The organism is Hominibacterium faecale (assembly GCF_020734085.1).
GTDB lineage: Bacteria > Bacillota > Clostridia > Peptostreptococcales > Anaerovoracaceae > Hominibacterium > Hominibacterium faecale.
On sequence record NZ_JAJAGH010000001.1, the window covers coordinates 230,686 to 461,371 of the forward strand.

Below are 230,686 nucleotides of genomic sequence, written 5' to 3' on the forward strand. Positions count from 1 at the left end.
GCGCTGAAATAATAGGTCAACATGGTCATAAAAGTCGTAGCTAGAAAATTAAACCCGATCGCCGTAAAAAACTGAATGATGCCGCTTCCGCTGAGCACTGCGGCAAAAACAGAAATGGCATACACACATAGGACTGTCAGCAGTGTCTGACCGATCCAGCACAAAACCAAATGGTGGGAGAACACGTTCATATGGGATAAAATAGCGCTTTCATTTATGCTGCCCAATTCCTGCATATACGAAGTGGTTTTGGAAAAATACACAGGCTTGGCCAAAAAAAGCAGGACTATTCCGGTCAATATGACAGGAAGCGTGCTGAACAAAAGACCGGAAAGCACATTGGTATTGAACAGCCGATTCCTGGTAAATGGAAGCGCATGCATGATTGTTGCCGAACTGCGGCTGTACAAATAGCGGAATACCAAACTAGCGGCAATAACCGGCACCAACAGGCTGAGTGCTGCGTAAAACGGATAGGCCTGATTCAGCAGCGGATTTATAAAGCCTGCAAGACGGCCTTCATGTTTATAGTTAGCCAGAATCGGGACAATACCAGCTACTAGATAGGCTAGAAACGCAACTACCGGCAGTGCCCAGAACCTGCGGAAATTTTCTTTAATCATAGGTGCGGATAAGCTAAAATAAGATGTCTTCATTTTCTGCGCCTCCCAGTTCATAAATAAAAATTTCTTCCAGTGTGAGGGGCAGCATGTCAAAAATAGCCGGGTGGGTGGACCGAATCTGACTTTCTACCTTTTCTTTTTTCTCTCGGACAATGAGCAAATCCACGGAGCCGCGCCTTTCCTGATGCAGGATGTTAAGGCCTTGGTATGGATTCTCCATTGGCTGGCGGTAAGCAATCTGAATCTTATGCACGTCGGACTTTAGGTCATCCAAATCACGCTCAATGACCATGGAGCCAGCTGATAAAATACCGATACAGTCACAAACGCCCTCCATTTCCCTAAGATTATGAGACGAAACTAGTACAGTCATTTCTCTGTCTGCCACATCATCCATGACTAACTGCCAGACCAGCTTGCGCACAATCGGATCCAGACCGTCAATGGGTTCATCCAAAATCAAATAATCCGGATGAGCTGCCATGACCAGCGCAAAGGCAGCCTGCTTCTGCATGCCCTTGGAAAATTGAGACAGTTTCCTGCGCAAATCCAGTTTAAAGCGCATAATGGTAGCGTCGAACTGGCTCTGATCCCAGGTCGGATAGAGACCGCGGAAAAAGTTGGCCAGATCGGTCAAATTATAGCAAGATAAAAAATAAAGATCATCGGGAATATATCCTACTCTTTCCTTAATGGCCAGATTGTCGTAAACAGGCTGTCCGGCAATGGTGATTCGTCCGCTGTCGGGCCGCAGCACTCCGGTAATATGTTTAATAATTGTTGTTTTTCCTGCTCCATTGGTTCCAACAAGTCCATAAATGGAACCCTTTTTTATCGTTATGTCTAAATTTTTTAAAGCCTGAAAACTATCAAAACTTTTATTGACCTTTTCGACCTTGATCATTTCCAGCCCTCCTTCTCATTCAATACTTCTTCAAAGAGACGTCGAATTTCTGGCGGGGTGACACCCAGATAAAAGAGCTCTGCGACTTCATTGCGGATCCGATCCATGACTTCAGCCACTTTCTTGGGATCAGCGTTGGCATTCGCCTGGTCAGCGGCAAATGTACCCAGCCCGGATGAAGTATAGACATAGCCCTGCCGTTCCAGTTCCCGGTATGCCTTTTGAACGGTGTTTGGATTCACAGTCAGCATTCGGGACAGCTCCCGAACAGAAGGCAATTTTTCTCCGCTCTTCAAAACGCCGGAAATAATCATCTCTTTTAAGTTGTCAACCACCTGCTCGTAAATGGATTTACGGCTTTTTAGGTCCAGTTGAAACATACGGCAAGAACCCCCATTCTTTTAGTATATTAAGTGTACTATCTCGCATAGTACACTGTCAAGAGGAATCTTTACGAGCCGCTGAAAAAATGGTATAGTAAACACATCAGAAAAGCGGCTGCGCCGCAGAGAAAGGGGAAACATACATGAATGGAAGCAAAAAACCCGTGATCAGCGCCCCCGATAGCAATGGGGTCCGCTATTATCAAATGGGGCAGCAGGTCTCTGAGCCCGCGCCGCCATCCGGTGAAACAGGCAGCCAGCCGCAAGAGGAAGAGACGGCACTTCCAGTTTTTGAAGAAGGCGGGGAACTTGATCAGGCGGCAGATGGGAATATAAAACCAGGGGAGGAAGCAGGTTCCGGAGGAGCGGGCGGATCTGGAATTCCGCCGGAGGCATGCAGCGGTGGACCTGGGGGACCCGGGGGCCGGAAAAAATCGCTGAAAAAGCCGCTGATCATCTTTGGCTGTATTCTGCTGGCCATGGTCCTTTTGGGCGTGTCCTGCAGCCGGATGGAGCGAAATTCCGACAGCCAGTACGCCAAGATCAGCGATGACCATATCAGCGTGCTGCATATTAACGGAACTATCAGCGGCGAAAGCAGCGATTCACTGTACAGTGAGAACACCTATAATCATCAGTGGGTTCTCAATCGGCTGGACGACGCAATCGGCAATCCCAACAATAAAGGGCTGATTCTTTATGTCAATACGCCGGGCGGTGGAGTTTACGAAACGGATGAGATTTATCTCAAAGTAAAAGAATATCAACAGACAGGAAGGCCAGTTTATTCAGCAATGGGGTCCATGGCGGCTTCCGGAGGCTACTATCTTTCCGCGCCTGCAGACAAGATTATTGCCAACCGCAACTGTTGGACCGGCTCTATCGGTGTGACCATCGGCACACTTTTCGACGTTTCTGAGTTTTTGCAGAAATATGGGATCAAAACGGTAACCATCACATCGGGAAAAAACAAGGCCATGGGGAGTTATGTCGATCCAATGACAAAGGAACAAAAAGAAATTTTTCAATCTCTGGTTGACGAAGCTTATGAGCAGTTTGTAGGAATTGTTGCCGAGGGAAGGCATATGGACGTAAGTCAGGTGAAAAAACTGGCTGACGGCAGAATTTACACGGCAAAACAGGCGTTGTCCAACGGGCTCATTGATCAGATCGGAACGCTGGATGAAGCTGTTTCCGACATAAAGACCCAGTATGGCCTTGAAGAATGTGAAGTTTACAATATGAAATACGAAAACACAAGTCTGCTGGGCGGGCTTTTGGGACAGATAAAGGAGCTGAACAAAGGCGGAAGCAAGGGCGATGTGGCAGCATTACTGGAGCTGATGAGCGATCAGGGCGAGGTGCCCATCAGCTATATGTCGGAGCTTCGCAAATAAGGTGATTGGTCTGACGGGGGCGCGGCGCAAGCGGCCCCCGTTTTTAGAAGCGTGCCTGGCCGGGAGTCTTGTGCAAATAGCCAGGGGTTCTGGCGGGGTATGGATGAACGTTACCACAACCACGGAGGAAAAAACTATGAACCGAATTTTAATAATCGAGGATGATCCCACTCTCAATGAAGGAATTGCCATGACCCTGGAGGGACCGGACGTTCATCTGCAGCGGGCGGAAACCCTCAAACAAGCCAGAGAAATCATAAAGGCGCAGCTGCCGGATTTGATTCTCCTGGATGTGAACCTGCCCGACGGCAATGGATTTGAATTTTGTAAAGAACTCAGGCGGCAGACGGACCTGCCGATTATTTTTCTCACGGCCAACGATATGGAGCTGGACATCGTCCGCGGACTGGAGCTGGGCGGAGATGATTATATTACCAAGCCTTTCAGCCTGATGATCCTGCGGGCCAGGGTCAACTCCGTGCTGCGGCGCCGAGGAGATAAGCAGACTGCGGAGCAGAGTGCTCTTTTCCGCAGCGGCGGCCTGAATTTGGATTTTTACAATATGAATTTTTCAAGAGACGGACAACCGGTCATCCTCAGCAGGACGGAACAAAAATTGCTCAAGCTGCTGGTGGTCAACCAGGGACAGGTTTTATCCAAAGAACTGCTTTTGGATCGGGTATGGGGGACCGAATATGTGGACGACCATGCGCTGACAGTGACCATAAAGCGGCTGCGGGACAAGCTGGGCACCAGGCAGATCAAAAGCATCTATGGGATCGGATACAGATGGGAGCAAGAAGATGAATGAACAAAGGCAAATCAGTAATAAATGGTTTTATAAGGTTTATGGAATTTATGGCGCTGTTTTCATTTTAATCTGCGCAGGGCTCACAGCAGTTTGTTTCCTGGACATCTACATTCGGTTTATCGTACCCGCCGCTCTGGCGCTCCTGGCCTTGACGGCGGTTTTGTTTGTGCTGCATCTCAAACAAGGTGTGCTGTTGATTTTTGATCAATGCAATAAACTTCTGGATCAGGCGATTGCCGGCAGCCCGCTGCCCATGGTCAATGAAGAAACCGAACTTGCGGCCTTTGCGGTTAAGCTGGCAAGATTTGTGGCTATGCGGGATAAAGCCTTCCAAGATGCTAAAGTACAGAAAAACCAAATTGAAACGCTGCTGGCGGATATTTCCCATCAAACGAAAACACCCATCGCCAACATTCTCCTTTATAGCCAGCTGATTGCGGAAAGATCCCTTGAAAACCGAGAGCTGATTGAAAAGCTGGCCAGTCAGTCAGAAAAACTGCAGTTTTTAATCCGCAGGCTGGTGGAAATGTCCCGATTGGAAAACGGCATTATACGATGTGACGTCAGGGAGGGGCAGCTGCGCGATTTTCTCCTTCAGGTTATCGGCGACTATTATGATAAGGCGCAAGGGAAAAATCAGGAGATTCTGCTGGAATGTCCCCAGGATGCCGCCGCTGTTTTTGACAGCAAGTGGCTCAGGGAAGCGGTGGGAAATATTGTTGATAACGGGATTAAGTATACTCCCATTGGAGGCAGCATCAAGCTTTCGGTAACCATCTACGAAATGTTTGCAAGGATTGATATTTCCGATACGGGACGGGGTATCACGGAAGAGGACATTCCTAAGATCTTTGAAAGATTCTACCGGGGCGCGGACGCCGCCGCTGACGAAGGTCTGGGCCTGGGACTCTATCTTGCCCGGGAAATGATAAGCGCCCAGAGGGGATATATAAAAGTGAGCTCTGAGCCGGAAAAAGGCAGCTGCTTCAGCGTTTTTATTCCGGCCTTTGCCTGAAAAATATCAAAACTGTTACTTTTCCGAGAGAGTCTGGTTACTATTATCCATTAGACTATAGCCATAATAAACGAGGAGGGGCAAAAAGATGTCTGTATTAAAAACAGTAAACTTAAAAAAATATTATGGCAAGGGAGCAAGCCTTGTAAAAGCGCTGGACGGCGTGAATCTGGAAGTGAAGCAGGGAGAATTTGTAGCCATCGTGGGAACATCCGGAAGCGGCAAGAGTACGCTGCTGCACATGATGGGCGGACTGGATCGGGCCACGGAAGGGAAGGTATACATCAATGATCACGATATTTTTTCCATGAAAGATGATGAACTGACTATTTTCAGAAGAAGGAATATCGGGTTTGTGTTTCAGAACTATAACCTGGTGCCGATTTTAAATGTATATGAAAACATTGTGCTGCCCATGGAACTGGATGGACACAGAGCAGAGCGGGGATATGTGGACCATATCATACACATTCTGGGCCTGACGGAAAAAAAGACCCAGATGCCCAATCAGCTTTCCGGCGGACAGCAGCAGAGAGTGGCGATCGCGCGGGCCCTGGCGACAAAGCCGGCGATCATCCTCGCCGATGAGCCGACGGGAAACCTGGACAGTGCCACAAGCCAGGATGTGATCAGTCTGCTCAAGACCACCAGCCGCGAGTTCGAACAGACCATGGTGATGATTACCCATAATGAAGAAATCGCCCAGACGGCTGACCGCATCGTTCGCATTGAAGACGGAAAGATCGTCAGAAGGTAGGTGGCCGGCATGTATGAGACGCAAAATAAAAAGGTGATCAACCGTCTGGCTAAATCCGACCTGAAATCGAAAAAGATGGGAAATCTCTTCACCATGATTACCATCGTTATCGCCGCCAGCTTGCTGCTGGTAATGGGCTTGTTTCCCGGAACCGTAAAACTGGATCTGCAGCGCCAGCTGGAATACGCCCAGGATGTCATGTACATGGGTGTAACCAAAGATCAGATCAAAAATCTGCAAAAGGACGACCGGTTTTCCTATATGACCTATGATAAGATGGGCGAACGCATGGAAATGGATGACTATATTATTTCCCATGTATATTTTGACGGCGCTTCAACGAAAATCAAAACAACAGAACTGACAGAAGGAAAACTGCCGGAAAAAAAGAACGAGGTTTTAGTATCGAAAGGCTACATGAAAAAAATTGGAAAGAAGGCCGAAGTGGGGACAAAGATTGAGGTGCCGCTCCTTTCCGGTAAAACAGAAGTGTGTGTTGTTTCAGGCTTTACCAAAGACGTAAAGAATACAAATATTTATCAGATCCGCCATTCCAGGGCTTATGCGGAAAAGGGGAGTACCTTAAAGGATGTAAACTACGACGTGCTGGCAAAGGTGGCAGGCGCCAAGTCCATGACCCAGGATCAATTTTTAAACGTGATTCGGGATGCGGCAAAGAAGGCGGAGATTCCCAGAAGCCAGGTGAATGAAAATAACCATTTTGTTGGTACCCTGCCAGCCGGTAAGTTCGATCCGGAAATGGTGACCATTGCCATTGTGGGAATCATTATCCTGGCAGCCGGAATTATGGTTATCTACAGTATCTTCTATATCTCCGTAACCGGCAAGACAAGGCAGTATGGACAGCTGCGGACACTGGGCATGACCAGAAAGCAAATCCGAAAGCTTGTCAGGCGGGAAGGCTTTATCCTGGCCCTGCGGTCTCTGCCCATCGGATTGGCGCTGGGAGGAATCTTCTCTTATGCCGCCAGACCGGGAGGCTTTTCGCTGACCAATACGGTGGTAATGGCATTGATCGTTATAGCCATTATTCTGATAACCGTTTTGCTATCGGTCCTCAAGCCGGCGAAAATGGCGTCCATGATATCACCCATCGAGGCTGCCAACTACTCGGCTTACCAGGGAGAAGGTGGGAAAGCGCAGACGAAAAAACTGCAGAGAAAAATCACCCCCTTTACCCTGGCCAAAATGAATAGCGCCAGAAACCGCAAAAAGACTTTTGTAACCATGCTTTCACTGGGCATTGGAGGCATACTCTTTATCGGCGCCGTTACCTTTGCCGTGTCTATGGATAAAGAAAAATTTGTGCGCCAGGGGCCGTTTGAGGCCGGAGAATTTGTGATCGAGATCTCCGGCAATGCTTCGGAAACCGCCAAGCATGGTGAAATGGAAATCAAGCTGCAAAAGCCCTTCAGCGATCAGCTTTATGATCAGGTGAACGACATTCCGGGCGTTAAGAAGATTCACTCTTTTCCGGGCGCGGAGATTGAATACGATTATCAGGATCAAAGCAAGGCTGCTGATACCGTGTCGTTGTTTACAAGAGACGAAGTACCTGAGATCAAAAAATGCCTTGAGTCCGGCGCTTTGGATTATGATGATATGTTGAAAAATGATAAGATTCTCATTCGCGGCAATGACCAGGCAGAAGAGATTTTCGGCTGGAGATTTGAAATCGGGGATGAGGTAACACTTCACTATTGGGATGGCAAAGAGAAGACCAAGACCTACCAGGTGGCAGGGACGATCGATAATTATAAAGATGGCTTTTTAAACGGCTGGTTCCTGCTCCCCGATGAAGAGGTGGAAAGGCAGGTTCCTGGGGTGGATCTGACTGATACGTGGATTGTTTCGACAGACCCGGAGTCTACAAACAAGGTGGAGGCTTCTCTGGACCGGCTGATGGAACAGAATCCAAACCTGATCATGACGGCGCTGAGAACCCACAGGGTTGAATATGAGGCCAGCGCCAACCAGATGATCTTGGCTATCCTCGTTATGGTACTCTTTATCGTACTGTTCAGCATGATCAATCTTATCAATACGTTGATTACCAATTTCATGTCCCAGCGAACCGAACTGGCTATGCTTCAGTCCATCGGTATGACAAGAGGGCAGATCAAAACGCTGGTAATAGGAGAAGGCTTGGTGCTGGCTGTGGGCAACGTGATCATTTCCCTGCTCTTCGGATCTCTTTTGGGCTACGGTGTCTGCAGGCTGTTCGGGTACATGGGCGTTGATTATATGGTTTACCAATTTCCTTTGGCATATAGTTTGATTTACATTGGGGTCGTGGTACTGGTTCCATGCCTGATTGCGCTCTTTATGATCCGAAAGTTCAAGGGGCAGAGTCTGGTAGAACGGCTGCGAGAAATATAGCAATGATCGTCACCCTCAGCGTGTCGCTTTTCAACCACCAGCTCGTGGATGGTGAAAAGAGTATACGATGCGAGTCCTGTTGAGCATCTTATACCTTGCAACCTGTGTACTTTCAGGGTTCGCTGAGGGCTGGCGTATTCCATAGGAATTCCCTATTCAAATAGGACCAGACCGAAATACCGTCCGTCCGCGCCCTTTTCGGTTACCACGTCGATTTCATAGCCATTGGCCCGTACAGTTGCGAAAACATCGATGCCGCAGCCTTCCATCGAAGGAATTGTTTTTTTAGGAAAGCGGCATCTGTTCAAGGAACAGGTGCTGCAGAGCATGCAGGGGCCGGAGCCGAACGCAATGGTTTTATAATAACCGTCTAAAAAGAGTTCTCGGGATAAAGCAACGGCAGCCTGCTTGATATCTCCAAGGCGCGAGGTAAAGAGAATGCCTTTGTTAAATGCATCCAGCATCTTCTGCGTGCGGTCATAGTCCGGCGTATAAGGCGGACAGCACAGGTTGGTGCCGTAGCAATCACATCCATATTGGCAGCGGTAGCGCGTCCAGGCCGCAGTTTTTACAGTCCTGGCGTCGATGACTTTCGCCTCATCCATCCCCAGACGGCTCAGTAGATCAAAATACTTTTTCAATGGTATCCTCCTTGGGTAATCGGTTGTCTTTGAGGTAAAGTATATAGAACCATAAGAAAATTTGCAAGCTGCACAAAATTTTTAGTGTACATTTGGCTTGTTTTTGTGTATAATAATCTACAGTGCAGATTATTCATATAGTCTGCTGAACAGGCTCCCGTAGCTCAGGGGATAGAGCGTCGGTTTCCGAAGCCGTGCGTCGCACGTTCGATTCGTGTCGGGAGCACCACGTAAAAACCCGCCATAACGCAGTGTTTCAAGCGTTTGGCGGGTTTTTTGCTTTTGATGAATGAGAAAGGGTCCGCCCGGCACGCTTAAACAGTGCCAAGCTAACTTTTATTTCTCCCCTTTACCAGGACCAATTAGAATACGAATCATAGCATGACAGTGGGCAGCGAGCTCTTCTTTTTCATCGTCAGCAAGCGCTGATGCTGCATCACTTAATTGGAATAAAGACAGTAGAAACGCGAGTTCATTTTCTCCGTAGGGATTAGAGAGCAGTGCCAGCGGATCCGTATTAAGTCCGTCAGCGACTACTTCAACTGTATCAATTCTTGAGCTGCTGTTTCCTTTCAGTATGTCCTGCAACGTAGTCCGTGAGATGCCAATTTCATTTGAAAACTCAGCCAGCGTCTTGTTGCTGTTTTTATAAGCGATCTTCACACTGTTGGAAAAATTATCTTGCAATGTCATGTTATCCCTCCCTTCAATCTTATGGTAAGGGGATTCGACAAAATACGATAGAACAAAGTACCGGTATAACATACCAATATACCGGCCAAAGGACAATCCTGTTGAGAAAACGGTCAAATTGTTGAAATTGCAGACGCCGTAGGGCCGAAAGCGAACAAAAAACGGTTAAGGAATCTGTTACGAAGCCATAATAATATTAACGAAATGGGGTGATAAAAATGAAGGAAATGATAGGCCATGAGCAGTTGAAAGAGTATGTGGTTTTTTTAGAGGAAGAAGAGCGAAGCTCGTCAACAATCGAAAAATATACCAGAGATATCCGCGCTTTTCTGCTCTTTACTGGTGGGCAGGAAATTACAAAGAATTTGGTTATTTCCTACAAGGAAAAGCTGAAAGCAGCGTATGCACCGGCAAGTATTAACTCAATGTTAGTCGCAATCAATGGATTTTTGCAATACTTAAAGCTGCAGGAATGCTGTGTCAAACAACTGAAAATTCAGAAGCGGATTTTTCAGGACGAGCAAAAAGAACTGACAAAAGCAGAATATATGAGGCTGCTCAAAACAGCGGAAAACAGAAGAAATGAGCGGCTTTTTCTGCTGCTGCAAACCATCTGCGCTACCGGAATCCGGGTTGGAGAACTAAAGTTTGTCACAGCAGAAGCGATTGAACAGGGAAAAGCGGCTGTAGATAATAAAGGAAAGAACCGTATCGTTTTTCTCCCGGGAAAGCTCTGTAAGGCACTGAAAAAATACAGAAAGAAACGGGGAATTACCACAGGGAGTATCTTTGTTACCAGAACGGGAAAACCACTGGATCGAAGCAATATCTGGAAAGAAATGAAAGGATTGTGCGAAGAGGCAGGGGTTTCGGTGAAAAAGGTGTTTCCCCACAATCTGCGCCACCTTTTTGCGCGCTGCTACTACGCCATGCACAGAGACATCGCCAGATTAGCCGATATCCTGGGGCATAGCAGCATAGATACGACCCGCGTCTATATGGTATCTACAGGTAGTGAACACCGTTCACAAATTGAACAATTAAAACTTGCCTGTATGAACCCGTGACCCAACCAAAAAACCACATAATCGAAATTATGTGGCGGTACTCTTAAAGCCCAGACAGAATTAAGTAGTTTTAGTATAAAACCATCCTATACATTTGTCAATGGCTCGCCGTAAAAATCGCTTTAAACGTGTAAAGTTCTTAGTTTCTATCAGGGAAAATCCAATCATATCCATCAATTTCTTATTTATGTAATTATTTATTTTTTCGATTAAAAGTGATGTCGGTACCGGTTACCACATAATTTCGATTATGTGGTAACCCGAAACGGAGCGTATCAAAATCTTGCCTGCGTAAAGGCGGCTGAGAATAGATATCGACCTCATTTTATGCGATAAGACAGCGCAAATTAATCACTACGAGGGAAACAGCGGGGAAGCTAAGCAGAATACCGCTGTTTTCTTGATTTTATCGTATATTTGGTAAGGACAGGAAACCCGTACATCGTATACTTCCAATAAAAAAGAGCGGCGGTTTTCAGGCTTTGGATCGCCTGATTGGGACAATGTGAAAAAGAAGGGACTGATTTTAGCTTTATGTCTACGAACAAACAGCGGCAAGTACCAGCGAAGGGTACAAGGCATCGTGCGCTTACGGTGGTCGGTGTTGTGCTGTGCATTATTCTGATACCTGTGCTTGCGATCAACATTACACTAATTGTCAAAAGCTACATCCATGATGAAGAGGTGCCGAGCGTGGGCGGATATCTGCCCATGATCGTAATGACGGACTCCATGTATCCGCAGATCCACAGCGGCGACCTGATTATCTGCCGCACGACAGATGCGCAGACCGTGAAAAAAGGCGACGTGATCGCCTTCTTCGATCCGGCGGGAAACGGCAGCAGCGTAGTCACGCACCGGGTAGTCAAGGTTGTGAAAAAGGATGGAGCGCTGTCCTTCCGAACCCGGGGCGATGCCAACAATACGGCTGATGCAGAGCTGGTTCCCGCAGAAAACCTGGTGGGCACCTATGTGAAACGGATCCCCGGGGCCGGAAACGCGGCGATGTTTTTACAAACTGTACCGGGACTCATCGTTTGCGTGATTTTGCCTCTGATTCTGCTGATTGGATACGACTTTATCCGCCGCAGGAGATATGAAAAGAAAAAAGCGCAGGATACCGATGCACTGCTGGCGGAGCTGCAGGCGCTGAGAGAAGAAAAAAGCAGTCCGCCTCCTGGGAAATCCGGCCCTGAGAACAGGGCATCCGGCAGGAAGAGCTGACCATTTACTGTCATGTCTGTCCCCATGCCACGATGGAGATTGAATGGAATAAAAGCCGCGTTTTATGGTATAAGAAATTATATGTTTTATCAGCGGCGCATTACCGGGCGGCTGTGCGCAAAAATTGCTGCACAGGGCGCGGATCAAAAAGATGAAGGAAAGGAGTAATATGCAATGAAAAAGAACAAAGCAATGCGGCTGGCATCCTGTCTGCTGGTGCTCACTCTGCTGACGGCCTGCATGATCAGCGGGACGTTTGCCAAATATGTGTCCGGCGACACGACCAGCGATACGGCCAAGGTCGCCAAGTGGGGTGTAACTGCCCAGGCCAGCGGTTCGCTGTTTGGAAAGGCCTATAACAGCAATACAGCAGTAACTGACGGAGATGAGATTGCTGCCACTTCCACAAACGTCTCCGGCACAGACAATGTAGTAGCCCCAGGCACGAAAAACACCAAGGGCCTGATCCTGAGCATTTCCGGCACACCGGAAGTAGCCAATACGGTCGCTGCCGCGGTACCCAAAGACAAGACCAATAGTGACATTTTTCTGAAAGAGGGTACTTATGGGGTGATGGCGGAAGCGAACGGCGTAACAGCGGCTAATGTGACTGACTATTATGTTGAAAGTAGTGGCACATATACAAAAGCAACTAATGGTTCCTTTAATGCGGACACAACTTATTATAAACTGGTTGATGAAGCTGCAGTCGTAAATGACTATTATCCTATTAACTGGAAAGTTACACCGAAAACAGGAAATGCAGTTGAAAATATCAAGAAGGGAACCGAGCTTTTGACATCAATTAAAACCGTATTTGGTTCGACATCTAATAATGCAGGCGTAGCTCTGGATAATAGCTGCACCATCACCTGGGAATGGCCGATTGGTACTGATGCTGCTAACAACGATGCCGCCGATACAATTCTCGGCCATCTTATGAATACAAATAGTAAGGTGGTTAAGCAGGATGCAGGTGCTGTAACCTATCAGGCAGTGGCTGATGCTGACTACAGCACAAAGCTGGCCTTCAACGTCGAGCTGTCTGTAACCCAGATCGACTAACGTTTTCAAAGGAAGCTTTTATACATAAGGAACTCCGCCGGCCTGCCGTGGCCGGTCCGGCAGAGTTCTCTTTTGCTTTTTCGAAAATCCGCAAAACCAGGGGTTTTCGAAAAAGTAAAAGTCTGGCCAGAGAATAAAGAAAAGGGAGGTAGCTGTCGATGAAACGACAATCCGGCGCTGAGCTGCGAACTCAGGAAAAGAAAAACAAGCGCAGAGGATTCATGATCGTAATCGCACTGCTGATCATTTCTCTGTTGTCCAGTGCGGCGGCTTTGGCTGACCGTCTGGCTGACCACATCCCGGCGGAGCGGGAGACAATCGCGCTCACAAATTCAGACGGCTCCAAAAACGTGACCGATATGGAGCTTTTGCGCATATCCGGCAAAAACGGTGAAAGGCAAATCGTGGCTGCGGGAGAAAACGGTGAAGAACTCATCGCTCCCGGCATGATAAAAGACCATACCTTTCAAATAAGAAACGTGGAAGACATTTCAATGGACTATACCGTGACCGCAGAGCCAAAGATAGAGCCGGCCACAACGGAGGTTCCCCTGGAAATCCGATTGAGGACGCAAGACGGAGACTACCTGATCGGCGGTCCCGATCAATGGGTTTCCTTAAAGGAGATAAATGAGGCGGAAGGAAAAACCACCCTGGATGTGAACCAGGCGGACGAATACACACTGCAATGGCGGTGGCCCTTTGATTCCGGCGACGACACTTACGATACCCAATTGGGAAATACGGCACTGAAACAAGAGCTTATTCTGTCCGTCAGGCTTAAGACCGTCGCCACGCCCACGCCGGATCCGCTGCCGCCGACAGAACCGACAGAGACGATCCCCCAGCAGCCAACAACACCAGTACCGGATGAAAGCAGCCAGCCGGAGCAGGACAAAAACCCTGCGCAGACAGAGAAAGACCGTCAGAAAATCAGCTCTGGCGGCGGAACGGATGCGACTCAAGAAAAAGGCAAAGGAGGCCCGGCAAAGACCGGCGACCGCAGTTACCTGCCATATATCCTTCTGGCAGCGGCTGCCCTCCTGGTAATTGTGCTGGTCCTGATCAAACGGGACAAAAAGAAGGAGGAGACAAATTCTGAAGGCCAAAAGAAATCATAAACGAATCGGGATCGGGAGGCTCTGCCTGCTGGCAGTCGCCGCCCTGATCATCGGTTTGAACGTATATTATTTTAACGCGCACCGTCTGGCGGGAAACTCCCTGCCGATGCCTTTCGGGTACGGAGCGGCAGTCGTATTGTCAGGAAGCATGGAGCCTGCCCTCTCCACCGATGACCTGATTTTTGTCCGTAAGACCGGCGACCTGAAAGCAGGGAACATCATTGTGTATCAGGATCGGGCCCAGCTGGTGGTTCACAGGATCATCGCTCTGGATGAGAATACCGTACGAACCAAAGGCGATGCCAACCAGGCAGCCGACCCGCCAGTTGACCGGTCGCAGGTCAAAGGTACGGTGATTGGACATATACCCTGGGCAGGACGACTTGTCAGCGCACTGCAGACTCCGGCGGCGATTTTTGGAATTCTCATTGCCGCAATCGCGCTCATCGAATGGTCCTATCGCCGGGAGAAAGCCTGCGCAGATCAGCAGCAGCAGCGCATCCGAAATGAAATCGAACGTTTAAAGCAGGAAAAGGACAGAGATCAGAAATAAGGAAAGGAGACCGCCGGCATGGAACAGAGGCAGAACAAGCAAAAAAATATGGCATGGAAAACGGCCGCTGTTTTGTTTTGCCTGTGTTTGATTTCCTTGTGGGCGCTTTCCGGGACCCTGGCCAAATATGTCAGCTCCGATACTGCCGGAGAAAAAGCCCGTGCGGCCTCGGTTGTCTTTCATGTGAAAGATCAAGATGGCGTGAAGAGTCTGGATCTGACCAGCGAGTTAGCCCTTGCCGGCCTGCAGCCGGGACAGAAGAAAACGCTGCCATTTTCAGTTGTCAATTACGAAGGCTCTGCAATCAGCGAAACAGCCATGGAATACACGATTTCCATTGAGACAACAGGAAACCTGCCTTTAACGTATTCCTTACAGGCAGATTCTGGCGGACTTGATTCTCCAGCGGCCTCGCCATCCGAAAAAGCCACCTGGAGCGGCGGCAAGCTGCCGGCAGCTGCAAAAGAAACCCATTCCTATACGCTGACGGTTCAATGGCCGTCTGATAAAAACAGTGCTGAGTATAGCGCCGAGATCGACTCGGTATATCTGAACGTAGAGGCCGTGCAGAAAACGCCCGGGGCATGAAAAGAGGTGCAGCGTGAAAAAATGCTTTAAAATACAAGACAAACTGAAACGACCACTTCTCATTTGCCTGGCCGCGATCCTCGTTCTGGCCGGTATTGCGGGAGCCAGATACGTGTTGACCTGGGACAGCGGCTCCCAGCTGGCAGGTGCGGCAGACTTCTATTTCACCAGCGATTTACTGGAAGAGGTAAAGACAGGGGAAAAGGCGCCGATCCGGTATATTGACCCTCAGACGGGAAGCTTTACCATTGAACTGCACAATTTTGCGGATTCAAAGCGGATCACGGAGAAAGACATTACATACGAGGTCACGGTAACCGGTGGAACAGTAAATGATCCACAAACAGGCAAACTGATAGGGAGCCAGAAAACTACAAATTCCATCACCATTACACCTGATTCAGGAAAGGATCGGGTGGAGGTGACAGCTGCCAGTACGGCACCTTACAAAAAAGAACTGAAAGCAAGCTTCCAATTGACCGGGGGCAATCAATATCAGGTGGATGATACAGCAGGCAGCACGGCTGCGGTATTAACGATGACCTGCACAAAAGAAGGAACGCAGGCAATTACGTTGAAACTTCCCGAAAATGTTGTTCCCGATGCCACCGACAGCCGGGTAACAAAGCCAGGGGACAGCTATCAGTTCACGGTAACAGAAAAAGGTGTTTTTTCACTGGTACTGCTGAAAAAGGAAACGAAGCAAAACTTAAAAAAAGAACTGGTACCCTTTGAGAATGAAATTGATATGACAGCGAAGGCAACCTGATCTTATGGATGAGGCGGAGGGAGAGGCATGAGAATGAAGATAGATCAAATATCCGTTATGCAAAAGAAGAAAAAGGCAGACATTTTAGTGGCACTGCTGACCGTGTGCCTGCTTCTGTTCACACTGGGAATGGCAGGCAGGCAGGTTTATGCAGAGGATCATACCGTTCTGATTACCATGGATGATACGGTCCGGCTGCAGCTGCCGGTATCAGACGGTGCGGTCCTCCTGCCCGAATGTCCTCCGGAAATCGCGGCGCTTCACAAGCAGGAAGCAGGGGATGGGGATACCTTTGCCGGCTGGCAGGAAAAAGGCGCTGATGATTCTGTGGCTGCCCAAAAGGCAGGTGCAGCTTTTCCAGTAGGTGAAAAAACTACGGTTGCCCTGAAGTCCGTATGGCGGTCTGCTGACAGGGATGAGACAAAGGAGCCCATAGAGCCAAAGAAAGCTGCGGCTGCTGCCAAATCTTCGGTCAAGTCATCCCCTGCGGCTGCTGCCGTTTCACAAAAGACGGTCTATGTAAATCAGAGCACTGGAGTCGATACCAATGATGGAACAAAAGACCAGCCGGTTAACACTCTGGATGCGGCGGCTGGTAAGCTGACCAAAGCGGCCGATGGGGGGACGGTTGAGAATAATAAAATCCTAATCCAGGGAAAGTATAGTCTGGGTACTGGCAGGGAGATAACATTATTTGCAAGGGATAAATCCGTTCCGGTAACCATAGAGGGCGATCCTGGGAAGGATGCTGAGTTAAGTCAGAAATGGACAACGGATCAGACGGAATCCTTTGTTAATCTGGACGATGACCTGTGCCTGCAAAAGATGAAAGCAACCGGGATCGAACATATATACGGGCAGGGGCATAACATAACAATCGGGGAAGGGGTAAATAATTACGGGAACATAGAAGGGATTAACGGAGCAAGATACTTCTATTTGTATGGAGCTGGAAATAATGAGATTCTTAATAAGAAGGTCGGGGAGATTGTAGTCAGGAGCGGAAAAACAACAAGAATTGCCGGTTATGTGAGAAGTAACCCAAGCCTTGATGCACAGAACCTGCCCGCAAAGATCACAATATCCGGAACGGCTGAGGTAGACACCATTATTACAGGCAATGCCAGCGGACAGGTAATAAATGCAGAGGCAGAGATTACGGTAGCTGGAGGGAAGGTAGGGACCCTGGTTGGAGGTAATCAGGGGTTTAATGCTGCGCCGTCCGATTTCCAGGGTAATACAGCCATCCGCATTTCAGGAGGAACGGTCAACAATGTCCTGGGTGCGGGAACGGGTCGGAATCAAAGTATTCCTACCTATACCGGCCATCTGTCCATTGAAGTTTACGGCGGGAACGCAAAAAACATTTATGGCGGCGGATCGGCTGCTTTTGTTACGAAAGACGGTAAGGTAGACATTAAGATTAGCGGCGGTACGGTAGGGGATGTCTTTGCAGCGGGCCAGGGCGGTGATGGAGCGATCGTCGCCCCAGATAGCGGCAAATCATTTACTGAATCTCAAGATCTGTTTGGGAGCATGCTTGGAACAGCGACGATCACCATTGCAGACAATGCTGTAGTTACGGGCAATATCTATGCCAGCGGAAGTGGGTTCGAGCCTGCATCGGATAAAAAATATGATACCACAAAAAATGCCTATTTGGGCGGAAAGGCTGATATCTCGATAGAGGGAGGCACGGTTAAAGGCAGCATTTATGGCGGCGGCAGGGGAATTAACAAGACTGGCTATGAACAGTGCGCCAGAGTGGACACTGGGGCAGAGGCCAAGGTTACGCTTTCCGGCGGGACGGTTGAGGGCAGCATCTATGGCGGCGGTGAGATTGCGAAGGTGGGAAGTAAGACTCAGGTTGTGATTTCAAAGGGCAGGGTTAAAGGCAACGTTTATGGCGGCGGCAAGACTGCAGATGTAACAGGCTCCGCAGAGGTTACGCTTTCCGGTGAGAACAATAACACAGTAATCGAAGGCAATGTTTACGGAGGCGGCGAGAAAGGCGCTGTAAAGGGCGGAACAACGGTCAATATAAAGCAGGCAACCATACAGGGTTCGGTCTACGGCGGAGCTCTGGGAGAAACGAATAAGGTACTGGTTGAAGGACGTTCTACGGTCAATATGACGGGCGGATGGGTCCAAAAAAATCTTTATGGCGGCAGCGAGCTGAGTAACGATGGTGCTGATGTGTCCGCGGGAACAGCGCTGCCGGATTTGGTCTTTGTGAACCTGGTCGGCGGTACGGTAGACCACAATGTATTCGGAGGCGGATATAAGGGGACGGTCAATGGCTCGACCCATTTACATATTGGCGAGGGAGCTCTGGGAGAGTGTAAGTATTATCAGGAACATCCTGAGGATAAACCTGATTTAAAACCATCGACTTTGTCTGTCAGCGGATCTGTTTATGCCGGCGGCGATTATGGCGGCGGCGCTGCCGGGTACGATGATATCACCGTAAAAGGCACTTCTCATGTATATATTGATGGGACGAACTATGATACGGGGCAAAATAATAATGCGCATCAGATGACAATAGCGGGCGGGGTCTTTGGCAGCGGCGCATCCTGTGATGCAGGCTCAACCCGTCTGGTCACCCTGAAAAATTACGGCGTGCGGACAGAAAATGAAAAAAAGGCCGCAAACGGAGCGACCCGCAGCTTAAAAGCGATCCAGCGGGCTGACCGGGTATTGCTGCTCAATTCGCATGTACAGCTGACCGGTCAATCGGACGCAGCCAATAAGGATCAGACTGCTCTGTACTCCCTGAACCGGGTTGGTGATCACGGAGAAGATAAGGTAACAGATGCTTTGGGAACCGGACTGGTACTCCAGAGCGGCAGTACGCTGGTACTGGAATCTCCGGTTATCGAACTGGCAAAATTTCAGAGTTTAGATGGGTCGGCGCAGGACGTAAAGGAGGAGGGGATTACAAGCTGCTCCAATACATTGCTGCTCAATACAGGCACAATTTTCCGCGTTGCTTATTCAGATTCAAATTACGGCCCTGTAAAGGGATACGCCTATCTGGCTGCGGGAGAAAAGGCAGATGCTTACGCATATGCGCGGCAAAACCCGAACACCGGAGATTCGGACGGCGGCTTTATTGATTTGGAGGGCAAGACGATTTCATTTACGAACGTGGACACCACTTATCGATACTGGCAGGTGCGCAACGGCACCCAGGTTCAGGCGGTGAGGGAGACCGTACTGACAGCCAGAACCCTGCAGTCTGGTGACAGCGGGTATGGTACGGATGGATTTTCTGTAGCGGCCGGTGAGATTGATCTTCCGCCGGCAGCGAAAGATTCTTCCTACAAGATTCAAAGTATCACTGCCCCAAGCGGTGTTACCTTCACAGAGGCCGCAAAAAACGAAACGTCTGCCTGGACCACATCTGATCAGAATAACAATGCTTCGACGCCAATCGATACAGAGAAGGAACAAAAAAAGATTAAGGATGATCCTCTGTCTTCGTTTGGCTTATATATGAAAAGCGGCAGCGGATTTGGGACTGCAGCTGCTGGGAAAGTCGTTTCGCAGCGTTCAATGAATGCGGCTGATCCGAACAATATCATTAATACGAGCGTGGGTTCGATTGAAGAGACCCTTGTAGAGCCTCAGATCCAATTTTATCTGACCTATGATAATGAGGGGATCACAAGCAGTAAAGAAATCGGTACAGTGGAAGTGGTACTGAACCGCTATGATAGTAAGAATGTGCTGCAGGAAACGACCACAATGAAGGTGAAGATCGTTACCAGGGCCACAGCTCTTACCTCGCAAACAGTGGATCTTTATGCGACCCAGGGCGGAAGCTATACCGGAAAGCTGCTCATTCCCTCAGGAAGTGATCATACATTTTCTTTAACCAAGGTTACAAAGGGAAGCAGCAGTCTGGTACCTGTTAATGGTACAATTACGGATCATAGCTTTGCGATTCAAATGGAGCCGGAACAGGACCAGGCTTGGAAGTCCATAAAGAATAAAACCTTGGATCTGGGAGCGTTCAGCACTGCGACTGTAATTGGAGAGACAGATGGCCGTTATGAAGCCCCGGTTCTGTTTACATTAAAGAATGTGAAGGATTTCCATGGTAAAGATACAGCAGATGAAATCGTCCTGACCTTGAGCGATAGCAGCGTTAATCCTGCAGAGACGTTTGATGTTACGCTGAGGGTCAACTGGAAGGAATCGGCGGTGTCAAAAATCGATGTCCAGTCCGGGAGGCAGTATAACGGCCTGACTCCGTCTGATTCAGTCAGCATCAATGCAAAGAGTGCCATCACTGCCCAATTTACTCTTCGCCAGCAAACGGCGGTAGCCAGCCTGTGGCTGGAATTGCAAGACAATAGTGGGACCAGGGTTTCGCTGCCAGAAGGAACTCGGATCACACTCATTCAACCTGCAAACTTTTATACCTATGAAGTGACCGGTGCAGAAACAGACAGCAAAATTCAGCTGAAGGACTATACACTTATGTGGTCGGATACGACACAAACGCTCACTGGAAATTTAAGCACAACGCCATTTGCAATGATTGTCGATTTTGAATCAGCAAAAGAATCAATCAAAACTGGTGACCATAGCCTGCGGCTGCGAACGGAAGACGGCGCGGACTCCATAGGAGCAAGCTTTACCATAAATCCAGGATCAGCAGCAATTTCTCTGTCCGGCGGTAATGGATTATCCAGGGGAGAACATACTTTTTCATTGAGGTTTTCAGCTGGGAGCGATACCCGGCTGAGCGGAGATGCGGTAGCAGTTCTTTCTCCAGCAGCGGGCCAATCTTTCCCCAAGGGGACGTTGTTCAAATATAGCGGGAAAACCTATTATCCCAATCAGGGGAAGGTGTATCTGCCTCTATCTGATGATGCCCAGGAGGTGATTATGGATACCACAGCATCGGCTGGCCTTGCGGCGGGGGACCAAGTGATAAACGCGGAATTATTTTCAACCGGGCACAGTACAGGCAAAACAGCGGCGCCGCTTGTCAAAACAAGCACAACCTATACGGTTGAGGCCAACCCTGTTTATGGGATCAAGGTGGCTGCTGATGATGAGAAACGCATAGCAGCCAGTGGTACGAAACTTTCCTTTAAGGCAGATTATTCAGTTGAAAACCAAAAGAGCGGCGGGGGCCTCAAGATTGAGGTGGCTGTTCAGCAGAAAGAAGAGAAAAATTATGTTCCCCTTGCATCCCCGTGGACGGTGACTGGAAATGAAGCGATTACAACGGGTTTCGGGTCACAACAGCTGTCTGTTCAAATTCCGGAAGACCAGGCTCCGGGTACGTATCGGCTGCTGTTCACCCTGGGTGATCAAAAGGTGCCCTATAATGTAATCGTTTCTGACTAGTGTTTTTGATTGACAGAGGGCCCATCTTGCAGTAAGATCAGCTAAACAGACATCAGATGGGAGTGGTCGATTATGCGGCAGGTAAAACCGATCGGGTATATCCGTACCGATTTTTCTACAAAATTTGGAATACCCCGCCAGAGCGGGCTGGTAAAGGAACTGGAAGGAAGGATTATCTTTGAGCCGGAATTTCGCATAATGGAAGCGGTGCGGGGTCTGGAGGAATTCTCCCATATCTGGCTGATCTGGGAATTTTCCCAGTCCGCGGGGCAGGGCTGGTCGCCCACCGTACGGCCGCCAAGGCTGGGAGGCAACAAAAGAATGGGTGTATTTGCCACCAGATCCCCTTTCCGGCCCAATCCTATCGGATTGTCCTGCGTGGAACTGAAAGCGATTGAAGCTGATCCACATCTGGGCCCGGTCTTGCACGTGCTTGGTGTTGATCTTATGGATCACACTCCCATTTTAGATATTAAGCCCTATATTCCCCATGCGGACAGCTGTCCGGAGGCTGAGGGCGGGTTCAGCGCTGCTTTCAGGGACTACGGGCTTGAAGTTGTTTTTCCTGAAAAGTGGCTGGGCCTTATTCCGGCGGAAAAACAGGCGGCGCTGATTGGAGCGCTGCGCCAGGATCCCAGGCCTTCTTACCAGAATGATCCGGATCGGATTTACGGATTTGAGTTTGCTGGATTCGAAGTCCGCTTTCGAGTCGCGGATTTGCGGCTGATTGTTTGTGAAGTGGCGCCCGTATGAGTTTGAGAAGATCGTCGGGTTTTGCTGCTTGCCGGTTTGCCAGTTTGCCAGTTTGTCGGAAAAAACCAAAAAAATTCATCGAATTTACGCACGTTTCAACGATTGCGCTTTCTCAAATTCAGATCAAAGCGGGGCTCCCCCGCTTTTTTCTGTTTGAGGACCTGCCGCCCTACAACTTTGCGTAAATTTTTTTCGTTTTTGCAGAACTTTTCCGGAAAATCCGGAAAGTCTGGAGCGGCCCGGGACAACCGGGTGGGGCAGCTTCTAAAATTCGGAATTTTGCTCGGAAACTTAAATATATTAATCGGTTCATTAAAAATGTTAATTAATATATTGACATTTTTAATTAGCGGGTGTAAAGTAAAGACATCGGAAAGGAGGGCCTGGGAATGAACAAAGTGATCAGTCAGTGTCCGGTCTGCCAGGGGGAGTTAAGAGCAGCGCGGCTCAAATGCGGAGACTGCGGAACTGTGATTGAAAACGACTTTTCACTGAGCAAATTTGATTATCTGTCCGGCGAAGAACTTTACTTTACCGAAACATTTATCCGCTGCCGGGGGAATATCAAAGAAGTGGAAAAGGAATTGAAGATTTCCTATCCAACCGTACGAGCCAAACTGGATGGTATTATTAAAAAATTGGGGTACGAGAACAGCGCGGATAAAGAAGAGGAACGAAGCCGGCGCCAAGAAGTTCTGAATTCGTTGGAACGAGGTGAAATATCCGCAGCAGAAGCGATTGAAAAATTAAAGTAATGAGGAAGAGAGGGGAATACAATGGACGAAAAACTAAGAATTTTAAAAATGGTAGAAGAAGGTACGATTACCGCCGATGAAGCAGCTGAACTGATGAAGGCCGTCGGTGCAGACGATCAGCAGGAGAATGCGGTAACAATGCACAGCAATTACGATAAAAAGATGTTCCGCATTATTGTAGATAGTGAAAAAGGAGATAAGGTTAACATTCAATTCCCGGTCGGGGCGGTAAAGAAAATATTAAAGGCCACCGGAAAGCTTCCAATTCCGGATAAGAACTTGGAAGGCATGGATCTTTCGGCCATGATAGATGCAGTTTGCGAATGCCTGGACGATGAAGTGGAAGGCGATTTTGTGAACGTGACAGCGGCGGACGGAACAATTGTACGCATTTACGTAGATAAATAGAGGGGAAGTGTCATGTGGATTCGAATCCGTACAGAGGACGTGAACTTTTCCATGCCGGCGCCGTTATCCATGGTCGGCTTGGTATTGCGAGCTGTGCCCGAAGCGGCTTTTGCCAAAATGCGCGAAAAGGTAGAGCCGCCCTATGATCAGTTGATCACAAAGCAGACGATTGCGTTCTTATGGCAGGAATGCTGGGGCAGCCTAAAACCCTATAAAGGCTTGGAGCTTGTCCATGTTGAAGCAGACGGCACTTACGTGTCGATCCGCTTGTAAGCGAAACCGGTAAAATCACTTCCTACTGTAAAATTACCGGATATTACCACTATTTCTTGATCCATTCGATCTCTATAATAGAAGTAGAAAGGATAACTTTAACTATTGATGAAGCATGGTTGAAGGAAATAGTACATTGGGTATGAACGATATTGCGAAAGTTATGATGAACCGCAGCAGGGCGGACCGTCAAAAGGCGCTGGCAAAACGTTATCTGATGACGTGGAATACAGATGTGACCGATGACGAAGCAGAGCGGATGTTGAAGCATGATGATTTTATGAAAGACTTACTCAAAGAATACATGCGAAAAGAGCTGGAATCTGTGCTGCTGCAAATTGACCGTATCAACCAGGAACGAAGACGAAAAGAAAAAATGCTGGAAATGGAATTGTTGTTGAGCGATTTGAAATTGCGTCTGCCGGACTTGATCGATTTATTGAGCTGACAGGATTAAAAGTTCCGGAATTTTCGGGAATTTTTTGTATGATGGGCTCTGCGCTGAGTAGACTACTCTTTTGGATGATCATCCAAAAGGTTCGCTTGCCGCTCAAGAGTAAAGCCGCGTCCCCGTACTTCGGTGACGGAAGAGATGACCATAAAGGCATTGCCGTCAATTTCCTGAATCAGCTTCTTGGCTTCATTGAGCTTGCGGCCGGTGAGAATGCTCATAATGGCTAATTGCTTTTCGCCGGTAAATCCAGTTTCGATGTTTACCAGGGTAGCGCCGCAGTCCAGCTTTTGAAGGAGTCCTTGTCTGATGGCCTGATAATCTTTGCTGATGACCATTAGCTGTACCTTGCTGCTGCCCATAACCATCACTTTATTGACGGTTGCTGAACAGAGAAAGACGACAATGATTCCATAGAGGACTTTTTCCGGAGAAGAAAAGGTTACTTGTGCCAGAATGATCAGGGTATCGATGGCATAGAGGCTGGCGCTGACGGGAATTCCGAATTTTTTATGAAAGATCAACGGCGGAATATCGAAGCCTCCGGTGGATGCACCGACCTTTAATACCAGTCCGACGCCCAGACCCATAAGTGTTCCTGCAAAAACGGCCGCCAACAACAGGTTGTCCGTCAAATGCTGCAGAACATCCAGCTTCTGCAGCAAGTCCAAAAGCAGTGGGTATAGAAACGTACTGATCAGCGTAGTCACCGCAAACCTGCGTCCCAGGCAGACCAGTCCCACGGCAAACAAGGTCACATTGGCCGCGGCCACAGAAACAGCTATAGGAATGCCGAAGTAATGCTCCAAACAGAGCGCGAGCCCGGTGGTGCCTCCTGCCATCAGATTACTAGGAATGACAAAGGCTGCCACACTGAGCGCCAGAATTAAGTTGCCTGCTAAAATACCAATCACGCTGATCCACTTTTTCATAATCTACCTCCAGAAATTCGTTTGATGTCTTGATGAAGTTTCTATAAAACCACTATCATAATATGAGAAATGTGTTAGAATGTAAAGTAACGATTTGGAAAAAGAGGTTAAACAATGAACAACTGGAGAGCGAAGTTATATCAATTTATGCAGGGGCGATATGGGTTTGACGCTTTTGGACAATTCTTGATCATTGCGTCTATGGTCGTTATATTATTGTCCAATCTCATTCGATTCCGCTTTGTCTATTTGGCAGGAATCGCGCTGCTAATCTATGCATATTTTCGCATCATATCGAGAAATATATACAAAAGACAGCGGGAAAATCAGAAGTATCTTGCCCTTCGCGCCAAATTCAGCCGTAAGAAGAACGGCGGCACAGTGAATAATTGGAAAGGCGGAAACGCAAATACCGGTTATGGTCCAGGTGCGGCCGGCGGCAATGAAAACGAAAACGCCCAATTTAGTTTTTACCGCTGCCGCAATTGCGGGCAGACTGTTCGTGTACCCAAAGGAAAAGGGACGATCAAAATCACTTGTCCCAGCTGCGGAAATTCCTTTATTGACCGAACATAGTGTACTGACACGCTGAAAATCCGGCAAATGACTTGCCGGATTTTCCCCTCACTGCGTTGTCATCGTTCGCCGTAGCTGCGGCTACGCCTCATTCTTCCGCCTTGTGAGATAAAAATCCTTCGGCGTCATTTATCCAAACTTCAACGTGTCAGTACACTCGTGTACTAGAATAAAAATCCTCACACCTGTGCAAGCTAACAAAAAACAGGAATTGTGAGGATTTTATTATGAAAAAATTCAGAATGCCAAGCGCATTTACCATACTGTTCTTGATCATCATTGTGATCGCTGTCCTGACCTGGATCGTACCGGCGGGGACTTACCAGTATGTAGATGAAAACGCTACGCCTTTGGAACCGGTTCCCGGCACTTATGAGGCAATCGCACAGAATCCCCAGGGATTTTGGGAAGTGCTGCGGGCGCCCATCGAAGGATTTTTTAACGCAACCGATATTATCGTATTTATTCTGGTTATCGGCGGATTTTTAGGCCTGGTGACAGATACCGGCGCCATTGACTCGGGAATTGGCTCCATCGTAACCAGACTCTCTGGAAGAGAAACAATCATGATCCCCATCCTTATGTGCATCTTTGCACTGGGAGGGACCATTTTTGGTATGTCAGAGGAAACGATTGCCTTTTATGTATTGGTAATCCCTGTCTTTATCGCGGCCGGCTTTGATTCCATCACCGGGTTTGCAGTAATTTTTCTGGGTGCAGGCATCGGTTGTCTGGGTTCTACGGTCAACCCATTCGCCACCGGAATTGCCTCCGGGTTTGCCGGCATCTCCATTGGCGAGGGGATCGTACTGAGGATAATCCTGTTAGTAGTGACACTGATCATCGGGATTCTCTTTGTCATGTCCTACGGGAAAAAAGTGAAAGCCGATCCATCCAGATCGCTGGTCTACCACATGAAAGAAAGCAATGAACAGCATTTCCTCTCACAGAAAACGGAAGGCAGCCAGGCCATGACCGGAAAACAGAAAGCAATTCTGTGGGTGTTTGCCATCAGCTTTTTTATCATGGTATTGGGGGTCATTCCCTGGGCGGACAAGTTCGGTATCACCATTTTTGAAGACTTTAACAAATGGGTACTAGGCATTCCGGTCTTGGGAACAGTGCTGGGACATATCACGCCTCTGGGTTCCTGGTGGTTCGGCGATATTACGATCCTCTTCCTGCTGTCGTCCTTTATCTGCGGACTGATCTGGAGATGGAAAGAGCTGAGATTCATTGAATTATTTCTCAATGGGGCAAAGGATTTGTTGGGGGTAGCTTTAATCATCGGCATTACCCGAGGAATCGCTGTGGTGATGAATGACGGGGGCATGACAGCCACTATCCTCCACTGGGGAGAGGAGTCCCTCAAATCCATGGGCTCGGTGGCATTTGTCGATTTGTCCTATTTATTCTTTCTGCTCCTTTCCTTCCTGGTTCCATCTTCATCCGGATTGGCAGCCCTTGCCATGCCCATCATGGCCCCGGTGGCGGATTTCGCATCTGTCGGCAGGGATGTCATTATCACTGCCTATGCTTCAGCCAGCGGACTGGTCAACTTGATCACGCCCACCAGCGGAGTTTTGATGGGGGCCCTGGCAATCGCAAGAGTTTCCTACGGCGTTTACCTCAAGTGGGTCTGGAAATTCCTGCTGATTTTGTTCTTGCTGGTGCTGGTGATCCTCAGTTTAGCCGTTATTTTGTAGAAGGTGCAGGCATGGACGATTATAATCGGATCTATCATTACACTTCCGCAGATGGTCTTTGCGGGATTCTTTCGACGGGGACTTTATACTTTACTGATAGTCTTTTCCTCAACGACAGGAGCGAACGAAAGAATTTTTATTTGATCCTAAAGGAATATCTGCAGAAGGCTCCGCTGGAAAAGAATTGGATCAAAGAAGTGGAAAGACGCTATTTCGGGGAAAACAATTCCATCTTTTATAAGCTGATCAATACCAATCCGTCCGACAAGCGGGCAATGCGCTACTTTGTGCTGTCCTGTTCAAAAGACCGGGACAGCCTGCCTATGTGGAATTATTATACACGCAGTATCCATGCGGCCGGATATAATCTGCATTTTCATACCCGGGAACTGATCCGGCAGATGAGGGAACATCCTATCGTTGAAAAGCTCACCGCCGGGCGGGGCAGCGTCATGTGCAGAGGCGTTGTCTATGATGAACGGAGAAAGTTGACTGCCCTGGATCAAATCATGCGGCAAGCGCAGGCAAAATGGAGCAAACTGCCGTCTCAGATTGAACGGGAGGTGCTGCTTTCCAAGCTGGATCGAGCATTTGAAACCATGAGTTTATTCTACAAAGACAGCGCCTTTGCACATGAGCGGGAGGTTCGATTGGTCATCTGCGCGGAAAATGAGCGGGTCCATGCTTTACCGGAGTGCTGTTACCAATTCCGAAAGGTTCGAGGTATTCAAGTTCCCTGCCTGGTGATCGACGTTCTTGAAAAGGGGCGGGCGATCGCAGGCGTAACAGCCGGCCCTGCGCTGGATAAAGAAATGGCGGTCAATGGAGTTGAATACATGCTTCATTACTACGGATTTCCTCAGACCTGCAAGGTTTCTTCCGTACCGCTGCGGTATTGATGGGAGTGGAATGCGTTGCTGTTCCTGCGCTTTACATTGAAGTCATATATAATGTAAAAAAGAGATGAAAAGCTGGTTGACAATTATATGAATGATAACGATCCGGAAAAGCATGATACTATAACGCTTGAAGAGTTGGCAAAGCGGGAAGGCATAGAGCTATGAAATATACGATCGTAATTGAGAAACCAGCGGCGACATTTATTATGAAACTCCCAAGGCCGGATAAAGATAAGTATTAGAGCATACTAGTTTTCATTTTTTTCCGAAACCTCATTTCCCCTAAAAACCCCATATCATATTATTCTATTTTCCATTAAAAAGGCGATTACACCATGACTGGTTTCAGTCACCGTGCAATCGCCTTTTTGTTTTGTCGCGCGTTTATATGAAGAAAAAATGAGATTAATCAACAGCCTTCATCGATTCCACCATCTCAATGCGCCGCAGCTTAAAGATCATCAGAACGTCCACCAGCGCTGAGAAGGCCAGGGTGATCAGGGCGGCCAGTACATAGCTGAGGGGCGAGATTTCGCGTCCCATCATAAAATCAGGCGATTCGGCAGTGATCACCACATAGCGGTGAAGGGCAAACCCAGCGGCCAGCCCTGCCAGTGTTCCCAGAATGGACAAGAGTCCGATCTCGCGGAAAATATAGCGAGCCACCTCATTGTGATAATAGCCGAGAACCCGCAGGGTCGCCAGTTCCCTGCTGCGCTCATTGATGTTTATATTGGTCAGGTTGTAGAGAACCACTACAGCCAGGGCGCCGGCGCACAGTATGAGCACATAGACGATCAGATTGATGCTGGACAGCATCCCCTCATAGCTTTGCTTCAATTGAGAATTAAATTCAGAGGACGCCACATATTCCGAATCCTGAAGCCCCTGAGCAGTCTGATCCTGAGCTGCCAGGCCCTTTATTCCAGACTGCACCAGATAACCGTTATAATCAAAGCCGCCGAAAGCCGACCGATATACAGATTGATCCATATAAAGGTAGCAGCCCACATAATTTTCCGTAATGTCGGTGAGGGTAAATTCGGCAGTCTGATCATCGATGTTTTTCAGCGTAAAGCGATCTCCCGGAGAAAGTTCCAGTACATCGGCCATTTTCTCAGTCATGATCACCCCATCCTGATCAAAGGAGATGGCGGTATTACTTCTGGGATGACGCAAAAGAATAAATTGACAAAAAGCCTGATCGTTCTCCGGTATATAAAGGGTGGTACTGATCTTCTCGCTGCCACCGGCAGAAGAAGCCTCTGCAGCCTGACTGCTTACTTTGGTGTGCGCTTTTCCGTCCAGAAAATCCTGGAGGGTGGAGTCGGTTTTATCTTCTACCAGTTCAATCTTCATATCATACTTGAAGATTTGGTCATATTGCGTATGAACGATTTCCGACATGGAATCCTGCAGTCCAAAACCAGTGACCATCAGCGCCGTGCAGCCGGCAATGCCGATGATGGTCATGAAAAGATGCTTTTTATAGCGGAAAATATTTCGTGCAGTGGCTTTGTAGCTGAAAGAAAGCCGCTTCCAGAGAGCCGTTGCCCGCTCCAGCAAAATGCGTTTTCCTGCCTTGGGCGCTCTGGGCACCATCAAAGCGGCAGGCTTCTCGCTGAGCGTGCGGCTGCAAGCAAACCAGGTCGCTCCCAGGGTACAGAGAATTTCCAGTCCACAGGATATGAGTGCAAATTTTCCGTTGAACTGAAGGATCAGCTCCGGCAGTTCGTATTGGGAGGCATAGGCCTTGTAGAGAACGGTGGGCAGCAGTTGAAAGCCGCTGGCCAGTCCTACGGCGCAGCCCAGAACCGTGGCCGCACCGCAGTAAATCAGGTATTTGGCCATAATGGTGCGACGATTGTAGCCCAGAGCCTTTAGAGTACCGATTTGAATCCGCTCCTCTTCTACCATTCGGGTCATGGTAGTGAGGGATACCAAAGCGGCCACCAGGAAAAAGAAAATAGGAAAGACTGCGGCCACATCGGCTACTTTCTCCACATCGACCTGATAGCGGGCGTAGCTGACATTGGAATTTCGGTCCAGGATGTACCATTCAGGTTTGTCCAGATCGTCAATATCCGCTTGTGCTTTGTCAATTTTCTTCTCTGCCTTGGCAATCTCGGCTGCGGCTGTTTCTTTTCCATCCTTATACGCAAGGCGTGCGCTATCCAGCTTCTTTTTTGCATCGGCCAATTTTTTTTCATTGGAAAAAATAGTCTTCCTGGCATCGGCTAACTTTTTTTCGTTTGCTGTGATTTCCTTTTGGGATTGGATTATCTTTTTTTCATTGGCTTTAATCTGGTTTTCTGCACCAGCCAGTTTCTTTTCTTGCTCCGTCACTTGGGCAAGCCCTTGTTCATATTGGGCGAGCCCCTGATCGTAGGCAGCAATTTGGGCCAGCATTTCATCGGACAAGGGATATCCAGCAGCCAAAGCTTCTTTTGCCTGCTGGACTTGATCCTTTACTGCGTCCAATTGCTTTTTACTTTCATTCAGCTGCTTTCGGGCCTGCTCCACTTGGGTCTTACCAGTACTCAGCGCCTCCTTCGCTTTTTTCAGCTGGGCTTTTCCCGATTTAAGTTCTTTTTTGCCATCCGCCAGCTTTGCCTCGCCGGTCTTTAACTGCGCCTTGGCTTTGCCCAGCTGGGCGGTTCCACTGTCAATCTCCTGCTGGCCCTGATCGATCTGCTTTTTTGCGTCAGCCAGCTCTTTTTCCGATTTTTTCTTTTCCTTATCTAGTTTTTCTTTGGCATCCTTGAGCTTATCCTCTGCTTTTGCAACGATCTCGTCATAGCGGGCTGCGATCCGCACCGCAGAAAGGTCGTCGATCTCATCGGATACTGTCTGAATATGATCCTTGTAATCGTCCGAAAAAGAGGCTCCCGCATTTTTAAGGGTAAGGAAAAGATCGGTATAGGCATCCAGCTTGTAGGCGGAGCTGTCTGTATAGACAATGACACCCGCCCGTCCATTGCCCGCGGAGGCTGGTTCTTTGGAATTGCAGAAATAATAAGGGCTGTTGACAATTCCAACGATGGTGAAATTTTGCTGCCGATAGGTGTCGGAAAGATCCTCCGTATCCGGGGAGATGGCAAGGGTATCACCAATAGACAGCTGGGACATATAGTCGTTGGGTTTTTCAATTACGCACTCACCAGTTTTTTTCGGCATACGCCCTTTAACCAAGGTCAAATCGTTGATGAAGGCAGCACTGTTGTTTTTGGAAAGCTCCAGGCCATAGATTCGTCCGGCCAGAACCTCGTCCTCGCCGGTGGACATGAGCACATCCGTCACATAAGCAGGCATCACCTGGTCCACCTGGGGAAGGGAAGCAAGTGCCGCAGCATCTTCGCCGGTCAGACCCATGGTCGATTTAATATTAAAATCCGACATAGAACTGTCCTGGTAGTATTGATCTACGGAGGCCTTCATATCAGGAGTTGAGGAAAGGATCCCCACTAGAAAGCCTACTCCCAGAGCGACGATGGCTATAATGGCCACAAAACGGCCGAAACTCTGTTTGATCTCTCTTGTGATTGTGCGGGTGTAATTGCGTTTCATCAGATCACCACTCGATTTGTTCTACAGGAATAGGATGGTTGTTTTCTTCGGTTCGGGACACTTTGCCGCTATGAATGTGGATCACCCGATCAGCCATGGGCGTCAGCGCCTGGTTATGGGTTACTACGATTACCGTCTTATTCATGTTGCGGCAGCAATCCTGGAGCAGCTTGAGAATTGTTTTTCCGGTGCTGTAGTCCAGAGCTCCGGTAGGCTCATCACATAAAAGAATCTTGGGGTTCTTGGCCAATGCCCGGGCGATGGCCACCCGCTGCTGTTCGCCGCCTGAAAGCTGCGCCGGAAAATTGTCCATGCGCTCACCCAAGCCTACGGAGTGCAGCACCTCTTCCGGAGGCAGAGGTGCGCTGCATATTTCAGAGGCCAGCTCCACATTTTCCAGTGCAGTCAGATTTTGAACCAGATTATAAAACTGGAATACAAAACCCACGTCATGGCGGCGGTAAGCAGTGAGCGCTTTTTCGTTCATGTTGCTTACGATACGATCATCTAAAAGGACTGTACCTTCATCGCAGGAATCCATGCCTCCCAAAATGTTGAGCACTGTTGTCTTACCGGCTCCGCTGGGGCCGACGATGATGCAGAATTCTCCCTGTCCGATGGAAAAGGTGATATGATCGGCGGCGGCAATGGTCTGGCTGCCCATGTGGTAATATTTACAAACATCCTGAAATGTAACATAGCTCATTTGGAAATCCCCTCCATCTTTTCTGCTGTCAACTGAACCAGCCGCTGAAATTCCAACATATTTTTTTCGCCGATGGCATCCAGCAGCATATCAAAATATTGTTCAACGAACCTGCGTTTTTCTGTCACATAGCGGCCGCCAGCCAAGCTGAGGCGAACCTGCATCCGCCGCCGGTCCTCCTGGGCCGTCTCCATGATGACGTATCCTTTTTTGCGGAGAGCGGAGAGGATGGTAGTAATTCTTTGGCGGGTAACAAATAGGGAATCGCTCAGCGTTGAGGGATAGACGGTTTCTTTTTTATGGACGTCCAGATAAAGAAGGACCCGCATCTCTCCCTGACAGAATTCCATCAATGGGGCAACCAGTTCCATGTCATACATTTTTTGCAGCGATCCTAAAAAGGAATCCCGCAGCTGCCGTTTATCCATAGGTTGGTCCTTTCAAAAAGTAAATAGTATAGTATAATCAATATGGTTGACTATACTATACTATATTCGGCTTGCCAGTACAATATACAGTTTCAATTTTCTGAAATTTTATTTCTTCTGATTGAACCTAGCCTCTGCTTTGCCCCAATCAACAACCTCAAACCAGTTTCTCGCAAAACGATCCACCTGTACAGGATACTTGAGATAGTAGGCATGCTCCCATACATCCAGCGCCATCACCGGCATCAGCTTGTCAATGGCAGGACTGCTGCAATTACCGGTCGTTGCAATATGGAGCTTGCCGCCGCCTTCTGAATTGAGCCATACCCATCCGCTGCCCATGACACTTTTGGCCGCGTCCACAAACAAGTTCTTAAAATTTTCGTAGTTTCCGTAGTTGGCATTTATCGCTTTTAAAAGATTCCCATGGGGCAGAGTAGCGCGGCTGGGATCAAGCCCCTCAAAGAACAGGCCATGATTGTAGACAGAACCTGCATAAAATTTCATCTTTTGGGCGGTCACAGCAGGAACCTGGCGAATGTCCTTTAAAATCAAGTCCTGCAGCGTCCAGCTGCCATACTGGGGATTGGCTGCGATGAGCTGGTTGAGTGTTTCGACGGCATTTTTATAAATAACATCATAATGAAAATACATGGTGTTGGGATCCAGATATGGAACAAAGCTGGAGTAGGGGTGACGCATTGTGATTGGTGTAAAAGGGTATTTGTCTAACATAAAAGTCCTCCTTCATATTTAAAACTGCTTTTTATATACTATGAAACGCGGCAGGCTTTGTTGATAGGCATGATCCAAGAGGCATGGCAGCCTGCCAATCTGGAAAAAGACTTAACAAGGGATAGGGATCGATGGTATAATATGCATGTTTGATTTGTTTTGGGAAAACTTAAGGAGAGAATGAATGAATTTATTGGTATTATATCTGGCGATCACCTTTTTCGGCTATTTCGTCGGAAGCAAATTGAGAAAATCGGAAAAGGACTTTAAGTGGACGGGAAAGGTACAGCTGATTGCGATTATCGTCCTGGTTTTTACGATGGGAAGCCGCATCGGAGCTGATAAAAGTGTTATCGCATCCCTTTCGTCGATTGGGCTTACGGCGTTCATTTTAACCCTTTTGATCCTTGCGGGCAGCGTGGGCGCAGTTTTTGCCGCCAGAAAGCTGCTGGGCTTCAGTAAGGAGGGCATGAAAACCGATGACTAGAGCAATTTTAATTTCCGTAATCGCCGGAATTCTGGCCGGGTACTTTTTTCTCCCTGATTGGTTCATTGACCTTTCCGGTAATGTTTTGATTGCGGGCCTTTGCGTGTTGCTGTTCTTTGTGGGAATGGATATCGGAAGAGAAGGGACCGTAGTAGAAAATTTCAAGAAAGCCGGATGGCGTATTCTGATCTTTCCATTTGTGATCATTTTTGGTACCTTGATCGGCTCTCTCGCAGGGGCGTTGATTTTGCCGTCCCTGGGCATCCGTGACGCCTTGGCCATTGGTTCAGGCTTCGGCTGGTATACGCTGGCGCCAGTGATGCTTTCCAAGTATTCGACCTACGTGAGCGCACTTTCTTTCATGCACAATGTAATGCGGGAGCTGTTTGGAATTTTGCTGATTCCGATTGTTGCAAAAAAAATCGGGTATATAGAAACGGTGGCGCTGCCGGGAGCTGCGGCCATGGATGTGTGCCTGCCCATCGTTGAAAAAGCTACAAGAGGGGACATTGCGGTCTATTCCTTTCTATCGGGAGTGGTTCTCAGTATCGCAGTACCTGTTTTAGTGGGATTTATAGCCGGAGTATAGGCTGAAATATAAAAGGAGAAGAAATCGATGAAAAAATTAGATGTTTTTAAAGGAAGCGACAAATACGTTGTTACGCCGGAGCTGATGAACGCGGTCAATGTTTCCATTGCGCTGGAAAAGCCGCTGCTGATCAAGGGCGAGCCGGGAACGGGAAAAACCATGCTGGCCGAAGCCATCGCCGATGCCCTGGGCATGAATCTGATCATATGGGGGATCAAATCCACCACCAAGGCCCAGGAAGGGCTCTATGTTTACGATACGGTCCAAAGACTGTACGACAGCCAGTTCGGAGAGGGAGATGTTTCCGATATCAAACAGTACATCAAGCTGGGAAAACTGGGCGAAGCTTTCACTTCCGACCAGCAGGTGGTGCTGCTGATCGATGAGATCGACAAGGCGGACCTGGAGTTTCCCAACGACCTTTTATGGGAGCTGGATAAAATGGAATTCTATATCAATGAGACAAAGGAGACCATCCGCACCAAGACCCGTCCTATTGTAATCATCACGTCCAATGCGGAAAAAGAACTGCCGGATGCTTTCCTGCGCCGCTGTTTTTTCCATTACATCGAATTCCCGGATACAGGCAAGATGGAAGAAATCATCCGCGTTCACTACGGGGATATCGACCGCAAGCTCTGCCAAAAGGCGCTGGAAGCCTTTTACGAGATCCGGGGCATGAAGGAGCTGCAGAAAAAGCCCAGCACTTCTGAGCTGCTGGACTGGCTGCAGGCGCTGATGATCAGCGGCGTCAATGTGAACAAGCTCAAGGATGAAATTCCTTTTGTGGGCGTGCTTTTGAAAAAGAACCAGGACATCGATATTATGCACGAAATCAAAGAAAAAGGCTACTCGCTGAAGAGGTGGTAATGTGTTTTTAGAATTCTTTTATCTTCTCAGGGCTAAGGGCCTTGAAGTCTCCATAAATGAATGGATGGCGCTGATCGAAGCTCTGGATAAGGGACTTTGCGGATCCTCGCTGACCGGCTTTTACCACCTGTGCCGAAGCGTTCTGGTGAAGAGCGAATCCGACTACGATAAGTTCGACGCAGTCTTTGCCGAGTATTTTAAAAACGTCCAGACTCCCGAGGATCTGCCGGAGGAGTTCTGGAAATGGCTCAGTGAAAACCAGCGGGAGCGGGATATCAACGATAAGGGCGATGCAGAAGACATTCAGCGGGAACTGGATGAATTGCTGCAAATGTTTTATGAACGGATCCAGGAGCAAAAAGAAAAGCATGACGGTGGAAACTACTGGATCGGAACCGGCGGAACATCCACCATGGGCCACGGCGGCTACAACAGCCAGGGAATCCGGGTGGGCGGCAAAGGCCGGCATAAATCGGCAGTTCAGGTGGCCGGGGAACGGAATTTCAGAGATTTCCGCCAGGATAATATTCTCGATATCCGCCAGTTCCAGATGGCTTTCCGCAAGCTGCGCCAGTATTCATCCAGAGTGGACGGCGCCAAGACAGAGCTGGATATTGACCAGACCATCGATAAGACCTGCGATAACGCCGGGCTTTTGAGTCTGGTTTACGATAAACCGAGGAAAAATACGGTCAAGCTGCTGCTGCTCATCGATTCCGACGGGTCCATGCTCCCTTACAGCCGCCTCTGCAACCGGCTCTTTCAGGCGGTAAGCAAGTCCAGTCATTTCAAGGATTTGAAGGTGTATTACTTCCATAACTGCATCTATGATAATCTGTACAACACACCCCTGTGCAAACGGGGCGACTGGATCGATACCAGCTGGGTGCTTTCCAATCTGGACAGTGAATACAAAGTGATCTTTGTCGGCGATGCCGCCATGGCGCCTTCCGAGCTCTACCGCAAGGGCGGAAACTCGGTTATTGGGCTTTGGAACAAAGAACTGGGCATCGATTGGCTTAAAAAGTTCGATCGCAGATATAAAAAGAAAATCTGGCTAAACCCCATTAAAGAGGTCGAGTGGGAATGGGCTTACGGCGCGCAGACCATTCAGGCGGTGGGGGAAGTGTTCCCCATGTTTGAGCTGTCCCTGGACGGGCTGGAGAAGGGGATCAAGAAGCTGCTGGTCAAATAGAAAATCAAGCCTGACAGGCTTTTGTGAAAAGGCAGTTGCGGGGTTGGACTTGCGTCTGTCTTTTGTTTCGCAGGTATTTTTCAGAGTATTCAAAAATGAATAATGTGTGAATCCTGGACATAGGATGAAAACGGTGAGTTTAATCGTTATCATTTAATGAGAAAGGAGTCATACATATGAACAACGAACATCCTAAGGGATCAGAGAATTCCTTAGAACAATTCGGGTATAAGCAAGAGCTGAATCGCGTTCTCGGCTTGCCGGCAGTGTGTCTATTCGGGTTCGCGTATTTAGCGCCCTGTACGATTTTTTCGTATTTTGGCCTGATTAACGGGAGCACCCACGGGATGATGTCATTTGCCTACTTGATTGCGACAGTGGCGATGCTTTTTACAGCGCTTAGCTACAGACAGATGGTAAAGGCCTATCCCATCGCAGGATCGGTTTATAACTATACCTCCAAATCGATCAATCCCAGTGTGGGCTTTTTATCTGGGTGGGTAATTATATTGGATTATATTCTTCTCCCAATGATCAATTACATTATCGCATCCGGGTTTATTCCTCTGATTCTTCCGGGGATACCGGTGTGGCTGGATATGGTGATCCTGATTGTAATCGTAACCTTGATCAACCTTGTTGGCGTAAAAGTAATGTCAACCTTTGATAATATCTTTATCATTATTCAGTTTGCCTTTGTACTGACGGCGATCATTTTTGCCGTTAAGGTCATTGGACAGCACGATTATTCCGTATTTGATATCAATGGATTTATCAATCTTTCCGAATGGTCCGACGTGGGATTGAGCGGCGTTGTTTCGGGCGCAGCCGTTCTCTGCCTGTGTTTCCTGGGCTTTGATTCCGTCACCACCCTGGCCGAAGAGGCCAAGGATCCGGCAAAGACCATTGGCAAAGCGCTGATTATCATAACCATTTGTGCAGGTGCTTTATTTGTGATCGCGACCTTTTTATTCCAGGTTGCATGGCCGGAAGGCTGGAGAGAGTTGGATCCGGACAACGGTTCCTATCAGCTGATCGGATACCTGGCAGGCCAATTCATGGCAACCATGCTCTGCTGGGTTATGATTATCGCTTGTCTGGCTTCCGCCATTTCGTCTCAAGCAGCATGCGCCAGAATTTTATACGGCATGGGGCGTGACCGCCAGATTCCGAAAAAATTCTTCGGACATGTGAGCGAAAAGCATAAGGTTCCCGATTACAACATCATTCTCATCGGAATTGTTTCCCTGCTATCGATTTGGATCAGCCTTGACATCGGCTCTACAATGATCAACTTTGGGGCACTCCTGGGATTTGCCATGGTAAATGTATCGGTCTTTGCTCATTACTGGGTAAAAGAAGGGAATCGGGGACCGGCGGCTGTCTTTAAATATATCGTGCTGCCTGCCTGCGGTACCATCATATGTATGGCCCTTTGGGTGAATCTGGGCATGTGGGCGATGATCATCGGCTTTATCTGGATGGCCATCGGCGTGGCGGCTCTGCTCATCAACAAGAAACGGGGCGTCAGCATCGAATTATAAGCATGGATATGAAAGGAGGGTGAACGTGGAGTTTGCTGATAAAATATTAAAAAGCAGCGCTGTATTTACCGGGTATGAGGCAAAGCCTTTTGCCGGCGGAGTGGCGATAAAAGGAAACAAAATTCTGGATGTTTTGAAGGGGGATGAAATCGATCGATATCGGTCCCAAGAAACGAAGGTGTATGCTTATGGAGATAAGCTGATTATGCCGGGATTTGTGGACGCCCATGATCACTTGTGGTGGGGAGCGGTCGCCGACAGCGACCATATGGTGGATTTGACTTCTTCTGTTTCGGAGGAGGACGCCATTGAAAAAATCAAGCAATACGCCAGGAAGCACCCCCACGAAAAACGGATCCGCGGCTTCGGCTGGTATCCGGCCAATTGGAATGATGCGCCGCTGCCTACGAAGATAAGTTTGGATGAGGCGGTTCCTGACCGGCCGGCATATATGAACTGCGCCGACGCCCATACAGGGTGGTTTAACAGCCTCGCTCTTGCGGAATCCGGCTACTCTGCTGATATGGATCTGGGCGCGGGCTATCTGGGAACTTTTGAAAACGGGGAGCTGAACGGGCTGGTTTATGAGCCTGACGCCCTTGCGATCGGCTGGGAAAAGATGTATGCATTTCCGCCGGATCAAATCAAATCCATTGTCAGCAATTTTATGAAAGGCCTGGCAAAGCAGGGGGTTACTTCCCTCAGCGAAATGAGCGCCGATGATTATAAAGACCTATTCCATGACCGCTACCAGGTCTTTAAGGAAATGGATGAAAGGGGCGAATTGACCAGCCGAGTCCACGTATACACCAAATTCATGGGATATACCGACTTTCAAACCGCCGGGGCCTGGAAGCAGGAATTTTGTTCGGATAAATTCAGAATCAGCGGACTTAAAGGGTTTTTGGACGGTGTTACCTCGACTTACACCGGGCTTCTGCTCCAGCCCTATGCTGACCGGCCTGATACCTGCGGAGACGGCGTTCCCCTTGCTTCACAGGAGGAATTGAATGCAAGCGTTGCCGCAGGCAATGGGGCGGGCCTTCCGGTTCGCATTCATGCCCTTGGGGATGGGGCGGTGCGTATGGCTCTGGATGCATTCGAAGAATCCATCCGGGTTAACGGCAATCATGGCCTGGTCAATACCATTGAACATATTGAAACGATTGATGCAGCGGACCTGTCCCGATTCAAGGAACTGGGCGTGGTTGCTTCCATGCAGGGGGAACATTTATCTCTGGAGCACAACGAAAAAATTACCCGGCTGGGAAAAGATCGGTGCAGGCTGGAATGGCCCTTCAGATCCCTGCTGGACGCAGGTGCGGACCTGGCCTTTGGCACGGATTTCCCTGTGGTTTACTACAATCAGCTCCCGGGAATTTGGGCGGCGGTAACAAGAAAGAACTACGATGGAACTCTGGCAGGAGTTGAAAACGGCGAAACTATCACCCTGGCGGAAGCCCTGACAGCAAACACGCTAGGTGCTGCAAAAGTATATAATCGAGATCATGAATTAGGGACGCTGGAGCCCGGTAAGCTGGCCGATGTTATTGTTTTGGATAGAAACTTATTCGAAGTACCGGAAGATGAAATTCGGGAAGCTAAGGTGATTTTAACCATGATGGATGGAACGATCACCCACGAGGCTTAACCCCGGGCTATGGGGCGTTTGGTAGTGAAACGTTTTTACAGAAGTTTACCGGAATGCGGGGCGGCTGCGGCTTGCAGATAGGATGTGGGGATATTTGGGAAAAAACTAAAACAAAATTTTACTTTTTACGCAGGTTTCAACGGCCAGACGCTGTCAATTCGCAATGAGGCCGTGCGGGCCCCATAGTTTGCGGAACCAGGCCCAGCAAACCAACAACTTTGCGTAAATAGTTCGCTTTCTTCCAGAAATTTTCCGCAGAGTCCGCTTCTAGTAAGGTGAACGCTTTCCCCGGCCTCCATCCCGACTGCCCCCGTATAAATGGGCAAAACAAAAGGGAGAACAGTTTCTGTTCTCCCTTTTGCGATGTTGGAAAATACTATTTCATGAGAGCCTGGATGGACTCTTCGATAACTTCACATACCTTATCAATGGATTCATAGGAAATGGATGCGCAAGGCTCAATACGAGCAACGGTTACGTCATTCATCGTAGCAGAAGTCATAACCTTTCTCGAGAACATTTCCTTGCAGAAATCGTGCATGATATCCATGTCAGGCAGAACCAGACCGATCATGAGACCAGTACCGCGGACTTCCTTGAGCATTTCCGGATATTTTTTCTGGATTTCGTTCAGTTTCTTGAGGAAATATTCGCCCTTTTCCTTAACTAGCTGAGGAATGTCGTTTTCCAGGATGTAACGGATGGAAGCGATACCTGCTGACATAGCCAGAGGATTTCCGCCGAATGTAGGCATGGAAACCAGTGTTGGGTTTTCAACCAGAGCTTCTGTTACCATCCAAGGTCTTGCGATGATACCGGTCAGAGGCATGCAACCGCCGCCGATGGCTTTACCGAACAGCAGAATATCAGGAACGATGCCTTCTGCTTCTGTTCTCCACAGAGCGCCGGTTCTGCCCAGACCAGTCTGGATTTCGTCGCAGATCATAGCTACGCCGTACTTATCGCAGATCTCTCTTACCTTCTTCAGATATCCGGCCGGAGGAATGATGATTCCGCCTTCGCCCTGGATCGGTTCGAGGATAACTGCGGCAACCTTTTCGCCTACGGACTGCAGGTTCACGATTGCGTTTTCCATCTGCTCCGCATCACCGTATTTTACGTGCTGAACCTGCTGAATATTTGGAGTAAACGGTGATCTATAATCAGCGTTACCGATCAGGGACAGAGCGCCTGTCGATAATCCGTGATAAGCATTAACAGTAGAAATAAACCATTTTCCGCCTGTAGCCAGCTTGGAAAGCTTGATTGCAGCTTCTGTTGCTTCTGTACCGCCGTTTGTCGGCCATACTGCCTGCAGATCTCCCGGTGTGATCAGTCCCATCAAGTGGCTGAAATATCCCTGGAGCGGGTTAACCAGATCCTGTGAGTGCTGCGGGTAACGATCCAGCTGAGCATGAACGGTCTTCATGATTTCTGTATTTTTATGGCCTGCCAGGAAAATTCCGAATCCTCCCAGACAGTCGATGAATTCAGTGCCTTTAACATCGGAGAAGAATTCGCCTTCTCTCTGTGACCATTCTGAAAACATAGGGTCAGTTGACATGATTTCTCTGTATGGGAGCCAGCCAGGGTTTACATTTTCATTATAGTTTGCTTCTGATTCCTTGAGAATCGTATCTACATCTTCCTGTGAAAGCTGATCTTTCTGAATATAACCTTCTACGCGTTTTGCAATCTCTAAACCTAATTCTTTGTTTGTTACTGTCATGTGATGTCCTCCTTTGTTCACATACCGAAATACAAATTTTAAAAGCCATACCTAAAGCGGTCAAACCCAAGTTGGGTGAGTGGTATCATTAAATTTGTCATACCATTAAGAAGGCAAGAGCCGTCCGGTATGGCTTTTATAAATTACCACTTGGTTATCGTGTGTAATTTACTATTATATAAAAGCAAGTTGCGTGCCAACATTCAGCATGAAAAATAAAAAATATTTGTTGAAATTTCAACGTTTTTAAAAATCCATAATAAGAAAATAATATGGATATTCAATGGAGAATAAAAAGAAGGGGAGAATAAGGAGAAAGCCTGGAATTTCAACAAATTAAAATCTTAAATCATTATTTAAAAATGAATTGACGGCAAACCAATTATTCGCCTGTGGAATCTTCTGAAAGAAAGAACAGAAAAGGGGTTGTCGCAGGAATCGTAATCATCGTGATCCCTGGATCCTTGAGTGTCACGTTAACGGAATGTCGGGGCCGGGCCATGCGCAAATCATCGCGATCTGTGCCTGGCAGGAGGCCACTGAAACAAGCTCAAGCGATGATTTTACGTTTCATCCTTTCTGAATCCGACATGAATCCGGGCCCGAAGGGCCCGCTCCTTTCCAGCAGTTTGCAAAATGGAGCGAAAAAAAAGGCCCCGACAGAAATTCTGCCAGGACCTTTTCGTGAGAATAATAAAGATGAAATTACAAGGAGTGTCTTACGCGAACTTGATGATCGTACCGGTCTTTCCCTCGAGAGCCTCTGTCGCTTTGTCCAGAGATGTAATGATTGCACGTTTCTGAGGGAAAGCCCGTACGAACTTCATGGCAGCTTCTACCTTAGGCAGCATGCTGCCGGCTGCAAAGTGGCCTTCTTCTTTATAGCAGGCCAGCTCTGCGAGAGTTACTTCATCCAAGTTCTTTTGGTTTGGTTTGTTAAAGTTAATTGCTACTTTTTCTACTTCGGTAAGGATCATGAGAATGTCCGCGTCAACCTGCTCAGCCAGAAGCTCAGCCGCGAAGTCCTTATCGATAACCGCTGCGGTTCCTTCCAGGGAGCCGTCGGCGTTTTCAATAACCGGGATACCGCCGCCGCCGCATGTAATTACGATTGCGTGGTCCCACAGCTCTTTAACAGCGTCGATTTCGACGATTTTTCTCGGAAGAGGGGAGGCCACTACTCTTCTAAAGCCGCGGCCGGCGTCTTCCTTCATAACATATCCTTTTTCGGATTCCAAAACCTTGGCTTCCTCTTCCGAATAGAAGGGGCCGATGGGTTTTGTGGGATTTTCAAATGCAGGATCGTTTTTCTCAACGATCATCTGTGTAGCTACGGTCACTACTGGTATATTTCGATTTGTCTGGTTTAATGCGTATTTCAAGCATTGCTGGATGTGATAGCCGATGTAACCCTGGGACATTGCTCCGCATACATCAAAGGGCATCGCCGGGGTAACATCTTTCGCAGCTTCGGAGGCCATTACGATTCTGCCCACCTGAGGGCCGTTTCCATGCACAACCGCCAGCTCATATCCCTGCTTGCTGATCTGCGCGATATGCTCGCAGGTGTTTTTTACAACCTCAAGCTGCGCCTCGGCAGTAGCAGGGCCTTTGCCTGACTGAAGGGCATTGCCTCCTAAAGCGATTACGATTTTTTCCTTAGTCATTCCATATCTCCTTTATTTGGTTTCTTGCTGACATTTTGGCTGCTGCTGTGTAATGCAGTGCACGTTGCCGCCGCCGTAAACAATTTCTCTTGTAGGTACGCCGACTACCTTACGTTCCGGGAACATCTCCTGGAGCTGCTCTAAAGCCAAGCTGTCATATTCATCATCATACTGAGGAGCGATGACACCGCCGTTGACGATTAAAAAGTTCATGTAAGAAGCAATGCAGATATCATCGTCTTCCCGGGGAATCGTGCCTTCAACCTGGTCGATATCGAACTCGCCGCTGAGTTTAACGGGCACTTTCGGTAAGGTCAGCTTGTGTACCTTCAGCTTGCGCCCCTTGGCGTCGGTCGAGTTGATCAGGATATCATATGCCTGGCGGCAAGTATCGTAAAACGGATCTTCTTTATTTTCAGTCCAGATACAAGCCGCTTCACCGGGCCGAACAAAGCAGGCCACGTCGTCCACATGTCCGTCAGTTTCGTCTGGATCAATTCCATCTTTCAGCCAAATAACTTTTTCTGCGTTCAAATATTCTTTCAGCATGTCTTCGATTTCTTCCTTGGACATGTGAGGATTACGTCCCTCGCTCAAAAGGCACATCTCTGTGGTGAGAACCGTACCTTCACCGTCAACATGAAAGCTTCCGCCTTCGAGGACAAAACCTTCCGTATGATAGGAATCAATTCTCTCCAGTTCGCAAAGTTTGCGCGCCACCAGGTTATCCTGATCCCAAGGGAAGTAGAGTCCGTCGTAAAGGCCGCCCCATGCATTGAATTCCCAATCCACACCGCGGATGCGGCCCTGATCGTCAATGACGAAGGTAGGGCCGCAGTCCCGGATCCAAGAATCGTTGGTGTTGACCTCCACGACACGAATGTCATCAGAAAGTCTGGCTCTTGCGTTGGAAAACTGAGCAGGGGATACGAGCATAGTAACAGGCTCAAATTGGCTGATTGCTTCTGCTACGGCCTTGAATGCGTTCTGGGCGGGCTTAGCGCCGTTGCGCCAGTTATCCGGTCTTTCCGGCCAGATCATGAATACTTGTTCATGAGGCTCGAACTCGCCGGGCATTCTAAAGCCGTCTTTTTTTGGAGTTGAGTTTATTCTCTTTGCCATCTATTTTAGCCTTCTTTCTTGTATCGTTTCTTTATTCTCCGAATACTTCCGCCATGAATTCGTCTAATTCTTCCTTAACGGCAGCCTTAGCCAGTTCGGAACCTTCCTTCTGGTAACGAGTGAAGTATACGAGCAGACCTCTCATTGCAGTCAGTCTGTTTTCAGCTTCGTCCCAAGCGATGGAAATTTCGGAGTCCAGAACTTCGTCTGTAACTTCTTCGTTTCTTGTTGCCGGCAGGCAGTGGAGGAATTTTGCTCCCAGGTTTGCCTTGTTCATCAGTTCTTTGCTGACCTGATATTTGGGCATGAAGATCTTCTGTCTTTCTTCAGGTGACAGCTCGTTTTCATAGAGGCCATACCATACGTCTGTGTAGATAAAGTCAGCATCTTTCATGGCTTCATCCACATCGTCGGTTACCATCCAGCTTCCGCCTGATTCTTTGCAGTTTGCTTCGTAGATATCGGTGTGTTCCGGTCTCAGCTGGAAGCCTTTCGGTCCGAAGTGGCAGTAGTTGGCGCCGATCTTGGTTACGATGAATCCTAAGGAAGCGCATACCTGAGTGGCATCTCCTACGAATACGATCTTGCAGTCTTCAATGCTCTTTCCTTCCGGCAGGTGCTCGATCATGGTGATCATGTCGCCGATTTCCTGTGTCGGGTGGTTGTAATCGGACATTCCGTTTAATACAGGAACAGAAGATGAGTTGGCCAGTTTAACAACGGTTTCATGTTCGATAACTCTTGACATAATGATGTCTACATAACGGGAGATAACTCTTCCGGTATCTTCAATTGTTTCGTGTCCGCCCAGCTGGATCATTCCAGGTCCCAGGTACTGTGCGTGTCCGCCCAGCTGTTCCATGGCTGTTTCGAAGGATACTCTTGTTCTGGTGGAGGACTGCTGGAAGATCATAGCCAGTGTCTTATCCTTCATCAGCGGCGGATTGTATCCTGCTTTGATGCATTTTTTAATTTTCAGGGACAGATTGATGATGTCCATCAGTTCCTGCTTGGTAAAATCGCACGTGTCGATAAAATGTCTTAATTCTTTAGTCATACTTGATTCTCCTTTTAATTCTCTTTTTTCCGTTTATACAATGTTCAATATCCGTCCGGTAACGCGCTGTTTTGATTCCTGCCGCGTTACACCACTCACCCAGAGGACGTGCTTACATGATAGCTTCGGAATTTTCAGATTACAATTACCTTCCGTAGTGAAATCAGGCGATTGCAACTAAAGTGTAATTGCTCTCAGGAAAAAGGTAGTAGGAGGAGTAGCACTTGGTGTATGGGAGCATACTACAAAAGTAGTACTAAAAATATCATCCGGGTGGAATGAAATTTGCATGTTATTAATTGTAGGAGGTGCGAATGATAATGATGAATTTGACACATGAACAATGGGAAAAAATAAACCGGCTGATTCTGGAGGCTCATTCGGAAGGTGATATATACCGATTGAGGAAAAGCGTTTTGCAGAAATTGGATGAGCTGATTCCCCACGACAAATCGTTTTTTGACCTGGGATATAAAAAGGATACCAAGGTGGTCTTCTTTGATCCGGTGTCTGATAACATGGATCGGGGGTATCTGACATCTTATTTCAATAAATATGAGTCCATCGATATTATGTTCTGGTTCTTTTCCCAGACGCAGAGGAACATATACAGGGAAAGTGATTATGTGACCGATGTGATGGAAGAAACATCCGTATTCTACAGAGAGTGGATGAAGCCGCAGGACATCCGCTACAGCATGGGCTCAAGGGTTGCCTTTGAGGAAGTGCTCTACGGGTCTATTAATCTCTGGCGAAGCAAGGAGCATGGGGACTTTACCGATGAAGAGGTGTATATCCTGGGTGTAATCAATAAACATCTGGCGTGCCACTTCCACAATAAGTTTCCCAACGGCATCAAACGAAATAATGAAAATGATTATACGGATACAATGGTCCATCTGTATGGACTGACCCCGAGAGAGTCAGAGGTCGTGGAGCTCATATACGAAGGGCTGCCGATCCGGGCAATCGGAGAAAAGCTTTTCATATCAGAAAATACAGTAAAAAAACATACACACAACATTTTTAAAAAAATGAACATTTCCAACAGAGCCCAGCTAATGAAAATTGTACACGGATATATGACCACCAGTGTGGATGATTTAGTAGAAAAACGGTAAACATGTCAAAAGCTTTCAGCCAGTTAAATATTGACATGTTTTTTTTACAGAAAAGCAAACTTGGGATGCCAGCGTTTGTCAGTGAGGATGTGGCCAAACAGGGTTAAACCGTCTGCAGTGCGGAATTAAAATAAAAAAGAATAAATAGGAGGTCGTTGTATGAAAATAAGGGTAGCATGCTCCCAGATAGACTGCGTACTGGGGGACAAAGAAGCAAACTTTAAAAAGATGGAAGAAAGCGTCAAAACAATCAAATCTGATGATCCGACTGTAGAGCTGATCGTTTTTCCCGAACTGGCCCTCAATGGATATGAATGCCCTGAGCTGTTTGAAGACATGGCAGAAGTGTGTCCGGGCGGGGCCTACATAAGGAAGATAGGCAGGATTGCGCAAATCTGGGATGTGCACATTGCTTTTGGCTTTATTGAGCGGGAAGATCGTGAATACAGTATGCAGCTGTATAATACGGCTCTGCTCCTGGACAACAAAGGCGCGATCATTGGAACGTATCGCAAGTCTCACTTGGTTGAAGGCTTTGAGGCAGATAACTTTACAAAAGGCGGCCAATACCCGGTCTTTGATACCAGGTGGGGAAAAGTAGGTATGGCGATCTGCTGGGACGCGGCTTTTCCTGAAACCGTAAAGCTTTTGGCACTAAAGGGTGCAGAACTGATCCTGGTTTTGGCAGCCTGGGAAAAGCCCCATGCCTTTGACTGGGATCTGACCTTGGCAGCCAGAGCATTTGATAACGTAGCTTGCGTCGCAGCCTGCAATCGCGCAGGAACAGATCGGACTTTGTCCTATCTGGGAAAAAGCAAACTGGTGGCGCCGGGCGGACGGGTACTGAAAGAATGCGGTGATGAAGAATGTACGATAATCGGAACTCTGAATTTAGATGAAGTGAAAAAGATGCGCCGGGGATATTACGATTTGATCAGGAACGCCTCGTTTTATGAAGTTATATAGTTTACCAGGGGGTGATGAGCGTGAATACGATTAAAGACGGCTTTGTCGCAGATATGCTGGCGAAGAACATGGACAATATTTTTGAATCAATCTATGACGAAATCCTGATCACAGATAATCGAGGCGTGGTCCTGAAAGTGAGTACGGATTTTGAAAAGGAGTATGGGCTGGATCCGGGCAGCGCCATAGGAAGGACGGTAAAGGACCTGGAGGAAGAGGGCTATTTTAAACCATCCATTGCCGCGATTGTACTGGAAAACCAAGAAAAGGTCACAATGCACCAGAGAAATAACAAGGGGAGAGAGATTATCGTCACGGGCATCCCCGTTAAAGATGAAAACGGCAATATCAAATTGGTAGTCACCTTTTCCAGAGATGTTACGGATTTTATTAATTTAAAAAATGAGTACAAATCTTTGGAAGATAAGATGGCGCTGTACAAAGAGGAGTTGGAGAAGCTGAGAAATGAAAACATAGAAGTCGATGGAATTATTGCAGAGAGCATTCAAATGAAACGAGTGCTGCAGGAGGTAAACCGAATCGCGGCTTACGATGCTTCGGTCCTTTTGACAGGGAAATCCGGAGTCGGAAAAAGTATGCTGGCAAAGATCATTCACAGCAAAAGCGAACGGAGGAACTATCCCTTTATTGAGATCAATTGCGGGGCGATCCCTGAAAACCTGCTGGAATCAGAATTCTTCGGCTATGAAAAAGGCTCGTTCACAGGTGCCAATGAAAAGGGTAAAGTGGGGTTAATTGAGGTAGCCCAAAACGGAACGCTGTTTTTGGATGAAATATCCGAAATGCCTCTAAACTTACAAGTCAAACTTCTGAAAACCATTCAAGATAAAACGATTACACGAGTAGGAGGCACTAAGGAAATCCAGGTGGATTTCAGGCTGATTACTGCCTCCAATAAAAACCTTGAATCTCTGGTGAAAAAAAATTTATTTCGAGAAGACCTGTTTTACCGTCTCAATGTCATACCAATCGATATACCGCCGCTCAAAGAACGAAAAGACGACATTATTCCGCTGATTCTTTATTTTACTGACAAATTCAATCGCAAATATAATATGGAAAAATCTTTTTCCGTAGAAGTCATGCACGTTCTGGAACATCAGGAATGGCCGGGAAATATCAGAGAGCTGGAAAACCTGGTGGAACGGGTTCTTTTGACTTCCGATCAGAAGATGATCGATGTGGATGTTCTGGATGTTGCCATGAAGGGAGCTTTGGAGGTGAAGCACTTTGAGAACCATGAACACCTGACGCTTGAAGAAGCTGTCGAAGCTCTGGAACGGGAGATGATAACAGATAGTTATGCCAAGTGCAAAACCACGGTTGGCGTAGCTAAAATGCTTGGAATCAGCCAGCCTACGGCATTTCGTAAAATCAAAAAATATGTCAAAGATGAAACAAAAGAATAGATTTATTCTAATTAGAATAGGTATTCGTTTTGGTATAAATGCGAAATGGCAGTCGATAAAAAATGAAATTTACACAAGAGGGTAGAATTTTGCCGAATACAGCTGTATTCGAACGTGAATAAAACGAAAAAACGGTAAGTCGTGTAAATGAGAGATTTACAGAATTCTGAAAAAAATATATTTTGGCATAATTCTTGCGTCTTATTGTTGATACATTAAATTTGTTCTACCATTTTATTTTTATCGTCTGTATTGTTTGTAAGACAGGAGGTCTTAAAATGGCAAGTCATGAAGAGGTATACAAAGAACTAAAAGGCCGAACTGGCCTGAACCCTGATATAGAAGAAGAACTATGCCGCAGAATTTCCGTTATCGAAGAGTCCGGCGGGGAAATTGTACCCCATTTGACCAAAGGCGATTGGATCGCTACCTGGCTTTTAATCGCTGTAACCGGAATTATTCCAATTATTATTGAAGCATTCCGTTATGGATTTCAGTAATCGCTTATTAGGAGGAAATTTAAAATGGCAAAATTTGATGCGAACCAAGAATCACAATTTGGTGTGCTGCCCGTCCTGAAAGAGGACAGGGTATATAATTTATTTGATAATTCATGTATAAATGTAGGTCTGGCAATTGCCACCTGGTGCTTTATGATCGGCGGATCGGTAGCGCTGTTCGTAGACTTTTGGCCGGCCGTAATCGCCACATTGGTCGGCAATATGATTTCGGTACTGGTTATGGCGATCATGCCTTGTTCGGCTTCTGCCACCACAGGCGCTGATAATTACACGCTGGCAGCAAGCTATATGGGAAGAAACGGACGTTACATATTGATGGCATTCATTACAGTCTTCCAGATTGCATGGCTGATCGTTCTCTCCATTATGTTCGCCAGATCGGTGAGCAATGTAACCGCTGCTTTTATGGGCGTCGAATCCATGGGATCCGGCTTTACCATGGTGATTTCGCTGATTGCGGTTGCAATTGTATTTTTAGTAGTATGGAAAGGTCCTTTAGTAATCAAACGGTTCAACAATGTGGTTGCGCCAATGATGGTTGTCGTAATTATCGGGCTGCTGGTAATTCTGTCCAAAAACATCGGATGGGATGTCATCACCAGCGCGGATCCAATTGCGCCCAATGACAATCAGTGGGTAAACTTTTTGCTGGCAGTTGAGCTGAGCTTTGGCGCAGGCCTCTCCTGGTGGCCGAACATGGGCGGTATGTCCAGACTGTGTAAAACCACGAAAGCCGCTTATTGGGCAAATTTAGCTGGTCTGATCCTGGCTGCAACCGTAGGTACGGCTCTTGGAGTAGCTGCTGCCATTACCATTGGATCCGACGATCCGACGGAGTGGATGCTTCCTCTGGGCGGCCTGGTATTCGGTGTCATTGCACTGGTGTTCGTTGCCATTGCCAACGTTACGTCCAATGCAACTGTAGCATATAACATTTGTCTTGGTCTGAAAGATATCAAAATCTTTAGAGATAAAAAATGGGCGCTGGTTGTACTGATCTTCCTGATTCCGGTAGCAATCGGCCTGATCCTGTTCCCCAATCAGATTTATGACCACTTCTACATTCTGCTTGGCGTGACCTGCACCTTCTATGTGCCGGTTGTAACCATCAGTACCATCGACTATTTTGTACTGAGAAAGAAGAAGCTGGACATTAGAGGTCTCTATGACAGAACATCCACATCCGCATACTCGTTCTGGGGCGGATTTAACTGGGTAGCCATTATCGTATTTGCTCTGGCAATGCCGTTCTATTTGGTATTCCTCAACCCGGCTACCTTGGTATATCAGACACCGTTCATGTATTGTACGGCGTCAGGAGGCGTATTCGTCGTTGTGGCGATCGTTTACTACATCTTAGCAAAAGTATTCCTGGTGAACAAAGGCATCGGGGGGTATCGAAAATAGATTGACTTTAGAAAGAAGGTAAAATATGGACATGAGAGAATTTTTTCACGCGACAAAAGTCGTATCAGGAGCAGGGTCGGTTAAGAACGTAGGACAGGAAACTCTGGCTCTGGGCGGAAAAAAAGTATTGATTATAACCGATGGATTCTTGGCTGCAAGCCCAATTATGGAAAAGGTAACGGCAAGCCTTAAGGAATCCTCGATTGAATACATCGTTTACGATCAAGTAAGACCAAATCCAAGAACGACCGACTGTGATACTACCGCAGAGATGGCCAAAGCTGAGGGTGTCGATGTAATCATCGGCCTGGGCGGCGGCAGTTCTATGGACCAGGCCAAGGCAACAGCCGCTCTGGTAACCAATGGCGGAAAATGTGTTGATTGGGATTACGTGGAATTGAAGGAATATATGCTGCCGGTTATCTGTATTCCAACTACATCGGGAACAGGCAGCGAAGTAACCTTCGTAGCGGTGATTACCGATGAAGAAAGAAAATATAAGATGAGCGTCTTCGATCCTATTAAATTAAGACCAAGCGTGGCCATCGCTGACCCGGAACTGCTGACCAGCCTTCCGCCGTCACTGACCGCTTCCACAGGAATCGACGCGCTGACACATGCCATCGAAGCATACACCTGCAAGGTGTCCCAGCCGATCACAGATGCGCTGGCTCTGTATGCCATTGATGTGATTTCCAAGAATATTGTACAGGCGGTAGAGGATGGCAGCAATTTGGAGGTTCGGTACAACATGCTGATGGGAAGCTTGATTGCCGGTATGGCATTCATCAATTCCAATGTAGGTGCTGTACATGCGATTTCAGAAACCGTCGGCGGATGGTATGATACACCTCATGGAGTAGGAAATTCAATTTTCTTGCCCTATATTATGGAATACAATATCCCGGCTAACCCGGAAAAATTCGCCACTGTAGCCAGATATCTGGGCGTTGATCCCGAGGGAAAAACCACAGAAGAACTGGCTCTGGCCGGTGTAGAAAAGGTAAAAGAGCTGAATGCTAAGGTTAAGATTCCAAAGCTGATCGAGTTGGATTACATTAAAGAAGAAAACTTCAGAGCTATTGCAGAACGGTCGGCAGAAAACGCGTTGTCGCAGGATAACGCCAGAGACATCGATGCCGATGGCTATATGTCCGTTATTCTCAAAGCGTACAGAGGGAATTAATCCGTGCGCGATACGAAGAAACAGGCATAAGCAACCTATAATATCGCTCTTCTGACATTTTTTATATAAAACCCACGGTTCGCCTCTGTGCTGCCGTGGGTTTTATTTTCGTATAAATTTTCATGGTTGTGTAGCCTTATGAAAAACATAGAAAATTAAGAAGCCCGCTTAACTCAGCTCGTATGTTAACAACAAGAATTGAAAAAATGAGGTGTGATATGGAATTGGGAAAAGATTATAAACTGTTTTTAGACCACATCTGCGGTCTAATAGTGATCGATCAGCAGGGAAAGGTGGTCTACATTAATGATCAATGTGCGGATTACATCAAAGTGGACGCTCAAAGATCAATCGGAAAGCCGATTAAAAAGGTTTTCGCGCCTTCCACCATGGAAAAGCTGCTGCAGGGAGACACAGCATACCATACGAACTTTTATTTTGATGAGGGCAGAATGAGTGTCAGCACGCAGGTGCAGCTTAAAAAGGAGGGAACCGTTGTCGGCGTTCTGGAATACGATATGCTCCAAGACTTGGAGTCCCTGGACGATCTTTTGGAGAAATACGCCAAATCATTGCGGGAAGAGATGAAATATTACCGGGAACAGGTGCGCGATTTTAAGAGTACAAAGTACTCCATCAACAATATTATCGGTTCATCGAAAAAAGTCCGCGATCTCAAGCGTCAGATTGAACTTTCAGCCATGTCCAACTCGACCGTATTGATCACCGGTGAGACCGGAACCGGAAAAGAACTGGTGGCCCATTCTATCCATAACCTGAGCGTGCGGGCCTTCAGCGAATTTGTCAAAGTCAATTCAGTTGGAATGCCCGAATCGCTCATTGAATCTGAGCTGTTCGGTTATGTGGAAGGGGCGTTTACCGGCGCGAAAAAAGGAGGCAAAAAAGGCAAATTCCAACTGGCAGATAAAGGTACACTCTTTATTGACGAGATTAATCAGATGCCTCTGAGTCTGCAGCCTAAACTTCTGCGGGTACTGCAGGAAGGTGAGATTGATCCGGTAGGCAGTGAAAAGAGTCTCAGCGTGGATGCCAGGATCATTGCTGCCACCAATCAGGATCTAAGTAAGCTGGTCAAAGAAGGAGATTTCAGGGAAGATCTTTTTTATCGATTGAATGTGTTTCCTATTATCGTACCGCCTCTGCGGGAGCGGATCGAGGATCTGCCTGCGCTGGTGGAGAATAAAATTCGTTCTTTAAATATTGAGATGGGAAAGCATATTACCAAGGTGGATGAAAACGTTTATGAGCGCCTATGTGATTACGATTGGCCTGGAAATATCCGGGAATTATATAATGTTATTGAACGGGCGATGAACTTTGTCAGCGGAGAAATTTTGACAGAAGAGGTGCTGGATGTAATTCTCTTCCGTAACAACAATGGCAAACATCCTTTCTACCATATGGAAAACGGAAAACATCTGATCGAACAGGTTCGCAATAATGCGGAAAGAGAATTGATCATCAATGTTTTGAAACGTTTCAACAACAATCGTACCAAAGCAGCCCAATATTTAGGGATTGCCAGACCCTTGCTCTATCAAAAGATGAAACGTTTGAATATTACCAATCGAGATATATCTTTTTAAACTGACAGTGTAAGTTTAAAAAGACAGGATAAAAATGAGCTGAAAATTCTTGAAATATAAGATTTTTCAAGAATGGTTGTGTAAGCAAAAACTTACAGCAGGGCTGTCTCTTTTTTTGATAATATGCCAACAAGCTGGTGATGCGGGGGGTTAACCTAATTCTTTCAGCCCCGTAAAACTCGGGCAACTAACTGTATTGAAAAAAACTGCACCTTTATCGATAACAATTCATCAATTATTGGTGTATTGTTATTATAAAATTAATTAAAATTGCATATTTTAATATGGATAGTTTTTGAATATAATAGAAGAGCGATCGCAAGGAAGAACGTTAAGAGTATAAGGAGTCCCCGCGCAGCAGCTGGCGCCAGGGGCTGTTTTTTGAAGAAAAGAGGAATCTGAATTGCGTAGTGTAGAAACTGTTCAAACAATGAGTACAACAAAAACCCTGGTGATCAACGGTCTGTTTATCGCATTAACGCTGGTAGCAACAGCCTTCATCAATATCCGCCTTCCCCTGATCGGTAACGGTGGTCTGATCCATTTAGGCAATGTCCCTTTGTTTTTAGCCGCCTTTCTTTTTGGAAGAAAGACCGGGGCCATTGCGGGAGCATTCGGTATGGGGCTTTTCGACTTGATCTCAGGCTGGACGGCCTGGGCGCCCTTTACTTTCGTTATTGTCGGCTTGATGGGTTTCACGGCTGGTACTATTTCTGAAAAAGGAAAGAATAAGCCCGTTTTATTCAATGGACTGGCTGTTGTGGCTGCTCTGGTGATCAAAGTGGTCGGGTACTATTTTGCAGAGGTGATTTTGTTTCAAAACTGGATCGTTCCTCTGGGGTCCATACCGGGTAACCTTGTCCAGGTGATCGTAGCCGGAATCATCGTCGTTCCCATTGCCGGCAGATTGAGAACGCTAGTTGCAAAGATTTAAAAGGAGAACGTAAATGTATAAAATAATGACAGCGGGTCCGACGCAGGTTCGGGAAAATGTTCGTATGGCCAGGAGCCTGGAAACCACCAATCCGGATTTGGATTTGGAATTCTATGATTTCTATAAACAGACCTGTGATGACCTGAAAGGGCTGCTTCATTCCAGCGGCAGCGCATATATCCTTGGGGGAGAGGGCATTCTCGGCTTGGAAGCAGCGTGTGCATCCCTGACCGAGCCGGGCGACCGAGTGCTGGTGATTGATAACGGAATTTTCGGCAAAGGCTTTGCCGATTTTGTAACCTTGTATGGCGGCCAGCCTGTTTTATATACTTGTGATTACAAGCGGCCGGTGGATTGCGGCAAACTCCGCGAATTCCTGGAAGAGGATTCGGATTTTAAATATGCGACTTTGGTTCACTGTGATACACCCAGCGGCGTGCTCAACGATGTAAAGGCGCTGGGATGTCTTTTGGATGAGTTCCATATTTTGTCGGTGGTCGATTCGGTGGCCGGGATGTTCGGCGAATATCTCAATGTGGATGAAAGCCGGATTGATATTCTCTGCGGCGGATCCCAAAAGGCATTGTCCGCTCCGCCGGGACTAACGCTCCTATGGGTCAGCGACCGGGCTATAGAGGCCATGGAAAATCGCAGCACACCCATTGCATCCTTTTACGCCAACATCTTAACCTTCAAGAATTACTATAAAGATAAATGGTTCCCATATACCATGCCCATCAGCGACATCCAGGGACTGGCGGCTGCTGTGGACAATGTGAAAGCCGATCAGGAGATTTTCCGGCGCCACGAGAAGATCGCTGCGGCAACGAGACAGGCAGTCACGGAGGCAGGACTTTCGTTGTACCTTAAAAGCGGATATTCCAATACGGTGACCGTTGTTCAGGTGCCGGAGGGCGTGACGGATGAGGCGATTTTATCCATCATGCGGGACAAGTATCAGGTGATGATTTCCGGATGCTTTGACATCCTGGCGGGCAAAGTGATTCGTATCGGGCATATGGGCGAAAATGCCAACATACCAGATATGGCGCAGACCCTTGATGCAATAGATAAAACGCTGCAAGAACTGGGAGTTCCATTGAAATGCCGGATGAAAGATCGCTTTTTAGAGCTTTTGTCATGACGGGCAAAGTATAATATCCGTATACAGTCGGCTTTATCCTGCATGCAGGGTAAAGCCGTTTTGCTGTACCTACGTTTGTGCAGGCTGAGAAGAAAAGCTTCCAAAGATTGCCCTATAATGGAATGTTGTACCCAAAATAGAGCTGTGATTTGAGAATAGAATACAGCTTAATAACAGATTCGACGGAATAAACGGTTGGATTCTTTAACACGTTAATGGATAAAGGTTCGTGTTGACATTCCCCTATAGGGAAAATGGTATAATATTATCAGAATATTTTAATGGTTATAGCAAAATCTAATTGGTGCGGAGGGACTTGTATGAATATGATGAAAAGATCCCATTTTCTGCTCAATACGTTGAACTGCATTGCCAGGACAGCCTACGTGGAAGGTGCCCCCATTACCGAGGAAGCCGTCTATAATCTCTCCGAGCTGATCCGGTGCGCCCTTGCAGAAAAGGATCAAATCCAAACCATTAGGGGTGAGCTTGCCGCAGTAAGGAATTATTTGAAGCTCCAGAAGATACGCCTGAAGGATCATTTTGACTTTCAGATTGTGGTCCCGGATTCAGCCGAGGATTGCCGAATCCCGAACATGACATTGCTGCCGATCGTTGAAAGCGTTGTCATGCAGGGGCTGACCAATGACAGGAAGTGTCTGTGTATTCTGATCTGTGCAAAAGAGATGGGAAAGAATCTGGAAATCTTTATTGAAGATAATGTTTCTTATAGTAAGGAAAACCAGGGATATGGGGAAGATGACCGCTATATTATTGATAAAAAACTGAAGCTCTATTTCGGAAACGAATATGGAGTCCGGACAGAAAGGAAGGAGCTGGGCAAGGGTAGTATTACGGTTGTCTCTGTTCCGTGGCGTGATCAGGATGGCTGAGGAAGCATATACGGTTTTAATCGTAGAAGATGAACCCATCGAGCAGGAATTTATTAAAACCATCATATCGCAAAATTTATGCGGGGGGGGGCGATATTCTTACCAGCAGGGATGGATACGAAGCTGTTGCGCTGGCAAAGGAGCACCGGCCTGATCTGGTGCTGATGGATTTGTGGATCGCAGGCCTCGACGGGATCTCCGCCATCGGCAGGATTCGTGAAATCCTGCCAAACAGCTGTATCAGTATTCTTACCGGACATATGGATTTTACCTGTGCCCAAAAGGCCATACGGTTTAACGTATTTGAATATCTGGTCAAACCTGTACGGCCTTCGGACTTAACCCAACTGGTCCTTCGAATGAAAGATGCAGTCAAGGCGAGGGGAACAGCAGAAGGGTATGAGCGGATGGAAGATGCCAGAAGTCCCATGATCGCCGATGCGGTTTTGTATATTCAAGACCATTATTGCGAGAAATTGACGTTAGAAGAAGTGGCGGCAAAAGAATTCATGAGTCCGGCTTATTTTAGCCGTGTGTTTCGAAAAGAAATGGGAGTAACCTTTTCCAGATATGTTGCAGATTTGAAAATCAGATATGCCTGCCGTCTATTGAAAGAAACCCGATATCCGGCATATCGAATTGCAGCAGAATGCGGATTTTCAGATCCATCCTACTTTAATCGTGTCTTTGCGGAGCGGATGAACATGACTCCCCAGGGTTACCGCAAAGAGCTGAAAGACAATCCAAAGGATTAGGGATCGATGTCAAAGATCAAGGTGTGAACAAAGAGGCGCTAGTCGCATTGTTCACATTTTTTTGTGTGAATTCCAAGGATTTAAAGTCAGCAGCTAATACCCCTGCTGCCCAGAAGTGAAAAATTGGACATGAAAATGCCAGATTATCATAAAAATGTGCAAATAGTCAGATAAAATTCACAAAATCTACAAGAAAGAGAGCGGAAACATTTTAGATGGGAAAATCGGTTTTCTATATACTTAGAGCAGAAACAAACTGCGGCGGAAGACTGCAGAGAAAGGAAGCGCTATGAGTACAAAGAGAACAAGTACGCAAAAATGCCTTGCCGTTCTCATCGCACTGGCTATGGTGTTCACCTCCGTGTGGATGACCACATCAACAGTCAGCGCAGCGAGCAAGGCTCCGAAAAAAATCGTTTTAAAGGCAACGACGAAGAAAGTAGACATCAAGGGAAAAGCCAAAATTACCGTTAAATCGGTTTCGCCCAAAAGCGCCAGCAAAGCGGTAACGTGGAAAAGCAGCAATCGGAGGGTTGCCACCGTATCCAAAAAAGGGGTGGTAACTGGTAAAAAGTCAGGCAAAGTAAAAATCACTGCTGTTTCAAAGAAAAACAGAAAGGTGAAAAAGAGAATTACCATTACAGTGAGAAACATTAAGCCCAAGCTGACTATTTCCCAGAAGACCTTAACTTTAGATTCCGGTAAAACGAAGACTTTAAAAGTGAAAGTCGGGCCGGAAGGCGTTTATAATAAGGGTGTAAAATGGAAATCCAGCAATAAGGGAGTTGCCAAAGTTTCCTCAAAGGGCGTTGTGACCGCTGTTAACCCAGGAACCGCTACGATAACGGTTTACTCAAAAGAAAGCAGCAAATATAAAGCAACCTGTAAGGTAACGGTCCCCAAAAAAGAACAGCAGCCAGCACCAGTGCCGGGCGAAGATAAAGTCCAGACGATTACATCCGATCCTGGCAGCGCTAATCAATATAAAATCACAGCCGATCTTTTGAACTATAAGCAGACGGATGATTTGTACATCGCAACCGTAGGCGACTGGAGAAAGGTAAACAAGGTCAGCGACAAATCCAAGACCTACTTCCAGAACGGCGAAGCTCTGAGCGACCATGATATTATCGTCAGCAACGGTAAAATGGGATTTGTACTGGCAGTAGGAACGCGAAATCCATGGGGATATCCGGCAGGATCGGTACTGGATGCAGGCTACATGAAAAATGGAACGCCGGCCAGAGATACCATATGGTCGCTGGAATTCCTCATGAACGGCTGGGACTCCTGGGCGCCGGAAAACTGCGGTACTGTAACCTTTGATCTGGCTAATTACGACTTTACGGCCTGCAAAGAAAGCAAGGACGGCCTTCCAGCAGTAAAGGTATCCCGTATCTATAATCAGCTGGCGGATGAAAGCGGCAAGATGTGCAGCTTGGACGTCGTAACCTACTATAGCTTGGCCCCGGGAGCCGATCACGCATATATGTTTGATACGGTGACCAATAACGGAGCGGCGGCGGTCGATACGGCGAAGAGCAACAGGACCCGTTTTGCCATGACCAATAAGGGCGATGACGGCGGAGCCATGAAAACCCTTCAGCCGGTGAATACGATCATGAGCTACGGCAACAAAGACGGTCAAGAATACGCCACCTGCCATACGGTACCGAAAGTACAATCAGATCAAAAAGTGAAGATCGATAAATTCGGAGGTTCACTGGGATACAAAGAGCTGCGGGCAAGCGCTGCTTACGCCCCTGGAGAAACCACCGTTTATCAGGAATACTTTATGGCCTCACAGAAGGCGGATACCAAGACGCTGACCAATTTCCTCAACAAAGCAAATGCGGAAGAGACAATGACCGTTGCCGGTCAAATAAAAGATAATGGCGGATCCGGTGCTGTATCCGATGCGGTCGTGATTGTAAAAGATAAAGATAAGAAAGTCTATGGTTTCTACCGCGGGGACAATAACGGCAATTACTCGATCGATCTGCCAAAGGGAAGTTATCAGCTTTACGCCGAATGCAAGGGCTACGGCAAAGGAGAACTCGTCGATGTACAAGCAGCAGGATCGGTCGATCTGAAGACTGGCCCTCAAAAACAGAAACTGGAAATTCAATTGAAGGATCAGAATGACAATCCGCTTTGGGGAAAAGCAGAGATTCTCAATGAGTATCCGGAAGTTCGATATACAGGCAACTCCGTATATCAGGCTAAAGAAAAAGGCAAGATCGTGGCAGAAGTCTCTGATCTAAACAGCTACAAAGCGACGGTTTACCCACAGGGATACTATTTTTACACGGATACAGTATCTCTGCAAGGTGACGGAAATGCCAAGGCGACCGTGACGGCGGATAAAAAATATTCTCTGCAGGATGGATGGCTCAGCGCCGATCTGCACCATCATGCCAACAAGAACGACGGTTTCGCCGATCCGGAAGATGCAATACCATCCTTCCTGGCATCCGGCCTTGACGTTGCCTTTATCACCGATCACGACTTTACGGTAAACAATAAAAAAGGGTATGATCTGGTGACACAGACTTATAAAAACCAAATGAAAGGCTTTGTTCCATCGGAAGAGATTTCCTGCTCATGGGCCCACTTCAATGTCCTTCCCCAGGATCATAGCTCCTATAACTTCTTCCTCGATGAAAACCGGGAAAACCATGTTATGGATCAGTTCTCCAAGTTCCCCGAATTTGTAAAGCAGACCCATGACAAAGGAGCGACCATTACAGCCAACCATCCGTGGTATTCCTACGGCCTCTATTATTCGGCCCGTAAGGACGGCGGCGTTCCGGGCGGCTATCAGGACGATTACGATAACATCGAAATCAATGCCTGCTCAAGCGATCAGGAAAATGCGGATGTGCTGATTTCTGCCCAGGCTCTGTGGAACGCATATCTGGACGGCGGAAAATATATGGGGGATACGGTTGAAAAACCGCATTATCTGCTGGGCGGCTCGGATACCCACGATGTACTGATTCCAGGCGTTACCAACCAAGGCGAATTTGCAAGAGGCGAATCGGAGCATTACAATTCGGGCAAGGTCAGGACCATAGCCGATGTTGGAAGCACGGAAGGCAAGAACGTGGTGGATACAGGACTGACCTTTACAAAGGCTGTCGCTGAAGGACATTCCTATGTTTCCTTCGGACCGATTCTGGAAATGGATCAAAAACCGGGAGAGATTTATCAGGTGAACAGCGATCAAAAGTTTAATCTCAAGCTGGATGCAAAATCGCTGACAGACATCAAAGAAGTGATCGTTATGACCGGAGACAGCAAAGACAATTATGAAAGTGAGACCTTGATCGGAGCCTATCAGAAAGATTCATATGGAACACATATTAAGTATGATAAAGCACTGACCGATCAGGCTGCAACAATCGCAGGTGATAAAAAGACGGCAGCTGTTGACTTGTCGCTTGCTGTGGATTCCGGCAAGAAAACATGGGTATCCATACTGGTTATGGATGTGAACGGCAATTATGCGGTTACCAATCCTTTCTGGATCGATGGAAAATAAAAATGTAAACCTTTAGATTATAGATAGGTGCTGTCTACATGAAGAAATTAGCTTCGTGCGGCAGCACCTGTTTTATATTCCGTAATAGGTGCTCAGCAGCATGGTGATGAACGGCAATGTGGCCATGGAAAAAAGAGTGGTCATGGCCACGCCCTCTGCCGCCAGCTGGGAATTCTTCCGCTCTTTGGCCGCCAGGGCCACTACAATGACTGCTGTAGGAAAAGCGGCGCCGTAGACCAGTATCAGCTTGGTCATCTCATGGATGGGCAGCCAGTTGACCGCCAGAAAAGTCAGAGCGGGCCATAAGATCAGGTTGATGAGGGATATGACGATCAGCTTGGGGTTTTTGATGATTTTCAGGATGTTGCTGCTGCCCAGCTGGACCCCGACCACGATCATGGAGAGGGGGATGGTGATGTCGCCGATGCCCGTAAGGAGTTCGTTGAAAAAAGAAGGGATTTTGAATCCGGAAAAGAGCATAATGATTCCTAAAACCGCTGCCAGCGAGCACATGTTAAGCATTGGTTTGAGGGCCTTTTTCAGCCCTTTGAACTGACGTTTTTCGCCCATATTGATCTGTAAAATCCCCAGCGAATAGAGGTAGATGTTGAGGACGATGTTGCTGACCACCATGAAATACAGCGCTTCATTGCCGAACGCCGCTTTTGTGATGGGAAAACCCATGAAGCCAGTGTTTACGGTGGTGAGGATGCTCATATAAACGCCCTGGTCCGCAGAAGAGATGCGCAGCACCTTGACGATCCCGTAAGAAACGGCCATCCCCACAAGGAAGAAGATGATGGTGCCGGCCAGTACCTCCAGGGTAGAACTGAGGGTATCCGGCGTCAATTGCTTGCCGGTAATGGAGGTGAGGAGCATGCAGGGCGCCGTAATATTCATGAGCAGCGAGATCAGATAACCGTTGGATTCATCCGGCAGGGCTCTGGCTTTATTGGCAATGAAACCGACTCCTACCATAGCGAAAATAATTGCGATTTTATTTAGTATTACAAACATGAATCTTACCCCTTCCAGTTATATACTGGATCTATCATAATACGGCGGTCGGCCAGTTGTCAAATGCAGAACAATGATTCCTGTAAAAAGAATAATTGATGTATTAGCCGAATTGTCCCATGCTGGGATTACCATCACTTTTATACAGAAAAAAACGCGGGTACAATACCCGCGTTGGTTTAAAAATATCGAAAGACGCCTTTGACCTTGCCTAAAATTTTCACATCCTGTACGATGATAGGGCTCATGGATGAGTTCTCCGGCTGAAGCCGAATATGATCCTGCTCTTTATAGAAAGTCTTTACCGTAGCTTCGCTTTCAAAGCCGTCTACCATAGCGACGATGATATCGCCGTTGTTGGCGGTTTGCTGCTGCTGAACCAATATGTAGTCACCGTCCATAATTCCGGCTTCAATCATGCTTTCTCCCTTAACCGTCAGCATAAAATTGGTACCGTTTCCAAGGAAGCGCGATGGAACGGGAAAGGTCTCTTCCACGTTTTGCTCAGCCAGGATGGGCGTGCCGGCGGCAATGCGTCCGATAACCGGTATGTCGGTAACGTCGGTCCGCTGGGCATTATCAATAGGCGGCATCGGTTCTGCCGGTACTGACTCCAATTCCTGATCGACTACCATCAAAGCGCGCGGCTTGGATGGATCCTTGATAATATAGCCTTTTTTTACAAGATTGTCGATATCCTTATGAGCAGTTGAAGTGGATTTAATATTGAGCGCATTGCAGATTTCCCGCACAGTAGGGGGATATCCTTTCTGCCGGATTTCCTGCTTCATGTAATCTAAGATTTTCTGTTCCCGTTCTTTTAACATATCATCCATTCCTCCCGGATTTGTTTTTATCCTGTATAAAGTATTCTGTTTTGCAGTAGGACGGCCATCACCGCCAACATCAAGCCTTATGCATCCAAACCATTCGAGTATCGCTGCTGGTATCAAAAAAATGTCAATTTTGATACTTTGTAGTCCCGGAGCGATTGGATAAAAGCCAGGTGAGGGGCCTCAGTATCAAAACTCCTTGCAAAAACCTTGGATTTTGATATTAATCCGTCCTTCTCTATGAGCGTTTCCCCAAAGAGTATCAATAAAAGAACTATCCTTTTTAGATACTGACAATTTTGCATGAAGGAAGCCCGTCCATTGGTGCAACGTGCCGTCAGAATGTCGTAATTCACTAAAAAATACCGTTTTCTGATACAGTCCGCGGCGTACCAATTGTAATCGTCAGTCAAAGGAGAAACCCGTCTATAACATCAACCTTAGAATACCATAAAAAGAACAAAATGTAAACAGATGTTCTTGATTTGCTTATGTGGTGTAAAAAAAGAGACAGTGCAGGGTGTTTTGCCTACTGGGAGCATGATGCCGAGCCAGCGCAGAATCCCCGCCAATTAAAGAGGGGCTGTCGCACTAGGCGGATGAAAATCCGCCGGAGCGAAGCTCCATTATCGTAATCCCTACTTAAATTGTTTCGTCTTTAGCGTATTTCGCCTCAAAAAGACAACAAAAATAAAGCTCTGACAGCAACACTGACAAAAGGTATTTTCAACCTTTAAATTTATGCTGCTTTTTCCGTACAGAACAGGTGTAATCCAGTTCGTTCTTTCTGGATTCGATCATGCAGTTTTTCTATGTTATGTGAAATTGCCATAAGCACACTTTCTGCATATACATTCTTTTGTCCGCGACATAAATATCGTCTAAAATTACGATCCTGCTTCATATCTGCAAAGGAGCCTTCCGCTTGAATGCTGCGATTGATTCGCAGAAGAATACCTTCATCACTTACGATTCTTTCCAAATACTCACTTCTTTGGCGTTCAAAATTTCTGGAGACTTCCAGCTGTTTTGTTCGTTCCTCCAATGGCAGTTTCCAATGATTTGCCTTCGTACAACTTGACTTGTAAGGACAATCTGTGCAATCTTCGCATCGATAGATTGTCGTTTGAGTAAGGTATCCGGCGTTGCTTTTTCTGTTTTTCATCTCAACCGCGATAAGCTTTTCCCTGTTTTTACAAAGATAATAGTCTTCAGCAGGATAGTAATCCATGTGTTCTTTCCTGCTGATATCCTTCTGATATTCTCTCGTTTTGGACCGTTCATAATTGGCAGGTTTGATAAAGGCAATCTGGCCGTTTTCCTCAATCCAGCTGTAGTTTTCTTCACTTTCATATCCTGCATCTGCAACAATGTTTTTGTAGGTGAAACTTAGATTCTCTTCCATACTTTTCAGGAATGGTTTTAAGGCTGGCTGGTCATTTGGCGTAGGACCTACAGTCAGCCACACAATGTATTCTGAATCGATGCCGTGCTGTAGATTGTAACCGCCTTTTTCCAGACAAAAGTATATTTGTTTGCACGGGCTTCAATTTTCGTACCATCAATAAAGATATCTTTCCCGGATAATTCTCCTAAACGATACAGCCGTTGTGTTGTTTCTGAAAGGATTCCTTCTGCACATGCTGCAAAATGAATACTGCGAAAGCGTGCAAATGTAGCATGGTCAGGAACAGGTTTTCCATCCAGCAGATATATGTAATTTATGTCTCGGTGACAGGCTTGTTCCATCTCTCTGGATGATAAGCATAAAGGACAAGTTTCAACATGGTGCGTGGAGACGCTTGATTTTCTTTGAGACGCGAATATGTCTCATAAAGATTCGTCAGATCCTTTTCCTCCACAAACTGACTTAGCAGTCTCACGCAATCATTATTAGGAATGATATATCCAATATCAAATGGCATCTTGCATTGAAAACATGTTTCGGATTGTGTATAATCTTTCTGTAGAGTATTTGATTTTAGCATACTAATATTTTACCACAAAGTCCGTGAATCTGATGGTTCTCGGGCTTTTAATATTGTTTTTTGTTTATTTTTTGCATACTAGAAGGGGCTATCGCTTAATGCGACAGCCCCTCAAGGAGTACTTTTACATGATCAAACAGGCTTATTTAATCATGTTGTCAACAGAATCTAATACCTTATCCAAAATTGCCATTGCTTCTCTCAGCTCTTCTTCAGTGATGATGAGCGGAGGTGCAACGATAATCATGTTTTCGTGTGAGTAAGTCCAGAATCCTTCTTTAACCAGCATGCCGACGATTTTTGCCATCAGGCCGTCCGGATCATCGTTGAAGCCGACGATCGGTTCTTTTGTAGCCTTGTCTTTTACCAGCTCAAATGCTGAGAAGAGGCCGATGTAACGAACTTCGCCCACGCAAGCGTGTTTCTTGTTCAGATCTTCCAGCAGTTCGCCTAAAACTTTGCCCTGTTTTTTTACATTTTCAGCAATGTTTAGGTTTTTGTATTCGTTGATGGTAGCTACAGCAGCAGCACAGCCCATCGGATGAGCGCTGTAAGTCAGTCCGCACATCATCTTGTGATCGTCAAAGTATTTAGCGATCGGCTCGGATACGATTACGCCGCCCAGAGGAACATAGCCGCAGGTTGCGCCTTTTGCGAAGGTTACCAGGTCAGGCTTGATTCCAAAGTTCTGGAATGCGAAGCAGGTGCCGGTTCTGTACCAGCCTGCCATAACTTCGTCGCAGACCATCATAATGCCGTATTTTGTACAAAGATCGCGAACGCCAGTTACATATTTAGCAGGAGGAACCAAAATTCCGTTGGATCCAACTACGGTTTCGAGGAAGATCGCAGCTACGCTTTCCGGTCCTTCATACTTAACCTGATTGGTCAAAAGTTCCAGATAGAAATCAGCTACATCGTCTTCAGTTTCAAATTTGCAGGCCTTTGGTGCTCTGTAAGCGTAAGGTCCGTCATATTTAATGAATCCGGCAGGTCCCGGCTCATTGGCAAAGTGTCTTGGTTCACCAGTCAGCATTCCAGCGCCGGCGGAAGAACCGTGATAGCATCTGTACTGTGAGAAGATCTTCCATCTTCCGGTGTACTGTTTTGCGATTTTGATGGCGTTTTCATTGGATTCCGCACCAGCGTTGGTGAAGAATACTTTTGCGCCTTCCAGTCCGGAAGCCTCAACAATTGCTTCCGCAGCATCGGAACGAACGTCAATCGCAAATCCCGGTCCGATAAACGGAATTTTTTCCGCCTGATCTTTAATCGCATTGACGATGGCCTTGTTGCCGTGGCCCAGGTTGGAGTTTACCAGCTGAGCAGACATATCGTAATACTTTTTGCCATCCTCATCCCAGAAATAGATGCCTTCGGCTTTAGTGATCACCTTTGGATTCAGATTGCCCTGTGCGCTCCAGGAGTGTAAGTTATATTTTAAACTTTTTTCTTTAATTGCTGACATTTTTAATCTCCTTTTTTGGATTCTACTGGAGCAGGGAAGTTTGTGAAGCTTTCCTGCTCCCAACACTCAAATTTAATACAGTCGGCTTTCGATTGTTTAGTCGTCTACTTTCGCTCTTAGATCAGCCGGGAATAATTCGTTTGGATCCGGTCTCCAGTTCGGAATTTCTCTGGAAACATAAGTAAAGTTCAGCAGGTCTCTCCATGTTGCATTGTGGGAAACACTGTTTCCGCCCCAGGTTGCGCAGCCCAGAGTCATGGATACCGGGAATCCGCAAGTCCAGCCGCCGGAGTTAACCAGACACTGCGGCTGGCTGACAACGACCTTTGTAACAGGAGCAGCAGCGGCCAGTTTTGCAACTAACTCATCATTGGTTGTGTGGATACCACAGGAGTGGCCTTTACCCATGTAATCTAATGTCTTCATCAGCTTATCGAGCGCATCGTCAAAGTCTTTTGCTTTCTGGATGCCGGATACTGGTGACAGTTTTTCGCCTGTGAACGGGTGTTCCAGACCAAATCCGTTCAGTTCTTCTGCCATCAGCACTTTTGTGCCTGCAGGAACGTCGATGTCAGCCAGTTTTGCAATCTGCTCTGCATTCTGTGCAACAATCGCTCTGTTGAGCACGTGGTCGTTTGGAGTGTTCGGCCACATGGTTTTCTGCAATTTTGCTTTTTCTTCGGAGCCTTCCTTGAACAGTACGGCGCCGTGTTTTGCCATTTCGTCAACAAACTCGTCGTAGCAGCTTTCGAATACGATGATGTTGTTTTCTGTTGAGCAGGAAGTCGCATTGTCATAAGCCTTGGACCTAACAATCATTTCTGCAACTTTTGCCATATCGGTGGTTCCATCGATGATGGATACTGTATTACCAACGCCTACGCCGATAGCCGGAGTGCCGGAGGAGTAAGCGGATTCAACCAGAGCTTCTCCGCCTGTAGCCAGGATGAAGTCGCACTGTGCCATTAATTCTTTGGAAACTTCGATCTTAACCCATTCAGGCTCAACAGTCTGAACTAAATCTTCCGGATAGCCTAATTTTTTGATGGTAGCTCTGATATCATTAACGATTTCCCAGTTTGTTTTCTTTGCTTTCGGATGGGGTGCCAGGATGATGGCATTTCTTGTTTTAAGAGCCATGTTGGCTTTTACCACAGGAGTAGCTTCGCCGTTTGTTACAGGCATGATACCGGCAACAACGCCCATTGGCTTAGCCCATTTCTGCATGCCGGTTTCTTTGTTGTCTTCCAGCAGACCTACAGACTTTTCATCCTTCATCTGGATATAGGAACCCCAGATTTTTCCGTACATTTTCTGCTCTTTATCAGGAGCGATACCCATGCCGGATTCTTCAACTAACATTTCACCATACTTTAATGCTTTTCCATCCTTGGTCAGGTTGTAAGCAACAGCAGCGGTCAGAAGATCAACATCTTCCTGAGTGAAATTGTTAGCGATCGCCTGTGCTTTTCTGCCTTTTTCAACTAAAGCAGCAACATAATCATGTGCATTCATTGACATTTTTTAAGTCCTCCTTGTAAATATAATCGTATCAACTATGTTCAACGCCAGCAGCAAAACTACTGACGGCTATATATAGAGCAACCAGCGTGCCAAAATGAAAAGAAAAAGTGTGAATTTTCCGTGAAGTCCTATGTTTGAAGATTGTTCTAAAATTAGAACATTGAAATATCAACGTTTGTGAATAAGTCAGTTTCAAAAAATATAATGTATACATGAATCGGCCTGGCAAGATAATGCCAGGAATAAAGCAAAAAAGACAAGAAATGCGATACAAAATTGAATCGAAAGCAAAATTAAGATAGTAAAAATGTTCGAAATGCTTTTAAAATCAAGGGATTGACTAGATGATACAAAATTGAATCGGTGATGCTATTTTGTATCACCTGTAGAAAGACCATATTTTTGGAGCTTTCGAACGACTGTAGGCTGGCTGACCTGCAGGACTTTGGCCATGGACCGGGTCGATTTATATTCAGCTAATGTCCTGGCAAGGATTTCTTTTTCCGCCCTCTGTAAAGCTGCATTGAGGGATAAGGTCCGTACTGCCTCCACAGGCTGTGCCTGTGCAGAGTTTTTGATAAAGATCGGGAGGTTGTCCTCAGTAATAAATTCATCTTTGGTGGTGAGAATGAGACGCTCCATAATGTTCTGCAGCTCTCTGATATTGCCCGGCCAGGGGTAGCGCAGCAGTATGGAAAGCGCAGCCGGATCCAATTTTTTGGCTTCATTGAGTTTTTTATTGCATTTGTCCAGATTGGTCTGGATCAGAGGCAATATATCCTCCGGACGTTCCCGGAGGGGCGGCACGTTGATGGGAACCACGTTCAGTCTGTAATACAGGTCTTCACGAAATTTATTGTTCCTTACAAGCTGGAGCAGTTCTTTGTTGGTGGCAGAAACAATCCGCACATCAATGGGAACACGATTGACGCCGCCGACCCGAATTAATTCCCGATCCTGGATGACCTGCAGCAGTTTCACCTGTAAATTTAAAGGAAGCTCTGAGATTTCGTCTAAAAAGATGGTACCATTTTGCGCGGCTTCGAAGAGTCCCTTTTTTCCTTCCGCCCGAGAGCCGGTAAAAGCGCCCCGCTCATAGCCGAAGAGTTCTGACTCAATGAGGTTTTCAGGAATAGCGCCGCAATTTACTGTGACAAAGGGGTAATCCTTTCGGGCACCGTTTTCGTGGAGCAGTTTTGCGATCACACCTTTGCCGACGCCCGATTCGCCAGTGATTAAAACCGTTGAGTCAACCGACGCCAGCCGCTTGGCCAATTGCAGTACATTGCGCATGGAACGGCTGGACGCAACTACGTGTACGCTTGAAAAATTTTCCAATGATTCGATCTGTTTCAGCGTTTTTTGGACCGATTCCAGCTGATTCTGCAGGCTGGTCAATTCGGTAATATCCCTTGATGTGGTGACGATTTTGCTCATCTTTCCCGTATGGTCAAAAATGGGTGTGCCAGTGGAAAGAAGCCGTTTGCCTTCCTTATTCTCGTGAATAATCGTAACCTCTTCCTTTTTTTCCATGACCAGCTTAGCCACAGAAGGTGTAAAAACGCCGCTTTCCTCAAGTTCAGAAACGTGCATGCCGGAAATATCGTCCGGATTGACCTTATAAAGTTCACGGCAAGCTTCGTTGCACCACAAAGAATATCCGTCGCTGCTGTCGATAAAGATTGCATCGTTGATGCTGTTTAAAATGGGAATCAGCTCGCTTGCTGAAAGTGTATCCAGGAATTTTTCCATTCTATACCCCCTTTTAGAATAAAAGCAGCAGTATTATTCGTCCGCCGCCAAGGGCTTGTACGACTGCCAGGCCAGCGCTAGGTATGTTGCAATACAAGGATGAGTATCTTTCCCTGTCTTTTGCTTTGCGACCCGGCTGTTCAACTAAGTAACTACATTATATAATGTAAGAAACGATTCTGCAAGCAGCAATGATGCAACTTTGTATCGCTATAGCCGGCTGATTATTACATTGGCGTGAATGTGCTTGTAACTTTCAGTTGACTAGCGTGCAGATTCCCTATAAAATAACCGTATGCCAGGTGGGAATCGACGGAAAAAAGCCGGGATTGGGGTGCAGGAGCTGATGGGTTTTGACGCACAGTGTTCACCGCGCAATAGGGCGGGTAAGGAGAACTTTTACAGCCGAATAAAAAGTTTTGTCTAAAGAATTTGATTAAGCAGTAAATATATGGGTACTATAAGACTATAATGATGTGATAGATATGCAGGGAGGATGAAGAGATGGCAGTGATGACGTTTACAAAAGATAATTTTGAAAATGAAGTTCTGAAGGCGGATGGACCGGTTCTGGTCGATTTCTGGGCGGCCTGGTGCGGACCTTGTAAAATGATGGGTCCGGTGGTTGATCAGATTGCTGAGGAACATAAGGACATAAAAGTAGGCAAGCTTAATATCGATGAACAGCCGGAGCTGGCTTCCAAATATGGAGTTATGAGTATTCCGACGCTGATTCTGTTTGAGAATGGCCAGCCGAAAGATTCTTCGATCGGGCTGGTTCCGAAGGAATCGATTGAAAAAATGTTTAAATAAAAGTTATGGAGGGTAAAAGTATGAAAATTTTAAGATGTAACCACTGTGGAAATATTGCGACGCTGATTGATGACAAGGGAGTTCCCCTTGTATGCTGCGGAGAAGCAATGGAGGAATTGAAGGCCAACACTACGGATGCTGCGACAGAAAAGCACGTTCCTGTTGTAGAGGTAGCTGACAACAAGGTGAAGGTTGACGTGGGGTCCGTAACCCATCCCATGAGCGAAGAACACCTGATCCAGTGGATTTTGCTGGAAACAGATAAGGGCTGCCAGATTAAGAAGCTGTCCGCATCGGACGAACCGAAGGCTGTATTCTGTTTGGGAGAGGACAAGCCGTTAGCGGTATATGAATACTGCAACCTGCACGGGCTCTGGAAAAAGGAACTGTAAAAGTTATATGATAAAAAGGAGTTGGAAACCAACTCCTTTTTAATATGCTTGGGCATACAGATCGAACGTATACGGAGCTTTATGCGGCCATCGCTTCTGACGAGGTGCTGGATGCTGGGAAGCCGAATCTTTCCACGCCAGAGGTATTTGACACAGCCAACACAGGGAGTTACAATTATTGGGGAGAGGTTGATGTATTATGAAGGACAGAACCGTAGGTATCATATATACGCTTTCTTTAGTCGCGTTTCTTATGTGGCTGCTTTTTCCTGCTGTTTTACTTTCTTTCCTGCCCCTGTTCGTTTTTACGGGCGCTCTGACCGCGGCAGCGCTGCCAGTCTTATCCCGGTATATATCTATAGCCCAAACGATTTGCAAGATTGAATGAACTCCTTTTATTAAAAGATACGACGAGACAATAAAAGGAGAATTTAATATGAAAAAAAAGATGCCGTTTCATAGACGGTTTATTTTACCGTACAGAGTTTTTGTTGATAAGGTCAATACTTTTGATGGGAGCGGGCTTTCTGATTCTGCACTAAAAGAAGAGCTGAGAAACTCCTCTCACTGCCCCAGGCGTTATGGCCTTATAAAAGAAACTATCATACGGTGCAAAGGAATGGTTTTGTTCGATACCCAGCTATCCGCGGCTTACGCCATGGAACAAGGAATGATTGCGGAGCTGCCTACTGGGGAAGGCAAAACGCTGGCGGCAGTAGTTACTGCTTTGAGTCTGGCTTTGTCGGGCGAGCAGGTCCAGATCTTGGTGTTCAATGACTATTTGGCGGCAAGAGACTATAAAGAGAACAAGGAGGTCTTTCAATTTTGCGGCTTATCCTGCGGATGTATTCTTCAGACAACCAAAAGAGAACACCGGCAGGCTGCCTATGATTGCAATATCCTTTATATCACCGCCAGGGAAGCAGGGTTTGACTACTTAAGAAACTTCATGGCTTTTCGTGAAAGTGGTTTGCTGCGCCAGCATTTTCATACAGCCATTGTAGATGAAGCGGATTCTATTCTGATCGATGAGGCTGGTATCCCCCTGGTACTTGCGGGCGAAGAGCCGACTATAGACAAGAATTATATGACGGTTTGGAAAACAGTGAAGGAGCTCGATGCGCAAGATATTGAATTTCAAGAGAAGGAGCATCAGGTATGGCTGACAGAAAGGGGCGCTGTGCATGCGGAACGGCTGCTGGGAGTGAACAATCTGTATGAGCTGGAAAATGCCCATTATTTGGAGATGATTCATACATTTTTAGAAGCGCGGTTATTGTATAAAAAGGATCGTGATTATATCGTAAAGAATGGAACTGTTTTCGTAATTGAACATACGACAGGACGAGTTGCGGAAGGACGGCGTTTCCCGGATCATCTCCACCTTGCAATTGAAATTAAGGAAGGAGTGAAGGCTCGGAAAGGATCTCAGATTTATAATATGATGCCGCTGCAGTTTTATCTGCTAAAATACCGCCGGCTGTGCGGCATGACCGGTACGGCCTGGTCGTCTAGAAAAGAACTGAAAAACATGTATGACCTTTCGGTCATACGGATTCCTCCACACGTTCCTTGTATTCGCAGGGACCACGAGGATGTGATACTGTCTACGAATCAGGCGCTTTACACACAGGTATATCATAAGATCAGGCAAATACATCAAACAGGACAACCGATCCTGATTGGAACTCAAAGTGTAGAAGAGTCAGAAGCGCTGGCCGGTGCGCTGAGAAAGAGAAACTTGCCTTGTTTTGTTCTTAATGCAAAAGAAGACGAAAAGGAAGCAGAACTGATCGCACTTGCGGGAAGGCCGTATCGCATTACCATCTCAACCAATATGGCAGGCAGAGGCGTTGATATAAAATTGGACAAAGATGCGGTGACGGCTGGAGGCCTTTTTGTATTGAGTACAGGCATAAACAGAAGTTTCAGGATTGATCAGCAATTAAGAGGCAGGACCGGACGCCAGGGAGAACCGGGGGAAAGCCAGTTTTTCATTAGTATGGAACAGCCGTTGATCAAAAGACATGTAATTGAGAATACCGGCAAGGTGCAAATCCGCCGAATCCAGCGCATGGCGGAAGGAGAAGATGCACAGATGCGTTATCTTTTGGAAAAGTATTCACTGATTCTGGAAAAGCATAGGCGGATGATTACCCAATATCGAGAAGTGGTTTTGCGGGATATAAAATCTGTGCATTTTTTTGAAACAAACGCGCCTGTGCTATACAAAAAGCGCGTTGCTGAGTCAGGTACTCAAGGGGTATTATGTGCTGAGCAGCAGCTTCTCCTCTTTTACATCAATCAGCATTGGGTCGATTACTTAGCTGCAATGGAGTCTGCCCGCGAGAGCATCCATTTTGCTATTTTGGGCGGTGAAGAGCCAGTGGACGTTTATCAGAGATTCGCGGTCAGAGCTTTTGCGGAAATGGAAGAAGATATAAAAAAGGATGTGCTTAGCAAATTGAAAACATGCAAAATTACCGAGCATGGCGTAGATCTGAGAGGAGAAGGTCTGATAAAAGCTACAAATACATGGACTTATATGATTGATGAAAGCAAAAGCCAATTTGCCAAGGTGCCAAGCTTGTTAAAATATATTCGTAAGCTGAAAGGAACACAATTATAAAAGAAATACTGCAAAAGAAAAGTGGACACTCAAAGGGAAAACACCATTGACAACCAGGCAGAATTTTGATATATTACTTAGGTAGTAAAGAAGAAGTCATCCGCTTCTCACCTTTTCGGCAATCGCGCTGGCAGGGTTCATAAAAGGTTAACACACATGCAATGTGTCTTTTTGGAGCGGATAACGGATTATCCGCTTTTTTTAATGTATGGAGGTACAAGACAATTAGTAAGGAAAACCAAATCAACGAAGAAATTCGTGATAAAGAACTGAGAGTGATCGACAGCGACGGTACCCAAATGGGTATTATGAGCAGGAGCGAGGCAATGGACCTGGCCGCGGAGCGGAAACTGGATCTGGTAAACATCGCCCCTAAGGCAAAGCCGCCGGTATGCAAAATCCTTGATTACGGAAAATACAGATATGAACTTCAAAAAAAGGAAAAGGAAGCGAAGAAAAAGCAAAAGACAACTCAGGTAAAGGAAGTCAGACTGAGCACCTTTATCGAAGAACATGACATCGAAGTGAAAGCAAAGAACGCATCCAAATTCCTGAAGTCCGGAGATAAGGTAAAGGTCAGCTTGAGGTTCAGAGGCAGGGAGAGGGATTATACCAGCAAAGGCATGGACGTTATGAAACGTTTCGCCCAAGTCGTTGAAGAAGTTGGTGACGTTGAAAAGAAACCTTCCTTTGAGGGAAGGAGCCTTATTATGATTCTGACACCAAAGACGGATAAATAGAAACAAATTGAAATTTAACATAGGAGGAAGATCACCATGGCAAAGAACAAGATGAAGTCTCACAGAGGCGCATGCAAAAGATTTAAGTTAACCGGTTCCGGTAAAGTAAAGAGAAACAAGGCATACAAAAGCCATATTCTTACAAAGAAAAGCCCGAAGAGAAAAAGAGGACTGAGAAAAGCTACAACTTTAACAAGTGCGGATCTGAAGAGAATCAAATCTGTTTTAAGCAAGTAAGTTAGGAGGTAAGAAACATGGCAAGAGTAAAAAAAGGCGTTAACGCGCATAAGAGACATAAAAAGATTTTAAAGCAGGCCAAAGGATTTTACGGTCAGAAGAGCAAGGTGTTCAGAGCTGCTAATCCGGCGGTAATGAGAGCTCTGCGTTCTGCATATGTTGGCAGAAAGAACAAGAAAAGAGAGTACAGACGTATGTGGATCGCAAGAATCAATGCCGGCGCAAGAATGAACGGCATCTCTTACAGCAGACTGATGGACGGTCTGAAGAAATCCGGCATCGAGATTAACAGAAAAATGCTGTCCGAAATGGCAATCCACGATGCAGCTGCTTTTGCTCAGCTGTGCGAGACTGCTAAGCAGGCACAGGCAAAATAAGGACGAATTCAATATGAATCAAAAAAGGAGCTTCTGTCTAAGAATAGCTCCTTTTTTCGTGCGGCGGGGCTGCTTTCGCAGTATGTTGTCTTAAATGGGAAAATTCTGTTGAAAGATTTCATTTTAATCTTTTTCCGATATTACATCTCTTGGCAAAGCCGGGCCAATTAATGAAGAAGGGACATTTTGATCTAAGTTAGTGCAACCTAATCTCCAATCTCCAGACACTGCCCGGCCGCCCTCCTTCTCCTTGAAAGCCCGCCCTCCCCATGGTACAATAAGAAAAAGTGTTTATTCAATAAATTTCAAAGAAGGAGGGCAATCATATGACAAGCCTAAAACCCGCTACCAAAGTAGCGGCGCTTTGTATAGGAATAATCGCTTTAGCAGCGATTATTTGTTTTTATCTGCTGGGGCATTACCACCTGCAAAAACCAGTGCTGATTCCATGGCAGACCGAGTATGCCCAGGCATTGCCGGACGATGAGGATGAGGACGAAGATGAAGAAACCCTGGACGAAGGGCCGGGAGGCTTACTATGCTTCTTTCTAACCAACGGCGGCGACACCAGAGCCATCCAGGAAATTGAGTTTGCCGAGGCATCGGAAATCCGATTTTTCGGCGAATATGACGAATACGATTCAGATACCGGCTTCCAAATAGAGGAGGGCTTCGGCGAGCGAATCGGACTTTATCGGGGCGGATGGGTCAGCCTTATTCTGGACCCCCGGACCGACGAATTTCTTGCAAAAAGCCAAGTCTCAATCACGGTGAAAAATGCGATTATCCACTATACAGACGGCTCAAAAGAAACAGCCGATATGGAACCGCTCACCTTTCACCCTCCCGGCGGCAACAACATGCTTCGGGAGGAAGACCCTGTTTCCACCTTTTCCAAAGCCGCCGCATACTTGAAAGAAAGGGGGAGCTTATAATGGATATTAAATCAATTCACGCCAATCTGGGAACGCTTTTCTGGGCCACCATTTTTTCCCTGATAGAATTCCATATTCAACTGGACAATCTTCGGATTTCCACCAGCATCTTATTTGTCATTCTAATTCTGGCAGGAACACAGGATTTGTATCGGGTGACCAAAAACCCCCGCTTCCGGTCAGCAGCCATCTTCGGCTGGATAAACGGAGGCTGCTATGTGCTTTTCCTTATACTAAACGCAGCCATACCGCAGACCATGGCTGTGCCCCTTGCTGAACTAGTCATTGCCAGATTGCTGCTGATCTGCATTTATACCCAGCTCCTGGTGGGAATCGGCGCAATGTTTCCGGCTGCCTTCGGCGACCTGAAAAAAAGAGCCGATCTGTATGCCGTCGCAACGGCCGTCGTGGCACTGGCGGCGATGATCCTTTTCCTTGTCAACGGATACATGGTGATTGGGGCCTTGCAAATGCTCATCCAGCTGGCAGTTCTGATCCAGCTTTACCAGTGCCGCAAAAGGATTGGACAGATGCAGCTACCGCAGAAGGAGGCGCTATGATGAAGACATTAAAACCTGCTTCCAGGGCGGCGGCTGCTGCCATTTTCCTGATCGCTCTTCTGGCCGCAGTTCTCTTTGGCATCAGCCAGTACGCTCGCCTGGACTATCCGGTTCTTTGCCGGGTATACGGCGCATATCCAATCTATGGGGATGAGGACGAGGCAGAACAGTTTGAGATACCCTACATAGAATGCAAAGCCGGCCGCCACCAGATCACAGGCGTTGATTTTGCGGAGCTGGCGCTGACAGGTCCAGACGATCCGGATAACGCAGATGAAGCGGACTACTCGTTTACCGACAATGGAAAAAATATGGATTTTTCCTACGACGATACGAATGGATATTATATACGGAAAGCCTCGCAAATCTCTTTGTTCATCGATGACGAAGATTTTAAAGGGTTGAAAAAACCCATTGCCCTGACTACCGCGACGGTTTCCTATGAGGATGGCACCAAGGATCAGGTGGAAATCGGAAAAATCGTTCTCTATCCGGGGGAGGATGTGGATGAAAAGGATTTGAAATTCAAGGGGGAAAACAATTCCGAGGAAGTGAGGGAAGCCAGCTATATGGCGGATCGGGATCTGACCATCAAACAGGTACAGTGCGTTCCGGACGAAAAAAACAGCGGCCTTAAGATCAACGGCAAAGAGCCGGCAGAGCTGGAAGGGGCGACGCTTCTCAAAGACCACTCCATCACCATTTCTTTAAAACGGCAAAGTCCTTTTGTACGATGGCAGCCAATGATCAAGGTCACGTATCAAACAGCTGACGGAAAGGAAGATACCCAGCTGCTCACCGAATTCGGCGAAGCCTTTGATATGGGCAGCGCACCGACCTTCATGCAGACCCTGGCCTATTTGAAAGAAAGAGAGGTGATACGATGAATCCGAAGGCAATGAATCAAGGATATCGGCGCTTGTTCTGGGGCACGTTTTTCATGCTGCTTTGGGGCGGAAGCGACACCACGCTGCCCTTTCTGCCTGGGATAATTGGGCTATGCTGCTGTCTCAGCGGCACGGGAATCATCTGCGCGGTTTCAGAAAACAGACGGTTTTTCCTGGCCCGGCGATGGACTCAGATCGGCATTGGTGTTTGGATCCTGCAAATACTGGTCATCGTTCCCTTTTTTATCCAACGCGTTCCCTGGGAATTGCGGTTTCTTTCCTATTTTCTGGGCGCGGTTATTGTCATCCAGATATACAGTCATATCCTGATCGGCGCGGGAGAACTATTGGGAGGCAGCAGCCAGACTTATTACACCAGGTGCGCGGCTGTCTTTGCCGGAGGCTGCGCGGCCGGCACTATTGCCATGATGATTGATGAACTCTATGGCAGCGGAGAAGTCGTCATCGGCGGCTGGATGATCAACCTTCTGATGCTGCTCTATCTGGGGCTGGCTATTTGGAGCATGTCCCTGATGGCGGCCCTGCGGCGAAGCTACCCGATCCTTTAAAATGTTTCAGAGGACATAAAAACGACACACGGATCTGTAAAATAGAAACTGTAGGAGGTGTGTATTTGTGTATAACCTGCTTGTAGCGGAAGACGAACCGAAGATGAGAATCATTATCCGTGATTATTTTGAGAAAAAAGGATTCGCGGTATGGGAAGCGGCGGACGGAGTGGAAGCGCTGAAACGTTTGGGGGAACGAACCTTTGATCTGGTTCTGCTGGATGTGATGATGCCGGAACTGGACGGTTTTGCCGTCTGTAAGGCAATCCGCAGGAAAGGGGATACGCCGGTAATCTTTTTGACTGCCCGCATGGCAGAGGAAGATCAGCTGCGTGGGTTTCAGGTAAAGGCGGATGATTATGTAACCAAGCCCTTTTCGTTACCGGTCCTTCACGCCAAAATCTGTGCGATTTTGGAACGAAGCCGGGGAATGATCAGCGACAGCGGGAAGCTGCGCTCCGGCGGAATCGAGATCGATCTTCGGGCCAGAGAAGTTACCGTTGACGGAGAAAAGACCGCCATGCCGCCCAAAGTGTTCGATCTTCTCGTCTATTTCATGGAAAATAAAAATCGGATCCTGACCAGAGAACAAATTTTGGATCAGGTCTGGGGCGAGGACGCCTTCTGCTACGACAGGGCCGTAGATACCACCATTAAAAAGCTTCGGCAGGCGCTGGGCCGCCGGGCAGGATGTATCCGCACCATTGTCAAGGTGGGGTACAAATTCCAGGAGGTAACGGATGAACAAAAATAAAGCCAAACGCAGCTTCGTGATTCGGGCAGTAACGGCGGTTGTAGCCATCTATGTGCTAATCGTCGGCAGTGTGACCTATTATGGAGCAAAGCGGAATGTTATGGAAGGAACAACGTACAGCTGGGGCGTCATCGGCAATCTTATCAACGAATTGAACGGGTGCCGCTCATCCGCATCCAGTAAAGGCGTCCAGGATGGAATGAATTTGGCAAAAGCCACCAGTGCCATTAGTCGCAACGATTGGAATCTTGGGATTTGGGATGCGTCGGGGAGGACGGACAGTCTGATTCTCTTTCGGGCGCAAAAAGATCCGAAAGGCAATGTGATCGGAATGAAGATGGTCAGCAGCAATGCAAGTGTTTTATCCAACAATTCGTTCCCAGATGACAGCGATAAAAAACGGGTGATACTGGACGACTGGTTTTCGCCGCAGCAGATTCAGGAAATCAGCGAGTGTTGCTATTTGGAGGCTTCGGCTGAAGTGAGAGGCTATGATACGGAAGAGTTCTTTGAACCTGTCAGCTTACAGATCCTTTATACGGGAGATGAAGAGGGGTCAGCCCTTAAGAAAAAGGATTTTATTCCTGTGAAAAAGCCTGATGGAAATAAGCTTACCACCCTGAAATTCGAAGAGGTCAGCGTTAGTCCCATTGACACCACAGCCCGGCAGGAGCAGGATGAAACCTGGCGAGTGCTGGTGAAAAGCGCGGTCGATGCCCGCATTGATCAAGCTGAACTTGGAGAAGACGGCTCCACTTATATCCCCCTGCAAGAGGAAGACAAGAGCATTCTCCGGTCGGAGTCCGTTTGTGTGACCAAGCTTGCTGCCGGCGACTATTTTCTGGGCTGGAGCATAGTCGATCATCCTCTTTCCAAAACCATCGCAAGCACGCTCTGGCTGTACTTTATAATGGCCATTATCTGCACTGCGGCGTGCCTTGTCCTGGTGGGAAGCTATTGCCGGACCATCGATGGGGAATACGAGGCTGAGAGCAAGCGCCGGAAAATGTCGGATGCCATGGCCCATGAGATGAAGACTCCCCTGGGGATTATCAAAAACTACAGCGAGGCGCTGCTGGAAGAAGGGGACGAACAAAAACGAAAGCAATATCTCAATACCATCATTGAGGAAACCGACAGCATGAACGAGATGGTCGTCAGCATGCTGGACCTGTCTAAAATGGAAGCGGGCACCTATCCGATGGAATTGAGCATGATTTCCATGGCTGGGATCACCGAAAAAGTGATCGAGCGTACCCGGATTCTGGCTAAAAACAAGCAGCTGGAGGTTGAACTGAAAGCAGATGACGAACGCCAGATCCTGGCCGATGAGAAATTGGTGACCCAGAGCATTTGCAACCTGCTGATCAATGCCATCACCCACGCCGAGGAGGGAAGCCGGATCCGCATTGTCATTGAAAAAGAACCCCAGGGCATGCGCTTTACCATCCACAACCAGGGTCAGCAGATTGATGACAAAGAACAGGTGCGGATCTGGGACAGCTTTTACAGGGGCGATTCGGCGAGAAACAGAAGCAGCGGAGGAACCGGCCTGGGACTTGCCATTGTGCGCAATACCAGCCTGATTCACAGGGGAACCTGCGGCTGTGAAAATGAAGAGGGCGGCGTCGCCTTTTGGATCCGGATCCCGGACCAGGAGGCGGGACAGACGAAACAAACGGGAAAGATCGGGCCAATTCTCCACACGGCCGATATCGGCCTGAATCTGAAGGGGCTGCTTTACAGCATGGCCGGAACGGGGATCTGGCTGCTGCTCAATGGTTTCATATTTATCTGGAAACGATATGAATACCAGTATGACGGAGCGCTGCTGCTCATTCCGTGGATCATCACCATTCCCGCATGGGTAGTGTGCTGGCTGGGGGCGCGGAAGTTGAAATTCCTTGCTGATAAAACAATACCGATCACCGCATCCATCGCAGTGATCTTTGCCGGTATTGCGGCCAGCTGTTTTCTCACGAGCGATATGATGGATGTCCAGCTGCTCCTTCTGCTGCAAGTGGTTTTGTGCCTGATGACAGTATGTGTGGTCATTTACTTGCTCAGCATGTCATCCATTTGCAAAAGGCTGGCAGAGAAGGCGAAAGAAGATGGTTTGAAAAAAATCATTACTCTGACTGGGGCTGCGGAAGCGGTGGTGCTGGTTTTATGGGCCGCCAGCAGAGACCTGGTCTGGCAGATTCCCATTTTAAGCCGCTTGGATAATGTCATCAGCGGCGTGGTCTTTATCGTGATTCTGGGCAATCTGTACCTGTGGTACCACCTCTATCGCAGATTCCACGGAAAAGAGATTTAAAAAAGAAAAGATTCGACATTGCGTTTTGACACAAATCGACCTCCCTTAGGACTATAATCGAAAGAAAGAGTCCAAGGGAGGTTTTTTCGTTGACTGTTTACGGGGAATATTTATTTCTGGAAAACTTCATAACAGGGTTGGTAATACTGGTTCTCACTGGCAGGCTGTGCGGACGCAAGAGGGCCAAATCCGGCATGGTTTTAGGGGGATTGATGTGCGGAGCATACTCCTTCGTGCTCTTCCTTCCCATGGTATGGCCGGCGGCGCTGATCTGCAAGCTGATCTTCTCCCTTGCCGTAATTTTAGCGGCTTTCGGCTACGGAGGCAAGCCGGTTTACCTGAAAACGGTAGCGGTTTTTTACATAGTAAGTTTCCTCATGGGAGGCATCACGGTCGGACTCATGTACATGACCAAGGTTCCCGGCTTGTCGGCCAACGGAAGCGTTTATCTTCACAGCATCACGTATCTGCAGGTGGCGGCCGGCGTGCTCGTCACCTGGGTACTGGGCAGCTGGCTGGCTGAGTTTATTCGGGGAAAACTTACAAAAGAAAAAGTATTTACGGATATTAAAGTGGAAATTGCGGAAAAAGAGTGGGAAATGCGGGCTTTTGTGGATACGGGGAATTTTTTGCGGGATCCGGTTTCCGGAAATCCGGCGGCGGTCCTGTCGGCTTCCTGCGGCCAGCGCCTCTTGGATGACCTGAAAGATGCTATCTTGAGCAGAAGCTGCGTGATTCCATACAGCAGCGTGGGACAAAAGGGCGTTCTGCAGGGGTTGCGGCCGGATCGGGTGATCGTAGAGGGCAGGCCCATTAAAAATATTGTTTTGGCCATCAGTAAAGAAGATTTTGCCTGCTGGAAAGGAAAAGAAGCTTACGAAGTACTGTTGCAGCAGCAGATTATAGAAGGAGGAGCATTAGAGAATGCAGAATGATCATTTTATGAGCGTGAGGACGTTCTGGGAGGAGCTGAGAAAAGCTTATGAAGCGCTTAAAAACTTTCTTAAGGGCAAAGATGAAATTCCGGATATCCATTATATCGGGGGAAGCGATGTGCTGCCGCCGCCTTTGGATTCCCAGGAGGAACACAAGGCACTGGAGGAATTCATGGCAGGGAGCGAAGAAGCACGGGCCCTGCTCATCGAACATAATCTGCGCCTAGTGGTTTACATAGCCAAAAAGTTTGAAAACGCGGGTATCAATGTGGAAGACTTGATTTCCATCGGAACCATCGGGCTGATCAAAGCGGTGAATACCTTTAAAATGGATAAGAATATCAAGCTGGCGACTTATGCTTCCAGGTGCATTGAAAATGAAATTCTCATGTATCTTCGGCGCAACAATAAAACCAAAGGCGATGTTTCCCTGGATGAGCCGCTCAATGTGGATTGGGATGGGAATGAGCTGCTGCTGTCCGACATTCTGGGCACGGAGAACGATGTGGTTTACACCCACATTGAAGAAGAGGTCAACAAAAGCCTGCTGGACTACGCCATGAACAAGCTCAACAAACGGGAGCGGGAGATCATGGAAATGCGTTTTGGCCTTGTCAGCGGAAAAGAGATGACCCAAAAGGAAGTGGCCGACCGCATGGGCATTTCCCAATCGTATATCTCCCGCCTGGAAAAAAAGATCATCAGCAGGCTGCAGCGGGAGATTAAAAAACTGGGGTGAGTATAAATCTATGGAACAATAGATCATGGACAGGTGTTTTACGAGAGGAATGGGATTTCTTGCGAAAAGAATGAAAAGGTGATATGAAATTTTCGCAAGTTTCAACGATTGGGCACTTTCAGATTCGCCTAGAAGCCGCGCGGGCCGCAAGCTGCTGGGATCAGGCCCCGCGAACCCACAACTTTGCGCAAAAATCGTGATTTTTAAAAAAATTTTCCGGAGTCCCTTGGGAAAGGCATCCCTTGCTCGCCGTAACACAACAGAACACGCACGCGAAATGAGAGGCAGACATAGTCAAACCATGATATGATAGGAAGCAAAAGCGAAAAGAGGTACAATCAGATGGCAGATATCGTTGTCCATGGGCTGACTCAGAACAATTTGAAGCATGTTACATTCAGTATTCCAAAGGAAAAAATCACGGTGTTTACCGGTGTGTCAGGCTCCGGCAAATCCAGCATTGTTTTTGATACCATCGCCGCCGAATCCCAGCGGCAGATGAATGCGACCTACCCGCCTTTCGTCCGGTCCAGGCTCCCCAAGTATCCCAAGCCTGCAGTGGAGCGTATCGATCATTTAACGCCGGCCGTGGTGGTGGACCAGTCTCCCCTGGGCGGGAATGCCCGATCTACAGTGGGAACCATCAGCGGGCTTTATGCCAGTCTGCGGCTGCTGTTTTCCAGAATTGGAAAGCCCTATGCAGGCACAGCCTCCCATTTTTCCTTCAATGACCCCAACGGCATGTGCAAAACTTGTTCCGGCCTTGGAAAGATCACAAAAGTGGATGTGGAAGCCATATTGGATTTGGACAAGTCCTGGAATGAGGGCTGTGTGCAGGATTCTCTGTACAGGCCGGGCTCTTGGTACTGGAAGCAGTATGCGCAGTCGGGCCTGTTCGACCTGGACAAGCCGATCAGAGCGTATTCCAGCGAGGAATACAACCTCCTTCTATACGGTTCCCGCGACGGTAAAGGTGAGCTGGAGAACCCAAAGGTGACCGGGCTGTACCACAAATACACAAAGACCCTATTAAACAGGGATATCAGCAATAAAAGCAGGCATACACAGGAGAAGTCTCAAAGCCTGGTTGTCGAAATGGAGTGTGCCGACTGCCATGGGAAACGGCTCAACGAGGCTGTTTTAAGCTGCAAAATAAACGACTGGTCCATTGCGGATATGTGCGCCATGGAGCTGACCCAGCTTCGTGATGTCCTATCACAGATTATGGACCAAACGGTAAAAGTCCTGGTGCAGACGATGATCGAGGGTCTGGATCGGATGATCGAGATCGGCCTGCCCTATCTTCATCTGAACCGAGAAACCCCGTCTCTCTCCGGAGGTGAGGCCCAGCGGCTCAAGCTGGTGCGTTACATGGGCAGCAGTCTGACTGGGATGACCTATATTTTTGACGAACCCAGCACAGGGATGCATCCTCGGGATGTCTACCGCATGAACAATCTGCTGCTTCAGCTGCGGGACAAGGGTAACACAGTCCTGGTGGTGGAGCACGATAAAGATGTGATTTCCATTGCGGACCATGTGATCGACGTGGGACCGGGGGCCGGACAGAACGGCGGGGAAATTGTGTTCGCCGGCAGCTGCGCAGAACTTCTCCAGGCCGACACTTTGACAGGGAAAGCCATGCTCCAGTCCCTGCCGGTAAAAGAGGAGCCCCGTCGTCCGCGAGGCAGCCTGCCGGTCCGGGATGCCTGCCTGCACAATCTAAAGCATGTAGATGTGGATATTCCGCTGGGGGTCATGACTGTGGTCACCGGCGTGGCCGGTTCGGGAAAAAGCACTTTGATCTCGCAAGTCTTTGCCAAACAGTATGAGAGCGACGTTGTGATGATCGATCAGGGCCCTATCACAGCGACAGGCCGGTCCACGCCCGCATCCTATCTGGGCTTTTTTGATGAGATTCGCAGGCTGATGGCCCGGGAAAGCGGCAAGCCCAGCAGCCTGTTCAGCTTCAATTCTGCCGGGGCCTGCCCGGTGTGCGGCGGCAAAGGCGTGATTGTTACCGAGCTGGCGTTCATGGATCCCATCGTGACTGAGTGTGAGGCTTGCGGCGGCGTTCGCTATAACCAGGAGGCCCTAGCCTGCACCTACAAGGGAAAAAACATCGTTGAACTGCTGAGCCTGACTGCATCTCAGGCGATGGAGGTATTTGAGGATGCTAAGATTAAGAAGCGGCTGAAAGTAATGGAGCAGGTGGGATTATCTTATCTTACCCTGGGCCAGCCGCTCAGTACCCTTTCCGGCGGCGAACGCCAGAGAATCAAGCTTGCAAAAAAACTGGGGAAGAAGGGGAGCATCATTGTGATGGACGAGCCGACAACCGGACTGCACATGTCCGATACGCAAAATCTGCTCAAGCTGTTCGACATGATCGTTTCCCGGGGCAACACGCTGGTGATCATCGAGCATAACCTGGATGTGATGAAGCAGGCAGACTGGATCATCGACATCGGACCTGACGGCGGAAACAACGGCGGCCAAGTCGTATTCACGGGAACCCCAATGGAAATGCTGCGCAGCGCGAAAACGCTGACAGCGGACAGTCTGCGGGCTTCCTTAACAGAAGAGAAAGCGGCTTCGCCTCACTGCTGACAGGTGGATCAGACCCTGGCGGGCACTCGTAAAGAGAGTTTATTTTCCAGATTATCATCTGACGCCGGAGTATCCCTATCCGGCTGCATATGAGTACGTTTTGGCATTATATAAATGTATATTAACATAATACCTTGTTGTAAGCGAAAAGACCAATCAAGAGAAACAGATACACCGCCAAAAAGGTGCAGAAGGGAGCATATCCATTAACATTTATCTGATGTGATATGCTCCCTTTTGCCTTTGATTTCTTTTTCAGCACCTGCACATTCTGTTATAATTTCATGAGATTGTTAGATTCTCCTGTTTTGTTTCGTAGTAATAAGTGATTAATCAAACAGGCCGGTCGGAAATTAGGAGGAAGTAATATTGGATATAAATCATGATAATTTTTTCGCTGAGCTCAGACGGAAAAACCCTGAATCCATCGAGTTTATTGTTCATGAATATGGCTCTTTGATCAAAAGTGTGATTTACAAATACCTGTACAGCGACAAAGAAGCGCTGGACGAATGCTTTAATGATATACTGCTTGCCATCTGGAATAATCCGGATAAATTCGATGATAAGAAAAGCAATTTCAAGAACTGGATTTGTGCAATCGCAAAATATCGGGCGATCGATGCGCTTCGCAGAGAAAAGAAACGCAGTGAACGTTTTGTCAGCATTGGAGATCAGCAGGATATCGATTGGCTGAATGGTTTTCATCCTTTTGATAGCGGCATGGATGGTATCGATGAGTCAACTGGCGAGCTTGAAAAGCTTTTGAGCTGTTTGTCTGAGGAAGATAAAGACCTGTTTTTTCGAAGATATATGGAAGATCAATCGATCGAGGAGATATCCCAAGCGAAAAACATGAAACCTGATCTTATATACTCTCGCATTTCACGGGGAAAGAAAAAAATCAAAAATCAAATGAAGTGCCAAAGCGGAGGTGTGATAAAATGAAGGATAACTACTCGCATATAAATTTTGACGCCTTTTTAACAGAAGAGGACCACATCCTGACAGAAGCTGAGAAAGAAGCTTATATTAAGAATTTCTACAAACGTGCAGCCCTGAGACAGAACGAAGGGCCAGGCCATAAACCTGCAATAGGACGATTCAGCCGCAAGTTCATAGTTCTGGCCGCAGCGCTGGTAATGATTTTGTCATTCGGTGCGGTTGCTTATGCAGCCGGTTGGTTTAATCTGGGAGTGATCAATACAAAGTATGACAAATATGAATTGACTGCAGTAGAGGATTCTGCACAGTATAAAGCTGCAAAAGAAATGATGGATTATTATAACAGTCTTTCTCAAGAGGAACTTATTGCGCTTGACAATGGAACGTTTGAGGATACTGGAACAACAGATGAAAAAGAAAAGTCGATCACGTTCAGAGCTCCTACGGAAAAAGAGAAGGCTGTACTCGAAAAATATGGACTTGAATTTGTACGGACTCACTATTATGTGAATTCGGCAAAGAAGGCATTAGATCAGGTTGGAATCGGAAATATCCTGGGGGAGTTTTGGGATATTAACGAGCTGAAATCAAAGGATGATAATGTGTATAATGATGGATATATCTATACGGATAAAGGAACCGTAACCATAATTGGCGGCGGTGAATCTCCTGAAGCTCCAATATATTGGGAATTGCATATGATTCCGAGAAATGTGTATCTTTCTCCATGGAGTGCTTTTACCTTTCCGGAAGAAAAGGAACGCCCTGAATATACGGAGTGGAACTTTACAACAATGGACGGATATCAGGTTAAAGCAAATTCTTATAAAAGCAACTCTGGCCGCAACTTCAAAGCTCTGATCATTACTGAGACGCATACGATAGAGCTGTTATATCAATTCACGCCAGAAAAGCAAAGCAGCGATTTATCAAATCAGGATTTTGAAAGCCTGATTGAAAAGTTGGATTTATCAAAGCTCTCCTAAGCAGCGAGGTTCTATTGTATAGAGTAAAGGGGTTGCCACATTCGTGAAAATGAATGCGACAGCCCTTTTTTCGATTCCATTTTGTGAACTATTGGGAAGAGGTAATGCATGGATAATCTGATAGAGATGTTTGGAAATCAAAGTGCTTTCAAAGGAACTGGCCTTTTGTAGAAAGTTAAAATCCAGAAACATGCAAGCGCTATCGATCCGCAACCTGTTCCTGATCCAAAGGCATATATAAAAACAGCTGAAATTCCCCGTTTTTGGTTTGTATGTCCATGCTTCCCTGATAACGGGTGACGACTTCCCGGATGCTTCTCAGCCCAAAGCCGTGTTTCTCTTTGTCTGCCTTGCTGGTATCCGGCAGGGCGTTTTCTCCGTCCGCCCGCGTTTCACCGGGAAGGGGGTTGATGACACTGACCGCGAAAATGCCTTTTTGCGCACGCAGCCTGAGGACAGTGCGGCGCTGGTTCTGCGGCAGCTTTTGGCACGCTTCTGCCGCATTATCCAGAGCATTGGCCAGCAGAGCGCAGATGTCCGCTTTTTCAAAGGGAAGAGGGCCTGGAATATCTGCTTTCACATCAAAGGAAATGTTTTTCTGCTCCATGAGGGCGGCTTTGGTGCTGAGTACCGCATTGACGGTTTGGTCGCCGCAATAATGAAGGGTCCCCTTTATGGCAGGACTTTCGATCAGCTTTGCCAAATAAGCGTCCTTTTCCTCATCTGGAAGGGAGGCCAAAGCCTGCAGATGATTGGACAGATCGTGGCGCAGCCTTCTGACCTCGAATTGCTGCTGTTCCATGGAGGCGTAATAGCGTTTGTTCATTTCCCCCACAATGCTGTCCCTTTCCAGGCGGCGTTGTTTAGCCAGCACGGTGATGGCCCACAGGAGCCCAACAAAGGAAAGGAAGGCGATGAAAAGACAGGCAAGAGGGGCATAGGAAAACGAAGGGGTCGATATATAAAAAGGACTGATGAGCAAAACCAGAGAGCAGGTGATGCCAAGGGGCGTAAGGGTTAAAAGAAGCAGCAGCTTCCAGAGCGCGGGGGACAGTTCATAGTCCTTTGGAGGAGCGGCGCGCCGCATGGCAAGATAAAGCAGGCACCAGAAGCAAAGCCGCAGGATAATGGAGGTCTTGAAGTGGACATCCGTTGTTTCATCCAGGAAGGCATTGAGTGCCAGAGCCGTGCTGGCAAACATAAGCCCAATGGTGAGCCGCTGTAGCAGCGGCCCTTTGCAGCAAAGAAGGACCGCGGCCATGAAAAAGAGAAGTGTAGGCGGCAGGTTGAAAGGATCGCCAAGAAAGATGACCATGGAAACCAAAACGAAATGTCCCAGATACAGGAGTGCCATCCGCCAAATCCCCCTGCCGGCTGGCAGCAGAAGACCGGAAGCTTTCATGGCAAGCCAAGCAGTGGGAAAAAGAAAGAAATTCATGGGGTGAGTCAGAAACATCAGAACGCACCTCCCAGCATGGCGCGGGCCAGTTTTTTGGAGGCTTCTTCTTTCAGTGCCCGGCTCATGGGAAGCTGGATTCCTGAGATGGTGACTGCGGATGCGGAAATATGTTCCACCGCGGAAGCATTTACCAGATAGCGCTGGTGGATTCGCACAAAATCGTTTCCCACCTTTGCCGCCACAAGGTCCAGTTTGTCGTAAAAGGTGTATTCTTTTTCAGCAGTAACCAGGTGAACGAGCCGTTTTTCGCTGTAAAAGTAGAGGATGTCCCTGCAGGCCAGCTTAAAGGTCCCGTCAATATTGTGAAAAGCAAAGAAGGCATCTGCCTGCTCCTGCTCCATGCGGCGGATCCGCTCCATCAGCTCACGGAGCCTTTCCGGGTCAGCGGGTTTGAGGATGTAATCCAGGGCCCCGGTGCGGTAGCCGTCAAAAACGTAGTCCGGGTAACCGGTGACGAAAACGATCATAAGCTTCCGGTTGAACTTGCGAATTTCCAGAGCTGTTTCCATGCCGCTCTGTTCTTTCATCTCCACATCTAAAAACAGCAGATCAATTTCTCCGGGGTGTTTGGCCAGCCAGCTTGCGGCTCGTTTCCCCGAATTGAATTCATACACAATGCTTTCCACTCCTTCATAAAGAATTTTTTCCAGCTGAAAGCGCAGGGCGTCTCTTGCCTTTGTTTCATCGTCGCACAAGGCGATTCTCAGCATATTCATTCCATCCTTCCCTCTATATTTTCTGAGTATGAGTATAGCACAAAGATGCTGAATTTTACATGAAAAGAACAAAACTTTGCAAAGCCTGCAAGGCAGATTCCAAAGATTACACCCAATCTGCAATCTATGACACGGCAGATTCTGCAGCTGTTTTTCTGTGGTAAGGTAAGGACATCAAAACAGAGAAAAAGGAGAGTTAGAATATGCTGCATGTAAAAGATTTGCGCAAGTCCTATATGGTGGGCCGGGAAACCTACCCGGTGCTGAAAGGGATCAATTTGTCCGTCGCTCAGGGAGAGTTCGTGGCCGTTATGGGGCCGTCGGGTTCGGGAAAGAGCACGCTGCTCAACTGTATTTCCTGCTATATTCCCTTTGATGAGGGAAAGATCGTCCTCGGCGGCCGGGAGCTGAAAAATCTCAGCGAGGAGGAGCTGGCGAAGGTGCGCAATGAAAAGCTGGGGTTCGTTTTTCAGGACTTCATGCTCCTAGACGGACTCAATATCCGGGAAAACATTTTGCTGCCCAGCATCATCAACGGCAATGTGGGGAAGAAGGAAGAGAAGCTGGCCGATGACCTTTTGAACATCTTTGGAATCGAGCATATCAAGGATAAATTTCCTGCCGACGTGTCGGGCGGGGAGCGGCAGAGGACCGCGGTGGCCCGGGCGCTGATCAACAATCCGCTGATGATCCTTGCCGATGAACCGACAGGAAACCTGGACAGCAAATCCAGCCGGGCGGTAATCGAATCTTTCCGGGAAGCGATCAACAAGCTGGATGCCACCATTTTGATGGTGACCCACGATAGTTTTTCCGCGTCCTTCTGCGACCGGGTGGTCTTGCTGCAGGATGGGACTGTTTATCGGAACATGGAAAAGGGCGAGAGCCGGGAAGCGTTCCACGATCAGCTGCTGCTTGCGATTAAGGAAATGAGCGGTGATACCAAATGATGACCATGAAAGCGATACAGAGAAAATTAAGAAAACACAACCGAAAACAATATTCCCTCTATGCTTTTTGCAATTTTATTTCCTTAATGCTGATCACGGCATATTCGGCGATGATGTTTTCACCCACTGTGCTGAGCGTGCTTCCGGAAGGGGGAGACAGCCGAAAACAGATGATCGCCATTTTTGTCCTGGCCTGTGTGGGCTGTGTGGTCTTTACCATTTATTCTGCAGGGCTGTTCTTTCGGAAAAAGTCCAAGGAAATCGGGATCATGATGGCTCTAGGAGCATCCAAGCAGCGGCTGGCCCCGGGAGTGATTTCAGAAACTGCCATTGTCAGCGGCCTTTCCGCACTGGCAGGGACAGTCTGTGGTATGCCCTTCGCGTGGCTGATCTGGCAGGCTTTCCGCCTGCTTGTGGTGGACAGCGCGGAAATGAAACTGACCTTTGACTTTTCCTGTCTGCTGCTTTCGGTCTTATTCATGGCGCTGGTCATCGGCGCGGCCATTATTTTGGGTATCCGCTATCTCAACCGGACCAATATCATGGACGTGGTTCACGAAGAACACAAGAATGAGCCGGTACGGCAGGTAGGGAGAAAGTGCGGCATTTTGGGGATCGTGATCCTGCTGATCGGCGCAGTTGTGGGATACAGCGCAAGCGGCATCTACAAACAACTCTTCCAGGCATATGCGCCTGAGTGGCTCAATGTTCTCTATGCGCCGGTGCTTTTGGGGCTTTATATGATCCTTCTCCATACTGTGGTCAATGGCTGGCGGCAGCGCAGGAGTCATTACAAGGGGATCATATCCAGGAGCATGATGAAGTTCCAGGGCCGGCAGACGGTCAACAATATGTTGGTAGTAACGGTTCTCATTGCAGGCGCCTGCTTCGGCGCGTTCTATCTTCCCATGATGGGCACCGGACAGATCCTCGAAACCAATTCCAGACCTTACGATTACGCCTTTTTTTATCCGCAGGGAAACCACTTTGCGGAACGGGAAAACATCGAAGCCATGGCGGAAAAGCGGGAATTGGCCATAAAGGATTATGAGAAGGCGGCCTACATTGCCCTGGGGATGGACGGCCAGGAAGAAGTGGAGGACGAAGGACAGAAGTTTCATATAGAGTATACAGAGTTTCTTTCGGAAGGGCGATTTTTTTCCGAAAGCGATTTTTCCAGGGTGACCGGGAAAAAAGCGGAGGTCCCGCGTGGGCAGTACATGACCGTCGGTGATAGTGAGGGCAATGCGCTCTACGCCAGAAAGGATACCGGTCTGCTGACCAATATGACGACGAAAAAGCAAATTGCGGTGGAGTATGGAGGCGTCGTGCCCTACGGGATACTCTACATCGGATCGGACCGTACTTACTATGTTCTGGACGACCGGGACTACGCAGCCATATCCAAAGGGCTTGCGGGCGAGTGGAAAGAGGGCGCAGCCTTTTTCAACATCAAAGGAGAGGACGATTACAGCTTTGCCAGAGAACTTTACCATGGGTTTATCGATTCTATGGATGAGGAAGAGCCGACAAACAGCGTTTATGACCGTGTCTATAAATACAGCCGCAATCAAAAAGGAGAGGTCTATTGGGGCGATACGGATGAAATGACCCGGCTGTCCTTCGATAATCCGGACTCCACAGAATTCCGCCAGTATTGGGCATATATGCCGAAAATCAGAATAATGGACCAAAACGATTATATGAAGACCTTTGCCGTATTCTTGATGATGTTCCTATTTATCGCGATCATCTGCATGTTGTCGGCTCTGGTGATCTGTTACACCCGGTGCATGACCATTGCCATCAATAATCGCTATGTTTTTGATGATTTGAAGCGCTTGGGCGCGTCCCCCAAGTTCCTGGGCAGAGAGCTGAGAAGCCAGGCCGGCAAGGTGTTTACGGTTCCGGCGATCGTGGGCATGTCCATGATGTATCTGCTCTATATAATGATCATGTATGCCAATGACGGCGGCTTTTCCAAAAGCGAAATCGCCGGACTGGGCGTGTGCCTGGGAGTGGAAGTTCTCTTCGGCCTGATTGTATTCGCGGTTTACCGTATTACCTGCGCCAAGATGCGTCATCAGCTGGGGATCGCGAAAGGTTAGGATAAGGGGCCGGAGCATCGAGGGGGCCGGAAGCTGCCGGGAGTCCTTCCTGGCTATTAGTGGATGTGTATTGTTTTTATACCTTGCAAGCCACGTCGCAGCAAGATTCAGTATTTTTTACCCCGCGGCAACGCCGACTTAATGGCCAAAAACACTTTTTTCGCCGATTCCTATTCGAAATGCCCTGATTTGGATGCAATGTCCGTAGAAAATCAGGGCATTTTGCTGTTTTCACAGCCTGCTGAGAGGATCAGCAGGATTGGTTTGCTTAACTCTTGCGCATACAAGCAACTTATATGCGGTTAGCCACATACAACAACCGGGATAACCTGGCCTGGAGCGCGATTTTCTATACACTTTGTCTGCCAAAAGGCCGGTTTCGAATAGAAATGGCGAAATTTTTTCCCTCGCCGGCATTTTAGCTTCTACATTTAAGTGAGACACCAGCCCCGGACACATGGACGTGCAGAAAAAAAGGCGGCGATCCCAAATACGTATATAAATTGAATAAACCCAAAACAAAGTTGCGGCGAATCATAATACTTTGTTGCGGCGGCGGCAAATAAGGGAAACTATTTTAGATAAATCGCCCAAAAACCCACAATTAAATTTGTGATTTATTCACAAATAAAAGTCCGAAACGTTGAGATATAGCGTATATACATACAAATTCGAATAAATATACATCCAACATAATAATAATGCCAAAAAACTATTGATTTTTACACAGGAAAGGTTTATTATAGGATGTATATTTTTTATTTTGCCGGAAATATCATAAGCAATATTTTCGGAGTACCAACAAAGCCTGCTTCCTTTAAGAATAGAGCGGAGCCGACTTTGTTCATCGGATAAAGCATGTAAGACGACGAGGAGAATAGGGATGAAACAAAGCTACAAAATATTCATTGACGGCGGAGAAGGAACCACTGGCCTGAAAATCCACGAAAGGTTTGCCGGCCGCCAGGATTTGGAACTTTTACATATTGATGAAGAAAAACGCAAAGATCCCCAGGAGCGAAAGAAGCTGATCAACCAATCGGACATTACCTTCCTCTGTCTGCCCGACGCGGCGGCCAGAGAAGCCGTGGCGCTGGTGGAAAACAACCGCACCAGGATTATCGATGCTTCCACCGCCCACAGAACGGACCCCGACTGGGCATACGGATTCCCGGAACTTTCTGAAGATCATCGCCGGCGCATTGAAACAGCAAAAAGGGTCGCTGTACCCGGCTGCTATGCCAGCGGCTTTATCGCCTGCGTGTATCCTCTGGTCAAGGCCGGGATTCTGCCGACGGATTACCCGCTCACCTGCCATGGAGTGTCTGGCTACAGCGGCGCCGGAAAAAAGATGATCGCAGTCATGGAGAGCGATGAAAAACCGGAGGCGTGCTATTCGCCCCGCCAATACGCCCTCAGTCAAACCCACAAACACTTGCCGGAAATGCAGAAGATTTGCGGTTTGGAATACAGGCCCATGTTCAACCCCATTGTGGACGACTACTACAGCGGCATGGTGGTATCGGTTCCCCTCCATACCAGATGCCTGACAAAGCCCTTTACGCTGGAGCAAATCCATGAGACAATGGCAGTCCATTACCAAGGATGCAAGTTTGTCAAAGTCAGAGAGCCGGGCGGCGGCAAGACACTGGAGGACGGATTTCTGCCGGCCAATACATTAGCCGGGACCAACCTGATGGAGATCTTTGTCTGCGGAAATGATGACCAGGTACTGGTAGCCTCCCGTCTGGACAATTTGGGAAAAGGAGCCTCCGGCGCTGCGGTTCAGTGCATGAACATTATGATCGGACTGGATGAAACGACCGGTTTACTATAAAAAAGTTTCCATCGGAACCGTTTTTCATAAGGTAAACTTTTTTGAAATACAGGAAATGCCACGCAATTGATATTTCCTGTATTATAAAAAACGTGTGCATGACGGAATCAAAGATGATTCCTACGCACACATGTCGCTGACAAGCAGCGACGCTTCGCAAGGTACGTTCTTTGAAGTATAGGATAGTTCCTATACTATAAACAACTCATGGATAAAAGGAAGGAGAATACATGCAATACATAGATGGAGGGGTGTGCGCACCGAAAGGATTTCAGGCCGCAGGTGTACATTGCGGAATCAGAAGCAAGAATACGGATAAGAAAGATTTAGCGCTGATCGTCAGCGATGAACTGTGCACGGCAGCAGCAGTCTATACCCAGAACAAAGTAAAGGGAGCACCGATTGCAGTCACCAGGGAGCATCTGAAAGATGGCAAAGCAAAAGCTGTGATCTGCAACAGCGGAAACGCCAATACCTGTGCTCCAAACGGCGTGGAAATCGCAAAAAAAACCTGCGATTTAGCGGCGGAGCACATAGGTATCAAGGCTGAAAATATTATCGTTTGCTCCACTGGGGTCATCGGCGAAGAGCTGATCATGGAGCCCTTTGAAAAAGGGATGAAGCCTTTGGTAAAAGCCCTCAGTTATGAAGGCGGAACCCTGGCAGCAGAGGCGATTATGACCACGGATACCGTTTCCAAGGAGTGCGCTGTGGAGTTTGAACTGGGCGGGAAAACCTGCCGCATCGGAGCAACCGCAAAGGGCAGCGGCATGATCAACCCTAACATGGCGACCATGCTTTCCTTCATCACAACCGACGCGGCTATTTCCAGCAGCATGCTTCAGCAAGCCCTTTCCCAGGATATAAAAGACAGTTACAATCAAATCAGCGTTGACGGCGATACTTCCACCAATGACACGGTAGCGATTATGGCTAATGGACTCTGCGGCAACCCGGAAATCAAGGAAGACGGAGAGGCCTTCAAGCAGTTCTGCAAGGCTCTGGCCATGGTCACAAAGGTACTGGCCAAAAAGCTGGCCGCCGACGGTGAAGGAGCCACCAAGCTGATCGAATGTCAGGTGACGGGAGCCCCGGACAAAGAAACTGCCAGGAGCCTTTCAAAATCCGTCATCAGCTCGGACCTGCTCAAATCGGCTATGTTCGGAGAAGATGCCAACTGGGGCCGGGTTCTCTGCGCCATTGGCTACGCGCCGGCGGATTTCAGCGCCGACGATATTACCGTAGAGATGAGCTCGAAGAAAGGCAGCATCAAGGTTTGTGAGCATTCCGCCCTGTATCCCCACAGCGAAGAAAAAGCGGCGGAGATCCTGTCGGAAACGGAAATTAAAATAGATGTTAATCTCAATCAGGGACAAGAACAAGCCGCAGCATGGGGCTGTGATTTGACCTATGATTATGTTAAAATAAACGGAGACTACCGTTCTTAGAGGAGGGCCAAAGTGGTAAGTCAGAAATATTTGGATAAAGCAGAGGTATTGATCGAGGCGCTGCCATATATACAGCGTTTTAACCGGAAAATCATCGTTATTAAATACGGCGGCAGCGCTATGCTGGACCAGGAACTGAAGAAAAAAGTCATCGAAGATGTGGTGCTGCTCAAACTGGTCGGCTTCAAACCGATCATCGTCCACGGAGGCGGCAAAGAAATCAGCAGATGGGTCGGAAAAGTGGGCATGGAACCGCAGTTTATCAACGGACTTCGTGTCACTGACGAGGATACGATGGAGCTGGTGGAAATGGTTCTTGCCAAGGTCAACAAGGAACTGGTGAGCCTGGTTCAATCCCTGGGCGTCAAGGCAGTAGGGATCAGCGGCAAGGACGGCGGCCTGCTCAATGTGACCAGAAAAACCTCCGATGGCCAGGATATCGGCTATGTGGGAGAGATCAAAGAGGTCAACGCTAAAGTCCTCCACGATCTGCTGGAAAAGGATTTTCTGCCCATCGTATTTCCAGTGGGCATGGATGATGATTTTCAGACATACAATATCAATGCCGACGATGCAGCCTGCGCCATCGCCAAGGAAGTCAGCGCTGAAAAGCTGGCATTTCTAACGGACATCGACGGCGTTTACAAGGACCCCAGCGATTCAAAGACTTTGATTGCCGAGCTCTATGTAAATGAGGCGGAAAAACTCATCGAGGACGGATATATCGGGGGCGGCATGCTGCCCAAACTGAAAAATTGTATCGATGCCATCCGCCAGGGGGTTTCAAGAGTGCATATCTTAGATGGGCGTATCCCGCACAGCATGCTCTTGGAAATCTTTACCGACCGGGGCGCCGGTACGGCGATTTTGTGTGAAAGAGAGGCGAAATATTACAATGAAGAAGATTGATATAAAGACAACGGATCAGGAAAAGATCGTTGGCACTTATGCCCGATACGATATGGTGGCGGATCACGGAAAAGGCGCGGTCTGCGTGGATGAAGAAGGAAAAGAATACATCGATTTTACAGCGGGAATCGGCGTCAATTCGCTGGGATTCTGCGACGATGGATGGGTCAGGGCGGTGACAAAGCAGCTGAAGAAATTACAGCATGTGTCCAACCTGTTCTACACTGAGCCCCAGACTCGGGTGGCGGAGATACTGACTGCCCGCACCGGACTTTGCAAAGTTTTTTTCTCCAATTCCGGAGCAGAGGCTAATGAAGTGGCCATTAAAGCGGCAAGAAAGTACAGCAATAATAAATACGGCAATGATATTAATTGGATCACAACCCTGGAAAACTCCTTTCACGGTCGCACCATGGCGGCCATTACGGCTACCGGACAGGAAAATTACCATAAGGATTTTTACCCGTTCCTGGGCAACTTCTCCTACTGCAAACCGGATGATATCGACGATCTGCATAAATCCATCAACGATAAAACCTGCGCTATCATGCTGGAAGTGGTTCAGGGAGAAGGCGGCGTGGTCAACTTGAACAAGGAATTCCTTCAGGAAGTGGAATCCCTCTGCCGCCAGAAGGATATGCTTTTGATCGTGGATGAAGTACAGACAGGAATTGGAAGGACCGGCACCTTGTTTGCTTATGAACAGTACGGCATAAAACCGGATATCGTAACCTTTGCCAAAGGCATCGGCGGCGGCCTGCCCATCGGCGGCGCTTTGTTCGGCGAAAAGGTCTGCGATGTGCTGGGACCGGGAAGCCACGGCACGACCTACGGAGGCAATCCGGTAGCATGCGCCGGGGCGCTGGAAGTGCTGGACCGCATGGATGATGCCTTTCTCAAAGGAGTTGCGGAAAAAGGCGAATATATGAAAAAAAAGTTGAATGCCATCCCCGCGGTCGTCTCCATATCGGGGCTGGGATTGATGCTTGGTGTCGAGATCAAGGGGAAAGAAGCGAAAACCGCGGTTGCTGAAGCCCTGAAAAAAGGCTTGATGAGCCTGACGGCCAAAGATAAAATCAGGCTTTTGCCGCCTCTTACCATCACTTACGAGGAAATAGACAAAGGTCTAAAAATCTTGGAAGATGTCTTAAAATAGTTTTCAGCCAAACAGAATAAAACCGCCTTAGTTTGCGCATAAATAAGGTATGCAGGATGAGCACCAAATGCTTTAGGGGAGCAAAGAGGATGCGAGGACCTTATTTATGGCTAACAAGGTTGAAATTTGTGGTGTCAACACGGCGAAACTGCCGCGCTACAAAGACAAAGAGATGATGGAAATGATCGAAAAGGTCAAGGCTGGAGATGAAGAGGTAAGGGAAGAATTTATAAAAGGGAATCTGCGTCTTGTACTTTCTGTGATCCAGAGGTTCAACAACCGGGGAGAAAACCCGGACGATCTGTTTCAGGTGGGATGCATTGGACTGATCAAAGCTCTGGATAATTTTGATACTTCCCACGGAGTCAAATTCAGCACCTATGCGGTGCCGATGATTATCGGAGAAGTGAGACGGTACTTGAGAGATAACAATAGCATCCGGGTATCCAGATCCCTGCGCGACACGGCGTACAAGGCGCTGCAGGCCAAGGAAAAATTGTCCAGGGAGCTGCAGCGGGAGCCCAATGTGACGGAGATCGCCAAGGAGCTGGAAATGAAACGGGAAGATGTGGTGCTGGCTCTGGACTCGATCCAGGACCCGATTTCACTTTTCGAACCGGTCTTTCATGATAATGGCGATGCGGTCTACGTGATGGACCAGGTCAAGGACATGAAAAATACCGATGCAAAATGGATTGAAAATATTTCTCTGTCCGAAGCGATGAAAAAGCTTTCCCCCAGGGAACGGAACATTCTAACCATGCGGTTTTTTGAAGGAAAGACCCAGATGGAGGTGGCGGAAGAAATTTCAATTAGCCAGGCGCAAGTGTCCAGGCTGGAAAAGAACGCATTGAAGTACATGCGGAAATATGTGTAGAACATACCTTGCAAAGCGCCGCCCCCCTGCGGGGCGGAAAGTGTGCATAGGAGGTTTGGCCTCCATTATGCACACTTTTTTTATTCTAGGAAAGATCCATCCTACCGCCCGTGTAAAAGCGCATTTGCCTTGCCTTACACTAATTTTTGGTTTCCCCAAAATTAGTGTAACTTTCCAAGGTTTTCAGGGGTCAAATTGTGTCAAAATCCTTGAAAATTCATATTTGGGGAGATTTCAAGCCCGCAAACCCACAAAATTTACACTGTTTTTAATGAAAAACGATCGCTTTCATTATGGTAAACCAAAAAGTTCCCCTACTGCCGGACGCGCCCGCGCTGACAAACCAAAAACCCCAGGCCGCCCCTCTTGACTTACGGTGGACAAAAGGTCTATACTAAGAAAACAATTTCAGGAGGGATTTTCGATGGACGACAGAGTAAATTTACAAGAATTTTACAACGGGCTGGACATCATGTTCGAGAAAAAGAACAGTCTGGAAACAAAGCGTTATTTGGAAAGCTGGCTCAATGCAGCAGAAGAAAAAAACGACCTTTCCGGGATGACAGCGGTGGCCAACGAACTGGGCGGCCTGTGCAGAGCTGCCGGGGAGCTGGACCGGGCCAGGGAGCTTTACAAAAATGTTTTAAACAATCTGGAGCGGATGGGCCTTTCCTCTACCGAGCATTATGCGACGGCGCTCATCAATACTGGAGATGTACATATCAATGCCAGAGAGTACCCGCAGGCGCTGCAGCTGTTTTTGCAGGCAGAGCAGATTCTGCAGGACTGCGGACTGGGCGGAGACTACCGAATGGCGGCTTTGTGCAACAACATCAGCGCCATTTACCGGGAGCTGGGGGAATATGCAAAAGCAGAACAAGCCTTGGACACCGCATTTCGCATTATCAAGGGGCTTCCCCAATTTAAAGGGGAGCTGGCCACGACCTACGTGAACCTGGCCGAATTGCAGATCCGCCAAAACAAACTGGAAATGGCCAAAGAGAGCCTTTTCGCTGCCTTGAAAATCTATGAGGAAAACACCGGAGGCAAAGACGTCCACTATTCCGCGGCCAACGCCAGCCTGGGGGAGGTCTTTTACTGCGAGAAAAATTATCTTCTGGCGGAAAAATATTATGCAAAGGCGCTGGAACTGATCGAACGGGATTTTGGGAAAACACCTTACTACGAGCTGATAGCCCGCAACCTTCAGCGGGTACGGGAAAACTTGCAGCAGCCCCGTTAACAGTCATACTTGCAGGCAGATGAAAAACGAAAGGAACGGAGATTTATGAAAGGAATGGAACTTTCCAAAGCATATTTTGAGGAATACGGAAAACCGATGATCGAGAGCCAGTTTTTTCCATATAAAGAACAGATGGCAGCAGGTCTGGTGGGAGAAGGCTCCGAGTGTTTCGGCTATGACGACGAATTTTCCCAGGACCATGATTTCGGACCGGGTTTTTGCATCTGGCTGCCCGATCCGATCTACCGGCAGATGGGAGCACAGCTCCAGCAGGCCTATGACGCTCTGCCCAAAGAATACCGGGGTATGAGGCGTATTCAGTCGGCCCAGGGGGGCGGCCGGGTAGGCGTGTTCTCCATTGAAAGCTTTTACAGAAAATACACCGGGCTGTCTGGAGCGCCCAAGGACAATCTGGAATGGTTTCGAATACCGGAGCGTTTTTTAGCCACAGCCACCAACGGGCAGGTTTTCTTCGACCAGCCGGGAACTTTTTCACAAATTCGCAGCACGCTGAAAGGCTTTTACCCTGAGGATGTACTTAAGAAAAAGCTGGCCGCCAGAACGGTCATCATGGCCCAATCCGGTCAGTACAACTACCCCAGATGCATGAAACGGGGAGAACTCCACGCTGCCTATCTGGCCTGCGGCGAATTCGCGCGGGCGGCTCTGTCAGTGATCTATCTTTTGAACGAACAATACATGCCCTTTTATAAATGGGCCTTTCGCGGGGCGCAGGATCTGCGCATTCTGCAAAATGCCCTCCACGATCTGAAAGAGCTGGTGATGCTTAATGATGCCACAGAGCACCGCGGTAAAAAGGAATGGCTGATCGAAAACATCTGCATTGAGACGGGGCGGGAACTCAACAAACGGGGCTTTACCCGCACCACTGACAGCTTTTTGCAGAGCCACGGGCAGGAACTAATGTCTGGCATCCGTGACACCCGTTTGAAAAATCTCCATATCATGGCGGATTGCGAATTGTGAACGAACGGTTATCGGGCCTGGCCCGGAGGACATTCAAGTTAGGAGGAAGGCATGAGAGAAGAAATAAAACGAAAAAACGGTCAAAAGGATGATTTAATCAACAGCATCATCGAAGCCGAGTGGAGGATGTTCGATCAAGTCCAAAATCAGGGAGGCCGGGCCGGCTGCCAGGACGACGAATGGACTTTTTATGCCATGCGGTACAGCCTGCATAGCGCCTTGGACATGGATACACTGAAAAGCTACCGGCAGGACTTGCAGGAGGCGGACAGAGACGGACGCAACCTGCTGACAGAAAAATACGCTTATATGATGGAATTCACCGATCCGGCCTATTTTGACCATCGATTGAAGGAGCATTTGCCGCCCATTTCACCGGAAAAGGCCGATCTGGTGGACCGGATCGCCAATTTGCTGATCCGCTGTGAACAAGAGTTTGAAGCCGCCTATCCGGTTTTTGCAAAAGCGGGGAGGCCACTTACGGGAACCGATGGGAGCAATGTGTCCTTTCATGTGTATACTATCGGAGAACTAAAAACTTACTCCCAGCGGACCCTGCAGTTTTATCTGGAGGCTGTCCGCAGCGCGTGCGAAAGGAAGGAAAACGTATCCTTTCAAATCCACAAAACCACTGCGGAATTTTATGGATACAAAAGCCTGGAAGAAGCAGAAGCAAGCCTGAGAAGCAAAAGCCGTTAAGAATCTAGGAGGAAGGAATGTCTACAAAAGAACAGGAGTATTATTCCATCGGAGAAGTGAGTAAAATCTGCAACATTTCAAAAAAAGCGCTGCGCTTTTATGATAAAATCGGCATCATCTCCCCGGATAAAATTTCTGAGGAAAACAATTACCGATTTTACAGCAAAGAGACGCTGCTTTCGGTGCCGGTTATTAAATATTTCAAACAAATGGGATTTAAGCTGGAAGAGATGCGGGACTTTCTGGAGGGAAGTTCCTATCAGGCCCATGAGAAGGGATTCCGCGCAAAAATCGACGAATTGAAGTTGATGGAGGAAGAAATCCATATCGCCTATACTTCCGTGCGGGACTGGTACGATCTGGTTTTGGAAGCGGAAAGCGTTATCGAAAACGATGTTACAGAAGTCTCCATCAAATACCAGGATCCCATGACCACCTGCTACTTGGAGCAGGAGTTCAGCTATAATTATATGCAATCCGTCATCAATATTGAATGGACCAACTATTTGGAAGAAATTGACCGGGCCATAACCGGTCCAGTGATTCACTGGTTTCCCAATTACCGGGAAAAGATGGCCGAAGAGCGGACCAGGGTCCGCATCCTGCAGAAGATCATTACTGACTGCGGTGACAATCCCACCATGACTCTGGGAGGGCACATGGCGGCTTCCTGCTACCATATCGGTCCCCACGAGACAATAAACGATACATATGAGAAAATCTTTAAATGGGCCAATGCCCACGGGTACCAGTGCGCCGAGGATTCCATCGAGCGATATGTGACCGATTACTGGACCATTCGCAATGCGGAAGAATTCGTCACAGAAGTATTGATTAAAGTGACAAGATAGGCAGAGGAGGAAAAAATGGACATAAAAGATTTACTGCCCCAGGACGCGGAGGGCAGACTGCGGATCATACAAGAACTGGTCCCAGGAAAACAGATTACGCTGGCCCATGTGATCGGAGGGCCCAGACCCATTGTATATAAAAAATTAGGATTGAATCCGGAGGTGGATTTTGCCAATTCAGCCATCGGTATTCTCAACATGAGTCCGCCCGAGTCGGCGGTCATTGCCAGTGATATTTCCATCAAGGCCGGCGACGTTTATCTGGGATTTGTGGACCGGTTCAGCGGCACCCTGATTATTACCGGACGCCTGTCAGAGGTGGACACGGCCATCAATGAAATCGTGACTTACTTTCGGGACGATCTGGGCTATGCGGTCTGCGACATTACCAGAAGGTAATCCTTATGCGAAAGATTATTTTTATCGGACGCAGTGAAGCGGGTAAAACGACCCTTACACAGGCTTTGAAGGGAGAAACCATCACCTATCAAAAGACCCAGTATGTCAACAATTACGACGTGATCATCGACACGCCGGGGGAATATGCGGAAACAAAGACGTTAGGCGGCGCTCTGGCCGTCTACTCTTACGAAGCGGATGTAGTGGGACTGCTGCTCAGTTCTATTGAGCCATTTTCTCTGTATCCGCCTAATGTATGCTCCATTTGCAACCGGGAGGTGGTGGGCATCGTCACTAAGATTGAACATCCTATGGGAAGTCCCAAGCAGGCCGCCCAGTGGCTGCGCCTGGCGGGATGTGAAAAAATTTTCTTTGTCAGTGCCTACACAGGAGAAGGAATCGCGGAGCTTTTGGAGTACTTGAAGGAAGAGGGCGATGTCCTCCCCTGGGAAGAGGCCAAAGAGCAGGATGAACGTTTGTGGCAAAAAAAGGGTTCCCTTAAGGGGAATGTTTGATTTGAAAAAAATAAAGCAAAAGTTGCGGGAGCATCAAAAACGAAAAAAGAACAGGGCTGCAGCGGAATCGGACCGCCGCAGCCCTGTTCTTTTTTGGTCGGGAGCATTTATACGACGAATTTTATTAGAAAATTCAGACGATTTTTAAAAGCAAATAATTGAGTCCAAAAAACACTTTTTTGCTTTCATTCCACAATAATCTTGAACTAAAATGCTCTAATATAACAAAAAAATTTGCTATTGACATTCCTCTATAGAGTATGGGATATACTTTGAGCTGAAAGAAAGGGGTAGGGGATGACCTGTTAAGAAGTTAACGATTAAAGAGATTTTCGGATACGGTTTCGCAAAAGAAAGTTGCTGTTAGACAACCGGGTATGTGTCAGGAATAAAGGAGTAGGCATGCTGCACAAAGAATTTTTCCGCTATGTAATACCATCCATGATCGCATTTGCGTTTTCAGGGGTATATTCGATCGTCGACGGATGGTTTATTGGAAATAATATCGGCGAGGCAGGTCTGGCCGCCATCAACATCGCGTATCCAATCACGGCCTTGATTCAGGCTACGGGTACGGGAATCGGAATGGGAGGAGCCATCCTTATTTCCATCAGCAGAGGCAAGCGGGAACCGGAGGCCCAGAGAGAATATCTGGGAATTACCATGGGTCTTTTGATCGGCGTTGGTATTGTGGAACTGATCGCCATGTATGCGTTTTATCCTAATATCCTTCACTTTTTCGGAGCGTCGGGCGAGATCATGGACCTGGGCAGTGAATACATACGCTGGATTATATACGGAACGATGTTTCAGATTATTGGCACCGGGCTGGTGCCGATCGTACGAAATTACAACGGAGCGGTGATTGCCATGATTTCCATGGTACTGGGATTTGCGGCCAATGTTCTTTTAGACTGGCTGTTCATCGCTATACTGGGTTACGGAATGTTTGGCGCAGCAGCTGCTACGGTATGCGGCCAGGGGCTGGCCATCGTTCCAAGCCTGGTATTCCTCCTCAAAGAAAAAAAGTTGTTCGGCTATATGAAACGGGCTTCGGAACTGAAGAAACTCAAGGAAGTCCTGCTGGTAGGGGCATCGCCCTTTGGCCTGACCTTATCGCCCAATATTATTTTGATCATTATCAACAAAAATGCAATTATACATGGAGGAGCCGGAGCAGCGGCTTGTTATGCGGTCGTCTGCTATGTGGTATACATCGTACAGATGCTGCTGCAGGGTGTGGGAGACGGATCCCAGCCGCTGATCAGCCAATACTACGGTGTAGGAGATGAGGCTGCGGTAAAAAAATTAAGGCGCATGGCCTACGTGATGGCAGAGATTCTGGCGGCAGTATTCATGAGTCTTTTGATCGTACTGCGCAGATCAATCGCCATTTTCTTCGGAATGGGAGCACAGGGAATCGAGGATGTATCTGTGGCCCTGCCGATTTTCACCTTTGGCTTTCTCTTCATCGGCTTTTTAAGGGTGAGAACTTCCTGCTTCTATGCGGAAAACAAGAACCTGAACGCATACATCCTCATATATGGAGAGTTGGTTTTAGTGGGAATTCTGGCCAGCGCCGTACTTCCGCAGATTTTTGGGATCACCGGAGTCTGGTTCTCGGTTCCGGTTACACAGGCAATCCTGGCAGTTTTGGGGTTGATTATGAGCAGAAAGACCAGAGGTAAGAAAGAAAGAAATACTACAATGGACAATGCGGCGGAATGCTGCGATTGACGATTCCTATAAATACAGGCAGTTATTCAATTTGAATATAAAGCAGCAATTATCTTAAAGTATGAGAGGAGAAACTTATGAGTGAGAGAGCTATGAGTGCACCAGCAGGTGCTCTGGAAGCAAAACGACAAATGGAAAAGTCATTCAGAATCAAAGGTATCTTTATCGCGCTGATGTCCGGTTTCCTGTACGGAGGCTACACCGCCTTCATGACACAGGGTATGGCCACAGGCGTGTGGGCGGATTGGTACGGCCCAGCCAGCACGCTGTCCGCGTTTGCGCTGGTCTACACCCTCAGTTCCGCAGGCGCAGCTGTTAACGACATCTGCTCCGCCGTATGGTCCATCATCTATGCGGCTATCATCGGCAGACTGGGAGATTTCGGAAGATCCCTGCGTTCCAAGCCTGGTAAGATTCTGATCGTGGCAGCGATCATCGGCGGACCGCTGGCATCCACGGCTTACGTAGTAGGCCTGCAGATGGCTGGTTCCATCATCATCCCCATCGCGGCACTGAACGCGGCAATCGGAGCCATTATCGGCAGAATTATTTACAAACAAGCCCTATCCGGCGGCATGATCTGCGGTATCGTAGTCTGCTTCGGCGCTGCCGTTCTTATCGGAAGCACAGGATTTGAAGGCGGCGTTGGATTCAGCGCAACAACGATCATCGGTATCATCGCTGGTTTCTGCGCGGCACTGGGCTGGGGGATCGAAGGCGCTGTCGGCGGATACGCATGCAGCATGGTTGACTACGAAGTAGCGATCGTTATTCGTCAGTGCACATCCGGTCTGATCAACGGGGTAATCCTCGTCAGCTTCCTTTCCCTGATCGGCGGAGACGGAATCGGTTCCGGACTTGCTCTTGTGGGCCAGGCGCTGGTAGATGCTCCATCCATCTGGATGTTTGTAATCGGCGGTGTATTTGCATCCTTCTCTTTCAAGTTCTGGTACAAAGGCGCTTCCATGTGCGGCGCGGCGCTGGGCATGGGCTGCAACGGTACATATGCATTCTGGGGACCATTCTGGTGCTTCATCGTATGCGGATTGATCTTTGGTACCGAAGGCTACGCGATCCCATGGCAGGGATGGGTTGGAGCCATCGTAATGGTAATCGGTATTGTTATCCTGGCTATTTCACAGGATAGAGCATCAAGGAAGGAGGCATAAACAGTATGAAACCTTTGAACTTTGCAATATTAAAATATTTTGCGTCAGGCGTTGAAGCCTGCAGAGCAGATGTTCAGGAAGCGCTGAAGGCTGATTACAGCGGATTCCGGGCGTTCAAGGACAAACAAATGGATGAAGCGCTGATGACAGCTGCATCCAACGGCCTGATTGAAGAAAGCAGGGTCGACCTGGATGAAAAGGGTAACCTGGTTATTTATTATCGTGCCCCTCAGGACGGCATCGATGCAATAAACAGTTATATCAAAGACTAATTACATCACTAAATAAGCTGCGGGGCGGCCAAGGCTTCCCCGCAATATTACATGAAGAAGGGAGATTCTTGTTATGGCAAGATATTATGCAGAACAGGCGCTTGGCATGCTGGAGACAGTGGGAATGGTTCCTGCTCTGGAAGCATGCGACAAGATGCTGAAGGCTGCCGAGGTTGAACTGCTTTCCTATGAAAACGTAGGTTCCACCCTGGTAACCATGTTCATCAAAGGAGACGTGGCAGCTGTCAAATCTTCAATCAAGGCAGGCGCTCAGGCAGCAGAGGCCATCGGCAAACTGACTGCTACCGATGTGATTCCCCGTCCGATCAAACCCATCGGCGATGTGGTATCCATTTATGACATTGACACCCAGTGCGACGAAAAATTATTAGAACCGGGGGCTATTAAGACAGAAGCGTTGGGAATGATTGAAACCTTTGGAATCGTCTATTGTATCGAAGCGGCTGATGCTATGTGCAAGGCTGCGGACGTAGAGCTGGTAGGATTTGAAAATACCGCTTCCGGATATATCTCAGCGCTGGTAGAAGGTGACGTTGGAGCCTGCAAAACAGCAGTAGAAGCAGGAATTAAAGCAGTCGAAGAACTGGGAACCGAAGTTTACAGCTCGATTGTTATTGCAAGACCCCACGAGGATCTGAAAAAAATTACCAGCCAGTATGATATGGAAAAACTACTTCCTTATACTGAATAATAAATCGTTTCGAAAACGAGGAAAGAAAAGGAGAGATGCAAATGAATATAATTGATTACGATTTGCTCTCCATCCAAGAAGCTCGTATCCTGGCGGAGAACGCACATGAAGCACAGCAGACGCTGGCCACCTTTCCCCAGGAAAAGCTGGACGAGATCACGGAGCGCATGGCGGAAGAAATCGCCAAGCATGCCAAAGAGCTGGCCGTGATGTCCAGTGAAGAGACCGATTATGGAATATGGCAGGATAAATACATAAAAAATCGGTTTGCCTGTGAGTATCTGCCGACAAAGCTGCGGGGCATGCGGTGTGTGGGCATTATCAAGAAAGACGAAGAAAAACAGATGATGGATGTGGGCGTTCCAGTAGGAGTGATCGCATCCCTAGTTCCGGCCACCAGCCCGGTATCGACGACAATCTATACGGCGCTGGTTGCAATCAAAGCTGGAAATGCCGTGATTTTTTCACCCCATCCCAGGGCGAAAGAAACCATCGGCAAGACGCTGGACATTCTGATCCAGGCCGCCGAAGGGTACGGCCTTCCGGAAGGAGCGCTGACCTATCTGCATACGGTTACACCGGCGGGAACCATAGAGCTGATGAATCACAGATGCACATCGCTGGTCATGGATACGGGAGTACCGGGTATGCTGGATGCGGCTTACCAATCGGGAAAGCCGGTGATCTATGGAGGCACGGGCAACGGTCCTGCCTTTATCGAACGGACCGCCGACATCCGCCAGGCTGTTTCTGATATCATCGCCAGCAAGACCTTTGATAACGGCGTGGTATCCGCTGCCGAACAATCAATCGTGGTTGACAGCTGTATTGCCGGAGAAGTCAGACAGGAGCTGGTTGCAGGAGGCGCTTATTTCATGACCGATGAGGAGGCGGACCTGCTGGGACGGATGTTCTACTATCCCGACGGCAGTTCCAATCCGGAGCTGGTGGGTAAAACCGCGGCCGAGCTGGCAAAGCGGGCAGGGTTTGCGGTGCCAAATGGCACCAGGGTGCTGATTTCCCAGCAGAAATACGTATCGGAAAACAACCCTTACTCCAGAGAAAAGCTTTGCCCGGTACTGGCCTACTACATTGAAGACGACTGGATGCATGCCTGTGAGAAATGTATTGAATTGCTCCTGTCAGAGCGTCACGGACATACGCTGGTCATCCACTCCAAGGATCCGGAAGTAATCCGCCAGTTCGCCCTCAAAAAACCAGTGGGCAGAATGCTGGTGAACACGCCGGCAGTCTTCGGAAGCATGGGAGCGACCACCAATCTGTTCCCGGCTATGACCCTGGGAAGCGGATCGGCCGGCAAGGGAATCACCTCCGATAACGTTTCACCGATGAATTTGATTTATATCAGAAAAGTCGGATATGGAGTAAGGCAGATCGAAGAGATCGGCCTGGGAATTCCCCAGGGCAGCCCAGCCAAGGCGCAAAGCGCTGAAAACACAGGCACAAATAACGATGAAAGCTTGCAGGTGCTGCAGAAAATCCTGGAGGAGGCTCTGAAGAATCTGGGATAAAGCAGCAGATGCTTTGTGATAGAAATGGTTATTTTTTAGAGTATTGAAGAAAGAAGAGAGGTAAGAGTTTTGGATATTCGTGAATTTTCAAATAAGCTTGCACAAGCTACACAAAACATGTCCGATGAAGAACGCGCATCTCTGATGAAGATGTTTGAAGCCGTATCGGGCGATATTTCAAATATGACACCGGCTCAGGTTCCTCCGCAGGCGACAGGCGCAGCGAAAGCGACCGGCGATCACCCGGCTTATTATTCGTCTACAGCGGCGCCAACCACTGAGGTGGATGAAGACGGAGTACCGGTAGGTCCGACCGAACGTCTGGTAAAACTAAAGGCAAACTTCTTGGAACAGGTTCCGTCCATCACTACACATAGAGCTCGGGCCGTTACCAAAATCACCAAGGAAAACCCGGGAATGCCGAAAATCCTGCTGAGAGCAAAATGCTTCCGCTATTGCTGTGAAACGGCCCCCCTGGTTATTCAGGATAATGAGCTGATTGTCGGTGCACCCAACGGAGCACCTCGTGCAGGAGCCTTTTCCCCTGACATCGCATGGAGATGGATGGTAGATGAAATCGATACCATCGGAAACCGTCCCCAGGACCCGTTTTACATTTCCGAAGAAGACAAGAAGTATATGAGGGAAGAACTGTTTCCGTTCTGGGAAGGAAAATCTGTCGATGAATATTGTGAGAGTCAGTACCGCGAAGCCGGCGTATGGGAACTGTCGGGAGAATCCTTTGTTTCTGACTGCTCATATCACGCAGTAAATGGCGGCGGCGACTCTAATCCTGGATACGATGTGATTCTGATGAAGAAAGGTATGCTGGATATCCAGCAGGAAGCAAGGGATCACCTGGCTCAGCTGGACTACGAGAACCCGGATGACCTGGATAAAATCTATTTCTATAAATCCGTTATCGAAACAACAGAGGGTGTTATGGCCTACGCCAGACGTATGTCACAGTATGCAGCGGAATTATCTGCAAAAGAAACCAATCCGACCAGAAAATGCGAACTGCAGAAAATTTCAGAAATCAACGCCAAAGTTCCGGCTCATAAACCGGAAACCTTCTGGGAAGCGATTCAGGCCGTATGGACGATCGAATCCCTGCTGCCGGTTGAAGAAAACCAGACCGGTATGTCTATCGGACGTGTGGACCAGTACATGTATCCATACTACAAGGCTGATATCGATTCCGGCAGGATGACCAATTACGAAGCGTTTGATCTGGCAGGCTGTATGCTGGTCAAGATGTCGGAGATGATGTGGATCACCAGCGAAGGCGGTTCCAAGTTCTTCGCAGGCTACCAGCCTTTCGTAAACATGTGCGTGGGCGGTATCACAAGAGACGGCCGGGACGCAACCAACGAACTGACCTACTTATTGATGGATGCCGTAAGACACGTAAAGATTTATCAGCCTTCGCTGGCTTGCCGTATTCATAACAAGTCACCGCAGAAATATCTAAAGAAAATCGTAGACGTTATTCGTTCCGGAATGGGATTCCCAGCCTGTCACTTCGACGATACTCATATCAAGATGATGCTGGCCAAGGGCGTTTCCATTGAGGATGCCAGAGACTACTGCCTTATGGGATGCGTTGAACCGCAGAAAGCAGGCAGACTCTATCAGTGGACGTCAACCTCCTATACTCAGTGGCCGATCTGTATTGAACTGGTGCTGAACCACGGTGTTCCGCTCTGGTATGGCAAACAAGTTACACCGGATCTGGGAGACCTGGATCAGTTCAAGACATATGAACAATTCGATGCCGCAGTAAAGGAACAGATCAAGTACATAACAAAGTGGACCAGTGTGGCTACGGTTATTTCTCAGCGCGTCCACAGAGATCTGGCTCCAAAACCGCTTATGTCCATCATGTATGAAGGATGTATGGAAAAAGGTAAGGACGTTTCCTCGGGCGGTGCGATGTATAACTTCGGACCTGGCGTAATCTGGTCGGGACTGGCAACCTATACGGACGCCATGGCAGCGATTAAAAAGCTGGTATTCGATGATAAGAAATATACCCTGCAGCAGCTTAACGAAGTCCTGAAAGCGGACTTTGTAGGATATGACCAGGCCAAGGCAGACTGCCTGGCAGCGCCGAAATACGGCAATGACGACGATTATGCCGACCTGATCGCAGCTGATCTGATCAATTTCACAGAAATGGAGCACAGAAAGTACAAGACGCTCTACTCGACTCTGAGCCACGGAACTTTGTCCATTTCCAACAACACTCCGTTTGGTCAGCTGACCGGCGCATCGGCAGGCGGAAGAGCCGCATGGTCACCGCTTTCCGACGGAATCAGCCCGACACAAGGTGCGGACTTTAAGGGCCCGACGGCCATCATCAAGTCGGTTTCCAAGATGGCCAACGATAACATGAACATCGGTCTTGTGCACAACTTCAAGCTGATGGCAGGGCTACTGGACACCCAGGAAGGGGAAAACGCCATTATCACCCTGCTGCGTACGGCATGCGCTTTTGGCAACGGCGAAATGCAGTTCAACTACATGGACAACAATACGCTGATCGATGCGCAGAAACATCCTGAGAACTATAAGGACCTGGTTGTCCGTGTAGCCGGATACAGCGCCTTCTTCACAGAGCTGTGCAAGGATGTACAGGATGAAATCATCAGCAGAACCATGCTGACAGAGCTCTAAAACAAGAAACCAAGTTGGCTTTAAACCCATATAACGCTGCCTGAGAAAGCAAATTAATTTTCAGGCAGCGGCAAACAAACCGCAAGAAGCCGAAAGCAGGAGACAGAGATGAGCGATAACAATATGAATATGATCGAAAGAAAAGCGTTCATTTTCAACAAACAAAAATATAACATGTATGACGGGCCGGGGGTCCGTACCCTGATCTTTTTCAAGGGATGCCCTCTACGCTGCAAATGGTGTTCCAACCCGGAAGGGCTGGAGAAAAAATACCAGGTCATGCTCAAGGCTGGCTCGTGCGTAGGCTGCGGTGCCTGCGTACCTGTCTGCCCGGCGGGAATACACAGCATTTCCAAGGACGGCGAGCACATCATCGATCGGAGCATCGACTGTCTGGGCTGCCGCCAGTGCGTAGATGCCTGTGCATATTCGGCTTTGACCATCGCCGGTGAGCAGCATACGATTTCCGAGCTCCTGGAATATGTCGAGGAAGACCGAGCTTTCTACGAACAGTCGGGAGGAGGCGTCACCTTAGGAGGCGGGGAAGTCACTTCTCAGCCGGAGGCAGCGGCAAATCTGCTGATGGCCTGTAAACAGATGGGAATCAATACGGCGATTGAGACCTGCGGTTATGCGAAAAAAGAGAACCTTTTTAAAATCGCCGAGTTTGTGGATTTGTTTCTCTTCGATATGAAGCACATCGATCCGGACCGGCATTTCGAGCTGACCGGCGTGCGCAATGAAATGATTCTGGAGAACTTAAAAGAACTTCTTCACAAACGATATAACATAAAAATCAGAATGCCCATGTTGAAAGGCATCAACGACAGCGAAGCGGAAATACGCGGCGTGATCGAATTTTTGATGCCCTACAGGGATTATAAAAACTTTAAAGGAATCGACCTGCTGCCTTATCACAAGCTGGGAGTCAACAAGTACAAACAGCTGGGCATGGATTATCCCATTGACGGAGACCCAAGCCTTACCGATGAGGACCTGGACAGGATCGAAGGCTGGATCAAAGAGTATGATTTTCCGGTTTCAATCATCAGACATTAGAAACCCGGCAGAAAGGCAAAACTTATGGGAATTATGAATGAAAAAGCGATGGAACGCATCATACAAGAATCGGTGCCCGGTAAACAGGTCACCATTGCCCATGTCATCGCCTCCCCCATGTCCGACATTTACGAGCGGCTTGGGATCGACGACAGGGGCGCCATCGGAATTTTAACTTTGTCCCCCTATGAGACCGCCATTATCGCGGCCGACATTGCCACCAAAACTGCTGACGTGGAAATCGGATTTTTGGACCGTTTTACAGGGTCCGTGGTCATTTCCGGAGACGTGCAGAGCGTGGAGACCGCCCTCAAGGCTGTCACCGAAACCCTCTGCAGTCTGCTGGATTTTACCACCGTACCAATTACACGAACATGAGAAAAAAGCGAATTATGGTGGTCGGACCCAAGGGCTGCGGCAAGACGACGCTTGTCAATGCTATCAACGATTACGACGGGCCGCTTCGGCGGACGCAGGACACGATCTACGGGCCCAATACCATCGACGTACCCAGCGCGTATATTGAAAACGCCTGGATGTACAAACATATGATTGCTTTGGCGCAGGACGCATGGTGCATGCTGGCGCTGGTGGACCAGTCCAGATGCGCGGAGGTTTACTCCCACGGATTTGCAAGAGCCTTTCGATGCCCGGTAATCGGGATCATCAGCAAGAGCGACCTTGCTCCGGAGAACGAAGCCGTCTGTATCCGGCAGCTGAAGATGATCGGAGCAGCAGAACCTTATTTTAAGGTCAGTGTTCCAAATGGAACAGGCATTGAAGAATTAAAACGTTATTTATCAGAGTTAAAAGAAAGGTAAGGGGTCTATCATGAAGTTCATAACCGAAGAAGACTTGCGGGATTTGTATAGAAAACAGCCCTTTACAAATTACGACCTTTCGCCCGGAGAAAGGCTGACGCCGGGAGCAAGACAGTTCCTGGTGGACCGGGGCATCAACATGTATGACCCATCGGATCCTTTCATAAGCGGCAAAGGAAAAGAAACTCCGCCGCCTGGAGAAAAAAAGGCGGAGGCACCGGCGGGAGACGGACACCAAAAGAGGAAATTCTGCAGCAGGATGAAATCCATGCAGGCATTGTTTCTCCTCACGGCAGAAGAGCTCCTGGAAAAGGATGTCTGCGTATCTCAGCAGCTGACGGAGCTTTATCGCCAGTTCGCCTGCCTGGGCAGCGCCGCTGATGGCAAATGCGAGGCAAAGGACTTGTGCCTGAGCCCTTGCAGCGGCATAGACAGCGGAAATTTCTCCCAGAACCTGGGCGACTGCTTTGAAATCACAGAGTTTCACATGCAGATGGAGAAAGGACGCGAAATGCTCCTACTTCACAGATTGCGCAGTGAGCTTGCCCAGCTGGACGCGGATCTGCCGGATTTCCTGGACACCCAGCTTTCAGACCAGGTTTCAGGAAAGCTTAATCAGATTATCAACCGCCTGTCGCAGATGATATGCGGTGCGCTTGGAGGTAAAGAATGTCAGAGAAGCATGTAACCTTTGATTACTGCGATCAGATGGTCGCAGATTTTGAAAAGGTCATCGATCGTCCAATCAGAGAAAAATCCTCCGTCTATTATACGGGAGTGGATCTGGGAACGGCCTGCGTAGTGGTCGCAGTGCTGGATGAGAACAAGCGGCCGGTAGCCGGAGCCTATCGCTATGCGGACGTTGTCCGCGACGGCATGGTAGTGGACTACATCGGCGCCGTACAGATCGTCCGCGAGCTGAAGGAAGAAATCGAAGAAAAACTGGATACCGAACTGATCTACGCCGCGGGAGCCATTCCGCCGGGGACTGATCTGCTGGATTCGGGAGCTGTGAAAAACGTCATTCAGGGAGCCGGATTTGAACTGACCAACATGCTGGATGAATCTACGGCAGCCAACGAAGTGCTGAAAATGAAAAATGGCGCTGTGGTGGATATCGGCGGCGGCACCACCGGTATTTCCATCCTCAGGGATGGTAAAGTGGTGTACATAGCCGATGAGCCTACGGGCGGAACCCACTTTTCCCTGGTCATCTCAGGGGCTTACGGCAAATCCTTTGACGAGGCGGAGCTCTACAAGCGGGATGAAAAGAATCACAGGGAGCTGATTCCGGTCTTGCAGCCGGTGATCGAAAAGGTTTCATCGATTATTTCCCAGCACATCAAGGACTACGATGTACAGGAGCTTTCTCTAGTAGGCGGAACCTGCTGTCTGACTGGCATTGAAGATATCATAGAGAAAAAAACCGGGGTTTACACCCACAAACCAAAAAATCCGATGTTTGTAACGCCGCTGGGCATTGCCTTAAGCTGCAAACAGGAGGAAATGTAAGCAGGAGGCTGACGATGGAAATCAGAATCATAAAATCCCCATCACAAGGTACCATCGACATTCTGATGCGCAGAAAGGGATCGGGGAAAACCCAGATGCCCGAGTGCGTCGATGCCATCGGTCTGGTGCAGGGACGTATGATTGAAATGGTCTGCGCCGCGGATGTGGCGGAAAAGGCCGTCGGCGTTACTGTGGAAGATATCCGGGGCAGTTGTCCCCAGAACATGATTTTGCTGGCGATCTTCGGTGACACGGCTTCGGTGGAATCGGCGCTGTCCGAGATCAAACGCAAAGCAGAGGAAGGTAAGGATATATGTTAACAGCAAGACTGGTGGACCACATCTGGTCCACGAGAAAGGCAGACTCACTCAATGGTCTCAAACTGATGCAGGCTGAAATCATCGGCGGCGGCTCGGATGCGGGGCGCAGGATCATCGTAGTGGATATCATAAGCGCAGGCATAGGAGACCGGGTGATCGTAACCACAGGCTCTTCGGCCCGGCGCATGCTGGGAGATGACGATATCCCGGTGGACGCAGTCGTAGTCGGCATCATAGATGAGGACTGCAGCTTTGAATAAAGGGGAGGTGCAAGAATGAGTCTTCTAGAGCAGATCAAGGATGCCGGTATTATCGGAGCGGGCGGAGCGGGATTCCCAACCCACGCAAAACTCACGTCCAAAGCCGATTACATCCTTCTCAACGGGGCTGAATGCGAGCCGCTTTTGCGGGTAGACCAGCAGTTGATGGCAGACTATCCCGATGAAATTATCAAAGGATTTGAAGCAGCCGGCAGACTGGTGAGCGCAAAAAAAGCGCTGATCGGAATTAAAAAGAAACACGGAAAGGTGATCGCGCTCTTAAAGGAACGGATACAGGTGCTGGGAGTCGGAGACTTCGTGGAAGTCAGCGAGCTTCCCGATATCTATCCGGCGGGTGACGAGCAGGTGCTGGTTTATCAGCTCACCGGCAGAGTCGTTCCCGAAACCGGCATTCCCATTCAGGTGGGATGCGTGGTTGTCAATTCCGAGACAGCGCTGAATATTTTCAAGGCTTCTCAGGGGCAGCCGGTCACAGAAAAATATATCACAGTAGCCGGAGACGTACCAAACCGAGTGACGGTGAAGGTGCCGGTGGGCACACCCATTATCGATGTGCTGAGACTTTCCGGCATCGAAGATTTTACCGATTACGCGGTCATTGACGGAGGCCCGATGATGGGGCCGGTGATGACGGATATCGGCGGATTTATCACTAAGAAAAACAAGGGCTTCGTGGTCCTGAAAAAAGATCACTTCCTGATCCGCAAAAAATCAGTTACGCCTGATCAGGCCAGGAGAGTGAATAAAGCCACTTGTGAACAGTGCCGGATGTGTACGGACCTTTGTCCCAGATATCTGCTGGGGCACAATATGCAGCCTCATAAGATCATGCGGGTTTTGAACTACTCCATCGATGATCTGGAAGGGCAGAAAATGGCCCAGCTGTGCTGCCAGTGCAACTTGTGCGAACTGTTCTCCTGTCCGGCGGGACTCCATCCCAAGATGGCCAACCTGCATTTCAAGGATATGATGGCGGAACAGAAGATCAAGTATACGCCGGATAAGACGGAATTTGAAGCAAGGTCCATCCGCAATTACCGGCTGGTGCCAAGCAAGCGGCTGATCGCAAGGCTTGGACTCAGAAACTTCGACCTTCCGGCTCCCATGGCGGAGGCAGGGATTGTTCCTCAGATGATCCGAATCGCAACCAGACAACACGTTGGTGCTCCGGCAGAACCCATCGTTGCGCCGGGAACCCGCGTAGAGGCCGGTCAGATGATCGGAAAAATTCCGGAAGGCGCGCTGTCCGCTGCCATTCACAGCAGCATTTCGGGGGTTGTTTCGGAAGTAACTGCCGATTATATCGAGATAAGGAGGAACTGAAATGCAAAGAGCAATAGGAATGGTTGAATTTAACAGTATTGCCCGGGGCATATACGCAGCGGACCAGATGGTAAAGATTTCGGAAGTAGAGATCGTTACAGCGGCGTCCACCTGCCCGGGAAAATATATCGCCATCGTTCACGGAGATGTGGCCGCAGTGGAAGATTCGGTGCAGATCGGCGAGCGGATGGCAGAAGAGTTTTTCGTTGACTCCATCGTGATCCCCAATGTGGATCCGGGTGTGTTCCCGGCGATCACAGGGTCGACCATGCCGGAGCGCATTCAGGCGGTGGGCATCATGGAATCCTTTTCACTGGCTACCATGATCATCTGTGCGGACCAGATTTTAAAGGCCGCGGAGCTGGAACCCATTGAACTGCGTCTGGGCAACGGGCTCGGCGGAAAAGCATATTTCACCTACACCGGCGATGTGGCCGCCGTGCAGTCAGGAACGGCAGCAGGTCAGGCCATCGCAGAAGAGAAGGGACTTCTGGTTAACGCAGAAGTAATTCCTTCACCATCCGACAGACTCGTGCCGTCTCTACTGTAACAGAGGGCAGAGCATTAATATAAATTGAAGATATTTCTTGTGCAAATAGATGAAAGGATGTGAAGGCATGAAAAGACTGATTTGTGCAAAAGAAGTCGAGGCTTTGGACAAAGAGGGTAAGAAGGTAATGTACATCGATGCCGATACCATTATCACTCCATCTGCCAAAGATGCGGCCAGCGCCTGTGGAATCGAATTTTCTACAGAGCCGGAACCCGCATGCTGCTGTAATCAGGACGCTGCTCCCTGCGGAGACGCCGCACCGCAGCAGTCAGCCGGTATTGACAGCGAGCTGATCTATAAAGCCCTGACCGCACTGATGGAAAAAGGCCAGCTGGGGGCTGTACTTGGCAGCCTGGGGCAGGATGTTCCTTATGTGGCGGAAAGCGACGGAAACGGCTGTGTCAAGCTGGTCCGCGGCGATACCGCAAAATGGGAAGTTCTGGACACAGGAAATCCGGCGGACAAGGTATTCTACAATGAGCTGATCGGAGCCGACGACGGTTCTTCCATGAACGCGGGATTTATGACCATTGAGAACTGTCAGTTCCCATGGGATGTAGCCTGCGAAGAGATCTACTACGTTGTGGAAGGAACGCTGACGGTGGGACTGGACGGCAGAACCTTTACCGCTCATCCGGGAGACTGCTTGTTCTTCCAGAACGGTTCCAAGCTGACCTTCGGCTCTCCTGATAAAGTCAAAGTATTCTACGCGACTCACTAATAGCAAGGAGGATAACCGATGGAAGCACTGGGAATGATTGAAACAAAAGGGCTTCTGGCAGCCATTGAGAGTGCGGACGCCATGCTCAAAGCAGCAGAGGTAAGACTCCTGGAGCGGACCTTTGTCGGCGGCGGACTGGTTACCATAACCATTACCGGCGATGTGGCAGCGGTAAAAGCATCTATCGATGCGGCAGCTGCGGCGGTGTCCCGTCTGGGAACAGAGCTTCTCGTTTCTCAGCATGTGATTCCAAGACCCCACGTTGAACTGGGCGAAACCATTGTATCTCCCATACCGCTGTGCGAGCTTCATCAGCAAGAGGATGAGCCGCAGGAGGAAGAAAGCCCGGCTGAGGCCGAGCCTGAAGAAGAGGCGGAACCGGAAGATGCTGAGCCTGCAGAGAACGTAGAAGAAGAGATCGAAGCGGACATAACTACGATGCACAAAGAAGATATGGATAAGCTGGTCTCCAAACTAGGCGCGGAAAAAGCAGTGGAAGTACTGGAAAACTGCAAGGTAGTCAAACTGAGAAACCTGGCCAGAGAATATGAAGAATTTGGCATTGCGGGACGTTTGATTTCGAAGGCCAACAAGACTGCATTGATTGAAGAATTCAGAAAATACTACAGTCAGAAATAGCAAAATAAAAAAGGAGGTGCCACAATATGGAAAATATGGATTATGATTTACGGTCCGTACAGGAAGTAAGAAATCTGGCCCGTCTGGGACAGATCGCTACTGAACAGATCGCAAATTATACCGCAGAACAGATAGACAAAATTATTAGAAACATGGTTCGTGTGGCGGAAGCCAACGCCGTTTCCCTGGCAAAGATGGCCGTGGAAGAAACAGGGTTTGGTAAAGTAGAGGATAAGACATACAAAAATCACATGGCTTCAACGCTGTTGTACGATGCCATTAAGGATATGAAAACAGTGGGCATTATCAATGAGGACCCGGTTAACCAGATCATCGAGGTTGCCGATCCGGTCGGACTTTTGATGGGAATCGTACCTTCCACCAACCCGACTTCCACAACGATTTTCAAATCCATCATCGCCATTAAATCGAGGAACGCCATCGTTTTCTCGCCCCATCCATCGGCTGCAAAATGTACCCAGAAGGCGGCCAGCCTGATGTACGAAGCAGCGGTTGAAGCAGGAGCACCGGCAAACATTATCGGATGCATTTCCATGCCGTCCATGCCGGCTACCAACGAGCTGATGCACAGCAAGGAAGTTAAGATGATCATCGCTACGGGCGGACCTGGAATGGTAAAAGCTTCCTACAGCGCCGGAAAACCGGCACTGGGCGTAGGCGCGGGAAACTCACCGGCTTACATAGAACGGACCGCCAACGTGCAGCAGGCCGTAACCAACATTATTGCCAGTAAGACCTTTGACTATGGAACCATCTGCGCTTCCGAACAGTCCATCATCTGCGAAGAATGCAACAAAGATGCGGTTATTGCAGAACTGAAGAGACAGGGCGGCTACTTCATGACACCGGAAGAGACAGAAAAAGTATGCAAACTGCTCTTCAAAAACGGCCACAGCATGAACGCCAAGTTCGTGGGCAGATCACCGTTTAGAATTGCTACCGCTGCCGGAATTACCATTCCAGAAGATACCAAGGTTCTCATCGGACCTCAGGGCGGCGTCGGCGACGGATATCCGCTTTCCTACGAAAAGCTGACGACTGTACTGGCATTCTATGTGGTAAAAGACTGGCACGAAGCCTGCGACCTGAGCATCGAGCTTCTTCAGAACGGGATCGGCCATACCATGAGCCTGCATACAGAAGACAGAAACGTTGTATTGGAATTCACCAGAAAGCCGGCTTCCAGAATTCTGGTAAACACCGGCAGCAGCATGGGCGGCACAGGAGCCAGCACCGGTCTGCTCCCATCCTTCACTCTGGGATGCGGAACATGGGGCGGCAGCTCAGTTTCGGAAAACGTCAGCCCGCTGCATCTGATCAATATCAAAAAAGTTGCCTACGGAACAAAGAATTGTGCTACACTGGCAGCAGATGACCCGACCTTTAATCATCCGGAACTGGCGGCATGCGGCCAGGGCGGATGTGCTCCGGCGGGCGGCATGACGACGACAAGCTGCGGAAGACCGGCACCAGCGGCACCGATTGCACCTACGTCGGCTCCCAACTGCGGCAGCACAGCGGGATATCTTTCCCCTGCTGAATACCAGAACAGCGGCATTTCCTACAGCACAGGCTGCAACAGCTGCGCCGATACTGCGGCAGCTCCGGCTGCCAGCGATCAGCCTATCGATACCGAGCAGCTCAAGGACATGATCAACGCACTGGTCAGTGCGATGAAGGGAGAATAGAAGATGGCAAACGCAAATTATGAAGCTGTCCTAAAGCTCCTCCTGGAAGCAGTCAATTCGACGTCTAATGCTTCCGGAGTGCAGCAGGAACCTGACGGGATCCCGGTAGGAGTTTCAAACCGCCATCTCCACCTTTCCCAGGCAGATCTGGATGCCCTTTTCGGAGCCGGCTATCAGCTGACGCCGATCAAGGATCTGTCTCAGCCCGGACAGTTTGCCTGTAAGGAGACCGTAACCATCGCCGGCCCCAAAGGGGCGATTGAAAAGGTTCGGGTCCTGGGACCTGTCCGCAGCAAGACACAGGTCGAGATTTTGACAGGAGACGGTTTTAAACTGGGCGTTACTGCTCCGGCCAGACTGTCGGGAGACCTGGCAGGAACACCGGGGATCACGATTATCGGTCCCAAAGGATCGGTTCAGACCAGGGAAGGTCTGATTGTCGCTCAAAGGCACATTCATATGACACCGCAGGATGCCGCCTGCTACGGCGTGCATGACGGCCAGATCGTGGATATCCAGATTGAAGGTCCGCGAGGGGGAAGTTACAGCAATGTCGCCATAAGGGCAAACGACGCATCGGCTCTGGAATGTCACGTTGACACGGAAGAAGCCAATGCGATGAATCTCAATTCGTTATCAAAAGTTAAAATTCATAAATAAAACCATAAAATTTTTTAGGAGGAAAAAAAGATGACTAAGTATGATGCATTAGGAATGATCGAAACGAAAGGTTTAGTAGGTTCCATCGAGGCTGCGGATGCCATGGTAAAGGCTGCAAACGTTTACCTGATCGGTAAAGAACATGTTGGCGGCGGACTGGTAACAGTAATGGTAAGAGGAGATGTGGGCGCTGTTAAAGCTGCTACAGATGCAGGCGCTGCTGCTGCTCAGAGAGTAGGCGAACTGATCTCTGTACACGTAATTCCTCGCCCTCACGCAGAAGTTGAAGACATTCTGCCTGCAAAGAAGGAAGCAAAATAAGGGAGGGCTTTCCTGACACTCCTATATAAATAGGAAAGAAACCCAAAGAAAAAGTGCGGGAGGTGGATATCATGTCCGCCTCCCCATTTTAAATTCTGCATAGAGCGGGGTGCTGTATGTTGAGAACTATGCGGATTGCTGTTTCAAGTTGATGAAAGCGGGTCAATTTGCAACATCAATCACCATACTTTGCCTTTTGCGGCAGGCCGCGGGCATTTTACTAAAGGGAGGATTTTTTATGGCAGATAAGCGAGCAATATGTCCGGATGCAGATCCGGTTCTGGAACAATTTATTGAAGGTTTGGATGTGGAAACGTCCCATCATAGAATGATACAGCAGGAAAATAAATGTGGATACGGACTTTCCGGCGTCTGCTGCCGCCTCTGCTCCAACGGGCCCTGCCGGATTTCTCCGGCCAGGCCCAAAGGCGTGTGCGGCGCTGATGCGGATACCATTGCGGTCAGAAATTTTCTCCGCTCCGTGGCTGCCGGTTCGGGCTGCTATATTCACGTTGTGGAAAACGCGGCCAGGCAGCTGAAGCAGACGGCAAAAGACCGGGCGGAGCTGAAAGGTATCGGGGCCCTGGACCGGCTCTGCAAACTGTTGAATATCAGCGGATTCAGCGATTGGGATCGGGCGGCCAAGGCAGCCGATGCGGTTCTTTCGGATTTGAGGCGGCCCGTGGACGAGCAGATGGAGCTGGTGGAAAAGATTGCTTATCCCATGCGGACCCAGCTTTGGAAAGAGACCGGACTCATGCCGGGAGGGGCCAAAGATGAAATTTTTAATGCCCTTGTTAAGACTTCCACCAACCTCAACTCCGATCCCACGGATATGCTGCTCCAATGTCTGCGGCTGGGGATTTCCACAGGCGTATACGGACTGGTTCTGACCAACCTGATCAACGATGTTTTGATGGGCGAAGGGGAGATTGGCTTTGAGCCGGTGGGTCTTCAGGTTGTGGACCCGGAGTGCATCAATATTATGATTACCGGCCATCAGCATGCCTTCTTCGGTCACTTACAGGAGTATCTGGCTTCGGAAAAGGTCAGGGCCCTGGCGGAGCAGGCGGGCGCTAAGGCTGTCAAAATCGTGGGATGCACCTGCGTGGGCCAGGATTTCCAACTGCGCAAGGCAGCCGGTACCGACGCATTCTGCGGCCATGCCGGAAACAACTATACCAGCGAAGCGGTTCTGGCCGGAGGCTGCATTGATTTGGTACTCTCCGAATTCAACTGTACGATCCCTGGGATCGAGCCCATCTGCCAGGAGCTGGGAATTCCCCAGATCTGTCTCGATGATGTGGCTAAGAAGGCCAATGCTGAATATCTGCCGTATCATTATCAGGAGCGGGAACAAATCAGCCAGACTGTGGTGGAAAAAGCAGTTGAATCCTTCCGCAAGCGGAAGGTCAGCGTGCCGGGCGATGTGCAGAGTCTGTTTGTGCAGCTTTCTGATGCTCTGGGCAAGGTGGCTGCGGATTCGGAGGAAGCCCGGACACTGGATTTCGTCCTGGCCCAGGCGGCCGCAAAGCAGGACTGGGGAGGGAGAAAGAACCCCATGGCTTCCCATGGATATTCCAATGCCATTACCGGCGTTACGGAAGTGACTTTGAAAAAATTCCTCGGCGGAAGCTACGCGCCGCTCATCGATCTGATCAAGCAGGGTAAGATTAAGGGCATCGCCGGAGTCGTGGGCTGTTCCAACCTGCGGGCCAAAGGCCACGATGTCTTTACGGTGGAGCTGACAAAAGAGTTGATTAAAAAGGATATTCTGGTGCTGTCGGCGGGTTGTACCTGCGGAGGTTTGGAGAACTGCGGACTGATGAGCCCTGAGGCTGCGGCTCTTGCGGGGGATAGCCTGAGAGAGGTCTGCCAGTCCCTGGGAATTCCGCCGGTTCTCAATTTCGGCCCATGCCTGGCCATTGGCCGTATGGAACTGGTGGCAGGAGAAATCGCAGAGGCGCTGGGGATCGATATTCCACAGCTGCCCATCGTAATTTCCGCGCCCCAGTGGCTGGAAGAGCAGGCATTGGCCGACGGAGCATTCGCGCTGGCTCTTGGCTTTACGGTGCATCTTGGACTGGCGCCTTTTGTGACCGGAAGCCCGATCGCGCTGGATGTTTTAACCAGGCAGATGGAGGAGATTACCGGCGGCCGCCTGATGGTGGATACGGATGTGTCTTCTTCTGCGGCGGCGCTGGAAGCGGTCATTTTGGAAAAGCGCAATGGCTTGGGACTGTAGATGTGAGGAGGAGATCATGACCATGAATTCATATGATCGCTGCGTCGCAGTAGCGGAGGATAATCCGGCCATCGTTAAGGATAAGGATTTATGCGTGGAATGCGGCCACTGTCTGGCTGTGTGCCAAGAAGAGATCGGCGTGGCCGGACGGACTCAGGCTCTTGGGGCCGGCGGGGAGGCGGAGCTTTCCTGTATCAACTGCGGCCAGTGCAGCGCTGCCTGCCCCGAATCGGCCATTACCCTCCGTTCGGAGATCGATCTGGTCCGTACAGCGATTGGGGATCCGGAAAAAGTTGTCGTTTTTTCCACATCGCCCTCTGTGCGGGTAGGCCTGGGGGACGCGTTTCTGGATAAAGCCGGCACCTGGGCGGAAGGTAAAATGGTGGCTGCCTTGAAGGCTCTGGGCGCTGACTATGTGTTCGATGTGACCTTTTCCGCTGACCTGACCATTATCGAGGAAGGCTGCGAGCTGCTCAGCCGTCTGCTTACAGGAAGCGGGCCGCTGCCCCAGTTTACCAGCTGCTGTCCGGCCTGGGTAAAATATGTGGAAACCTATCATCCCCAGCTGATTGCCAATTTATCCACGGCCAAGAGCCCCATCGGTATGCAGGGTGCGACGATCAAGACTTATTTTGCCGGGAAGGCCGGCATCGATCCGGCCAAGCTGGTGACAGTCAATGTGACGCCCTGCACTGCGAAAAAGGCGGAGATTCGCAGATCGGAGCTGGCGGATGCGGGAAATCTTGTGGGCCGCAGCGATATGCGGGATAACGATTATGTGATCACCACCAAAGAGCTGGCCCAGTGGATGAAGGAAGAACATATCGTATTTGAGGAGCTTGCCGATGCTGAGTTTGATTCTATTCTGGGCAAAGGAAGCGGCGCGGGGGTTATTTTCGGAAATACCGGCGGCGTGATGGAAGCGGCTCTGCGCATGGCGTTTCAGAGCTTGACCGGCCAGCCTCATGCTGATGATCTGCTGGATTTTGAACCAGTCCGCGGCCTTACGGGGGTGAAAAAAGCTGCAGTGGAGCTTGCTGGAAAACAAATTAATGTGGCGGTTGTCTACGGCACTGCCAATGCGGAAAAATTCCTGGCCGGGGACATTTCGGACTATCATTTTGTGGAAGTTATGACCTGCCCCGGCGGCTGCATCAGCGGTGCAGGACAGCCCCAGATGCACTGCGTGCCGGTTGTGGATGATATCAGAAGGAGCAGGATCAGCAGCATGTATGCAGAGGATGCCAGGATGTCTCTGCGAAATTCCATCGATAATCCCCAGGTAGCACAGGTTTATCGGGAATTTTACGGGGAGCCTCTGGGTCCGCTGGCCGAAAAGCTGCTGCATACATCCTATCGGAGCCGGTAGGTATATGGGAGGAAGTTTATGTACAACCTATTTTTAGCCATTGCCATCGGCGGCGAGCTGATTGGAACTACTTTTTTAAAATATACGGAAGGCTTTACCAAGCTGTGGCCGTCCCTGATTACGATTGCGTCCTACGGCATCTGTTTTTATTGCTTTGCGCGGGCCCTGGAGCATATCAATCTCAGCTTTGCCTATGCGATTTGGTCCGGACTGGGAATCGTGGTGGCCACGCTGGTTTCCGTGTTTCTGTTCAAGCAGGCTATTACTCCGGCAGGGATTTTCGGGATTATTTTGATTTTAATCGGCGTCGTTGTTCTAAACTTATTCGGGACGCCCCACTAAAGAAGAAGGGAATTTTGTAATGAAAGAATTCAGTATTAGTACCAATGTGTTTTTCGGCGAGAATTCTCTCGGCCGGTTGGATGAGATAAAGGATAAGCGTGTGCTCATCGTCTGCGACAGCTTTATAGAGCAGTCGGGCATGGTGGACAAGATTAAGTCGCACCTGGATTCCTGCTCCGTCTCTGTGTTCAGCGATATTATTCCCGATCCGCCGGTGGAAGTGGTGGCGGAAGGGATCAAGTGTCTGGCGGAGTGCAAGGCTGAGGTTATGATCGCAGTGGGTGGCGGTTCCTCCATCGATGCGGCCAAGGCTATTCGGGAGCTGTCCAGACAGATGAAGTATGTGGATGTGGAAGAGTGCTATGCCATACCGACTACCAGCGGCACCGGCTCGGAAGTGACCAAGTTTTCTGTGATTACCAATGCGGAGGAAGGGATCAAGTATCCTCTTGTGAGCCAGTCCCTTCAGCCTATGGTGGCGATTTTGGATCCGGAGCTGGTGAAAACTGTGCCGCCGGCCATCACAGCCGATACGGGCCTGGATGCTCTGACTCATGCGCTGGAAGCCTATGTTTCCACAGAGGCTACGGATTTTACCGATGCGCTGGCGGAAAAGGCGACGACTTTGCTGTTCCGCTTCCTGCCCCAGGCATATAAAGACGGCAATGATCTTGTCGCCAGAGAAAAGGTTCATAATGCAGCCTGCCTTGCGGGCATGGCCTTTAACACAGCCGGCCTGGGGATCTGCCACAGTCTGGCTCATGCGGTGGGCGGCAAGTTTCATATTTCCCACGGCCGCAGCAATGCCATGATTTTGCCCCATGTGCTGGCGTTTAACGCGAACTTGGAGTCGGGGGAGATAACGCTGGCGGCCAGGAAATATCAACGGATGGCCAAACTGATCGGGCTGCCTTATGCCAATACGGCAGTGGCGGTAAACAGCTTGATCCGCCGGATCCGGGAGATGGAGGCTACTTTCGGCATTCCTTCTACTCTGAAAAAGCTGGATGTGGATCCGGATGCAGTTTGTGCTTTAAAGGATGAGATGGTTGAGGCCGCTTTGGCGGACACCTGCACAACGACCAATCCCCGGCAGGCAACCGGGGCGGATTTGGAAAACCTGCTGGCGCAGGTGACGCCCTTTTAGGCCGCCTGGGCTCAGTTTTGCCCGGGAAAAAAACTTTTTTTGCCGAATCCTATTCGAAATGCCCTGTTTTGGAAGCAATGTCCATAGAAAAACAGGGCATTTTGCTGTTTTTGAACCACGGCGGTTCGAAGGATGCTATTTACTTGCTGCAAATAGCCACGAGCGAGCAATTTGTATGCGGTTAGTTGCAAATAACAACCGGGATGAACCGGCCTGAAGCGAAATTTCGCATGATTTTCTATGGACTTTGACTGCGAAAAGGCCGGTTTCGAATAGAAATGGCGAAAATTTTTGATTTTGGGGCGTCGGGGGAGCCAGGGCCGCCTAAAGCGCCCCGGCATCTTTATTTGTAAAGCGCCCCGGCACCCCTTCACCGAGTCAGCAGCCGGGAAGTAACGACGTCCTGGATTTCCCGCATAGTCAGCGGATTCTGGAGGTCCTCGAAAGTCATGATAAAATTGGTGCCGGTGCGGATGCCGGCTTGGCGATAATCCATGATTTTAGCTCCTGCGCTGAGAAGATAATCCGGCTGATCCATTTTTCCAAAATGCTCCCAATAAAAGATTTCCCGGTTCAGCGGGTGGTGCAGGGTGAAATCGGGGGCGTAAGATTTTCCGTTTATGATCAAGACCTGTTCGTAGCGAAAAGGCACCCCATATAAGGTTAACGTGTCCGCGATCATGGATTCCGATTTGGAGCGGACCAGCAGACCGGTGGATGTTTCGTGGATCAGGCCCTCCGGATGTCCTGCGTATTGGGTATAGGACTTTTTGGCCCATCGCCTCAAGTCCGGTTCAGCCGGCAGCCATAAACCGGGATCCTTTTGAATATCCTGATAGGCGGACGTGAGCTGGGTACAAATACGCCCAGGATCATAAAGAACAAATTTGGCGATTGCCTGCTCCAAGGCTGAAATATCGGTTTTCAGCACAGACAGGCTTTTTTGTAGAAAACGCCGCCGCTGCAATTTTTTCAGCAGCCTTTGATCGTATTTGCTGTCCGGATTTAAATAACGCTTTTGCTTTTTCCCGTCAGCACTATAGTTGTGATAATAATATTGCTTTGAACTCTGTATTGAAACCGACAAACTGCCCGGCGGCAGAGAAAGTATTTCCTTTTCAAATGACTCGGCCAGGCTGCGCATATGTTCCAGACTCTTTATCATTTCCTCATAAACTTTAATCATAGCTCCTCCAATATATTTTACATATATTGTAAGTTTACGACGCCGCGCAGTCAAGTGAAATATGTAAAAAAATCCCATAATAACTATATCCAAAGGCCCGTATACATGATATAATAAAAGCAATTATGAACCAGGGAAGGGACAATAAGATGTTGAAAAAGGGAAAGGCTAAAAACCGTATCATGTGCTTAATCCTGATTGCTGCACTTTTGGCCGGCAGCGGCAGTTTGTCGTATGGTCAGACAGCCAATCAGAAAACAAAGGAATTCGCCAATCTGGTGCTGTTCGTTCAGTTGGACGGCGATCCATCCAAGAACTTTATGGAAACCAGGACCACTGGCTACAATCCGCCTACTTATGCCCAGCTGGCTCGCAAATACTGGCTGGATGAAAGCTATGCCAAATCCCTGCCATCCTACTTAACGGCTATCTCCTACGGTCAATTTCACGTTACCAGCTACCTGCCCCAGGACAATGGCACAACGATCGTTCCGGTCATGGGAAGCGGCAGCACGGATTATGACTTGATCAGCGCGGCCGTGAAAGCGAACGTTTCACTTCAGGGCAGCGATCTGGATCGAGACGGTAATGGCTTTATTGACAATGTGACGGTTATCGTCCAGGGAAAAGCCACCAACGATGCCACGGATCCGCATAAAAGCTGGGACGGTCACACACCTTTTGCCGGTAAAACCATCGGCAACTACAACATCATCAATTCCAGCGCCGCTTTTGAAGGAGCAGAAGAAGGGGTCATTGCCCACGAATTTTTGCATAGCATCGGATTTCCCGACCTCTATTCCAATGACGGGACGGACCCTGTAGGCGATTGGGACATCATGTCCAAAACATCTACCTACCTTCAGTATCCGCTGGCCTATTTGAGGTACAAAAGCGGCTGGCTTACCATTGATACCATCGCAAGCGACCGAACGGGACTGACCCTGGTGCCGGCCGATCAACCCGCAGGCGATCAGGCCTATATCCTCAAGTCCCCCATGTCCGACACGGAGTTCTTTGTGGTGGAGTATCGAAAAAAGACCGACTCGCTGGTGCCGGGCAGCCTGGATGCAAAGATTCCCGGCACCGGCCTGATCGTTTATCGTGTAAATACGGATGTGGAAAACCTAACCAATATGGGTTCGGAAAAAGGGATCGTCGTTTTTGCTAAAGACATTGACGTTCCTGCCAAAAACCGTGACGAGCTAAAGGATTCCTTTTTTTCCGCAAAAGAAGGCAGGTATTCCTTTGGCAGCAAAGATTTGGACCAGAAAACCAATGTACTGAGCTACTCCGACGGCAGGAATTCGGGGATCGTTCTCAAAAACATCGGCAGCCCAGGGGACACCATATCCTTTGACGTGGAATTTGCAGATGTGTCCGACCAAGGAATTTGGAAGAATCTGGGTCCTGGAAAGATAGAAAACTCTGAAGCGAATGAGATCTCTACAGCGGCCGATTCATCAGGCAATCTATATGCGGCCTACCAAAAAGGTGATTTTAAGACCTATGTACGCAAGTATACGAAAGACGGCTGGACAACACTTGGAACCGGCCAGACTATTCATGCTGGAAAGATTCTGATTTATAAAGACGTGCCCTACCTCCTTTGCAGTTTTGGCGATCAGTATGCCGGTCAGCTGTTGAAATATGAGGGCGGGGATTGGAAGCAGGCTGCGTTGATCAATGGAGACCTTACCCAATATACGGACGCAGTGGTGCGGGACGACGGCATCTACATCGGGTACAGCCAAAGCTCAAGCGAGACTGGGAATTCCTTTATATATGGAATCAAAAAATTTGACGGAAACACCCTGACTCTGGCGGCGGAGAACGTTGCGGCAGGGGATCTCAACAACATGCAGCTTACAGGAGAAAAGGGCTCCATGTACATGACCATGCGCACAGGAACAAATGAGCTAGTCATTAAAAAAATTACCGGATCCAAGGCAGCGCCGGTTCCGACAGAGATGAAAGCTTCTTCCTTTGATACCCTTGCGGTCAACGATAAGCTTTATCTTGGAGCACCTTTTGAGGAAGGGTTTTCAGTATGGTCCTATGACGGCAGCAGCTGGAAACAAGAGAGCCCGCCGCTGGCAGATTCAGGCTCCTTGAATCAAAAGCTGGCGGCCTGTGGCAGCCAAGTTTTTGCGGCCAGCGAAAACCAGACAACACACCGAACCAAGGTCTGGCAGCGAAAGGGCGAGGCCTGGGAGCAGTTGGGTGCCGATGCGGAAGTGAAAGAAATAAGGAGCATAGACCTGACGTGCTCCAAGGGAAACATCTACCTTTCCTATATTAACGGCTTGGGCAATCCCATTGTAAAATATAAAGAGCTGCCAGGGGCAGAAGAACCGCCGGTAGTGGAAGAACCTGATCCTCCCGCCCCCGAACCGCCAGTAGTCGAAGAACCTGATCCTCCCGCACCCGAACCGCCGGTAGCCGAAAAGCCCGATCCCCCTGTAATCCAGCCCCCTGCACCCGAGCCGCCCGTGAGCGTTGAGCCGGCCCGGGGCATCCGCTTCACGAAAGCTTCCACGTCATCGATCAGCATTGGCTGGGAGAAAGCAGCCAATATAAGCGGCTGGGATATTTACCGGTCAACTTCCGCCTCTGGCAAATACCAAAAAGTTGGAACCGCAGCAGCATCCAACAATTCTTTTACCGATACAAAGCTGACTTCCGGTCAGAGTTATTATTACAAAATTAAGGCGTATCAGGTGAAAGACAGCAAACGATATGACGCTGATTTCTCAAACATTGCGGCAGCGACCACCAAGCCGGGAAAGACTGCCATGAAAAAAGCAAAGGCTGGAAAGAAAAAGGCGGCGGTCAGGTGGAAAAAAGTCCGGGGCGCTGATAAATATCAGATCTACCGGGCTGTGAAGAAAAACGGATCATACAAAAAAGTAAAAACGGTTTCAGGAAAGAAAACCTCCTGGACCAACAAAAAGCTGAAAAAGGGAAAGCGATACTATTATAAAATAAGGGCAGTCCGGTATCTGGGCGGCAAGGCCTATTACGGCGCCTTCAGCAAAAAAATCAGTGTCCGGCCCCGGTAAGAAAGAAACATAATGAAACGGCGGCAAGCTTCTGCAAAAGAAGCCCCCGCCGTTTTTTCTTATTTGTGCGGAAATGTAAACTGAAAATACTTCACCTCAAAAGGCGCCAGCGTAATTTCCAGACGCTCCTGAGGTTTGAAAAAGTAAGCGTCCGGCTGAAAGGCACTGTTCAAAAGCTGAACGGTTTCCTGATCCAGAGACGGAGGACAACCCAGCCTCTGCCACTGGACAAAGGGATCCATGGAACGCTTCAGCTTCTGCTCCATAGCTAAAGAATCCTGAGGAAGCTCAACGACAAAGGTTCGATTTGCCATAGATTGGGTGCGCTCTTCCACGTAGGAAGCCAGAGCTTGCGGCATGTGAAAGCTGCGGGACAGCAGCTGGCCGATATCCAGAGGCGCATAATAAAGGAGCAGATGAAGGATCCTTTCAGAATCCGGTCCTGACCAAGCCAGAAAAGAGCCGACGTCAATGGGAAATTCATCACCCTCAAAGTGTTTTAAAAACTCCAGCGTATGAAACGAAGCTTTACAAAGTCCCTGCTGGGTGACAGCACCGGGCTTACCGTTAAAGGGCAGAGAATTCCCTGAGCAATCTTCATCCCTGCATGCAAAACAGGGATATTTTTTTAAGAAAGGGCCGGGGCCTACCAAAGCGATCTGTGAAAGCAGCAAAGAAGCCATGTAGGGCGAATCATACAAAATATGGGATTCGGGCCAGTTCAAATCGGAATAAGCGTCTGCGCCGGATGGAAGTGGGCCGTGTCCGTCCTGCCGGTCCGGGACGTTTTTCAGATCAATAAAACGGATTTCAGGCTTTCCGGCGCCCATGGAAGCAGTGGTCTTAATCGAGTCCAGACGCATCAGCAGCGACTCGGCGGCAGATTGGGGAATGGGCGAGAGAACGGAAATTTCTTTATGTAAAATCGTTTCTTTTTGATACTTTTGCCGGTATGCGTTGGGCGTCATATGGAACAGGCTCTTAAAATGCTGATTAAAATACCGATAAGAAGAAAAGCCCAGCTCAAAGACAATCTGACTGATGGGCAGATCGGTTCCCAGCAGATATATTTCCGCCTTTTCAATACGGATATGCTGCAGCAGTTCGGAAAAGGTAAAGCCAATCCCGGATTTCACCAAATGAGAGATATGGTAGCGATTGACGTAAGTCCGATCAGCCACATCCTGCAGTTGGATCTTCTGAGGAAAGTTTTCATAAAAATAAGAGAGGATGTTTTTCAGCCGGTCGGCCTGGACAAAGCTATCCCGCAGCGTGTTTTCTTTATGATCGCTGAGGAGAAAATATTCCGCAGTGAAGTGGAGCTCAAAATAATTAATCAAGGTACGAAGGAGGATTTTTTCATATTCCTCATTGCGGGCGCTTGCGTAAACCGGAAGATAGCCGTCAGGACTGTCCTCTGCCAGCATGGTCGAAAGGTGTAAATGAAAAATCTTGCGCAGAACCTCTTCAATCTTCGAGAAGTCGTCTTTGGCCGCGTCCCGGTAGAGCTTATACTCGGATACAAAGATGGTGCCTTCCTGACAGGGGTCGTAAAACTGGGGGCTGATCTCTAAAAGACATACGCGGTTGGGCTCATCGGTACAGTATAAACCGTGAAGTTCAAATGGATTCATGATTGTAAATTCCCCTGCGGAGAGGGTATAATTGGAGACTCCCACCTTAATGGAGAGGCTTCCTTCCAAAACATAGATGATCTCCATATGAAGATGGGTGTGGATCGGATATTCCCGCAGAGAAAAAAAGGAAAAGCGTGAGAGGCGGATTCCTTCCGGAAATTCCTGCATCAAAGGCTGCGCCAGTGAAATATTGATGTTTTCGGTCTGAGACAAGATCATCATTCCCTTCTGAATTGGATTGTTTTCTCTATTATAGAATGACAGGGGCTTGCGGTAAAGCGTATGGGCCTAAAAAATCTGAAAAAACAGAAAGTTGCCAATAAACTGTATAATTTGTACCAAGAAACCGCCTATTTCTTATTTGCCCTCTCAGTTAAACTGAAGAAAATAAAGGAGGACGCGAATATGAAAAAATTATCATGGAAAGTGATCCTGGGATATGGAACTGCTTCCGCATCGGATGCGATCACTTACAACTTTGTCTTTATGTTTTTATTATTTTTCCTGACGGATATCGCTGGGATTAGTCCGGCCCTGGCCGGGAGCATTTCCCTCATCGCCGTTATCTGGGATGCGGTATCGACCCCCATTCTGGGACAGATATCCGATAATACCAGATCCAAGTACGGAAGAAGGAGACCCTATTTGATCGCGGTCGCCGTGCCGCTGGCCGCTGCTTTTGTCCTGCTGTTTACCAACGTGCCCCTGGATGGCAACGCCAAGAATGTTTACTACGTTATCATGGCCATGGTATTTTGGACATCTTACACAACGTTTTACATTCCGTACACAGCTTTGGGCGCAGAGCTCACCCTGGATTACGACGAGAGAACCAAGCTGCGCGCGCCGGCAACTATCTTTAACCTGCTGGGCAACATCGTAGGTATGTCGGCTCCGTCACTGGTGGTAGCCATGTTCATCGGTCAGGGAATGGCCCCGGGACGGGCCTGGCAATCCATGGCCATGATCGCAGGCGGAATCGCCATGATCTGTATTTTAATCACCTGGAGAACCACCAGAGGCCACGAGATCATGAACGTTCGGGAAGAAGCCATTACAGAGAAAAAGAAAGAAAACGGCTTCAAGACCTATCTGAAAATCCTCAAGCTCAAGCCTTACAAATTCCTGCTGGGTATGTTCATGGCCTTCATGTTCGGATACAGCATGATCAATGCGGACATCGCCTATTTCGTATACCACAAAATGCAGTCCACCGAAGAAACGCTGGCGCTGGTTATGTTCCTTTACATTCTGATCGGCATCGTGGCAGTACCCCTCGTTTCGGCCATTTCCATGAAGATCGGCAAGAAAGCGGCCGCGGCCTTATGCATCGCAGGCTCAGGCGCAGTCATGTTCTGTTTCAAATTTATATCCATTGAAAGCTTTGGCATGCTCCTTTTGTATATGGCGATTTTCAGCATTGCCAACGGAGCATACTGGACTTTGATTCCGGCCATCAACATGGATATGTGCGAAGTCTATGAATACAAGTACGGTGAGCGCAGAGAAGGCGCGGTTTTCGCAGCAGGTATTTTCTTCGCCAAGTTCAGCGCCGCCATTTCCAGCCAGGTGCTTGGAATCATCCTATCCGTTTCAGGATACGATCCTACGCTGCCCCAGCAGTCCGCATCGGCTGTAGCAGGTATCGAAAATGCCTTTACGATCATACCTTCAAGCTTCTTGATTCTGTCCGGCGTTATGGCGATAGCCTTCCCGCTGACCAAAGCGAAATTCGACCAGCTGAAAGCCGTGATGGAAGCCAAAAAGAAGGGTGAGGACTATCAGGAAGAAGGACTGGAACGTGTCATCTGAGGAAATGGGAGGAAGAAATGGATAAACGAGTGATTTACGGAAATGGAAGGGTCTACACGGTGGACGAACGCTGTCCCTGGGCCCAGGCCTTCTGTGTGGAAGGTACGAAATTTATCGCTGTGGGTACGGAAGAAGAAGTCGCTGAAAAGGCGGGAGCAGATGCAGAGTATATCGATCTGCATAGAAAAACGGTTTTGCCGGGCTTCATCGATTCCCATATTCATGCGGTACAGGGCTGCGCGGAAGTGCTGTTTAAGGTGGACCTGGCCCGGGCCCAGTCGAAAGAGGATTGTTTGAACGCTGTCCGGGATTTTTATGAAGCCCATCCGGATATTGATTTTCTGGAAGGGGCGGGCTGGATTAACACGTATTTTGACGACCACGGCCCCAGAAAGGAATGGCTGGATGAAATCGCGGCGGATATTCCCATTGTGCTGGATTCGGGAGATCATCACAGTATATGGGCAAACTCAGCGGCGATCCGGCTGGCCGGCGTTACAAAAGATACGGTGATCGAAGGGGGCGTTCTGGAAAAGGACGCGGATACAGGGGAGCTTTCCGGAACCTTCCGGGAGTGCGCTCAGGAACCCTTTCATGCCATTAAGCCTGTCTATTCGGTAGATAAGGTGAAAAAGGCAGTGCGCTATCTGGAAGAAATGATGGGCCAGCTGGGGCTGACCATGGTCCACGATCCCATGGTTGAGCTGTATACCAATTATTATGAAGCCTACAAAGTGATGGATCAGGCAGGAGAGCTGAAGGTGAAAATTCGTGGATCCTTCATGGCAAGACCCGAGTCGGTGGATTCAATGCTGGAGGACTATCAGACGGAAAGAACGGCCGCCGGTGCCGGCACGCGGTTTGCCGCAAACAGCATTAAAGTGCTGGTGGACGGGGTTGTGGAGGGCGCTACCGCTTTTCTGAAAAAGCCCTATGCTCATCGGCCGGACTATTACGGAGAGCCGGTTTGGAGCCAGGCCGGGCTGAATAGGCTGTGCTCCTGGGCGGAGCACCACGGTTTTCAGATGCACTTTCATGTGATCGGAGATGCGGCTGTGGATCAGATGCTGACTGCGCTGGAATGCTCCGCGGCGGAAAACGGGCAGCCCAATATCAGGCCCATCGGCGCTCATATGCAGATTGTGGATAAAGATGATTACCAGCGCCTCAGGGAGCGGCAGGTTGTGGTTTCGGCAAATCCCTATTGGTTTGCTAAAGAAAAAGGTTATTTCTACGGCTTGGAGGTGCCGTTCCTGGGTGAGGAGCGGGCGGAAAACGAGTATCCCATGAGGAGTCTGGCAGAAGAAGCAGGACTCGTTTTGTCCTCGGGCAGTGATTTTCCGGTTACTCAGCCGCCGGCCCCGCTGCTGGGCATTCAAATGGGGGTGATCCGCTGTGATTTCAGGGATGACGCCGACGACCCGTCCAATGTGCTCAACGCCAAAGAAGCGCTGACTGTTGAAGAGATGATCCGAACCTTTACTCTGGATGCGGCTTATGCCGATTTTGCCGAGGACATCACCGGTTCCATTACACCCGGCAAATTCGCGGACTTTGTGGTGCTGGACAAAAATATCTTTGAGGTGCCGGCGGATACCATCGGGCAAATACCCATCCTGATGACGGTTTCAGAAGGGAATGTGATTTACGATGCGCAGGCTCATTGAATCAGGAAATGGCTTTCACAATCTAAAGAAGGAGTTTAAGTGCGAGAGCCGCAATATCTTTGCGGCTCTGACCTCCATGGTTTTCGTGCTGGCGGGCGCTATCCCCATGCTGTCGTCTGTGGCTGCCAGCGCGGGGATGACTTCGGCGCAGGCCGCATCCTTTGTCATGTGCAGTATGGCGGTGGGAGGACTGATTTCCATCTTTGCCAGCATTTATTACCGGACGCCCTTTTATTTTGCGGGTTCCCTGACTGCGATCGTGGTATTAAAACCCATGTTCGATCAGTTTACACTGCCGGAAATGGTCGGCGGATTCATCGCAGCCGGGGTTGCGCTTTTCCTGGTGGGATATACGGGGATGATCGGCTGGATCAGCAGGTATTTGCCCCTTCCAGTGATTCTGGGGATGGTGGCAGGGGTTTTTATGAGCTACGGGCTGGATATCGTAAGGTCCATAGCATCAGACCCTCTTTCGGGAGCGCTGATCGCAGGCGCCTTTGTCGCATTTCCCCTGGTGACGAAGAAAGTTCCGCCTCACATCATAGCGCTGGCTGTGGGCATCGCATGTGCTGTTTTTCTCCATTCGGGAGAAGCGGATGGATCGGCAGGCTCCTACGGTCTGTCGCTGCCGGTTTTCACAGGGCCGGATTTTACCAGCAATGTTTTTCTGACCGTGTCGCTGCCGCTGGTGATTATGGCTGTGGCGGATGTTTTCAAAGGTTACGGGGTTTTAAAAGCCAACGGCTGTGATCTTTCCCTCAATAGTGTGACCGTACTCAGCGGGCTGGGTTCCATACTGGCGGCCTTTGGCCTGGGGCATACCATTTCTCTTGCCGGCCCGGTTATGGCGATTCTCGCTGGAGAGGATGCGGGCAGACGGGAAAGAAGATTCGCAGGAGCAGTCATCTACTGCGGCGGCGTGTTGGTGGTCTGTGTACTTTCAGGCATTTTGATCCCGTTTATCATGCAGCTGCCGGGAACGATCATCGATCTCATTTGCGGGATCGCCATGACCGGCCTGCTGGTGAGCTCGCTACAAGGTGCTTTTGGGACCGGCCGCTTTCAGATGGGCGCGCTGGCAGCCTTTCTCATCGGCCTGTCCAAAGTGAGTATTCTGGGAATCGGTGCGCCTGTGTGGGCCATTGTATTCGGCTGGATCGTAACCCTTTGCATGGAGAACGGCCAGTGGCGGCAAATGATCGCCCGGGGCCGAAGCGAGAAAAAGGAAACCGGTCCTGCAGCGGACCAAGCAGTAATGGATTAATGTGTACTGTAAAATGGAGCCGTTTGAGTTGATGGCTCTGTTTTGCTTTTTTGGGGTGGGCGGTGCTGTTTATAGCTGGGCCTGGGTCTTTGGCTTGGGGTAAAGATATGTTCTGGCCCCGGATTACGGGTGAAAAGTAAAATTATCGTTGGAGCTTCTTTTGAGTCCGATTTGCGATGATTTCTCATCGCTGGAGACTAGAAAAAGTTGGATCAGCGATGATTTCTCGCTGTTTTTCGGTGGATGGACGGTGAAAATGGCTCAAAATCATCGTGGAGAAGGCCTGACGGACCGGATCGCGATGATTTGCTTTCAGCGCCGGTCCCGGTCTGGCTTGCGCGCCGGGGTCATATTGATGCCCCGGCCCGGGCAAGAATCGCTTCTTTTTCAAGACGAGGGCATCATGTGCGGTTACTTATCTCCATAATGTCCTCTGCAATGCACGATGTAGATGCGGCCGTTTTCCATATGGTAGACCAATCGGTCCTTCTCGTTGATGCGGCGGCTGTATTCGCCCTGCAAGTCACCGGTTAAGGGTTCGGGTTTCCCGATGCCCTCCATGCAGCCATTTCGCTCAATATCTTTAATGAGCTGATTGATGCGTTTTACTGTTTTTTTGTCCTGGGTTTGCCAATAGAGATAGTCCTTCCAGGCATCGTCTGACCAAATTTTTTCACTCATCTTCTATCTCAATCAGTTCGTGCGCCGTCCCTTTCCCTTCACGAAGTTCCTGAACGGATTTTTTTATATAGGCCATATTCGATTCAGAAAAAAATGGATCAGTGGTTTCTGCAATTTCAAATGGGATCCTGTTTTCGCGTAAAACTGCTTTCACAAAAAGATTGATGGCTGTGGAGGTGTTTAGACCCACATTGGAGCAAAAAGCGTCAAATCTGGCTTTATCCTTTTCGTCTACTCGCGCAGTTATGGTTGACTGTGCCATAAAATCAACTCCTTTCTGTATTCTGTACACCTTAATTATATCGTTATTGTATGCAAATTACAAGCTGTTGTAATACAAAAGGCACATATTGTAATCGGATCCGGATTTTTGGGTTGGGTACGGATATCTTTTGGCTCGGACCCGGGCCTGGGCTAAAGATTTGTTCTGGCCCCGGATTACGGATAAAATATAAAATCATCGTGGGAGCCTCTTTTGAGCCCGATTTACGATGAATTCTCATCGCTGAAGATTAAAAAAAGAAGGATCAGCGATGATTTTTCGCTGTTTTTCGGTGGATAGACGGTGAAAATGGCCCAAAATCATCGTGGAAAAGGCCTGGCGGACCGGATCGCGATAATCTGCTTTCAGCGCTGGTTCCAGTCTGGCTTGCGCGCCGGGGTCATATTGATGCCCCGGCCTCCAAAATCCGGCCCGGCCCGGGCCACACCAATGCTCCGATCCGCAAACTTCTACAGCCCTGGTTTTAATATATAAATTTATGTTTATCGCCAAATCAGGAAAATTTTCATAAAAATTCGCATTCTTTACGCAAAGTTGTGGGTTTGCGAGACCTTATATTGCTAAAAAGCGATCTAACTTGCTCCAGAGCCGGTCGAAGAGGGTTTAACCGTTGAAAAACGTGTAAATTTACCAAGGATTTTTTAATCTTTTCCCCGCCCCGGCTAGAGGGTCCGGAAAATCCTATTGCTGAAACCAGAGAGGAAAATGCAGGATTGCGTTAGGGTTCAAACCTAACAAATCAACCCGAATCAGAGCCTGCTGCACCCGAAGGGACCTTTTCAAACATCTGATTCAAGATCAATAGGAGCTGCGTCATATTTTTATTTTCTTCCGGAAGACCGATGCGCAGGTTCTCCAGATACCGATAAGCGTCTGCGGCGACGAAGGGGTTGGTGAAAAGCAGATGTTTGGCCTCGTTGGGAGTTGAGTAGGTATTGATATAGGCACACAGATTATCCACCGCGTAGACCGTGGTATCTCTGGGAAGTCCGGTGCAGGAATCGGTGACCATGGCGATTTCAACGTTGATCTCAGAAGATTCGGGGTTGGAAACATAATCGAAAATCTCCTTTAAATAAAGATAATAGAGGGTTTTGGGAATGACAATATCTTTGTTGGAAAGCAGCTTTGGCAGGAAGATACACTGATACTGGTCCAAGGCGTCAAAGATACCGTCCATATTCAAGAGAAACTGGCAGTCATTGAAATTGGAGCTCAGGCATGGATGATAGATGAACGTTAAATAGCGCATCATGATCGCTTCGATCTCTGGAGCGCTGAAACCATTGTAAACCAATATTTTCTGAAAGTTTTCCGGCCTTATGGGAAAGACGAAGGGCGTACTGTCATACACCGAAAGTTTCTGGCCCATATGTTGAATTCCTTTGAGCGTTATAGCGACTTGCCGTATTTTTTTATCATCGTGATTTACCAGCAATTCGCAGCTAATGAGCTGGTTTTCATATTGGAGCTGGAGCCGGCGCACGATGTCCGGATGGGTGAAGGAATAGAGGGTGGTTTTTTTATCACCTATGGAAGGGGTGAAGTTGGTTAAAGCTAAGACATCTTCCAAGATGCACAAATCAAAAGCGGGGATGGCTCCCTTGGGCATGTAATAAGCGTGGAAATTGGGTGAAAAACATAGACAGAGAAAATTATCCAAATCCACGATGCAGGAGCGGAAAAAATCGCTGCTGTATATAAAGGAAATTTCATGGCCCTTTTTAATAATTTCGTGAAGTCTCTGAATCCAGGGAATGTAAAAGGACTCCTGCTCCAATATTCGGTCAGTACTGTCATCAAACATCAGATAGAGATGCTTTCGCTCCGGCAGCATCAAAGTGGTGTCCAGCGCATAGAGCAGGGCTTCTTTTTTTTGCCTTTCCCCCTTAATGATGCCCACATCAGCTACATTGGCGTTATCTACGGAAGGAGGAAGGGTTTCGTAGGGAGAAACGCTGAAATGGCCGCTCATCCACAAATCCAAAGCCTTATACGCTTCTTCCCGGTTGGTGATGGCAGCTTCCGGCATATAGTCCATGAGGAAAATGGCGATATTCTGATAGTTGATCCGCTCATCCTGATCCAAAATAAAATTCAGAGTGTTGGAGTAGTGGGCGGAAGAGGAGTTGAACTTCCGGTTTTTGTTCCGCCACCTGCTGATCAAAGATGGATCCACGTGAATGCCTGCCGCCAAGTCCACAGCGGAAATATGCAAGTGATCCAGAATAAGGGAAAGGGGAGAAAGGGACAAAACGCTGCTTTTCATATTCATACCTCCATTTCGCTCAAGCACCATAGTACAACTATTGTAATATGGTGTCAATTTTTTGTCAATTAGCATTGACTGACAAGTGTCATATACATGTTGTAATATTTCGAAAATTTGCTACTATTGAGTTGCATGCAGGATCAATAAAGACGTCTTACGGAGAAAACGAAATGGAAAAAGAAACATTAGTAAAACAGCTCAAGGCTGCTAAGGCTTCCACGCCGACGGACAAGGAAAAACAAAGCAAAGGTGTCAAAGTAAAGGCAACCTTGCACACGATATCGGAAGAAGACCTGCCTTACCTGGTCAGAAAGCGCCTCTTCCTGATTCGGCCGAAGGTTTTATCTGCTAAATTTCACTATCTGCCTTGCTGGAGAGTCGTTCTTAAATATTCCGTATCCTATTTTAAAAAGAACCGGACAGATGACGGGACCATCGAATTTATCGTAGATCCCATAAGAGGATGCGGCGCCAATGAGGAAAAGCTCAATCTCAAGCTGGTGAAAAAGGCGATTGAACCCGAGCTGCTGGTGGCTGATACCCTGACCCGGGCGCAGGCGGAGAAAAGAGCCATTGTAGACGCCAGGTGGAAGGTTTTGATGGCAAAATACAAGCGGCCTCCTGAGTTGGAAACGGATCATATTGAAAAATTTTACCGGCCCTATTATGAAGTGCGCGTCGCATTTGCCGGTAAAACCCAGACTCAATTTATAGCGGCAGACGATTTTTCCAATTATTTTGTTTACAACTGAACAAGAAAGGAACGTACCAATGGATAAGCATTTGATTGCAGAAATGACCCTGGAAGAATTCGGACGGTTTATAAAAGAATCCGATACAGCGATTTTTCCGGTGGGGGCCACAGAAGCCTATGGGCATCACTTGCCGATGGGATCTGACTGGCTGGTGACTTATGAAGTGGCAAAGCGAGCAGCACAAAAGGCCAGCTGTTTTGTAGCTCCGCCGATTCCATACGGCTTTTCAGAGGATTTGATGTGCTACACGGGAACCCTCTCTGTATCCACCATGTCCATCCTGGCCATGTATCGGGATGTGCTCGAAAGCCTTCATCGGCAGGGCATGAAAAAAGTCTTGTTTCTATGCGGACATGTGGGTAATCTGGGTGCCATCGATCAAGCAGCGTCGGAGGCCATGCGGGATTACGGCATGGAATGCGCCCACATCGACTGGTGGCGCTTTATCTACCACATCAACGAGGAGCTGATGGACAGCAAGTTTCCGCTGGGCCATGCTGCGGAGGCAGGAACGTCCATCTTAAAATATCTGTTCCCCCAGTTGGTTAATGAAGAGAAAATGATCCGCAAGGAGAAGGAGGAAAAAGAGGAAATCCCGGATTTGTATGTTTATGAGTACTTTGATAAGGAGACCGAGACCTCTGTTCTGGGAGATCCCTTTTGCGGAAGCGAAGAAAAAGGAAAAGTTATGATCGAAAATGCTGTCAATGTTATCAGCGGATTCATTGACCAGTGGCAAGCGGATGAGAGGAAATAAAGGAGGAAAGCAATGTTACACGTAAATGTCCCCTGGGCCGTTCCCGATACGGTGATCCTGATCGGATACTTTTTTCTAATGATTTTTATCGGGCTGCGATTTCGGAGCAAGGCCAGAAAAAACATGAGCAGTTATTTCCTTTCGGGCCGGTCCCTGACTCTGCCTCTGGTCATCGGAACTATGATGACATCCTGGTATGACGGATATTCTGTGATTGGAGTGGCGGAATATGGGGCAACCATCGGTATTGCCGGAATGATCGTGTATGTTATCCCATGTACCCTCTCCCGGGTGCCTTTTGCTCTTTGGATCGCCCCTTTAGTGAGGGGAAAAATCCCTGAAGACGTGATGACAGTACCCGATCTGATGGAATTTTTATACGATCGGAAATCAAAGGTCCTTGGAACCGTGGCTGTTCTGGCGGGAGTTCTTTACAACGGCGTAAACTTTCTGGTCATTTCCCAGCTGCTGGAGATGATGTTCGATTTTCCAAGCTTTGTGGCAATCCTCATTTCCGGCTGTATCGTCGGCATCTATGTGCTGGCATCCGGAATGTGGTCGGTAACCATGACCGATGTATTCCAGCTGGGATTTATCAGCTTTTCCGTAGGCGTAGGCGTAATCGCGGTTATGAATATGGCAGGTGGATGGGATGCGATTTTCGGAACCTTGAATGGAAGTCAGCCGACCCTGTTCGAGCCCACCGGAGGGATGAACGGTGCCACAGCCCTTTCCTGGGCCCTCATTGGACTGAGCATTTATACCGAACCAATGATGTATCAGCGTTTTTCCGCATCGGATTCGGCAAAAACAGCCAAGCGCTCGTTCATGTTCTGCATTCCCATGTGGCTGGTATTCAGTACAGCAGTCATTATGATGGGATTCTGCGCCAAGACCCTGTATCCGGATGCAGTTTTCTATGAGGCATTTTGGAATACGGTTATGGCTGCTCTTCCCACTGGTCTGCGTGGTTTGTTCGTTGCCGGCCTGATCGCGGCGGTCATGTCCACCCTCAGCAGTTATATCCTGGTTCAAGCGGCAGCCTGCACCAAGGATTTGTATACGGGCATAACGGGAAAAGTTTTGTCGGACGCTCAAATGATCCGCTGGAACAATATTGCCACCGTGGCAATCATTATATTCTCCATGCTCAGCACCCAGGCCTGGCTTTCCAGCATTATTGACGGTCTGTATTTTGTCACCGGTTTTCAGGTGGCAGGTCTGTTCATTCCCCTGGTTGTGGGCCTGTTTTATTCCAAACGAACTCCGGCAGCCGGCTGGGTCAGCACAGCCTTCGGATATGTATTCTGGCTGTTCTGGAATTATGTGCTGGCAGAATCGACAGGCATACCTGCCAACAATATCACTTGGGTAGCAGCGTTCTTTGTATTCATGATTGTTGCCAAGTTTACCTATAAAGACGGTCAAAACGATAATATGAAGAAATTGGAGGCGTAAACAATGAAAAAAGAAACCTCAAGCAAATACGATGACGGCAAAGATACAGTTGTAACAGCGATTTCGCTGATCGTAATTCTGGTACAGTCCTTGATTATCATCTTTGGTTTCGTCTATCGGTGGGACTGGCTGGCATACGAATGCGCAGCAATGCTCATCATACCGGCGGCAATCGTTTTATGGTACGGCATCAAGGCCATTATCCATGCGGATCAAATGATGACTGCCAGCATAAAAGAGGCAGAGAAAGCGGGGGCCAATGGCAAAACTAAGAATTAATCAAAGAAAGCCTGTCAATACAGGAAGGTATAAAGCGAAGCTGGAACAAGTGAGCATCGCAGCCATCGGCCATTATTCGGAATTCGGCTTTATGCATCCGCGGATACGCTGCATGAATCCCAATACAGGAAACGTGTTTGGTCCGGCGGTTACCGTACGCATACCGGCGCAGGAATCAAAGGCGCTGCATGTGGCTGTAAGCATGGCCCATGAAGGAGATGTTCTTGTGATCGACCGCTGCGGCGATGTTTCACACGCTTGTGTGGGCGAAATGGTCGCCCTTTGCGCCAGCGTGCGCAAACTGGCAGCGATCGTCGTAGATGGGCCGATGACAGACTATGAAGAAATCATGGAAATCGGTATCCCCATCTTTGCTGCTGGGACCAGTCCTTTAACGACCAAGTTCATCGAGGATTCCGGGGAAATTAATTTTGACATTTCCTGCGGAGGGGTCCCGGTCCATCCGGGCGACCTGATCCTGGCGGATCAAAACGGAGTCCTGGTACTGAGGGAATTCGAAGCAGAGGAGCTGATTAATACAGCCATAGCCGATCAGGATACGGAAGCGGAGGAACGGGAAGAAGTGTTACAGGGAAAGACCCTGCAGCAGCTCTATGTTCCCGATTATCCATTAGAAAGAGAACCATTTGCCGCAACGTTTGCTTCCGATTTGATAAAGGAGGAATCATGACAAAAAAATTAAGCTTTGTAGGGATTCAAACTACGCCCACAAAGGATAAGGATAAAAATTTCAAACAGGCGCTGGACTTGATGGATGAGGCGCTGAAAGCCTATAAAACCGTGGATATGGTCGTACTTCCGGAATATTTCTATTATGCGCCCGATCTGGACGAAACCCCTTTGATCAAGGAATATCCCCAGGAAATCATCGACGAATTTTCCATGCGGGCCAAGCTGTTCAATACCTATATCATCGGCGGGACCGTGGCCCACAAACAGCAAGACGGAAACATCTATAACACGGCCCTGCTGTTCGACCGCAGCGGAGAAATCGTCGGCAGATATGACAAAATTCATCTGTTCGATGCCTTGAACGCCATGGGCGGAGAGCAGGAATCGGACCAGATCACAGCAGGAAACAAGCTGTTCACCTATGATGCGGACTTTGGAAAGATCGGAATTTCCATCTGCTACGATATTCGCTTTCCGGAGGCGGCAAGGACCATGGCGCTGCAAGGCGTTCAATACTTATTTATCCCATCGGCCTTCTATTCTCCCAGGAGCGACCACTGGCAGAATATCCTCACTGCCACAGCGCTGCACAACTCCATGTATGTGGTAGGGGTTAACCTCTTTGGAAAGCTCAACGAAGACAATATTTTCTGCGGGCGCAGCCTCATTTGCGATCCATGGGGCGTCCCCGAGGCTATCGCTGCGGATAAGGCCGGTTACATACAAGCATATGTGGATCCGGATTATCCCAAGGAAATTGGGGATGCAGTGGGTACCTTTCATAACAGAGTACCGGAAGTTTACAAGATAAAGTGAGGTGTAGAAAAAGAAAATGGAACCAGATGCACAAGGTCAAAAGCAGGCGGTTTTACAAGGAAACGAGGCCTGCGCCAAAGGGGCGATCTATGCGGGATGCCGGTTCTTTGCCGGTTATCCCATCACTCCTTCCACAGAGATCATTGAAATGCTTTCCGCAGAAATGCAGAAAAACAACGGCGCGTTCATTCAGATGGAAGATGAGATCGGATCGGCATGCGCGGTCATCGGTGCCAGGTGGGGCGGGAAGAAAGCGATGACTGCCACATCGGGACCAGGATACACGTTGATGCAGGAAGCCATTGGCTTTGCTGCGGTTACGGAAACGCCGGCAGTCATTGTCAATGTACAGAGGGGAGGGCCGTCCACCGGACAGCCCACCCTGTCCTCCCAACAGGATATCTACCAGGCCCGCTATGGAAGCCATGGAGATTACGGCATCATCGTACTGTCGCCTTCCTCGGTTCAGGAAATGTACGATTTTACCATCAAAGCCTTTGAACTATCGGAAAGGTATCGCAGCCCGGTCATTCTTCTGTCCGATGAAGTGGTGGGACATATGCGAGAAAAGATTACCATATACAGTGGTACGAAAAAAAAGAATGAGGCCGGGCCTGGATTTGCCTATTCCCCCCAAGAGGATTTTTTTCAAGGGAGCAGCTCTCTGGTGGAAGGGCAGCTTCACGATGAAAAAGGTCGGCGAATCGGACACATGGCCGACCGCAGCGGGCATTTCATAGAGCATATCAACCGCAAGATAGAAGACCATCGCACCCAGCTGGCTGATCTGGATACTTTTTGCATGGAGGATGCGGATATCGCGATCATTGCCTATGGTTCCGTTGCACGTCCGGCCATGAATGCGATCAAATTGGCAAGAGGTATTAAGGATCACCGCCTTAGGGCGAAACTGAACATGTTCCGCGATTTTTTCAAAAAAGGCGCTCCGGCCGTGATCCATACGGATTACAGCCATCTGAAAGTGGGCCTGATTAAGATTAATACGGTATGGCCTTTCCCCCAAGAAGCGCTCAAGAAAGCGGCCCGGGACATCTCTCTTGCCATTGTCCCAGAAATGAATGTGGGAAAGTATGTGCGGGAGATTGAGCGGGCGCTGGATGGAATAAAGGTGATTTCAATGCCCAAATGCGGCGGAGATATCCATACGCCAAAGGAATTGCTGGATGAGATTTTGGAGGAGGTGGGAAAAGATGAATCGGCTCTATCAGAAATATATTAAGACCGACTTGCTGCCCACACTTTTCTGTCCCGGGTGCGGCAACGGCATCATCCAGTATGCGGCCATAGGAGCGATCGACAGCCTGGGTATCAAGGAGGACACGGCCTGCGTGAGCGGAATCGGATGTTCCTCCTGGATCCCCTGCTATTACAAGATGGATGTGATGCATACCATGCACGGGAGAGCCCTGGCCTTTGCCCAGGGGCTGAAGCTGGCCCAGCCGGATAAAAACATTGTCGTCTTTACCGGAGACGGCGATTGTCTTGCAATCGGCGGCAATCATCTCCTTCACGCCTGCGCGCGAAATATTGATCTGACGGTCATCATGGCCAATAACTACATATACGGTATGACAGGAGGGCAGAAATCCCCATCCACCCCCAAGGGAGCTGTAACCAAAACTTCTCCTTTCGGCAGCATCGATGAGCCGATCGACGGATGCAAGCTGGCCGCTTCTATGGGCGCAACTTACGTTGCCAGATGGACGACGGCCCACCCTGTTCAGCTGGAAAAGTCCATTGCTCAAGGCATCTCTCACAAAGGGTTTTCCTTTATCGAGGTGCTATGCCAGTGTCCTGTTCAAGCCGGAAAAACCGTTTACGGCCAGAAGGATCCTGCCAAGATTTTGAAGATGTACAAAGAAAATACCTATCAATATCAAAAAGGCATGGATATTCCTGAAGGCAAAACCAGAATCGGCGTGCTGAAGCATGAACGGGAAGCAGCGGAATATCTGGAAAAGGTCAGAGAAAAGCTGCTGGCCCGGGACGTAATCAAGGGGTGAGAAGAGCATGAAAATAACCATCGATAAGAACTGCTGCAAGGGCTGCGGCATTTGCCTGGCAATATGCCCCAAAGGAATTTTTATCAAAAGTAAAAAAAGAAATAACTATGGAACCAATATGCCGGAGGCATCGAAAGAACAAACTTGTGTCTTTTGCAGGATGTGCGAACGTCAATGCCCGGACGGAGCCATCGATGTAAAAAAGGAGGAGAATTAAAATGAAATTAAATGTAAGATTTGCCGGAGCAGGGGGACAGGGGGTGATCCTCTCTTCCGTGCTGCTGGCAAAGGCTTACGGGCTGGGTGAAGATTATAATGTTTCACAGACGCAAAGCTATGGACCGGAAGCCAGGGGCGGAGCCTGCAAAGCGGAAGTGGTGGTTTCCAACGAGGACATCGACTATATGAAAGTAGATGATGCAGATGTCTTTATTGCTTACAATCAGGTGGGATATGATAAATATAAAAATACGATAAAAAAGGGAGCTAAGGTTCTGGTCAACAGCACTCTGGTTGAAAACAGCCAGGCGGATCACTACCAAGTCCCTGCCACGGAAATCGCTGAAAGCATGGGAAAGCCCTTTGTGGTCAATATGGTCATGCTGGGAGCTCTGACAAAAATGCTGCCTCGGCTCCATTATCCGGCGGTGCTTCAGGAGATCCTTAAAAACTTTCCGGAAAGCATGCATGAGGTGAACCGGCAGGCCTTCCAAAAAGGATATCAATATTTGGAGGAGCGGATGAAAGAAGAATCTGCCCCGATTGACCACCAATAAAATAAACCCGACGTTTCACCATACAAAACCCCGCAGGAATCCCGTCCTTGCCAACTGCCAAAGGCTTGTGCTAATATGAAGAGGTCAAGCGAATACTGTATACACAACAAGGAGGTATAAAATCATGGCAAAGATTATCGGAAGCCCGAGCAGGTATGTTCAGGGCAAGGGAGAGATGAAGAACTTATGCGGTCATGCGGCTAATTTTGGGAAGAAGCTGTTCGTCCTGACCAGCGTGTCGGGGAGAAAGAGAGTGGAGCCGGCGATTGCAGAAGGGCAGGGGGATGCACAGATTGTTTATGAAGTATTCAACGGTGAGTGCTGCAAGACGGAGATCAACCGGGTCATGGAGGCCTGTAAGGGAGCGGGCTGCGATGTGATCGTAGGCATCGGCGGCGGCAAGATTCACGATACGGCCAAGGCAGCAGCTCACTATTTGGGTCTGCCGGTAGTCATCGTGCCCACCATTGCTTCCACCGATGCTCCCTGCAGCGCTCTGTCCGTCATATACACGGACGATGGAGTATTCGAAGAATATCTCTTCCTGCCGGCCAGCCCCAACATGGTGTTGGTGGACACGGATGTGGTGAGCAAGGCTCCTGAACGCCTGTTAATCGCAGGAATGGGCGATGCGCTGGCCACCTATTTTGAAGCCAGGGCCTGTCAGAGATCCGACGCGGCAAACTGCGTAGGCGGAAAAATCACGATGGCAGCGATGGCGCTGGCCCGCTTATGCTACGATACGCTGCTCACAGACGGTATCAACGCAATGCTGGCAGTAAAAGAAAACATTTGTACAAAGGCAGTGGAAAACATCATCGAGGCCAATACCTATCTGTCCGGCATCGGTTTTGAAAGTGGCGGCCTTGCCGGCGCCCATGCGATCCATAACGGGCTGACAGCTATTGAGGAAACCCATGAGCTTTACCACGGCGAAAAAGTAGCCTTCGGCACGCTTGTCCAGCTTGTTCTAGAGCATGCTCCAGAAGATGAGCTGGATGAAGTGATTGACTTCTGCCTGGAAACAGGGCTTCCGGTTACCCTGGAGGATCTGGGAATCAAGGAAGTAAAGCCGGAGCAGATTATGGAAGTGGCCCAGCTGGCCGCAGCGGAAAACGACACCCTTGGAAATATGCCTTTTGAGGTGACGCCGGAGGATGTGTATGCGGCAATTATGGGGGCGGATGCTCTGGGCAGATATTATAAGGGGATTTAAGAAATCCAGAGGAGGCATGCGATGAAATATGTAGAAATTAAAGCCGGATCATTTACATTCAAAGGCAGGCTGCTCACGGATGAAGCGCCTGAAACCTGCCGTGTCTTTGAGGAAATGCTGCCCTTAAAAAGCCAGTTTATCCATGTTCGCTGGAGCGGAGAAGGCATTTGGATCCCTTATGGAGATCAGCGGACAGGCCTTTCTTATGAAAACCATACTTCCCATCCGGCCAAGGGGGAAATGCTGCTTTACCCGGGCGGCATCAGTGAAATGGAACTGATCATGGCCTATGGCAGATGCTGCTTTGCCAGCCAGCACGGCCAGCTGTCCGGAAATCATTTTCTGACCATCACAGAAGGCCTCGAAGACCTTGAAGCTTTTGGAAAAAAAGTCTTGTGGGAAGGTGCTCAAGATATTGAAATCAAGCTGATCTAAGAAAAGAATAAAAGACGCGTTTTCAGAGCTGCAGCACAGCCTTGGAGGTGCGTCTTTTATTGTAAAAGCTGAGGGTAAATCTTGCTTCTAAAGCCGGCGGTCTTTCTTCATTCCTGGGAGATAAGCTTTCCATATGAAGACAATGATGCACAGCACTGCAAAAATAATTCCGGCCGGATAGGCGATGGATGCGCTCAAATGAAAGCCTTCTTCGGCATAGATCAAATAGGTGCAGCAAACGGCGGACATAAAGGCGGCGGGGATGGCAGCCATCAGGCTGGAAATTGGACTCACCTTTACAGCCAGATAAACTGCGCCGGCCCACAGAGCTATCATCGCCAGCGTCTGGTTGGACCAGGAAAAATACCGCCATACAACCTGGTAATCGATCCGTGAAATCAAGTAACCGGCGATCAACAATGGGGCGGCCAAAATGAGGCGGTTGCGGCTTTGTTTTTGACTGATTCTGAACCAATCGGCGATGGTCAGGCGGGCGCTGCGAAAGGCAGTGTCGCCGGAAGTGATGGGGCAGGCGATGACCCCAATCATGGCCAGCACGCCGCCCACAGGACCCAAAAGTCCGATGGACATGTCATAAACCGTATTGGAACTGCCTCCTCCTGCTGCTGCAAGGCCGGCGGTTCCCTGGTAAAAGGCGGCTCCCGCAGCAGCCCACACCAGGGCAATGATCCCTTCGGCAACCATAGCCCCATAAAAGATCAGCCGTCCCTGCCGTTCTGAAGTCAGGCATCTGGCCACCATGGGCGATTGGGTGGCGTGGAATCCGGAGATCGCGCCGCAGGCTACCGTAACAAACATGAGCGGCCAGATTGGTTTACCTTCAGGGTGAAGATTGCTGAGGGTGATTTCTGCGATGGGATGGGTGTCCGCGTTGAGGACCGTGGCCCCGCCGATTCCCAGCGCCATGATAATGAGGCAAATACCAAAGAAGGGGTAAAACTTGCCGATAATTTTATCGATGGGAAGCAGGGTGGCGAAAAAATAATAGACCAAAACGACGATGGTCCAAAAGGTTACCGTAAAAACATTAGGCGTCAGTTTTGCCAGCAATTCCGCCGGGCCTACCATAAAAACAACCCCGACCATAACCAGTAAAACCACGGAAAAAATCCGCATAACTGTCTTCATGACCGGCCCAAGATAGATGCCGACCAGCTCGGAAATGCTGGCGCCGTTATGACGCATGGAAAGCATGCCGCACAGAAAATCATGGACTCCGCCGGCGAGGATGGTGCCCAGGACGATCCACAGGAACACGGAAGGTCCCCATATCGCTCCCGACAGCGCGCCAAAGATCGGTCCCAGTCCAGCAATATTGAGCAGCTGTATCAAAAATGCCTTCCAGGGTTTGAGAGCAACGTAATCCACTCCGTCGGAATGCTCCAAACAAGGGGTAGTTCTGTCATCCGGTTTAAAAACTTTTTCGATGAGTGCTCCATAGAGGATGTAGCCAACGATAAGCGCGGCTAAACATGCAAAAAACGATACCATGTCAATGCCTCCTTTTTGGCAGTAAGATAGGAATAGATTGCCCAGTTTTGTCGGTTATTATGTTAAATGTTCCTTGCAGCGCAAGGTTTTACAGATTTCTTTAAGTGCGTTTATTTATTGAAATACATTTTTTTACTGTAATATATTGTAATTTCGTTAGATGTGCTCTATAATAACCTCAAGCTAGAATAGGCGACGAAAGCGGTTAGCCTTCAGAAAGAAGGGAATGTCCCCGATCTATAAGAACCTCCACTTGTGGAAATCTTAGAAGGGAGGGGAAGTTTTATGTCAGATTTTGAAATCTTGTCACTAATGTTCATATTTGTGGGTATTGTGGTAAGTATTTTGATCGAATACACAAAAAAGTAACCGCCTATCGTAGCTGAGAACACGGTTACTTTTCGCTGTATTCTTGGCTAACCGTTTTCAACGGTGCGCCTTTCTTGCTTTTATTATATAAAAACATAAAACAAATTACAATGCTATTTTACAAAAAAGCATACGACATTCCCCATTACTTGCAGCTTAGCCGCAAAGCTGGGTATCGTGATACTTTTCCCTATTCTTCTGCTCCTTTGCCCTAACGATCCCGCCGGCAGCGCCCTCTCCCGGGCAAACCTGCAGGGCCCGGAATTCGGGCCCTGCTCTTAAAATTTGCTTAATTTCCAGAAAAAAGTGGTGTGGAAAGGGCGGCCTCTGTAGTACAATATCAAAAGGAGAGGTGATTAGCATGGACATGAATATATTGGTAGTGGACGATGAGAAGGAGATCGCGGATCTTCTGGAGTTGTACTTAAAAAACGACGGCTACAAAGTATCCAAATTTTACAGGGGAAAGCCGGCGCTGGAATGTGTGGAAAATGAGAAAATCGATCTGGCGCTTTTGGACATTATGCTCCCGGATATCGATGGACTGGAAATTTGCAGGCGCATCAGGGAAAATCATAATTTCCCTATCATTATGCTTACGGCCAAGGGAGAAGAGCTGGATAAAGTGACCGGCCTGACCATGGGCGCCGATGATTACATCACAAAACCCTTTACTCCGCTGGAAGTAGTGGCCAGAGTCAAAGCTCAGCTGAGGCGGTTTACCCAGTACAACAAAGGAACATCGGAAGAAAATGTGCTGACGATCCGCGGGCTGCTATTGAATCGGGATACCCACGAATGCCTTCTCAACGAAGAGCCGGTGGACCTGACGCCGACTGAATTTGCCATTCTTTGGACCCTGGCCGAAAACCAGGGAAAGGTGATTACATCCGAGGAACTGTTCAGCACTGTCTGGCAGGAGAAGTATTTTGAAAACAGCAACAATACCGTCATGGTCCATGTGCGGCATCTTCGGCAGAAGCTGAAGGATTCTGCCGAGCGGCCCAAGTATATTAAAACCATCTGGGGAGTAGGGTATAAAATTGAAAAATAAGAAAAAAGTCGTAGTAAAAATTATCCTGATCGGAGCGGCTATTGCAGTGACGGCCTTGATTCTTGCCCAATTCATCGATTCCTTCGGCAACGGCGTTTTCAAGGATTGGTTTTACAACCGCTTCATCGAACAGATCGCCGTAGATGAGACAACCAGTTACTCGGTCTTTTATAATTGGGCTGGATTTAAAAGCTTTATCATTATCGTGGTTGTGGTGGCGCTGGTGGTGGTTAGCACGGTGATTATCCTGATTATGAATTACTCCAACAACCGGAAATCTCAGGAAATGAAAAACACCATCGAAAGTATGCGTTTGAAAGGGCAGCGCCACGAGCAGTTGCTGCAGATGGAGTCTCAACGCAAGAGCGATTTGATTACCTATCTGGCCCATGACATGAGGACGCCGCTGGCATCCATCATCGGTTATCTGAGCCTGTTGGATGAGGTGCCGGAAATGCCTGCGGAGCAAAAGGCCAAATATGTGGGCATCACTCTGGATAAAGCCTATCGCCTGGAACAGCTCATTGAGGAGTTCTTCGATGTGACCCGCTTTAATCTGCAGACGATCGTGCTCACCAAGCAGAAGCTGGACTTAAAGCTGCTGCTCCAGCAGATGGCCGACGAGTTTTATCCATTGGTGGAACCGGCCGGAAAATCCATTGAGGTGGAAACGCCTGATACGCTCATTTACAATGGGGATGGGGACAAGCTGGCAAGGGTGTTCAATAATATTATCAAAAATGCTGTCACCTACAGCTATGAAAATACGGTGATCCGCATCGCAGCCAGGCAGGAAGATCGGATTATCGTCGAGGTGGCCAGCCATGGCGATCCCATACCAAAGCATCAGCAGGAGCAGATTTTCGAAAAGTTCTTCCGGCTTGATTCTTCCCGGTCCTCCCAGACAGGGGGCGCGGGCCTGGGACTTGCCATCGCCAAGGAGATCGTGGATGCCCACGGCGGAGATATTTCCGTGCGCAGCGACGAGGAAGAGACCGTGTTTACAGTGAAGCTGTGACCTTTGCGCCCATCGACAGGGCTGTTTTTAAGAAACGGAACTTTCGCATCAAGAGAAGCTATCGTTCTGCACTCGAGGCTGAGCCAATTCCGTAAAACTACATATGAATACGAAGGGGCTGCTGTATGAAATGAATTATATTTCATGCAGCAGCCCTGTTTGTTTGCGGGAGTGCGCCAGGCAGCACAGGTTTTTCTTTTTTACGCAAGTTTCAACGCCAGGCGCTTTCAACTTCGTCTTGAGGCCGTGCAGGCCGCAAGTTGCCCAGATCAGGCATCGCAACCCCACAACTTTGCGAAAAAATTAAATCCTTTAATAAAATTTTCCTGATTATATTAAACGGATTTCTCTGCTGTCAGAACTGTCTCAGCCGGCCTCCCCTGTCAACCGGCCACAACCAGCCGCCGCTGATGTGGACCGAGTCTCAGAATCAAAAACGAAATCTTTTTGCCAAAAAGGGCCCCAAACGAAAAAACCACCTCGTATATTATAGCGAGAGGAGGACCTACCCATGTCGATACAAACAACGCCGAAACCAACGGTTCTGTCCGTTGCCCGCAAAGAAGTGAAATATCTGCTCTCCCTTGCGGACCGCCTGTATATACTCGATGCGTTGGACCGCATCCTGGTTCCCGACACATACGGAGGCTACAACGGCTACACAGTGCGCAGCGTCTATTTTGACAGCATCGCCAACGATGATTACATAGACAAATCCGAAGGAGCGGCAGAAAAAAAGAGGATACGCGTCCGCGTGTACCACCCCCAGGATTCAACCGCAAAATTTGAACTAAAGCGAAAATACTATGGACAAGAATTAAAAGAGAGCCTGGTGATTACAAGGGAAGACGCAAAAAAGCTGTTAAAGGGTGATTACAGCGTTTTGCTGTCATGCCAGAGCCAGATGGCCAAGTACGCCTACAAGCTGATGACCTCCAGATTGTACCGGCCGGCGGCCATGATCGAGTACGACCGCAGAGCCTACACCCATCCCCACTTCAACACCAGAGTGACGCTGGACAACAACCTGCGATACTGCGACTTCAACTATAATTTGTTTGATCGCAGGCCCAATTTCCAAGCCGGCATGGCGGCCGACCAGACCATTCTGGAAATAAAATACGACCGTTTCTTATTTAAACAAATCCAGCAGGTTCTGGCTGAATGCGATTTAACAAAAAAACCGCCCAGTAAATTCGGCACCTCCAGGCAGCTGCTGCGCCAATACTACTATTGAAAAGAAAGGAAGCTTTGAGATGAATACGTTTTTAAACAGTTTTACAGGACAAGCGGCAGGCGGAGCAAGCGGCAGCCTGCTGACACCATCCCATCTGGCCGTCAGCCTTATGGCGACCATGCTCCTGGGAGCGATTATGTTTGCCACCTATCGCGCCTGCCACGATTCACTGACTTATAACAGAAAATTTAATATTACCCTGCTGATGATCGCGCTGATTTCCACGATTCTTTTGGCCTTGGTCCAGGACAACCCGATCCTGTCTCTGGGCGTGCTGGGATCCCTGTCCATCTGCCGCATACGGACGAATACGAAAGACCCCAGAGACATTGGTTTTGTGTTCTGGGCGCTGGCAATTGGGATTTCCTCCGCAGTAGGAGCTTTTATTGTGGGCCTGGCAAGCACGGCGCTGCTGTCCATGATACTGATCCTTTTTAACCGCAGCGTCAGGGAGAGAAAGGCAGTGACCATGGTCGTCCGGGGCGCCAAAGCCCAGGTGGACCGGGTGCAGGAGGTTTTTCAGGAAACAAAAGGCAGCTCCATTCAATGCAAAAATGTGTTTGCCGATACCTTTGAGCTGGTTTATGAATTAAAAGTGCCCTGCAAGGAAGAACAGCAGCTGCTTTCCATGTTCAGTACCATGGAAGGGATCCATGATGTGAACGTACTGGCGCCCCAGAGCAAAGTGGCGTGAGGACCGCGTACAATCATTCGCAGAGAAAGGAAAACAGATATGACTACACAATTTCAAGAAATGATCAGCGGACTGACAGGCGGCACTGGGACAATGGGCGAAATGATGGCAAGCATGGGCGCTGCCCTGCTCTTTGCCGCAATCATGTGCACCGCATACCGATTTGCCAACGTTAAAATGAACTTTCGGCCCCAATTCGCAGTGACCCTCATCGTGCTGGCCTTTGTGTCCACGATTTTGATGAATCTGATACAGAGCAATCTGGCGCTGTCCCTGGGAATGCTGGGAGCATTGTCGATTGTCCGCTTCCGTACGAATATTCGCGATCCGCGGGACATTGGATTTATTTTCTGGAGCATGGCCATCGGCATCGCGGCTGCCACCCAAAGTTATGTGATCGGGGCCATCGGATGTCTGGTGCTGTCGGTGATCATGATCGTTTCAAAGAACAAAACTGGGCTTCAGTCTCCCATGCTTCTGGTCATCCGGGGCAGCAACACGGATATCGAGCAGATCCAGGGCGTTATGGACCGCGCTCCAGGCCAAAACAGAGTCAAGGCAAAAAATGTGCTGGCAGAATCCTTCGAGCTGGTGTATGAAGTTCAGCTGCCTCAGAAGGAGGAAAATGGCATGATCCTGGAGATCTTTGAACTTGGAGGAATCGACAGTGTGAATTTATTGGCGCAAAACGCGCAAATGGGTTAGAATAATATGAAGGTATAAGCAGCAGACATTTGTGCAATCGGCCGGATCGCAGAAAATATTGAAGGTGATGACATTGATTCCAGGTGAGAAAATAGAAATTGACAATTTACAAAATCTGATCGAAAACCATATGGCATTTTTGATTCGAACCGTCAGCGGAGTGACAGGACGGTATGTTTCAGTTGAAAACGATGAAGAATTCAGCATTGCCCTGTCCGCATTCGCAGAAGCGGTTGAGAAATATGACCCGGAACGGGGGAATTTCCTTACCTTTGCCAGACTGGTCATCGAAAGCAGGCTGAAAACCTTTTTATCCAGAGAGAGCTCGCGCCCCAGGCACGCTTCGCTGGAACAGCTGCAGGAAGAGGGCTATGACATTTCAGAAGAAGAGGAGAACGATGCCGGTCTCCACGAAGAGATTCTGGCCTATCGGAAAGAGCTTTTTAAATTCGGACTGACCCTGGAGCGGCTGGCGGACGAAGCGCCCAAACACAGCGACACCAGGAAGACTGCCATACATATCGCCGATACGGCCAGCAAGGACGAAGCGACCGTGGAAACGACTTATCGGAAAAAGAAGCTGCCGATCCGGCAGGTGGCGCGCCTTTCCAATGTTACAGAGAAGGTAGTAAAACGAAGCAAAACGTTTATTCTGGCGGCAATGATCGTCTTTGTCAAACGGTTCCCAAAGCTTTGTTATTGGATCAAAACAGCGAGGTGCACGGATGTATTATAAAGTAATGGTTTTAGAGATAAAGGCCGATTATTGTCTGGCTATGGCAGATGACGGCCAGGTCCTGCGGATAAAGAAAAAAGGTGAAATGAAGGAAGGGGACTGCATTTACGTTCTCAATGAAGACCTTTATTCGGGCAAGCCGGAGGAGCAGCCGGAAAAAATGCAGGCCATCAAAATATCAAAAAAGACCCTCAACTCCATCATCGCCGTCGCGGCCGCGCTGATGCTGTGTCTGTCCGCGCTGATCATACCCAGGATTACAGATAAGGTCTATGCCGTCGTTTCCGTCGACAGCGGCGTGAGCCTGCAGGTGCAGCTGGATGAGAAATACAAGATCCGCAAAGCGGTTTCTTATGAAGGTTCCGTATCTGAGGAGCAATTAAAGGAGATCAAGGGTCTGCAAATAGATGAGGCGGCAGAAGAGCTGGGGGTAAACCAGCCGCAGACAGGAAATACCATACTGATTGGGTACGCACTGGAAAAGGAAAATGACCAGCAGCAGGAAAGAAAGCTGAAAACCCATCTTCAAGAGCTGTTTTCTACGGATGAAGCGCTATATTTGAAAGGCAGCAAAAACGATATCAAGCAGGCAGAGCGGGATAAACAAACACTGGGCCTGTACATTGCTCAAAAAGCGCTTACCGAAGATCAAATTGAAGAGGTTGTGGATGATATGAGCAGGGAAGATGTTCTGGAAATGGTGAAGAAGCAGCCGGCGCTGATGAAAAATGATGCCGTAAGAAAAGCTTTGGAGAAGGACGAAAAGGCAGCTAAGAAAACGAAGAAATCCAACCAGCGCAAAGTAGAAGCCGATGATGACGACGACTATGATACGGATGACGATGATGACGCTGTCGAAAGCAAATCAAAGGCTGCTGCCCCCACATCGAAAACGGACAAGAGTAAAAAGCCGACAGCCGCACCGCAAAAAAACAACGACGATGATGGCAATGACAATGATACGGATGCAGATGATGAAGCCGAGTCTGATGATGAGGAAGAAAATGATTAAAAAGATTGACCTTTACGCAGCGTCAAAGCCTATAATCACATTTGTAAGGAGGAAAGGATGATGGAATACACGATCAAAGAGCTGGCGGAGCTGGCCGGAATCAGTACGAGAACGCTGCGCTATTACCATCAGATCGGACTGCTCGCTCCGGCCAGGATCAGCCGGGCAGGGTACCGCATCTACGGACAAAAGGAAGTGGACGCCCTTCAACAGATTCTGCTGCAGAAGAGGATGGGAATGGGGCTTTCCCAGATCGGGAAAAGTCTGCAAATGTCCGATGAAGATAAAGTGCGTGTTATGGAAGATCACCTGAAAAGCCTTCTTACCGAAAAACAACAGCTGGAGATCATGATCGACAATGTGAGCAAAACGATCAAGCGTAAGAAAGGAATGATAACCATGACCGATCAGGAAAAGTTTGAGGGCCTGAAAAGGCAGCGGATCAAGGAGAATGAAGAAACCTACGGAGCTGAAGCCAGACAGCGCTACGGCGATGCTGCCATCGATGCCAGCCAGAAGAAAATGCTGAATCTGACAGAAGAGGAATATGAGCGGATGCAGCGTTTGGAAGAGGAGATCAAAGAACGTCTTGCCGCCGCTGTGAAGGCGGGCAAGCTCCCCGCCGGCTCCGAAGGCAAAGAAATCGCCGCTCTTCATAAGCAGTGGATCTGCTGCAGCTGGCAGCACTATACCAGCAAGGCCCACCTGGGACTGGCGGAAATGTATACGGCGGACGAGCGGTTCAAGGATTACTACGATGCAAAAGCCCCAGGCTGCGCCCAGTTCCTGAAAGAAGCCTTAATCGCACACGTAAAAGAGCTGTAAAGAAAAAAGCCGGACTTCCCTTTCCCCCGCTTATCGTGTAAAATGATACATGATTAAGAAAGGCGGAGTCGGCATGTATATCAAAGTAAACGGCGTTGAGCTGTTTTATGAGAAAGAAGGAAGCGGTCCTCCCCTTGTGCTGGTGCACGGAAATGGGGAGGATCATTTTATATTTGACCAATGCGCAAAAGTCCTCAGCGGATCGTTTACGGTCTATCGGCCGGACAGCCGGGGACACGGAAAAAGCAGCCGGGTGCCAAAGCTTCATTATCAGGACATGGCCGATGATATGGCCTTGTTTATCAAAGAATTGGAGCTTTCTCAGCCGTTTTTTTACGGCTTCAGCGACGGAGGGATCATCGGGCTTCTCGTGGCATCTCAGCACCCGGACCTTTTGTCCCGGCTCATGGTCAGCGGAGCAAACTTAAATCCCAAAGGACTGAAAGCGCCGATCTATTGGTTTTTCCGCACGCTGTTTCTCTTTAAAAAGGATCCGGCCATGGAAATGATGCTCACCGAGCCTCATATCGGCAAAGGGGATTTGGAGCGGATTTCCATACCGGTGTGGGTCACCGCCGGGCAGCGGGATATGATTCGGGAATCCCATACCCGGGAAATCGCGGAGCAGATAGCGGATAGCAGGCTGATGCTGCTCAGCGGCCAGTCCCACGGTTCGTATGTGGTACACAGCACCAGGCTGGCCCAGATTATCAAGGAGGCAATGGAAGAAAATTGAACAGCAATCATGAAAAATTTACAGCGCTGAAGGCAGCGTTTCCACATACCATTCCCATTCTCACCGGGTTCACGTTCCTGGGGCTGGTCTACGGAATGCTCATGGCCAGCAAGGGATACGGAGCCGGGTGGTCTCTGCTGATGAGCATGGTGGTATTCGGAGGGAGCATCCAGTATGTGGCGGTGACCCTTCTCACTGCGGCCTTCAATCCGATCCAGGCGCTGATTTTGAGTCTGACCATCAATGCCAGACACTTGTTTTACGGAATCTCCATGCTGAAAAAATACAGCGGCACGGGAAAGCTGAAATATTTTTTGATCTTTGCGCTGTGCGACGAGACTTATTCCCTCACCAGCACCAAAGAGCCTCCAAAAGGCGTGAGCGCAAAATGGTTTTATTTTTGGATCACGGTTTTGGATTATGCCTATTGGGTGATCGCATCCTTTGCCGGCGGTCTTTTGGGCAGTCTTGTTAAGTTGGATCTGGAAGGGCTGGATTTCGTGCTGACGGCGTTGTTTGTGGTTTTGTTTTTAGAACAATGGAGGGAAAAAGAAAAACGCATTCCTGCGGTGATGGGCGTAATCTGTTCGGTGATCTGCCTGGCGGTTTTCGGAGCGGATAATTTTATCATCCCGGCCATGATCCTGCTGGCGGTCAGTCTGCTGGGCGGCAAGAGCAAACTATCAAAAGCGTATCATTTAGAAAAGACATCAGAAAAGGCAGGTGACGACCAATGACCATGCTCCAGCTTTTGATCATGATAGCGGCCCTTGCGGCAGGGGTTATGATCACCAGGTTCGTTCCTTTTGTCCTTTTCCCGGAAAACCGCAAGGTACCCAAAATCGTGGAATATTTGGGCAGCGTGCTCCCGCCGGCGGTCATCGCGCTGCTGGTGGTCTACTGTCTGCGCAATGTGGATTTCCTTCACGCCAGCTTCGGCCTTCCGGAGATTGCGGCGATCCTGGCAATCTGCGGGCTCCATGCTTGGAAGCGGAACAGTCTTCTCAGCATTGCAGGAGGAACGATCCTCTACATGGGGCTGCTGCACCTTATCGGGTAGACGCCGCATTCTTTTCTTTTCCGCGGAATTCCACGTTGGCATAAACCTGGCCGTGTGGCCCTTGTAGAGAGATCATCCAAATACCGGGGGCCGTTTGATAACGGAACGGATGAATACGATCGCCGTATTTTGCAGCGGTCTTGTATTCGATGCGGCAGGCTTTGATTTGAAAGTTTTCGGGCAGGTATTCTTCTGCGATATCGAGGTAGCGGGCGTTGTTGATATGATGGTTGTGATCGATGTAATGGCGGAGCACCGGCGCGGGCGCAAAGACTTTTTCGCAGGGGCCTTTGGGGACGGACACTTTCCGCGGCAGATATTCCATATCCGGGAATTTGGGATCCAGAGGCACCGTTGCCATCACATCCTTGGGCATGACGGTGGCGCCGCCTTTGTTCAGATCGATGAAAGCGCCGCCCGCATAGCTGGCGATCAAAAGCTCGCCGGCTTCATTATATATGAGGGTGTTTCGATAACCGTAAGCTGCCCGGAACTGGTAGATGGAGGTGCGGATGGTCAGCTTGTCCCCATAAAAGGCCGGCTGGAGCAGGTCGATCTGACGGGAAATGAGAAACATGGTGATGTGGTGTTTTTTGAAATATTCCGTCAGCTGTTTTTCGCTGTCCAGTTGAAAACAGCAGCAATCCTGCATAAAATCCACGGCCGCAGACAAACGCAGGGTTCCGCTTGTATCCAGATGGCTGCTGCCAACGGTTCTCGTAATTTCAAACATCGTGAAAACTCCTTTCTGACTTCACTGTCTTTTATCATACCCACCAGCACTTTTTTTGTCAAATTTGATTAAAATCAGAATTTTCTGGTTTATGTGGGACGGACAGGGTATAATGATTACTATGAAGGAGGTACTGTGCAGTGGGAAAAAAATGTTATCGATGCGGTTCGGAGAATTTGATCAAGGTAATTCCGGCCAAAGCACTGGTGATCCCGGAGCTGAAAAAGGAAGTGGAGGACGGGCTGGCGGAAGTGGATTGCGGATGCTCCGGCTTTCAGACCGGGCACCGGACCAAATGCCGGGATTGCGGCTTCATGTGGGATTACCTGACAGAGCAGCAGCTGGAACGTCAACTTGCGGAAAAAGAAAAAGAGCAGCCATGATTTGTGAGCTGCTTTTTTCGTAGCGGAACTGTTTTGTAAAAATGCCGGATCGTCAACCAAAAACACTTGACAAGAGGAAGCTTTTCCGATAAACTAACCAAGTGTCAAGCAAAAGGACTTGTCGATGAAGGGAAAACCAGTATGAAATTGGATGAAATCACACAGATCAGCCTGCTCCACGATTTTTACGGGCAGCTGCTTACAAAGAGACAACAGGAAGTCATGGAACTGTATCATGAAGAAAACTTGTCCCTTTCCGAGATCGCCCAGGAGTTTTCCATCAGCCGGCAGGGCGTGCACGACGCGCTGAAAAACGCGGAAAAAGCATTGCTGGACTATGAACAGAAATTACGGCTTGTAGAGAAGTTTCAAAAAAGCAGACAGGCCATTCATCAGATAGACGGGATCATCGATGAGATGGTGGCTGAGAGCCGGGACGAACAGCTGACCGGAAGGCTCAGGAGCATAAAAACCATCATCGATGAATTGGATCAATAGGAGGAAGCCAATGGCATTTGAAGGATTATCGGAAAAACTGCAAGGCGTCTTTAAAAATCTGAAGGGAAAAGGTTCCCTCACCGAAGCGGACATTAACGACGCCATGCGTGAAGTAAAGCTGGCGCTCTTGGAAGCGGACGTTAACTTTAAGGTGGTAAAAGAGTTCGTCCAGTCGGTAAAAGAAAAAGCTCTGGGTGAAGAGGTTATGAAGAGCCTGACTCCGGCGCAGCAGGTCATCAAAATCGTTGACCGGGAGCTGACGGAGCTGATGGGCGGAGCTGGCAGCAAGCTGACCTATTCCCCGAGAGGGTTTACGGTGCTGCTGATGGTAGGCCTGCAGGGTACCGGTAAGACGACGACCTGCGGCAAGCTGGCCAATTATTTGAAGAACAACGGCAAAAAGCCCATGCTTTGCGCCTGCGATATTTATCGTCCGGCGGCCATCGACCAGCTGGAGGTGGTGGGTAAAACGGTGGATACGCCCGTATTTACCATGCGGGACTGCAAGGAACCGGAAAAGATCGCTCTGGCTGCTATGAAAGAAGCCGAGCTGAAAGGTTATAATGTATTGATTGTCGATACGGCAGGACGGCTGCAGATCGACGAGGCTCTGATGGAGGAACTGGTTACCATCAAGAAAGCGGTTAAACCCCATGAAATTTTGCTGGTTGTGGATGCCCTTACCGGTCAGGACGCGGTCAACGCTGCCGAAGGGTTTAACGAAAAGCTGGGCATCGACGGCATCATCATGACTAAGATGGACGGCGACTCCCGGGGCGGTGCGGCCCTGTCGGCCAAAAAGGTTACGGGAAAACCGATCAAGTTCGTGGGTATGGGCGAAAAGTTCGATGCTTTGGAGCCATTCCATCCTGACAGAATGGCCAGTAGAATCCTGGGAATGGGCGATATGCTGACGCTGATTGAGCAGGCGGAGAGCAGTTATGACGATCAGCAGGCAGCTGCTCTGGAAAAGAAAATCCGCAAGAACCAGTTCACGCTGGAGGATTTCCTGGATCAAATGGGCCAGATCAAAAAGATGGGCGGAATCGGCAAGCTGCTGGGCATGATGCCGGGTATGAATTCGGCGGCCATGAAAAACGTCAATATGGCTCAGAGTGAAAAAGAGTTCGTTCAGATGGAAGCAATCATTCAGTCCATGACCAAGGATGAGCGGGAGAACCCCAATATTCTCAATGCCAGCAGAAGACGCAGGATCGCGGCGGGCAGCGGCCAGCCGGTAAGTAAGATCAACACTTTGGTAAAGCGCTACACGGAAGCAAAAAAGATGATGAAGCAATTTACCGGAAAAGGCGGGAACAGCCGCATGAACCGGATGTTCCGGGGAATGTAAACGTTTAAACATGCTTAGAATTCAGGGAAATCTTGAGTTTAAAATATAAAATGAATTTTTTAGGAGGAAGAAGAAATGGTAAAAATCAGATTAAAGAGAATGGGTGCGCACAAGAAACCTTTTTATAGAGTCGTTGTTGCAGACTCCCGCAGCCCCAGAGACGGAAAGTTTATCGAGGAGATCGGCTACTACAATCCGCTGACGGATCCGGCTGATATCAAAATCGATGAAGAAAGAGCGAAAAAATGGTTAGGTGACGGCGCCCAGCCGACGGATACCGTCAGAAGCCTGTTCAAAAAGACCGGCATTTTATAAGAAAGCGGTGAAAGTTGATGGTAGAATTGGTTAGCGCAATTGCGAAGTCACTTGTTGACAATCCTGATGCTGTAGAGGTTACGGAATCCGCAGCAAGCAAGACCACTGTGATCCAGCTTAAGGTCGCGCCTGAAGATATGGGCAAGGTCATCGGAAAGCAGGGAAGGATCGCCAAAGCGCTCCGCACGGTCGTCAAGGCTGCGGCAACAAAGGCAGGAAAAAAAGTCGTAGTTGAAATCGTTCAATAATGACAGATTGCAAATCGCAAAGATAAGGCACATCCTCCCGCAGGCGGGAGGATGTGCTTCAATTATATTAGGCGCCTGCTTATCGGATGACGGGTTAAGGCAGCCTCAGCAGTCTGGGCCCCGGAGGGCTTGCAAGAGAGGAATCGCCATTTTTTCGAAAAGATAGGAAAAAATTTGAGAAATTTACGCATTTTTCAACGGTTGAGCGGCTTCGAACTGGAGCCGAAGGAGATGCGGCCGCTTTCCCGCAGAATGATGGCCCGCAACCCCACAAATTTGCGTAAAAAATGAAAAATCTCATGATAATTTTCCGGGTTCCAGGCCCCGGCCCCGTGCCACACCGGACCGGCCCCCGGGCCGGGGGCCAAATCCCAAACTGAGAGCCCCGGGCAAATAATACCAACCACAACATTTTAAAAGGAGAGACATGGAGAAAATCATCATTGGAAAAATTGTCAACGCAGTGGGACTGAAAGGCGAAGTGAAAGTCTACTGCTATACAGACAGAAAAGAGCGCTTTGAAGAGCTGGAGCGGGTATACGTGGAAGACACACCATTCCCCATCGCAAACGTCCGCTACCAAGCCAACGTGGCGATTCTGAGACTTGAGGGCATCGACGACCGCAATCAGGCAGAAGCCCAGAAGGGAAAAAATGTATCCATCCTGGAATCCGATTTGGAACGGCTGCCAGAGGACACATATTATGTGCGGGATCTTTTGGGGATCGCTGTAGCTGATGAAGAAGGCCGCGTCTTGGGCAGCCTATCAGACGTGGTGCAAAGCAGCGCACAGGATCTATACGAAATCAAGCTGGAAAGCGGAAAGAAGATTTTGCTGCCCGCGGTTAGGGAATTTGTTCTTTCCGTCGATATGGAAAACAGAACTATGAACGTCAAATTGCCGGAAGGCCTTTTGGACCTGTAGAGGAGCGTTATGAAGATAGATGTTTTGACCCTTTTTCCGGAGATGTTTACTGCCGTAACTGACAGCAGCATCCTAGGGAAAGCAGGTGAAAAAGGTCTGCTGGATATCCGGCTGACCAATATCAGAGATTACAGTACGGACAAGCACCACAAGGCGGATGACTACCCATTCGGCGGCGGAGCAGGCATGGTCATGCTGGCCGACCCGGTTTTTCGAACTATGGAAGCGATCGGAGCCAGTGGAAAAAAGACTATCTACATGTCCCCGCGGGGGAAGATGCTTGACCAGAATATGATCCGCAACCTGGCTGGAGAAAAGGAACTAGTCATTCTCTGCGGCCACTATGAAGGCGTAGACCAGCGGATTTTGGATTATTGGAATATGGAGGAGATCTCCATCGGCGACTATGTTCTCACAGGGGGAGAACTGCCCGCCATGGTATTGATCGATTCAGTTGCCAGAATGATTCCGGAGGTCTTAAAGAGCAGCCATGCGGCGCTGGATGAATCCATCTATTCCGGACTTTTGGAGTATCCTCAGTACACCAAGCCGAGAGAATACCGGGATTTACCGGTGCCGGAAGTTCTGGTAAGCGGGGATCATAAAAAAATCCATCTTTGGAAATTCGAACAATCCCTGCTGTTGACAAAAGAGCGGAGGCCTGATCTTTTTGATCAATTTATAGAAGGGAAACCTCAACTATCAAAAGAGGAGAAGAAAATCTTAGAGAAAATATTGGAATTACACACCTAGTACATTGAAAGAAATATGTATTTAGTGTAAAATGTACTAGTGGAGAGAGATTATGGCGAAAAAAAATAGGAAACCTATATATATTTTTATTCTTGCACTGATCATACTATATGTTGTTATTTACATCATTCCTAAAGTAACGGGCGTTTTTGAAACTACAGAAACGCTCAAGGCCGGCACCCTGCAGGTGACAGAAGAGGCAACCTGTTATTTTGTCAGGGAGGAAACGGTATATGAAGCGGGAAGCGCAGGAAGCCTCGATTACCTGATCGATGAGGGTACACATATCAGGAAAGGCACCAAAGTCCTCAAACTTACGGAGGACAAGGCCAAAAGCGAGGAAGAGACAACCGATAAGTCCGATTACAAGGATATCATTACCAGGCTTTCGGATTATGTGGTGCGGTCTGCGGACTGCAAAGCCCAGTCCAGCGGCATACTCAGTTATTACATCGATGGATACGAACATTATTTTTCTCCCAGCACCATGGACGAGCTGAAGTATGAAAAAGTGGAGGACCTGAAAGTAAAAGCAAAAGACACAAAAAGAAAAAGTACTCTGGAGCGTGAACCAATTTTTAAAATCTGTGATAACGACAACTGGTATATGGTCTGCTGGGTGGAAGCTGCCAGCATAGCCAAATACCAAGAGGGAAAAGCGGTAACGATCCAGCTGCCGGAAGGGGATGTGCAGGCTACTGTCCGCAGCATCAAAGAGGACGGAGATCGATGGAGAATTATCTTCCGTTCTAATCGCTATTATGAAGCTTTTGCTAAGAGCAGAGTTGAAGAAGCAACGATTGTTTCCCAGGACTATAACGGATTGATCGCCAAGAGCAAAAGCATTACTACAAAAGACGGAAAGCCGGGGGTGATGGTCAGACAGACCAGCGGTGAATACGCCTTTACACAGGTAAAGGTCATTGCCAGCGATGGAGAGTATACTGTGCTGCAGGATGTTTCCTTTATCGATGAAAACGGCAATTCCGTAAATACCGTCAATGTTTACGATGAAATATTGAAGAATCCCGGAAAGGGAACTTGATGAGGAGATGTGAGCATGCAAAGGATTAAAGAGAATATTGCCAAGATTAACGGGTTGAAAGCTGCTGCTGCTGAAAAGACCGGACGCAGCGGTGATGATATTCTGCTGGTGGGAGTGACCAAAACCCGATCTGCAGATGAGATCAACGAGGGTATCGATGCGGGGCTGACCGATATCGGAGAAAACAAAGTTCAGGAAATTATGGATAAATACGACTTTGTAAAGCCTGTCAGATGGCATATGATTGGACATTTGCAGACAAACAAGGTAAAATATATTATTGATAAGGTTTCGATGATCCATTCGGTGGATTCGTACAAGTTGGCGGAAGAAATCAATAAAAGGGCGGGTCAGCATGGTATTACTATGGATATCCTGATTCAGGTCAATTCCGCACAGGAAGAAAGCAAGTTCGGTATTTCCATGGATGAAACCGAAGAATTGATCCGGACAATTATAGAAAATTGTGCCAACATTCGGATCAGGGGACTGATGTGCATCGCGCCTTTTGCAGAGGACCCAAACGATGTGCGCATCTATTTTGCGGAAGTAAAACGATTATACGATCAATATGGAAAAATCGATCACGAAAGGCTCGACTTCCAATACCTTTCCATGGGAATGTCTCATGATTTCGAGGCTGCCATTCAGGAGGGTTCGAATCTGATTCGTGTGGGAACAGCCATTTTTGGCGAAAGAGATTACAGCAAACAGAAATAACGGGAGGTTGTTATGGGAATTTTAGGAAAATTTAAAGATCTGGTAGGAATTGAAGACTACGATGAGGATGAGGAGTATGAAGAAGTGCAGCCAGTGTCAAAGGCGGCTGAGAGAAGGCCGGCGGAGAACCGGACATCCTTCTCGGCACCAAGACCTGAGCCGCATAATGACGGAAAGGTCATCCCAATGCAGAATCGGACGGTCAGCGCGATTACAAGTGCCTTCAAACTGGTGGTAATTGAACCTTCCGGCTTTGATGAATGCCCCAAATTAGTGGACAGCTTGAAGAGCAAAAAACCGATCATTATCAACCTGGAACGGATTGAATCCGATACAGCGAGAAAGATTTTTGACTTTCTCAGCGGCGCTACATATGCGCTCAATGGTAATGTTCAAAAGGTTGCAAACAATATTTTCGTCTTTGCACCTGAAAATGTGGACATCGCCGCGGGCGTAGACCACAAGGGCTTTTCATTCGATAATGACAAGAAGAACAGTAATCCCTGGAAATAATGGAGGTGCGGTATGATTTCCCCTTTAGAAATACAGGAAAAAGAATTTTCAAGAGGACTTAAAGGCTTTAAAGAAGATGAAGTAAATGAATTTTTAGATCAGATTACATTGGATTTGGAACATTTGCTGGAGGAAAACCGCCAGCTGAAGGCGGAAAAACAGCAGATGGAAGAGGATTTAAAAAAGTATCAAAGCTCTGAGGGCGCTGTACTGCAGACCTTGGAGACCGCTAAAGCGCTCATGGGAGAACTTTCTGCCAGCGCGGAAAAGCGGGCGCAAATTCTGCTGAAAAATGCCGAGCTGGATGCTCAGCGGATGCAGCGGGAGGCAAAAGAAAACATCGAACGCATGCAGGAGGAAAACGCAGTGCTTCGCAGCCGCTTTACCAGCTTCCAAAAGCGGTACAAGCGGATGTTGGAAGAAGAACTGCAGCGCTTTGACAGTTTGGCGTCAGAGCTGTTCCCGGAGCTGCAAGTGAGCGATCTTTCCGATCTGCCGGAAGCGGCTCCCAAGCAGAGGAAGACCAGCAGGTCGGGAAAGCCCAATATCGACCCCAATGACAGAAAAAAGACCATGGTCCATATAAAATAAAAGACAGGAGGCGGGGCAGATCATGCCCCGTAATTTTTACATGTATTATATTCTGATTGCGGCGATTATCATACTGGATCAGATCGTCAAAAAAGTTGTGACTTCTTTCATGGCCTTGGGAGAATCGATTCCAGTACTAAGTCAAGTGTTTCATATCACTTATATCCGAAATCAGGGAGCAGCCTTCAGCCTGATGGAAGGGTTTCGCGGTTTTCTGATATTGCTGCCGACGGTTCTGATTCTGGCAGTCCTCATCTATATCTTTAAGAAGAGAAAACGTGCCCATCCGCTGCTTTTGACATCGCTTTCCTTTATCGCCGGAGGCGGACTGGGCAATGTGATCGACCGAGCGGTCTTTGGCTATGTGGTGGATTTCTTGGATTTTCGTGTTTTCCCGGTATTCAATGTGGCGGATATTTTCGTCTGTCTGGGCTGCGGCCTCTTGATCATCTACATTATTTTTATCGACGGAAAGAGAGAGCATGGAAAAGGAAACGATCTACAAAGTAAAAATCGAAAAGAAGCAGCAAGGGACCAGAATTGATTTGGTACTTTCTCTGGCTCTGCCCCAAATCTCCAGGAGCTATTTGCAAAAGCTGATTGGTTCGGGAGCTGTAACCATAGACGGGACGGTCTGCGGGAATAAAAAATGCAAGGTAGAGGAGGGACAGGAAGTTGTGATCATCCTGCCCGAGCCCCAGCCGCTCAATGTTGAGGCAGAGGATATCCCGCTGGATATTGTTTATGAGGATGAAGACCTTTTAGTGGTCAACAAACCCAAAGGCATGGTGGTGCATCCTGCAGCAGGAAACGAATCGGGCACGCTTGTTAATGCTGTCCTCTACCATTGCATGGGAAAGCTGTCATCGATCAATGGCGTTATACGGCCGGGAATTGTACACCGGATCGATAAGGATACCAGCGGCCTTTTAATGGTGGCAAAAAACGATGCGGCACATGTCACTTTGGCTGAACAGCTGGCAAAGCATAGTATCACCAGAGCCTATAATGCCATTGTTTATCATAACTTTGCCCAGGACCAGGGAACGGTAGATGCCCCCATTGGGCGGGATCCAAAGAATCGTCTGCGGCAGGCCGTGACGGAGCAGAATTCCAAGCGGGCGGTAACCCATTTTCGCGTGCTGGAGCGATTCGGCAGGTTCACCCATATTGAGGCGAGGCTGGAGACCGGGCGTACCCACCAGATTCGGGTGCATATGGCTTACATGAAACACCCCCTTTTGGGTGACGGGGTCTATGGGCCTGCCAAGAATTCCTTCGGCGTCCAGGGGCAGATGCTCCATGCAAGATTGCTGGGTTTTGTCCATCCAAGGACTGGGACTTACATGGAATTTGAAAGTCCTCTGCCCGATGAATTTGAACAGATTTTAGAAAAATTGAGACGGAGCGTATAGAATGAAGAAATTGCGTTTTAAACCGGGAACCATGCTCAATCCAGTGCCGGTGGTCATGGTCTCTTGTGCAAGCGGCAGCGAAAAAAATATTATTACGGTCGCCTGGACCGGTATTGTCAATTCAGAGCCGCCCATGACCTATGTTTCAGTGAAAAAAGAGCGGCATTCTCACCGATTAATCAAAGAAAGCGGTGAATTTGCCATTAACCTTTGCACGGAAAAGCTGGTTTTCGCCACCGATTACTGTGGTGTTAAATCCGGCCGTGATGTGGATAAATTCAAAGAACAGAAGCTGACGGCCCTTGACGGTGAGAAGATCAGCTGTCCAGTCATTGCCCAATCTCCGGTTAATTTGGAATGCAAGGTTAAGGAAATTCACGAATACGGCAGCCACGATATGTTTGTGGCCGAAATCGTCAATGTCCGGGCCGATGATGGGCTGATGGATGAGAAGGGCAGACTGCGGCTGGATCAGGCTGGTCTGGTATGCTATAACCACGGCGAATATTTTGCCTTGAAAAGACAGCCGCTTGGTAAGTTCGGCTACTCGGTAATGAAAACTAAGACGAAAAAGCGGTTGGCGGGAGAGGCACGCAAGCAGCATTTCCGAAAAAAAAGATAGGGACCTGGGGAAGATGCAGAGCCCTATCCATTGATCAATAGGGATGGATCAAGTATCTTCAGAAGACTTGGGATCTTCTTGTTTCTCATCTTTGATCGAACGCAGGCAGCTCTCACAGATATATCCCCCTTTGAATGCGAAATTGTGGTACAGCTGTCCGCAAAGAGTACAAGGTTCCGCTTCTGAATTCTCTTTTTTGATTTTGTTTTCTATTTTTGTTTTGTCCATAACCTTTCCTCCTTTGTGAAACGAGCTGAAATCGTGGAACATGGAGTCAAGAGCGGGTAGTACATATATAATAAAACAATCTCTTGTGCTAAGCAATCGATTTTGTTAAATTTTAACAAAAAGAGCATAAAATGTAATATTGTAGGATAAAAGGAGACGCCATGTATCAAAAGTTTCAGTTAAAAAAGGCGCAGGAACCGGATGGAGCTATCATCGGATACCATTGGCCGCGGGAAAATCCTTCCCATATAGTCTGCATCGTTCATGGAATCGGCGAGTATGCAGGCCGGTATGATCGGGTCGCGACCAGGATGAATGAGGCTGGATTTGCCGTGTTGTCTATGGATCTTAGAGGACACGGCAAATCCTTTGGCAAACGGGGCCATTGTGCGCCCAGGCAGGAGGTGCGGGCGGATCTGGATGAACTGATCGCCTGTGCGCGTAAGCGGTATCCCCAAGCCCCCGTCATTTTGTACGGGCATAGCATGGGCGGCAATCTTGTTTTGGATTACCGAAAGGGTGGAGCGCTCAATTTTGTCCCTGCGGCATTTATTGTCTCCGCGCCATGGGTGGAACTGGTCCGTGCGATTCCGGCACCGCTGTATGCGGCCGTTAAGCTGTTGTCCCGAATCGATCCTCACTTTGCAATTCCTTCGGGTGTGTCGGCAAGTGATCTGGGTCATCGCAACTCAGTTGGCGATTATGAGAAGGATCCGCTGGTCCATAAAAAGATTACAGCCCTTTGCGCTGTGGAAGGGTTCGATATTGGAGCAAAGCTGGCAAAAGGCGCTTTGCCTGATAATGGAGGAGCTGCAGGAAAGCCGATGCTGCTGATGCATGGAACGGGCGATAAAGTATGCAGCATAAACGGCAGCAAAAAAATTGCTGCCGTGGAAGACTGTGAATACGTAGAGTGGCCCGGACTATATCATGAGATTCATAATGGAGGAGCAGATAGTACGGGCGATGAAGTTATCGAGAAGATGATTCGCTGGATTGGGGAACTTTCGGTGTAACATAGACCGTGCGGTTGTGGGTGAAAATCACCATGCCGGGTTTTGCTCCAGCAGGTTTCTTTACGTAGCGGACCTGGGTGTAATCCACAGGCACGTTTTCGGACGCACGTCCTTTGCTGTGATAAGCAGCGATGGCTGCAGCGTCGAAGATCGCTTCTTCGGTCAGCAGGCGGTCATCTGTAAATACAATAACATGGGAGCCAGGAATATCTTTGGTATGAAACCAATAGTCCTTAGGCCCGGCCATTTTAAAGGTAAGAAGATCGTTTTCCTTGTTGTTGTGTCCGGCCAGAACGCGAAATCCATCCTCCGTAATATACTGGAAAGGCTGAGCCTTTCCTTTTTTCTTGGGTGCACCGCTGGTCTTGCGCTTTCTGAGGATACCCGACTCAACCAGCTCTTCTCGGATACTGTCCACCTCTTCTACTGTCAATGCGTTTTCCAAAAATGCGGCCACCGATTCCAAGTAAGCGATTTCCTGATCCGTCTCTTCCATTTGAACCTTTTTTTCCTTGACTGCGGTTTTGGCTTTGCCATACTTTTTAAAATAGCGCTGGGCATTTTTTGGCGGAGCATATTTGGGGTCCAGGGGTATGTCTACTTGACTGCCGTCGTAATAGTTGGTCACGGTTACAGCGTCGGCTCCAGGACGGATTAAATGGATATTGGCAGTCAGCAATTCGCCGTAAAGTCGATACTTATCAGAATTTTCTGCTTTTATCAGGTCTTCGCCCAGCCGCTGCCGCTTTAGGTATAATTTGTCCAGAGCCGCGTTCAGCGTTTTTTCCAGATCAGCGGCTTTCTGTTTGACCCGATTGGAGGACTGCTTGTGGACAAAATAGTAATCCAGGGCCTGGCTCACTGTGTCAAAATTCAGGCTTTCCGGATATAAGGATAAAGGTATAACATGAAAGTCGCCCGGGCTTTTATCCTCTTTTAAATAAACCACAGGTGTTAATCGGCCCTGATTCAAAGCCTCTTTAATTTCGTTCAGTCTGGTATAGAGGTCAGGACCGTCGGCCAGGAACTGAGCCGCTGCAGGGGAAATACCGCCGATGGATGCCAGCAGCGACTTGGGATCTTTATCCAAAGATGCTGCCTGGCCGGGCGTAATTTCCTTGAACGGAATCTTATTTTGCAGCGGAGGATATTCATAAAGCTTGCCCGGAAGGATCTGCCGGGCACGATTAACATCAATGGAAACCCGTTTAATGCTGTCCATGATTTTCCCCGTGCTTAGGTCAATCAGTATGATATTGCTGTGTTTGCCCATGATCTCAAAGATCAACTTTTTATTAACAGAAAAGCCCAGTTCATCGATGGTCTCAAGCTGGAATTCAATGATTCGCTCACAATCCTTTTGGGCAATATCCGTGATGCGCCCACCCTGCAAGTGCTTTCTTAGGAACATGCAAAATGGCAGCGGTGCCGGGGGATTAGGAGGGTTTTCTTCAATCAGATGGATACGGGCATGGTTGCTGCTGGCCGATGCGTACAGCCTCCGGTTTCCCTTTTTTGTGTGAATATGAAAGACCAGCTCATCGGATTCAGGCTGGTAAATTTTTTCAATCTTCCCCATAAGCAGGGTGTTTTTCAATTCTTGTGCCACCGCGCAGGTGACAATTCCGTCAAATGCCATAGTTTTATTACCTCATTCGTTTTATTGCGTTTATATGTTCATGTGTACCAGAAGTCGGATTAATCACAGTTTAGACTGGCGCACACGCTGAAACTTACTCGACGTAGCTCGTAAGTTATAGTATAATGATATATTATCATAGTTTTGAGGAACTGAGGAGAATAAATTAGATGATAAAAAGTATGACAGGCTTCGGGAGGAGTGAACATTCGGACGGAAAGAGGAGCATTACCGTTGAAATTAAATCGGTTAACCATCGTTATGGGGATATCAGCGTCAAGATGCCCAGACGGTACTCTTTTGCGGAAGAGAAAATTAAAAATACGGTAAAGAAAACGGTGAGTCGGGGTAAGGTGGACGTTTCGGTGATTGTGGAAAATCTCACCGAAGACGATATGACCGTTAAGCTCAATACAATGGTTGCCAAGCAATACGTGGACAATCTGGGTGAGCTGCAGGGAACGTTCGGACTGAGCGGGGAGATAACTCTGCAATTTCTGGCTACGCTTCCGGATGTCATGAAAGCAGTCCCGGACGTTGAAGATGAGGATGAAGTCTGCAGGGCCATTCAGGTTCCGCTGAAGCAGGCGGTGGAAAATCTGGATTATATGCGGACGATCGAAGGGGAAAAGCTGGCGGAGGATCTGCTCAAGCGGGGCGATTTTATCCGCAGTCTGGTAAAAAAGATCGAAGAACGTTCGCCTTTAGTAACGGAAGCCTATTCGGAAAAACTGAGAGAGCGGATTAAGGAATTGATTGGAAATCATGTGACAGTTCCCGAAGACCGCATTTTGCTGGAAGCGGCGATCTTTGCTGATAAATGCAGTATTACGGAGGAGCTGGTTCGTCTGGACAGCCATATGATCCAGCTGAAACGGATTTTGGAAAAGAGCGATCAGCCTGCCGGCAAGAAGCTGGACTTTCTGGTTCAGGAAATGAACCGAGAGGCCAACACGATCGGTTCCAAGGCCAATGATATCGAAATCACCAATTTCATGCTGGAGATCAAAAGCGAAATTGAGAAAATTCGCGAACAGGTTCAGAACATCGAATAGCGTACATAGAGGGTTAGAATTTGGAGAAGTTGGCGAAAATTTAAGTTGATAGCCTTTTTCCATCATGTTATAATCAATAGTTGCATAACAAGTAAGGAGAATCAAATGCACAAAGGAAGATTGTTTGTAATTTCCGGGCCTTCCGGTGCGGGAAAAGGGACGATATGTAAAGAAATTCTGGAAAACGAAAACATACGGCTTTCGGTTTCCATGACTACTAGAGAACCCCGGGCCGGAGAAATGCACGGAGTCAATTATTTTTTCGTTAATGAAGAAGAATTTAAACGGATTATCGAGGAAAGAGGATTCCTGGAATACGCCCAGGTATACGGCAACTATTACGGAACTCCCAAGATGGAAGTTATGGACATGATGAACGACGGCATCGATGTTGTCCTGGAAATCGATATTCAAGGAGCGCTGCAGATCAAGGAAGCGTATCCGGAAGCAGTCTTTATCTTTATTCTGCCGCCGTCAATGGCAGAGCTGAGAAAGCGGATTACCGGCCGGGGATCGGAGACGGAAGAGTCTCTGGAGCGAAGACTGGGCGAGACGCTGAAAGAGATTTCTTACATCGATAAATACGATTACTGTGTTATCAACGGAGAACTCAAGGAAGCGGTCGACCGGGTGGCGGCGATCATCATGGCCGAGCATTCCAGAGTTTCGGAAGATGTATATAAGATCATAGAACGATATAAGGAGGAGATTTGAATGTTATACCCATCCATTAATGAGATAAGAAAAAAAGCGGACAGCAGATATACGCTGGTGATTTTGGCTGCTAAACGGGCAAGGGATATTATTGAAGGCAAGCCCAAACTGACGGAAGTGGATATTGAGAAGCCTGTATCCATCGCCGCCAATGAGATTGCAGAGGATTTGATTACCTACCGAAGAGAAGAACTGTAAAACCGTATGAATGCAGAAAATGGGGCCGCCCAATGAAGACAAGACATTTGCTTCCTTGGGCGGCTCTGTTTTTTTGCGGCGGCTGATGTGCATCTTTTATACGAATCACGATCAAAATATCCTGTTTTATTTATGGTAAGCTAATGGGCATAAGGGCTCCTTTGCAACGCTGCAAAAAAACAATTTCTTCATTTTGTTGCAAATACAGACAAAATGTTGCAGATTCCGGTCAGACAACGCACTCTTTTTGTGGAAAAATAGATTCAACAAGATATAAGGAAAGGAGTTGTTGCTGAATGAACGGAAAATACATACCTATAAAAACGAGAAAAGAAACAAGTAAAGTCTATTTGGATGAGATCATCTACATTGAAAAAAATTTGAGGAAAACACTTCTGATTACAGAGAGCAGGACTGTTGCGATTTATTGCGATATGGCCTCGATGAAACAATATACCGATGAGCGTTTCATGGACTGCCACAGAAGCTATCTCTTCAATATGGACAAAATTATTCGAATGTCGGACCAAACCATCTACATGGAAAATGGCGATCAAGTGTTTTTAGGGCGGGAAAGTTTCCGCAGAGGCCGCCGTGCCTTCGACCGCTATTTAGAACAACAAAAAAATAGGGAAAATCAAGAAAAAAACTTGTAATTTCAACGCATTTATAGTATAGTTATCTGTGGTCTGGCTAAATAATTGGGACAGACTGAAATTTTTATGAAATACGCACACCGTAATCACCTGGCAGAGGGTGCCGGCCAGTCCGGTTTCTTTCAGGAAAACATACGGTGGAGGCAGAAAACCAGGAGGAAAATGACATGGCAGTAATTTCAATGAAACAATTACTTGAAGCAGGTGTACACTTTGGACACCAGACGAGAAGATGGAACCCGAAAATGGCTCCGTACATCTTCACAGAAAGAAACGGAATTTATATCATCGACCTGCAGAAAACAGTAAAGAAGATCGATGAAGCTTATGAGTTCATGAAGGAAGTTGGAGCATCCGGCAAGCCAGTTCTGTTCGTCGGCACTAAGAAGCAGGCGCAGGCTGCGATCGTAGATGAAGCAAAGAGATGCGGACAGTTCTACGTCAACCAGAGATGGCTGGGCGGCATGCTGACCAACTATAAAACCATTTCCGCCAGAATTAAGAGACTCCGTGACATCCAGGCAATGGAAGAGGATGGAACCTTTGAGAAGCTTTCCAAGAAGGAAGTCGGCAAACTGAGACTGGAACTTGAAAAGCTGGAGAAATTCCTCGGCGGCATCAAGGATATGAAGGGAATGCCGGGAGCATTATTTATTGTAGATCCGAAGAAGGAAAGAATTGCGGTAAGAGAAGCCAGAATTCTGGGAATTCCGGTTATCGGTATTGTTGACACCAACTGCGACCCGGACGATGTGGACTATATCATTCCGGCCAACGACGACGCCATTCGTGCGGTAAAACTCATTGCAGGAAAAATGGCGGATGCTGTGATTGAAGGCAAACAGGGTGAAAGCTTTGATGAAGGTGAAACAGAAGGTTCGACCGAAGCCGCTGCTCAAGAAGTTCCTGAAGAAGAAGCAGAAGCAAAGGCTGAAGAAACTGCAGAATAATCGAGGAGGATATAAATATGGCTGTAACAGCACAATTAGTAAAACAACTGCGTGAAATGACGGGCGCAGGTATGATGGACTGTAAAAAAGTTCTGGTAGAAACAGACGGCGATATCGACAAGGCTGTTGAACTGCTGAGGGAAAAAGGTCTTGCAAAGGCTGCGAAAAAGGCAGGAAGAATTGCCGCAATGGGTCTGGTTAAGACTGCATTTGCCGCAGACGGAAAAGCAGCGGCGATTGTAGAGGTTAACTCTGAAACCGATTTCGTTGCTAAAAATGAGGATTTTGTAAAATTTGTAGATACTCTGGCTCAGATGGCTCTGGAAAACGATGCGGCTGATCTGGATGCGTTTATGGCTCTGCCCTATGAAGGCGAAGGCACGGTGCAGGACGCTCTGAACAATAAGATCGCTACTATCGGAGAGAATATGAACATCAGAAGGTTCCAGAAGCTGGCTGCACCGGGTGTTGTTTATACCGGATATATCCACGGCGGCGGAACTATTGGTGTCATCGTTGGTCTGGAAACAGAAGCGACGGCCGAAGAAATTGCAGTTACTGGTAAAGACGTTGCAATGCAGGTAGCGTCCATGAATCCGAAATTCCTGAACGAAACTCAGGTTGATCCTGCTTGGCTGGAATCGGAAACTGAAATTGCAAAGCAGCAGCTGCTCAACGAAGGCAAAAAGCCGGAGCTGCTGGATCGAATCATTCCGGGAAAAATCAAAGCCATCCTCAAAGAAGTATGTCTGGTTGACCAGAAATTCGTTAAGAACAGCGATCTGACGGTCGCTCAGTATGTTACGGAAGCTGGAAAAGAGCTGGGCAAGGATATGAAGGTTGCTGAGATGGTTCGTTTTGAAGTAGGCGAAGGCATCGAGAAGAAGGAAGAGGATTTCGCGGCTGAGGTTGCGGCCCAGCAGGCTGCGGCAGCGAAGAAATAGCTAAATCAAGGAACGTAATATAAGCGTTAATCTATTAAAATAGAACACTTGAAGGGCTTTAAAGGCTCCAAGTCATGGATTATACTATGAGTTGGAAATTTTGAAGCCCTTTTTTGTGTTTTAAATTTCCGTTTAATACCGTCTAATATTGCTTAATACCATATAGTTTTGAGTAAAATGAATTTTTTAATCTGCGGCGAATAATGTACAAATCATGCGTTTTAACACTAAACGTTAATTACTGATATAAATGCAAATTCTACTTTGGGTTTATATCAGTAATTAACCGAAATGATAGTAGAAAGGGAACAGGCCTATTGTATCAAAGAAAACCTTACGCAGGAGGATTTGATTCGTATCAAGCAAACCTTTGACTTGATGAATCTAACAAAGGAGCAGCGTGAACGCTATCTTACAGCTGGCAAAATACGTTGTAATGAGAAAACCAAAAAAGAAGAAAGTCTATATCCTGACGATATCCTTCGTAATGGATGCATTCTTGACTATGCAAAGACGCTCCTGTCGGTAAAGAATCCGCAGGTGGTCGAAAAGGGATATCAGTTGTTAGAGCTTTTAAACCCGCTGGCGGAGAGGAAAAAGACCAAGAAGGAGCTGCAAGCTGCTGGGAAATACACCGATCTACGAATTGTTTCCGGAAGAAGATTTTCGCGGCACATTTGAGGATGATCGCTGTGATGACATGGCTTGGCGAGAACAATACTATTTCGCAAAACCGGTGACCGGTATGCCGGGTACCTGGGAGGTAGATCGGCAAGGGGCGCTGTATCAAGCGTACCGGCAAATTTTATATCAGAAAACCATTATGCAAATATGTGAGAAGTATCCGCAGGAACTCTTGCGGGAATTATCCCAGGACGAGAGAAACAGGATAGAGGAACTTGTGCGTAAAGTAGAAGAGAAAGAGCAAGAGCCGCAGCCGGACTTTGCCAGTTTTCAAAAAGAAAAGCAAGGCGTTTTGGAGGCAGGTGAGGGGAAAATTGAAGTCCGTTCAAAAGAAGGTTAGAAAAATAGGAAATACCGCCTAACAAGAAAAACGATTCGTAAAGCGTAAATTTATTTTTCTTGTGAGGGATTGCCAGAATATGTTAAGATATAGGCAAGGTGTTTTAAAGGATAATTGAATCACTTAAAGCACAACAAATTTAAAGTAACAGTCGTTACAATACCGATTAGCAGAATATATTGGGGAGAAAAACGAATAAAAAAAATAAACATTTGATAGCTGTTCCTAATGGTGGTTGGGTAACAATTAATACGTCTACAGGTGTGACAGAAACGTATTCCGATAGTGGTTCTAAACGAAATTTTACTAAACACCATCTAGATGTATTATTTACAAGCCCAAATGCGGCATCAGTAACTAAAAAATTAAGATATTCAATGGGACAACTGGTTCACTATAATCCCAAAAAAGTGGTGTGTACATCCATTAAACCTATAGACAGCGTAATAGTGCCTACGCCTTATGTTGCTTTTCGACATAGGGATAGTAAGACAAAAGTAACACATAAAAAGAATAGTAGTGGTTATTGTTATTTGGCGTACTCAATAGTCGGGGGAGTTAATCCTGTTAGCAAAGGGTGTAAATTTACAGGAATAACAAAGTAACTTTTAAAGGAGGTGGAATTATGAATATCAAAAAAGTGTGTTTGCCGATATGCGCAGTAACGATTGCATTGATATTAGGAATAAGCATTTGGAGCGTTACCAATCAAAAAGTATTTGGAAGTGATATTACTGCAAATAATGCGGATAACTTGGAATCTTTTGCAGCTTTGCAGGTAGAGAAATCTGATCTTCAAGATAAACTTGGACCTAATAGTATTTATCCGGAATTTCGTATAAATGTTGAGGAAGAGAAACTACTTGATAAGAGTCAAGCTGAAGCTATTAGTGAAACTGAAAACGAGTTGTTGGAAAAAGAGGCGCTATATTGGTATGCAACTAATCACGGAATACAATTGTCCGAAGAGGAGACACAGCAAAGAATTGAAGCTGCGATTACCGACGCAAAGACGGCTGAAAATTACGATGAAGTTGCAGAAGCTTGTAAAGCCGCTGGTACAACTTTTGAAGCTACCATGCGAGAAAATAAAGAAACATACAAAAAGGAATATATTATAAATGACCTGTATAATGCAAAACTAGCTACTTTTAATGAAGGAGAGAAACAACTTTCAGAAGAGAAGCTATCTGCATGGGAAGCTTATTGGGATGATTTTGTCAAGACAACAGTATCGGAGTATGAAAAAACTAAAAATTTTGCTATTCTGGATAAGGCAATAAGCAAAAACAAAGTACTGATTCAAAAAGACATAACAGACATCGATAGAGTCAAGGCGTCGGACATATCTGTATTTAATAAGTTGAATTATTAAAATAAGAGCAAGCGTTATTCTATGACAAACATTGTTAAAAGGAGGTAGTGTTGAGAAAAAATGAAACAATAACAGCAATTAGAGAAATTAAGCGAAAGAGACTTTGTGTGAATATAAATCTATCCATACAAAGTCTCTTGTTTCATGAGCAGAACATAAAACAAATAAAAATAAGTGGCAAAAAAATTTTGTGATAAAGCAATAGATAATTGAAATATAAATAGAACTTATGCGGGGTTCCACCTATGCATCCAACGAGTATATCGAGAAAATGAACGAATATGGGCTGGTCGGAAGCATGAGCCGGACCGGGAATTGTTGGAACAATGCACCGATTGAGAGCTTTTGGGGGAGAATGAAAGTGGAATGATCGAAGGCTTATACAAAACGCGGCAGGAGGCCACCCAGGACTTATATGAGTACATCTGGGGATACTACAATACAAGGAGGCCACATTCAACAAATGGCTACAAGACGCCAGCAGAAGTATACAAAGAATCGCCGGCGAAAGAGCCATCTGCTGCATAATGGCTGCTATGGTTAGCAGTCCAAAAGGAACTCTCGTGAGATTTACATACGTTCGTGTCCGTTAATCGGGGGCCACACCATCAAATGGCTGATACTTTTGGAGCGAACCATTGGAAATAGCATCAGAATTGAAAGGCGTCGAGCTAAATCCTGATATTTTATCCTTTGCGTATCCCTGGTCAGGCACATCACAGGCCGAAAACTGTCTGAAATGAACTCGATCTTTTAAGATTCTGATAGCGAAGGTATTTTTTGCCAGTTTGTGACTCTCGGCCTTGGGACATTGCTTTGATATTTGCCCATATCGAATAAGAATTGACAAAAAACTGAAAATCGGGCCATCAGGAACAGAAAGTGGCCGCATCGGGTAAAAATAGCGAATCTTGCTGCGGTGTAATTTGCAAAGTATATGATTGACTCCATTGAGTACGGCTTTGCCCAGATATGCAAATACTTGGTGCAGGAATTTTCTATCTTACTGATCCTTGCAGCGTATTTAATTGACCAGAGATGGATAGCAGCGTAAATAGCGTGAGCAAAGGCGCTTATTACGCCTGTTGGCCGCAAGGTTATTGATTACACCTTGTGCTAAAAGTTCAAGGAAAATCTGTAATTTATACAGTCTTTATGGTACAATCAATGAGGTGAAGGGAGAAGAAACATGCTTGATGCAGTCATTTTTGATATGGATGGAACTTTGTTGGATACATTGGAAGATTTAACGGATGCTGCCAATGCCGGCCTGGAGGCTGGCGGCTATCCAAATAGAACACTGGAAGAAATTCGCCAGTTTGTAGGTAATGGAGTCAGAACACTGATGAGCCGCGCGGTACCGCAAGGCACTTCAGAGCAGAAAATGGAAGAATGTTTAACGGCTTTTAAGGATTTTTACGCACAGCACTGGCAGGATAAAACAACGCCGTATGAGGGAATTCCGCAGCTTCTTGCCGCGCTGCGTAAAAAGGGCATTAAAACCGCGGTTATTTCAAATAAATACGAGCAGGCTGTCCTTGAGCTTTGCAGGGATTATTTCCCGGGAAGTTTTGACGCTGCCAGAGGGCAGCGTGAGGATGTGCCTCTAAAACCGGCACCGGACAGCGTATTTTCCATTTTGGAGGAATTAGGCATGAGCAAAGAGCGGGCGATTTATGTGGGTGATTCTGAGGTGGATATGGACACGGCGCGCAATGCCGGTTTAAGATCAGCTGGCGTAACCTGGGGGTTCCGCGGACGAGAGCTGCTGAAAGCTAAGGGCGCCGATTTTATCATCGATGAGCCCGGGCAGCTGCTGACGCTGATCGATGAGGGATTAATCTAAGTATTGGGCAGGATTGGAAGGAGACGTTTATGTTTGAAAAAGGGCAGAAATGCCAGATTCGAATTGAAGATATGAGTCATGAAGGCCAGGGCATCGGCAGAGCGGATGGTCTGGCTGTTTTTGTACCAGGGGCTGTGATCGGCGATCTGGTGACTGTGGAGCTGACCAAGGTGAAAAAGCGTTTTGCTTTTTCACGGCTGCTATCTGTGGACGAGGCTTCCTCATATCGAATTGAACCACTGTGCGCAGCAGTCGGCTGTGGCGGCTGTGGTCTGGGAAATTTGGATTACCAGAGACAGCTGGAACTGAAGGAAAAGCAAGTTCGGGACAAGCTTACTCGCCTCGGCGGCCTGGAAGATCCCGTCGTCAGGCCCATTGTTGGCATGGAGGAACCGTTTCGATACCGGAATAAAGCGCAATTTCCTATCAGTACCGGCGGGATTATTACCCGCAAGGGCGGCATCGTAGAAAACTTGGGAGAGCCGGCAGTGGGTTTTTATAAGGTCAAGAGCCACGAAGTTGTCAACTGTATCGACTGCATGCTCCAATCCGAAGCGGCGATGGCTGCGGCGGATGCGCTGCGGCGTTTTATGGCGGAGGATAATATCACGGCCTGGGACGAACGCTGGGAAAAGGGCCTGCTGCGCCACCTAATCGTGAAAACTGCCTTTGGAACCGGAGAAGTTATGGTAATCCTGGTAATCAACGGCAAGGGAATTCCCAACGGGCAGAAGCTGGTGGAAATGCTGGACGAGGCCATCTACGAGGCCGGCTTTTCTTTGGAGAGCGTGGTGCTGAATATTAAAAAAGATAAAACCTCCCGGATTATGGGGGAAGAATGCATCACTTTGGCTGGAAAACCGACGATTTTGGAACAAGTAGGAAAGATGTCTTTAGAGATTTCGCCCCAGTCTTTTTATCAGGTGAATCCTGTGCAAATGAAAGTGCTGTATGATCAAGCCCTGGAATATGCTGGTTTGACAGGAACGGAAAATGTGCTGGATTTATATTGCGGCGTGGGGACCATCGGCCTGTACTGCGCGGAGCGGGCGGGAACTGTGGTTGGCATTGAATCTGTGAAAAATGCCGTTTTAGACGCCAACCGAAACGCAGTGATCAATGGAATCGTCAATGCCAGGTTTGTGTGCGGCAGGGCGGAGGAAGAACTGCCCAGGCTGCTGGCGGAAGGCGACAGTGACGATGTGATTGCAGACTGTGTGCAGAATGCGGATGTGGCGATTTTGGACCCGCCGCGGGCCGGGTGCGATCCGCGGCTTCTGGAAGCGGTTGCTGATGTTGGGGTGAAGCGGATCGTTTATGTTTCCTGCGACCCGGCGACGCTGGCCCGGGATGTGAAGGTGCTGGCGGGGCTGGGGTATGAGTTTGTGGAGGCTGCGCCGGTGGATATGTTTCCGTGGACGGTGAGTGTGGAAACGGTTGTACTGCTTTCCAAACTTCATCCAGACCAACATACTTAGGTAGAACTGAAGATGGATGGGATGGATTTGGCATAGGCAGAAAGTGGGCCAACATATGCTGAAATAAAGCAATATGTGTTAGATAAGACAGGACTCAAAGTATTTCAATTATATAGCACTAGTTAAAATATGGACTGACAGAATGAGTCAATTATAATTTAGGTGAAAAGAAATCAAAAGTTCCACAAGTACCGCCAGAAAAGGAACAGGTAATTGAAGATGCGTTATGATCACTTAGTGGAAAAAAGGGTTTCAAATAGTAGAGGCGTTGATTATGGCTAATATTGAAAGTATCAAACAGAAAATACTCCAACTGGATGCAGGGTCGTTTCAAAATCTTTGTGATTCTTATTTATATAAAATAGGCTATCCGAATATAGTATCTCTTGGTGGAGAGGCGGGTACACGAAAGACCACTTTGGGTACACCGGATACTTATTTTATTGCATCAAATGGAAAGTATGTTTTTGTGGAATATACAACTCAAAAGACGAGCTTATTTGCAAAAATTAAGGATGATCTAGAAAAATGTCTTGATACGTCAAAGACAGGCGTTCCGCATGATAAAATTTCTGAGATTATTTATTGCCATACTTCATCAAATCTTACACCTCGTCAAGATAGTGAGATAAAAGCTTTATGTGAAGATATTGGAATTAAGCTTACAGTTATCGGGATTGATAAGCTTGCGGTAGATATATATCTTTTCCATCATAATCTTTCACGTGATTTTTTAGGAATATCAATAAGTACGGGGCAAATTCAATCGTATGACGATTTTATCAATAGTTATAATTCAAATAGAATGGCGGCTCGAATTGATACCCAATTTTTATTTAGAGAAAAGGAATTTAAAGATATTGGCGACGCTTATCTGAAAGTGGATGTTGTTATACTCAACGGCTCAGCAGGTACGGGAAAAACTCGTTTAGCTCTGCATTATGTGAAAAATCATCCAGATGCTAATAATGAGGAGGTTTACTGCATTCACAGTAACGCGTTACCAATATATGAGGATTTGAAACTTTTTATAGACAGGCCCGGAAACTATTTTCTTTTTATCGATGATGCAAATCAATTGTCAGGATTGCAGCATATTATTCGTTATGTCTCCATGAAACCACAGGGGTATAACGTAAAAATACTAATTACGGTGAGGGATTATGCACTACAGAAAGTAATAAAGGAAGTTCGAGAAATTACTTCGTATGAAATCATAAACATTAATGTATTTACCGATGAGGAGATTAAGAAATTACTCGAAACTTCATTGGGTATTCTAAATCAAAACTATCACGAAAGAATCACAAGAATTGCAGAGGGAAATGCCCGTATTGCGATACTTGCAGGGAAAGTAGCGTGCAATTCAAATCGCTTGGATTCTATTAATGATGTGTCGCAATTATATGAAGATTATTATGGCTCTTATTTAGAGGATAATCGATTACTTGTCAACAAAAACACGTGTATAACTGCTGGTATAGTTGCTTTTCTAGAAGCAATCCATTTGGAACACATTGATGCGTTTTTGCCGATTTTACAGGAAAAAGGATTAAATCGAGATGGTTTTATCGAAAACGTACGTATACTTCACGACCAGGAAATTCTCGATATTTACAATGATAAAGCCGTTCGTTTTTCTGAGCAATGCTTATCTAATTATTTGTTAAAATATGTTTTCTTTGATAAAAAACTACTCAGTTTGTCGGAAATGATGAAAGCTTGTTTTAAAAGTTATAAAGAACGAACCATTTCTTCGATTAATACATTACTTAATATATTCATGAATGAAACTCTTTTCAATTTTGTTGAGAAAGAAATAAAAATATTATGGAATGAATTATCAAAAGAAAAATCTCCAGTATTCTTTGAATTTGTTAAAGTGTTTTTTCGTATTAATCCCACTGAAACTCTTCTGATTTTGAAACATAAAATTGAATTAGAAGAAGACGTGAATTGTGAATGGTGTGATATTGATACTGAGAAAGGAAAAAACTATCAGAATGTAACTAACGATATTATCGAAATCCTTGGTGGTTTTGCAGATACGGATGATTTGCCAACAGCCTGTGATTTATTTTTTCAGTATTATTTAAAACGACCAGATTTATATATGGAATTTTATCATGCAGTTAATCTATATTTTGGTATTAATAAAGATTCTGCAGGCTATGGCTTTTGCACACAAATAATTTTTTTTGAAAAGATAAAAGAGTATTCAGATAATTGGAAACAAGAATTTGTTACTACTCTCTTTTTAGAAATAGCAGAAGAATTTTTAAAATTGCATTTTTTACCAGCGGAGGGAGGGCGAAAGAATACAATTACTATATATCAAATCCCATTAGTCATATCTGATGGTGTTGAAAAATATCGTAAGCTAATTTGGGAATCTTTATCCTCTTTATGTGGGATTGAAAAGTATAAGGCAAAAGTTACAAAAATCCTCAGCTCTTATGGCGGCACTGTCGAGAATACAAGTATTTCAGTTTTACAATTTGACTTAAAATATATCACTTCAATTTTAAACTCAAATTTTCCGCCGGATGAATTGGAAAACTGCATCTTAGCAAATAAAATAGCACGTGTTTTCAATGGTATGAATCATTCTTGTGAATCGCTATTTGCTGAATATTTTGAAGGGGAAGACATTCAATTATATCATCTTCTTAAAGGACCAGATTACAAAAAAGAAATTGATTATAAAGATTGTGAAAACCAAAAACGACAAACGATTGAACAATACGTTTCTGATTGTGATTTGAAAATGTTCAAGAGATTAATCGATGTTTGTAATGATATTCCAGAACTCGATGGCCATTCATCTTGGAAGGTTGGGGAAGGGTTAAGAATTGCCTTCGATGCTATTTATCTTAAAAAAGATTGCTACGTTGATGCGATCAAGTATTATTTAGAAAAAGATACCCCAAACAATTTAAACCCAGATCATTTGCTGGACATGTTCTTTTCATTATTGCCTGATTCAGAAGTGTATCAAATTGTTGTTAATGGAGAATATAGTCAGAAAAATGCTTGGCTGTATGCTTATTATCACCAATTACCGCCAGAGTTGATTACCGAAAATCATCTATATAGGATTTATGACTTTTTGAAAGACACTTCTGACGGGGATATTACTTCATCATCAATGCGTGATGTGGATTTCCTTGAGAAGTATAATATAATAGACGAGCAAGCATTGATAAAGGGATGTAAAATTATTGTACATAAAATGGAGTATTCGCCTTTTATAGTGCACATTTATTTTAACTTACTATTTAATATCCATCATAATACACCGCAAGAAGTAATTAAAAAATTTAATTGTAATCTGGAATTGCTTGAACAAATTTATTATGCCATACTGTCGTATGATAATTACTTTGATTATAACGGACAATTTTTGAAAGAGATTTATTTGGTTAGACCTTCTATGTTGGACAAGTATATAGATTATTTAATAAATAAAAATAAAGGCTCTTTTAGAGATCATCAAGAAAGGCATCGTTGTTTTTTTGATTTGGATGATTTCATAGAAATATATAATAAGATTTTTGAACAGCTATTGGGGAATTGCCGGTTTCCCAAGATGTCAGTACCATATTTTTTGGAGTCTTTATTATTACCAACCCCAAATGATCAAAATCTATTGGGAAGACAAGACAAGTGGATTCGGCAATGCATTCAACTGTTTTCCAATGATGAAACAAAAATGTACTGCCTATTTTCAGTTATATCAAAATTTGAAATCGAAAGAAAAAGGGAATATGTTTTATTGTTCCTTAAGAATAATCCATTGTTTGAAAACTTTGAAAGGATACCATTAACACCTACTTCTTGGAGTTGGTCAGGTAGTGCCGTACCTATGTATTCTGCTTGGATTGAATATCTTAAATCATTGCTTCCAAGTTTTATGGGTTTAAAATGGATAAAGCATAAAAAACATATCGAAACACAAATCGGTTATTTAAAAAGGGAAATTGAATCTGAACAAATTGATGAAATCTTAAGAGGATGATTTGCAAACACAAGATAAGATTGAAAATAGAATGAGGACCTGTTAGTAATAGCCGTTTCTTTACATCTTAAATGGAAGACGCTCAAAAAATTCATATTTTTTAGATGCAGCAAATTTGTTAAAGTCTATTCCATTTAAACTTTCAATTATTGGAGGTGATATGGAACTGAGTTTGGACAGCGTTAATTATGTCGAGATTGCGGTACTGCTTTCTTCCCACAACAAACCGACAGCATAATCAACGTAAAGTAGAGTTTGGTCAAGGCGAGGGGAAAGTGCCTTTGGATGCGATAGCAGAGCAGATAGTTCATTAAAACCAAAAGACATATGAAATTTATTTGCTGTTAGCTGAAAATGTGTGTAGCAGAGTTGTGGCCTTTAACAGACATTGCAAAATATCGTAATGAGGATGATCTAAGATTTGTAAATCAAAATTGGATGCGAAATTTTGAATAATATACATGCTCCTGAATAAGAAAGGATTGAGATAGATATGGTTTCAAATGAACGTTTAAGAGTAAAATACTATTCTGTAAATGATTTAAGTATGGGATTTTATGTAAATAGGATAGAAAAAATAATTTGTGATTTTGTGATTGAGGCAAAAAGAATGGATATTAACGAAATTATTGAATTATATAATATACAACAGTTTTTTCAAAATAGAATATACTCCAGATATTGGACTAAAAAACAACTGAATGATTATAGCAGAATTGTAGAAAGCTTTTCGAAAGTAATAGGTAAATATTTTTCTGAAATTAATATAGATGTGCTGGAAGGTATATTTGAAACTATTAATTATAATTACAGGGATGATTTTTGGAAACTTATAGAAAAGTATAAGGTTTTTGAGAGAATTCCAGTTGAGATATTTAGAAATATAACTAAAAACAAGCATTTTATTTTAAGAGATGTTTTGAAATGTAAAAATCTAGCAAAAAAATTTTCACATGAAATAATTACCTATATGGAAGAAAATCCATTCTGTGCAGAAATATTATTAAGCCATTACTTGGAAAAGCATGACAGAGATATAGAACCTTTATATTTCCCATCTGAATTATCAAATGATAAAAAAATCTTAATATTGGATAATTACATATTAAGTGACTCGGCTAATAGTAATTATATAAAATTAATTTTTGAATCTAATAGTACAAATAACTTGTGTTTACCAGACCGATTAAAATTAAGAGCCAAACGAAGATATGATGAACAAATGGAAATTTTATTTAAAAATAGCGCTGGCTTCGAATATGGTGTACAAGTCATGTTTTCTGATAAACAAGACGAAGAACAGAAATTTGAAATTGGGAGAAATAGAATTCTATCAGTTTCGTATAGTAAAAAATGGATAAAAGAAAATTTAGATTATCCTACATTATTAAACAATTTTGTATATTTATTTGGTTATACTGATATGCAATTTAGATCTCTTCATGTTCTTAGGGAATCGCAATTGGGTATTTTAGAGAAGACTTTAGGAATTAAAGGGAAAAAAGAATATCATACTGGAATTGCATTTCAACAGATGCAGATGTTGGCACAACTTCAAATGGTTGGATACTGTAATGAACTAGAGAAATATCATATTTATTTAGAAGAGATTATTAATTGGTTTTTTTGTAATTATTTAAAGGATGAATTCAATGTAAAGGGTTTTAATTTCAATGTATCCTCAAGAACGGCATCATATCTTGAAAAATGTAGGAATATTGCAGCTGAAATGGATAGTGTTTTAAAACAATTTAAGCTTTGGTGTGAAGATGGGGAGATTGACAATGAATTATTACATATATCTACAGAGCATATGTTTATTAAAGATATTCCAAGTATGATAGATAATAAATATATTTACCCATGTGGGAAGGACTATCAAACAATAACTCATTTATTGTTTTCGGATCAATCAATAATTTATTATATTCCAGGATTATCAAAAAACTACAATTCGTTTTATGATTTATTAGAAAAACAAGATGTTTATTACGATATATTTCAGGAATATCAAACGTCAAGCATTAATTGGCTAGTTGAGCATGGTATAATAAAGATGGATGAAGAAAAAAGAATAATCCCTTATAAGGAAAAAATAAATATATTGAATGAGTTGTATGAACAAAATGTAGCATGCTGGAATTATATGAAAAAATATCAAGATATTATTGTAGAATTAAAAGAATTTGGAATGCTGCAGTTTTCATCATCCCTGTTTTCAAAACCAGAACAGGATTACTATAATTATTTATTTAATAAGTCCGAATTTGACAATGGACTAGATATTCGTAACCGTTATAGTCATGGGACGCAAAGGGTAAATGAAGAACAAAATAAACAGGATTATTATATTTTTCTTCGGATTATGATTCTTATAGTTATAAAGATAAACGAGGAGTTTTGTCTAAAATATCCTGAAAAGTAAGAACGTTAAGTGTGGATATTAATTTGTGCTAGCTTATAGTGGATCTGAGTGTAAAGATGTTTCTTGAGTAAAATTAATTGTTTTAATATTTTAAATCATTGCTTCCAGACTTTATAGATTTAGTTTTTTATGTGATCAATTCTTCTCATTAACTGATACTTTCCATATAAATTCCAGTTATGCCCATTGAAAATTCCATTTAAAACGCGTGTGCAGGTCACTTGGGCGAAAATAAACAGATTAGGAAATATTATGAGTATGCAAAAGCGCATCCCATCACGGAATGGCGTTGCCGGACGGATATTCTATATGCCGGCAACGACAATATGACAGCCCGCAAGACCGTGGATGAATTTATAGATCACTGCCATGCATCCCTTACGGTTATGGAAAACGGTGAGCATTGGTTCCACACGCCGGAGCAATTAGCGATACTGAATCAGTGGACGAAAGAGCGTGTAGAATACCTGGGTGAGGAAAACAAGGGAAACGTGGAAATCGTTGAGATCAAAGAGCGAACGCCGCTGTTATTATTGCAGCTGTTAGAACTATGGGAGAAATCGGTGAGGGCAACCCATTTGTTTTTATCAGATGAAGAAATTGGCGCGATTAAGGGAGCTGTTCCTGCGGCATTAAAAGGGATCCCTCATTTGATTGTAGCGGAAAACGAAAAGATACCCGCAGCCTTTATGGGAATTGATGGGCAGAAACTGGAAATGCTGTTTGTATCTGCCGAAGAGAGAGGAAAGGGCATTGGAAAAAAACTGCTGGAATACGGTATTGAGAAGTTTGCCATTCGGGAACTTGCCGTGAACGAGGACAATCCCCTCGCCAAAGAGTTTTATGAGCACATGGGATTCGAAGTCTTTAAAAGAACAGACCATGATGAACAAGGAAACCCATATCCACTTTTATATATGAAGCTTCATACTTGCAAAGGAGTAATGGACCATGAAAATGCCGGCAAAAAATATTGATCCCATAATGTTCGCCCCTTGCGGGATGAATTGCAAGGTCTGTTATAAACATTGCCATCACAAAAAGCCATGTGCCGGATGTCTAAACAGCGATAATGGCAAGCCGGAACATTGCCGCAAATGCAAGATCAAAGATTGTATCAAAGAAAAAGGGTTATCCTATTGCTTCGAATGTTCTGACTATCCGTGTAAGCTGATAAAGAATCTTGAAAAAAGCTATAAGAGGTATCAGGCAAGTCTTATGGAAAATAGCAAGTTTGTTCGTAAATATGGGTTAGAAACGTTTATGGAACAGCAGAAAGAAAAATATACCTGTTCAAAATGCGGTGGTATTATTTCAATTCATGACAGGGAATGTAGCGAGTGCCAGGAAAAGATGAATGATGAAACTTAAATTTTACGATTCATATTTGGATAAGGAAAATGGCGATTATTACTGATATCATGTGATAGGTTTAATAATTTTACATGTTGTATGTGATTTTGTATATGTGTTTTTTAAAGATAATGTTTGAAAAATACAAAATGCTTATAAGTAGTACAAATAAAAAATAATCCTGATAGCGAAAGGAGGACAACTAAGTGGATACTCATGGAGAAATGCTGATTTATCAGACTGAAGATGGGTTGACCAAAATAGATGTTAGTATGGTTGATGAAACTGTATGGCTTACGCAAGAGCAAATGGCAGAATTATTTCAAAGAGACAAATCGACTATTTCACGCCACATTAAAAACATCTTTGCTGAGGGAGAATTAGATGAAAAAGTGGTTGTTGCAGAATTTGCAACAACCAGTCAGCACGGTGCGATGGAAGGAAAAACACAAAGCAATATAACAAGATTCTACAATCTCGATGTTATCATCTCCGTGGGTTATCGTGTGAAATCTCAGCGTGGTGTGCAGTTTCGTATCTGGGCAACGAATATTTTAAAAGAATACATCAAAAAAGGTTTTGCGATGGACGATGATCGTTTAAAGGAACTGGGCGGAGGTGAATACTTCAAAGAACTGCTGGAACGGATTCGTGATATCCGGGCATCGGAGAAGGTGTTTTATCGTCAGGTTCTGGAAATCTATGCAACAAGCATAGACTATGATCCCAAAGCGGAAGTTTCTGTTCAGTTTTTCAAGAGGGTGCAGAATAAAATTCACTATGCTGTCTCCGGAGAAACGGTGGCAGAGGTGATTTAACATCGTTGGAAGGATTGTATCTTTAATTTTTGTGGTATGTCTGTATTTGATAGGTTAATGTTTAGGCTTGTTGCAGACAGTAACCATGCTGAAAGGGAAAAATGGTTAAATCAAACTAAGGATATGGTGAAGCACTACTTCCCGTAAAGTAGCTTCCAGTTTGTCAGAGAGTTAAAAACAGGAAAAAGGCAATAATTTATGGAAAAGCAGAAAGTACGCCCCCCTATGTAACGGCTATGGGGCCGATCGTTATTGGAACCATTTGCGCCCTGGAAGTTCAGGCAAAGCCGATGTGACAGCAGATTTACGGTTGCTTTATGGGGGCGGATTCTATTGATAAAATATTGCGTTTGGGATAGAATTTAGATTGAGACTCTTAATAAAAGAATGGAGGTATTATATTATGGCGCTGAATCTTGTGGGATGGAATGTTGTGCTGGATTCGGATAATGCACACGAGTTGGCTGTATTTTACGAAAGATTACTTGGCTGGACGCGGTTCGATGGTGAAGAATATACGGTCTTGACGAATGTAGATCAAGAGGGCACTCCAACTTGGATCACCTTCCAGCAAGTAGATGACTATGTACCGCCCGTTTGGCCTGCGACACCGGATGAGCAGCAGCAAATGGAGCATTTGGATTTCCATGTTAAAGATGTGGAAGAGGGGGTAAAGCATGCTCTGTCATGTGGCGCAACCATGTCGGAATTCCAATACGATGATCGCTGGCGAGTAATGATCGACCCTGCGGGACATCCGTTCTGTATACTGCCTCCAATTATGCCCTGGCCGTAAATTTGGCAGCAAAATGAAAGGGAGAACTGAAAATGGTCATTAGAAATGAAGAAAAAAAAGATTATCAAGAAGTAGAATCCATCACCAGAAAGGCTTTTTATAATTTATATGTTCCAGGCTGCACAGAGCATTATCTGGTTCATATCATGCGTGAACATGAGGACTTTGTGCGGGAACTGGATTTTGTTATTGAAGTGGACGGCCGCGTGATTGGGAATATTATGTATACAAAAGCAAGGCTGATCGACGAAACGAAGAAGGAAAAACAGATTTTGACGTTTGGTCCGGTCAGCGTTTTACCGGAATACCAGCGAATGGGTTATGGAAAAATGCTGATAGAGCATTCCTTTGAAAAAGCGGTGGCCCTTGGGTATGATGCAGTTGTAATCTTTGGAAATCCGGGTAATTATGTCGGCCGTGGGTTCAAGAGCTGTAAAAAGTACAATGTCTGCATCGAAAACGGGACATATCCGGCGGCAATGATGGTAAAAGAACTGGGCTCAGATATTTTTGACGGAAGAAAATGGGTTTATTATGACAGCCCGGTCATGCAGATTGATGAGGCAGCGGCGCAGCGTTTTGACGATACCTTAGAAAAAATGGAAAAACGGCATCAGCCAAGCCAGGAAGAATTTTATATACTCAGCAATTCGTGTGTGCAGTGATTTGACAAAGCTATTCGACAAAAGCCTAAAATGATAATACGATTGAATTATAAACAAAGGAGCAAATTGTGAGTACAATTATTGGTTTAATGTTGGCGGTGAGAGAGCGAGAACCGATTTTTTACCATAAGGATACGAATCAGTTTGATCATTATCCTGTTTCCGAAATAGAACGAGAGAACCTGTCCCCGGATAAACTTAAACGAATGGCATGAGCAAAATCTATGCAATGAAATTTTCAAAAATTTATTCCCTGCTTGTTCAGAAAGCAGATAAGAAAAAGCGGACAAAGCAAGAGGTCGACGAAATTATTTGCTGGCTTACAGGATACGATGAAGTCGGCCTGACCCAGCAGCTGCAAAATGACGTTGACTATAAAACCTTTTTCGAGCAGGCCCCTTGCATAAATCCCAACAGTGAAAAAATAAAGGGGACTGTGTGCGGTGTTCGTGTTGAAGAAATTAAGGATCCAATCATGAAACAGATCCGATATTTGGACAAATTGATTGATGAATTGGCAAAAGGAAAGGCAATGGAAAAAATTTTACGGGCATAGATTGATTTGCAGCGCCACGTCCCATCCAGCCTTCCATAATACAACCCGCACCATGCCCCATTGCAAAAACAGCCGGATCATGGTAACATATAGAAAAATTAAGAGAAAAGAGGGGAGTTAAACTATGGATAAAACGATTTTGAATTATGTAGTAGAAAAAACGAACGAACTCATCAATGCGCCGACCTGCAGCAGCGAAACCAAGGAAGCGGCTCAGGCCTGGCTGGACGCTGTTGGAACCGACCGGGAAGCTAGTGAAACCAAAGCGTATATTGCTGAACTGGAGGCAGATATAATGCCCATCGACACTTTAATCGCTTTTGCAGAATCGGATGCTGGTGCGGAAGTCTTTGGCGATGATGCGAAAAATGTGGCAGCCCATGCAAAAGAAATCAAGGCCGCTGGAGCGGAATACTGCGACTGCCCAGCTTGCATGGTCGTTGCGGAAATTCTTGAGAAAAAGGATGATATGCTGAAATAAAAAGTTTTCTAAAGTAGGGGCTGGTGCATTGATTGGGATCAATGCACCAGCCTTGTTTGCGAGAATGCGCCCGAAAGCGCATGCGCCTCTCAAAATCAGCCAGAAGCAGCAAAGTCTGCTTCTTTTCAATATCAGGCCCCGCAAACCCACAACTTTTTGAAAAAAACGATACCTTCCAATAAAATTTTCCCGGTCCAACCATCTAACGCATCGCGCATTCGAAGCAACAGCCACTATTTCTCAGACCGCAATTCTGTTATACTATAAGCAGATAAAAGAAAGGAGGCCCTTCAACATGGGAATTCGGATAACAAAGCATTAACAGCAAGGCGTTGATGTTAACATGCCTTGCTAATCGGAAAGTTATAACAGCGAAAGATTAGGAGGCAAAAATGTCCTATTTTAATTATCAATCTCAAAGAATTTATTATACAGAGTCCGGCAGCGGAAGTCCGGTGCTGTTTCTTCACGGAAACACCGCATCCTCCAAAATGTTTGAACCGCTGCTGCCCTTGTACGAGGAAACGTTTCACGTGATCCTCATTGATTTTCTGGGCCATGGAAAATCCGACCGCCTGGAAAAATTTCCGGCAGAATTGTGGATCGAAGAGGCGAGGCAGACCGTTTCACTATTGGAACATCTGGGGCGAAAAAAGGTCCATCTTGTGGGGACCAGCGGCGGCGCATGGGTGGCAATCAATGCTGCACTGGAACGTCCGGATCTGGTTGGAAAAGTCGTTGCCGACAGCTTCGACGGCCGCATGCTGGCGGATGATTTTTCTCAAAACCTGATCCAGGAACGAAAAAGCGCCAGGGAAGATGAACTGGCCGCCGGCTTTTATCAATGGTGCCAAGGTGAGGACTGGGAAAAGGTGGTCGATCTGGACACCCAGGCCCTGCTCAAATGCGCCAGGGAAAAGCTGCCGCTGTTTGTCAAACCTTTGAGGGAGCTGCGGGTGCCTCTTTTGCTTATGGGGAGTGCGGAGGATCAAATGTCCAGAGCGGATTTCCAGAAAGAATACCAAGCCATGGCCCAAGAGACGGGCGCCCAAGTTGAAATCTTTCCAAGAGGTGTTCATCCGGCCATACTTTCCAGTGCAGAACGAGCCGCGGAAAGGATCAGTGAATTTTTAGGATAACCACATAAATACAAAACAGTGAAAAATGGCATAGCGCTGTTACAGCCGCAATACGAAGCAGCAAAAAGCATGAACGAATATCTGACATAGGAGTTCATGCTTTTTATCGTTAAAGAACTGGATATCCCTATGAATGTGCCCAGTCTCACACCGGATTGTGAGCGTTGTGGAGAAGCTTGAATGGAAAAGGAGGGAAAAATGATTGGAGTTCCCAAAGAAAAAGAACCGGCTCTGTACGCAATATTAACAGAGCCCAATCCAATAGCTGTATACCAAAAATACTATCATTGCTTAAGCGACTGTAATATTGTTTTGTTCGATGGTAAAAAAGATACGAATATTTCACAACACTGTATCGATAAAGCCATTGGGAATTATTACATTATGGGAATCGGCAATTATCGCAATGCGGTCATCCTTAATAAACAATTTTGGGAGGCGGCAGCAACAAACAGAGCAAAACAAGCTCCGGTGAAAATCGGATTTTGTATTGATTTTGATTCGAACATTATGTCTTATTTGCCGAAAGCACTGAAAGACGGCAGACAAGACGATGATTTTTGTAAATTGCTTTGGTATATAAAAAGCAACCATTATGCACTGACATGTTTGCCTTATTCCATTGAAGACAGCTTGAACAAAAAAGGAATGAAGTCAACAGAAAAAGTATATCAAGCATTATTATATTTCTACGCCTTCAGCAGACTGACCATTGATCCGTTGGGAGAACAAGATTTTAAAAATCTCGCACTGGACATAGATATCGAAGATTATCAGCAGGCGGATGATACATGGAATGAAATGATACGATTAAGAGAGCACGAACGAGATAAGGAAAAACGGACAAAGTCAATTTACTGTTTGTTATTAGAAACGATGATATTAAAACATGGAGTTAAAAAGCCTTACAAAAAGAAAATGGAAACAATGATTCGTTTCGTAAATGAGCAGCTGGGCGTTTACCTGGAGAATGCCCTTTATTTATGCGGGCTATATCTTTTGGATAGTAATCATGAAGGAATTCGACGCTTTTTTTCAAAAATGCAGCCGGCTGCTAAAAATTTGACCGATAAAATTGCGGGAATGGCATGGGATTTATTCCATATATCCAATTTACCGGAAGAGATGAGGATCAACAGCATGGAGAAGCAGGCCACGGTTTTGAATTATTTCATAACAAGAGACCAGGGACTAAAGGACATCATTCAATGGAATCCCGTTCAAAGAATGGTATTTGATAAAGACATTTCGATTGCAAAGTATAAACATTCAATATTGGAGCTTCCCATTGATGAAAAGACCCTGAGAAGTATTCCTCAATCACAAAGCGCCAGAGAAAGATTATGTATGGAAGGGGACTTGGAAACCTTAATAACTGTGAAAGAAAAAGAGTTGATGAATTTACGCAATGGATAATCGGACTTTTCCAGAAAAGAATCCGGTTGACTTTTCCCCTGCGGTAAAGTCTATACTAAGAGTGAAAAGGAGGGGACCTATGCTATCAATCGGCGAATTCTCAAAAATCTGCAAGGTATCAGCAAAGACCCTGCGTTATTATGCGGAAATCGGGCTTATTCTGCCTGATCAAATCAACCCGGAAAGCGGCTACCGCTATTATTCGATCGAGCAGCTTAAAACCATGCTCTTCATCGACCGTCTGAAAGCCTACCAGTTTTCCCTGGAAGAAATCAAGGAGATTCTTCATGCGGGACCTTCCCAAGAAGAAATCCTCTATGAAGCGCTGCGAAAAAAGAAACGGCAGCTGGAAAGACAAGTACAGGAATTCCAAAACAACCTGGAGCAAATGGACAGAGACCTGACCAATTTGGAGGAAGGCAAGTCCATGATGTCGTATCTGGAAGGCATCGATGTGGAGCTTGTGGAAGTCTCTAAAATGAATTTGCTGTGGATCCGAAAAACGGTTGGCGAAGACGAGTTTGCCGAAGCGTATGGTCAGTGCTTCAGCAAATTGTTCAGGCGCATCGCAGCAGATCAACTGACAATGGCCGCTCCGCCAATGGTGCTTTTCCACAGCCCGGAGTTTACTCCCATCGGTCTTGACACGGAATTTGCCGTACCAGTGAAAGAATATGCCACCGGTACGAGGGATTTTTGCCCGGGACTATGCTTAAAGACCGTTTTGGCAGGCCCATACTCCGGCCTGCCATCGGTTTATGCAAAGCAGCTGGAGTGGGCGGAAAAAGAAGGCTATGAAAATGCCGGCCCGCTCTACGAAGTCTATGTAACGGACCCTTCGCAAGTTTCCCGTGAAGAGGATCTTATTACAGAAATTTTTTGCCCAGTGAAAAAAAGCCGTTGAAACTTTCGAAGGCAGGAAAGGATAGTAACCTATGAAAGAAGCAAAAGAACTGGAAGCGGTCATCCGCAGAGATTACGATAATATGGCAGGTATCGTCGTTCGAAAAGATGGAAAGCTGCTGTATGAGCAGTATTTTCATGGATGCACAGATTCCAGCCGGATCCATGTCTATTCCGTAACCAAAAGCATCGTTTCCATCCTCATTGGAATTGCCATTGATAAAGGATATATCCGAAATGTTCAGCAGAAAGTTCTGGAATTCTTTCCCGACTACACGGTAAAAAGAAGAGAAACCACCATACAGCATATTACCCTCGAGCATCTGTTGACGATGACGGCGCCCTACAAGTATCGGTCCGCGCCCTACACGAACTTTTTTTCCAGCGACGATTGGGTAAAGGCAGCCCTCGACTTATTGGGAGGCAAGGGGCAGATCGGTCAGTTCCGATACGCGCCCCTCATTGGACCGGACATTATGACCGGGATATTGGTAAAAGCGACAGGTCAATCCGTGTTGGATTTTGCGGCGGAAAACTTATTTACACCGCTGGGAATTGCCGCGCCGCCCAATGTGGTGTTTGACAGCAAAGAAGAGCAGCTGGCCTTTAATCGGGCTAAGTGTGTAAACGGTTGGGTGGCTGACCCGAAGGGCGTCAATACGGCAGGATGGGGACTCACCCTTTCTCCGATGGAAATGGCTAAGATTGGCCAGCTCTGTTTGAACGGCGGAACGTGGCAGGGAAAACAGATTGTGTCGCCGAAATGGATTGAAACGAGTACAAAGGAGCATAGCAGATGGGAAGAACAGGGGCTGCCATACGGATATTTATGGTGGGTCGATGAGGATGGCTATGCGGCCATGGGCGATGGCGGAAATGTCATCTTCATCCATACGAAAAAGAAGATGGTGGCAGCCATAACCTCCTTCTTCAAGCCGAAAGTAAAAGACCGGATCGAGTTTATCAAGGCTTATATATCGGCCGCTGAATAGGCCCCAAAAAATGATCGCTGGCGCAAAAGTTTCAACGCTCCAGCGATCATTTTGCCTCAGCAGCGGCTATCACGATTGACATATAGGTAACTAGTTGCTATAATATAGGAAACAAGTTACCTATATGAGGAGATACAATGGAACTGAACGATTTAATACAAAAATTTTCACATTCAAGCGAAAATCAGATCAAAGCCATCTTCAGCACGCTGTTCATCGCCGGAAACAGGCTGCAAACCCTGTTTGACCACCATATACCGGAGATTACCTTAAAGCAGTTCATGCTGCTGACCATGATCCGCCAATCCGAAGAACAGCTGACCTTCACCAAATTGGGAGAGCTACTGGGATGTTCCAGGCAAAATGTCAAAAAGCTTGCTCAGGCTTTAGAGAAAAAAGGCTTTGTAGCCATCCGGCAAAGCAGCGCCGATGTCCGTGCATCGACCATCGAACCTACAGATAAGATGAAGGACTATTTTGACAACATCTTCGCATCCTATCAAACTCAGCTGAAATACTTGTTTGAAGACTACAGTGAAGAAGAGATTAAGCAGCTATTCCAGCTATTGATGAGACTGTATGGCGGCATCGACCATCTGGAAAAAAAGCTGGAGCTTGCAGAAAAGGGGTCATTATGAAACAGACAGTCGTTTTATACAAATCAAAATACGGGGCAGCCAAAAAATATGCCGGCTGGATCCAAGAAGCGCTCTCCTGCGATGCTTACCAAGTTGGAGAGTTTCAGTGGGAGGCGATCACAAAATACGATCTGGTTATCCTTGCGGGAGGGATTTATGCAGGGGGAATTTCAATCGTCAAGGATCTGAAGAAGCATCTGACCGCTTTGGCCGACAAAGAACTCATTCTCTTTGCAGCAGGCGCAAGCCCTTTTGATCAAAAGATGCTGGAGGAGCTGAAGCTTCGGAATACAGAGACACTTCACAGGGAAATACCGATTTTTTATGGACGAGGCGCCTTCGATGAAGAGAAAATGACTGTGATAGACCGGATGCTGTGCCGAATGCTAAAGAAATCACTGAGCAAAAAAGAGCCCAAGGATTTTGAACCCTGGATGAAGGAACTGTTTGAATGGGACGGAAAAGGCTGCGATTGGACCGATCCAAAATACTTGGAAGAACTGCTGGCGTATACGAAAGCTTTCGAATCTGCCGGAAAAGATAACCGCTAAATTACCTCCCCAAACAACTGTTCGCAGTCTGTCTTTTGTGATAAAATAGAGAAAACAGGCGTAGATGGGAAGAAAGGGGAGAAGATGGAACAGCTCACACTCTTTGAAAATAATCAAGCCCAGCCGCTGGCAGCAAGGCTGCGGCCCCGGTCCCTGGACGAATTTGTGGGACAAAGCCACTTGCTGGGAAAGGGAAAGGTACTCTATCGGCTGATCGAAAGTGACCAAATCTCCTCCATGATTTTTTGGGGGCCGCCGGGCGTGGGAAAAACCACTCTGGCCCGGATTATTGCCAATCGAACAAAGGCTTCTTTTATCGACTTTTCCGCAGTGACCAGCGGCATTAAAGAGATTCGGGGCGTGATGCAGCAGGCGGAAGAAAACAGGCGTTTCGGAGAAAAGACCATTGTCTTTGTCGATGAGATCCACCGTTTCAACAAAGCCCAGCAGGATGCGTTCCTTCCTTTTGTGGAGAAGGGAAGTATCGTATTAATCGGCGCAACTACAGAGAATCCTTCTTTTGAGGTCAACGGCGCTCTGCTTTCACGATGTAAAGTGTTCGTATTGCAGGCGCTGAAAATCGAAGAATTAAAAGATTTATTGGATCGGGCCCTGAAAAATCCCCTGGGATTCGGCGGCCAAAAGATCACAATGGCCGATCACATGCTGGAGGTGATCGCAAACTTCGCAAACGGTGATGCCAGGACGGCTCTCTCCACGCTGGAAATGGTTGTGCTTAACGGAGAGATGGACGGAGATTCCGTAGTCGTCACCGAAGAAACGCTGGAACAGTGCATCTCCAAGAAGTCTCTGCTCTACGATAAAACCGGCGAAGAGCATTACAATATCATTTCAGCCCTGCACAAATCCATGCGCAACTCCGACCCGGACGCGGCTGTTTACTGGCTGGCCCGGATGCTGGAAGCCGGGGAAGATCCCTTGTATGTGGCGCGCCGCGTTACCCGCTTTGCCAGCGAGGATGTGGGACTGGCAGATCCCCGAGCTTTGGAAATCGCAGTGGCCGCATATCAGGCATGTCATTTTATCGGCATGCCGGAGTGCAGCGTTCATCTAACCCAGGCAGTCGTTTATTTGTCGCTGGCGCCAAAGTCCAACGCCCTCTACATGGCATACGAACAGGCCAAAAAGGATGCGCTGACCCAGCTCAGCGAACCGGTGCCCCTTGTGATCCGCAATGCCCCAACCCGGCTGATGAAGGATTTGAAATATGGGGAAGGGTATCAATATGCCCATGATACAGAGGAAAAGCTGACCAATATGCAATGCCTGCCGGACTCCCTCTTAGGCAGGCAATATTACCAGCCGACCCAGCAAGGGCTGGAAGCCAAATATAAAACCAGGCTGGACCAGATTAAAGCCTGGAAACGGGAGCACGAAAAACCGATAAAATAAAAAGCGGCCATCATGCCATCCCGCGGGGCTCCCCGATATATAAAATCAGATCTATGGAAAAAATGTGATCCTGCGCCGAATAGGCCAGGGTCCCATTGTATTTTTGTACCGTTTTTTCAATGTTTTTCAGGCCCAGTCCATGAGACAGCCAGCCCTGCTTCTTGGTGACAGTAGAAAAAACATCATAAGGATTTTTCATATTGATCCATAAACAGCCTTCCGTATAACGCATGGTAAAAGAGACATGCCGCTGTGCGGCTGGCAGAGTTTCACAAGCTTCTCCGGCATTGTCAAAAAGATTGCCTAGAATTACCACCATATCGGTAAAAGGAAGCGCCAAATCGGAAGGAATCAGGATGTCCGCGCTGCATGAAGCGCCTGTTTCTTCCAATTCCCGTAGCTTGATATTGAGCAGGGCATCGATTTCCAGATGGCCGGTGGTAATCACTTGATCGATGTCTGTCAGGCGATCCAGCGTTTCCTGCAGATAATCGGCCAGCTCTGATTGGGAACCTTGCTTGTAGAGATAAGCAGCCGTTTTCAAATGGTTTTTCATTTCATGGCGCAGTTCCCGGACTTCCTTGTTTGCTGCCTCTAAATCCTTATAGCGGCGCTTCTGATAGGCCACTTGTTGCTGCAGCAATGCGTTTTCCCTGGACCTGGAATAGAACTTGGTAAATTCGCTGAAAAGGACAAAAACGATCAAATTAATCAACAAAAAGATCAGCTGAAGGGGTAAATGATACAATGCGGCTTCACGCAGGGGACCGCTGTAATAACCGCTCAGCAAAAGCGTAAAAGTGATTAAAGCAATGCTGAATAAAAGCTTTTTCTTGAAGCTGGAGGGATAAAAACCCAGCAGGCATAAATAGACCGCCAGGTCAAAAAAGGGATTGACGTATTCGCCGGTGTAGTGATACCAGGAAACGCAAAGGAAGGTCAGCCCGATCATAATACCATAAAGCAGGCTCCGCCGGGCGGGTATTTTCCCGTAAGACCGGTTCATAAGCTCGAAAATTAAAAGCACATCCAGCAAGCATAGCAGCAGGTCGAGAAGATATTCAAACATGGATATAATCACTTTCCGCACCGCCATTTCACAAAATCCAAATGCTTTGACCGGACCTCTTGCCGGTATTTCTTGCTGATGGGAATCTGCTCACCATTTTTTAAGATGACCAGTCGGTCGCTGATGGACTGGATCTGTTCCATATTGACCAGATAAGACACATGACACTGGACAAAGAGGGTATTGTCTACTTGGCGGCTAATCTCCCGGATCTTCATGTAAAACAAAAACTCCTTTTCCTCCATTTTTAAACGGACCCTGCGCCCTTGTGCTTCAAAATAAAGAATCTCTCCGTAAGGGATCTGAAAGCGTTCCCTGCCGATTTTGAAGAAAAAAAGGCTGCTAAACGTCTGCAAATGTTCCAGGGCCTGCATGAAAATATCCGCAAAAGCGGGCTGATCCAGAGGCTTTCTAAGAAAGCGGAATGGCAGCACCTCAAACACCTGATACACAAATTCCTTGTAATCTGTGAGAAAAATAATGACGCAGTGCCTGTCCTGGCTTCGAATAGTCTCCGCCGTACGGATGCCATCAATGCCAGGCATGGATATATCTAGAAAATAGATGTGAAACGGTTCCTTTGTCTTTTCCATATAGGTTAATAATTCCTGGCCGGAATAGAAAAAACTGCAATCCACATAAGAAAGCGGGATTGCGGCCATATATTCTTCCAGCTGGGCAATGACGGCCTTGCTGTCATCAACAAAAGCGACTCGCACCATATTCTCCACCTGCCTTTCCCTGACCATTATAATCGCTGAAAACTATTTTTTCAATGTCCGAAGCCGTTCAAAAATGACAGATTGCCCTGCAATTTATGACAGCAAATAAATAGCGGACGCTTTCATCGTGTACAGTAGAGGAAAAGGAGGTGAAAGCTGATATGGAACAAAAAAGGTTTGTAGTGATGACAATTTTTTCCGCATTATTATTCATGGCTATCACAGTGACGGCCACCCTGACGCCGTATGCCCAAGTGGGGCATGCCAACCAGTTTGCCAGTCCGGAAATGTACAATGCCCTTTTGGTGATCAGCCTGATGTACTTCATTCCGCTGCTGATATACGGACTGCATGTAAAGAGCATGAAATATGTGCTGGCCTTTGTGGTCGGAATTTATACGGTTGGGGCTTTTGGGATTTTACTGGCTTCCAGCGGTTTTGTACGTTCGCTTTTGAATCTGTTGCCCAGAGCGCAAATCCCCCTTGAAAGCACGCCTGCGGCCGCGGTGCTTAATGGATTGTGCGTGATCACAGTCATCTATAATGGGGTTTGGTATTGGGCTGCCTTACGGAGAAGGTAAAAAGGGATCAGACCGGCAGCAGCAGTTCCTTTCATATGAGAGCAAACAAAAATTCTGTATGTTTTTTGCACAACAAAAAAATATACAGAATTTTTTGTCATTGGGGCTTGCCTGTCGAAATCAGTTGAAGTATAATACCGGTATACCGGTATGCTGGTTAATCAAAATTACAGAACATCTTCCAGGTTGAGTATTTTTGGATTTTCCATATGGAGCATGGTAATGTCATAAATATTCGCCAGATCGCCGGATTTCATAGCGTTCAGCATAGCTTCATGCTCTTTGATGGTGGCTTCCATCCGGCCTTCGTGTTTCAGCGAAAGGATTGCCAGCCGCTTGATTTGGTAGATAAAGCTTGCGAATAATTGATCAAAGGCTGAATTGCCCGCATAGGCGACCGTTTCAATATGAAACTGATTGTCATAATCGACGAACTGATTGATATCCCCGGAGTTTTCCGCGATCTCCTTTTGCAGCTGCAGATAGCCGCCCAGTTTGTCGAAAAGGAGACGGGCCTTATCGCTGCTGTAATTCTGGGTGATTTGGTAAGTACAGTAGCCCTCGATGGCGGAACGCACCTGAAAGGTTTCGATGATATCCTGAGGCGTCAGCTGATGAAGGCAGAACCCCTTGCTGGGGATGATATCGATATACTTTTCCTGCGCCAGACGAAGGAGCGCATCCCGCACGGGCGTGCGCGAGATTCCGATTTCTTTGGATAATTTGGTTTCCGAATAAATCTGATCGTATTGAAACTGATCGTCCAAGATTAAAGCCTGGATATAGTCATAAGCCGTTTGTTGTAAAGGTTTTGTGTTTTGCATGATGAATTCCTCTTTTCCGGATTCATTGTACACTATGCAAAAAACCTTCGCAATACCAATATTCAGTTAATGTATGAAAATGAAAGGAGTTGAACATGTCGAATCAAAAAGTCAAAGTACTGCCGGAAATGGATGTGGTCTACGAAAATGCCCGGCTGCCTTTTCCTCTGGCGGAATATCAGGTAAGGCTCAGAAAAATCCGCAGAGAAATGGCTGCCCGGGAGATCGATTTGCTCTATCTGACTTCTCCCGAAAGCATGTATTATATCAGCGGCCTGAACCTGGCCTGGTACAGGAATGGGTCGCCGTCGGCGCGGGACGAAGAAAAAGCGGCCGGAATCGCAGTCCATGTGGATCATGACTATTTTATCCTGTTTGAAACAAAGGACGAATATGGGCTGGTATCCGGTTCAACCTGCGCATCCGATATTCGGATCATGGATGAAACGCAGTCACAATCCGCAGAAAACGGATTCGATCTTTATGATTTTGTCGCAGACAACCTGAAAGCAGAGGGCTGGATTACAGGCAGTGCCGCTTTGGAGATGAGATGCCCAAGAACACCCAGAACTGTCGGCGACAGGATGAAGGCCAAGCTGGAAGAGCATGGATGCCGGGTTGTAGATGGGACGGACTTGTTAGTAAAGATCCGCAGAAAAAAATCACCTATGGAACTCAACTATATCAGAAAGGCCAGCGCCATCGCCGATATCGGCCATGAAGCTGCGGCTGCACAGCTTTGCGCCGGCATGACAGAACTGGAGCTGGCGGGCATCTATACCTGCGCGATGATGAAAGCAGGGGGCGAAAGCGGAGCTGTCGCCGATCTGGTTCAAAGCGGAAGGGGAAAGCTGTGGTGCGGCCATGCTCCCGCCGGCAGAAAGCTCATTATGCCCGGCGAGCCGGTCCGGATCGATCTGGCAGGCGTTTATAACCGTTACCATGCTCCGATGGGACGGTGCTGCTATATCGGAAAACCGGATCCGGACTTTGCCGATCTCTATCACAGAGCCAATGGACTGGTCATGGAGGAAGTGATACGCATATTAAAACCTAATATGCCAGTGAGAGAATTCTACGAAAAACTGATGAAGACCTGCAAAGAGCTGGGCCTGGAAGAGTCCCAAAAGCGGATGGGCGGCTATGAAATCGGCATTGGGTTTGCGCCCGACTGGTGCGGCCAATTTGTCCACGGTCCCAATAGGGAGCATCAAGACGAATGTTTTGAGCCCGGTATGGCCGTTACCTTTAAGACTGGCATGGGCGGGATGGATACGATTCTTTTCACAGAAGACGAAGTTGAAATTCTGGGAAATACAACCCGTGAACTGATGATAACCGATTAGGAGGTAAGGAGAATGAGGAAACTGATTGAGCCGATGAAAGACTTGAGTCTGATCAGCGAGGATATGGAGCTGCCTTTCCCGCTGTATGAATATAAAAACCGATTGAATAAAATAAGAAAGAAAATGGAGGAAAAAGGCATCGATACCCTTTATCTGACTCTCCCCGAAAACGTTTACTACGTCAGCGGCCTCAAGTTGATCTGGTACAGAGCCAATTCCTCTCCTGTGTGGAACGATACAAAGATTACAGGAGCCGCCATCCACGTCAATTCGGATAAGTTCATGATCTTTGACTGTGTGGATGAAGAGGGCGCGGTTTATGGAAGCACCTGCTGTACGGATCCGAGAATCAAGAACGATATCCCCCAGGACGTGATGATGGGAGAAGCGCGGGAGTGTCCGGGCCCAGGCGAAGATTTCATGGACCTGGTGGTCAAAGACCTTTATAACGAAGGCTGGCTTAAAGGCGTGGTGGCCCTGGAAATGGGGAGCTACCGCCCTCCGAGAACCGTGAGCGAAATCTTTCAGGCAAAGCTGGAAGCAAAAGGCGCAAAAATCGTTGATGGAACGGACATTGTTCTCGACATTCGAACGATCAAGTCACCTCTGGAGATCAACTGCATCGAAAAAGCGGCCCACATTGCCGATATTGGGCATAAAGCCATCCGGGATAATCTCCATGAAGGAATGACCGAGCTGGAGCTGGTGGCTGAGTATACCTCGGCCATGATGAGAGCGGGCGGCGAGAGCATGTCGCTGGTGGATATGTGCCGATTTGGAACGGGAAAATACTGGTGGGTTCATTCGCCTGCGGGAAGAAAAAAACTGATTCGCAATAATCCGGTAGCAGTGGATCTGTGCGGTGTCTATAACCGATACCATGCTGATCAGGTGCGGGCCTACTCCCTGGGAGAACCGCCCAACGAAATCGCGGAATCTTATACGATGGCAGGAAAAATTATGAAACAAGTAGCAAAGATCATCAAGCCCAATTTGTCCATCGATGATTTTTACGACGAGATCACGCGATTTATTAAAGAGGAAGGCGCTTGGGATGAACAATACTGGCTCGGCGGCTATGAGCTGGGCATCTCCTTTCCGCCCGATTGGGTAGGCAACTTTGTTTACGATCCATATATTGATTCCAATGGCGCCAGGTTCGAACCGGGGATGGTGGTGAACTTTGAAACCGGATTCGGTATAGTGGACACGCTTGTTTTTACGGAAAAGGAAGCCAGAATTCTGGGAACGACACCGTGGGAGCTGCAAATCGTGGACCCGGATTCTCCTCTGGCGGAATGAATGGAGGAAAACAATGAAAAAATTCGAAACAGGCGGGGAGATCAAACAATATCACGTGGGCCTTTTGGCCGCTATTACGATGGTCTTTTCGCTGGTGGCCGCCGGTGCGTACGGCGTGGAAGAAATGGTTCCGGCCTGCGGGCCGGGAATGACCATTGTCCTGCTGCTGGTGATCCCGTTTATCTGGGGACTGCCCATGGGCTTTGTTTCCGCGGAGCTGGGAGGCGCCCGGCCGGTGGAAGGCGGCTATTATAAGTGGGTACAGGAAGGTCTGGGCGAATTTTGGGGCTTTCAGTCCAACTGGTGGCGGACCTGTTCCTGCTATATAGGCAACGCCGAATCAATCGTTCTTGCCAGCGGATATATTGGAATGGCACTTGAACTCAATCAGACTGAGACCTATATTTTGCGGGTTGCGCTGGTCATCCTTCTGATCGGCCTCAACATTCGCGGAATTGGTGATGTCAGCGTTGTTACCCGGTTTTTCATCCTGTTAGTTCTGACCGCTTTTGGGCTGATTGCCATCCTGGGGTTTGTACATTGGAATAACAACCCCTTCGATCCTTTCGTGCCCGAGGGCATGGGCCTCTTGGAAGCCGCGGCGTCCGGGATCATCATTGGCATGTGGATGTATTCGGGTTACGAAAGTCTATCCACCGTTGCAGGGGAGATCAAACAGCCCCAGGTAATTCCCAAGGCGCTGGTAATCGCCATACCGCTTATCGTCGCAACCTATGTGCTGCCCATTACCGGAGGCCTGGCATCCATCGGCCAGTGGGAGAACTGGAGCACGGATCCTTCCGCACCAGTCGGCTACCATACCGTATTGACCAATTATCTGGGTTCCTGGACCGGTATTGTTTTCCTATTTATCTCGGCAGGGGCAATGGCAGCTTTATGCAACGCTTATATTGCCACCAGTTCAAGAGGCTTTTTCACCCTGTCCCATGACAGGCTGGCGCCTCCGATCCTGGTGAAGGTTTCTAAGAAAAGAGGCGTACCGTATGTTCCAATCTTAATCATGGGCGCAGTGGATATCATTATGTGCCAGTTTGACTTCACGGCGATTGTAGTCATCGATGTATTTTTCTTCATGACCTCGTATATCGTCATTTACATTGCTGCTATCCGGCTGAGAAAAACAATCCCCGATGAGGAACGGACCTTCAAGCTTCCTGTCAGCGACGGTGTCTTTACGGTTATCTGCATTGTTCCCATCATCCTGGCCGTGTGCGCTTTATTTGTCAATGGCGCCGATTACTTTATCGGCGGCGTCATAGGACTTGTCAGCGGGCCGGTGGTATATGTGTTCTGGAAGAGAAGATACGGCGGTCTGGCCGTGATTGACCCTGACCATTATCCGCTCAATCCAAGGACAAAACTGGGACAAGGAGATCTGAGACGGATCGGAAATTTGTGCTTGATGCTGGCCACCGTTGGACTGGCGGGACGGTTCTTCCTTCCGTGGTACGAGGCTGGCGGAGAAAGCTATTATGATGAAACTTACGGAATGAATCAAATGTTCGACACCTTCATGTGGGTGCTCACAGCAGCGACGATCATCTTATATGCAGCAGCGATTATCCTTCTTCGCGCTGGGAAAAAAATTGACCGGTAGCGCCTATATAAAACAGGCAACAATGGATTGTCGAAAGAAAGGATACATATGAAAAAAATTGGTTTTATTGGATTGGGAATCATGGGTAGGCCGATGGCGTTAAATCTTTATCATGCCGGCGAGGATATCCTGGTAAACGATGTTGACGATGGTGTGCTTGAGAGCATAAAGCAGCAAGGGCTGCCTGTTGGCACAGTATCGGAAATCGGCAGAGAATGTGACTTGGTTTTCATGATTTTACCCAATGGGGACATTGTAAAGGAGGTTATCTTTGGAGAGGGAGGACTTACTTTCTCCCCAAAGAAACCACGGATCATCTGCGACATGAGTTCGGTCACACCGGACCAATCCCGCGACTGCCATAAGAGGCTGGAAAAAATGGGCGTTGCCTTTGTGGATGCTCCCGTCAGCGGCGGCGAGCCGAAGGCGGTTGACGGCACGTTGTCCTTTATGGCCGGCGGCGATGAACAAAACTGCCAGACGCTGAAGCCGTATTTTGAAATCATGGGCAGCAGCTCCGTGCGCATCGGAGGACCGGGCAGCGGGAGCATCGCCAAACTGGCCAATCAAATTATCGTCAATCTGTCCATTGCCGCAGTTTCCGAAGCCTTCGTTTTTGTGAAAAAAGCTGGCGCGGATCCGGAAAAGGTATACCAGGCGATCCGGGGAGGTTTGGCCGGAAGTGAAGTGCTGGATGCCAAACTGCCCATGATCCTGAAACGGGATTTTACCCCTGGAGGAAAGATTGCCGTCAATCATAAGGATATTAAAAACGTTTTGGAAACAGCGAAGGATCAAAAAATCCCGCTTCCGTTTACAGCGCAGCTTTTTCAGGTGATGCAGGCGTTGGATGTCAGCGGGAACATGGAAGATGACCACAGCGGGATCATTCAGTATTTTGAAAGGCTGGCAGGAGTGGAAGTCAGCTGCGAGGGGGAATAAGATGGAAAAATCAGCATTTGAAAGACAAAGGATTCAGGACGATTCCGCGATAGAGCGCATCTTGAAGAATGAAATTGAGCAAAATGAAAAAAAGCTGATCGTGCTGGACGACGATCCTACGGGGACCCAGACCGTTCATGGAGTTTCGGTTTATACCGATTGGAGCAAAAGCAGCATTGAAGCAGGTTTTGACGAAGAAAATAAGCTGTTTTATATTTTGACCAATTCCAGATCCATGACAGAATCGGAAACCAGGGCGCTGCACGAAGAAATCGCCGAAACGATTTTAGCGGTTTCCCAGGAAAAAAACAAGGACTTTCTGATCATAAGCAGGAGCGATTCCACCCTCCGGGGGCATTATCCTTTGGAAACCAGCACCCTGCGATCTGTACTTGAGCAGGCATTTCCCGTTGACGGGGAGATCTTATGCCCCTTTTTCCAGGAAGGAGGAAGATTGACCATTGGGGATGTTCACTATGTGAAAGAAGGGGAAGCTTTGATTCCCGCAGGGGATACGGAATTTGCAAAGGACAAAACCTTCGGCTACTGCTCCTCAAATTTAAAAGACTACATTGCAGAAAAGACGGGCGGAGCATTCCCAGCCGAAACCATAAGCTCGGTTTCTTTGGAGATGCTCCGCAGCGGTGAACTGGATAAAATTGAAAAGCTGCTTCTGGATGTAAAGGATTTCAATAAAGTGATTGTCAATGGGGAAACGTATCAGGATTTAAAGGTGTTTTGCGCGGCCTTTTACCGGGCAATGGACAAAGGAAAACGCTTTCTGATCCGGTCGGCGGCATCCATTGTGAAAGTTCTTGGCGGAATCAGCGATGCTCCGCTGCTGGACAGACAACAGCTGCTTGACGGCAGGTCAGCATCTGGAGGGCTCATTATCGTCGGTTCATACGCAGAGAAAACAACCAGGCAGCTCAATGAACTAAGGGGGCTGAAAAACGCTGTTTTTCTCCAATTCGATTCCGACTGTGTTTTGGACGAAGCAGCCCTTGCAGAAGAGCAGGACCGTGTTATACAAGCGGCCGAACAGGCCATAAGGGAGGGTAAAACAGCTGTGATCTTTACCAGACGGCGGCCTTTGCATGTGGAAGGGGATACCAGGGAAGCTGTTCTGGTCCGCTCTGTGAAAATATCGGATGCGGTTTCATCCATTGTCACCAGCATTCGTATCATTCCCAGGTTTATCATCGCCAAAGGCGGCATTACTTCCAGCGATATCGCCACTAAGGCGCTGCAGATCAGGCGGGCAGAAGTGCTGGGTCAGATCAAGCCGGGTATCCCTGTCTGGAAGAGCCAATCTTCGGGAGCATATCAAGATGTGCCTTATATCATCTTTCCGGGAAATGTGGGGGAGGACGATACCTTAATGGAAGTGGCGGAGCTGCTGGCGGAGTAGAAAGAAGGTGCGGTAATGAGAAAAGTATTTTACAACGGAACGATTTATACAGGAGAAAAGAAGCTTTATGCGGACTATGTTATAATTGAAGATAATTTTATCGTGGAAGTGGGAGATGGGTTTGATGAGGAACGGTACTGCAAAGAAGGCGCGGAGCTGATCGATCTTAAAGGACGGATGCTGCTGCCAGGGTTTATCGATGCCCACGCCCATCCGTTTACCTCCGCATTTCAGATGTCGCAGATGGTCCTATCCTTTGACATGGGCAAGGATGAAATTCTGCGAACGATAAAAACTTATATAGAAGAAAATCCCGAAAATGACAGCTATTTTGGCATCGGTTACGGGGAGCACGTCTTTGGTGATGCGGGGCCGAACAAGGGGATGCTGGACCGGATTTGCGCAGATAAACCGGTTATCCTGGTGGGAGCATCGGGCCATGAGGCCTGGGTCAATTCAAAAGCTTTGGAAAGGGCGGGCGTGGACCGGAGTACGCCCGATCCGATCCCGGACGTGCAGTTTTATAAACGGGACGATGAAGGGAATCCCAGCGGTCATTTGATTGAGAGCGCACCCATTACCAATGTGATCAAAGCGGTTGACCCTTTTGTGATGGAAAAGGCGGAGCAGACCTTGCTGAAAATTTTGCGGGATTTCAGCAGTTACGGAATCACGACCATTGTGGATTGCGGATTTATCCCTTATATAAAGGAGCGGGCTGAACAGCTGCTGGACAAGTTTATCCAAAAGGGACTCCTGCCTCAGCGAATCTTTGGCAGCAACCACATTAACGAGCTGGCGGAGCTGGAGGGATGGCAGGATTATCTGTATCATATGCGATGCAAATATAATACTGATTATGTGCGCTTCAACACATGGAAGGTGATCAATGACGGTATTGTTGAGGCACGCAGCGCCAGCATGACAGAGCCCTTTTCCGGCATGGAAAAAACCAGTCCGCCGCTTTTATACGGTGAAACGCTGCACAGCTTGTGTGTCGAGGCTGCATCCTTGGGTTATGACATTCATCTGCACGGAATCGGCGATCATACGGTGCATGAGAATTTGATGGCTGCGAAAGCTGTGCGGGATGCGGGGTATGAAGATACGATTATTACAAACGCCCATACCCAGTGCGTCTTAAAAAGCGATATCCCCCTCTTTGCCAGGCTGAAGGTAATCGCCAATACCACAGGGGTGTGGCATTACGGCGATTTGAATGCTGTAGAACTGCTGGGCAAGAGGGCAGATGAAACCTTCCCTTTATATAGCATCGTTAAGGCCGGTGCCAGGATGAGCCTGGGCAGTGATTTCCCCGGCGACGAATATGGGCCGCAGCCGCTCAATTCCATAGAGACCGGCGCTACCAGACAGCTGTGCGGACAGCCGGATTCTCCCGTTTTGCAGCCAGAAGAGGAACGGTTGCCAATAAGCGAGCTGATTAAGGGATTTACAGAAACGGCGGCTTTCCAGGTCAGGATGGATAAAAAAATAGGGACTATTAAAGCCGGAAAATATGCGGATCTGGTTGTGCTGGACCAAAATCTGTTTGATGTAAACCCTTATGATATCCACAAAATAAAAGTTTGTATGACCATCATGGACGGCAACATCACATACCAGGACCAGGATGGGGACTTTTGCCTGAAATAGAGATAACAGCTGCGCCTTGTATTTTTCCATTAACTGCGCAAACTAATCATAGTTATTTTCACTTTGATTAGGAAAGGTAAATATATGAAATTTGACGCAGTTTATTATGAACCGGACAGCTTGAACTACCCTTTGGGCAAACAGCTGAAAGAGAACTATGGCAGTCTGCCCTGGATAGCGATTGAAAATCACAATGCAATTCAAGAGATGCGGGAGAAGCCAAATGCTGAGTTCGCCAGGATGAAGCGGAATTTGATCGTCGGAACCCGGAAAACTCATAAATACACAGAAAATCATAAGGTATCGGATTATCTGGTGCCTTATACATCCTCGGGCTGTACCGCCATGTGCCTGTACTGCTATTTGGTTTGCAACTATAACAAATGCGCATATCTCCGTCTCTTTGTCAACCGTGAACAGATGCTGGACCGGCTCATTAAACGGAGCAAAACGGCTGGGCGGGAGCTGACCTTCGAAATTGGCAGCAATAGCGACCTGGTGCTGGAAAACACCATTACGGAAAATCTGCTATATACCATTCCAAGGTTTGCAAAAGAGGGCTCCGGCCGCCTTACGTTTCCAACTAAATTTCATATGGTTGATTCTTTGCTGGATTTGCCCCATGAAGGGAAAGTCATTTTTCGAATGAGCGTTAATCCGCAGCCACTGATTAAGCGAGTTGAATTGGGGACCTCCGATTTGAAGCAGCGAATTACGGCAGTGAACAACATGTGTCAAGCAGGATACCCATGCGGAATTTTGATTGCCCCGGTTATTTTATGCGAGAATTGGAAGGAACTGTATACAGAGCTTTTCGAAGAATTGAAAGAAGGTTTGACTGAGAAAGCACGAAGTCAGCTGTTTTTGGAAATTATCCTGATGACCTATTCTTACGTCCATCGAGCGATCAACGGTGAGGCATTTCCCGGGCTGCCGGATTTGTACGATAAGGAAATGATGACTGGCCGCGGACGAGGACGTTATTGCTATCGGATAGAGGAACGAGATAAAGCTGAATCTTATTTAAGGACTGAAATAAAACGGATTCTTGGAGATGTACCCATTCTTTATATCAGTTAGAAATAAGATGAGTTTGAGAGACAAGGGTCATGGGGCGGTTCTTTTTCTAATTGTCCGCAGATAACAAAAAAAGTCGAGAGACTTTCGAGATTCATGTGATATCATATGAACGAACAAAGGACAGGAGGCAGAAAGATGGAAGAGCAGCTGAAAGCCGTGCAGTGTATGCAGGATTATATTGAAACCCATATTGAAGAAACCATTACGCTGGCTGATCTGGCAAAGGTATCGTTCTTTTCCCCATGGTATGCCTATCGATTATTTAAAGCCTATACAAACTACACGCCAGCGGACTATATCAGGCGGCTCAGGCTATCCAAGTCGGCTTTAAGACTTCGGGACGGAAATTTCCGGGTGATCGACGTGGCATTTGATTTGGGGTTTCAAAGCGCTGATGGATATCAGAGGGCCTTTTATCGGGAGTTTGGATGCAACCCGGGTGAGTATGCCAAAAATCCGGTGCCGCTGTACTTGTTCACGCCGTATGGAGTCATCTACAAGCAAGCAGGAAAGGAAGGCAGGAACATGGGAGAAGTAAAAAATGTATTCATTCAAGCCGTGAAAAAACCCGAAAGAAAGGTAATCATCAAACGGGGAAAAGAGGCGGAGGATTATTTTCAGTATTGTGAAGAAGTGGGATGCGATGTATGGGGGCTGTTGACCAGCATACGCTCCATCAGCGGCGAGCCGGTCTGCATGTGGCTGCCGGATAAATATCGAAACCCAGAAACGTCTAAATATGTCCAGGGAGTAGAAGTGTCCGCCGGCTATCAGGAGTCGGTTCCTGACGGCTTTGAGCTGATCAGTCTGCCGGAAGCGGACTATCTGCTCTTTCAGGGTGAACCGTTTTTAGAAGAAGATTATTGTCAGGCTATCGAAGAGGTGCAGCAGGCAATTCAAAAGTTTGATCCAAGCACCCGCGGATATGAATGGGATGACGAAAATCCCCGCATACAGCTGGAACCAATCGGCAGCAGAGGGTATATGGAATTAATGCCCGTAAGCCCTGTCGGGAAAAAATAATAAGCCAAAGTGCCTGCGTTGTTCAGGCGGATAAAGCAGGATTATGACGCAAAAAAAGGCGGCTCCAGGGAGGAAATCGTTCCTCCTCGCTGGGCCGCCTTTTTTAGCTGTAGCAGCTTGTTGAAAACTGATTTGATCTTATCTTACTGTTTCTACGCGGATGAGATTGGTTCTTCCGGTGCTCTGCAGCGGCAGACCGGCGCTGATGACGATGGTATCGCCTTCCTTGACAACCTTCATTTTTTTTGCGCCGCCTTCCGCTTGATCCAGCAGCATGTCCCATTGATCCTCGTATTGGGTCAGAACCGGATATACGCCCCAGGACAGGGCCAGCTGGTGATACGTCTTTTCTCTCGGCGTGGCAGCTACGATGGGCTGTATCGGCCGGAACTTGGACATCTTTTCCGCCGTGTAGCCGGACCGGGTAATGGCGATGATGGCCTTGGCTTTTAAGTCATGGGCGGTTGTGCAGGCCGCATGACCGATGGCGTTGGATTTGTCCTTAGCATCCATTTCATAATCCATGATTTTGTACAGATTGACATCGAAGGCGTCTCTTTCCGCCTGTTTGACGATTTTAGACATGACCTTTACGGTTTCAACTGGGTACTTGCCCATGGCGCTTTCCCCTGAAAGCATGACTGCCGAAGTTCCATCAAAGACCGCATTGGCTACGTCTGTGATTTCTGCTCTTGTAGGCGTAGGGCTTGCGACCATGGATTCCAGCATTTGCGTGGCGGTGATGACGATTTTTCCAGCCTGGCAGCATTCTTTTATAAACTTTTTCTGGATACCGGGAAGCTTGGCAAAATTCACTTCCACGCCCATATCCCCTCTGGCGACCATGATGCCGTCGGAGTGGGCCAGGATCTGCTTGAAGTTATCGATCCCTTCCATATTTTCGATCTTGGAGATGATTTTGATCTTTTCGCCGCCGTTTTCCTTGAGGAAATTCCGCAGGTCGATCACATCCTGCTGGGTACGCACAAATGATGCGGCTATATAGTCCACATCGTGTTCAATGCCGAAAAGCAAATCCTGTTTGTCCGCTTCGCTCAGGTATTCCAAATCCAGATGTGTCTTTGGCACATTGACGCCTTTGCGATTGCTGATTTTTCCACCGTTTGTTACCCGGCACACGACCTGATCGCCTTCTGTATGCTGCACCTTGAGCGCCACTCTGCCGTCGTCGATCAAAATCGCGGTTCCGGGGCTGACTTGCCGGGGAAGGTCTTTATAAGTAATGGAACTCTGTTCTTGATTTCCCTTTATATCGGCCGCGGTGAGGGTAAAGGTTTGTCCATTCTTTAAGATGACGCTGTTTTCAGCGAAGTCGCCGAGACGAATTTCCGGCCCTTTGGTATCCAGCAGAACTGCGGCTGGAATTCCAATCCGGTCTCTTACCTTTCGAAATCTGCGGATCATTTCGCTATGTCCCTGATGATCCCCATGGGAGAAATTGAGACGTGCCACATTCATGCCGGCTAAGAGCATTTTTTCCAAAACCTCTTCGCTGGAGCTGGCAGGTCCCAACGTACATACAATTTTAGTCTTTTTCAATTTCAACACCTCTTTTCAATGATATCAATAAAATTTCAGGCGGATGGTTTCGCTGGTTGAGCATATTGATATATGCGACGTGATACGCTTGCTGGTCCAAATTACGGGCCAGCTCCAGAACCTGCTGCTTTTCTTCTTCACCGCCGGGATGGCCGCTGTACATGGTAATACAGATCAGTCCATTGACAGCAAGAAGCCGGAGCGCTGCTTTTACGGCCTTTACGGTCGTTTCCCCGCAAGTAGCGATCTCCTTGGACGCAGCAGGCAAATATCCCAAGTTAAAGACAACTGCCTGAACCTTTTTCTTTATATATGCGCCCATATATTCGTGGCTGTCCTGTATCAAATGAACCTGGTCAGAATATAAGCCTTCTTTTATAAGGGCGTCTTTTGTCCGCTCGATTGCTGCTTGTTGAATATCGAACGCATAAATCTCCTTTGCACCAGATCGGAGCAGAGCGATGGTATCGTTTCCATTGCCGCAGGTGGCATCGATGGCTGTCCCGCCGTCCCGCAGGTAGAGGGATACGAAATGCATCGCCAGCTGCGTGGTGCTGCGTATTAGATTTTTCATGGACTTATTATAGCACAAGCGTTTTCTTTTCGCATTATAAACATGGAAGGGTTTTTCCTTTGCAGTCGGCCCTCTGCATATCCCGATTTTAAGTTTTTTTTCGGATTTCTATTCGATATAGGCAAAATCAAAGGCGATGTCCATAGAAAGTTACCAGATATTTACATTTTATCGCTTGCGTTGAAACTAATTTGCTCCGGTTTTCGGAGCCACATATATAAGCTTGCACTAACTCGACTTACGAGATCAACTATTTGGTTGATTCTGGCCGCCAAAGGCCGGATTTATATGGACATTGCCTGCAATAATCCCTATTTCGAATAGAAATGGGATTATTTTACATTTGAGTCTGCCTGATTTTGTTATCGACAGAGCTTGCTGCGAAGTGTGGGCCAATTCCCCAGAATAAGAATTGGCCCATGGGGAATGATAGTATTAATTATGAAGATAAGCAGGATTACGCTGGGCAAATACACGGCTGCAAAAGAATAAATCATTTTATCTGATTTTATCTAAAAAAATATGTTGACAGATGGACCATGAAATGGTAATATAACTCTTGCAGTTACTTCGAAAGTACTGATGTGGCGGTGTAGCTTAGTTGGCTAGAGCGTCCGGTTCATACCCGGAAGGTCGGAGGTTCGACTCCTCTCGCCGCTACCACTTTCGGGCGTTTAGCTCAGCTGGGAGAGCACCTGCCTTACAAGCAGGGGGTCATAGGTTCGAGCCCTATAACGCCCACCAAATTGCGGTCCGGTAGTTCAGTTGGTTAGAATGCCAGCCTGTCACGCTGGAGGTCGACGGTTCGAGCCCGTTCCGGATCGCCAATTTTTAGAAATTCAGTATTGCATAAGTGGCTTGCCGCATATATAATATATATGCGATATGTGGTGGGTATCGTCAAGTGGTTAAGACAATGGGTTGTGGCTCCATTATGCGTGGGTTCGAATCCCACTATCCACCCCAATTTAATAACAGCGATGGGGTATCGCCAAGCGGTAAGGCAATGGATTCTGATTCCATCATGCGCAGGTTCGAATCCTGCTACCCTAGCCAATAGATGCGGCAGAGCAATCGCTTTGCCGGATGCGGCGACATAGCCAAGTGGTAAGGCAGAGGTCTGCAAAACCTTTATTCCCCAGTTCAAATCTGGGTGTCGCCTCCAAGAGTGAGACTTCAATGTTTATAACGTTGAAGTCTTTTTAATTTGAAAAAGCGCATTGCGGTGCACAGCTGCGAAAAATGGATTTTCTTAGAGATTTTTTTGCAGACGTCTGTGTACGCCTGGCTGCTCTCGGTTGTTGTTTCTGCCGCCAAGCTACGCACAGCCGTATCCCTGCTTCAACCCATAAGGACAACAAACGTATTAAAAGATAAAGAATATGAAAGAGGAGTACAGCATGAACAAGACATTTTATTTCAAAGACTGCTATCAGCCAAATCACAAGAACTTACGGCGCTGGACACTCATTATACTAGCGCTGGCAATTTGCCTGATTGCAGCCGGATGCACAGATGACGGCCGGCAAGGGACAGGGGCTGCGGCTATATCGCCAGAGGATATTCCGGAATATTCCCAGCAGCCATACATCGAGATCAACGGAAACGAACCGTATTTTGACCAGGCCGATTTGACGACAACGGCCTTTGAAACCTACAGCGACCTGGACGATCTCGGCCGGTGCGGCGAGGCCTATGCCTGCGTGGGAAAAGAAGTGATGCCCACCGAGAAGCGAGGTTCCATCGGAATGATCAAGCCCGCAGGCTGGCATACTGCCAAATACCAAAACGTGGATGGAAAGTATTTATACAATCGCTGCCACCTGATCGGCTACCAGCTGACAGCGGAAAACGCCAATGAAAAGAACCTGATTACAGGCACCCGCTATCTCAATGTGGAAGGGATGCTGCCCTTTGAGAACGAAGTGGCGGAATATGTGAAAGAAACCAATAACCATGTACTGTACCGGGTTACTCCCGTCTATGACGGCGATAACCTGCTGGCGGACGGCGTGCTGATGGAAGCCTTATCGGTGGAAGATCAGGGGGAAGGTGTGAAATTCAACGTATTTGCCTACAACGTACAGCCGGATATTGCCATCGACTATCAGACTGGGGAGAGCCATATGAAGGACCAGACCGGGACAAAGGCAGAAACGACTGCTGCCTCGCAAGAAAGCACACAGGAATATATTGTGAATCGAAACTCGGACATTTTCCATAAACCCACTTGCGCAAGCGTCAAGAAAATGGCGGATAAAAATAAGGAACCTTTCAAAGGAAGGAGAAGCGTGCTCATCGATCAAGGGCTGAAGCCCTGCGGAAACTGCCATCCATAAACGCTCTACCATCCAGCCGTATTGACTCAAAACAGGGCTGCTGCATAAAAGCGATTTGCTCCATGCGGCAGTCCTGTTTTTATTTTTGGCACCAAAATTGCATAAAATAATAGCGTGAAATTGATTTATCCCATTCGCAATTCATTCTTGGATGTTGAAGGAGGAAATTATGAAAGACATTCAGTTTAAGCAAAATGGGAGATTCTTCTACGGATGGATCATTGTGATCGTCGGACTTTTTCTGATGACCTTTGCCTACGTTGGTTTTGTTTCGTTAACAAGCGTGTTCGTGCTGCCGGTTACGGAAGATTTGAATTTTGAACGGGGAGAGTGGATGACCTACCTGACGATTCTTTCCCTGGCTTGTGTAATTTGTTCGCCTCTGCTGGGCAAACTGATGGGAAAGGGCAGATTGAAAATCTGGGTTGCCGTCTGCTGCCTGCTGGGATTCATCGGATATTTCGGTTTTTCAAGAGCGGATTCTCTGACGGCCTTTTATCTATTCGCTCTCATCTTAGGCGTGGGCTTTGCGGGAACAGCGCCCATGCCGGTATCCATTCTCATTAACAAATGGTTCGGAGGAAAAGTCAGAGGAACGGCCACAGGCATCGCCTTTTTAGGAAGCGGATTGGGAGGTATGATTCTCTCGCCTATTCTCAATGGGGTTATCTCCGCTTACGGATGGAGAACTGGATATATTGCTCTGGGGATTGTATTCCTGGTTTTAATGGTGATTGTACTAGCTTTTGCCAACGATAATCCCCAGTCTAAGGGATTTGTCAGAATGGGAGAGGATGAAAGCGAAGCTGCCGCCGCAGCTATAGAAAAGCAAGGTAAAACACTTTCTGAGGCCATGCGCACGCCGGAATTTTATTTTGCTGTCTTATCGACCATTCTGGTGGTCCTGGCATCCAGCGCCATCTTGGCAAACTCGGTAGCCTACTTTGTGGGATGCGGTATCGGTGAAGCCAAAGCCGCATCGCTCCATGGACTGCTGCTGGGTTCTCTCATTATCGGAAAGCCGGTTATGGGGGCCGTTACTGACCGATTCGGCATTCGGACAAGCTCAGTGCTGACCACCATCATCTTTGCCGCTACCTTTGCTTCGCTGTTCATCATGCCCAACGCCGCAGGCGTGCTGGTATTCCTGGTAATCGCTTGCTACGGCCTGGGCGGACCGACCATTACAGTGATTCCGCCGCTGATGGTAAACGGTCTCTTCGGAGACAAGGATTACGGGACTTTGGTAGGTGTTATGAACATGGCCACAAGTATCGGCGGGGCCTTCGGCGGTATGGTTGCTGCCAGAGTTTACGACATGACAGGCAGCTACGCCAGCTTTTGGGTTGTGGCTTGCATCGCAGTCATCTGCGCCGCCGTACTCAGGTTCATTGCCTTCAGACTGCATGACTCCCGGCTATAATAAAGATTTGTCAAGGTCTGGTTAGCGGTTTTGAAAATGCCGGCATCTGATATATAATAAAAGGATAGCAGGAGGAAACGCGTATGAGTGATCAGAACATGGACTGCCGCCAGCTGCTTGACAAGCTGGCGCAGCTGCTGGAAATGGAAAAAGACGCGCAGCCGGAAGACATTTACCGGACGTGCGAAAAGATCAAGCAGGAAAGGGATACCTATTTTCTGGCCATGGATAATTGCCTGGACAGCTTCCACGTTACGGACCGGGACGGAAACATCATCTTTGTCAATAAGACCTTTGAGAGGCGTTCCAAAACTTCTAAAGATTTTATCCTTGGAAAAAGTGTGACGGAGATGGAGGAGCTGGGATTTTACCGGCCTTCCGCCGTCCGCATCGCTCTGCGTGAAGGAAGGCCGATCACAATGGTGCAGGCCGGTCCGGGCGGGGATGCCATTGTAACGGCTACCCCTATCAAAGATGCGGACGGGCAGGCGGTTATGTGCGTCAGCAACGCCAGGTTTACTGATGAGTTGGAACTGCTGGATAAGTATTATCGCGGCAGAAACAAGCAGCCGGATTATGATGAAAAATCCATAGTTACCAAGAACGCAGAAGTGGCAAAGCTCTACGAATCGGCTCGGCAGGTAGCAAAGGCGGATTCCAGCATTTTAATAACAGGAGAGACGGGAACCGGCAAAAGTATGCTGGCAAAATATATTCATGACAACAGTCAAAGGGCGAAAGGAAAATTCATTGAGCTCAATTGCGCTGCAATTCCGGAAAACCTGATCGAATCCGAACTCTTCGGCTACGAGTCGGGAGCTTTTACGGGAGCGAAAAAAGGAGGGAAGCCCGGCCTTTTTGAAATGGCGGACGGCGGAAGTCTTTTCCTGGATGAAATCGGTGACATGCCGCTGAACTTACAGGTCAAATTGCTCCATGCCATTCAAAACCGCATAATTACAAGAATCGGCGGAACGGCAGAAAAGCCTGTGAATGTGAGGATTATTACGGCAACCAATAAAAACTTAGAAAAGCTGGTGGAAGAAGGGCTGTTCCGCAGCGACTTATATTATCGCATCCATGTAGTTCCTTTGCATATGCCGGCTCTGCGTCAGCGAAAGGAAGATATCGATGAACTGGTGAAATCGTTTCTACAGCTGTTCAACAACCGCTACGGGAGCCAGGTGGAAATCGTCGATGAGGCCCTGGAAATGCTCAATGAATATCGCTGGCCGGGCAATATCCGGGAGCTGGAAAATCTAATCGAGCGTCTTGTGGTCACTAATCGTACCGGCGTCATTGATGAAGAAACGCTGCCCAATCATATTAAGATTATGACCGACGGGCCTCAGGCGGATGTGCAGGTAAACCGGATTATACCGCTGCGGCAGGCACTGGAACAAGTGGAAGCTCAGCTGATCCATATGACCTTCCAAGAATACCCCAGTACCTATAAGGCCGCCAAAGCCTTAGGCATCAGTCAGTCGGGGGCCAGCAGAAAATTTTTAAAATACCAAAATCAGGAGCCTCATAAATAACCCAAAATTGGATTGGCGACCCATCTGCGGGTTGCTGGGAAAAAGGTTGTGTTTTCAGACAATTTGAAAGCACAGAGCAAAAAAACAAAGAAAAGTGACCCTTTTTTGGGTTGCTTTTTCTGTTTTTTGCTTGGCACGAGACTTGCTCTATATATAAGCGGGATAAACAATTTCACAAATTTATCTGAATTAGAGGAAATCTTATGGAAACAAAAAAAACAATATGTGATTGGATTGATGAAAACAAGGATGAAGTATTTGCCATTTCCGATTATTTGTGGGAGCATCCGGAATTATCTATGCAGGAATATGAGGCCAGTCAAAAAGTTGCCGATCTACTGGAAAAATACGGATTCTTAGTAAACAGAGGCGTAGCCGGGCTGCCTACTGCTTTTGCGGCTGAATACGGGAGCGGTAAACCGGTGCTGGCTTTCAGCTCCGAATATGATGCTCTGCCGGCCTTATCGCAGAATAAGGATTCCGTTGTCCGCGATCCGGTTATTGACATGGCGCCGGGCCATGGCTGCGGACATAATCTGATGGCGGTCGGCGGAGTGCTGGCAGCTATCGCTTTGCAGCGCTGTATGATTGAGCAGGGCCTTGCGGGAACGATTAAGGTCTTTGGAACCCCGGCGGAGGAACTGTGCATCGGCAAGCCTTTTATGGCGCGTGGGGGCCTTTTTGAAGGGGTGGATGCCTTTCTCGATTGGCATCCCAGCCATCGAAACAGGGCTGCCGCCTGCGATACAAACGCCTACTTTAATGTAAAATACCATTTTTCAGGGGTCAGCGCCCACGGCAACGCCCCTTGGAATGGGCGCAGCTCTCTCGACGGCGCCATGCTGATGGGACATGCGGTGGAAATGCTGCGGGAGCATATCGAGCCGGGGAGCAAGGATTCACCGACAACCCTTAATTACGCCTTTCCCGATGTGGGAAACAGCTTCCCCAACGTGGTGCCCGCGAGTACGGTTATCTGGTGCGTAGGACGAATGAAAAACGCAGAAATGGCGGCAGATGTTCTGTCCAGGCTGGATGCCTGCGCAAAAGGGTGCGCCCAGGCCACAGGAACCACAGTAAAAGAAGAAGTGATTACCGCGACCCACGATATGATCCCTAATTTATGTTTGGGGCAGCTGATAGAAGAAAATCTGCGTTATGTTGGTGCGCCTGCCTATTCGTCCGAAGATCAAGAGGATGCGAAGAAAATTCAAAAGGCAATGAATGCAAAGGAGACTGGGTACAGCGGCAAGATTGAGCATACGGTACTCAGCAGTCAGCCGGTCACCGATTCTTCCGAATACAGTTGGTTCGCGCCGATCGCCTTTTTAAATGTAGCGTTGGCTCCATCTGAGGATGCCGGATGGCACAGCTGGACATCCTGTAAATTCGCCGGAAGTTCGGTGGGAAAACGGGTTTTGGAAACCGCAGGGAAAATATTGGCTCTCGCGGGGTATGATCTGCTTACAAAACCGGAGATTTTGCAGGAGGCAAAGGCAGAATTAAAAGAGCGTTTGTGCGGCAAACCTTATCAAAGTCTGCTGCCGGAGAACGCCAAGCCGGATTTGACTACCAATAAGGCAGTTATGGAGAGGTTCCGATAATCCTTCAAGGAAAACGAGGCTGCCGCGTGAGGGTGTGCATTGAAAAATTGCACTAACCATAATAAAAGCTGCAAAATTAGTGCAATCATAGATGCCGGGCTGCGCTGCGAAACGCTTTTCACAGGGCAGCCCCCGTTTTCATTTAATAAATCGTTTGTTCGCTCTTATGCGGCGCTATCAGCCCCGCAGCGATTACATATTGAACGCTTTAATAATCCAATAAAACGTATGTATAATTCAGAATTGCGCTATTCTTCCCTGGAACTTTCTTCCATTGCGTGCTTTTCCGCTAAAACGCGTTCATACTCCGCAAAAATCGCTTCCTTAATCTTATTCCTTGTTTCAGAGACCAGAGGGTGGGCAATATCGCGGAAGTCTCCTTCTCCCATCTTTCTGCTGGGCATCGCGATGAACAATCCGTTCTGTCCTTCGATGATTTTGATATCATGCACCACAAATTCATCATCAAAGGTAATCGATACGACCGCTTTCATTTTTCCTTCGTCATTGACTTTTCTTACTCTTACATCAGTAATATTCATTCTTTGTTACCACCCTTTCATGCTCAAACTCATTCTGACAAACGCTGTGCACATAAATACACTTAGTAATATTATACATGAAATGGAATACGTTTACAAGGAACTATTTAAAAAATCTGACTATTTGGAAAAACTTCTACGGTTTTATGCTCTTCATCCACATGTCCCAGGTATACCAGGGGGATGTAATCAGCAATCTTTTTCTTTTCCGGCGCGATGTTGGCAATGGCGACGCCGATCCCCACTACCTGGGTTTCAAATTCAGATAAAATATCACTGATTCCTTTTACGCTGCCGCCGCCCCGCATAAAATCGTCGATGATCAATGCCCGGCATCCGCTGAGAGCTGCCCGCTTGGATATGGACATTTTCTGCATGCGCTCCGAAGAACCGGAGAGGTAATTGATGCTCATGGTGGCACCTTCGGAAATTTTTGCTTCCCGCCGGACAACGACAGAAGGGAGGTTAAGAAATTCAGCTGTTTTCAGAGCAAGAGGGATACCTTTCGTCTCGATAGTCACAATGTAGTCGGCTCCGCAGTTTCTGAATTTACGGGCGAAAATCTGAGCCATTTCTTTGACCATCACCGGATCGAACATGATATCCGATGTATATAAAAAACCGCCGCCAAGCACCCGGTTTTCTTCTCCCAGCTTCCGGCAGAGCTTTTCTTGAAATTGCAGTCCTTTTTCTTTTGAAATAAAAGGAACATAACGGACTCCACCCGCGGCTCCCGAGATCGTTTCCACCAGGCCAAGCCCAGTGAACTCTGCAATTTCCCGTGCGGCTGCGATGTCCTCGCTGATGCTGGACTTGGCGGCGGAGAACAAATCACAGAACTCATTAAGAGAGAAAATTTTGTTAGGCGAATTGGAAATAATCTCCATCAGCGCGCCTACTCTCTGGCTTCTTTTCATTAGGCTTTCCTCCTGAAATTCGAACGTATATGGCGTATATATTAGATAATATTCGTTTTTTATTTTTTTGTCAATTATAACGCATTTTTTTGTACAATTATGGTATACTATATTCACCATTTTGATACAATGCTGCGTAGCGGGTGGATCTTGGGAAAGATACTCGCTGAGGCCTGTATCAAACAATCAGCTTATCATGACTAGGGAGGAAAAGACAATGGTGAGATTATCTGACTGTAGGCAGATACATTGCATTGGGATTGGGGGCATTGGCCTTTCCGCCATTGCTGAAATTTTAATATCCAGAGGGTACAAAGTCACTGGATCGGATATGCGGGAAAGTGACATTACCGAAAGGCTCATGAAAGATGGAGCCAATATATTTTTAGGCCATAGAGAAAAGAACGTAGAAGGAGCGGACCTGGTCGTCTACTCCGCCGCAGTAGGAGCAGAGAATCCTGAGCTGGCAAAAGCCAGGGAACTGGGCATTCCTACCGCATCCAGGGCGGAAATCCTGGGACTTCTCATGAGTGAGTATGAAAACAGCATCGCTATTTCAGGAACTCACGGGAAAACTACGACAACCTCTATGGTTTCTTTAATTCTAAAAAATGCTGATGAGGATCCGACGATCCTGGTAGGCGGCAACCTGCCGGAAATCGGCGGCAACGTCCAGGTCGGCGCCAGTGAGCATTTCGTAACGGAAGCCTGCGAATATATGGACAGTTTTCTATCCCTGCGGCCCAAGATCGAAATCATTCTCAACATCGACTCCGATCACTTGGATTACTTTAAAGATATTGAGCACATTGCCAATTCCTTTGAAAAATTCGCATCTCTGGTGCCGGAGAACGGAACCATCATCGCATATGATGCCAACCCGTTTGTAAAAAGCGTTGTCAAGGATATGCCCAATGTGCTGACCTTCGGCTTTAACGAAAGCTGCGATTACTATGTCAGCGATATTACTTTCAACGCTGACGGTATGCCGGATTTCAATGTCAATCACGGCGGTAAAGTGCTCTGCCGCATCCAGTTGTCCATTCCGGGAGAACACAATATTTTAAATGCGCTGGCCGCTTTTGCATGCTGCCACATTTTGGGCGTAAAGGCGGATCAGATCGCCGCCACCCTGGAAAACTTCACCGGAACTCAGCGGCGGTTCGATGTTCTGGGAATCACCAGCCATGGCATCAAGATCATCGATGATTACGCGCACCATCCCACCGAGATCAAAGCCACGCTTTCTGCGGTGAAAAATATGCGGCACAATCATATGTGGTGTCTCTTTCAGCCCCACACCTATACCAGAACTATGGCCCTCTTCGACGAATTCGCCCAATCCTTTGAAGCGGCCGATAAAGTCGTACTGGCGGAAATCTATGCCGCACGAGAAAAGAACATTTACAAGATCAGTTCAAAAGGATTGGTGGGCAAGATCAAAGAAGCTTACCCGGAAAAAGATGCCTATTTCTTCGAAGACTTTGAAGAAATCGCCAACTTTGTTTATAATAACGCCGAACCCGGCGATCTGGTCATCACCATGGGAGCCGGTGACATTTATAAGGTGGGCGAACTGATTTTGGAAAAGGATCAGAAATTCTAAAGCGTTTAGGGGGATTTATGAATTTACAAGAATATGAAGCAATGGAGAAAAAACGCCTTGAAATCAATCTCAGGCATATGGAGAACGGTGTCAACTTCGTTGACCTTAAGGCGGCCTATATCGACGAAACAGTAGAAATCGGAACCGGAACCACCATTTACCCTTGCGTTGTGCTGGAGGGAAATGTTAAAATCGGTGAGGATTGTACCATCGGCCAGAATACCCGAATCGTGGACTCGGAAATCGGAAAGGGAACGGTGATTCAAAGTTCCGTGATCATGGAGAGCAAGGTGGGCAATGAGACAAAGGTCGGTCCTTTTGCTTATCTGAGACCGGGAAGCGATATCGGTAGCAACTGTAAAGTCGGCGATTTCGTAGAAATTAAAAATTCATCCATGGGGGACGGAGCAAAAGCCTCCCATCTTACTTATGTGGGCGATTCGGATGTGGGAAAGAACGTAAATCTGGGCTGCGGCGTGGTATTTGTCAATTATGACGGCAGTCAGAAATACCGCTCCACGGTAAAAGACGGAGCTTTCATTGGCTGCAACAGCAATCTGGTTTCGCCGGTGACGATTGAAGAAGGCGCCTATGTAGCGGCAGGAAGCACGGTTACCCATGATGTGCCCGGCGGCGCACTTTACGTAGCCAGGCCCAAACCCAGAACACTGGAAGGCTGGGTCGAAAAAAGAGGAATACTGAATAAGAAGAAAAAATAGAAAACATATTGCCAAACGATTAGTAGGAGAAAGAAGAGGTAAAAAGTACAGATGAAGAATGGAGCGTTTTCAGATTACAAAGTATTTGCAGGAAATTCACACTTGGAACTGGCGGAAGAAATTGCATCGATTATGGGCAAACCCCTTGGAAAAGCTACTGTAACCAAATTCAGCGACGGTGAGATTTCCGTAAACCTGTGGGAGACAGTTAGAGGCATCGATACTTACATCGTCCAGTCTACTTGCGATCCGGTCAACAACAACCTGATGGAGATCCTGATCATGATCGATGCCATGAAGCGGGCTTCCGCAGGAAGAATCAATGCGGTTATCCCTTATTACGGCTATGCCAGACAAGACCGCAAAGCAAAGGCCAGAGATCCGATCACGGCAAAGCTGGTAGCTAACCTTCTCATGGCAGCCGGCGCAGACCGTGTTTTGACCATGGACCTTCATGCGGCGCAGATTCAGGGATATTTTGACATCCCAGTGGACCATCTGGTGGGTCTTCCGATCCTCATCAAGTATTTTAAAGAAAAAGCAATGGATGATATTGTAATCGTATCTCCGGACCACGGCAGTGTAACCAGAGCCAGAAGTATGGCAGAGCCCCTCAATGCTCCCATCGCCATCGTCGATAAACGGCGTCCGGAACCCAACAAGAGTGAAATCATGAATATTATCGGAGATATTGAAGGCAAGAACTGTATTCTGGTAGACGACATGATCGATACTGCCGGCACCATCACCAACGCTGCCAACGCCCTCAAAGATCTGGGCGCCAAGAGCGTGGTCGCCTGCGCTACCCACCCGATTCTTTCCGGTCCGGCAAAGGAGAGACTGGAATCCTCCGCCATCGAGGAATTGGTACTCCTCAATACCGTTCCCATTCCAGAGGAAAGAAGAATCAGCAAAATGAAGATGCTGTCGGTCGCGCCGCTCTTTGCAGAGGCGATGACGAGGGTATTCACCAACGACTCCATCAGCCGGCTCTTCGACTAAGACAAAGGAGCAGCAGATCCATGTACATCATTGCAGGCCTTGGAAATCCGGGAAAGCGCTATGAGAATACGAGACACAACATCGGATTCATCGCCCTGGATCTCCTGGCAGAACGAAACGACATTAAAATCAACAAAATAAAACATAAAGCTTTGGTCGGAGAAGGACGTATCTCCGGCCAAAAGGTTTTATTGGTCAAACCGCAGACTTACATGAACCTTTCCGGCCAGTCCGTCCGGGAAGTGATGGAATACTACAAAGAGGAGATCGACCGCCTGGTGGTGATCTACGATGATATCGATATTCCGTCGGGAACCGTCCGCATCCGTAAAAAAGGGAGCGCCGGAACGCATAACGGCATGCGTTCCATTATCTACGACCTGAAATCGGATCAGTTCCCCAGGATTCGCATTGGAATCGGAAACAACCGCAAAGGCGATTTGCGGGACTTTGTAATCGGCGGGTTTTCCAAAGAAGAAAAAGAGCCGCTTGCAGAAGCGGTGAGACGAGCAGTACTGGCGGCGGAATGTATTGTTGAAAAGGGCATAGATAAGGCTATGAATGAATACAATATAAGACAAAAGGCCGCAGGAGAAAACGATGATAAAAAAGGGAATGATTAATATAACAGGAGCTGCCGAAAGCCGGGTAGCTCCTGTTATTGGGAAGATTTTAAAGGAAGAAGCAAAGGGCCAGTGCCTGGTGGTGGTATCCTCATATATAAGAGCGAAGCGCCTGGCTACAGACCTTTCTTTTTTTGTTGACAAAAATATCTATGTTTTGCCGCCGGAAGAAGAAGGGTTCATCCGCTACGAAGCGAAAAACCACGATCAAATGCTCCAGAGGCTGAAGATCCTCAAAGCCTTGAGAACGGGAGAGGACTGCCTGGTCGTAGCGCCGGCTACCGGGGCCATACGCAAGCTGCCGCCCCATCAAACCTTTGACGACAGCGCAATCAAGCTGACTTTGGGCGAGGAGATCGACCTGGAGCTGGTGAAGGAAAAACTGGTCCGCATGGGCTATGAGCGGGTGCCTCTGGTGGAAGCCAAGGGAGAGTTCAGCATCAGGGGCTCGATCATCGATATTTTCACAGCCGACGGGGAGGCTCCGTACCGGGTGGAACTCTTTGATACGGAGATCGATTCTATCAGAAGCTTTGACCTGGACACGCAAAGGTCCATTGAAAGCTTAAAATTCGTTGAAGTCTATCCGGCGGAGCAGCTGCTCAAGGACAGGACGATTTTTGAAAAAGCGGCTGTGAGAATCAAGCAGGCCTATGCGGGACAGATTCGCAAATATACAGGGGAGCATGCAAGTGAAGAGGAACTGGCACGGGGTGAAAACCTCAAGCTGAGACGGGATCAGCTGATCGACTTCGCGGAAAACTGCATGAATTTGCAGCAACTGGAAAACTATCTCTATTACTTTTACGACGAGACCGAGTACATCTGGGACTACATGAGGCAGCCGGTCGTCATGATCGACGATCCGGCCAGGTGCTACGAAAACCTGGAAGCCCGGGACCGGGAAACGGCCGATGATTTTCAGACCCTGCTGGAACGGGGGCAGGCAGTTCCGGCGGACATGAAAC

General features: G+C 47.6%; 220 protein-coding genes, 7 tRNA genes, 2 pseudogenes and 1 other annotated feature (2 of these 230 running past the window's edge). Of the genes and pseudogenes, 190 read left to right on the forward strand and 39 right to left on the reverse strand.

Annotated features, from left to right (window positions below; genetic code table 11):
- The 3 genes in view from LG211_RS01030 to LG211_RS01040 are tightly spaced (each overlapping or abutting the next) and all read right to left on the reverse strand, a layout consistent with a single transcriptional unit that may run on beyond the window.
- Window positions 1-656, reverse strand: partial view of a hypothetical protein gene (locus LG211_RS01030; RefSeq protein ID WP_269476885.1) — the 5' portion only. 1,429 nt of this gene lie to the left of the window's left edge; 656 of the gene's 2,085 nt are visible here — the first part of the coding sequence; its start codon is at window positions 654-656; its stop codon lies beyond the left edge, outside the window.
- Window positions 637-1,527 carry an ABC transporter ATP-binding protein gene (locus tag LG211_RS01035; protein WP_148395523.1) on the reverse strand — a complete coding sequence of 297 codons (891 nt, stop codon included), beginning with the start codon at window positions 1,525-1,527 and terminating at the stop codon, window positions 637-639. Before LG211_RS01035 ends, LG211_RS01030 begins: the two co-directional genes overlap by 20 nt.
- Entirely contained in the window at window positions 1,524-1,907 is a 384-nt protein-coding gene (locus LG211_RS01040; protein WP_148395524.1) for a GntR family transcriptional regulator, read from the reverse strand. The genes LG211_RS01035 and LG211_RS01040 overlap by 4 nt, the downstream gene beginning before the upstream one ends.
- A gap of 146 nt (window positions 1,908-2,053) precedes the next feature.
- Here LG211_RS01040 and sppA point away from each other — a divergent pair, with 146 nt between their 5' ends.
- The 5 genes from sppA to LG211_RS01065 all read left to right on the forward strand — a co-directional run bounded on the left by sppA (window position 2,054) and on the right by LG211_RS01065 (window position 8,290).
- Complete coding sequence (sppA, locus tag LG211_RS01045) at window positions 2,054-3,307, forward strand: signal peptide peptidase SppA (protein WP_269476886.1); 1,254 nt, start codon at window positions 2,054-2,056, stop codon at window positions 3,305-3,307.
- Between the two features lie 136 nt (window positions 3,308-3,443).
- Entirely contained in the window at window positions 3,444-4,118 is a 675-nt protein-coding gene (locus LG211_RS01050; protein WP_269476887.1) for a response regulator transcription factor, read from the forward strand.
- On the forward strand, window positions 4,111-5,133 hold the full coding sequence (locus LG211_RS01055) for a sensor histidine kinase (protein ID WP_269476888.1): 1,023 nt from the start codon (window positions 4,111-4,113) through the stop codon (window positions 5,131-5,133). Before LG211_RS01050 ends, LG211_RS01055 begins: the two co-directional genes overlap by 8 nt.
- An 88-nt stretch (window positions 5,134-5,221) precedes the next feature.
- A complete protein-coding gene (locus tag LG211_RS01060; RefSeq protein ID WP_148395528.1) occupies window positions 5,222-5,890 on the forward strand; it encodes an ABC transporter ATP-binding protein in 669 nt (222 codons plus the stop codon).
- A gap of 9 nt (window positions 5,891-5,899) precedes the next feature.
- Complete coding sequence (locus LG211_RS01065) at window positions 5,900-8,290, forward strand: ABC transporter permease (protein WP_269476889.1); 2,391 nt, start codon at window positions 5,900-5,902, stop codon at window positions 8,288-8,290.
- 152 nt (window positions 8,291-8,442) lie between these two features.
- Here the strand turns inward: LG211_RS01065 and LG211_RS01070 are convergent, their stop codons facing one another.
- Window positions 8,443-8,931, reverse strand: coding sequence for a DUF2284 domain-containing protein (locus LG211_RS01070; RefSeq protein WP_269476890.1), 489 nt, complete (start codon window positions 8,929-8,931; stop codon window positions 8,443-8,445).
- A gap of 153 nt (window positions 8,932-9,084) precedes the next feature.
- Here LG211_RS01070 and LG211_RS01075 point away from each other — a divergent pair.
- Window positions 9,085-9,160: transfer RNA gene (locus tag LG211_RS01075), tRNA-Arg, on the forward strand.
- A 107-nt stretch (window positions 9,161-9,267) separates the two neighbouring features.
- On the opposite strand, the gene LG211_RS01080 is transcribed toward LG211_RS01075, so the two are convergent.
- On the reverse strand, window positions 9,268-9,624 hold the full coding sequence (locus LG211_RS01080; RefSeq protein WP_227754797.1) for a helix-turn-helix domain-containing protein: 357 nt from the start codon (window positions 9,622-9,624) through the stop codon (window positions 9,268-9,270).
- Window positions 9,625-9,842: 218 nt separating this feature from the next.
- Between LG211_RS01080 and LG211_RS01085 the strand changes: the two genes are divergently transcribed.
- The 13 genes from LG211_RS01085 (at window position 9,843) to LG211_RS01145 (ending at window position 24,015) form a co-directional block, all read left to right on the forward strand.
- Window positions 9,843-10,691 (forward strand): tyrosine-type recombinase/integrase, encoded by an 849-nt coding sequence (locus LG211_RS01085; protein WP_148395531.1) that lies wholly within the window; start codon window positions 9,843-9,845, stop codon window positions 10,689-10,691.
- Window positions 10,692-11,225: 534 nt separating this feature from the next.
- Window positions 11,226-11,915, forward strand: a complete 690-nt coding sequence (locus tag LG211_RS01090) for a signal peptidase I (RefSeq protein ID WP_227754796.1) — start codon at window positions 11,226-11,228, stop codon at window positions 11,913-11,915.
- 174 nt (window positions 11,916-12,089) lie between these two features.
- Window positions 12,090-12,980 (forward strand): hypothetical protein, encoded by an 891-nt coding sequence (locus LG211_RS01095; RefSeq protein ID WP_269476891.1) that lies wholly within the window; start codon window positions 12,090-12,092, stop codon window positions 12,978-12,980.
- Window positions 12,981-13,138: 158 nt separating this feature from the next.
- Entirely contained in the window at window positions 13,139-14,101 is a 963-nt protein-coding gene (locus LG211_RS01100) for a hypothetical protein (RefSeq protein WP_269476892.1), read from the forward strand.
- Window positions 14,102-14,207: 106 nt separating this feature from the next.
- Window positions 14,208-14,654, forward strand: coding sequence for a signal peptidase I (locus tag LG211_RS01105; RefSeq protein WP_269476893.1), 447 nt, complete (start codon window positions 14,208-14,210; stop codon window positions 14,652-14,654).
- Window positions 14,655-14,672: 18 nt separating this feature from the next.
- Window positions 14,673-15,242 carry a hypothetical protein gene (locus tag LG211_RS01110; RefSeq protein ID WP_148395536.1) on the forward strand — a complete coding sequence of 190 codons (570 nt, stop codon included), beginning with the start codon at window positions 14,673-14,675 and terminating at the stop codon, window positions 15,240-15,242.
- 13 nt (window positions 15,243-15,255) lie between these two features.
- A complete protein-coding gene (locus tag LG211_RS01115) occupies window positions 15,256-16,011 on the forward strand; it encodes a hypothetical protein (RefSeq protein WP_227754791.1) in 756 nt (251 codons plus the stop codon).
- 27 nt (window positions 16,012-16,038) lie between these two features.
- Window positions 16,039-21,378 (forward strand): hypothetical protein, encoded by a 5,340-nt coding sequence (locus LG211_RS01120; protein WP_269476894.1) that lies wholly within the window; start codon window positions 16,039-16,041, stop codon window positions 21,376-21,378.
- A gap of 72 nt (window positions 21,379-21,450) precedes the next feature.
- Entirely contained in the window at window positions 21,451-22,131 is a 681-nt protein-coding gene (gene tsaA, locus LG211_RS01125) for a tRNA (N6-threonylcarbamoyladenosine(37)-N6)-methyltransferase TrmO (RefSeq protein WP_272490535.1), read from the forward strand.
- A 389-nt stretch (window positions 22,132-22,520) separates the two neighbouring features.
- Window positions 22,521-22,886 carry a DUF2089 domain-containing protein gene (locus LG211_RS01130; protein WP_148395540.1) on the forward strand — a complete coding sequence of 122 codons (366 nt, stop codon included), beginning with the start codon at window positions 22,521-22,523 and terminating at the stop codon, window positions 22,884-22,886.
- 21 nt (window positions 22,887-22,907) lie between these two features.
- Entirely contained in the window at window positions 22,908-23,294 is a 387-nt protein-coding gene (locus LG211_RS01135; RefSeq protein ID WP_148395541.1) for an SHOCT-like domain-containing protein, read from the forward strand.
- 12 nt (window positions 23,295-23,306) lie between these two features.
- A complete protein-coding gene (locus LG211_RS01140) occupies window positions 23,307-23,567 on the forward strand; it encodes a hypothetical protein (RefSeq protein ID WP_148395542.1) in 261 nt (86 codons plus the stop codon).
- A 142-nt stretch (window positions 23,568-23,709) separates the two neighbouring features.
- Window positions 23,710-24,015, forward strand: coding sequence for a hypothetical protein (locus LG211_RS01145; RefSeq protein ID WP_269476895.1), 306 nt, complete (start codon window positions 23,710-23,712; stop codon window positions 24,013-24,015).
- A 62-nt stretch (window positions 24,016-24,077) separates the two neighbouring features.
- Here the strand turns inward: LG211_RS01145 and LG211_RS01150 are convergent, their stop codons facing one another.
- Window positions 24,078-24,950 carry a YitT family protein gene (locus LG211_RS01150; RefSeq protein ID WP_227754789.1) on the reverse strand — a complete coding sequence of 291 codons (873 nt, stop codon included), beginning with the start codon at window positions 24,948-24,950 and terminating at the stop codon, window positions 24,078-24,080.
- A 114-nt stretch (window positions 24,951-25,064) separates the two neighbouring features.
- On the opposite strand from LG211_RS01150, the gene LG211_RS01155 reads away from it, so the two are divergent.
- The 3 genes from LG211_RS01155 to LG211_RS01165 all read left to right on the forward strand — a co-directional run bounded on the left by LG211_RS01155 (window position 25,065) and on the right by LG211_RS01165 (window position 28,131).
- Entirely contained in the window at window positions 25,065-25,526 is a 462-nt protein-coding gene (locus LG211_RS01155) for a TFIIB-type zinc ribbon-containing protein (protein ID WP_227754788.1), read from the forward strand.
- Window positions 25,527-25,753: 227 nt separating this feature from the next.
- A complete protein-coding gene (locus tag LG211_RS01160; protein WP_148395547.1) occupies window positions 25,754-27,232 on the forward strand; it encodes a YfcC family protein in 1,479 nt (492 codons plus the stop codon).
- 11 nt (window positions 27,233-27,243) lie between these two features.
- A complete protein-coding gene (locus LG211_RS01165; protein ID WP_148395548.1) occupies window positions 27,244-28,131 on the forward strand; it encodes a DUF2971 domain-containing protein in 888 nt (295 codons plus the stop codon).
- Between the two features lie 405 nt (window positions 28,132-28,536).
- Here the strand turns inward: LG211_RS01165 and LG211_RS01170 are convergent, their stop codons facing one another.
- From LG211_RS01170 to LG211_RS01185, 4 genes are all read right to left on the reverse strand, one after another.
- Entirely contained in the window at window positions 28,537-31,698 is a 3,162-nt protein-coding gene (locus LG211_RS01170; protein WP_269476896.1) for an FtsX-like permease family protein, read from the reverse strand.
- A 4-nt stretch (window positions 31,699-31,702) separates the two neighbouring features.
- Entirely contained in the window at window positions 31,703-32,404 is a 702-nt protein-coding gene (locus tag LG211_RS01175; protein WP_148395550.1) for an ABC transporter ATP-binding protein, read from the reverse strand.
- A complete protein-coding gene (locus LG211_RS01180) occupies window positions 32,401-32,832 on the reverse strand; it encodes a MarR family winged helix-turn-helix transcriptional regulator (protein ID WP_253021135.1) in 432 nt (143 codons plus the stop codon). Before LG211_RS01180 ends, LG211_RS01175 begins: the two co-directional genes overlap by 4 nt.
- Window positions 32,833-32,940: 108 nt before the next feature.
- Window positions 32,941-33,567, reverse strand: a complete 627-nt coding sequence (locus tag LG211_RS01185) for a superoxide dismutase (protein WP_148395552.1) — start codon at window positions 33,565-33,567, stop codon at window positions 32,941-32,943.
- Window positions 33,568-33,751: 184 nt separating this feature from the next.
- Between LG211_RS01185 and LG211_RS01190 the strand changes: the two genes are divergently transcribed.
- The 6 genes from LG211_RS01190 to LG211_RS01215 all read left to right on the forward strand — a co-directional run bounded on the left by LG211_RS01190 (window position 33,752) and on the right by LG211_RS01215 (window position 39,903).
- Window positions 33,752-34,054, forward strand: a complete 303-nt coding sequence (locus LG211_RS01190) for a LysO family transporter (RefSeq protein WP_148395553.1) — start codon at window positions 33,752-33,754, stop codon at window positions 34,052-34,054.
- Entirely contained in the window at window positions 34,047-34,643 is a 597-nt protein-coding gene (locus tag LG211_RS01195; RefSeq protein ID WP_148395554.1) for a LysO family transporter, read from the forward strand. The genes LG211_RS01190 and LG211_RS01195 overlap by 8 nt, the downstream gene beginning before the upstream one ends.
- A gap of 27 nt (window positions 34,644-34,670) precedes the next feature.
- Complete coding sequence (locus tag LG211_RS01200; RefSeq protein WP_269476897.1) at window positions 34,671-35,513, forward strand: AAA family ATPase; 843 nt, start codon at window positions 34,671-34,673, stop codon at window positions 35,511-35,513.
- A gap of 1 nt (window position 35,514) precedes the next feature.
- Window positions 35,515-36,708, forward strand: coding sequence for a vWA domain-containing protein (locus LG211_RS01205; protein WP_253021136.1), 1,194 nt, complete (start codon window positions 35,515-35,517; stop codon window positions 36,706-36,708).
- A 176-nt stretch (window positions 36,709-36,884) separates the two neighbouring features.
- Window positions 36,885-38,252 carry an APC family permease gene (locus LG211_RS01210; protein ID WP_148395557.1) on the forward strand — a complete coding sequence of 456 codons (1,368 nt, stop codon included), beginning with the start codon at window positions 36,885-36,887 and terminating at the stop codon, window positions 38,250-38,252.
- Between the two features lie 25 nt (window positions 38,253-38,277).
- Window positions 38,278-39,903, forward strand: a complete 1,626-nt coding sequence (locus LG211_RS01215; RefSeq protein ID WP_227754781.1) for an amidohydrolase — start codon at window positions 38,278-38,280, stop codon at window positions 39,901-39,903.
- A gap of 376 nt (window positions 39,904-40,279) precedes the next feature.
- Here the strand turns inward: LG211_RS01215 and LG211_RS01220 are convergent, their stop codons facing one another.
- The 4 genes from LG211_RS01220 to ptcA all read right to left on the reverse strand — a co-directional run bounded on the left by LG211_RS01220 (window position 40,280) and on the right by ptcA (window position 45,478).
- Entirely contained in the window at window positions 40,280-41,632 is a 1,353-nt protein-coding gene (locus tag LG211_RS01220) for an aminotransferase class III-fold pyridoxal phosphate-dependent enzyme (protein ID WP_148395559.1), read from the reverse strand.
- Window positions 41,633-42,351: 719 nt separating this feature from the next.
- Complete coding sequence (arcC, locus tag LG211_RS01225; RefSeq protein ID WP_148395560.1) at window positions 42,352-43,299, reverse strand: carbamate kinase; 948 nt, start codon at window positions 43,297-43,299, stop codon at window positions 42,352-42,354.
- 12 nt (window positions 43,300-43,311) lie between these two features.
- Entirely contained in the window at window positions 43,312-44,421 is a 1,110-nt protein-coding gene (gene aguA / locus LG211_RS01230; RefSeq protein WP_148395561.1) for an agmatine deiminase, read from the reverse strand.
- Window positions 44,422-44,452: 31 nt separating this feature from the next.
- Entirely contained in the window at window positions 44,453-45,478 is a 1,026-nt protein-coding gene (gene ptcA, locus LG211_RS01235; RefSeq protein ID WP_148395562.1) for a putrescine carbamoyltransferase, read from the reverse strand.
- A gap of 314 nt (window positions 45,479-45,792) precedes the next feature.
- On the opposite strand from ptcA, the gene LG211_RS01240 reads away from it, so the two are divergent.
- From LG211_RS01240 to LG211_RS01295, 12 genes are all read left to right on the forward strand, one after another.
- A complete protein-coding gene (locus tag LG211_RS01240; RefSeq protein ID WP_148395563.1) occupies window positions 45,793-46,599 on the forward strand; it encodes a response regulator transcription factor in 807 nt (268 codons plus the stop codon).
- Between the two features lie 159 nt (window positions 46,600-46,758).
- The gene (locus tag LG211_RS01245; RefSeq protein ID WP_148395564.1) at window positions 46,759-47,565 is read left to right on the forward strand and encodes a carbon-nitrogen hydrolase family protein; all 807 of its coding nucleotides are present in this window, start codon (window positions 46,759-46,761) and stop codon (window positions 47,563-47,565) included.
- 20 nt (window positions 47,566-47,585) lie between these two features.
- Window positions 47,586-48,995 carry a sigma-54 interaction domain-containing protein gene (locus LG211_RS01250; protein WP_227754779.1) on the forward strand — a complete coding sequence of 470 codons (1,410 nt, stop codon included), beginning with the start codon at window positions 47,586-47,588 and terminating at the stop codon, window positions 48,993-48,995.
- 278 nt (window positions 48,996-49,273) lie between these two features.
- Window positions 49,274-49,495, forward strand: a complete 222-nt coding sequence (locus LG211_RS01255) for a hypothetical protein (RefSeq protein WP_148395566.1) — start codon at window positions 49,274-49,276, stop codon at window positions 49,493-49,495.
- A 24-nt stretch (window positions 49,496-49,519) separates the two neighbouring features.
- Complete coding sequence (locus LG211_RS01260) at window positions 49,520-50,923, forward strand: purine-cytosine permease family protein (RefSeq protein ID WP_148395567.1); 1,404 nt, start codon at window positions 49,520-49,522, stop codon at window positions 50,921-50,923.
- A 25-nt stretch (window positions 50,924-50,948) separates the two neighbouring features.
- Window positions 50,949-52,109, forward strand: a complete 1,161-nt coding sequence (locus LG211_RS01265) for an iron-containing alcohol dehydrogenase (RefSeq protein WP_148395568.1) — start codon at window positions 50,949-50,951, stop codon at window positions 52,107-52,109.
- Window positions 52,110-52,327: 218 nt separating this feature from the next.
- The gene (locus LG211_RS01270; RefSeq protein ID WP_227754778.1) at window positions 52,328-53,716 is read left to right on the forward strand and encodes a sigma-54 interaction domain-containing protein; all 1,389 of its coding nucleotides are present in this window, start codon (window positions 52,328-52,330) and stop codon (window positions 53,714-53,716) included.
- Between the two features lie 430 nt (window positions 53,717-54,146).
- The gene (locus tag LG211_RS01275) at window positions 54,147-54,650 is read left to right on the forward strand and encodes an ECF transporter S component (protein ID WP_148395570.1); all 504 of its coding nucleotides are present in this window, start codon (window positions 54,147-54,149) and stop codon (window positions 54,648-54,650) included.
- 13 nt (window positions 54,651-54,663) lie between these two features.
- The gene (locus LG211_RS01280) at window positions 54,664-55,794 is read left to right on the forward strand and encodes a pyridoxal-phosphate-dependent aminotransferase family protein (protein ID WP_269476898.1); all 1,131 of its coding nucleotides are present in this window, start codon (window positions 54,664-54,666) and stop codon (window positions 55,792-55,794) included.
- Between the two features lie 320 nt (window positions 55,795-56,114).
- Window positions 56,115-56,687: a sensor histidine kinase gene (locus tag LG211_RS01285; RefSeq protein ID WP_227754776.1), complete on the forward strand. Its 573-nt coding sequence runs from the start codon at window positions 56,115-56,117 to the stop codon at window positions 56,685-56,687.
- Window positions 56,688-56,716: 29 nt separating this feature from the next.
- Window positions 56,717-57,442, forward strand: a complete 726-nt coding sequence (locus LG211_RS01290) for a response regulator transcription factor (RefSeq protein ID WP_269476899.1) — start codon at window positions 56,717-56,719, stop codon at window positions 57,440-57,442.
- Window positions 57,443-57,731: 289 nt separating this feature from the next.
- Window positions 57,732-60,986: a CehA/McbA family metallohydrolase gene (locus tag LG211_RS01295; protein ID WP_227754774.1), complete on the forward strand. Its 3,255-nt coding sequence runs from the start codon at window positions 57,732-57,734 to the stop codon at window positions 60,984-60,986.
- A 72-nt stretch (window positions 60,987-61,058) separates the two neighbouring features.
- Here the strand turns inward: LG211_RS01295 and LG211_RS01300 are convergent, their stop codons facing one another.
- The 7 genes from LG211_RS01300 to LG211_RS01325 all read right to left on the reverse strand — a co-directional run bounded on the left by LG211_RS01300 (window position 61,059) and on the right by LG211_RS01325 (window position 69,568).
- Window positions 61,059-62,003 (reverse strand): AEC family transporter, encoded by a 945-nt coding sequence (locus LG211_RS01300; RefSeq protein WP_148395575.1) that lies wholly within the window; start codon window positions 62,001-62,003, stop codon window positions 61,059-61,061.
- A gap of 179 nt (window positions 62,004-62,182) precedes the next feature.
- Window positions 62,183-62,830, reverse strand: a complete 648-nt coding sequence (lexA, locus tag LG211_RS01305) for a transcriptional repressor LexA (protein ID WP_465250766.1) — start codon at window positions 62,828-62,830, stop codon at window positions 62,183-62,185.
- A 745-nt stretch (window positions 62,831-63,575) separates the two neighbouring features.
- A complete protein-coding gene (locus tag LG211_RS20005) occupies window positions 63,576-64,367 on the reverse strand; it encodes a transposase (RefSeq protein WP_465250769.1) in 792 nt (263 codons plus the stop codon).
- Window positions 64,295-64,663: a transposase gene (locus LG211_RS20010; protein WP_465250770.1), complete on the reverse strand. Its 369-nt coding sequence runs from the start codon at window positions 64,661-64,663 to the stop codon at window positions 64,295-64,297. Before LG211_RS20010 ends, LG211_RS20005 begins: the two co-directional genes overlap by 73 nt.
- 303 nt (window positions 64,664-64,966) lie before the next feature.
- Entirely contained in the window at window positions 64,967-66,358 is a 1,392-nt protein-coding gene (locus LG211_RS01315) for an aminotransferase class III-fold pyridoxal phosphate-dependent enzyme (RefSeq protein WP_227754772.1), read from the reverse strand.
- Window positions 66,359-66,388: 30 nt separating this feature from the next.
- A complete protein-coding gene (locus tag LG211_RS01320) occupies window positions 66,389-67,813 on the reverse strand; it encodes an aldehyde dehydrogenase family protein (RefSeq protein WP_148395578.1) in 1,425 nt (474 codons plus the stop codon).
- A gap of 372 nt (window positions 67,814-68,185) precedes the next feature.
- Window positions 68,186-69,568 carry a sigma-54 interaction domain-containing protein gene (locus LG211_RS01325; RefSeq protein ID WP_253021146.1) on the reverse strand — a complete coding sequence of 461 codons (1,383 nt, stop codon included), beginning with the start codon at window positions 69,566-69,568 and terminating at the stop codon, window positions 68,186-68,188.
- A 504-nt stretch (window positions 69,569-70,072) separates the two neighbouring features.
- Here LG211_RS01325 and trxA point away from each other — a divergent pair.
- The 17 genes from trxA (at window position 70,073) to LG211_RS01410 (ending at window position 86,993) form a co-directional block, all read left to right on the forward strand.
- Complete coding sequence (gene trxA / locus LG211_RS01330; protein WP_148395580.1) at window positions 70,073-70,381, forward strand: thioredoxin; 309 nt, start codon at window positions 70,073-70,075, stop codon at window positions 70,379-70,381.
- 20 nt (window positions 70,382-70,401) lie between these two features.
- On the forward strand, window positions 70,402-70,773 hold the full coding sequence (locus tag LG211_RS01335; RefSeq protein ID WP_148395581.1) for a desulfoferrodoxin family protein: 372 nt from the start codon (window positions 70,402-70,404) through the stop codon (window positions 70,771-70,773).
- A gap of 436 nt (window positions 70,774-71,209) precedes the next feature.
- Window positions 71,210-73,402, forward strand: coding sequence for a preprotein translocase subunit SecA (locus LG211_RS01340; RefSeq protein ID WP_269476900.1), 2,193 nt, complete (start codon window positions 71,210-71,212; stop codon window positions 73,400-73,402).
- Window positions 73,403-73,483: 81 nt separating this feature from the next.
- Window positions 73,484-73,612 (forward strand) — a sequence feature (ribosomal protein L20 leader region).
- Window positions 73,564-74,142 carry a translation initiation factor IF-3 gene (infC, locus tag LG211_RS01345; RefSeq protein WP_227754770.1) on the forward strand — a complete coding sequence of 193 codons (579 nt, stop codon included), beginning with the start codon at window positions 73,564-73,566 and terminating at the stop codon, window positions 74,140-74,142. (Overlaps the previous feature by 49 nt.)
- Before the next feature lie 36 nt (window positions 74,143-74,178).
- A complete protein-coding gene (rpmI, locus tag LG211_RS01350) occupies window positions 74,179-74,379 on the forward strand; it encodes a 50S ribosomal protein L35 (RefSeq protein ID WP_148395583.1) in 201 nt (66 codons plus the stop codon).
- Between the two features lie 17 nt (window positions 74,380-74,396).
- Window positions 74,397-74,756 (forward strand): 50S ribosomal protein L20, encoded by a 360-nt coding sequence (gene rplT / locus LG211_RS01355; RefSeq protein ID WP_148395584.1) that lies wholly within the window; start codon window positions 74,397-74,399, stop codon window positions 74,754-74,756.
- A 326-nt stretch (window positions 74,757-75,082) separates the two neighbouring features.
- Window positions 75,083-75,691, forward strand: a complete 609-nt coding sequence (locus LG211_RS01360) for a hypothetical protein (RefSeq protein ID WP_148395585.1) — start codon at window positions 75,083-75,085, stop codon at window positions 75,689-75,691.
- Entirely contained in the window at window positions 75,691-76,251 is a 561-nt protein-coding gene (locus LG211_RS01365) for a hypothetical protein (RefSeq protein ID WP_148395586.1), read from the forward strand. Before LG211_RS01360 ends, LG211_RS01365 begins: the two co-directional genes overlap by 1 nt.
- Window positions 76,248-77,138 carry a hypothetical protein gene (locus tag LG211_RS01370; RefSeq protein WP_269476901.1) on the forward strand — a complete coding sequence of 297 codons (891 nt, stop codon included), beginning with the start codon at window positions 76,248-76,250 and terminating at the stop codon, window positions 77,136-77,138. The genes LG211_RS01365 and LG211_RS01370 overlap by 4 nt, the downstream gene beginning before the upstream one ends.
- Window positions 77,135-77,707, forward strand: coding sequence for a hypothetical protein (locus LG211_RS01375; RefSeq protein WP_269476902.1), 573 nt, complete (start codon window positions 77,135-77,137; stop codon window positions 77,705-77,707). The genes LG211_RS01370 and LG211_RS01375 overlap by 4 nt, the downstream gene beginning before the upstream one ends.
- Window positions 77,708-77,774: 67 nt before the next feature.
- Entirely contained in the window at window positions 77,775-78,461 is a 687-nt protein-coding gene (locus LG211_RS01380; protein WP_269476903.1) for a response regulator transcription factor, read from the forward strand.
- Complete coding sequence (locus LG211_RS01385; RefSeq protein ID WP_227754767.1) at window positions 78,448-80,778, forward strand: sensor histidine kinase; 2,331 nt, start codon at window positions 78,448-78,450, stop codon at window positions 80,776-80,778. Before LG211_RS01380 ends, LG211_RS01385 begins: the two co-directional genes overlap by 14 nt.
- Before the next feature lie 89 nt (window positions 80,779-80,867).
- Window positions 80,868-81,713, forward strand: coding sequence for a sigma-E processing peptidase SpoIIGA (locus LG211_RS01390; RefSeq protein WP_269476904.1), 846 nt, complete (start codon window positions 80,868-80,870; stop codon window positions 81,711-81,713).
- Window positions 81,703-82,452, forward strand: a complete 750-nt coding sequence (gene sigE, locus LG211_RS01395; RefSeq protein WP_227754765.1) for an RNA polymerase sporulation sigma factor SigE — start codon at window positions 81,703-81,705, stop codon at window positions 82,450-82,452. Before LG211_RS01390 ends, sigE begins: the two co-directional genes overlap by 11 nt.
- 342 nt (window positions 82,453-82,794) lie before the next feature.
- On the forward strand, window positions 82,795-85,062 hold the full coding sequence (locus tag LG211_RS01400; protein ID WP_269476905.1) for an excinuclease ABC subunit UvrA: 2,268 nt from the start codon (window positions 82,795-82,797) through the stop codon (window positions 85,060-85,062).
- Between the two features lie 369 nt (window positions 85,063-85,431).
- Entirely contained in the window at window positions 85,432-86,010 is a 579-nt protein-coding gene (locus LG211_RS01405) for a sigma-70 family RNA polymerase sigma factor (protein WP_253021152.1), read from the forward strand.
- Window positions 86,007-86,993, forward strand: coding sequence for a hypothetical protein (locus tag LG211_RS01410; protein WP_253021153.1), 987 nt, complete (start codon window positions 86,007-86,009; stop codon window positions 86,991-86,993). The genes LG211_RS01405 and LG211_RS01410 overlap by 4 nt, the downstream gene beginning before the upstream one ends.
- 199 nt (window positions 86,994-87,192) lie before the next feature.
- On the opposite strand, the gene LG211_RS01415 is transcribed toward LG211_RS01410, so the two are convergent.
- Together LG211_RS01415 and LG211_RS01420 are read right to left on the reverse strand one after the other, a co-directional pair.
- Complete coding sequence (locus LG211_RS01415) at window positions 87,193-88,347, reverse strand: ATP-binding protein (RefSeq protein ID WP_269476906.1); 1,155 nt, start codon at window positions 88,345-88,347, stop codon at window positions 87,193-87,195.
- Window positions 88,348-88,448: 101 nt separating this feature from the next.
- Window positions 88,449-89,168 (reverse strand): LytR/AlgR family response regulator transcription factor, encoded by a 720-nt coding sequence (locus LG211_RS01420; protein WP_332108586.1) that lies wholly within the window; start codon window positions 89,166-89,168, stop codon window positions 88,449-88,451.
- A 203-nt stretch (window positions 89,169-89,371) separates the two neighbouring features.
- Here LG211_RS01420 and LG211_RS01425 point away from each other — a divergent pair, with 203 nt between their 5' ends.
- The 39 genes and pseudogenes from LG211_RS01425 (at window position 89,372) to LG211_RS01615 (ending at window position 126,270) form a co-directional block, all read left to right on the forward strand.
- Window positions 89,372-90,118, forward strand: coding sequence for an ABC transporter ATP-binding protein (locus LG211_RS01425; protein WP_148395596.1), 747 nt, complete (start codon window positions 89,372-89,374; stop codon window positions 90,116-90,118).
- The gene (locus LG211_RS01430; protein WP_148395597.1) at window positions 90,115-92,226 is read left to right on the forward strand and encodes an FtsX-like permease family protein; all 2,112 of its coding nucleotides are present in this window, start codon (window positions 90,115-90,117) and stop codon (window positions 92,224-92,226) included. The genes LG211_RS01425 and LG211_RS01430 overlap by 4 nt, the downstream gene beginning before the upstream one ends.
- Window positions 92,227-93,109: 883 nt before the next feature.
- Window positions 93,110-94,063 carry an N-acetyl-gamma-glutamyl-phosphate reductase gene (gene argC / locus LG211_RS01435; RefSeq protein ID WP_148395599.1) on the forward strand — a complete coding sequence of 318 codons (954 nt, stop codon included), beginning with the start codon at window positions 93,110-93,112 and terminating at the stop codon, window positions 94,061-94,063.
- A gap of 230 nt (window positions 94,064-94,293) precedes the next feature.
- Window positions 94,294-95,511, forward strand: coding sequence for a bifunctional glutamate N-acetyltransferase/amino-acid acetyltransferase ArgJ (gene argJ, locus LG211_RS01440; protein WP_227754760.1), 1,218 nt, complete (start codon window positions 94,294-94,296; stop codon window positions 95,509-95,511).
- 12 nt (window positions 95,512-95,523) lie between these two features.
- Window positions 95,524-96,420, forward strand: coding sequence for an acetylglutamate kinase (gene argB / locus LG211_RS01445; protein WP_148395601.1), 897 nt, complete (start codon window positions 95,524-95,526; stop codon window positions 96,418-96,420).
- Window positions 96,407-97,576, forward strand: coding sequence for an aspartate aminotransferase family protein (locus LG211_RS01450; RefSeq protein ID WP_227754759.1), 1,170 nt, complete (start codon window positions 96,407-96,409; stop codon window positions 97,574-97,576). The genes argB and LG211_RS01450 overlap by 14 nt, the downstream gene beginning before the upstream one ends.
- 106 nt (window positions 97,577-97,682) lie before the next feature.
- Complete coding sequence (gene sigG, locus LG211_RS01455; RefSeq protein WP_148395603.1) at window positions 97,683-98,453, forward strand: RNA polymerase sporulation sigma factor SigG; 771 nt, start codon at window positions 97,683-97,685, stop codon at window positions 98,451-98,453.
- Between the two features lie 67 nt (window positions 98,454-98,520).
- On the forward strand, window positions 98,521-98,823 hold the full coding sequence (locus tag LG211_RS01460; RefSeq protein WP_148395604.1) for a hypothetical protein: 303 nt from the start codon (window positions 98,521-98,523) through the stop codon (window positions 98,821-98,823).
- Between the two features lie 54 nt (window positions 98,824-98,877).
- On the forward strand, window positions 98,878-99,696 hold the full coding sequence (locus LG211_RS01465) for a tetratricopeptide repeat protein (protein WP_227754758.1): 819 nt from the start codon (window positions 98,878-98,880) through the stop codon (window positions 99,694-99,696).
- Between the two features lie 45 nt (window positions 99,697-99,741).
- Window positions 99,742-100,683 carry a DUF4037 domain-containing protein gene (locus tag LG211_RS01470; protein ID WP_148395606.1) on the forward strand — a complete coding sequence of 314 codons (942 nt, stop codon included), beginning with the start codon at window positions 99,742-99,744 and terminating at the stop codon, window positions 100,681-100,683.
- Between the two features lie 51 nt (window positions 100,684-100,734).
- Window positions 100,735-101,382 carry a DUF4125 family protein gene (locus LG211_RS01475; protein ID WP_253021160.1) on the forward strand — a complete coding sequence of 216 codons (648 nt, stop codon included), beginning with the start codon at window positions 100,735-100,737 and terminating at the stop codon, window positions 101,380-101,382.
- Window positions 101,383-101,399: 17 nt separating this feature from the next.
- Window positions 101,400-102,233: a MerR family transcriptional regulator gene (locus LG211_RS01480; RefSeq protein WP_148395608.1), complete on the forward strand. Its 834-nt coding sequence runs from the start codon at window positions 101,400-101,402 to the stop codon at window positions 102,231-102,233.
- Between the two features lie 15 nt (window positions 102,234-102,248).
- Window positions 102,249-102,632, forward strand: a complete 384-nt coding sequence (locus tag LG211_RS01485; protein ID WP_148395609.1) for a BMC domain-containing protein — start codon at window positions 102,249-102,251, stop codon at window positions 102,630-102,632.
- Window positions 102,633-102,637: 5 nt separating this feature from the next.
- Window positions 102,638-103,147, forward strand: a complete 510-nt coding sequence (locus tag LG211_RS01490) for a EutP/PduV family microcompartment system protein (protein ID WP_148395610.1) — start codon at window positions 102,638-102,640, stop codon at window positions 103,145-103,147.
- A 402-nt stretch (window positions 103,148-103,549) separates the two neighbouring features.
- Window positions 103,550-104,884, forward strand: coding sequence for an MATE family efflux transporter (locus LG211_RS01495; RefSeq protein ID WP_148395611.1), 1,335 nt, complete (start codon window positions 103,550-103,552; stop codon window positions 104,882-104,884).
- A gap of 77 nt (window positions 104,885-104,961) precedes the next feature.
- Entirely contained in the window at window positions 104,962-106,053 is a 1,092-nt protein-coding gene (locus tag LG211_RS01500; RefSeq protein WP_148395612.1) for a hypothetical protein, read from the forward strand.
- Window positions 106,054-106,058: 5 nt separating this feature from the next.
- Window positions 106,059-106,325, forward strand: a complete 267-nt coding sequence (locus LG211_RS01505) for a hypothetical protein (protein ID WP_148395613.1) — start codon at window positions 106,059-106,061, stop codon at window positions 106,323-106,325.
- Between the two features lie 106 nt (window positions 106,326-106,431).
- Window positions 106,432-106,638: pseudogene (locus tag LG211_RS01510) on the forward strand (BMC domain-containing protein); the annotation flags it as partial.
- A gap of 90 nt (window positions 106,639-106,728) precedes the next feature.
- Entirely contained in the window at window positions 106,729-107,037 is a 309-nt protein-coding gene (locus tag LG211_RS01515) for a BMC domain-containing protein (protein WP_227754834.1), read from the forward strand.
- Between the two features lie 41 nt (window positions 107,038-107,078).
- On the forward strand, window positions 107,079-108,569 hold the full coding sequence (locus LG211_RS01520; protein ID WP_227754755.1) for an aldehyde dehydrogenase family protein: 1,491 nt from the start codon (window positions 107,079-107,081) through the stop codon (window positions 108,567-108,569).
- Between the two features lie 69 nt (window positions 108,570-108,638).
- Window positions 108,639-111,248 (forward strand): choline trimethylamine-lyase, encoded by a 2,610-nt coding sequence (gene cutC / locus LG211_RS01525; protein WP_148395616.1) that lies wholly within the window; start codon window positions 108,639-108,641, stop codon window positions 111,246-111,248.
- A gap of 108 nt (window positions 111,249-111,356) precedes the next feature.
- Window positions 111,357-112,307 (forward strand): choline TMA-lyase-activating enzyme, encoded by a 951-nt coding sequence (cutD, locus tag LG211_RS01530; RefSeq protein WP_148395617.1) that lies wholly within the window; start codon window positions 111,357-111,359, stop codon window positions 112,305-112,307.
- A 33-nt stretch (window positions 112,308-112,340) separates the two neighbouring features.
- On the forward strand, window positions 112,341-112,685 hold the full coding sequence (eutS, locus tag LG211_RS01535; RefSeq protein WP_465250771.1) for an ethanolamine utilization microcompartment protein EutS: 345 nt from the start codon (window positions 112,341-112,343) through the stop codon (window positions 112,683-112,685).
- A complete protein-coding gene (locus LG211_RS01540; RefSeq protein WP_148395619.1) occupies window positions 112,682-113,128 on the forward strand; it encodes a EutP/PduV family microcompartment system protein in 447 nt (148 codons plus the stop codon). The genes eutS and LG211_RS01540 overlap by 4 nt, the downstream gene beginning before the upstream one ends.
- A gap of 10 nt (window positions 113,129-113,138) precedes the next feature.
- Window positions 113,139-113,816: a hypothetical protein gene (locus LG211_RS01545; protein WP_148395620.1), complete on the forward strand. Its 678-nt coding sequence runs from the start codon at window positions 113,139-113,141 to the stop codon at window positions 113,814-113,816.
- Window positions 113,798-114,640: an ethanolamine utilization protein EutJ gene (gene eutJ / locus LG211_RS01550; RefSeq protein WP_148395621.1), complete on the forward strand. Its 843-nt coding sequence runs from the start codon at window positions 113,798-113,800 to the stop codon at window positions 114,638-114,640. The genes LG211_RS01545 and eutJ overlap by 19 nt, the downstream gene beginning before the upstream one ends.
- A 14-nt stretch (window positions 114,641-114,654) precedes the next feature.
- The gene (locus LG211_RS01555; RefSeq protein ID WP_148395622.1) at window positions 114,655-114,960 is read left to right on the forward strand and encodes a BMC domain-containing protein; all 306 of its coding nucleotides are present in this window, start codon (window positions 114,655-114,657) and stop codon (window positions 114,958-114,960) included.
- A complete protein-coding gene (locus LG211_RS01560; protein WP_148395623.1) occupies window positions 114,954-115,220 on the forward strand; it encodes a EutN/CcmL family microcompartment protein in 267 nt (88 codons plus the stop codon). The genes LG211_RS01555 and LG211_RS01560 overlap by 7 nt, the downstream gene beginning before the upstream one ends.
- 15 nt (window positions 115,221-115,235) lie before the next feature.
- A complete protein-coding gene (locus tag LG211_RS01565) occupies window positions 115,236-116,564 on the forward strand; it encodes a 4Fe-4S dicluster domain-containing protein (RefSeq protein WP_148395624.1) in 1,329 nt (442 codons plus the stop codon).
- A gap of 1 nt (window position 116,565) precedes the next feature.
- Window positions 116,566-117,114 carry a BMC domain-containing protein gene (locus LG211_RS01570; RefSeq protein ID WP_148395625.1) on the forward strand — a complete coding sequence of 183 codons (549 nt, stop codon included), beginning with the start codon at window positions 116,566-116,568 and terminating at the stop codon, window positions 117,112-117,114.
- Between the two features lie 67 nt (window positions 117,115-117,181).
- Entirely contained in the window at window positions 117,182-117,838 is a 657-nt protein-coding gene (locus tag LG211_RS01575; protein WP_148395626.1) for a cupin domain-containing protein, read from the forward strand.
- A gap of 18 nt (window positions 117,839-117,856) precedes the next feature.
- Window positions 117,857-118,108 (forward strand): annotated as a pseudogene (locus LG211_RS20185) (BMC domain-containing protein); the annotation flags it as partial.
- A 395-nt stretch (window positions 118,109-118,503) separates the two neighbouring features.
- Window positions 118,504-120,186: an acetaldehyde dehydrogenase (acetylating) gene (locus tag LG211_RS01585; RefSeq protein ID WP_148395628.1), complete on the forward strand. Its 1,683-nt coding sequence runs from the start codon at window positions 118,504-118,506 to the stop codon at window positions 120,184-120,186.
- Between the two features lie 3 nt (window positions 120,187-120,189).
- A complete protein-coding gene (locus tag LG211_RS01590) occupies window positions 120,190-120,846 on the forward strand; it encodes a phosphate propanoyltransferase (RefSeq protein ID WP_148395629.1) in 657 nt (218 codons plus the stop codon).
- A gap of 30 nt (window positions 120,847-120,876) precedes the next feature.
- Entirely contained in the window at window positions 120,877-121,167 is a 291-nt protein-coding gene (eutM, locus tag LG211_RS01595) for an ethanolamine utilization microcompartment protein EutM (RefSeq protein ID WP_148395630.1), read from the forward strand.
- A 238-nt stretch (window positions 121,168-121,405) separates the two neighbouring features.
- Window positions 121,406-123,412: a carbon monoxide dehydrogenase gene (locus tag LG211_RS01600; protein ID WP_269476907.1), complete on the forward strand. Its 2,007-nt coding sequence runs from the start codon at window positions 121,406-121,408 to the stop codon at window positions 123,410-123,412.
- 16 nt (window positions 123,413-123,428) lie between these two features.
- A complete protein-coding gene (locus LG211_RS01605; RefSeq protein ID WP_269476908.1) occupies window positions 123,429-124,781 on the forward strand; it encodes a [FeFe] hydrogenase, group A in 1,353 nt (450 codons plus the stop codon).
- Between the two features lie 18 nt (window positions 124,782-124,799).
- Entirely contained in the window at window positions 124,800-125,123 is a 324-nt protein-coding gene (locus LG211_RS01610) for a DMT family transporter (protein ID WP_148395633.1), read from the forward strand.
- Window positions 125,124-125,142: 19 nt separating this feature from the next.
- On the forward strand, window positions 125,143-126,270 hold the full coding sequence (locus LG211_RS01615) for a 1-propanol dehydrogenase PduQ (protein WP_148395634.1): 1,128 nt from the start codon (window positions 125,143-125,145) through the stop codon (window positions 126,268-126,270).
- A gap of 370 nt (window positions 126,271-126,640) precedes the next feature.
- Here the strand turns inward: LG211_RS01615 and LG211_RS01620 are convergent, their stop codons facing one another.
- A complete protein-coding gene (locus LG211_RS01620; RefSeq protein ID WP_269476909.1) occupies window positions 126,641-127,456 on the reverse strand; it encodes a hypothetical protein in 816 nt (271 codons plus the stop codon).
- Between the two features lie 149 nt (window positions 127,457-127,605).
- Between LG211_RS01620 and LG211_RS01625 the strand changes: the two genes are divergently transcribed.
- A complete protein-coding gene (locus LG211_RS01625; RefSeq protein ID WP_269476910.1) occupies window positions 127,606-130,518 on the forward strand; it encodes a hypothetical protein in 2,913 nt (970 codons plus the stop codon).
- 59 nt (window positions 130,519-130,577) lie between these two features.
- Here LG211_RS01625 and LG211_RS01630 read toward each other — a convergent pair whose 3' ends face one another.
- On the reverse strand, window positions 130,578-132,377 hold the full coding sequence (locus LG211_RS01630; protein WP_269476911.1) for an AraC family transcriptional regulator: 1,800 nt from the start codon (window positions 132,375-132,377) through the stop codon (window positions 130,578-130,580).
- Window positions 132,378-132,560: 183 nt separating this feature from the next.
- Here LG211_RS01630 and LG211_RS01635 point away from each other — a divergent pair, with 183 nt between their 5' ends.
- The 3 genes from LG211_RS01635 to LG211_RS01645 are packed head-to-tail and all read left to right on the forward strand — an operon-like array spanning window position 132,561 to window position 136,898.
- Complete coding sequence (locus LG211_RS01635; RefSeq protein ID WP_227754747.1) at window positions 132,561-133,967, forward strand: MFS transporter; 1,407 nt, start codon at window positions 132,561-132,563, stop codon at window positions 133,965-133,967.
- Between the two features lie 17 nt (window positions 133,968-133,984).
- On the forward strand, window positions 133,985-135,634 hold the full coding sequence (locus LG211_RS01640) for an amidohydrolase (protein ID WP_269476912.1): 1,650 nt from the start codon (window positions 133,985-133,987) through the stop codon (window positions 135,632-135,634).
- Complete coding sequence (locus tag LG211_RS01645) at window positions 135,618-136,898, forward strand: benzoate/H(+) symporter BenE family transporter (protein ID WP_148395641.1); 1,281 nt, start codon at window positions 135,618-135,620, stop codon at window positions 136,896-136,898. Before LG211_RS01640 ends, LG211_RS01645 begins: the two co-directional genes overlap by 17 nt.
- 411 nt (window positions 136,899-137,309) lie before the next feature.
- On the opposite strand, the gene LG211_RS01650 is transcribed toward LG211_RS01645, so the two are convergent.
- From LG211_RS01650 to LG211_RS01660, 3 genes are all read right to left on the reverse strand, one after another.
- Window positions 137,310-137,579 (reverse strand): Txe/YoeB family addiction module toxin, encoded by a 270-nt coding sequence (locus tag LG211_RS01650; RefSeq protein ID WP_148395642.1) that lies wholly within the window; start codon window positions 137,577-137,579, stop codon window positions 137,310-137,312.
- Window positions 137,572-137,841, reverse strand: a complete 270-nt coding sequence (locus LG211_RS01655) for a type II toxin-antitoxin system RelB/DinJ family antitoxin (protein ID WP_148395643.1) — start codon at window positions 137,839-137,841, stop codon at window positions 137,572-137,574. The genes LG211_RS01650 and LG211_RS01655 overlap by 8 nt, the downstream gene beginning before the upstream one ends.
- 760 nt (window positions 137,842-138,601) lie before the next feature.
- Window positions 138,602-140,131 (reverse strand): hypothetical protein, encoded by a 1,530-nt coding sequence (locus LG211_RS01660; protein ID WP_269476913.1) that lies wholly within the window; start codon window positions 140,129-140,131, stop codon window positions 138,602-138,604.
- A gap of 173 nt (window positions 140,132-140,304) precedes the next feature.
- Here LG211_RS01660 and LG211_RS01665 point away from each other — a divergent pair, with 173 nt between their 5' ends.
- The 12 genes from LG211_RS01665 (at window position 140,305) to LG211_RS01720 (ending at window position 149,343) form a co-directional block, all read left to right on the forward strand.
- Window positions 140,305-140,886, forward strand: coding sequence for a hypothetical protein (locus tag LG211_RS01665; protein WP_227754743.1), 582 nt, complete (start codon window positions 140,305-140,307; stop codon window positions 140,884-140,886).
- A gap of 19 nt (window positions 140,887-140,905) precedes the next feature.
- Window positions 140,906-141,646 carry a creatininase family protein gene (locus LG211_RS01670; protein ID WP_269476914.1) on the forward strand — a complete coding sequence of 247 codons (741 nt, stop codon included), beginning with the start codon at window positions 140,906-140,908 and terminating at the stop codon, window positions 141,644-141,646.
- Window positions 141,647-141,658: 12 nt separating this feature from the next.
- Entirely contained in the window at window positions 141,659-143,104 is a 1,446-nt protein-coding gene (locus tag LG211_RS01675; protein WP_269476915.1) for a sodium:solute symporter family protein, read from the forward strand.
- Window positions 143,105-143,107: 3 nt separating this feature from the next.
- Complete coding sequence (locus tag LG211_RS01680; RefSeq protein ID WP_148395648.1) at window positions 143,108-143,383, forward strand: hypothetical protein; 276 nt, start codon at window positions 143,108-143,110, stop codon at window positions 143,381-143,383.
- Window positions 143,364-144,074, forward strand: a complete 711-nt coding sequence (locus LG211_RS01685; protein ID WP_227754740.1) for an RraA family protein — start codon at window positions 143,364-143,366, stop codon at window positions 144,072-144,074. Before LG211_RS01680 ends, LG211_RS01685 begins: the two co-directional genes overlap by 20 nt.
- A complete protein-coding gene (locus LG211_RS01690) occupies window positions 144,071-144,892 on the forward strand; it encodes a carbon-nitrogen hydrolase family protein (protein WP_227754739.1) in 822 nt (273 codons plus the stop codon). Before LG211_RS01685 ends, LG211_RS01690 begins: the two co-directional genes overlap by 4 nt.
- Before the next feature lie 16 nt (window positions 144,893-144,908).
- The gene (locus LG211_RS01695) at window positions 144,909-146,132 is read left to right on the forward strand and encodes a 2-oxoacid:acceptor oxidoreductase subunit alpha (RefSeq protein WP_227754738.1); all 1,224 of its coding nucleotides are present in this window, start codon (window positions 144,909-144,911) and stop codon (window positions 146,130-146,132) included.
- On the forward strand, window positions 146,104-146,916 hold the full coding sequence (locus LG211_RS01700) for a thiamine pyrophosphate-dependent enzyme (protein WP_148395652.1): 813 nt from the start codon (window positions 146,104-146,106) through the stop codon (window positions 146,914-146,916). The genes LG211_RS01695 and LG211_RS01700 overlap by 29 nt, the downstream gene beginning before the upstream one ends.
- A 7-nt stretch (window positions 146,917-146,923) precedes the next feature.
- Window positions 146,924-147,133, forward strand: a complete 210-nt coding sequence (locus LG211_RS01705) for a 4Fe-4S dicluster domain-containing protein (protein ID WP_148395653.1) — start codon at window positions 146,924-146,926, stop codon at window positions 147,131-147,133.
- A gap of 1 nt (window position 147,134) precedes the next feature.
- Window positions 147,135-147,692, forward strand: a complete 558-nt coding sequence (locus tag LG211_RS01710) for a 2-oxoacid:acceptor oxidoreductase family protein (RefSeq protein ID WP_148395654.1) — start codon at window positions 147,135-147,137, stop codon at window positions 147,690-147,692.
- Between the two features lie 124 nt (window positions 147,693-147,816).
- Entirely contained in the window at window positions 147,817-148,908 is a 1,092-nt protein-coding gene (locus tag LG211_RS01715; protein WP_148395655.1) for a glycerol dehydrogenase, read from the forward strand.
- Window positions 148,909-148,929: 21 nt separating this feature from the next.
- Entirely contained in the window at window positions 148,930-149,343 is a 414-nt protein-coding gene (locus LG211_RS01720) for a DUF3830 family protein (protein WP_148395656.1), read from the forward strand.
- Window positions 149,344-149,430: 87 nt separating this feature from the next.
- On the opposite strand, the gene LG211_RS01725 is transcribed toward LG211_RS01720, so the two are convergent.
- Window positions 149,431-150,855: a carbon starvation CstA family protein gene (locus tag LG211_RS01725; RefSeq protein WP_148395657.1), complete on the reverse strand. Its 1,425-nt coding sequence runs from the start codon at window positions 150,853-150,855 to the stop codon at window positions 149,431-149,433.
- 730 nt (window positions 150,856-151,585) lie between these two features.
- Between LG211_RS01725 and vanR the strand changes: the two genes are divergently transcribed.
- From vanR to LG211_RS01780, 11 genes are all read left to right on the forward strand, one after another.
- On the forward strand, window positions 151,586-152,278 hold the full coding sequence (gene vanR, locus LG211_RS01730; RefSeq protein WP_148395658.1) for a VanR-ABDEGLN family response regulator transcription factor: 693 nt from the start codon (window positions 151,586-151,588) through the stop codon (window positions 152,276-152,278).
- Entirely contained in the window at window positions 152,268-153,296 is a 1,029-nt protein-coding gene (locus LG211_RS01735; RefSeq protein ID WP_227754737.1) for a sensor histidine kinase, read from the forward strand. The genes vanR and LG211_RS01735 overlap by 11 nt, the downstream gene beginning before the upstream one ends.
- Window positions 153,297-153,807: 511 nt before the next feature.
- A complete protein-coding gene (locus LG211_RS01740; protein ID WP_269476916.1) occupies window positions 153,808-154,533 on the forward strand; it encodes a polyphosphate polymerase domain-containing protein in 726 nt (241 codons plus the stop codon).
- A gap of 19 nt (window positions 154,534-154,552) precedes the next feature.
- Entirely contained in the window at window positions 154,553-155,227 is a 675-nt protein-coding gene (locus LG211_RS01745; RefSeq protein WP_148395660.1) for a DUF4956 domain-containing protein, read from the forward strand.
- A 39-nt stretch (window positions 155,228-155,266) separates the two neighbouring features.
- The gene (locus tag LG211_RS01750) at window positions 155,267-155,932 is read left to right on the forward strand and encodes a DUF4956 domain-containing protein (protein WP_269476917.1); all 666 of its coding nucleotides are present in this window, start codon (window positions 155,267-155,269) and stop codon (window positions 155,930-155,932) included.
- A gap of 67 nt (window positions 155,933-155,999) precedes the next feature.
- Window positions 156,000-156,668 carry a sigma factor gene (locus tag LG211_RS01755; protein ID WP_269476966.1) on the forward strand — a complete coding sequence of 223 codons (669 nt, stop codon included), beginning with the start codon at window positions 156,000-156,002 and terminating at the stop codon, window positions 156,666-156,668.
- Window positions 156,658-157,680, forward strand: coding sequence for an anti-sigma factor domain-containing protein (locus LG211_RS01760; RefSeq protein WP_148395661.1), 1,023 nt, complete (start codon window positions 156,658-156,660; stop codon window positions 157,678-157,680). Before LG211_RS01755 ends, LG211_RS01760 begins: the two co-directional genes overlap by 11 nt.
- A gap of 57 nt (window positions 157,681-157,737) precedes the next feature.
- On the forward strand, window positions 157,738-158,505 hold the full coding sequence (locus LG211_RS01765; protein ID WP_269476918.1) for a MerR family transcriptional regulator: 768 nt from the start codon (window positions 157,738-157,740) through the stop codon (window positions 158,503-158,505).
- Between the two features lie 73 nt (window positions 158,506-158,578).
- Complete coding sequence (locus LG211_RS01770) at window positions 158,579-159,241, forward strand: alpha/beta fold hydrolase (protein ID WP_253021177.1); 663 nt, start codon at window positions 158,579-158,581, stop codon at window positions 159,239-159,241.
- Window positions 159,238-159,978, forward strand: a complete 741-nt coding sequence (locus LG211_RS01775; protein WP_253021178.1) for an AzlC family ABC transporter permease — start codon at window positions 159,238-159,240, stop codon at window positions 159,976-159,978. The genes LG211_RS01770 and LG211_RS01775 overlap by 4 nt, the downstream gene beginning before the upstream one ends.
- Complete coding sequence (locus LG211_RS01780; RefSeq protein ID WP_253021179.1) at window positions 159,975-160,301, forward strand: branched-chain amino acid transporter permease; 327 nt, start codon at window positions 159,975-159,977, stop codon at window positions 160,299-160,301. Before LG211_RS01775 ends, LG211_RS01780 begins: the two co-directional genes overlap by 4 nt.
- Here LG211_RS01780 and LG211_RS01785 read toward each other — a convergent pair.
- Complete coding sequence (locus LG211_RS01785) at window positions 160,291-161,034, reverse strand: acyl-[acyl-carrier-protein] thioesterase (RefSeq protein WP_269476919.1); 744 nt, start codon at window positions 161,032-161,034, stop codon at window positions 160,291-160,293. The genes LG211_RS01780 and LG211_RS01785 overlap by 11 nt on opposite strands.
- A 140-nt stretch (window positions 161,035-161,174) precedes the next feature.
- On the opposite strand from LG211_RS01785, the gene LG211_RS01790 reads away from it, so the two are divergent.
- The 14 genes from LG211_RS01790 (at window position 161,175) to LG211_RS01855 (ending at window position 170,413) form a co-directional block, all read left to right on the forward strand.
- Complete coding sequence (locus LG211_RS01790; RefSeq protein WP_148395665.1) at window positions 161,175-161,417, forward strand: hypothetical protein; 243 nt, start codon at window positions 161,175-161,177, stop codon at window positions 161,415-161,417.
- A gap of 141 nt (window positions 161,418-161,558) precedes the next feature.
- Window positions 161,559-161,915 (forward strand): YlxM family DNA-binding protein, encoded by a 357-nt coding sequence (gene ylxM, locus LG211_RS01795; RefSeq protein ID WP_227754728.1) that lies wholly within the window; start codon window positions 161,559-161,561, stop codon window positions 161,913-161,915.
- Window positions 161,916-161,925: 10 nt separating this feature from the next.
- The gene (ffh, locus tag LG211_RS01800) at window positions 161,926-163,266 is read left to right on the forward strand and encodes a signal recognition particle protein (protein ID WP_148395666.1); all 1,341 of its coding nucleotides are present in this window, start codon (window positions 161,926-161,928) and stop codon (window positions 163,264-163,266) included.
- A 75-nt stretch (window positions 163,267-163,341) separates the two neighbouring features.
- Window positions 163,342-163,581, forward strand: coding sequence for a 30S ribosomal protein S16 (gene rpsP, locus LG211_RS01805; RefSeq protein ID WP_148395667.1), 240 nt, complete (start codon window positions 163,342-163,344; stop codon window positions 163,579-163,581).
- Window positions 163,582-163,598: 17 nt separating this feature from the next.
- Window positions 163,599-163,829 (forward strand): KH domain-containing protein, encoded by a 231-nt coding sequence (locus tag LG211_RS01810; protein ID WP_148395668.1) that lies wholly within the window; start codon window positions 163,599-163,601, stop codon window positions 163,827-163,829.
- 427 nt (window positions 163,830-164,256) lie between these two features.
- Window positions 164,257-164,754, forward strand: a complete 498-nt coding sequence (gene rimM, locus LG211_RS01815; RefSeq protein ID WP_269476920.1) for a ribosome maturation factor RimM — start codon at window positions 164,257-164,259, stop codon at window positions 164,752-164,754.
- Between the two features lie 9 nt (window positions 164,755-164,763).
- The gene (gene trmD, locus LG211_RS01820; RefSeq protein WP_148395670.1) at window positions 164,764-165,507 is read left to right on the forward strand and encodes a tRNA (guanosine(37)-N1)-methyltransferase TrmD; all 744 of its coding nucleotides are present in this window, start codon (window positions 164,764-164,766) and stop codon (window positions 165,505-165,507) included.
- A gap of 52 nt (window positions 165,508-165,559) precedes the next feature.
- A complete protein-coding gene (locus LG211_RS01825) occupies window positions 165,560-166,552 on the forward strand; it encodes a biotin/lipoyl attachment domain-containing protein (RefSeq protein WP_148395671.1) in 993 nt (330 codons plus the stop codon).
- Between the two features lie 15 nt (window positions 166,553-166,567).
- Window positions 166,568-167,272, forward strand: coding sequence for a YggS family pyridoxal phosphate-dependent enzyme (locus LG211_RS01830; protein WP_148395672.1), 705 nt, complete (start codon window positions 166,568-166,570; stop codon window positions 167,270-167,272).
- 12 nt (window positions 167,273-167,284) lie between these two features.
- Entirely contained in the window at window positions 167,285-167,785 is a 501-nt protein-coding gene (locus LG211_RS01835; protein WP_227754726.1) for a cell division protein SepF, read from the forward strand.
- A gap of 12 nt (window positions 167,786-167,797) precedes the next feature.
- Window positions 167,798-168,376, forward strand: a complete 579-nt coding sequence (locus tag LG211_RS01840; protein WP_227754725.1) for a DivIVA domain-containing protein — start codon at window positions 167,798-167,800, stop codon at window positions 168,374-168,376.
- 22 nt (window positions 168,377-168,398) lie between these two features.
- A complete protein-coding gene (gene lspA / locus LG211_RS01845; protein WP_227754724.1) occupies window positions 168,399-168,920 on the forward strand; it encodes a signal peptidase II in 522 nt (173 codons plus the stop codon).
- Entirely contained in the window at window positions 168,859-169,791 is a 933-nt protein-coding gene (locus LG211_RS01850; RefSeq protein ID WP_148395674.1) for an RluA family pseudouridine synthase, read from the forward strand. Before lspA ends, LG211_RS01850 begins: the two co-directional genes overlap by 62 nt.
- A gap of 1 nt (window position 169,792) precedes the next feature.
- A complete protein-coding gene (locus LG211_RS01855) occupies window positions 169,793-170,413 on the forward strand; it encodes a flavin reductase family protein (protein WP_148395675.1) in 621 nt (206 codons plus the stop codon).
- Window positions 170,414-170,461: 48 nt separating this feature from the next.
- On the opposite strand, the gene LG211_RS01860 is transcribed toward LG211_RS01855, so the two are convergent.
- Complete coding sequence (locus LG211_RS01860; protein WP_148395676.1) at window positions 170,462-170,641, reverse strand: hypothetical protein; 180 nt, start codon at window positions 170,639-170,641, stop codon at window positions 170,462-170,464.
- Between the two features lie 161 nt (window positions 170,642-170,802).
- Here LG211_RS01860 and LG211_RS01865 point away from each other — a divergent pair, with 161 nt between their 5' ends.
- Window positions 170,803-171,657, forward strand: a complete 855-nt coding sequence (locus tag LG211_RS01865) for an alpha/beta hydrolase (RefSeq protein ID WP_269476921.1) — start codon at window positions 170,803-170,805, stop codon at window positions 171,655-171,657.
- Here LG211_RS01865 and LG211_RS01870 read toward each other — a convergent pair.
- Window positions 171,614-173,296 carry an Rqc2 family fibronectin-binding protein gene (locus LG211_RS01870; RefSeq protein WP_148395678.1) on the reverse strand — a complete coding sequence of 561 codons (1,683 nt, stop codon included), beginning with the start codon at window positions 173,294-173,296 and terminating at the stop codon, window positions 171,614-171,616. The genes LG211_RS01865 and LG211_RS01870 overlap by 44 nt on opposite strands.
- A 170-nt stretch (window positions 173,297-173,466) precedes the next feature.
- On the opposite strand from LG211_RS01870, the gene LG211_RS01875 reads away from it, so the two are divergent.
- From LG211_RS01875 to LG211_RS02010, 28 genes are all read left to right on the forward strand, one after another.
- Complete coding sequence (locus LG211_RS01875; RefSeq protein WP_148395679.1) at window positions 173,467-174,351, forward strand: YicC/YloC family endoribonuclease; 885 nt, start codon at window positions 173,467-173,469, stop codon at window positions 174,349-174,351.
- Window positions 174,352-174,456: 105 nt separating this feature from the next.
- A complete protein-coding gene (gmk, locus tag LG211_RS01880) occupies window positions 174,457-175,065 on the forward strand; it encodes a guanylate kinase (protein WP_148395680.1) in 609 nt (202 codons plus the stop codon).
- Complete coding sequence (gene rpoZ, locus LG211_RS01885; protein ID WP_148395681.1) at window positions 175,066-175,263, forward strand: DNA-directed RNA polymerase subunit omega; 198 nt, start codon at window positions 175,066-175,068, stop codon at window positions 175,261-175,263.
- A gap of 296 nt (window positions 175,264-175,559) precedes the next feature.
- Window positions 175,560-175,919, forward strand: coding sequence for a LytTR family DNA-binding domain-containing protein (locus tag LG211_RS01890; protein WP_148395682.1), 360 nt, complete (start codon window positions 175,560-175,562; stop codon window positions 175,917-175,919).
- A 167-nt stretch (window positions 175,920-176,086) separates the two neighbouring features.
- On the forward strand, window positions 176,087-176,869 hold the full coding sequence (gene rpsB / locus LG211_RS01895) for a 30S ribosomal protein S2 (RefSeq protein WP_148395683.1): 783 nt from the start codon (window positions 176,087-176,089) through the stop codon (window positions 176,867-176,869).
- A 17-nt stretch (window positions 176,870-176,886) separates the two neighbouring features.
- Window positions 176,887-177,813 (forward strand): translation elongation factor Ts, encoded by a 927-nt coding sequence (tsf, locus tag LG211_RS01900; protein WP_269476922.1) that lies wholly within the window; start codon window positions 176,887-176,889, stop codon window positions 177,811-177,813.
- Between the two features lie 291 nt (window positions 177,814-178,104).
- Window positions 178,105-178,494: a hypothetical protein gene (locus LG211_RS01905; RefSeq protein WP_269476923.1), complete on the forward strand. Its 390-nt coding sequence runs from the start codon at window positions 178,105-178,107 to the stop codon at window positions 178,492-178,494.
- Window positions 178,495-178,513: 19 nt separating this feature from the next.
- Window positions 178,514-178,837, forward strand: coding sequence for a hypothetical protein (locus tag LG211_RS01910; RefSeq protein ID WP_269476924.1), 324 nt, complete (start codon window positions 178,514-178,516; stop codon window positions 178,835-178,837).
- A gap of 179 nt (window positions 178,838-179,016) precedes the next feature.
- A complete protein-coding gene (locus tag LG211_RS01915) occupies window positions 179,017-179,442 on the forward strand; it encodes a hypothetical protein (RefSeq protein WP_269476925.1) in 426 nt (141 codons plus the stop codon).
- Window positions 179,443-179,462: 20 nt separating this feature from the next.
- Window positions 179,463-180,212: a hypothetical protein gene (locus tag LG211_RS01920; RefSeq protein ID WP_269476926.1), complete on the forward strand. Its 750-nt coding sequence runs from the start codon at window positions 179,463-179,465 to the stop codon at window positions 180,210-180,212.
- A gap of 1,189 nt (window positions 180,213-181,401) precedes the next feature.
- Window positions 181,402-182,058, forward strand: a complete 657-nt coding sequence (locus tag LG211_RS01925) for an HAD family hydrolase (protein WP_148395693.1) — start codon at window positions 181,402-181,404, stop codon at window positions 182,056-182,058.
- A 29-nt stretch (window positions 182,059-182,087) separates the two neighbouring features.
- Window positions 182,088-183,536 carry a 23S rRNA (uracil(1939)-C(5))-methyltransferase RlmD gene (rlmD, locus tag LG211_RS01930; RefSeq protein WP_269476927.1) on the forward strand — a complete coding sequence of 483 codons (1,449 nt, stop codon included), beginning with the start codon at window positions 182,088-182,090 and terminating at the stop codon, window positions 183,534-183,536.
- A 274-nt stretch (window positions 183,537-183,810) separates the two neighbouring features.
- On the forward strand, window positions 183,811-187,554 hold the full coding sequence (locus LG211_RS01935; RefSeq protein WP_253021191.1) for an ATP-binding protein: 3,744 nt from the start codon (window positions 183,811-183,813) through the stop codon (window positions 187,552-187,554).
- A 493-nt stretch (window positions 187,555-188,047) separates the two neighbouring features.
- A complete protein-coding gene (locus LG211_RS01940) occupies window positions 188,048-189,979 on the forward strand; it encodes a hypothetical protein (RefSeq protein WP_253021192.1) in 1,932 nt (643 codons plus the stop codon).
- 221 nt (window positions 189,980-190,200) lie between these two features.
- Window positions 190,201-190,956, forward strand: a complete 756-nt coding sequence (locus LG211_RS20190) for a GNAT family N-acetyltransferase (RefSeq protein ID WP_465250767.1) — start codon at window positions 190,201-190,203, stop codon at window positions 190,954-190,956.
- Complete coding sequence (locus LG211_RS01950) at window positions 190,931-191,350, forward strand: DUF3795 domain-containing protein (RefSeq protein ID WP_269476928.1); 420 nt, start codon at window positions 190,931-190,933, stop codon at window positions 191,348-191,350. The genes LG211_RS20190 and LG211_RS01950 overlap by 26 nt, the downstream gene beginning before the upstream one ends.
- Window positions 191,351-191,538: 188 nt before the next feature.
- On the forward strand, window positions 191,539-192,150 hold the full coding sequence (rhuM, locus tag LG211_RS01955; RefSeq protein WP_465250768.1) for a RhuM family protein: 612 nt from the start codon (window positions 191,539-191,541) through the stop codon (window positions 192,148-192,150).
- 403 nt (window positions 192,151-192,553) lie between these two features.
- Entirely contained in the window at window positions 192,554-192,946 is a 393-nt protein-coding gene (locus LG211_RS01960; protein ID WP_148395699.1) for a VOC family protein, read from the forward strand.
- 32 nt (window positions 192,947-192,978) lie between these two features.
- Window positions 192,979-193,611, forward strand: a complete 633-nt coding sequence (locus LG211_RS01965) for a GNAT family N-acetyltransferase (protein WP_269476929.1) — start codon at window positions 192,979-192,981, stop codon at window positions 193,609-193,611.
- A gap of 229 nt (window positions 193,612-193,840) precedes the next feature.
- Entirely contained in the window at window positions 193,841-194,167 is a 327-nt protein-coding gene (locus tag LG211_RS01970) for a DUF2200 domain-containing protein (RefSeq protein WP_417448590.1), read from the forward strand.
- Window positions 194,168-194,291: 124 nt separating this feature from the next.
- Window positions 194,292-194,648: a molecular chaperone Hsp90 gene (locus LG211_RS01975; RefSeq protein WP_253021196.1), complete on the forward strand. Its 357-nt coding sequence runs from the start codon at window positions 194,292-194,294 to the stop codon at window positions 194,646-194,648.
- A 392-nt stretch (window positions 194,649-195,040) separates the two neighbouring features.
- Window positions 195,041-195,787, forward strand: coding sequence for an alpha/beta fold hydrolase (locus tag LG211_RS01980; protein ID WP_148397657.1), 747 nt, complete (start codon window positions 195,041-195,043; stop codon window positions 195,785-195,787).
- Window positions 195,788-195,967: 180 nt separating this feature from the next.
- Window positions 195,968-197,203: a hypothetical protein gene (locus LG211_RS01985; protein WP_253021197.1), complete on the forward strand. Its 1,236-nt coding sequence runs from the start codon at window positions 195,968-195,970 to the stop codon at window positions 197,201-197,203.
- Window positions 197,204-197,282: 79 nt separating this feature from the next.
- Window positions 197,283-198,107 carry a MerR family transcriptional regulator gene (locus LG211_RS01990; RefSeq protein ID WP_148397659.1) on the forward strand — a complete coding sequence of 275 codons (825 nt, stop codon included), beginning with the start codon at window positions 197,283-197,285 and terminating at the stop codon, window positions 198,105-198,107.
- Between the two features lie 31 nt (window positions 198,108-198,138).
- The gene (locus LG211_RS01995; RefSeq protein WP_148397660.1) at window positions 198,139-199,098 is read left to right on the forward strand and encodes a serine hydrolase domain-containing protein; all 960 of its coding nucleotides are present in this window, start codon (window positions 198,139-198,141) and stop codon (window positions 199,096-199,098) included.
- Window positions 199,099-199,235: 137 nt separating this feature from the next.
- Window positions 199,236-199,736 carry a MarR family winged helix-turn-helix transcriptional regulator gene (locus tag LG211_RS02000; RefSeq protein ID WP_148397661.1) on the forward strand — a complete coding sequence of 167 codons (501 nt, stop codon included), beginning with the start codon at window positions 199,236-199,238 and terminating at the stop codon, window positions 199,734-199,736.
- Complete coding sequence (locus tag LG211_RS02005; RefSeq protein ID WP_148397662.1) at window positions 199,733-200,287, forward strand: flavodoxin domain-containing protein; 555 nt, start codon at window positions 199,733-199,735, stop codon at window positions 200,285-200,287. The genes LG211_RS02000 and LG211_RS02005 overlap by 4 nt, the downstream gene beginning before the upstream one ends.
- 84 nt (window positions 200,288-200,371) lie before the next feature.
- Window positions 200,372-201,700 carry a replication-associated recombination protein A gene (locus LG211_RS02010; protein WP_148397663.1) on the forward strand — a complete coding sequence of 443 codons (1,329 nt, stop codon included), beginning with the start codon at window positions 200,372-200,374 and terminating at the stop codon, window positions 201,698-201,700.
- A 10-nt stretch (window positions 201,701-201,710) separates the two neighbouring features.
- On the opposite strand, the gene LG211_RS02015 is transcribed toward LG211_RS02010, so the two are convergent.
- Together LG211_RS02015 and LG211_RS02020 are read right to left on the reverse strand one after the other, a co-directional pair.
- Entirely contained in the window at window positions 201,711-202,796 is a 1,086-nt protein-coding gene (locus LG211_RS02015; protein WP_269476930.1) for a sensor histidine kinase, read from the reverse strand.
- Window positions 202,778-203,491 (reverse strand): LytR/AlgR family response regulator transcription factor, encoded by a 714-nt coding sequence (locus tag LG211_RS02020; protein ID WP_269476931.1) that lies wholly within the window; start codon window positions 203,489-203,491, stop codon window positions 202,778-202,780. The genes LG211_RS02015 and LG211_RS02020 overlap by 19 nt, the downstream gene beginning before the upstream one ends.
- Window positions 203,492-203,652: 161 nt before the next feature.
- On the opposite strand from LG211_RS02020, the gene LG211_RS02025 reads away from it, so the two are divergent.
- Window positions 203,653-204,072, forward strand: a complete 420-nt coding sequence (locus LG211_RS02025) for a DUF5391 family protein (RefSeq protein ID WP_269476932.1) — start codon at window positions 203,653-203,655, stop codon at window positions 204,070-204,072.
- Between the two features lie 167 nt (window positions 204,073-204,239).
- Here the strand turns inward: LG211_RS02025 and LG211_RS02030 are convergent, their stop codons facing one another.
- On the reverse strand, window positions 204,240-204,896 hold the full coding sequence (locus LG211_RS02030) for a GntR family transcriptional regulator (RefSeq protein WP_148397667.1): 657 nt from the start codon (window positions 204,894-204,896) through the stop codon (window positions 204,240-204,242).
- A gap of 95 nt (window positions 204,897-204,991) precedes the next feature.
- Between LG211_RS02030 and LG211_RS02035 the strand changes: the two genes are divergently transcribed.
- From LG211_RS02035 to LG211_RS02070, 8 genes are all read left to right on the forward strand, one after another.
- On the forward strand, window positions 204,992-206,242 hold the full coding sequence (locus LG211_RS02035; RefSeq protein WP_148397668.1) for a M24 family metallopeptidase: 1,251 nt from the start codon (window positions 204,992-204,994) through the stop codon (window positions 206,240-206,242).
- 12 nt (window positions 206,243-206,254) lie between these two features.
- Window positions 206,255-207,544 (forward strand): M24 family metallopeptidase, encoded by a 1,290-nt coding sequence (locus LG211_RS02040; RefSeq protein ID WP_148397669.1) that lies wholly within the window; start codon window positions 206,255-206,257, stop codon window positions 207,542-207,544.
- A gap of 13 nt (window positions 207,545-207,557) precedes the next feature.
- On the forward strand, window positions 207,558-209,162 hold the full coding sequence (locus tag LG211_RS02045) for an APC family permease (RefSeq protein WP_148397670.1): 1,605 nt from the start codon (window positions 207,558-207,560) through the stop codon (window positions 209,160-209,162).
- A 48-nt stretch (window positions 209,163-209,210) separates the two neighbouring features.
- On the forward strand, window positions 209,211-210,104 hold the full coding sequence (locus LG211_RS02050; protein WP_227754706.1) for an NAD(P)-binding domain-containing protein: 894 nt from the start codon (window positions 209,211-209,213) through the stop codon (window positions 210,102-210,104).
- Window position 210,105: 1 nt separating this feature from the next.
- A complete protein-coding gene (locus tag LG211_RS02055) occupies window positions 210,106-211,515 on the forward strand; it encodes a four-carbon acid sugar kinase family protein (RefSeq protein ID WP_269476933.1) in 1,410 nt (469 codons plus the stop codon).
- Between the two features lie 15 nt (window positions 211,516-211,530).
- Window positions 211,531-213,168 carry an amidohydrolase gene (locus LG211_RS02060; RefSeq protein ID WP_269476934.1) on the forward strand — a complete coding sequence of 546 codons (1,638 nt, stop codon included), beginning with the start codon at window positions 211,531-211,533 and terminating at the stop codon, window positions 213,166-213,168.
- 84 nt (window positions 213,169-213,252) lie between these two features.
- Window positions 213,253-214,248, forward strand: a complete 996-nt coding sequence (locus LG211_RS02065; RefSeq protein WP_148397674.1) for an SPL family radical SAM protein — start codon at window positions 213,253-213,255, stop codon at window positions 214,246-214,248.
- A gap of 135 nt (window positions 214,249-214,383) precedes the next feature.
- Window positions 214,384-215,271, forward strand: a complete 888-nt coding sequence (locus tag LG211_RS02070) for a helix-turn-helix transcriptional regulator (protein ID WP_269476935.1) — start codon at window positions 214,384-214,386, stop codon at window positions 215,269-215,271.
- Between the two features lie 138 nt (window positions 215,272-215,409).
- On the opposite strand, the gene pyk is transcribed toward LG211_RS02070, so the two are convergent.
- Both pyk and mnmM read right to left on the reverse strand, forming a co-directional pair.
- Complete coding sequence (pyk, locus tag LG211_RS02075) at window positions 215,410-216,840, reverse strand: pyruvate kinase (protein WP_336246018.1); 1,431 nt, start codon at window positions 216,838-216,840, stop codon at window positions 215,410-215,412.
- Window positions 216,818-217,405 carry a tRNA 5-(aminomethyl)-2-thiouridylate-methyltransferase MnmM gene (gene mnmM, locus LG211_RS02080; protein WP_269476936.1) on the reverse strand — a complete coding sequence of 196 codons (588 nt, stop codon included), beginning with the start codon at window positions 217,403-217,405 and terminating at the stop codon, window positions 216,818-216,820. The genes pyk and mnmM overlap by 23 nt, the downstream gene beginning before the upstream one ends.
- A gap of 586 nt (window positions 217,406-217,991) precedes the next feature.
- Between mnmM and LG211_RS02085 the strand changes: the two genes are divergently transcribed.
- The 10 genes from LG211_RS02085 (at window position 217,992) to LG211_RS02130 (ending at window position 224,309) form a co-directional block, all read left to right on the forward strand.
- Window positions 217,992-218,068 (forward strand) — tRNA-Met (locus LG211_RS02085).
- 5 nt (window positions 218,069-218,073) lie between these two features.
- Window positions 218,074-218,149 (forward strand) — tRNA-Val (locus LG211_RS02090).
- 6 nt (window positions 218,150-218,155) lie between these two features.
- Window positions 218,156-218,232 (forward strand) — tRNA-Asp (locus LG211_RS02095).
- A 63-nt stretch (window positions 218,233-218,295) separates the two neighbouring features.
- Window positions 218,296-218,371 (forward strand) — tRNA-His (locus LG211_RS02100).
- Between the two features lie 15 nt (window positions 218,372-218,386).
- A tRNA-Gln gene (locus LG211_RS02105) sits at window positions 218,387-218,461 on the forward strand.
- 34 nt (window positions 218,462-218,495) lie between these two features.
- Window positions 218,496-218,570 (forward strand) — tRNA-Cys (locus tag LG211_RS02110).
- 235 nt (window positions 218,571-218,805) lie between these two features.
- The gene (locus tag LG211_RS02115) at window positions 218,806-219,744 is read left to right on the forward strand and encodes a DNA/RNA non-specific endonuclease (protein ID WP_148397678.1); all 939 of its coding nucleotides are present in this window, start codon (window positions 218,806-218,808) and stop codon (window positions 219,742-219,744) included.
- A gap of 169 nt (window positions 219,745-219,913) precedes the next feature.
- Complete coding sequence (locus LG211_RS02120) at window positions 219,914-221,167, forward strand: MFS transporter (protein ID WP_253021205.1); 1,254 nt, start codon at window positions 219,914-219,916, stop codon at window positions 221,165-221,167.
- Window positions 221,168-221,250: 83 nt separating this feature from the next.
- Complete coding sequence (locus LG211_RS02125) at window positions 221,251-222,705, forward strand: sigma-54 interaction domain-containing protein (RefSeq protein ID WP_148397680.1); 1,455 nt, start codon at window positions 221,251-221,253, stop codon at window positions 222,703-222,705.
- A 203-nt stretch (window positions 222,706-222,908) separates the two neighbouring features.
- The gene (locus LG211_RS02130) at window positions 222,909-224,309 is read left to right on the forward strand and encodes an amidohydrolase (RefSeq protein ID WP_148397681.1); all 1,401 of its coding nucleotides are present in this window, start codon (window positions 222,909-222,911) and stop codon (window positions 224,307-224,309) included.
- Window positions 224,310-224,557: 248 nt separating this feature from the next.
- On the opposite strand, the gene spoVG is transcribed toward LG211_RS02130, so the two are convergent.
- Window positions 224,558-224,851 carry a septation regulator SpoVG gene (gene spoVG, locus LG211_RS02135; RefSeq protein WP_148397682.1) on the reverse strand — a complete coding sequence of 98 codons (294 nt, stop codon included), beginning with the start codon at window positions 224,849-224,851 and terminating at the stop codon, window positions 224,558-224,560.
- A 107-nt stretch (window positions 224,852-224,958) separates the two neighbouring features.
- On the reverse strand, window positions 224,959-225,768 hold the full coding sequence (gene purR / locus LG211_RS02140) for a pur operon repressor (protein WP_148397683.1): 810 nt from the start codon (window positions 225,766-225,768) through the stop codon (window positions 224,959-224,961).
- Window positions 225,769-225,985: 217 nt separating this feature from the next.
- Here purR and murC point away from each other — a divergent pair, with 217 nt between their 5' ends.
- The 5 genes in view from murC to mfd are tightly spaced (at most 51 nt apart) and all read left to right on the forward strand, a layout consistent with a single transcriptional unit that may run on beyond the window.
- Window positions 225,986-227,374, forward strand: coding sequence for a UDP-N-acetylmuramate--L-alanine ligase (gene murC / locus LG211_RS02145; RefSeq protein WP_148397684.1), 1,389 nt, complete (start codon window positions 225,986-225,988; stop codon window positions 227,372-227,374).
- 17 nt (window positions 227,375-227,391) lie between these two features.
- Window positions 227,392-228,093: a DapH/DapD/GlmU-related protein gene (locus LG211_RS02150; RefSeq protein WP_148397685.1), complete on the forward strand. Its 702-nt coding sequence runs from the start codon at window positions 227,392-227,394 to the stop codon at window positions 228,091-228,093.
- 51 nt (window positions 228,094-228,144) lie between these two features.
- Window positions 228,145-229,095, forward strand: coding sequence for a ribose-phosphate diphosphokinase (locus LG211_RS02155; protein WP_148397686.1), 951 nt, complete (start codon window positions 228,145-228,147; stop codon window positions 229,093-229,095).
- 20 nt (window positions 229,096-229,115) lie between these two features.
- A complete protein-coding gene (gene pth, locus LG211_RS02160) occupies window positions 229,116-229,718 on the forward strand; it encodes an aminoacyl-tRNA hydrolase (protein WP_148397687.1) in 603 nt (200 codons plus the stop codon).
- Window positions 229,696-230,686, forward strand: partial view of a transcription-repair coupling factor gene (gene mfd / locus LG211_RS02165; RefSeq protein WP_148397688.1) — the 5' end (the start) only. Its footprint extends 2,429 nt past the window's final position; 991 of the gene's 3,420 nt are visible here — the first part of the coding sequence; the start codon lies at window positions 229,696-229,698; its stop codon lies beyond the right edge, outside the window. The genes pth and mfd overlap by 23 nt, the downstream gene beginning before the upstream one ends.

Coding starts and splice junctions, on each gene's coding strand:
- LG211_RS01545 (WP_148395620.1), top strand. CDS start 113,139: ATGAAGTTCATAACCGAAGAAGACTTGCGGGATTTGTATAGAAAACAG.
- LG211_RS01645 (WP_148395641.1), top strand. CDS start 135,618: ATGCGCAGGCTCATTGAATCAGGAAATGGCTTTCACAATCTAAAGAAG.
- LG211_RS01780 (WP_253021179.1), top strand. CDS start 159,975: ATGACCATGCTCCAGCTTTTGATCATGATAGCGGCCCTTGCGGCAGGG.
- LG211_RS01120 (WP_269476894.1), top strand. CDS start 16,039: ATGAGAATGAAGATAGATCAAATATCCGTTATGCAAAAGAAGAAAAAG.
- LG211_RS01495 (WP_148395611.1), top strand. CDS start 103,550: ATGCTGCACAAAGAATTTTTCCGCTATGTAATACCATCCATGATCGCA.
- LG211_RS01695 (WP_227754738.1), top strand. CDS start 144,909: ATGGAACCAGATGCACAAGGTCAAAAGCAGGCGGTTTTACAAGGAAAC.
- LG211_RS01325 (WP_253021146.1), bottom strand. CDS start 69,568: ATGGAAAAATTCCTGGATACACTTTCAGCAAGCGAGCTGATTCCCATT.
- LG211_RS01755 (WP_269476966.1), top strand. CDS start 156,000: ATGACATTGATTCCAGGTGAGAAAATAGAAATTGACAATTTACAAAAT.
- LG211_RS01850 (WP_148395674.1), top strand. CDS start 168,859: ATGGAAAAGGAAACGATCTACAAAGTAAAAATCGAAAAGAAGCAGCAA.
- LG211_RS01675 (WP_269476915.1), top strand. CDS start 141,659: ATGTTACACGTAAATGTCCCCTGGGCCGTTCCCGATACGGTGATCCTG.
- LG211_RS01540 (WP_148395619.1), top strand. CDS start 112,682: ATGAGAAAAAAGCGAATTATGGTGGTCGGACCCAAGGGCTGCGGCAAG.
- LG211_RS01300 (WP_148395575.1), bottom strand. CDS start 62,003: ATGTTTGTAATACTAAATAAAATCGCAATTATTTTCGCTATGGTAGGA.
- LG211_RS01105 (WP_269476893.1), top strand. CDS start 14,208: ATGCCTTTCGGGTACGGAGCGGCAGTCGTATTGTCAGGAAGCATGGAG.
- tsf (WP_269476922.1), top strand. CDS start 176,887: ATGGCTGTAACAGCACAATTAGTAAAACAACTGCGTGAAATGACGGGC.
- LG211_RS01600 (WP_269476907.1), top strand. CDS start 121,406: ATGGCAGATAAGCGAGCAATATGTCCGGATGCAGATCCGGTTCTGGAA.
- arcC (WP_148395560.1), bottom strand. CDS start 43,299: ATGACTAAGGAAAAAATCGTAATCGCTTTAGGAGGCAATGCCCTTCAG.
- LG211_RS01950 (WP_269476928.1), top strand. CDS start 190,931: ATGAAAATGCCGGCAAAAAATATTGATCCCATAATGTTCGCCCCTTGC.
- ptcA (WP_148395562.1), bottom strand. CDS start 45,478: ATGACTAAAGAATTAAGACATTTTATCGACACGTGCGATTTTACCAAG.
- LG211_RS02155 (WP_148397686.1), top strand. CDS start 228,145: ATGAAGAATGGAGCGTTTTCAGATTACAAAGTATTTGCAGGAAATTCA.
- LG211_RS01835 (WP_227754726.1), top strand. CDS start 167,285: ATGGGAATTTTAGGAAAATTTAAAGATCTGGTAGGAATTGAAGACTAC.
- LG211_RS01840 (WP_227754725.1), top strand. CDS start 167,798: ATGATTTCCCCTTTAGAAATACAGGAAAAAGAATTTTCAAGAGGACTT.
- LG211_RS01615 (WP_148395634.1), top strand. CDS start 125,143: ATGAAAGAATTCAGTATTAGTACCAATGTGTTTTTCGGCGAGAATTCT.
- LG211_RS01210 (WP_148395557.1), top strand. CDS start 36,885: ATGAACAACGAACATCCTAAGGGATCAGAGAATTCCTTAGAACAATTC.
- rlmD (WP_269476927.1), top strand. CDS start 182,088: ATGTTTGAAAAAGGGCAGAAATGCCAGATTCGAATTGAAGATATGAGT.
- LG211_RS01465 (WP_227754758.1), top strand. CDS start 98,878: ATGGACGACAGAGTAAATTTACAAGAATTTTACAACGGGCTGGACATC.
- eutJ (WP_148395621.1), top strand. CDS start 113,798: ATGTCAGAGAAGCATGTAACCTTTGATTACTGCGATCAGATGGTCGCA.
- vanR (WP_148395658.1), top strand. CDS start 151,586: ATGGACATGAATATATTGGTAGTGGACGATGAGAAGGAGATCGCGGAT.
- LG211_RS02025 (WP_269476932.1), top strand. CDS start 203,653: ATGGAACAAAAAAGGTTTGTAGTGATGACAATTTTTTCCGCATTATTA.
- LG211_RS01080 (WP_227754797.1), bottom strand. CDS start 9,624: ATGACATTGCAAGATAATTTTTCCAACAGTGTGAAGATCGCTTATAAA.
- LG211_RS01450 (WP_227754759.1), top strand. CDS start 96,407: ATGAAGAAGATTGATATAAAGACAACGGATCAGGAAAAGATCGTTGGC.
- LG211_RS01385 (WP_227754767.1), top strand. CDS start 78,448: ATGAACAAAAATAAAGCCAAACGCAGCTTCGTGATTCGGGCAGTAACG.
- LG211_RS01905 (WP_269476923.1), top strand. CDS start 178,105: ATGATAGTAGAAAGGGAACAGGCCTATTGTATCAAAGAAAACCTTACG.
- LG211_RS01555 (WP_148395622.1), top strand. CDS start 114,655: ATGGAAATCAGAATCATAAAATCCCCATCACAAGGTACCATCGACATT.
- argJ (WP_227754760.1), top strand. CDS start 94,294: ATGCAATACATAGATGGAGGGGTGTGCGCACCGAAAGGATTTCAGGCC.
- LG211_RS01610 (WP_148395633.1), top strand. CDS start 124,800: ATGTACAACCTATTTTTAGCCATTGCCATCGGCGGCGAGCTGATTGGA.
- LG211_RS01745 (WP_148395660.1), top strand. CDS start 154,553: ATGAATACGTTTTTAAACAGTTTTACAGGACAAGCGGCAGGCGGAGCA.
- cutD (WP_148395617.1), top strand. CDS start 111,357: ATGAGCGATAACAATATGAATATGATCGAAAGAAAAGCGTTCATTTTC.
- LG211_RS01285 (WP_227754776.1), top strand. CDS start 56,115: ATGAATATGATGAAAAGATCCCATTTTCTGCTCAATACGTTGAACTGC.
- LG211_RS01035 (WP_148395523.1), bottom strand. CDS start 1,527: ATGATCAAGGTCGAAAAGGTCAATAAAAGTTTTGATAGTTTTCAGGCT.
- LG211_RS01260 (WP_148395567.1), top strand. CDS start 49,520: ATGGCAAAATTTGATGCGAACCAAGAATCACAATTTGGTGTGCTGCCC.
- LG211_RS01565 (WP_148395624.1), top strand. CDS start 115,236: ATGAGTCTTCTAGAGCAGATCAAGGATGCCGGTATTATCGGAGCGGGC.
- LG211_RS01825 (WP_148395671.1), top strand. CDS start 165,560: ATGGCGAAAAAAAATAGGAAACCTATATATATTTTTATTCTTGCACTG.
- LG211_RS01700 (WP_148395652.1), top strand. CDS start 146,104: ATGAATCGGCTCTATCAGAAATATATTAAGACCGACTTGCTGCCCACA.
- gmk (WP_148395680.1), top strand. CDS start 174,457: ATGCACAAAGGAAGATTGTTTGTAATTTCCGGGCCTTCCGGTGCGGGA.
- LG211_RS01475 (WP_253021160.1), top strand. CDS start 100,735: ATGAGAGAAGAAATAAAACGAAAAAACGGTCAAAAGGATGATTTAATC.
- LG211_RS01660 (WP_269476913.1), bottom strand. CDS start 140,131: ATGAAAAGCAGCGTTTTGTCCCTTTCTCCCCTTTCCCTTATTCTGGAT.
- LG211_RS02150 (WP_148397685.1), top strand. CDS start 227,392: ATGAATTTACAAGAATATGAAGCAATGGAGAAAAAACGCCTTGAAATC.
- LG211_RS01490 (WP_148395610.1), top strand. CDS start 102,638: ATGCGAAAGATTATTTTTATCGGACGCAGTGAAGCGGGTAAAACGACC.
- LG211_RS01650 (WP_148395642.1), bottom strand. CDS start 137,579: ATGAGTGAAAAAATTTGGTCAGACGATGCCTGGAAGGACTATCTCTAT.
- LG211_RS01710 (WP_148395654.1), top strand. CDS start 147,135: ATGAAATTAAATGTAAGATTTGCCGGAGCAGGGGGACAGGGGGTGATC.
- LG211_RS01055 (WP_269476888.1), top strand. CDS start 4,111: ATGAATGAACAAAGGCAAATCAGTAATAAATGGTTTTATAAGGTTTAT.
- LG211_RS01185 (WP_148395552.1), bottom strand. CDS start 33,567: ATGTTAGACAAATACCCTTTTACACCAATCACAATGCGTCACCCCTAC.
- LG211_RS01270 (WP_227754778.1), top strand. CDS start 52,328: ATGGAATTGGGAAAAGATTATAAACTGTTTTTAGACCACATCTGCGGT.
- LG211_RS01725 (WP_148395657.1), bottom strand. CDS start 150,855: ATGGTATCGTTTTTTGCATGTTTAGCCGCGCTTATCGTTGGCTACATC.
- infC (WP_227754770.1), top strand. CDS start 73,564: ATGTGTCTTTTTGGAGCGGATAACGGATTATCCGCTTTTTTTAATGTA.
- purR (WP_148397683.1), bottom strand. CDS start 225,768: ATGAAAAGAAGCCAGAGAGTAGGCGCGCTGATGGAGATTATTTCCAAT.
- LG211_RS01630 (WP_269476911.1), bottom strand. CDS start 132,377: ATGATGATCTTGTCTCAGACCGAAAACATCAATATTTCACTGGCGCAG.
- LG211_RS01175 (WP_148395550.1), bottom strand. CDS start 32,404: ATGAGCTATGTTACATTTCAGGATGTTTGTAAATATTACCACATGGGC.
- LG211_RS01705 (WP_148395653.1), top strand. CDS start 146,924: ATGAAAATAACCATCGATAAGAACTGCTGCAAGGGCTGCGGCATTTGC.
- LG211_RS01195 (WP_148395554.1), top strand. CDS start 34,047: ATGACTAGAGCAATTTTAATTTCCGTAATCGCCGGAATTCTGGCCGGG.
- murC (WP_148397684.1), top strand. CDS start 225,986: ATGGTGAGATTATCTGACTGTAGGCAGATACATTGCATTGGGATTGGG.
- eutM (WP_148395630.1), top strand. CDS start 120,877: ATGACTAAGTATGATGCATTAGGAATGATCGAAACGAAAGGTTTAGTA.
- LG211_RS02000 (WP_148397661.1), top strand. CDS start 199,236: ATGGAACTGAACGATTTAATACAAAAATTTTCACATTCAAGCGAAAAT.
- rpsP (WP_148395667.1), top strand. CDS start 163,342: ATGGTAAAAATCAGATTAAAGAGAATGGGTGCGCACAAGAAACCTTTT.
- LG211_RS01655 (WP_148395643.1), bottom strand. CDS start 137,841: ATGGCACAGTCAACCATAACTGCGCGAGTAGACGAAAAGGATAAAGCC.
- tsaA (WP_272490535.1), top strand. CDS start 21,451: ATGCGGCAGGTAAAACCGATCGGGTATATCCGTACCGATTTTTCTACA.
- LG211_RS01970 (WP_417448590.1), top strand. CDS start 193,841: ATGAAATTTTCAAAAATTTATTCCCTGCTTGTTCAGAAAGCAGATAAG.
- trxA (WP_148395580.1), top strand. CDS start 70,073: ATGGCAGTGATGACGTTTACAAAAGATAATTTTGAAAATGAAGTTCTG.
- LG211_RS02070 (WP_269476935.1), top strand. CDS start 214,384: ATGGAAGAGCAGCTGAAAGCCGTGCAGTGTATGCAGGATTATATTGAA.
- LG211_RS01090 (WP_227754796.1), top strand. CDS start 11,226: ATGTCTACGAACAAACAGCGGCAAGTACCAGCGAAGGGTACAAGGCAT.
- LG211_RS02030 (WP_148397667.1), bottom strand. CDS start 204,896: ATGCAAAACACAAAACCTTTACAACAAACGGCTTATGACTATATCCAG.
- LG211_RS01765 (WP_269476918.1), top strand. CDS start 157,738: ATGATGGAATACACGATCAAAGAGCTGGCGGAGCTGGCCGGAATCAGT.
- LG211_RS02065 (WP_148397674.1), top strand. CDS start 213,253: ATGAAATTTGACGCAGTTTATTATGAACCGGACAGCTTGAACTACCCT.
- LG211_RS01360 (WP_148395585.1), top strand. CDS start 75,083: ATGACAAGCCTAAAACCCGCTACCAAAGTAGCGGCGCTTTGTATAGGA.
- LG211_RS01830 (WP_148395672.1), top strand. CDS start 166,568: ATGCAAAGGATTAAAGAGAATATTGCCAAGATTAACGGGTTGAAAGCT.
- LG211_RS01625 (WP_269476910.1), top strand. CDS start 127,606: ATGTTGAAAAAGGGAAAGGCTAAAAACCGTATCATGTGCTTAATCCTG.
- LG211_RS01760 (WP_148395661.1), top strand. CDS start 156,658: ATGTATTATAAAGTAATGGTTTTAGAGATAAAGGCCGATTATTGTCTG.
- LG211_RS01220 (WP_148395559.1), bottom strand. CDS start 41,632: ATGACAGTAACAAACAAAGAATTAGGTTTAGAGATTGCAAAACGCGTA.
- LG211_RS01280 (WP_269476898.1), top strand. CDS start 54,664: ATGTATAAAATAATGACAGCGGGTCCGACGCAGGTTCGGGAAAATGTT.
- sigE (WP_227754765.1), top strand. CDS start 81,703: ATGCAGAATGATCATTTTATGAGCGTGAGGACGTTCTGGGAGGAGCTG.
- LG211_RS01095 (WP_269476891.1), top strand. CDS start 12,090: ATGAAAAAGAACAAAGCAATGCGGCTGGCATCCTGTCTGCTGGTGCTC.
- LG211_RS01425 (WP_148395596.1), top strand. CDS start 89,372: ATGCTGCATGTAAAAGATTTGCGCAAGTCCTATATGGTGGGCCGGGAA.
- LG211_RS02015 (WP_269476930.1), bottom strand. CDS start 202,796: ATGGCGGTGCGGAAAGTGATTATATCCATGTTTGAATATCTTCTCGAC.
- LG211_RS01965 (WP_269476929.1), top strand. CDS start 192,979: ATGGTCATTAGAAATGAAGAAAAAAAAGATTATCAAGAAGTAGAATCC.
- LG211_RS01365 (WP_148395586.1), top strand. CDS start 75,691: ATGGATATTAAATCAATTCACGCCAATCTGGGAACGCTTTTCTGGGCC.
- LG211_RS01500 (WP_148395612.1), top strand. CDS start 104,962: ATGAGTGAGAGAGCTATGAGTGCACCAGCAGGTGCTCTGGAAGCAAAA.
- LG211_RS01960 (WP_148395699.1), top strand. CDS start 192,554: ATGGCGCTGAATCTTGTGGGATGGAATGTTGTGCTGGATTCGGATAAT.
- LG211_RS02005 (WP_148397662.1), top strand. CDS start 199,733: ATGAAACAGACAGTCGTTTTATACAAATCAAAATACGGGGCAGCCAAA.
- LG211_RS01995 (WP_148397660.1), top strand. CDS start 198,139: ATGAAAGAAGCAAAAGAACTGGAAGCGGTCATCCGCAGAGATTACGAT.
- sigG (WP_148395603.1), top strand. CDS start 97,683: ATGGCTAACAAGGTTGAAATTTGTGGTGTCAACACGGCGAAACTGCCG.
- LG211_RS01575 (WP_148395626.1), top strand. CDS start 117,182: ATGAAAAGACTGATTTGTGCAAAAGAAGTCGAGGCTTTGGACAAAGAG.
- LG211_RS01145 (WP_269476895.1), top strand. CDS start 23,710: ATGAACGATATTGCGAAAGTTATGATGAACCGCAGCAGGGCGGACCGT.
- LG211_RS02040 (WP_148397669.1), top strand. CDS start 206,255: ATGAGGAAACTGATTGAGCCGATGAAAGACTTGAGTCTGATCAGCGAG.
- LG211_RS01320 (WP_148395578.1), bottom strand. CDS start 67,813: ATGTCAATGAATGCACATGATTATGTTGCTGCTTTAGTTGAAAAAGGC.
- LG211_RS01680 (WP_148395648.1), top strand. CDS start 143,108: ATGAAAAAAGAAACCTCAAGCAAATACGATGACGGCAAAGATACAGTT.
- LG211_RS01060 (WP_148395528.1), top strand. CDS start 5,222: ATGTCTGTATTAAAAACAGTAAACTTAAAAAAATATTATGGCAAGGGA.
- argC (WP_148395599.1), top strand. CDS start 93,110: ATGAAACAAAGCTACAAAATATTCATTGACGGCGGAGAAGGAACCACT.
- LG211_RS01050 (WP_269476887.1), top strand. CDS start 3,444: ATGAACCGAATTTTAATAATCGAGGATGATCCCACTCTCAATGAAGGA.
- LG211_RS01865 (WP_269476921.1), top strand. CDS start 170,803: ATGTATCAAAAGTTTCAGTTAAAAAAGGCGCAGGAACCGGATGGAGCT.
- LG211_RS01740 (WP_269476916.1), top strand. CDS start 153,808: ATGTCGATACAAACAACGCCGAAACCAACGGTTCTGTCCGTTGCCCGC.
- rpmI (WP_148395583.1), top strand. CDS start 74,179: ATGGCAAAGAACAAGATGAAGTCTCACAGAGGCGCATGCAAAAGATTT.
- LG211_RS01605 (WP_269476908.1), top strand. CDS start 123,429: ATGACCATGAATTCATATGATCGCTGCGTCGCAGTAGCGGAGGATAAT.
- LG211_RS01150 (WP_227754789.1), bottom strand. CDS start 24,950: ATGAAAAAGTGGATCAGCGTGATTGGTATTTTAGCAGGCAACTTAATT.
- rpsB (WP_148395683.1), top strand. CDS start 176,087: ATGGCAGTAATTTCAATGAAACAATTACTTGAAGCAGGTGTACACTTT.
- LG211_RS01065 (WP_269476889.1), top strand. CDS start 5,900: ATGTATGAGACGCAAAATAAAAAGGTGATCAACCGTCTGGCTAAATCC.
- rplT (WP_148395584.1), top strand. CDS start 74,397: ATGGCAAGAGTAAAAAAAGGCGTTAACGCGCATAAGAGACATAAAAAG.
- LG211_RS01770 (WP_253021177.1), top strand. CDS start 158,579: ATGTATATCAAAGTAAACGGCGTTGAGCTGTTTTATGAGAAAGAAGGA.
- LG211_RS01130 (WP_148395540.1), top strand. CDS start 22,521: ATGAACAAAGTGATCAGTCAGTGTCCGGTCTGCCAGGGGGAGTTAAGA.
- ylxM (WP_227754728.1), top strand. CDS start 161,559: ATGAAATTGGATGAAATCACACAGATCAGCCTGCTCCACGATTTTTAC.
- LG211_RS01245 (WP_148395564.1), top strand. CDS start 46,759: ATGAAAATAAGGGTAGCATGCTCCCAGATAGACTGCGTACTGGGGGAC.
- LG211_RS02125 (WP_148397680.1), top strand. CDS start 221,251: ATGAGTGATCAGAACATGGACTGCCGCCAGCTGCTTGACAAGCTGGCG.
- LG211_RS01400 (WP_269476905.1), top strand. CDS start 82,795: ATGGCAGATATCGTTGTCCATGGGCTGACTCAGAACAATTTGAAGCAT.
- LG211_RS01340 (WP_269476900.1), top strand. CDS start 71,210: ATGAAAAAAAAGATGCCGTTTCATAGACGGTTTATTTTACCGTACAGA.
- LG211_RS01295 (WP_227754774.1), top strand. CDS start 57,732: ATGAGTACAAAGAGAACAAGTACGCAAAAATGCCTTGCCGTTCTCATC.
- LG211_RS01670 (WP_269476914.1), top strand. CDS start 140,906: ATGGATAAGCATTTGATTGCAGAAATGACCCTGGAAGAATTCGGACGG.
- LG211_RS01990 (WP_148397659.1), top strand. CDS start 197,283: ATGCTATCAATCGGCGAATTCTCAAAAATCTGCAAGGTATCAGCAAAG.
- lexA (WP_465250766.1), bottom strand. CDS start 62,830: ATGTTAAAAGAACGGGAACAGAAAATCTTAGATTACATGAAGCAGGAA.
- LG211_RS01165 (WP_148395548.1), top strand. CDS start 27,244: ATGGACGATTATAATCGGATCTATCATTACACTTCCGCAGATGGTCTT.
- LG211_RS01875 (WP_148395679.1), top strand. CDS start 173,467: ATGATAAAAAGTATGACAGGCTTCGGGAGGAGTGAACATTCGGACGGA.
- LG211_RS01190 (WP_148395553.1), top strand. CDS start 33,752: ATGAATTTATTGGTATTATATCTGGCGATCACCTTTTTCGGCTATTTC.
- ffh (WP_148395666.1), top strand. CDS start 161,926: ATGGCATTTGAAGGATTATCGGAAAAACTGCAAGGCGTCTTTAAAAAT.
- LG211_RS01170 (WP_269476896.1), bottom strand. CDS start 31,698: ATGAAACGCAATTACACCCGCACAATCACAAGAGAGATCAAACAGAGT.
- LG211_RS01155 (WP_227754788.1), top strand. CDS start 25,065: ATGAACAACTGGAGAGCGAAGTTATATCAATTTATGCAGGGGCGATAT.
- LG211_RS02035 (WP_148397668.1), top strand. CDS start 204,992: ATGTCGAATCAAAAAGTCAAAGTACTGCCGGAAATGGATGTGGTCTAC.
- LG211_RS01485 (WP_148395609.1), top strand. CDS start 102,249: ATGGACATAAAAGATTTACTGCCCCAGGACGCGGAGGGCAGACTGCGG.
- LG211_RS01420 (WP_332108586.1), bottom strand. CDS start 89,168: ATGAATATGCTGAGAATCGCCTTGTGCGACGATGAAACAAAGGCAAGA.
- LG211_RS01635 (WP_227754747.1), top strand. CDS start 132,561: ATGAAAAAATTATCATGGAAAGTGATCCTGGGATATGGAACTGCTTCC.
- LG211_RS01690 (WP_227754739.1), top strand. CDS start 144,071: ATGACAAAAAAATTAAGCTTTGTAGGGATTCAAACTACGCCCACAAAG.
- LG211_RS01910 (WP_269476924.1), top strand. CDS start 178,514: ATGGCTTGGCGAGAACAATACTATTTCGCAAAACCGGTGACCGGTATG.
- LG211_RS02055 (WP_269476933.1), top strand. CDS start 210,106: ATGGAAAAATCAGCATTTGAAAGACAAAGGATTCAGGACGATTCCGCG.
- LG211_RS01685 (WP_227754740.1), top strand. CDS start 143,364: ATGGCAAAACTAAGAATTAATCAAAGAAAGCCTGTCAATACAGGAAGG.
- LG211_RS02120 (WP_253021205.1), top strand. CDS start 219,914: ATGAAAGACATTCAGTTTAAGCAAAATGGGAGATTCTTCTACGGATGG.
- eutS (WP_465250771.1), top strand. CDS start 112,341: ATGAATGAAAAAGCGATGGAACGCATCATACAAGAATCGGTGCCCGGT.
- LG211_RS01265 (WP_148395568.1), top strand. CDS start 50,949: ATGGACATGAGAGAATTTTTTCACGCGACAAAAGTCGTATCAGGAGCA.
- LG211_RS01290 (WP_269476899.1), top strand. CDS start 56,717: ATGAACCCATCGAGCAGGAATTTATTAAAACCATCATATCGCAAAATT.
- LG211_RS02060 (WP_269476934.1), top strand. CDS start 211,531: ATGAGAAAAGTATTTTACAACGGAACGATTTATACAGGAGAAAAGAAG.
- LG211_RS02045 (WP_148397670.1), top strand. CDS start 207,558: ATGAAAAAATTCGAAACAGGCGGGGAGATCAAACAATATCACGTGGGC.
- LG211_RS01370 (WP_269476901.1), top strand. CDS start 76,248: ATGATGAAGACATTAAAACCTGCTTCCAGGGCGGCGGCTGCTGCCATT.
- LG211_RS01985 (WP_253021197.1), top strand. CDS start 195,968: ATGGAAAAGGAGGGAAAAATGATTGGAGTTCCCAAAGAAAAAGAACCG.
- rpoZ (WP_148395681.1), top strand. CDS start 175,066: ATGTTATACCCATCCATTAATGAGATAAGAAAAAAAGCGGACAGCAGA.
- LG211_RS01480 (WP_148395608.1), top strand. CDS start 101,400: ATGTCTACAAAAGAACAGGAGTATTATTCCATCGGAGAAGTGAGTAAA.
- rimM (WP_269476920.1), top strand. CDS start 164,257: ATGGAGAAAATCATCATTGGAAAAATTGTCAACGCAGTGGGACTGAAA.
- LG211_RS01410 (WP_253021153.1), top strand. CDS start 86,007: ATGAAGGATAACTACTCGCATATAAATTTTGACGCCTTTTTAACAGAA.
- spoVG (WP_148397682.1), bottom strand. CDS start 224,851: ATGAATATTACTGATGTAAGAGTAAGAAAAGTCAATGACGAAGGAAAA.
- LG211_RS01620 (WP_269476909.1), bottom strand. CDS start 127,456: ATGATTAAAGTTTATGAGGAAATGATAAAGAGTCTGGAACATATGCGC.
- LG211_RS02020 (WP_269476931.1), bottom strand. CDS start 203,491: ATGGTGCGAGTCGCTTTTGTTGATGACAGCAAGGCCGTCATTGCCCAG.
- LG211_RS01180 (WP_253021135.1), bottom strand. CDS start 32,832: ATGGATAAACGGCAGCTGCGGGATTCCTTTTTAGGATCGCTGCAAAAA.
- LG211_RS01980 (WP_148397657.1), top strand. CDS start 195,041: ATGTCCTATTTTAATTATCAATCTCAAAGAATTTATTATACAGAGTCC.
- LG211_RS01375 (WP_269476902.1), top strand. CDS start 77,135: ATGAATCCGAAGGCAATGAATCAAGGATATCGGCGCTTGTTCTGGGGC.
- LG211_RS01110 (WP_148395536.1), top strand. CDS start 14,673: ATGGAACAGAGGCAGAACAAGCAAAAAAATATGGCATGGAAAACGGCC.
- LG211_RS01505 (WP_148395613.1), top strand. CDS start 106,059: ATGAAACCTTTGAACTTTGCAATATTAAAATATTTTGCGTCAGGCGTT.
- LG211_RS01720 (WP_148395656.1), top strand. CDS start 148,930: ATGAAATATGTAGAAATTAAAGCCGGATCATTTACATTCAAAGGCAGG.
- LG211_RS01715 (WP_148395655.1), top strand. CDS start 147,817: ATGGCAAAGATTATCGGAAGCCCGAGCAGGTATGTTCAGGGCAAGGGA.
- LG211_RS01085 (WP_148395531.1), top strand. CDS start 9,843: ATGAAGGAAATGATAGGCCATGAGCAGTTGAAAGAGTATGTGGTTTTT.
- LG211_RS01135 (WP_148395541.1), top strand. CDS start 22,908: ATGGACGAAAAACTAAGAATTTTAAAAATGGTAGAAGAAGGTACGATT.
- LG211_RS01140 (WP_148395542.1), top strand. CDS start 23,307: ATGTGGATTCGAATCCGTACAGAGGACGTGAACTTTTCCATGCCGGCG.
- LG211_RS01870 (WP_148395678.1), bottom strand. CDS start 173,296: ATGGCATTTGACGGAATTGTCACCTGCGCGGTGGCACAAGAATTGAAA.
- LG211_RS01255 (WP_148395566.1), top strand. CDS start 49,274: ATGGCAAGTCATGAAGAGGTATACAAAGAACTAAAAGGCCGAACTGGC.
- LG211_RS02115 (WP_148397678.1), top strand. CDS start 218,806: ATGAACAAGACATTTTATTTCAAAGACTGCTATCAGCCAAATCACAAG.
- LG211_RS01665 (WP_227754743.1), top strand. CDS start 140,305: ATGGAAAAAGAAACATTAGTAAAACAGCTCAAGGCTGCTAAGGCTTCC.
- LG211_RS01335 (WP_148395581.1), top strand. CDS start 70,402: ATGAAAATTTTAAGATGTAACCACTGTGGAAATATTGCGACGCTGATT.
- LG211_RS01590 (WP_148395629.1), top strand. CDS start 120,190: ATGGCAAACGCAAATTATGAAGCTGTCCTAAAGCTCCTCCTGGAAGCA.
- lspA (WP_227754724.1), top strand. CDS start 168,399: ATGCCCCGTAATTTTTACATGTATTATATTCTGATTGCGGCGATTATC.
- LG211_RS01460 (WP_148395604.1), top strand. CDS start 98,521: ATGCACACTTTTTTTATTCTAGGAAAGATCCATCCTACCGCCCGTGTA.
- LG211_RS01935 (WP_253021191.1), top strand. CDS start 183,811: ATGGCTAATATTGAAAGTATCAAACAGAAAATACTCCAACTGGATGCA.
- LG211_RS01810 (WP_148395668.1), top strand. CDS start 163,599: ATGGTAGAATTGGTTAGCGCAATTGCGAAGTCACTTGTTGACAATCCT.
- LG211_RS01975 (WP_253021196.1), top strand. CDS start 194,292: ATGGATAAAACGATTTTGAATTATGTAGTAGAAAAAACGAACGAACTC.
- LG211_RS01560 (WP_148395623.1), top strand. CDS start 114,954: ATGTTAACAGCAAGACTGGTGGACCACATCTGGTCCACGAGAAAGGCA.
- LG211_RS01585 (WP_148395628.1), top strand. CDS start 118,504: ATGGAAAATATGGATTATGATTTACGGTCCGTACAGGAAGTAAGAAAT.
- LG211_RS01925 (WP_148395693.1), top strand. CDS start 181,402: ATGCTTGATGCAGTCATTTTTGATATGGATGGAACTTTGTTGGATACA.
- LG211_RS01520 (WP_227754755.1), top strand. CDS start 107,079: ATGAATATAATTGATTACGATTTGCTCTCCATCCAAGAAGCTCGTATC.
- pth (WP_148397687.1), top strand. CDS start 229,116: ATGTACATCATTGCAGGCCTTGGAAATCCGGGAAAGCGCTATGAGAAT.
- LG211_RS01040 (WP_148395524.1), bottom strand. CDS start 1,907: ATGTTTCAACTGGACCTAAAAAGCCGTAAATCCATTTACGAGCAGGTG.
- LG211_RS01855 (WP_148395675.1), top strand. CDS start 169,793: ATGAAGAAATTGCGTTTTAAACCGGGAACCATGCTCAATCCAGTGCCG.
- sppA (WP_269476886.1), top strand. CDS start 2,054: ATGAATGGAAGCAAAAAACCCGTGATCAGCGCCCCCGATAGCAATGGG.
- LG211_RS01940 (WP_253021192.1), top strand. CDS start 188,048: ATGGTTTCAAATGAACGTTTAAGAGTAAAATACTATTCTGTAAATGAT.
- mnmM (WP_269476936.1), bottom strand. CDS start 217,405: ATGAAAAATCTAATACGCAGCACCACGCAGCTGGCGATGCATTTCGTA.
- LG211_RS01415 (WP_269476906.1), bottom strand. CDS start 88,347: ATGGCACTCCTGTATCTGGGACATTTCGTTTTGGTTTCCATGGTCATC.
- LG211_RS01920 (WP_269476926.1), top strand. CDS start 179,463: ATGAATATCAAAAAAGTGTGTTTGCCGATATGCGCAGTAACGATTGCA.
- LG211_RS01470 (WP_148395606.1), top strand. CDS start 99,742: ATGAAAGGAATGGAACTTTCCAAAGCATATTTTGAGGAATACGGAAAA.
- LG211_RS01785 (WP_269476919.1), bottom strand. CDS start 161,034: ATGTTTGAAATTACGAGAACCGTTGGCAGCAGCCATCTGGATACAAGC.
- LG211_RS01200 (WP_269476897.1), top strand. CDS start 34,671: ATGAAAAAATTAGATGTTTTTAAAGGAAGCGACAAATACGTTGTTACG.
- LG211_RS01160 (WP_148395547.1), top strand. CDS start 25,754: ATGAAAAAATTCAGAATGCCAAGCGCATTTACCATACTGTTCTTGATC.
- LG211_RS01570 (WP_148395625.1), top strand. CDS start 116,566: ATGCAAAGAGCAATAGGAATGGTTGAATTTAACAGTATTGCCCGGGGC.
- LG211_RS01100 (WP_269476892.1), top strand. CDS start 13,139: ATGAAACGACAATCCGGCGCTGAGCTGCGAACTCAGGAAAAGAAAAAC.
- LG211_RS01240 (WP_148395563.1), top strand. CDS start 45,793: ATGATAATGATGAATTTGACACATGAACAATGGGAAAAAATAAACCGG.
- LG211_RS01275 (WP_148395570.1), top strand. CDS start 54,147: ATGAGTACAACAAAAACCCTGGTGATCAACGGTCTGTTTATCGCATTA.
- LG211_RS01860 (WP_148395676.1), bottom strand. CDS start 170,641: ATGGACAAAACAAAAATAGAAAACAAAATCAAAAAAGAGAATTCAGAA.
- trmD (WP_148395670.1), top strand. CDS start 164,764: ATGAAGATAGATGTTTTGACCCTTTTTCCGGAGATGTTTACTGCCGTA.
- LG211_RS01750 (WP_269476917.1), top strand. CDS start 155,267: ATGACTACACAATTTCAAGAAATGATCAGCGGACTGACAGGCGGCACT.
- LG211_RS02050 (WP_227754706.1), top strand. CDS start 209,211: ATGAAAAAAATTGGTTTTATTGGATTGGGAATCATGGGTAGGCCGATG.
- LG211_RS01640 (WP_269476912.1), top strand. CDS start 133,985: ATGGATAAACGAGTGATTTACGGAAATGGAAGGGTCTACACGGTGGAC.
- LG211_RS01430 (WP_148395597.1), top strand. CDS start 90,115: ATGATGACCATGAAAGCGATACAGAGAAAATTAAGAAAACACAACCGA.
- LG211_RS02010 (WP_148397663.1), top strand. CDS start 200,372: ATGGAACAGCTCACACTCTTTGAAAATAATCAAGCCCAGCCGCTGGCA.
- aguA (WP_148395561.1), bottom strand. CDS start 44,421: ATGGCAAAGAGAATAAACTCAACTCCAAAAAAAGACGGCTTTAGAATG.
- LG211_RS02130 (WP_148397681.1), top strand. CDS start 222,909: ATGGAAACAAAAAAAACAATATGTGATTGGATTGATGAAAACAAGGAT.
- LG211_RS01890 (WP_148395682.1), top strand. CDS start 175,560: ATGAACGGAAAATACATACCTATAAAAACGAGAAAAGAAACAAGTAAA.